183 protein-coding genes, 2 tRNA genes, 1 other RNA gene and 3 pseudogenes (1 of these 189 cut by a window edge) are annotated in these 230686 nt (G+C 35.8%); 95 read left to right on the top strand and 94 right to left on the bottom strand.

Annotation, left to right across the window (positions count from 1 at the left end; all coding sequences use genetic code 11):
• From AO58_RS17490 to AO58_RS0100880, 20 genes are all read right to left on the bottom strand, one after another.
• Positions 1 to 530, bottom strand: the 5' portion of a protein-coding gene (locus AO58_RS17490) for an AlbA family DNA-binding domain-containing protein (RefSeq protein ID WP_024979924.1). 4174 nt of this gene lie to the left of the window's left edge; the window shows 530 of its 4704 coding nt (coding positions 1–530); the start codon lies at positions 528 to 530; its stop codon lies beyond the left edge, outside the window.
• A 136-nt stretch (positions 531 to 666) separates the two neighbouring features.
• Positions 667 to 1362 (bottom strand): M48 family metallopeptidase, encoded by a 696-nt coding sequence (locus tag AO58_RS0100970; protein ID WP_024979923.1) that lies wholly within the window; start codon positions 1360 to 1362, stop codon positions 667 to 669.
• A gap of 1 nt (position 1363) precedes the next feature.
• Positions 1364 to 4519: a type I restriction endonuclease subunit R gene (locus AO58_RS0100965; protein WP_024979922.1), complete on the bottom strand. Its 3156-nt coding sequence runs from the start codon at positions 4517 to 4519 to the stop codon at positions 1364 to 1366.
• Positions 4520 to 4715: 196 nt separating this feature from the next.
• Positions 4716 to 5213: a hypothetical protein gene (locus AO58_RS0100960; protein WP_024979921.1), complete on the bottom strand. Its 498-nt coding sequence runs from the start codon at positions 5211 to 5213 to the stop codon at positions 4716 to 4718.
• Between the two features lies 1 nt (position 5214).
• Positions 5215 to 5937 carry a DUF3800 domain-containing protein gene (locus AO58_RS0100955; RefSeq protein ID WP_024979920.1) on the bottom strand — a complete coding sequence of 241 codons (723 nt, stop codon included), beginning with the start codon at positions 5935 to 5937 and terminating at the stop codon, positions 5215 to 5217.
• A 24-nt stretch (positions 5938 to 5961) separates the two neighbouring features.
• On the bottom strand, positions 5962 to 7179 hold the full coding sequence (locus AO58_RS16785; RefSeq protein ID WP_024979919.1) for a restriction endonuclease subunit S: 1218 nt from the start codon (positions 7177 to 7179) through the stop codon (positions 5962 to 5964).
• A gap of 50 nt (positions 7180 to 7229) precedes the next feature.
• Positions 7230 to 8750, bottom strand: coding sequence for a type I restriction-modification system subunit M (locus AO58_RS0100945; RefSeq protein ID WP_024979918.1), 1521 nt, complete (start codon positions 8748 to 8750; stop codon positions 7230 to 7232).
• Positions 8740 to 9336: a restriction endonuclease subunit S domain-containing protein gene (locus AO58_RS0100940; RefSeq protein ID WP_024979917.1), complete on the bottom strand. Its 597-nt coding sequence runs from the start codon at positions 9334 to 9336 to the stop codon at positions 8740 to 8742. The genes AO58_RS0100945 and AO58_RS0100940 overlap by 11 nt, the downstream gene beginning before the upstream one ends.
• Positions 9337 to 9391: 55 nt before the next feature.
• A complete protein-coding gene (locus tag AO58_RS17485; RefSeq protein WP_024979916.1) occupies positions 9392 to 9823 on the bottom strand; it encodes a type II CBASS E2 protein in 432 nt (143 codons plus the stop codon).
• The gene (locus AO58_RS0100930) at positions 9801 to 11003 is read right to left on the bottom strand and encodes a nucleotidyltransferase domain-containing protein (RefSeq protein WP_024979915.1); all 1203 of its coding nucleotides are present in this window, start codon (positions 11001 to 11003) and stop codon (positions 9801 to 9803) included. Before AO58_RS0100930 ends, AO58_RS17485 begins: the two co-directional genes overlap by 23 nt.
• On the bottom strand, positions 10993 to 11760 hold the full coding sequence (locus AO58_RS0100925) for an SMODS-associated NUDIX domain-containing protein (protein WP_024979914.1): 768 nt from the start codon (positions 11758 to 11760) through the stop codon (positions 10993 to 10995). The genes AO58_RS0100930 and AO58_RS0100925 overlap by 11 nt, the downstream gene beginning before the upstream one ends.
• A gap of 443 nt (positions 11761 to 12203) precedes the next feature.
• Complete coding sequence (locus tag AO58_RS0100920; protein ID WP_024979913.1) at positions 12204 to 12860, bottom strand: P-loop NTPase family protein; 657 nt, start codon at positions 12858 to 12860, stop codon at positions 12204 to 12206.
• Positions 12844 to 13602, bottom strand: coding sequence for a hypothetical protein (locus AO58_RS0100915; protein WP_024979912.1), 759 nt, complete (start codon positions 13600 to 13602; stop codon positions 12844 to 12846). Before AO58_RS0100915 ends, AO58_RS0100920 begins: the two co-directional genes overlap by 17 nt.
• Before the next feature lie 81 nt (positions 13603 to 13683).
• A complete protein-coding gene (locus AO58_RS0100910; RefSeq protein ID WP_024979911.1) occupies positions 13684 to 13983 on the bottom strand; it encodes a helix-turn-helix domain-containing protein in 300 nt (99 codons plus the stop codon).
• Between the two features lie 318 nt (positions 13984 to 14301).
• Entirely contained in the window at positions 14302 to 15144 is an 843-nt protein-coding gene (locus AO58_RS0100905; RefSeq protein WP_024979910.1) for an RteC domain-containing protein, read from the bottom strand.
• Between the two features lie 117 nt (positions 15145 to 15261).
• Positions 15262 to 16506, bottom strand: a complete 1245-nt coding sequence (locus AO58_RS0100900; RefSeq protein ID WP_024979909.1) for a site-specific integrase — start codon at positions 16504 to 16506, stop codon at positions 15262 to 15264.
• A 288-nt stretch (positions 16507 to 16794) separates the two neighbouring features.
• A tRNA-Ser gene (locus tag AO58_RS0100895) sits at positions 16795 to 16881 on the bottom strand.
• Positions 16882 to 16939: 58 nt separating this feature from the next.
• The gene (locus AO58_RS0100890; protein ID WP_024979908.1) at positions 16940 to 17968 is read right to left on the bottom strand and encodes an asparaginase; all 1029 of its coding nucleotides are present in this window, start codon (positions 17966 to 17968) and stop codon (positions 16940 to 16942) included.
• On the bottom strand, positions 17958 to 19094 hold the full coding sequence (locus tag AO58_RS0100885; protein ID WP_024979907.1) for a 1-acyl-sn-glycerol-3-phosphate acyltransferase: 1137 nt from the start codon (positions 19092 to 19094) through the stop codon (positions 17958 to 17960). The genes AO58_RS0100890 and AO58_RS0100885 overlap by 11 nt, the downstream gene beginning before the upstream one ends.
• 65 nt (positions 19095 to 19159) lie before the next feature.
• Positions 19160 to 19927 carry a TatD family hydrolase gene (locus AO58_RS0100880; protein ID WP_024979906.1) on the bottom strand — a complete coding sequence of 256 codons (768 nt, stop codon included), beginning with the start codon at positions 19925 to 19927 and terminating at the stop codon, positions 19160 to 19162.
• A gap of 84 nt (positions 19928 to 20011) precedes the next feature.
• Here AO58_RS0100880 and AO58_RS0100875 point away from each other — a divergent pair, with 84 nt between their 5' ends.
• Together AO58_RS0100875 and AO58_RS0100870 are read left to right on the top strand one after the other, a co-directional pair.
• A complete protein-coding gene (locus AO58_RS0100875; protein WP_024979905.1) occupies positions 20012 to 20455 on the top strand; it encodes a retropepsin-like aspartic protease in 444 nt (147 codons plus the stop codon).
• 161 nt (positions 20456 to 20616) lie between these two features.
• Complete coding sequence (locus AO58_RS0100870; RefSeq protein ID WP_255211328.1) at positions 20617 to 22053, top strand: ATP-binding protein; 1437 nt, start codon at positions 20617 to 20619, stop codon at positions 22051 to 22053.
• A gap of 89 nt (positions 22054 to 22142) precedes the next feature.
• On the opposite strand, the gene odhB is transcribed toward AO58_RS0100870, so the two are convergent.
• Positions 22143 to 23369, bottom strand: coding sequence for a 2-oxoglutarate dehydrogenase complex dihydrolipoyllysine-residue succinyltransferase (odhB, locus tag AO58_RS0100865; RefSeq protein ID WP_024979903.1), 1227 nt, complete (start codon positions 23367 to 23369; stop codon positions 22143 to 22145).
• Between the two features lie 97 nt (positions 23370 to 23466).
• Positions 23467 to 26256 carry a 2-oxoglutarate dehydrogenase E1 component gene (locus AO58_RS0100860; RefSeq protein WP_024979902.1) on the bottom strand — a complete coding sequence of 930 codons (2790 nt, stop codon included), beginning with the start codon at positions 26254 to 26256 and terminating at the stop codon, positions 23467 to 23469.
• 115 nt (positions 26257 to 26371) lie between these two features.
• Here AO58_RS0100860 and AO58_RS0100855 point away from each other — a divergent pair, with 115 nt between their 5' ends.
• On the top strand, positions 26372 to 26908 hold the full coding sequence (locus AO58_RS0100855; RefSeq protein ID WP_035717191.1) for a hypothetical protein: 537 nt from the start codon (positions 26372 to 26374) through the stop codon (positions 26906 to 26908).
• A gap of 102 nt (positions 26909 to 27010) precedes the next feature.
• On the opposite strand, the gene AO58_RS0100850 is transcribed toward AO58_RS0100855, so the two are convergent.
• The gene (locus AO58_RS0100850) at positions 27011 to 27364 is read right to left on the bottom strand and encodes a hypothetical protein (RefSeq protein ID WP_024979900.1); all 354 of its coding nucleotides are present in this window, start codon (positions 27362 to 27364) and stop codon (positions 27011 to 27013) included.
• Between the two features lie 66 nt (positions 27365 to 27430).
• Positions 27431 to 28405 (bottom strand): polyprenyl synthetase family protein, encoded by a 975-nt coding sequence (locus AO58_RS0100845; protein WP_024979899.1) that lies wholly within the window; start codon positions 28403 to 28405, stop codon positions 27431 to 27433.
• 258 nt (positions 28406 to 28663) lie between these two features.
• On the opposite strand from AO58_RS0100845, the gene AO58_RS0100840 reads away from it, so the two are divergent.
• Genes AO58_RS0100840 through AO58_RS0100820 form a run of 5 tightly spaced genes read left to right on the top strand, consistent with a single transcriptional unit; the run spans position 28664 to position 35499 of the window.
• A complete protein-coding gene (locus AO58_RS0100840; RefSeq protein ID WP_024979898.1) occupies positions 28664 to 29185 on the top strand; it encodes a YceI family protein in 522 nt (173 codons plus the stop codon).
• A gap of 48 nt (positions 29186 to 29233) precedes the next feature.
• Positions 29234 to 29878: a TetR/AcrR family transcriptional regulator gene (locus AO58_RS0100835; protein WP_024979897.1), complete on the top strand. Its 645-nt coding sequence runs from the start codon at positions 29234 to 29236 to the stop codon at positions 29876 to 29878.
• 3 nt (positions 29879 to 29881) lie between these two features.
• On the top strand, positions 29882 to 31225 hold the full coding sequence (locus AO58_RS0100830; RefSeq protein ID WP_024979896.1) for a TolC family protein: 1344 nt from the start codon (positions 29882 to 29884) through the stop codon (positions 31223 to 31225).
• 3 nt (positions 31226 to 31228) lie between these two features.
• Positions 31229 to 32296 (top strand): efflux RND transporter periplasmic adaptor subunit, encoded by a 1068-nt coding sequence (locus AO58_RS0100825; protein WP_024979895.1) that lies wholly within the window; start codon positions 31229 to 31231, stop codon positions 32294 to 32296.
• A gap of 29 nt (positions 32297 to 32325) precedes the next feature.
• Positions 32326 to 35499, top strand: coding sequence for an efflux RND transporter permease subunit (locus AO58_RS0100820; RefSeq protein WP_024979894.1), 3174 nt, complete (start codon positions 32326 to 32328; stop codon positions 35497 to 35499).
• A 346-nt stretch (positions 35500 to 35845) separates the two neighbouring features.
• Here AO58_RS0100820 and AO58_RS0100815 read toward each other — a convergent pair whose 3' ends face one another.
• Positions 35846 to 36193, bottom strand: coding sequence for a toxin-antitoxin system YwqK family antitoxin (locus AO58_RS0100815; RefSeq protein WP_024979893.1), 348 nt, complete (start codon positions 36191 to 36193; stop codon positions 35846 to 35848).
• 176 nt (positions 36194 to 36369) lie between these two features.
• On the bottom strand, positions 36370 to 37374 hold the full coding sequence (locus tag AO58_RS0100810; protein ID WP_024979892.1) for a TlpA family protein disulfide reductase: 1005 nt from the start codon (positions 37372 to 37374) through the stop codon (positions 36370 to 36372).
• A gap of 156 nt (positions 37375 to 37530) precedes the next feature.
• On the opposite strand from AO58_RS0100810, the gene aspS reads away from it, so the two are divergent.
• The 21 genes from aspS to AO58_RS0100705 all read left to right on the top strand — a co-directional run bounded on the left by aspS (position 37531) and on the right by AO58_RS0100705 (position 57768).
• The gene (gene aspS, locus AO58_RS0100805; RefSeq protein WP_024979891.1) at positions 37531 to 39282 is read left to right on the top strand and encodes an aspartate--tRNA ligase; all 1752 of its coding nucleotides are present in this window, start codon (positions 37531 to 37533) and stop codon (positions 39280 to 39282) included.
• Positions 39283 to 39393: 111 nt separating this feature from the next.
• Complete coding sequence (locus AO58_RS0100800; RefSeq protein ID WP_024979890.1) at positions 39394 to 39588, top strand: cold-shock protein; 195 nt, start codon at positions 39394 to 39396, stop codon at positions 39586 to 39588.
• A 232-nt stretch (positions 39589 to 39820) separates the two neighbouring features.
• Complete coding sequence (locus AO58_RS0100795) at positions 39821 to 40186, top strand: NADH-quinone oxidoreductase subunit A (protein WP_024979889.1); 366 nt, start codon at positions 39821 to 39823, stop codon at positions 40184 to 40186.
• Between the two features lie 35 nt (positions 40187 to 40221).
• Positions 40222 to 40770, top strand: coding sequence for an NADH-quinone oxidoreductase subunit B (locus tag AO58_RS0100790; protein WP_024979888.1), 549 nt, complete (start codon positions 40222 to 40224; stop codon positions 40768 to 40770).
• Between the two features lie 5 nt (positions 40771 to 40775).
• Positions 40776 to 41297: an NADH-quinone oxidoreductase subunit C gene (locus tag AO58_RS0100785; protein WP_024979887.1), complete on the top strand. Its 522-nt coding sequence runs from the start codon at positions 40776 to 40778 to the stop codon at positions 41295 to 41297.
• A gap of 32 nt (positions 41298 to 41329) precedes the next feature.
• Entirely contained in the window at positions 41330 to 42568 is a 1239-nt protein-coding gene (locus AO58_RS0100780) for an NADH-quinone oxidoreductase subunit D (RefSeq protein WP_024979886.1), read from the top strand.
• Between the two features lie 79 nt (positions 42569 to 42647).
• Complete coding sequence (locus AO58_RS0100775) at positions 42648 to 43178, top strand: NADH-quinone oxidoreductase subunit NuoE family protein (protein WP_024979885.1); 531 nt, start codon at positions 42648 to 42650, stop codon at positions 43176 to 43178.
• A 1-nt stretch (position 43179) separates the two neighbouring features.
• Positions 43180 to 44547, top strand: a complete 1368-nt coding sequence (nuoF, locus tag AO58_RS0100770) for an NADH-quinone oxidoreductase subunit NuoF (protein ID WP_024979884.1) — start codon at positions 43180 to 43182, stop codon at positions 44545 to 44547.
• Positions 44548 to 44597: 50 nt separating this feature from the next.
• Positions 44598 to 45650, top strand: a complete 1053-nt coding sequence (locus AO58_RS0100765) for an NADH-quinone oxidoreductase subunit G (protein ID WP_024979883.1) — start codon at positions 44598 to 44600, stop codon at positions 45648 to 45650.
• The gene (gene nuoH / locus AO58_RS0100760) at positions 45643 to 46695 is read left to right on the top strand and encodes an NADH-quinone oxidoreductase subunit NuoH (RefSeq protein ID WP_024979882.1); all 1053 of its coding nucleotides are present in this window, start codon (positions 45643 to 45645) and stop codon (positions 46693 to 46695) included. The genes AO58_RS0100765 and nuoH overlap by 8 nt, the downstream gene beginning before the upstream one ends.
• 111 nt (positions 46696 to 46806) lie before the next feature.
• A complete protein-coding gene (locus tag AO58_RS0100755; RefSeq protein ID WP_024979881.1) occupies positions 46807 to 47352 on the top strand; it encodes a NuoI/complex I 23 kDa subunit family protein in 546 nt (181 codons plus the stop codon).
• Positions 47352 to 47864: an NADH-quinone oxidoreductase subunit J family protein gene (locus AO58_RS0100750; protein WP_024979880.1), complete on the top strand. Its 513-nt coding sequence runs from the start codon at positions 47352 to 47354 to the stop codon at positions 47862 to 47864. The genes AO58_RS0100755 and AO58_RS0100750 overlap by 1 nt, the downstream gene beginning before the upstream one ends.
• A 1-nt stretch (position 47865) precedes the next feature.
• Positions 47866 to 48186 (top strand): NADH-quinone oxidoreductase subunit NuoK, encoded by a 321-nt coding sequence (nuoK, locus tag AO58_RS0100745; protein WP_024979879.1) that lies wholly within the window; start codon positions 47866 to 47868, stop codon positions 48184 to 48186.
• Between the two features lie 6 nt (positions 48187 to 48192).
• A complete protein-coding gene (gene nuoL, locus AO58_RS0100740; protein WP_024979878.1) occupies positions 48193 to 50076 on the top strand; it encodes an NADH-quinone oxidoreductase subunit L in 1884 nt (627 codons plus the stop codon).
• Between the two features lie 11 nt (positions 50077 to 50087).
• A complete protein-coding gene (locus AO58_RS0100735; RefSeq protein WP_024979877.1) occupies positions 50088 to 51530 on the top strand; it encodes a complex I subunit 4 family protein in 1443 nt (480 codons plus the stop codon).
• Positions 51531 to 51541: 11 nt separating this feature from the next.
• Positions 51542 to 52909 carry an NADH-quinone oxidoreductase subunit N gene (locus AO58_RS0100730; protein ID WP_024979876.1) on the top strand — a complete coding sequence of 456 codons (1368 nt, stop codon included), beginning with the start codon at positions 51542 to 51544 and terminating at the stop codon, positions 52907 to 52909.
• Positions 52910 to 52994: 85 nt separating this feature from the next.
• The gene (locus AO58_RS0100725) at positions 52995 to 53702 is read left to right on the top strand and encodes a DsbA family oxidoreductase (RefSeq protein ID WP_035717188.1); all 708 of its coding nucleotides are present in this window, start codon (positions 52995 to 52997) and stop codon (positions 53700 to 53702) included.
• Between the two features lie 6 nt (positions 53703 to 53708).
• On the top strand, positions 53709 to 54695 hold the full coding sequence (locus AO58_RS0100720) for a Gfo/Idh/MocA family protein (RefSeq protein ID WP_024979874.1): 987 nt from the start codon (positions 53709 to 53711) through the stop codon (positions 54693 to 54695).
• Between the two features lie 63 nt (positions 54696 to 54758).
• Positions 54759 to 55976, top strand: a complete 1218-nt coding sequence (locus tag AO58_RS0100715; RefSeq protein ID WP_024979873.1) for a patatin-like phospholipase family protein — start codon at positions 54759 to 54761, stop codon at positions 55974 to 55976.
• 86 nt (positions 55977 to 56062) lie between these two features.
• Entirely contained in the window at positions 56063 to 57337 is a 1275-nt protein-coding gene (locus tag AO58_RS0100710; RefSeq protein WP_024979872.1) for a Y-family DNA polymerase, read from the top strand.
• Entirely contained in the window at positions 57328 to 57768 is a 441-nt protein-coding gene (locus AO58_RS0100705) for a LexA family protein (RefSeq protein WP_024979871.1), read from the top strand. Before AO58_RS0100710 ends, AO58_RS0100705 begins: the two co-directional genes overlap by 10 nt.
• Before the next feature lie 90 nt (positions 57769 to 57858).
• Here AO58_RS0100705 and galE read toward each other — a convergent pair whose 3' ends face one another.
• The 11 genes and pseudogenes from galE to AO58_RS18225 form a co-directional block, all read right to left on the bottom strand.
• Positions 57859 to 58872 carry a UDP-glucose 4-epimerase GalE gene (galE, locus tag AO58_RS0100700; protein ID WP_024979870.1) on the bottom strand — a complete coding sequence of 338 codons (1014 nt, stop codon included), beginning with the start codon at positions 58870 to 58872 and terminating at the stop codon, positions 57859 to 57861.
• Between the two features lies 1 nt (position 58873).
• A complete protein-coding gene (locus tag AO58_RS0100695) occupies positions 58874 to 59923 on the bottom strand; it encodes a UDP-glucose--hexose-1-phosphate uridylyltransferase (RefSeq protein ID WP_024979869.1) in 1050 nt (349 codons plus the stop codon).
• A gap of 139 nt (positions 59924 to 60062) precedes the next feature.
• Complete coding sequence (galK, locus tag AO58_RS0100690; RefSeq protein WP_024979868.1) at positions 60063 to 61235, bottom strand: galactokinase; 1173 nt, start codon at positions 61233 to 61235, stop codon at positions 60063 to 60065.
• 83 nt (positions 61236 to 61318) lie between these two features.
• Positions 61319 to 63745 carry a DUF4982 domain-containing protein gene (locus AO58_RS0100685; RefSeq protein ID WP_024979867.1) on the bottom strand — a complete coding sequence of 809 codons (2427 nt, stop codon included), beginning with the start codon at positions 63743 to 63745 and terminating at the stop codon, positions 61319 to 61321.
• A 135-nt stretch (positions 63746 to 63880) separates the two neighbouring features.
• Positions 63881 to 64918, bottom strand: a complete 1038-nt coding sequence (locus AO58_RS0100680) for a glycoside hydrolase family 53 protein (protein ID WP_024979866.1) — start codon at positions 64916 to 64918, stop codon at positions 63881 to 63883.
• Positions 64919 to 64920: 2 nt separating this feature from the next.
• Positions 64921 to 66018 carry a glycoside hydrolase family 53 protein gene (locus tag AO58_RS0100675; RefSeq protein WP_024979865.1) on the bottom strand — a complete coding sequence of 366 codons (1098 nt, stop codon included), beginning with the start codon at positions 66016 to 66018 and terminating at the stop codon, positions 64921 to 64923.
• A gap of 2 nt (positions 66019 to 66020) precedes the next feature.
• Entirely contained in the window at positions 66021 to 67052 is a 1032-nt protein-coding gene (locus AO58_RS0100670; protein WP_035717185.1) for an aldose epimerase family protein, read from the bottom strand.
• 192 nt (positions 67053 to 67244) lie between these two features.
• Complete coding sequence (locus AO58_RS0100665; protein WP_024979863.1) at positions 67245 to 68303, bottom strand: SusE domain-containing protein; 1059 nt, start codon at positions 68301 to 68303, stop codon at positions 67245 to 67247.
• A 26-nt stretch (positions 68304 to 68329) separates the two neighbouring features.
• Positions 68330 to 69940 carry a RagB/SusD family nutrient uptake outer membrane protein gene (locus AO58_RS0100660; protein ID WP_024979862.1) on the bottom strand — a complete coding sequence of 537 codons (1611 nt, stop codon included), beginning with the start codon at positions 69938 to 69940 and terminating at the stop codon, positions 68330 to 68332.
• A 6-nt stretch (positions 69941 to 69946) separates the two neighbouring features.
• Positions 69947 to 71119: pseudogene (locus AO58_RS18230) on the bottom strand (TonB-dependent receptor domain-containing protein); the annotation flags it as partial.
• A 24-nt stretch (positions 71120 to 71143) separates the two neighbouring features.
• A complete protein-coding gene (locus AO58_RS18225) occupies positions 71144 to 72904 on the bottom strand; it encodes a SusC/RagA family TonB-linked outer membrane protein (protein WP_244530692.1) in 1761 nt (586 codons plus the stop codon).
• Positions 72905 to 73153: 249 nt separating this feature from the next.
• On the opposite strand from AO58_RS18225, the gene AO58_RS0100650 reads away from it, so the two are divergent.
• The 8 genes from AO58_RS0100650 to AO58_RS0100610 all read left to right on the top strand — a co-directional run bounded on the left by AO58_RS0100650 (position 73154) and on the right by AO58_RS0100610 (position 79916).
• Complete coding sequence (locus AO58_RS0100650; RefSeq protein ID WP_024979861.1) at positions 73154 to 74152, top strand: GntR family transcriptional regulator; 999 nt, start codon at positions 73154 to 73156, stop codon at positions 74150 to 74152.
• A gap of 306 nt (positions 74153 to 74458) precedes the next feature.
• On the top strand, positions 74459 to 75802 hold the full coding sequence (locus tag AO58_RS0100640) for a tyrosine-type recombinase/integrase (RefSeq protein WP_024979860.1): 1344 nt from the start codon (positions 74459 to 74461) through the stop codon (positions 75800 to 75802).
• Between the two features lie 48 nt (positions 75803 to 75850).
• On the top strand, positions 75851 to 76591 hold the full coding sequence (locus AO58_RS0100635; protein WP_024979859.1) for a hypothetical protein: 741 nt from the start codon (positions 75851 to 75853) through the stop codon (positions 76589 to 76591).
• 92 nt (positions 76592 to 76683) lie between these two features.
• Complete coding sequence (locus AO58_RS0100630; protein ID WP_024979858.1) at positions 76684 to 76965, top strand: helix-turn-helix domain-containing protein; 282 nt, start codon at positions 76684 to 76686, stop codon at positions 76963 to 76965.
• Between the two features lie 128 nt (positions 76966 to 77093).
• Positions 77094 to 78389 carry a hypothetical protein gene (locus tag AO58_RS0100625; RefSeq protein ID WP_024979857.1) on the top strand — a complete coding sequence of 432 codons (1296 nt, stop codon included), beginning with the start codon at positions 77094 to 77096 and terminating at the stop codon, positions 78387 to 78389.
• Between the two features lie 61 nt (positions 78390 to 78450).
• Positions 78451 to 78621 carry a hypothetical protein gene (locus tag AO58_RS17880; protein ID WP_155959400.1) on the top strand — a complete coding sequence of 57 codons (171 nt, stop codon included), beginning with the start codon at positions 78451 to 78453 and terminating at the stop codon, positions 78619 to 78621.
• 23 nt (positions 78622 to 78644) lie between these two features.
• Positions 78645 to 79289: a hypothetical protein gene (locus AO58_RS0100615; protein ID WP_024979856.1), complete on the top strand. Its 645-nt coding sequence runs from the start codon at positions 78645 to 78647 to the stop codon at positions 79287 to 79289.
• 96 nt (positions 79290 to 79385) lie between these two features.
• Complete coding sequence (locus tag AO58_RS0100610; protein ID WP_024979855.1) at positions 79386 to 79916, top strand: hypothetical protein; 531 nt, start codon at positions 79386 to 79388, stop codon at positions 79914 to 79916.
• 659 nt (positions 79917 to 80575) lie between these two features.
• Here AO58_RS0100610 and AO58_RS0100605 read toward each other — a convergent pair.
• Positions 80576 to 80655, bottom strand: a tRNA-Leu gene (locus tag AO58_RS0100605).
• Between the two features lie 288 nt (positions 80656 to 80943).
• Between AO58_RS0100605 and AO58_RS0100600 the strand changes: the two genes are divergently transcribed.
• The 3 genes from AO58_RS0100600 (at position 80944) to pth (ending at position 83749) form a co-directional block, all read left to right on the top strand.
• Positions 80944 to 81885, top strand: a complete 942-nt coding sequence (locus tag AO58_RS0100600; RefSeq protein WP_024979854.1) for a ribose-phosphate pyrophosphokinase — start codon at positions 80944 to 80946, stop codon at positions 81883 to 81885.
• A 120-nt stretch (positions 81886 to 82005) separates the two neighbouring features.
• Positions 82006 to 82617: a 50S ribosomal protein L25/general stress protein Ctc gene (locus tag AO58_RS0100595; RefSeq protein WP_024979853.1), complete on the top strand. Its 612-nt coding sequence runs from the start codon at positions 82006 to 82008 to the stop codon at positions 82615 to 82617.
• 562 nt (positions 82618 to 83179) lie between these two features.
• Positions 83180 to 83749, top strand: coding sequence for an aminoacyl-tRNA hydrolase (gene pth / locus AO58_RS0100585; protein WP_024979852.1), 570 nt, complete (start codon positions 83180 to 83182; stop codon positions 83747 to 83749).
• Positions 83750 to 83804: 55 nt separating this feature from the next.
• On the opposite strand, the gene AO58_RS0100580 is transcribed toward pth, so the two are convergent.
• Positions 83805 to 86459 carry a zinc-dependent metalloprotease gene (locus AO58_RS0100580; protein WP_024979851.1) on the bottom strand — a complete coding sequence of 885 codons (2655 nt, stop codon included), beginning with the start codon at positions 86457 to 86459 and terminating at the stop codon, positions 83805 to 83807.
• A 186-nt stretch (positions 86460 to 86645) separates the two neighbouring features.
• Here AO58_RS0100580 and AO58_RS0100575 point away from each other — a divergent pair, with 186 nt between their 5' ends.
• The 4 genes from AO58_RS0100575 (at position 86646) to AO58_RS16770 (ending at position 90633) form a co-directional block, all read left to right on the top strand.
• On the top strand, positions 86646 to 87593 hold the full coding sequence (locus tag AO58_RS0100575; RefSeq protein WP_024979850.1) for a bifunctional riboflavin kinase/FAD synthetase: 948 nt from the start codon (positions 86646 to 86648) through the stop codon (positions 87591 to 87593).
• Between the two features lie 492 nt (positions 87594 to 88085).
• Positions 88086 to 88523: a hypothetical protein gene (locus AO58_RS0100570; protein ID WP_024979849.1), complete on the top strand. Its 438-nt coding sequence runs from the start codon at positions 88086 to 88088 to the stop codon at positions 88521 to 88523.
• 78 nt (positions 88524 to 88601) lie between these two features.
• Positions 88602 to 89687 carry a biotin synthase BioB gene (bioB, locus tag AO58_RS0100565; protein ID WP_024979848.1) on the top strand — a complete coding sequence of 362 codons (1086 nt, stop codon included), beginning with the start codon at positions 88602 to 88604 and terminating at the stop codon, positions 89685 to 89687.
• Positions 89688 to 89778: 91 nt separating this feature from the next.
• Positions 89779 to 90633, top strand: coding sequence for a cupin-like domain-containing protein (locus AO58_RS16770; protein WP_035717183.1), 855 nt, complete (start codon positions 89779 to 89781; stop codon positions 90631 to 90633).
• 85 nt (positions 90634 to 90718) lie between these two features.
• On the opposite strand, the gene AO58_RS17480 is transcribed toward AO58_RS16770, so the two are convergent.
• From AO58_RS17480 to AO58_RS17470, 3 genes are all read right to left on the bottom strand, one after another.
• Positions 90719 to 95215, bottom strand: coding sequence for a RemA C-terminal-like gliding motility protein (locus AO58_RS17480; protein WP_024979847.1), 4497 nt, complete (start codon positions 95213 to 95215; stop codon positions 90719 to 90721).
• A 475-nt stretch (positions 95216 to 95690) separates the two neighbouring features.
• Positions 95691 to 100562: a RemA C-terminal-like gliding motility protein gene (locus AO58_RS17475; RefSeq protein ID WP_024979846.1), complete on the bottom strand. Its 4872-nt coding sequence runs from the start codon at positions 100560 to 100562 to the stop codon at positions 95691 to 95693.
• A 375-nt stretch (positions 100563 to 100937) separates the two neighbouring features.
• The gene (locus AO58_RS17470; RefSeq protein WP_024979845.1) at positions 100938 to 105221 is read right to left on the bottom strand and encodes a RemA C-terminal-like gliding motility protein; all 4284 of its coding nucleotides are present in this window, start codon (positions 105219 to 105221) and stop codon (positions 100938 to 100940) included.
• Positions 105222 to 105460: 239 nt separating this feature from the next.
• Between AO58_RS17470 and AO58_RS0100540 the strand changes: the two genes are divergently transcribed.
• Positions 105461 to 105955 carry a regulatory protein RecX gene (locus AO58_RS0100540; protein ID WP_024979844.1) on the top strand — a complete coding sequence of 165 codons (495 nt, stop codon included), beginning with the start codon at positions 105461 to 105463 and terminating at the stop codon, positions 105953 to 105955.
• Positions 105956 to 106331: 376 nt separating this feature from the next.
• On the opposite strand, the gene AO58_RS0100535 is transcribed toward AO58_RS0100540, so the two are convergent.
• The 11 genes from AO58_RS0100535 to AO58_RS0100480 all read right to left on the bottom strand — a co-directional run bounded on the left by AO58_RS0100535 (position 106332) and on the right by AO58_RS0100480 (position 116680).
• Positions 106332 to 107504, bottom strand: coding sequence for a beta-ketoacyl synthase N-terminal-like domain-containing protein (locus tag AO58_RS0100535; RefSeq protein ID WP_024979843.1), 1173 nt, complete (start codon positions 107502 to 107504; stop codon positions 106332 to 106334).
• A gap of 658 nt (positions 107505 to 108162) precedes the next feature.
• Positions 108163 to 109434 carry an adenosylmethionine--8-amino-7-oxononanoate transaminase gene (bioA, locus tag AO58_RS0100525; RefSeq protein WP_024979842.1) on the bottom strand — a complete coding sequence of 424 codons (1272 nt, stop codon included), beginning with the start codon at positions 109432 to 109434 and terminating at the stop codon, positions 108163 to 108165.
• A gap of 104 nt (positions 109435 to 109538) precedes the next feature.
• On the bottom strand, positions 109539 to 110156 hold the full coding sequence (gene bioD, locus AO58_RS0100520) for a dethiobiotin synthase (protein ID WP_024979841.1): 618 nt from the start codon (positions 110154 to 110156) through the stop codon (positions 109539 to 109541).
• Positions 110157 to 110251: 95 nt separating this feature from the next.
• Complete coding sequence (locus tag AO58_RS0100515; protein WP_024979840.1) at positions 110252 to 110857, bottom strand: hypothetical protein; 606 nt, start codon at positions 110855 to 110857, stop codon at positions 110252 to 110254.
• Positions 110847 to 111350, bottom strand: coding sequence for an RNA polymerase sigma factor (locus AO58_RS0100510; protein WP_024979839.1), 504 nt, complete (start codon positions 111348 to 111350; stop codon positions 110847 to 110849). Before AO58_RS0100510 ends, AO58_RS0100515 begins: the two co-directional genes overlap by 11 nt.
• Before the next feature lie 7 nt (positions 111351 to 111357).
• Positions 111358 to 112218, bottom strand: coding sequence for a TraB/GumN family protein (locus AO58_RS0100505; RefSeq protein ID WP_024979838.1), 861 nt, complete (start codon positions 112216 to 112218; stop codon positions 111358 to 111360).
• Between the two features lie 39 nt (positions 112219 to 112257).
• Positions 112258 to 112437, bottom strand: coding sequence for a hypothetical protein (locus tag AO58_RS0100500; RefSeq protein ID WP_024979837.1), 180 nt, complete (start codon positions 112435 to 112437; stop codon positions 112258 to 112260).
• Between the two features lie 412 nt (positions 112438 to 112849).
• Positions 112850 to 114004, bottom strand: a complete 1155-nt coding sequence (locus AO58_RS0100495; RefSeq protein WP_024979836.1) for an aminotransferase class I/II-fold pyridoxal phosphate-dependent enzyme — start codon at positions 114002 to 114004, stop codon at positions 112850 to 112852.
• A gap of 78 nt (positions 114005 to 114082) precedes the next feature.
• Positions 114083 to 114364 carry a F0F1 ATP synthase subunit delta/epsilon gene (locus AO58_RS0100490; protein ID WP_024979835.1) on the bottom strand — a complete coding sequence of 94 codons (282 nt, stop codon included), beginning with the start codon at positions 114362 to 114364 and terminating at the stop codon, positions 114083 to 114085.
• A gap of 76 nt (positions 114365 to 114440) precedes the next feature.
• Entirely contained in the window at positions 114441 to 115952 is a 1512-nt protein-coding gene (atpD, locus tag AO58_RS0100485; protein WP_024979834.1) for a F0F1 ATP synthase subunit beta, read from the bottom strand.
• Positions 115953 to 116200: 248 nt separating this feature from the next.
• Positions 116201 to 116680 (bottom strand): SGNH/GDSL hydrolase family protein, encoded by a 480-nt coding sequence (locus AO58_RS0100480; protein WP_024979833.1) that lies wholly within the window; start codon positions 116678 to 116680, stop codon positions 116201 to 116203.
• On the opposite strand from AO58_RS0100480, the gene AO58_RS17875 reads away from it, so the two are divergent.
• Positions 116659 to 116826 (top strand): hypothetical protein, encoded by a 168-nt coding sequence (locus AO58_RS17875; RefSeq protein WP_155959399.1) that lies wholly within the window; start codon positions 116659 to 116661, stop codon positions 116824 to 116826. The genes AO58_RS0100480 and AO58_RS17875 overlap by 22 nt on opposite strands.
• A 7-nt stretch (positions 116827 to 116833) precedes the next feature.
• On the opposite strand, the gene AO58_RS0100470 is transcribed toward AO58_RS17875, so the two are convergent.
• From AO58_RS0100470 to AO58_RS0100445, 5 genes are all read right to left on the bottom strand, one after another.
• On the bottom strand, positions 116834 to 118384 hold the full coding sequence (locus AO58_RS0100470; RefSeq protein WP_024979832.1) for an SGNH/GDSL hydrolase family protein: 1551 nt from the start codon (positions 118382 to 118384) through the stop codon (positions 116834 to 116836).
• Positions 118385 to 118412: 28 nt separating this feature from the next.
• Positions 118413 to 121229, bottom strand: coding sequence for a TonB-dependent receptor (locus AO58_RS0100465; RefSeq protein ID WP_024979831.1), 2817 nt, complete (start codon positions 121227 to 121229; stop codon positions 118413 to 118415).
• Positions 121230 to 121585: 356 nt separating this feature from the next.
• Positions 121586 to 123433, bottom strand: a complete 1848-nt coding sequence (gene glmS / locus AO58_RS0100455; protein ID WP_024979829.1) for a glutamine--fructose-6-phosphate transaminase (isomerizing) — start codon at positions 123431 to 123433, stop codon at positions 121586 to 121588.
• 7 nt (positions 123434 to 123440) lie between these two features.
• Positions 123441 to 125054: a BamH family beta-barrel-assembly machinery protein gene (bamH, locus tag AO58_RS0100450; RefSeq protein ID WP_024979828.1), complete on the bottom strand. Its 1614-nt coding sequence runs from the start codon at positions 125052 to 125054 to the stop codon at positions 123441 to 123443.
• A 19-nt stretch (positions 125055 to 125073) separates the two neighbouring features.
• Positions 125074 to 125880 carry a glycogen/starch synthase gene (locus AO58_RS0100445; protein WP_024979827.1) on the bottom strand — a complete coding sequence of 269 codons (807 nt, stop codon included), beginning with the start codon at positions 125878 to 125880 and terminating at the stop codon, positions 125074 to 125076.
• A gap of 78 nt (positions 125881 to 125958) precedes the next feature.
• Here AO58_RS0100445 and panC point away from each other — a divergent pair, with 78 nt between their 5' ends.
• The 4 genes from panC (at position 125959) to radA (ending at position 129859) form a co-directional block, all read left to right on the top strand.
• Positions 125959 to 126837 carry a pantoate--beta-alanine ligase gene (gene panC, locus AO58_RS0100440; protein ID WP_035717181.1) on the top strand — a complete coding sequence of 293 codons (879 nt, stop codon included), beginning with the start codon at positions 125959 to 125961 and terminating at the stop codon, positions 126835 to 126837.
• A 13-nt stretch (positions 126838 to 126850) separates the two neighbouring features.
• The gene (gene panD / locus AO58_RS0100435) at positions 126851 to 127201 is read left to right on the top strand and encodes an aspartate 1-decarboxylase (protein WP_024979825.1); all 351 of its coding nucleotides are present in this window, start codon (positions 126851 to 126853) and stop codon (positions 127199 to 127201) included.
• Positions 127202 to 127346: 145 nt separating this feature from the next.
• Positions 127347 to 128498 (top strand): alpha/beta hydrolase, encoded by a 1152-nt coding sequence (locus AO58_RS0100430; protein WP_024979824.1) that lies wholly within the window; start codon positions 127347 to 127349, stop codon positions 128496 to 128498.
• Positions 128498 to 129859 (top strand): DNA repair protein RadA, encoded by a 1362-nt coding sequence (radA, locus tag AO58_RS0100425; RefSeq protein ID WP_024979823.1) that lies wholly within the window; start codon positions 128498 to 128500, stop codon positions 129857 to 129859. The genes AO58_RS0100430 and radA overlap by 1 nt, the downstream gene beginning before the upstream one ends.
• Positions 129860 to 129974: 115 nt before the next feature.
• On the opposite strand, the gene AO58_RS0100420 is transcribed toward radA, so the two are convergent.
• The 8 genes and pseudogenes from AO58_RS0100420 to gdhA all read right to left on the bottom strand — a co-directional run bounded on the left by AO58_RS0100420 (position 129975) and on the right by gdhA (position 143251).
• Entirely contained in the window at positions 129975 to 130589 is a 615-nt protein-coding gene (locus AO58_RS0100420) for a lipoprotein signal peptidase (protein WP_024979822.1), read from the bottom strand.
• Positions 130590 to 130707: 118 nt separating this feature from the next.
• Positions 130708 to 131088, bottom strand: a complete 381-nt coding sequence (locus AO58_RS0100410) for a TraR/DksA family transcriptional regulator (RefSeq protein WP_024979821.1) — start codon at positions 131086 to 131088, stop codon at positions 130708 to 130710.
• A 42-nt stretch (positions 131089 to 131130) separates the two neighbouring features.
• Positions 131131 to 134532, bottom strand: coding sequence for an isoleucine--tRNA ligase (gene ileS, locus AO58_RS0100405; RefSeq protein ID WP_024979820.1), 3402 nt, complete (start codon positions 134530 to 134532; stop codon positions 131131 to 131133).
• Between the two features lie 167 nt (positions 134533 to 134699).
• Positions 134700 to 136619 carry a hypothetical protein gene (locus tag AO58_RS0100400; protein ID WP_024979819.1) on the bottom strand — a complete coding sequence of 640 codons (1920 nt, stop codon included), beginning with the start codon at positions 136617 to 136619 and terminating at the stop codon, positions 134700 to 134702.
• Between the two features lie 47 nt (positions 136620 to 136666).
• On the bottom strand, positions 136667 to 138562 hold the full coding sequence (locus AO58_RS0100395) for an outer membrane protein assembly factor BamB family protein (RefSeq protein WP_024979818.1): 1896 nt from the start codon (positions 138560 to 138562) through the stop codon (positions 136667 to 136669).
• Between the two features lie 72 nt (positions 138563 to 138634).
• Positions 138635 to 139348 carry a DNA repair protein RecO gene (gene recO / locus AO58_RS0100390; protein WP_024979817.1) on the bottom strand — a complete coding sequence of 238 codons (714 nt, stop codon included), beginning with the start codon at positions 139346 to 139348 and terminating at the stop codon, positions 138635 to 138637.
• Between the two features lie 134 nt (positions 139349 to 139482).
• Positions 139483 to 141785 (bottom strand): annotated as a pseudogene (gene porZ / locus AO58_RS18430) (type IX secretion system anionic LPS delivery protein PorZ).
• A gap of 122 nt (positions 141786 to 141907) precedes the next feature.
• A complete protein-coding gene (gene gdhA / locus AO58_RS0100380) occupies positions 141908 to 143251 on the bottom strand; it encodes an NADP-specific glutamate dehydrogenase (RefSeq protein WP_024979816.1) in 1344 nt (447 codons plus the stop codon).
• A 276-nt stretch (positions 143252 to 143527) separates the two neighbouring features.
• On the opposite strand from gdhA, the gene AO58_RS0100375 reads away from it, so the two are divergent.
• Complete coding sequence (locus AO58_RS0100375) at positions 143528 to 144319, top strand: THC0290_0291 family protein (RefSeq protein ID WP_024979815.1); 792 nt, start codon at positions 143528 to 143530, stop codon at positions 144317 to 144319.
• 51 nt (positions 144320 to 144370) lie between these two features.
• Here the strand turns inward: AO58_RS0100375 and AO58_RS0100370 are convergent, their stop codons facing one another.
• Positions 144371 to 145516 (bottom strand): cystathionine gamma-synthase, encoded by a 1146-nt coding sequence (locus AO58_RS0100370; protein ID WP_024979814.1) that lies wholly within the window; start codon positions 145514 to 145516, stop codon positions 144371 to 144373.
• A 199-nt stretch (positions 145517 to 145715) separates the two neighbouring features.
• Here AO58_RS0100370 and AO58_RS0100365 point away from each other — a divergent pair, with 199 nt between their 5' ends.
• A complete protein-coding gene (locus tag AO58_RS0100365) occupies positions 145716 to 146516 on the top strand; it encodes a DUF3298 and DUF4163 domain-containing protein (protein WP_244530695.1) in 801 nt (266 codons plus the stop codon).
• A gap of 58 nt (positions 146517 to 146574) precedes the next feature.
• On the opposite strand, the gene AO58_RS0100360 is transcribed toward AO58_RS0100365, so the two are convergent.
• Entirely contained in the window at positions 146575 to 147030 is a 456-nt protein-coding gene (locus AO58_RS0100360; RefSeq protein WP_024979812.1) for a DinB family protein, read from the bottom strand.
• A gap of 76 nt (positions 147031 to 147106) precedes the next feature.
• Here AO58_RS0100360 and AO58_RS0100355 point away from each other — a divergent pair, with 76 nt between their 5' ends.
• The 6 genes from AO58_RS0100355 to nadD all read left to right on the top strand — a co-directional run bounded on the left by AO58_RS0100355 (position 147107) and on the right by nadD (position 150972).
• Positions 147107 to 147460 carry an arsenate reductase family protein gene (locus tag AO58_RS0100355; RefSeq protein ID WP_024979811.1) on the top strand — a complete coding sequence of 118 codons (354 nt, stop codon included), beginning with the start codon at positions 147107 to 147109 and terminating at the stop codon, positions 147458 to 147460.
• The gene (locus AO58_RS0100350) at positions 147453 to 148352 is read left to right on the top strand and encodes a DMT family transporter (RefSeq protein ID WP_024979810.1); all 900 of its coding nucleotides are present in this window, start codon (positions 147453 to 147455) and stop codon (positions 148350 to 148352) included. The genes AO58_RS0100355 and AO58_RS0100350 overlap by 8 nt, the downstream gene beginning before the upstream one ends.
• Positions 148353 to 148414: 62 nt before the next feature.
• Positions 148415 to 149275 carry a YicC/YloC family endoribonuclease gene (locus AO58_RS0100345; protein WP_035717179.1) on the top strand — a complete coding sequence of 287 codons (861 nt, stop codon included), beginning with the start codon at positions 148415 to 148417 and terminating at the stop codon, positions 149273 to 149275.
• Between the two features lie 65 nt (positions 149276 to 149340).
• A complete protein-coding gene (gene gmk, locus AO58_RS0100340; RefSeq protein ID WP_024979808.1) occupies positions 149341 to 149913 on the top strand; it encodes a guanylate kinase in 573 nt (190 codons plus the stop codon).
• 48 nt (positions 149914 to 149961) lie between these two features.
• Positions 149962 to 150327, top strand: a complete 366-nt coding sequence (locus AO58_RS0100335; RefSeq protein ID WP_024979807.1) for a four helix bundle protein — start codon at positions 149962 to 149964, stop codon at positions 150325 to 150327.
• Positions 150328 to 150360: 33 nt separating this feature from the next.
• Entirely contained in the window at positions 150361 to 150972 is a 612-nt protein-coding gene (nadD, locus tag AO58_RS0100330; RefSeq protein ID WP_024979806.1) for a nicotinate (nicotinamide) nucleotide adenylyltransferase, read from the top strand.
• Here nadD and AO58_RS0100325 read toward each other — a convergent pair whose 3' ends face one another.
• A complete protein-coding gene (locus AO58_RS0100325; protein ID WP_024979805.1) occupies positions 150973 to 151869 on the bottom strand; it encodes a LysR family transcriptional regulator in 897 nt (298 codons plus the stop codon).
• Between the two features lie 92 nt (positions 151870 to 151961).
• Between AO58_RS0100325 and AO58_RS0100320 the strand changes: the two genes are divergently transcribed.
• From AO58_RS0100320 to AO58_RS0100305, 4 genes are all read left to right on the top strand, one after another.
• Complete coding sequence (locus tag AO58_RS0100320) at positions 151962 to 152729, top strand: type 1 glutamine amidotransferase domain-containing protein (protein ID WP_024979804.1); 768 nt, start codon at positions 151962 to 151964, stop codon at positions 152727 to 152729.
• Positions 152730 to 152829: 100 nt separating this feature from the next.
• The gene (locus AO58_RS0100315; protein ID WP_024979803.1) at positions 152830 to 153993 is read left to right on the top strand and encodes an iron-containing alcohol dehydrogenase; all 1164 of its coding nucleotides are present in this window, start codon (positions 152830 to 152832) and stop codon (positions 153991 to 153993) included.
• Between the two features lie 289 nt (positions 153994 to 154282).
• The gene (locus AO58_RS0100310) at positions 154283 to 155278 is read left to right on the top strand and encodes an NAD(P)H-dependent glycerol-3-phosphate dehydrogenase (RefSeq protein ID WP_024979802.1); all 996 of its coding nucleotides are present in this window, start codon (positions 154283 to 154285) and stop codon (positions 155276 to 155278) included.
• A gap of 65 nt (positions 155279 to 155343) precedes the next feature.
• The gene (locus AO58_RS0100305; RefSeq protein ID WP_024979801.1) at positions 155344 to 155910 is read left to right on the top strand and encodes a hypothetical protein; all 567 of its coding nucleotides are present in this window, start codon (positions 155344 to 155346) and stop codon (positions 155908 to 155910) included.
• A gap of 76 nt (positions 155911 to 155986) precedes the next feature.
• Here AO58_RS0100305 and AO58_RS0100300 read toward each other — a convergent pair whose 3' ends face one another.
• From AO58_RS0100300 to AO58_RS0100290, 3 genes are all read right to left on the bottom strand, one after another.
• Positions 155987 to 156394: a hypothetical protein gene (locus AO58_RS0100300; RefSeq protein ID WP_024979800.1), complete on the bottom strand. Its 408-nt coding sequence runs from the start codon at positions 156392 to 156394 to the stop codon at positions 155987 to 155989.
• A 92-nt stretch (positions 156395 to 156486) separates the two neighbouring features.
• On the bottom strand, positions 156487 to 157506 hold the full coding sequence (gene pheS, locus AO58_RS0100295; protein ID WP_024979799.1) for a phenylalanine--tRNA ligase subunit alpha: 1020 nt from the start codon (positions 157504 to 157506) through the stop codon (positions 156487 to 156489).
• A gap of 81 nt (positions 157507 to 157587) precedes the next feature.
• Complete coding sequence (locus tag AO58_RS0100290) at positions 157588 to 157944, bottom strand: hypothetical protein (RefSeq protein ID WP_024979798.1); 357 nt, start codon at positions 157942 to 157944, stop codon at positions 157588 to 157590.
• A 163-nt stretch (positions 157945 to 158107) separates the two neighbouring features.
• On the opposite strand from AO58_RS0100290, the gene AO58_RS0100285 reads away from it, so the two are divergent.
• Together AO58_RS0100285 and AO58_RS17690 are read left to right on the top strand one after the other, a co-directional pair.
• Positions 158108 to 158608, top strand: coding sequence for a CvpA family protein (locus tag AO58_RS0100285; RefSeq protein WP_024979797.1), 501 nt, complete (start codon positions 158108 to 158110; stop codon positions 158606 to 158608).
• 285 nt (positions 158609 to 158893) lie between these two features.
• Positions 158894 to 160116: pseudogene (locus tag AO58_RS17690) on the top strand (IS4 family transposase).
• A gap of 237 nt (positions 160117 to 160353) precedes the next feature.
• Here the strand turns inward: AO58_RS17690 and AO58_RS0100270 are convergent.
• On the bottom strand, positions 160354 to 160713 hold the full coding sequence (locus tag AO58_RS0100270) for a four helix bundle protein (protein ID WP_024979794.1): 360 nt from the start codon (positions 160711 to 160713) through the stop codon (positions 160354 to 160356).
• Between the two features lie 84 nt (positions 160714 to 160797).
• Here AO58_RS0100270 and kdpB point away from each other — a divergent pair, with 84 nt between their 5' ends.
• The 5 genes from kdpB to AO58_RS0100245 all read left to right on the top strand — a co-directional run bounded on the left by kdpB (position 160798) and on the right by AO58_RS0100245 (position 167897).
• Complete coding sequence (gene kdpB, locus AO58_RS0100265) at positions 160798 to 162864, top strand: potassium-transporting ATPase subunit KdpB (protein ID WP_024979793.1); 2067 nt, start codon at positions 160798 to 160800, stop codon at positions 162862 to 162864.
• A gap of 174 nt (positions 162865 to 163038) precedes the next feature.
• On the top strand, positions 163039 to 163593 hold the full coding sequence (locus AO58_RS0100260; protein ID WP_024979792.1) for a K(+)-transporting ATPase subunit C: 555 nt from the start codon (positions 163039 to 163041) through the stop codon (positions 163591 to 163593).
• A 123-nt stretch (positions 163594 to 163716) separates the two neighbouring features.
• The gene (locus AO58_RS0100255; protein ID WP_024979791.1) at positions 163717 to 164793 is read left to right on the top strand and encodes a porin; all 1077 of its coding nucleotides are present in this window, start codon (positions 163717 to 163719) and stop codon (positions 164791 to 164793) included.
• A gap of 238 nt (positions 164794 to 165031) precedes the next feature.
• A complete protein-coding gene (locus AO58_RS0100250; protein WP_024979790.1) occupies positions 165032 to 166159 on the top strand; it encodes a histidine kinase in 1128 nt (375 codons plus the stop codon).
• A gap of 19 nt (positions 166160 to 166178) precedes the next feature.
• Entirely contained in the window at positions 166179 to 167897 is a 1719-nt protein-coding gene (locus tag AO58_RS0100245; protein ID WP_024979789.1) for a HAMP domain-containing sensor histidine kinase, read from the top strand.
• Between the two features lie 241 nt (positions 167898 to 168138).
• Here AO58_RS0100245 and AO58_RS0100240 read toward each other — a convergent pair whose 3' ends face one another.
• Together AO58_RS0100240 and AO58_RS0100235 are read right to left on the bottom strand one after the other, a co-directional pair.
• Positions 168139 to 168510, bottom strand: a complete 372-nt coding sequence (locus tag AO58_RS0100240; protein ID WP_024979788.1) for a ribosomal maturation YjgA family protein — start codon at positions 168508 to 168510, stop codon at positions 168139 to 168141.
• Positions 168511 to 168515: 5 nt separating this feature from the next.
• Positions 168516 to 169943 carry an L-serine ammonia-lyase gene (locus AO58_RS0100235; RefSeq protein ID WP_024979787.1) on the bottom strand — a complete coding sequence of 476 codons (1428 nt, stop codon included), beginning with the start codon at positions 169941 to 169943 and terminating at the stop codon, positions 168516 to 168518.
• Between the two features lie 283 nt (positions 169944 to 170226).
• On the opposite strand from AO58_RS0100235, the gene AO58_RS0100230 reads away from it, so the two are divergent.
• Positions 170227 to 171303 (top strand): AI-2E family transporter, encoded by a 1077-nt coding sequence (locus AO58_RS0100230; protein ID WP_024979786.1) that lies wholly within the window; start codon positions 170227 to 170229, stop codon positions 171301 to 171303.
• An 88-nt stretch (positions 171304 to 171391) separates the two neighbouring features.
• Here the strand turns inward: AO58_RS0100230 and AO58_RS0100225 are convergent, their stop codons facing one another.
• The gene (locus AO58_RS0100225; RefSeq protein WP_024979785.1) at positions 171392 to 172333 is read right to left on the bottom strand and encodes a polyphosphate kinase 2 family protein; all 942 of its coding nucleotides are present in this window, start codon (positions 172331 to 172333) and stop codon (positions 171392 to 171394) included.
• A 257-nt stretch (positions 172334 to 172590) separates the two neighbouring features.
• Between AO58_RS0100225 and AO58_RS0100220 the strand changes: the two genes are divergently transcribed.
• Entirely contained in the window at positions 172591 to 175092 is a 2502-nt protein-coding gene (locus AO58_RS0100220; RefSeq protein WP_024979784.1) for a M14 family zinc carboxypeptidase, read from the top strand.
• Positions 175093 to 175711: 619 nt separating this feature from the next.
• Here the strand turns inward: AO58_RS0100220 and tamL are convergent.
• Positions 175712 to 178000, bottom strand: a complete 2289-nt coding sequence (gene tamL, locus AO58_RS16745) for a translocation and assembly module lipoprotein TamL (protein ID WP_035717176.1) — start codon at positions 177998 to 178000, stop codon at positions 175712 to 175714.
• Between the two features lie 27 nt (positions 178001 to 178027).
• Positions 178028 to 182977: a translocation/assembly module TamB domain-containing protein gene (locus AO58_RS0100210; protein ID WP_024979783.1), complete on the bottom strand. Its 4950-nt coding sequence runs from the start codon at positions 182975 to 182977 to the stop codon at positions 178028 to 178030.
• 220 nt (positions 182978 to 183197) lie between these two features.
• Here AO58_RS0100210 and AO58_RS0100205 point away from each other — a divergent pair, with 220 nt between their 5' ends.
• The 4 genes from AO58_RS0100205 to AO58_RS0100190 are packed head-to-tail and all read left to right on the top strand — an operon-like array spanning position 183198 to position 188482.
• The gene (locus tag AO58_RS0100205; protein WP_024979782.1) at positions 183198 to 184415 is read left to right on the top strand and encodes a DNA cytosine methyltransferase; all 1218 of its coding nucleotides are present in this window, start codon (positions 183198 to 183200) and stop codon (positions 184413 to 184415) included.
• 3 nt (positions 184416 to 184418) lie between these two features.
• A complete protein-coding gene (locus tag AO58_RS0100200) occupies positions 184419 to 186797 on the top strand; it encodes an ATP-binding protein (protein WP_024979781.1) in 2379 nt (792 codons plus the stop codon).
• A complete protein-coding gene (locus AO58_RS0100195) occupies positions 186794 to 187708 on the top strand; it encodes a response regulator (RefSeq protein WP_024979780.1) in 915 nt (304 codons plus the stop codon). Before AO58_RS0100200 ends, AO58_RS0100195 begins: the two co-directional genes overlap by 4 nt.
• Positions 187709 to 188482 (top strand): HNH endonuclease, encoded by a 774-nt coding sequence (locus AO58_RS0100190; protein ID WP_024979779.1) that lies wholly within the window; start codon positions 187709 to 187711, stop codon positions 188480 to 188482.
• Between the two features lie 259 nt (positions 188483 to 188741).
• Here the strand turns inward: AO58_RS0100190 and AO58_RS18110 are convergent, their stop codons facing one another.
• Positions 188742 to 188903, bottom strand: a complete 162-nt coding sequence (locus AO58_RS18110; protein WP_169733393.1) for a hypothetical protein — start codon at positions 188901 to 188903, stop codon at positions 188742 to 188744.
• Between the two features lie 823 nt (positions 188904 to 189726).
• Positions 189727 to 190464 carry a Dph6-related ATP pyrophosphatase gene (locus AO58_RS0100175; protein WP_024979777.1) on the bottom strand — a complete coding sequence of 246 codons (738 nt, stop codon included), beginning with the start codon at positions 190462 to 190464 and terminating at the stop codon, positions 189727 to 189729.
• Between the two features lie 96 nt (positions 190465 to 190560).
• Between AO58_RS0100175 and AO58_RS0100170 the strand changes: the two genes are divergently transcribed.
• Positions 190561 to 192627 carry a M1 family metallopeptidase gene (locus AO58_RS0100170; protein WP_024979776.1) on the top strand — a complete coding sequence of 689 codons (2067 nt, stop codon included), beginning with the start codon at positions 190561 to 190563 and terminating at the stop codon, positions 192625 to 192627.
• Positions 192628 to 192702: 75 nt separating this feature from the next.
• Here AO58_RS0100170 and porX read toward each other — a convergent pair whose 3' ends face one another.
• A complete protein-coding gene (porX, locus tag AO58_RS0100165) occupies positions 192703 to 194286 on the bottom strand; it encodes a T9SS response regulator signal transducer PorX (protein ID WP_024979775.1) in 1584 nt (527 codons plus the stop codon).
• A gap of 219 nt (positions 194287 to 194505) precedes the next feature.
• Here porX and AO58_RS0100160 point away from each other — a divergent pair, with 219 nt between their 5' ends.
• From AO58_RS0100160 to AO58_RS0100105, 11 genes are all read left to right on the top strand, one after another.
• Positions 194506 to 195735 (top strand): HD domain-containing protein, encoded by a 1230-nt coding sequence (locus AO58_RS0100160; protein ID WP_024979774.1) that lies wholly within the window; start codon positions 194506 to 194508, stop codon positions 195733 to 195735.
• Between the two features lie 131 nt (positions 195736 to 195866).
• Entirely contained in the window at positions 195867 to 196907 is a 1041-nt protein-coding gene (gene lpxD, locus AO58_RS0100155) for a UDP-3-O-(3-hydroxymyristoyl)glucosamine N-acyltransferase (protein WP_024979773.1), read from the top strand.
• Positions 196900 to 198288 carry a bifunctional UDP-3-O-[3-hydroxymyristoyl] N-acetylglucosamine deacetylase/3-hydroxyacyl-ACP dehydratase gene (locus AO58_RS0100150; RefSeq protein ID WP_024979772.1) on the top strand — a complete coding sequence of 463 codons (1389 nt, stop codon included), beginning with the start codon at positions 196900 to 196902 and terminating at the stop codon, positions 198286 to 198288. Before lpxD ends, AO58_RS0100150 begins: the two co-directional genes overlap by 8 nt.
• Before the next feature lie 70 nt (positions 198289 to 198358).
• Positions 198359 to 199144, top strand: coding sequence for an acyl-ACP--UDP-N-acetylglucosamine O-acyltransferase (lpxA, locus tag AO58_RS0100140; protein WP_024979771.1), 786 nt, complete (start codon positions 198359 to 198361; stop codon positions 199142 to 199144).
• Positions 199145 to 199238: 94 nt separating this feature from the next.
• Positions 199239 to 199805: an elongation factor P gene (gene efp, locus AO58_RS0100135; protein ID WP_024979770.1), complete on the top strand. Its 567-nt coding sequence runs from the start codon at positions 199239 to 199241 to the stop codon at positions 199803 to 199805.
• Between the two features lie 84 nt (positions 199806 to 199889).
• On the top strand, positions 199890 to 200819 hold the full coding sequence (locus AO58_RS0100130; protein WP_024979769.1) for a UDP-3-O-(3-hydroxymyristoyl)glucosamine N-acyltransferase: 930 nt from the start codon (positions 199890 to 199892) through the stop codon (positions 200817 to 200819).
• Position 200820: 1 nt separating this feature from the next.
• The gene (locus AO58_RS0100125; RefSeq protein ID WP_024979768.1) at positions 200821 to 201186 is read left to right on the top strand and encodes a hypothetical protein; all 366 of its coding nucleotides are present in this window, start codon (positions 200821 to 200823) and stop codon (positions 201184 to 201186) included.
• 85 nt (positions 201187 to 201271) lie between these two features.
• Entirely contained in the window at positions 201272 to 202144 is an 873-nt protein-coding gene (gene sucD / locus AO58_RS0100120) for a succinate--CoA ligase subunit alpha (RefSeq protein ID WP_024979767.1), read from the top strand.
• 72 nt (positions 202145 to 202216) lie between these two features.
• Positions 202217 to 202639 (top strand): hypothetical protein, encoded by a 423-nt coding sequence (locus tag AO58_RS0100115; protein WP_024979766.1) that lies wholly within the window; start codon positions 202217 to 202219, stop codon positions 202637 to 202639.
• 192 nt (positions 202640 to 202831) lie between these two features.
• A complete protein-coding gene (locus AO58_RS0100110) occupies positions 202832 to 203647 on the top strand; it encodes a M48 family metallopeptidase (protein WP_024979765.1) in 816 nt (271 codons plus the stop codon).
• Positions 203648 to 203776: 129 nt separating this feature from the next.
• Positions 203777 to 205099: an MFS transporter gene (locus AO58_RS0100105; RefSeq protein ID WP_024979764.1), complete on the top strand. Its 1323-nt coding sequence runs from the start codon at positions 203777 to 203779 to the stop codon at positions 205097 to 205099.
• Positions 205100 to 205219: 120 nt separating this feature from the next.
• On the opposite strand, the gene AO58_RS0100100 is transcribed toward AO58_RS0100105, so the two are convergent.
• The 5 genes from AO58_RS0100100 to AO58_RS17870 all read right to left on the bottom strand — a co-directional run bounded on the left by AO58_RS0100100 (position 205220) and on the right by AO58_RS17870 (position 208397).
• Positions 205220 to 205957 carry a head GIN domain-containing protein gene (locus AO58_RS0100100; protein WP_024979763.1) on the bottom strand — a complete coding sequence of 246 codons (738 nt, stop codon included), beginning with the start codon at positions 205955 to 205957 and terminating at the stop codon, positions 205220 to 205222.
• Between the two features lie 16 nt (positions 205958 to 205973).
• Entirely contained in the window at positions 205974 to 207035 is a 1062-nt protein-coding gene (locus tag AO58_RS0100095; RefSeq protein WP_024979762.1) for a hypothetical protein, read from the bottom strand.
• Positions 207019 to 207564, bottom strand: a complete 546-nt coding sequence (locus AO58_RS0100090; protein ID WP_024979761.1) for a hypothetical protein — start codon at positions 207562 to 207564, stop codon at positions 207019 to 207021. Before AO58_RS0100090 ends, AO58_RS0100095 begins: the two co-directional genes overlap by 17 nt.
• Positions 207545 to 208114, bottom strand: a complete 570-nt coding sequence (locus tag AO58_RS0100085; protein WP_024979760.1) for an RNA polymerase sigma factor — start codon at positions 208112 to 208114, stop codon at positions 207545 to 207547. Before AO58_RS0100085 ends, AO58_RS0100090 begins: the two co-directional genes overlap by 20 nt.
• A gap of 94 nt (positions 208115 to 208208) precedes the next feature.
• A complete protein-coding gene (locus AO58_RS17870) occupies positions 208209 to 208397 on the bottom strand; it encodes a hypothetical protein (RefSeq protein ID WP_139225560.1) in 189 nt (62 codons plus the stop codon).
• A 181-nt stretch (positions 208398 to 208578) separates the two neighbouring features.
• On the opposite strand from AO58_RS17870, the gene lon reads away from it, so the two are divergent.
• The 5 genes from lon to rnpB all read left to right on the top strand — a co-directional run bounded on the left by lon (position 208579) and on the right by rnpB (position 215106).
• On the top strand, positions 208579 to 211032 hold the full coding sequence (lon, locus tag AO58_RS0100075; protein WP_024979759.1) for an endopeptidase La: 2454 nt from the start codon (positions 208579 to 208581) through the stop codon (positions 211030 to 211032).
• A gap of 150 nt (positions 211033 to 211182) precedes the next feature.
• On the top strand, positions 211183 to 212202 hold the full coding sequence (porQ, locus tag AO58_RS0100070) for a type IX secretion system protein PorQ (protein WP_024979758.1): 1020 nt from the start codon (positions 211183 to 211185) through the stop codon (positions 212200 to 212202).
• Between the two features lie 266 nt (positions 212203 to 212468).
• Positions 212469 to 213164, top strand: coding sequence for a (d)CMP kinase (gene cmk, locus AO58_RS0100065; protein ID WP_024979757.1), 696 nt, complete (start codon positions 212469 to 212471; stop codon positions 213162 to 213164).
• Between the two features lie 69 nt (positions 213165 to 213233).
• Complete coding sequence (locus AO58_RS0100060) at positions 213234 to 214613, top strand: nucleoside permease (RefSeq protein WP_024979756.1); 1380 nt, start codon at positions 213234 to 213236, stop codon at positions 214611 to 214613.
• Positions 214614 to 214786: 173 nt separating this feature from the next.
• Positions 214787 to 215106: RNase P RNA component class A (gene rnpB / locus AO58_RS17500), an RNA gene on the top strand.
• A gap of 41 nt (positions 215107 to 215147) precedes the next feature.
• Here the strand turns inward: rnpB and AO58_RS0100055 are convergent.
• The 8 genes from AO58_RS0100055 to recG all read right to left on the bottom strand — a co-directional run bounded on the left by AO58_RS0100055 (position 215148) and on the right by recG (position 228565).
• Positions 215148 to 215744 (bottom strand): RsmD family RNA methyltransferase, encoded by a 597-nt coding sequence (locus tag AO58_RS0100055; RefSeq protein ID WP_024979755.1) that lies wholly within the window; start codon positions 215742 to 215744, stop codon positions 215148 to 215150.
• A complete protein-coding gene (locus AO58_RS0100050; RefSeq protein WP_024979754.1) occupies positions 215741 to 216547 on the bottom strand; it encodes a DUF3822 family protein in 807 nt (268 codons plus the stop codon). The genes AO58_RS0100055 and AO58_RS0100050 overlap by 4 nt, the downstream gene beginning before the upstream one ends.
• A 223-nt stretch (positions 216548 to 216770) precedes the next feature.
• Complete coding sequence (pheT, locus tag AO58_RS0100045) at positions 216771 to 219191, bottom strand: phenylalanine--tRNA ligase subunit beta (RefSeq protein WP_024979753.1); 2421 nt, start codon at positions 219189 to 219191, stop codon at positions 216771 to 216773.
• Between the two features lie 96 nt (positions 219192 to 219287).
• The gene (locus AO58_RS0100040; protein ID WP_024979752.1) at positions 219288 to 220151 is read right to left on the bottom strand and encodes a bestrophin family protein; all 864 of its coding nucleotides are present in this window, start codon (positions 220149 to 220151) and stop codon (positions 219288 to 219290) included.
• Positions 220152 to 220167: 16 nt separating this feature from the next.
• Positions 220168 to 221472, bottom strand: a complete 1305-nt coding sequence (locus tag AO58_RS0100035; protein ID WP_024979751.1) for a TolC family protein — start codon at positions 221470 to 221472, stop codon at positions 220168 to 220170.
• A 187-nt stretch (positions 221473 to 221659) separates the two neighbouring features.
• Positions 221660 to 224755 carry an efflux RND transporter permease subunit gene (locus AO58_RS0100030; RefSeq protein ID WP_024979750.1) on the bottom strand — a complete coding sequence of 1032 codons (3096 nt, stop codon included), beginning with the start codon at positions 224753 to 224755 and terminating at the stop codon, positions 221660 to 221662.
• A gap of 126 nt (positions 224756 to 224881) precedes the next feature.
• Entirely contained in the window at positions 224882 to 225940 is a 1059-nt protein-coding gene (locus AO58_RS0100025) for an efflux RND transporter periplasmic adaptor subunit (protein ID WP_024979749.1), read from the bottom strand.
• 516 nt (positions 225941 to 226456) lie between these two features.
• Positions 226457 to 228565 carry an ATP-dependent DNA helicase RecG gene (gene recG / locus AO58_RS0100020; RefSeq protein ID WP_024979748.1) on the bottom strand — a complete coding sequence of 703 codons (2109 nt, stop codon included), beginning with the start codon at positions 228563 to 228565 and terminating at the stop codon, positions 226457 to 226459.
• 182 nt (positions 228566 to 228747) lie between these two features.
• Here recG and AO58_RS0100015 point away from each other — a divergent pair, with 182 nt between their 5' ends.
• The 3 genes from AO58_RS0100015 to AO58_RS0100005 are packed head-to-tail and all read left to right on the top strand — an operon-like array spanning position 228748 to position 230430.
• Complete coding sequence (locus AO58_RS0100015) at positions 228748 to 229194, top strand: NanQ anomerase/TabA/YiaL family protein (RefSeq protein WP_024979747.1); 447 nt, start codon at positions 228748 to 228750, stop codon at positions 229192 to 229194.
• Positions 229195 to 229204: 10 nt separating this feature from the next.
• Positions 229205 to 229855, top strand: a complete 651-nt coding sequence (locus AO58_RS0100010; RefSeq protein ID WP_024979746.1) for a hypothetical protein — start codon at positions 229205 to 229207, stop codon at positions 229853 to 229855.
• A 29-nt stretch (positions 229856 to 229884) separates the two neighbouring features.
• Positions 229885 to 230430, top strand: coding sequence for a DUF1697 domain-containing protein (locus AO58_RS0100005; RefSeq protein WP_024979745.1), 546 nt, complete (start codon positions 229885 to 229887; stop codon positions 230428 to 230430).
• Positions 230431 to 230686 lie beyond the last annotated feature (256 nt).

The following is a 230686-nucleotide window of genomic DNA, read 5'->3' as shown; positions in this document are numbered from 1 at the left end:
TTTTCGATATATTTTTCAAAAGAGAAGGGTATGAAAGAAGTAAAGTTGACAGAGTATTCAATCTTATAGCCATTTTCTTTTTTTTCAAGTATTTCAAATTCATACTCTTTATTCTCCACAAAATCATTTAAAACGCTATAGCTTAATTTGGGTTTATCCGGATCATCCAACGCTCTAACTTGCATTGTTACATCATAACCAACTAATTTTGCAATTTTTTTACAGGGATAAGTTTTTTCGGTAATACAATCTCTAACAATAGTACTTCTCTCTTTTTGTTCAATTACGATAAAAAGCCTGTGACTATTGAGCTCCATTTGTGGTTGATTATTATTTGAAGTATTTGAAGCTGAAATATGGTTTTTGGTTTTAAACTTTTCAACTAAAAGGTTATATACGTCATTGTTTATCTTGGTATTTGGACTTGCAACTATATGAATATTTTCACTTTTTAAATACTTTACGGCACTTTCCAAAGAAATATTTAATTCTCTTAATACTTTATTAATTCTAATTATTTTTTCGGTCATATTTGTAAAATTGTTGAGAGAGTTAATGTAGGTATTATTTTGAAAAGATTTAAGATATTTGGGTTTTTAATAACTTTGGATACACTACACAATTAAATTATTTGATACACTTAGATGCATGAAATTTTAAAAAAACTCACAAATAACTATCTAATTTAGATTTTCTTTTTTCCCAGTCTGGCATCATTTGAGTGAGTAATTTAAAAAAATCATCGTTATGATGTTTATAAATCATATGGCATAATTCATGCATCACTACATACTCAATACAACGCTTTGGGGTATGAATTAATTTGGGGTTAAAAATTAATTTGTCTTTTATGGTGCAACTTCCCCATCGTTTAGGCATGTCTTGGAAGAAAATCTCTTTTGGCGTAAAAAAAGTATCTCCAAATCTTTTGATTATTGGCTTTGCAATTTCTGTTATTTTTGCCATCGCCCTTTCTTTTAGCCATTTATCAAAAACGATTTGAGCTTTTACTTTGTTTTCAACTTTTACCAAAAATTGATTTCCGTTGTAAGTGACCTCATTTTTAGTGCCTATTTGTACGATTACCTTATATTGCCTGCCGAGATAATGTAGCGAATACCCTGATTTGATTTGATAGGATATTTCAGTAGCATCAAAATTTAAAAAATGTGTTTTTTGTTTTATTATCCATCTGGCTTTCTTAGTTAAATTTTCTTTGATTTTGACTAGTGATAAATCCAAGGGAGCTGTAACATGTACAGAAGTATCTGGCATAATTTTAACACCTAGGGTTTTTCTATTTGAATGATTTAATTCAAATTCAATAGTATTGTTCCCATATACAAATTGCTCTTTACTCATTCTATTTGTTCGCTATTGCAATATCAATGGCCTTTTTAGTTAACTCATCTGCTACTGTCATTTGGACATCAAAGACATCCATTAAATAGTCTCCGAACTCTAGTTCTATTGTATTGATGATATCCGTACGCTTCTGCCAATCTACTACTTCATATTTTGACACAATTTTATCAAACATTAATGTTAACTCGACTAAATTGGTGTTCGCTAGTTTTTCATCTTTAAACAATTGAAAAATGGCTCTATTTCTTTTTTTGTCTTGTACTTCGAGAGGAATATCACTGGAGGAACCATTGATCGCATTTTCTTTGATTTCCTTTAGTTTTTTAAGTGCTTCAATTTCGGACAGTCGATTCGCCCGCATATCTGCAATTGTTTCACTAATTAACTCTGATAATTTTTTAAAGAGCGCTGGATTTGTATCCACATTGATGGAGATGAACTTTGCTGTAGCCGCTGCTATTTTTTCTGCTTTGGCTCGAGCTCCAATAAGTTTTTCTACTTCTTGGTCGAATGCATCGGCATCTAAGATATTTAACGGCTCTACCAATCGAATAATTTCTTCGGTAATGACGTGTTGGTCTAGTAATTTTTGCAATTGTTTTTCATATTGTGCAAAACTGACTTTGTCGAGATAAACCGAATTGGCAGCCACACGAATGTTGGCAAATTTTTTAAGATCCTCTCTATATATTTCCCTTTCTGTTTCGGATCCTGAATTGTGAAATTCTAAAGAAGAAAGGGCTATTTTTAGGATTCGAGCAAAAACATTGAATTTGTTATAAAAATCTTCCCTAATGGCCTGATCCGCTAACAACACAATATATTCATCAATGTTTAATTTGTTTTTTATTCCTTTGAAAATGGCAACTACATCCGCATGTACTCGAGGTAATCTGTTTATTTCTTCATTAATATCTGTAAAGGAGCCTGCCAGATCCTCTGCGTCAAACGTATCTTCATTACCAGAATAGCTTTCTAGTGCTACTTCCAGCTCCTCCATAATTCCAGCATAATCTACAATGTACCCAAAATCCTTACCTGGGTAAACTCTGTTTACCCTTGCAATGGCTTGCAACAAAGTGTGTTCTCTTAATTTACGGCACAAATACATAACAATGGTCTGTGGTACATCAAAACCCGTTAGGAGCTTATCTATTACAATTAATAATTCGATATTCTCCCCATTCTCATATTGTTGGATAATTGTTTTATCTATATCTTGACCATACTTTGTTTTTAATAAATCATAATATTGAATTACCTCTGGCGATTGGGAGCTATGGACATCTTCATTGTTTTCACGGTTATCAGGTGCAGACATTACCACTTCCGTTTTTACTTTTGCTATCAGGTCAAATGCTTTTTTATATTTAACAGCCGTTAGTTTATCTGGGCAAACGACCATTCCTCTAAAACCTGAATGCACTCCAGTTTTATCTTCCCCCCAATTCGCATAAAAATGATCGCTTATATCTAAAGCCGTTTGGAAAATATTTTGATCTGTTTTGGAAATTAAGCCCGCTCGATTCATTTTTTTCTTTAAATCGGCCTTATGATACTCTTCTAAGTCTTCCATTACACGATCGACCCCTTTGTCTAAGGCTGTTCTATTGACGTCTTGAATGGCTAAGCGTCCTTCGTAAAGAATAGAGACAATAGCACCATCGGCAACAGCTTCAGCAATAGGATAGGTGTCAATTATCCCTCCAAATTTGTTGGCCGTATTCTTTTGTTTTTTCATTAGGGGTGTCCCTGTAAACACTATGAAACAAGCATTGGGCAACACCTTTTCCATGTTTACATTAAATATCCCATGTTGTGTTCTGTGTCCTTCGTCAATGAGTACGAAAATATTGTGACTAATGATTGGGTTATCGGATAAGCCTTTGACCGCAGCATCAAACTTATTGATAATGGTAGTGATCACCAAATCACCATTGCCTTGTAGTAAACTTACTAATTGTTTTCCTGAAGCTGCATTAATTACCTCAACTTCTACTTTTTGTAATGTTGCGGTAATTTGGCGGTCTAGGTCGACTCTATCCGTTACCAAAATAATCTGAGGATTTGGAATGGTATCTTGTATTTTGCGTGCCAGCATTGCCATGGTTAAGGACTTTCCGCTGCCTTGAGTGTGCCAGATAACCCCTCCTTTACGTTTGCCATTGCGAACGGGTTTGATTCGATCTATAATTTTAGTAATAGAAAAAAACTGCTGAAAACGCGCCACTTTCTTGACAACCCCAGCTTCAAAAAGAATAAAATCTTTAACAATAGGCAGCAATCGCTCTGGACTTAGCAAGCCTTGGATAAAAATATCTTGCTGCGTTGGTGCTACCCTTTGTTGGTACTTTTCTATGTAGGCCTTATGGTCAAAAGAATTTCTACTTTCAGTTTTAAAAATTTTGGCTTCGACCTCTTTAGCTAACGGAGTATTTACGATTGCCTCTAGTTTTTCTAAAAAGCTGTTGTCTTTTTCTTTCCACACCGCCCAAAATTCTTCTTTGGTATTGGTAGTCGCGTATTTGGCTTCTACTAATGAGGTGGCCAAAAGTATTTGGCTGTAGACATATAAGCTTTGAATTCCATTTTCTTGTTGGTTCCGAATGTGTTGGCTAATGGCTTGTTTTATGGGGGGTTCTTTTATGGTTGGGCTTTTGCATTCGATTACTGCTAAAGGTATCCCATTTACAAACACTACAATATCTGGGCGGTAGGTATCTTTTCGGCCAGTGCGCAAAACAGAAAACTCTTCGGTTACGTGATAAAGATTATTGGCTGGATTTTTCCAATCTATATATTGCAGGGTGTGACTTTTTTTGTCACCTTCGATAGATTGTTCTAACGCACAACCAAACACCAACAGGTTATAAATATGATTACACGCGTGCACCAAACCTTCGGCTAGTGGAATATCTTGGAGTTTTTGTATGGCTTTTTCGATATTTGCTGCTTCAAATTTGGTCTTTTTACTCCCTATTTTGATGGTATTGATGTGGTTTAATCGTTCCTGCACTACCTCTGTTAAGATTACTTGACTTTCTCTGTTTTTTCGATATGTCAAGGCTTCTTGAGGCGAAAGATATTCAAAACCCAAGTTGATCAATAGTTTGAGGGCGGGGATTTGCGAAATGTTGTCTTCAGTAAATGCCATTTATGATTGGTGTTTCGATAGTTTTTGTATGCACAATTGCTGTTTTGCAGTATTAAATTTGGAATATTCTATAAAAAAGCACTACTTTTGTGGTGTCAATACCCAAAGGGTAAAGGACTTGGCTTAGCACATTTGTTGTATCAGTCGTATTGCCTAAAGATACGTGCCTCACTTACGAAGTGGGGTTTTTTTATGCCTATTTGTAATCCTCATACCAAATTTTAAATCGGTTTTCTTCTGACTTATCTACTTTAAAAGCGGTAACCAATTGTAAATTACTTGTAATTTCTCTTACTATTACTACGTAGCTTTTGGCTTGAAACCAAAAATACCGTTGATTTTGACCGTTAAAATGTAGCCTCTCAAAATATTTCACTCTGTTGTCTTCTTGGTTGAAGATAACTGGTTTGATCCAATGTATTTTGTTGGTTCTTTCTGGGTCAAAATTTCTAAGACGCGAATGTTTGCTCTCTCGAGTACATATATGCTCAAAACCGACAGGCTTTCCTTTAAACAAAGGGTGTACCGATTTTTTTTTATCAAATCCCACTTGTTGTTTGCCAATAAAAATGGGTGCTTTTATCATATCTTGTTTAAAAACGCCAAACAATGTATGCATTTGATTGTTATCCGGTCCATCAATAGTCAAGTCTTCAAACAAATCTTCTAATAGGTCTAACTCGTGTTCTTCCATATTACAATTGACTGGTTTGAATTTGAAAATCAAAAATATTGAATTTTTCCTCAAAAGGGTTGGTGCCATCATGCAGCACGTAGCCTGATTTTTGCTCTAAGTAAGTAACGATTCTTTTTTTTACTTCGGAGGCCTTTTCTTCCTTATGGGCTTTTCGGGCTTTGTAGGTAATGGCACCAATAAACAAATCGGTTAGTTGCAGCAATTCACTTTCGTGCGAACGGATGTGTTGAAAGAAATGAAAAGGCGATTCTTTTTGGTATTTTGACTGGTATTCCTTTTTGAGCCTAAGGTCTAAATTGCGCAGTCGCTCTTTGCCTCTAGTGTCTTTGATGTCCAAAATTACTTTGAATTGGTCTTCGGTTGCATTCACATAAGGGTTTTTTAACAGCAGATACACCAAGGTATAATAAAAGGAATTGTGATCGCCTTTATTGAATTTTGCGTGGTTTAGCTGTGCTTTATTTTTTACCAATATGGCTCTAAAGTGTATTTCCTTTTTAAAAAAATAATCAATCAACTCTTTGTATAATTCCCATCTTGACATCGATAGTTTATTCCATTTAATTTCTGTAGGGGAATGGTGTCTTCGCTTTATTGCTTTAATTTCCTTTTTGTAGGTTTCGTGTTTTGAGCTGTCGATTTTGGTATAACCAATGCACATCAAGGGCAGTTGGTCCTTTTCGAGATGGCAGCTTTCGTCGATGTAGATTGTTTTTTCCATAGTGTACCTTGCCTACTCTTCGGTTTATACTAGTCTTACTTTGCCTGTTAGTAATTGCTGCATTAGGCCTTTTTTCTGTTGTTGCACATCTGCTAGTTTTTGTTCCTCTATTTCAATTTCTTTCTCGGCTGTATTTAAAATAGTGGCAATAGCGGTTTGCTCTTCAAAAGAAGGAACCCAATATTTGATTTTTGAAAAATCCTTGTATTTGCAATTAAGTGTATCATCAACAAGCCCTTGTGAATTTCTCCAAAAAAGGTTTGTCAACTTAGTTGTTTTAAATAGTATTGAAAAGTAATATGAATTTACATTTTTCTTGGGTGTAAGAATGGTGTAAGCTGGACTTACAATCCCTTCCAAACTGCTTAAAGCAGAGCGCCCTTGCCACATACGCATAGTATTGTAACCAATATCTCCGGGTGCAATCCTTTTGTATTTTGACTTATCGTTATTAGAAATGTCACGTTTATTTGAATCCGTTTGGGGATATACACCATCTTGACCAATAGACAATAGGGGTAAATCTACTATTTTTGTTTCATTCCTTTCTGAAAATAAATCGCCCAATTTTACCATCTTCCACTCCTCTGTAAACCCTGTTAAGCGTTTTTTGCCAGTAAGGAGTTGTTGCATTAGCGCTTTTTTGCGCTCTTCTTTGGCTTTTATCAGTAAGGTTTGGTGCGCTATGACTTTGTCCCAAGTGGCCAGGCAATCGGCTATGGCTTTTTGTTCTGCCAGAGGCGGGAGGGGAATTTTCAATTTTAATAAATCTTTAGTATATATTGCAGCTACACTAGTGGTTCCAGTTGCAAATCGTTTTAAATTACTTAATGATAGTCCTGAATTAAATTGAAAATTTATAAAGTCATTATTATCAATAAACTCTTCTTTAAAATACATCCTCATTAGGTTAGAATTATATAGCGCAAATGCAAGTTCATTTTTCCATATCGCAACTTTTCCAACTAATTCTAAAGTGTTTCTAGTATTGAATAAAATGTCATTAAAGTGTAATATATCATTTTCTGAGTATCTTACATCTTTTGCTAAATATTCAACTTTACTTATATTCATTCTCCCTCTTCCAACATTACCCATTTTTATAAGTGGTAAATCTGATTCACCTGAAACATTTTCATAATTACCGCCTAATGAATAATTCTTTAAAATATCCCCCAATTTCTTCACTTCCCACTCCTCAGGAATGATCCCCAATTCGCTATTTTTATATCCTTGTTTCATTTTTTTTGTTTCAGTAGGGCTTGCTATTTTACTTGCCCTTGGGTCAGAATTTATTTAAACGCTTGTAGGTATTGTTCCATTTCTGTTTTTACAGCGGCGAGTTCTATTTCGAGCTCCGTAATTCGAATTTGGGTGGCTGTAATGTCAATTTCGGGTTCTTCTTCGTAGGTATCCACATAGCGAGGAATGTTGAGGTTGCCATCATTTTCTGTGATTTCGGCAAGGTCAGCGATGTAAGCAAATTTGTCTTCCACCACTCCTTTGTCCATCACTTGGTCATGAAATTGGGTGTACACCTCTAGAATATGCTCGATATGATTTTCACCTAGTACATTTTGGTTTTTGCCTGAATTAAAACCTTTGCTGGCATCTATAAACAGAAATTTTTCTTTATTGCGTTTTTGTTTATTAAAGATAATAATGGCTGCAGGAATACCCGTGCCAAAGAACAAGTTTGCGGGAAGGCCAATCACGGCTTCAATTAGATCTTCTTGCAGGGTTTGTGTGCGTATCTTACCTTCGGCAGCTCCTCTAAACAATACCCCATGAGGCACTACTACTCCTGCTTTTCCAGTGGCATTTAGTGATTCTAACATGTGTGAAATAAACGCCCAATCTCCTTTGGATTTTGGAGGCACTCCTCTCCAAAAGCGATTGTATTTGTCTGATGCTAAATCTTCGGCTCCCCATTTGTCTAACGAAAAAGGAGGATTGGCAACCACGGTATCAAAAAGCATGAGTGTATCACCTTCTTTGTGTTTAGGATTGCGCAGGGTGTCGCCCCAACGAATCACTGCACTATCATAGCCGTGCAAATACATGTTCATAACTGCTAAGGCCCAAGTACTGCCGTTGGCTTCTTGACCGTATAGGGAGAAATTATTATCGCCCACCTCGCGACCTGATTTTATTAAAAGAGATCCAGAGCCACAGGTAGGGTCATAAATACGAGAGCCGGGTTTTGATTTGGTTAATTTGGCTAATAAAGTAGAAACTTCTCCCGGGGTAAAAAATTCTCCTGCTTTTTTTCCAGAATCCGAAGCGAAATTGGCAATTAAGAATTCATAAGCGCCACCAATCACATCGTTATTTTCTAGATTAGAAGACGAAAGATTTAAGGATTTGAAATCCGTTAACAAATTACGCAAACGGGCAATTTTCCCTTTCGCATCGCCTAGGTTAGAGCTGTTAAAATCGATGTTTCTAAAAATATTAGAACCATCATGACCACCTAATTTTTCACGGTTGGCTTCTTCAAGTTCAGCCAAAGCGTGATTGATCATTTCTCCGATTTTAGGATTGTTTCTGTTTTCGAACAAAAAATCAAAACTTGACTCGTCAGGAACGATGAAACGCTCGCGTTCTAAAGCTCTTTTCACACGATCTTCGTTACCATCATATTTTTGGGTGTATTCCAATTTTTTTTCATTGTATACGTCTGTTACGTATTTTAAAAATAACATTGTTAAAATGTAATCTTTGTATTGTGAAGGATCAATGGCGCCACGAAAGGTATCACAGGCTTTCCAAACGGTATTATTGATGTCTTTTTGCGTTACTTTATTGCTCATTTTTTAATTTTTTATAAGTGATTGCGTTGATGTAATTTTTTTCAAGAGTGATTAACTCTTTTTGAATGACAGTTTGTTTCTTTTTAAGAAGGTCTAATGCTACGATTTGCTTTTGTGTTTCAAAAGTAGGAATTATTATTTCTAAGTTTCCTAGTTCTTGTTTGGTAATTGAAGGCATTACTTGTGTGGTCATTTTGGAGTCGAAGACTTTGAGTGTTTCGGGATGGTTTAGATACCACACTAAATATTCTGGTACAACACAGCCCGTATTTAGTGTTACTATCAAAAAAGAAGCACTAGCGATAGTATTTTCGAATTCGTTTTTGAACAAACAAGCAAAAAAACGTCTTCCTTTAGCATTGAAAAGTACTTCATCGTATTGCAGGTAATTTTTTTCTATTACTGTTTTATACAAAACATTGGGTTCAAGAACTGGTGTTAGAAAACCATTGTCATCAAAATCGGAAGTGCCTATCATCCTAACATAGGCATTTGAGAGTAACTTTTCGTCATTGTTAGCTGTTTTAGCTACTACCATTCCAGAACGAATATTGGCAATTTCTGATAATTTTTGAACTGTTTTCATTTTAATTTATATTGTAAAATAAGCTCTTTGCTCTTAGGCAAAGAGCTTATTCGTTTTAATTAACTTTATGAGGATGTTCTGGCCCTAACCAAACTTTATATTTCAAATATAGCTCATAATATTCTACCCACTCTGAGATCCATGGTAAAACATCTACCAAATCTATATAGGGTCTTCCATTCAAATCTAAAGTTGGATGGTACAAACATAAGGATCCATCCCCATTAAAATGCGTGTCAAAGCTTTTTATTAGATGGGGTGTTTCTACCCAAATACGTTCCATTCTTCCAGGATTAAATGGTGAACATTCCAATGTAAAATGGTATTTTTTGCCATTTCTTTCTAAAGTTCCTTTCCCTAGTAGCACACTTCCTTTTATATTGAAAGTGATCCATTTGAAATGTCTTTCGCATTCGATTAGTGTTTTGTATAAAAAACCAGCCCAATGTTTTTGGGCTCGCTCTTTAGGGCTGAGCAAAAAATCCATGGCTACCATTTCTAACTCCTGTTGTTGTGTTGATATTTCCTCTATTATCTGTATAAGCATTCCCAGCTAGTAACGTAGCAAATTGAGTATTCCCTTTTACTCTTTCTTCTAGTTTAACCAAAGTTTGAATGTTTTGTTTGTAAAAACCATTACCAAACAACTCTTTATACGAAGTTTCATTTGTGCCATTGTTTAAAAAAGCATTCAATTTTTTGGCGAAATCTTCAACAAATGCAACAAAACTATTATAGTGTTTGTCCTCCCAAGAGTCGGTGAAATTTTCTCTTTTATCCTTGTCTTCATGATCGTCTACCGGATTATAAACGGCAAATTTTTCTTTTCTCAATTTATATCCTTCCGCAAGTTTGCGTAATTTTTGAGTGGCATTTACTAATGCTTCTTGAATCGACAAATTTCCTTCATGACATTGTGCAATTAAAGTGGTTAACACAATACTAGACACAGCAGGCATTTTTGAAGTATCTATATCCTGATAGTACAAATCGCGATATCGTTTTACTATTTGAACCGTACTTTGCAGGGGTGTTTTTTGATATACTTCTAACGGTAAATCTTCGGTTTCTACTGTAGCTTTTAGCATCAAATTGTATCTTTCATTGAGAATAAAACTTCCTTTATTTCTTTCCGCAATTTCTTTGAACCATGTACCATAATCTTTAGGATTGGTGCGTGACCATGAATTTCTTCTTTCGTTTTCAGCAATCATTAAACGATTATTGTTTATTGTAATAATACAACCTGGTAGGATATCCATATGAAAGTCACTATTATAATCGATACGAACACAACGGTTTTTTTTCTCTAGGAGCGGTTTGTAAGTGTCATGATTACTCAATACTCTATATAAAGCATCATAAATTTCGGATGGAGTATGGTTAAGATAGGAACTTTCTATGTGAAGTACAATATCCAAATCAAACTCTTGACCTGAAAGCGGTTTAATGGTTGTACCAATTAGCAAGGAACCTTGTGCATAGACATTAATTTTGTAGTCTTTAAAAAAGGCTTCATCATTCGAAAGTACATCAGTTACAGCTGTGTATGCCGATTTCATTTGTTGTTGACGAGTTGCATCTAACTCAAGATTTGATGCAATGATGGCTAAAAGCTCTTCTTTTTGATATTCTTGTTCTGTATATTTTTTCATATTATTTTTCATTGATTAGGTATTTGGTATGTGCACCAATTTTAGCAATTTGCTCTTCTTTTTCCATTACTAAGAGTCTTTCAATTTCGCTGATATCAACAATCATGAAGTCATCATTCAGATTACGAGGGGTTTCCAAAAGCTTTTTTAACTCTGTTTCTTGTTCTGGAGTAGGAATAAACTCAACGATGTCGTAAATAAATACTTCATAGCATTGGTGAAAAGTACTATAGCTAAATACTTTCATCACTTTTTGAACTTCCCTAAACGACTTTGAATAAAAAATATCCTTATCAAAACCATGGTCTGCAATAAGTTCTTCGTTAAACTCACGGTCATAAGTTGTCTCACGGTCTTTTCTGGATTCAAACCATTTTATAACCTCTAAAGCATACTTGCCTTTGACTCTGAAGCGTAGGTCATCCTTGCTGACATAATCAGATTTAATCCCTTTTGAAGCACAGTCTTCTTTTAAACCCCATTTTTCAAATTCTGAAAAGCCATTGATTTTTTTATAGACCCCACCTACAGGTTGTAGTTGGTCCTTTATTCGATTACCCCGAACTAATAAAAACTTTGATGTACCTGGAATCTTAATCCTAATGAGATAACTCATAGAAAAACGAACATCTTCGTTTTTGATTTTTGTAAAATTGGATTGTAGGTATGTTTTAATATGGGTTTTATTATCTAACAACTTCTCTGTTGCTTTTTTTACGATAATTTTACCTGCAGCCATACCCAATGCTGCTAAAATAGTTTCTGCCATTTGCGTTGATTTTTACTGTTAATTCATATAAAATCGCTTAATGGAGCAGCTAAAACAATGAAGTGTTGCAAAAATAAATTTTAGAATCTATATTTGCAGCCGAATACATCAATTGACTTTGCTACTCAAAATCATAATGAGGTGACCAACCTCTAAGGTCATACTGTTAAGCGCAGTATTGATTTTGCTAGTCAATAATTAAGATTTACACAAGCTAGAGACTATTGGCGTAGTTTCTAGCTTTTTTATTTTAAAGTAATTTGATTACAAAGATATATTACTTTTGCAAATAAACAAGCAAACATTTAATTATTTTTTCAAAGTACAAGTATTACAAAGTATTTAAATGGTCGGTAATTAATTTATTTTAAGCTTACTTATCAATAAAAATCAAAGTAATTATGTAAGTGCCAAAAATTATATTAAGTTGATTTTACTGCACCTCAACGCTTGTCTTTTGTATTTGCATCAAATGCGATAAGGTTGAACATTTGCCGTAGCCGGGACCGTAGCCTGTTGCCATAGCAGCTTTCTAATTCAGAAGCGGATAGGTTGGTCGTGATGTGGGTTATTGAATTGTTTTCGATAAAATGTTCATAGCGACTAATGAGAATTTCGGCCATAACGTTGCAGTCATTGCCAAAGTGTTTGATTTGTTGTTCGGCGCCTAAATCATCGAAACAATAACTCACTAATCGCAGTTGCTGAGGGAATTTTTCAGTATAAGGAAGTAACGCTTCAAAACCATTTTTGGCAAATTCAAAGGACACTCTCCTAGTGGTTGCTATTTTGTAGTCGTATTTGGCGTACAAAAACGCCTTGATTAAATGCATCAATGCTGTTTTACCACAGCCAACAGGACCCGATAGTAAAATCCCTTTATTGAGATCTAAACCAAGCCTATAGGCATTTTCTTTGTCTCGAATAGCATAAATTAATAATTTGTAGATTAAGGGTTTATCATCCTGGTGAATCTTGAAGGCCTGCCCGTACATTTGCCTGCCTTGCGTTTCGAGGTAAGCAAAGCACTTGTTCGAATCATATATTTTTCTCCTATTTACTATTTCGAAAGTGTCTTTAAAATTACAGTGGTTCAGCATAGTTTTTTGAATTTGATACGTTGAGGTTTTTAGGATTCAGGTTATTTCCTGAACTAGTTGGATTGAATTTTTCTACATTCAAAATCCAATTGCGGGCGGCAGCTTGCCAATCTTTCATTTTTGTTTTTCCTCCTACCAACCACCCCTTACTACTGTAGTAATTAAAATATTTTTCGGCCTCGCGTGTGCTACCATTTTTTTCGGTAAAAAACTGTTTTACTAATTCGAGATCAGGAGGACTAAAAACATTTTTTTTCTTCGATGTATCTATAGTTTTACAATTGTTTTCTAATGTCTTATTATTAACTATATATACCTGTTCGTTTTGTTGGTCATTTTTTGATGGGGTTCGTTTAAATTTTGGTGTGGTTAAGGAAGAAAGAAGTTCGTTTTTTGATTTGCTTGTTTCAAAATTTGAACTGGTTAAGGCATCTTCCATTTTGGCAGCAATAGTAGACAAGTCGGGTAGAATTACTTCTGTTCCCTGATAAGGATTATAGGACGGTTTATAAATGATGTACCTTCTTTCGTGAAGTTCTTTCATGCATTTATGATAGGTTCCTTTTGATTTGATTTTGGCTGTTGTCATCATTTCTTCTCTGGAGATGATAATTGGATTTTTAAATCTGTTGAGATTCCATCTTTGGAACAAAGCCAAATACAAACTGATATGCGTTGGACTAATCGTTTGGTCTTGATTGGACTTATTAAAGAATCCTGTTAGGTGTTTGATATAGTTCATGGTTTATTTATTGTGGGTTATGGTGAGTTATTTGCTTCCTCTAGAGAGCACTCTAGATCACAGAGAAATGAATTTTTTGAATTATGGGTTGAGCATTTTTTGAATTTCACTGTAATTGTAAAATAGGATTCCACCGATACGCTTGTAGTTGAGTGTTCCATTGATTCGGAGATTTTGGAGCGTTCCTGGAGAGATTTTCAAAAGTTTACGTACTTCTGAGGATTTGAGCCATTGCGGTAATTGCTCAGTTTCGTTGGCTGTTTTGATTTCTTTGAGCAGCGCATTGCCAAAATTTAGTAGATCTCTTTTGGTCACCACTTGATGATTTAGCAGCTCGATGTTGTCCACCTCTGGGAACAGTTTTTTAGGATGTAAGTTCATTTTTATTTTGTTTAAATTACTGAAACAAAATAATTGCATATGATTAATTTAAACTACCAAGTATTTCCCACCTTTGTAGTTATTTTGTGGTAAAAACAGTCAAAGGCACTGATTTTACTAGAAAATTTATTTCAAAACTCTCTTTTTGTCGTTTTTAATGATGCTACAAATGACCCGTTTTTAAAGAAAAAAAGGGGTAAAATAAAAACTCCCAAGTTGGTACCAAGTTGGGAGTTTTAAGAGCACTAAAAATGGAGATTGAATTTTATAACGTTTGGTAACTAGTTGCCTACTAAAACTCTTTTTTAACAATACAGTTTATTGTTTGTACTCTTCTTCTACAATTTTGTTGATTAACGATTCAGAGAGCGAATCAAGGAACTTCGTCTTGGTGATTTTTCTACTTTTGATATCCGTGTAGTTTCTGTAAATGGTTTGATTCAATTCGATGTTTAATAGTTTTCCTAAATCAGTTGCTAATTCCATTATATCCGTGTTTCCATTGTTAATTATCTTCTTCGAATGCAAAGCATAGATCAACTCAGTTAAGTCTGTTTTAGATCCTGACCAATGCCATTTGGATATAAATTGGCTTTCAGGTTTATCGGTTGGAGTATTCAAATACGTTATTTGATTCTCGATAAATGTTTCAATTGCTTCAGTAGCCATAATCTTTGCTAACTTGAAATCATAACAAGTAGTTATACGAGGATCAATGTTCATTTGAAAACATTCTGTTTCTAAAATATTTTTTTGAGCGTTTCTCGTAAAATAAAACACATCCAACTCAATGGCATTAGCACGATAATACTCATATATTTTATATTCTCGTTTAAAATACCTAGCATTTCTCTCCAACTCGTTTTCATAATATTTGCTTTGAAGTATTTTACTCGGAGGTTTAGCTACCTCCATTCGAAGTACCTCCTTGCAAAACATAAACCGTGACATGATTTTTGATTTTACATACTTGAAAAAATGAATTTCTTCTTCATCAGTACCAAACTCATAGGTTTTCAGAAATTGATTCAATTCCTCAATTTTGGGTCCCATCCAATGAATCATTTCTTTTGCTAGCGCAATATTCTCTTTTTTGTGTTGGGTGAATTTTTTATCTTTTTGTTCGAATTCTTCATAAATCTGGTTGATAAATACATTCATTTCTAAATTGGTTTAGTTGTGTTTCGTTTAATTATCTTACAAAATAAATAAATTAAAATGTAAATTCTTACTAATTTTTAAAACAAAATCTAACTAATTTGTAATAAAATAAATACATTAATTGGCTTTTTTCGTTTGTTTTTTATGATTTTGTGCCAATTTGGTTTTTAAAATCATCATGTCCTGACTTATCTTTTTATCTAAGATTTTAGCATAATGTTGAGTGGTTTTCAAATTCGTGTGTCCTAACATTTTGCTCACGGTTTCAATAGGAACTCCATTTGTTAATGTTATGGTTGTTGCAAAAGTATGTCTGGCAATGTGGAAAGTTAAATCTTTTTTAATACCACAAAGTGTAGCAATTTCTTTCAAATAGGAATTCATTCTTTGGTTACTTAATATCGGTAAAAGTTTATTCTGATTTACACAAAAAGGATGATTCTCGTACTTTTTAATTATTTCCATAGCCTTTGGCAACAAAGGGATTTTGGAAGTGACATCTGTTTTTTGTCGATTTTTAAATATCCATTTATCTCCATCGATACCTAATGTAATGTTGTCCAGGGTTAACTGTTGCACATCAATGTAAGCTAAACCTGTAAAGCAACTAAAAATAAAAATATCACGAACTACTTCCAATCGATCGATTCCAAAATCTTTATTGATAATGTCTTCAATTTCCTTTTCATCAAGAAATTCTCTAATTACCTCTTTGACTTTGGACTTGTAATTTGCAAAAGGATCTCTATCAAGCCATCCATTGGCTAAACATTGATTGATTACCTTGTGGAAGTTCTTAATGTACTTTACGGCAGTATTGTTAGCGCATTTACGTTCGCTACGTAAATAAAATTCGTACTCGGTTATAAATGCGTGGTCAATTTTATTGATGGCAATATCTTGTACATTGTATTTCCAATAAAGAAAGTCTTTGGTGTGTTTAAGGGATGTTTCATAGCGCTCATAGGTTCCTGCAGCATATTCCAGCCCTATTAACTCTTTAATTTTTCGATTGTGTTCTTCAAATATTGGAATTAGTAATCGCTCCCGTTCCTTTATTCCTAGAAGCATGTTTTTAAACTCGTCAATATGAATTGTTTTTGACTCTTTTAAAAGTTCAAAGTGTATTTCATTGATACGGTTTCTAGTAAAATCAAGTAAACTATTTATCGAACGGGCTTCCTCTGAATTTCCCTTCATTCTGTTCAGATCCTTCGACCATTTTGATACATCAATAAATTTTTTGGTACTGTATTCAAGCCTTTTACCATCAATTGTCAACCTTACATAAATTGGTAATAGTCCGCTAGAATTGGATTTGGTTGCTTTTGCATAAAAATGCAATGTGATTTTTTCTTTCATCTTGGTAACCTTTTAATTATACATTAATTTATCGCAAGGTTTGCCACTAAACAAGATGTTCGAAAATTGTATGAGTAATTGGACTGGTTTATGATTAATACTTAGTTTGACCACATTACCTTACTGCTCTACAATTTAGCGAGACCCAAATTTTGATAGTTTCCGAGGGTCTCGATTTAACTCCTTGAATTTTGATAAAGTATGAATATTTTAAAAGATTCTAAAAAGAAAAAACCTCGAAAACACTATGGTTTTCGAGGTTTTGAACCCTTTTGGCATTTAAATCAGCAGAGAGGAAGGGATTCGAACCCTCGATACAGTTACCCATATACTAGCTTTCCAGGCTAGCTCCTTCAACCACTCGGACACCTCTCTATTTTGAGTTTGCAAATAACTTAAAAAAAATTGAGTTAGAAAAGGAAAAAAGTAATAATTAACCCATTTCGCCTCGAATTGATTTTTCGAATTGATTTTTAAAATTTTCATTAGAAATAGGCTGACCTAACAAAAACATTAGTTTGGTAATGGCAGCCTCTGTGGTACAGTCTTTTCCAGAAATCACTCCAATTTGTTTGAGCTGAGAACTGGTTTCATATTTGCCCATATCTACACTTCCTCCGGAACACTGCGTAACGTTTACAATATGTATTCCCGCTTCAATGGCATTTTTCAATAATTGAACAAACCAATTTTCGGTTGGAGCATTACCGGATCCAAAAGTTTCCAATACTACCCCTTTCAATCCAGGGACAGCCATTAGTGTTTCGAGTATCTTTTGATTGATTCCCGGAAACATTTTTATAATCATGACATTGTTGTCAAAGGATTTATGAATTTTAAGTACCTTATTTTGTGGCAAAGGCAATAACAAGTCGCTGTTTACTTTAAGATGTACTCCTGATTCTATCAAAAAAGGGTAATTAGGAGAAGTAAAAGCATTAAAATGTTCCGCACTAATCTTTGTTGTACGATTTCCTCGATACAATTTGTATTCAAAATACAATCCAACTTCTGAAACTAAGGGCTTCCCATTTTCTTGTAAAGAAGCAATTTGTATGGCTGTAATCAGATTTTCTTTAGCATCAGTTCTCAAATCACCAATAGGCAGTTGAGATCCTGTAAAAATCACGGGCTTCCCTAAATTTTCTAACATAAAACTCAAGGCAGACGCAGAATATGACATGGTATCTGAACCGTGAAGCACTACAAAACCATCAAAATCAGCATAATTTTGCTCAATTACCTCAGCAATAGCTACCCAACTCTCGGGGCTGATATTAGAGGAATCAATAGGGTTTTCAAAAGAAATGGTTTCAATGGCACAATCCAACAACTTCAACTCTGGCACGCGTTGCAAAAGCTTACTAAAGTTGAAAGCTTTTAGCGCTCCCGTCTCAAAATCTTTTTGCATACCGATGGTTCCACCGGTATAAATTAGTAGTATTTTGATATTAGAAGACATTGGTATATTTCAATTTATTCACCACCGGATTTGCATACATCGCCAAAAACCCTTCTAAAAGTTGTGGATTATCATGATCAATTCGCATTTCCAAACGGCGTTCGAACAAGGCTTTTTCTTCTTCTGTATACAAATGGCTGTATTGATTCGTTTTGTGCAACAAATCAAAAGCAATAAAATTGGTAGGCCACAATTTGTAGTTCGTCAAAATCGCATCATCTATAACTTGTGCCAGACCTAAAACTTGTTTATTAGCATTGCCTTCATGCGCCACAATTGCATCAATTTCGGAATCGATTACTTTTCCAACGTGAATATGAATACGTTTTTTTGTCCCTAAAACACCACTCAAAATATTCTTAAAATCTTCGTTTTTCTCTTTGATATAAATTTCATTATTGGCCTCAGCCATTAATTGTGGCATTTTCAAAACATCAGTAGGATCGTATTCATAGGAAATAGAAACCGGTACAATTTTCACTTTCTTAAAATAATCCATGATGTTTTTTTCATCCGAACCCATGCCCAACATTTTCAAAACACCTGGGTTAGTGGCATCGTTGCCGTCTTTGGTTCTGCCCTCGCGTTGCGCAATCCAAACCGAACGGTTTTCGTGCAACAACAATTGTCCGATATATTCAGAAAGCAATTTAGAACTTTGCAACATTTCTCTTGGCGAAAGTCCGCGAAGTACTAAGAAATTGCGATTTAATTTGGCTAAGATCTTCAAAAAAGATTTCTTAACTAAATTATCTCCGATTGCCGAGGCTGTCATCACCAATCCGTGTTCGAACAAGGTGGCGTTGAGCAAAGTGGTGTCTAAAAGTATGTCTCGATGATTCGAAACAAACAAATAGGCGGTATTTTTTTCTAAATGTTCAAATCCAGAAGTGGTCAATCCATCGGAACTTTTCTCTAAAATTTTTCCAACCGATTGATAAATAAAATTACACTGAAAATCACGAATAGAGTGTGTTTTTTTGAGCTGTTCCTTCCAAACCTCATCTGCTACCTCAGGGAACGAAAAGTTCATCAAAGCTTTCATCATCGGATGCTGAATCACATCAGATAAAGCTTGATTTACTTCAGAATCATAAAATGGTCGTATGGCGTCAAATTTTTGCATTGGATTTTCACTTTTAATGGGCACAAAAGAACGAAAAAAAAGGCAAACAATAGGTACATTTCCCCTTAAATCCCAAATACCCGTTTCGAATTTTCGGTAGTAATCTGAGCAATTTCGGCTACACTCAAGTTATAAATTGCAGCCAACTTTGCGGCTACATTCACCACATAACTGCTTTCGTTTCGCTTGCCGCGAAAGGGAATCGGAGCCAAATAAGGCGAGTCGGTTTCGAGTACAATGTGGCGTAAATCAATGCGGTCTAAGAACTGATCAATTTTTCCATTCTTAAACGTTACTACACCGCCAATACCTAACAACATATTATAAGAAATGGCCTGAAGTGCTTGCTCATAGGTTCCCGAAAAACAGTGGAATATTCCAAACAATTCTGGGCTTTTCTCTTCCTCTAGAATTTCAAAAATTTCATCAAAAGCCTCACGACAGTGAATCACGATAGGTAATTTGTATTGCTTAGCCCACTGAATTTGTTGCCTAAAAGCAATTTGTTGTTCCTTAAGATGCGTTTTGTCCCAATACAAATCGATGCCTATTTCACCAATCGCGAAGAACTTTCGCTTGGCTAGTTCGGAAGCTACGTGCGCTAACTCGGCTTCGTAATTGTCTTTCACATAAGTTGGATGCAAGCCCATCATCAAAAAAACATTCTCTGGAAAATCCTGCTCCAAATCATACATTGCTTGCGTACAAGTCGAGTCAATAGCTGGAATAAAAAAACGAGAAACGCCAGCATTGATGGCACGTTGTATCATTTCGCCTCGGTCTTGGTCAAATTCTTCAGAATATAAATGGGTATGCGTATCAGTAAGTATCATTGTATCATTTTTGCGGGACAAAGTTAGCGTTTTGCCCTAGTAGTTTTAAAATTTTTAGGCTACTTTTGAAAAGGCACTTTTATTATGGAAAATCTACACGCAATCTTACAAACGGAAAACTACCAAAAAATCCGATTCAAAATCATCAAAACCCAGCATTTATTGGTCAAAGCCAAAATCAATGGTATTGCGGGCAATTTCATACTCGACACAGGCGCTTCAAGTAGTTGCGTAGGTTTTGAAGGCATCGATTTCTTTCAGTTAAAGGCCAAAAAATCCAAAACCAAAGCCGCAGGCGCAGGCGCTACTGGAATGCTAACCCAACTTTCTACCGACAACAAGCTGCAACTAGGCCGCTGGAAAACCGATGATGCCGCACTTGTGATTTTCGACTTATCGCACGTCAACGAAGCGCTTACCCAACACAAAGCCAAACCCGTTCACGGCATTATTGGCGCCGATATTCTCCTAAAAGGCAAAGGGATTATTGATTACTATAATCATTATTTGTATTTGAAACAGGATTAAACAAAATCTATTAAAAACAAATAAAAAGTTATCAACAAATTATAGCAAAAAAAAGAATCTTATTTGACAGTTATTTGACAAATAGGTGTATTTTTACCTTCAACCCTAGTAAATACAGGGCATTCTTATTTGATGGTTATTTGATTATGGAGCAAAAAAAGTTGATAAATATCGTAAATGATTTGATTAAACAACCAAACGAAAGTGAATGGGTTGAATTCAAATTAAATTATCATTCAGTTGAAGAAATAGGTGAACGCATCTCTGCTTTATCAAATGGGGCTTGCCTGCATAACCATCCTTTTGGATATTTAGTTTTTGGAATTGAAGATAAAACCCATAAAGTTGTTGGAACCTCTTTTAAAATAAAATCACATAAAAAAGGCGGGGAAGAATTAGAAAGTTGGTTAATGAATCGATTATCGCCGAAGATTGATTTTAGGTTTCACGAGTTTGAATATGAAGATGGAATACATATATCTATGATTATAATTCCATGTGCAGAGAATCGACCTATCGACTTTCTACATACATCTTATATAAGAATAGGAAGTTATACACGAAAATTAAGTGATTTTCCAGAAAAAGAAGGCAAAATTTGGAGAAAGGCTCCAGACAAACCGTTAGAAAATCGTGTTGCGAAAGCAAATGTTACATCATCAGAAATAATAAGTTTACTAAATTCTCAAACTTACTTTGAACTATTAAAACTTCCATACCCCAATACACAAGAAGGCGTAATCGAAAAATTTATTTCTGAAAAATTCATAAAGAAGAATAAAGAGCAATATGACATAACAAAATTAGGAGCTATTCTTCTAGCCAAAAATCTTGAAGAATTTGATGAGATAGGGAGAAAGGCAGTTAGAGTAATTGTTTATAAAGGAAAAAATAAAGTTGAAACAATAAGAGAGCAAATAGGAAAAAGAGGATATGCAGTAGGCTTTGATGGACTAATTGATTGGATCAATGGACAATTACCTGCCAATGAAGAAATAGGAAAAGCTTTTAGAAAAGAAACAAAAATGTACCCTGAAATTGCAATAAGAGAATTAGTTGCAAATGCTCTTATTCATCAAGATTTTAATGAAAAAGGATTTCCTATGATTGAAATATTTTCAGACCGCATTGAAATTTCAAATCCGGGACTTCCATTAATAACTCCGCAACGTTTTATTGATGAATATATTTCTCGGAATGAAAAATTGGCCGATATCTTAAGAAGGTTTGGAATATGTGAAGAAAAGGGAAGTGGTATTGATAAAGTAATTTTTTACAATGAAATGTTTCAGTTGCCGGCTGTTGATTTTATTGTTTCAGAAAAAAGAACAAGAATTACGATGTTTAGCTATAAAGAACTTAATCATTTAGACAAGAAAGAAAAAGTTAGAGCCTGTTATCAACATGCTTGTTTACGTTATGTATCTAATGATATAATGACGAATCAAAGCTTAAGAGAACGATTCCAAATTGAAGAACAAAATTCAGCAATTGCATCAAGAATTATAAAGGATACTATTACTGAAGGATTAATAAAAGATGATGATCCATCCAGTAACTCAAGAAAGTACAAGAAGTATATTCCTTTTTGGGCATAATATTTAAAATTATACCCAAAATAAAAGGAAATAAAAATCCCAAAAACCAGTATTGGAATTTGGGATTTTGTGTATTTAAAAGGATTTGACTACAACTCAAATGCTTTTTTAGGATTGTTATCGCAAAGCAACTCCACTGGATTTTCTAAAGCTTCTTTCACCGCTACCAAGAAACCAACTGACTCGCGTCCGTCGATGATTCGGTGGTCATAAGAAAGGGCTACGTACATCATTGGGTGAATTTCTACTTTACCATTTACAGCAATTGGACGCTCGATGATGTTGTGCATTCCCAAGATTCCTGACTGTGGAGGGTTGATAATTGGAGTAGACAACATTGAACCAAAAACACCACCATTGGTAATCGTAAAGGTTCCTCCTGTCATATCATCTACAGTAATTTGTCCGTCGCGTGCTCTCAAAGCCAAACGTTTGATTTCGGCTTCAACTCCACGGAACGTCAAGTTTTCTGCATTACGAACTACTGGCACCATTAAACCTTTTGGTCCAGAAACAGCGATTGAGATATCACAGAAATCGTAGGCTACTTTGTAATCGCCATCCATCATAGAGTTTACGTCTGGATACAATTGCAACGCTCTAGTTACCGCTTTGGTAAAGAAAGACATATAGCCTAAACTTACTCCACCGTGTTTTGCTTTGAAGGCATCTTTGTACTCGTTACGCAAGTTGTTGATAGGCGTCATGTTTACTTCGTTGAAAGTAGTCAACATTGCCGTATCGTTTTTGGCAGCTACTAATCGCTCAGATACTTTACGACGCAACATAGACAATTTGGTACGCTCTACACCACGAGAACCTCCTGTTGGCGTTCCCATAGACGGCACTGCATTAATCGCATCTTCTTTAGTGATTCTACCTGCTTTTCCAGTTCCAACAAGGGTTGCTGGAGCTATATTTTTCTCGTCTAATATTTTTCTTGCCGCTGGTGATGGTGTGCCTGCAGCATAACTTGGAGCTACTGGAGCTACTTTTGGAGCTTCAACTTTCACCTCTGCTTTTGGAGCTTCGGCTACTGGTGCTGGTGCTGCCACTGGTGCTACACCAGATGGTTTTGCTGCGCTAGTATCAATTAAACAAACTACTGCGCCTACAGCTACAGCATCGCCTTCTTCTGCTTTTAAAGTAATAATACCACTGGCTTCTGCTGGCAACTCTAAGGTAGCTTTGTCTGAATCTACTTCAGCAATCGCTTGATCTTTTTCTACATAATCACCATCTTTTACTAACCAAGTGGCTATTTCTACTTCTTTGATCGATTCCCCTGGTGATGGGACTTTCATTTCTAAAATCATCTTCTTTTAGTTTATTGTTTGTAGTTTATGGTTATTAGTTTGAGGCTTATGGTTTTGTATCGGATTTGAAATTACCAACAAAAAACCACTAAAGCTTTTATCTAAATAAATTTTTATCAAATACCATTTTAATGGCGTCAGCATGACGGCGCTTGGCTCTGGTATAACTTCCTGAAGCTGGTGCAGCGTAAGCTCTTAACGAAGCTAATCTCCATTTTACCAAATCAAAATTAGCTAACATATACGTATAAGCTCCCATGTTTTTCGGCTCTTCTTGTGCCCAAACATAATCGTCGGCATTTTGATACTGAGCGATAATCGTTTTTAACTGCTCGATTGGCAATGGGAACAATTGTTCGATTCGCACTACAGCTACATCCATTCTTCCATTAATACCTCTTTCGGCAGTAATGTCATAATAGAATTTACCTGTACAGAATACTAAGGTTTTCACCTCAGCTTTGTTTACTGCAGTATCATCAATAGTTTCTTGGAATTCACCATGCGTAAAATCTTCCAACGGCGAAACACATCTTGGATCACGCAATAAACTTTTCGGAGTAAACACAATTAACGGTTTACGGAAATTCGTTTTCATTTGTCTTCTCAACAAGTGGAAGAAATTGGCTGGTGTTGTACAATCGGCCACAAACATATTATGACGAGCACAAAGTTGTAAGTAACGTTCCATTCTTGCAGAAGAATGCTCTGCTCCTTGCCCTTCGTAACCGTGAGGCAATAACATCACGATTCCGTTTTGATTGTTCCATTTGTCTTCTCCACAAGAGATATATTGGTCAATCATAATTTGGGCACCATTAGAGAAATCTCCAAATTGTGCTTCCCAAATTGTCAAGGCATTTGGATTGGCCAAAGCATAGCCGTAATCAAATCCTAAAACCCCATACTCAGACAAGAAAGAATTAAATACATAGAAGTTTCCTTTTTTGTCTTTGATATGATCTAATAAAACAACTTCTTCCTCTGAATCTTCTACTTTTACAACTGCATGACGGTGTGAAAAAGTACCTCTCTCTACATCTTGTCCCGAAATTCTAACATCATAACCTTCGATCAAAAGCGAACCATACGCCATGGTTTCGGCAGTTCCCCAATCGATCGTGTTATTATCGTATCCTGTTTTTCTATCGGCTACAATTTTGGAAATTTTGTTGATGAATTTTTTATCTGAAGGCAAGCTCGAAACAGTTTCGATAATTGAGTCTAGTGTTTCTTTGTCTACTGTAGTTTTAACTTTTTGCAACATAGTAGCAGCAGAAACTTGTTCAAAACCATTCCATTCATTTTGCATAAATGGAGTAATTACCGTTAATTCTTTTTTACGAGAAGCTTCTAAGTTATCGTTGAGTTTATCTTTGTATTCTTTTTCAATTTGGTTAACATAAGTAGCGTCAATCACTCGCTCTGCTAATAATTTCTCAGCATAGATATCTCTTGGATTTTGATGCTTTGCAATTAATTTATATAAAACAGGTTGTGTAAATCTTGGCTCATCTCCTTCGTTATGACCATATTTTCTGTAACCAAGTAAGTCAATAAACACATCGCGTCCAAATTCCATTCTGAAATCCAACGCAAATGACATGGCATGAACTACAGCCTCTGCATCGTCAGCATTAACGTGTAATACGGGCGAAAGGGTTACTTTGGCTACATCCGTACAATACGTTGACGAACGAGCATCAAGATAGTTCGTAGTAAAACCTACTTGATTGTTGATTACAATATGAATGGTCCCGCCAGTTTTGTACCCATCTAACTGCGCCATTTGCACAATTTCGTACAAGATTCCTTGACCAGCAATCGCGGCATCACCGTGCACGGCAATAGGTAAAACTTTAGAGAAATCATCCGCATAGTACTTATCTTGTTTCGCTCTAGTAATTCCTTCAATAACGGCACCTACAGTTTCTAAGTGAGAAGGATTTGGCGCCAAGTTAATGTTGATTTTTTTACCATTTCGAGTTACTTTATCCGCAGTTAATCCCAAATGGTATTTAACGTCCCCATCAAAATATTCTTGATCGTAATCTTTTCCGTCAAATTCACTAAAAATATCTTGAGTAGATTTATCAAAAATGTTAGCCAGGACATTCAAACGTCCACGGTGTGCCATTCCCATTACAAATTGCTCTACACCTTTATCGGCTGCTTTTTCAATCAAAGCATCCAAGGCAGGAATGATCGTTTCGCCTCCTTCTAAAGAAAAACGTTTTTGACCTACATATTTAGTATGTAAAAAGTTTTCAAAGGATACCGCTTGATTTAATTTTTCTAAAATCACCTTTTTCTCATCAGCTGAGAAATTAGGTTGATTGTCATTGATTCTAATTTTTTGACGAATCCACTCTACTACTTCAGGTTTACGAATAAACACATATTCTATACCGATGTGTTGACAATAGATACGCTCTAAGTGTCCGATAAGTTTTCTCAATGAACAAGGTTCTAATCCGATCACTTTGGCCGCATCAAAAACAACATCCATATCAGAGGAAACTAGACCAAAATTTTCAATATCTAAAGTTGGTAAATATACGCGACGGTCACGAACAGGATTTGTTTTGGTAAACAAATGCCCTCGCATACGATAGCCCTCAATTAATTTGATAACTCTAAATTCTTTTTGTAATTTTTCTGATACTTGTGCATTGGATGCGAAACAAGAATCTTCAGAAGACGGAACAATGGCTTGTGCTGGTGGAAGACTGGCCTGTTCTTCATTATACGTAGTCATTCCAAAATCGAAACCTTGAAAAAAACTTCTCCAACTTGGCTCTACGCTATCTGGATTTTCTAAATACTGATCGTATAATTGTGCAAAAAATTCGGTGTGTGCTGCGTTTAAAAATGAAAACTTATCCATAGTATTAGTTGAATGAATTTTTAAAATAGTCCGACAAAAGTACAATAAACGGATATAACTAATTCAACTTTTTGATTACTTTTACTGCAGTTTTTGTTAAATAAAACCCATTATCATGAAAAAAATTAATTTTTTTACTGTTAGCTCGTTGATTTTCCTATTCGTATGCTTCAGTTTTACGAAATCGTTGTATGCGCAACAATCCCTTTCGAATAGTTTTAGCAAAAATATTCAGTTTGGAGGAGGACTTGGATTGAATTTTGGGTCAGGATTTACTGATGTTTCTGTTGCACCAAGTGCCATTTACAATATCAATCCAATTGTTGCACTTGGAGCCAGTCTACAATTTGGGTATATCAAGGTAAAAAATAGCTACGAAACCTACACTTATGGAGGAAGTCTAATTGGATTACTCAATCCTATTCCGCAAATTCAACTTTCGGCTGAGCTAGAACAATTACGATTCAATACTGATTTCAGAACAATAACAGGAAACATCGTTTCGGATAATTTTTGGAATACTGCTTTATATGTTGGGGCAGGTTACCGAAGCAACAATGTTACAATTGGAATTCGCTATGACTTGTTACACGATGACAACAAAAGTATTTACAGCGAAGCGTTCATGCCGTTTGTAAGGGTTTATTTTTAGAAAGAATCAAATAAGGAATAATTAAGAGTAAGTGAAAAAGGTACTAGAAAAAATAGTAAAGAATGAAATTACTCCATTTCTAAGTATAAAACCAAGCGATACTCAGCGATAAAAATTCCTAAACCACACCTTTTGCCACTCTCGCTTTAAAATTAAAAATGCGACTTGACCCGACAATTCGACAATATCAGAACCTTCCAATTGCTTAATCTCGTTTTCAGGCACATCAATAATATAGAGCAGGTTTAAATATTCGGCGAACTTGTACTGAATAAGTCGGTATATTTTATCTTGTAAAGCAATTTTGAGTTCATCGGGCAAAACACTTAAAGAAAAATCTATGCTTTCGTTGGCAAGATTAAAATCTTTATTGATTTGAGCCACCAACTTTACATACAAATCCTCCTTTGTTGCTTCCGTTAGTAAATGATCCATATTTAGGGGAGCTACATACATGGTTTGCTTTTTAATGCTTATAATAGCATGGTGACTTTTATTTTTTTGCCTTGCTCGACTAATTCTTTAAACTTTTCGTTCCATTAAGTTTTTCCCAAAAGCTCTCAATAGTTCCTTTTTATCTGGCGTAATATTTAATTTATCCAATGTCGCAAAAGCCAAAAGCGTATACGTTTCAATCGCTTCTTGCGTAGCATTTGAAGCACCGCTCTCTGTAAAAATTTGTTTTACCTGTTCAATTTTCGGCGTTACTGTTTCAGGCTGACTTGAAAACAAAGCAACCAATTGTTCTTTTTGCTTCTCATTTGAAAACTCCAAGGCTTTCAAATAGAGATACGTTTTTTTATTCTCAATAATGTCCCCTCCTACTTGTTTCCCAAAGGTTGCAGGATCTCCAAAGGCATCTAAATAATCGTCTTGTAACTGAAAAGCAATACCTAAATTCAATCCAAAATCATAAATTAATTTAGCATTGGTTTTGGACGTTTTAGCGATTATCGCACCCATTTTCATGGCAGCAGCCACCAAAACTGCCGTTTTGAATTCGATCATTTTTAAATATTCTGGAATCGTAACGTTGTTTCTCGTTTCGAAATCCACATCCCATTGCTGTCCTTCGCAAACTTCCAAAGCTGTTTTACTGAATAACTTTGCTAATTTTCGAAACGTTTTGGGTTCGTATTTTTCAAAATATTGATAGGCCAAAATAAGCATGGCATCACCAGATAAAATTCCAGTATTGGTATCCCATTTTTCATGAACGGTTTCGTGTCCTCTCCTCAAAGGCGCAGCATCCATAATATCATCATGCACTAAAGAAAAATTATGAAAAACCTCCACCGCCATGGCTGCTGGTAATGCTTTTTGATAATTGGCATCAAATATTTCGGCACTCATTAAAGTCAACACTGGACGCATACGCTTTCCACCCAAGGACAAAATATAGTGAATAGGATCATAAAGGTTGCGAGGTTCTTTATGAATGGATTGGTTTTCGAGATAAGCTACAAAAAACTCTTGGTACGCTGAAACTGAATACATGTTTATAAAAATTCGATTAGCAAGCTCCAAAGATACAATTCCATACTATATTTTCAGTAGAAAATTCGGCCGTGAATCATTATATTTCTGTAGAACAATTGTTAAATAACTGTTTCCGAAAACGTTTCAAGTGTTAAAAAATAGGCTTACACGGAAACTTATTTGGTATTCAAAGTTTCCTGACTATATTTGCCATGGATTTTAAATGCATCCAAAAAAACTAAACCACCATCCATCACCAATTCTTAAACCCAAAAAATGAATCCAAAAAACCGCATCAATTCTAATCAATCAGAGGTATTGATTGAGGGCAAAAACTCAGTTCTGGCCTATATTGGCGGAAAAAACAATCAATTTAGCGGCTACGTAGTACTGGATAATGACACCATTGAGGATGCTTCCTTAGAATTTTCTTTAGATATGTATCACAATCATAACCAGAAAGATTCGGTACCGTTTATTTCGAAGATTACGTCGCTGTTTGATGAAAACGAAGCACCGATCATACAATTCAAATCCACTTCTTTCCAAAGAGTCAATAAAAATATCAATTTTTTAAAAGGCGATCTAACCATCAAAAATGTAACTAAAACATTAGAATTGGATGCTGCCTTTTTGGGAATAAACAATTACGATGGCCATCAAAAAGGGGCTTTTGAAGTATCGACAAAAATTAGCAAAAACGATTTTGATAATTGGTACAATTCCAACTTTCAGCAGGCTGGGATTTCAATTGGAAGAGATATTAAACTGGTCGCAAACTTAGAATTCCTAGTTTAAAGACAGCATAATTTACGTAACAACATTAAATCTAAACTAGATATACTGATGAAAGATAAAATAATGGCTAAAGCTAGTGAGTTGTTTTTGAAACTTGGTTTTAAAAGCATCACCATGGACGATATTGCTTGTGAAATGTGCATATCTAAAAAAACAATTTATAAGTATTTCTGCAACAAAGAGGTTTTAATTGAAGAAAGTACCGAGGTCATGCACAAAAAAGTACACCAAGGTATCAACGCAATTGTTCAACAAAATTTCAACGCCATTGAAGAAAATTTTGAAATACGAAAAATGTTCAAAGAAATGCTAAGTTCAGGTGACACATCTCCAATGTATCAATTGAAAAAACATTATCCCGATATTTACTTCAAATTAGTCCATCGCGAAGTGAGCGAATGCAACACTGTATTCAAACAAAACATTCTTAAAGGTATCGAACAAGGATTGTACCGTCCCAATATACCCCTTGAATCGTATGTAAAATTTTATTACACGATTATTTTCGACATCAACGGCAATACCATTTCTGAGAAAGAAGCACAGAAATTAGAACTCGAGGCGTTAGAATATCATACGCGTGCCATGGCCACATTAGCAGGAATCATCGAGCTTGAGAGACAATTAGAGCATCATCTTTTACTAACACAAAACAATAATAACACTGAATTCGTACCACTAAATAATTATTAAACTATGAAATATCGATTTTCCGTAATTTGTCTTTTACTCCTTGTCTTGAATAGCCAAGCACAAGAAGTTCAAACACTTACTTTACAACAGGCTTTAAAATTTGCTCTCGAAAACAAAGCCGAAGCACAAAAAGCCAAGCTTAAAGTAGAAAATAGTCAATACCAAATTGAGGAAGTTCGTTCCAGAGCTTTACCACAAATTGTGGCTAATGGAAATTTAAGTTACAGTCCAATACAACAAACAAGTGTTATTGATGGAAGTAATTTTGGCCAACCCGGAACTTTAATTCAAGCCGTGTTTGGACAAAAATGGAACTCGACCGCTGGAGTAACGTTAACTCAAGCTTTATTTGACCAATCCGTTTTTACGGGTTTAAAAGCAGCGCGTACTACCCGAGAATTCTATCAAATCAACAACCAACTTACCGAAGAACAAGTCATTGAAGGCGTTGCCAACAACTATTACCAAGTGTATGTGTTGCGTCAAAAATTAACATTACTAGAAAACACCTTCAAGATCACTGAAAAATCTCGTGATATTGTTAAAGGACAATTCGAAAATGGATTGGCAAAAAAAATTGATTTGGATCGAATGAACGTAAGGGTCACCAATGTGATGACGCAGAAACAACAAATCATCAACCTAATTCAACTCCAAGAAAACACTTTGAAGTTTTATATTGGAATGCCTATTGGAACCCAAATCAGCATTCCTACTACGGGATTTGAAATTAGTCCTTTAGCGATTACCGAAGCTCCAAACCCAACTACTAGAACTGAATTTTTATTATTGAAAAAACAAGAAGAACTCTTGCATCTACAAAAAAAGGCAGCAATAGCCAATTACTACCCCACCTTATCCCTATCGGCAAATTACAGCTACTTTGGACAAGGTCCCGTAATGCCTTTACTAAAATTACCCTCTGACGGAGTGTATTGGTCTGACTTCTCATCTGTGGCTTTAAATTTAAGAGTACCTATTTTTACTGGTTTTGGCACAAGAGCCAAAGTAAGACAAACTGACGTAGAATTGCGAACCATTCAAGAAGATCTTAAAGACACGCAATTGGCTCTGGATCTAGATTACAAAAATGCCAATACGCAAATTCAAAACAGCATCATTACAATCACCAACCAAAAAGAAAACATGCGTTTGGCCGAAGAAATTCTAAAAAACACTAATAATAATTATCAACAAGGTTTGGCCTCATTGACCGATTTGTTAGATGCAGAAAATACAGCTACTGAAGCTCAAAATAACTACACAGCAGCCATCTTAGACTACAAATTAGCCGAAATAAAACTAGTAAAATCAAAAGGAGAACTTAAAACATTATTAAATAACTAAATCATGAAAAGAAATATAACAACTATCATAATTATTATTGGAGCTTTAGGATTAATCGGCTATGTGTTAATGAAAAACAAAGCTGAGAATGAAGAAAAAATTGCCATTGTAGCCTCTAAAAATGCTAGTGTATCTGTAAAAGCTACTCAAGTTAAAAACGAAACAGTTTCATTGGATTTTGTAGCCAACGGGAATTTTGAACCCATCCAAGAACTAACCTTCTCGGCTGAAAAATCAGGTAAAGTAATTAGCGTTTTAGCCAAAGAGGGTGATAGAGTTAGTGTTGGACAAACCCTAGCCATTGTTAGAGGAGACGTGATTGATGTGAATGCAAAAGCGGCAGAAGCAGCCTACATGAACGCTAAATCAGATTACAACCGATTTGAAAATGCGTACAAAACAGGTGGAGTAACCAAACAACAATTAGACCAAGCAAAATTGGGTTTAATCAATGCGGAATCGAATCTCAAACAAGCTAAAATAAATGTAGGAGACACCCGAATTAAAGCGCCTATCAACGGAATCATCAACAAAAAACACATCGAACCGGGATCTATGTTGGCCGCAATGCCAGCAACGGCACTTTTTGATATTGTTAATGTAAGTAAATTAAAACTGAAAGTTACAGTTAGCGAGGCGCAAGTCGCAAGTTTAAAAGTAGGTAACACCATTAACATCAAAACCAGTATTTATCCTGACAAAGCATTCACGGGTCGCATCACTTTTATTGCAGCCAAAGCGGATACTAACTTAAATTTCCCTGTAGAAATAGAAGTAGCCAACAACTCCAATCAAGAGCTTAAAGCAGGAATGTATGGAACTGCTATATTCCAATCAAGCCAACAAAAGCAAGCCATGACTATTGTACCAAGAACGGCGTTTGTAGGTAGTGTTAGCAGCAACGAAATATTTGTGATCGAAAACGAAATTGCTAAATTAAAAAAAGTAACCGCTGGTAGAATTTTAGGTGACAAAGTTGAAATTATCAGTGGGCTTACAATTGGCGAAACGGTAATCACAACAGGACAAATCAACCTACAAGATGGCGTTGCCGTAGAAATCATTAAATAATTGATTGCAATAATCAACAAATCACACCTATGAAATTAGCAGAAATATCAATAAAACGACCTTCGTTAGTGATTGTATTATTTACAATCCTAACGCTGGCAGGTATCTTTAGTTATAGCCAATTGGGCTATGAATTGATCCCTAAATTCGAAACCAATGTAATCACGATCTCAACGGTATATCCAGGAGCTTCGCCAAGTGAGGTTGAAAACACTGTTACCAAAAAAATTGAGGACGCCATCGCCTCACTTGAAAATATCAAGAAAATTGATTCTAAATCTTATGAGAGTTTATCGGCCGTATCGGTAACACTTACTTCTAATGCGAATGCTGACATTGCGATGAACGATGCGCAACGTAAGATTAACGCCATTTTGGGTGACCTACCCGATGATGCCGATCCACCATCTTTGACCAAATTCTCGTTAAGTGACCTACCTATTATGACCATTGGTGCCAATGGAAAAATGGATGAAGCAGCCTTTTATGATTTGATCGACAAAAAAGTAGCCCCTATTTTATCACGTGTAGAAGGTGTGGCACAAGTAAATATTATTGGCGGGCAAGAACGTGAAATTCAAGTAAATATTGATGCACTAAAACTTCAAGGTTTTGGATTATCTGTCCCACAGGTGCAACAAATGATTCTAGCTTCAAACTTAGATTTCCCTACTGGAAATATTCAAACTAGAGAACAAAAAATATTAATTCGTTTAGCAGGAAAATATAAAAATGTTGATGAATTAAGAAATCTTGTTATTTCTTCTCAAAACGGGATTCAAATTCGTTTACAGGATATTGCAGATGTTCAAGACAGTCAGAAAATTGCCGAGAAAATTGCTAGAATTGACCAAAAAAGTGCGATTGTACTTCAAATCATCAAACAATCTGATGCTAATGCTGTAGCGGTGAGTGAATTGATTGTTAAAACCATCGCTTCTATTGAAAATGATTACAAAGAAAATGCCTTAGAACTCGAAATTGCAAAAGACAGCACCGTTTTCACTCTTGAAGCGGCCGATTCAGTAGTACATGATTTATTAATTGCCGTACTGTTAGTGGCATTAGTAATGTTGTTTTTCCTTCACAGTATCCGAAACTCATTAATTGTAATGATTTCCATACCGGCTTCATTGGTGGCTACCTTTATCGGAATATATCTATTAGATTATACTTTAAACTTGATGAGTTTATTAGGATTATCTTTGGTGGTCGGAATCCTTGTCGATGATGCCATTGTAGTACTAGAAAACATTTATCGACATATGGAGATGGGTAAAAACAGGGTTCGAGCCGCATATGATGGTACTGCCGAAATTGGCGCTACCGTAACTTCGATTACCCTTGTAATTGTGGTGGTATTTTTACCAATTGCCTTGAGTACGGGATTGGTTTCTAACATCATCACACAATTCTGTATGACGGTAGTGATCTCTACTTTACTTTCTTTACTCACCTCATTTACCATCATTCCTTGGCTTTCCTCTAGATTTGGAAAATTAGAACATATCGAAGGTAAAAATTGGTTCGGAAAAGTGATTTTGGCCTTTGAAAACATGCTAACAAGATTCACGCATTGGGTGACCGAGATATTAGAATGGTGTTTGGATCATTACATCAAAACGATTCTAGCCGTATTGGTTTTATTTTTTGCTTCAATTTCGTTGCTACCTTTAGGATTCATTGGTGGAGAGTTTTTTGCTTCTTCTGATAGTGGGGAATTTTTGGTTCAAATAGAATTACCCAAAGATGCTTCCTTGGAACAAACCAACTTTATGACCCAAAAAGCAGAAGCTTATTTGAGTAAACAAGAGTATGTAAAAACTCAAATTACTACTGTAGGTCAAACCTCAGAGGGAATGGGAGCTGCCCAATCTACAGCCTACAAAGGTGAGATCAACGTAAAAATGATTGATCAAAAAGATCGTAAAGACGATGCCTCTGTTTATGCAGCAAAAATTAAAAAGCAATTAGAAAAAGTTTTGGTGGGAGCCAAAGTAAAAACCGTTCCCGTAGGTATTTTGGGTACTGCAGAAGATGCTAAACTAGGTCTTATTGTAACAGGACCATCAGTAGAAAGCGCCATGAAATTTGCACTATTAGCAGAAGCCGAATTGAGAAAAATCCCAGGTACTACAGAAATTAAACTAACGGTAGAAGATGGTAATCCCGAAGTAAATGTAAAAGTGGACCGTGATAAAATGGCAGCACTGGGATTGACCTTACAAACGGTGGGAATGACCATGCAAACAGCCTATAGCGGAAACACCGATGGTAAATTTAGAGCTGGTGAATACGAATACGACATTAACATCAAATACAATGCATTCGACAGAAAAGACATTACCGATGTGAGCAACCTTATTTTTGTAAATGATGCTGGACAACAAATTAAATTGTCGCAATTTGCTACTATTACCGAAGGTTCGGGGCCAAGCCAATTAGAGCGAAGAGACAAAACAGCCTCGGTAACGGTGCAAGGACAAAATATAGGTGTCCCTTCTGGAACGATTGTTCAGCAATGGCAAGAGCGACTGGATAAGCTTGAAAAACCTACCGGTGTTAAATACATTTGGGGAGGAGATCAAGAAAACCAAAGCGAAGGTTTTGGTACATTAGGAGTAGCATTATTAGCCGCTATTATTTTGGTGTACTTGGTAATGGTTGGTTTGTATGATAGTTTTGTTCACCCTTTTGTGGTACTATTTGCCATTCCGCTTTCATTCATTGGAGCCATGTTAGCATTAGCCTTAACCAACAATTCATTAAACATTTTTACCATTTTAGGTATTATTATGTTGATTGGATTGGTAAGTAAAAATGCGATCATGCTGGTCGATTACACCAATCATCGTAGAGCCGCTGGCGAAACCATTCGTAGAGCCTTAATTCAGGCCAACCATGCTCGTTTGCGTCCAATTTTGATGACTACTATTGCCATGGTTTTTGGTATGTTCCCAATTGCCTTAGCATCTGGTGCAGGTGCCGAATGGAAAAATGGATTGGCATGGGTAATTATTGGAGGATTGATCAGTTCTTTATTCCTAACATTGATTATTGTTCCTGTGATTTATGAAATCATGGAAAAAATTATTCATCGTTTGAGTAAAGAAGAAAAAACAGATTATGAGGCCTTAATATCTGCTGATTATGTTCATACAGAAGTAAGTGAGGATGGTTTTAATCCAAAACATACACTATAAACTACTCGTTTTGATTTTTACTTAAGAATCAAAAGATAGCAACCCAAAAGCGCTTCCCTATTTTGTAAATGCAGAATTTACAGAAAATGGAAGCGCTTTTTTATGCCAATAACCTTGGATGAAAACAAAACACTAAAATGGTCAATATCAAGAATAAACAAATTATTCGTCTATAAACCATTAAAATTTCACCAAGCTCTAGTAAGCTAAGTAAGTTTACCTTACTATACTTGAACTTGATTTTTGTATCAGTTCACGGTTGGAGTCACAACAAATTGAGTTAAAAAAAAATTCCCACCTAATCTTGACATTAGGTGGGAATTTAACATTAACTAAAAAAAAGAAATTAATTCTTTACTGCAATAGCTTCTTGTTTCCAAGTTTTAACACTTGCAACAGCATTATTAGCATAATCAACTTCGTTTAAATTTACTTCTTTCCAAAAAAACCATTTTCCAACTTTCACTCCATTTTTATAAAAACCTGAAGCTTGTTTGGTTCCATCTTCATTATAAGCTACCCAATAGCCTTCCAACTTACCATTTTCAAAAAAACCTTCTTGTTGTACTTGTCCATTATCATAAAAATAAGTGGCTTTCACTTTTTTACCAAAAGGCTCTAAAACTGGTTTTGCTTCTTGAGCGTAAATGAAACCTGATACTAGTAATGCGGTAGTTATGATTAATGTTTTCATGACGTTTATATTTAGAGGTTTATATCTTTCTGATTTCAAAATTAAATAAAAATTCACATTAAAAAAACTTTTTGGTAACAATTTGATAACATTGGACAAAAACTTAACATTGGAAAACACAAAACACAAAAAAAACAGCCATAAAAGACTGTTTTTAAACACTATAAAACAACTATTTACTTTAAAACCGAATCCAGTAAGGTGTGTAATTCACCTGAAGAAGGTCTTGGCGCATCTGCTTTTACAATGTTACCATTAGGATCTACCAAAATAAAGCGAGGAATTCCGGTAATTTTATACTCTTGCACAAATTTTGAATTCCAATCGTTATCGGCAAAAACTTGAACGCCGCCCAACTCTTTTTCTTTAATCATGGTTTTCCATTTTTCTACATCTTTCAACTTATCAATCGACATACTTAAAAAGACAATATTCTTGTCATGATACTTTTCCTCAACTTTTTTCAAAAAAGGAATTTCCTGACGACATGGCCCACACCAAGTCGCCCAAACATCAATATAAACAAACTTGCCTCTAAAATCCTCCAACTTGGTTTTTCCTCCTTTGTAATTGTCGTACTCAAAAGTAGGCGATGGTGCACCATTCATTTTGTTACTTTCAGCAATTTTTTGATAGTATTGTTGCAAACTTGCCAAATTCATTTCGATATTTTGCTTTTGAATCGCTACAAATTCTGGATCTAATTTTTTAGAGGCTAAATCCGCAACATCAGCCGATTTCTTTTCAGCAATACGTGTTGCAAAATTAGTCTCGTCTAAAGCCAACAGAGCATTATAGTCAAATTTAGACTCGGCAACAGTGTTTTGTGCTAAATAATTGTTCTCAACTGCACCCACTCCGGTAAATACAATAGATTCATCAAATTGCTTGGCATCCATTTTGAGTTTTAGATTATAGCTGTTTTTCAAAAACAACGAAGCATATTCTTTACCATCAAACAAAAGATAAAAACCATTATCCAGGGCAACAGTCCCTTTAAATATACCTTTTTTATCTACGGCCATCTTTAATAATTCCTTCCCATTGGTTCTGTTTAAAATTCTAAGCGTATCACTATTGCGATTAGCGATTTCGGCTTGTAAAACAAAAGTGGATTTCTTTTGGCTAAAACCTGCAATCGATACAAATGCCAACAAGGCTAGAACAAGTACTTTTTTCATATATATTTTAGTTACTGATTAGTAACCTCAAACTTAATGGTATTTTCCTTCAAACTTAAAAACATTAACAATCTTTTTTTTTAAAAGATAAGGATATGGTAAACTATTACCATTATTTAAAATTTGTGTTTACTTTTGCAATCTAAAATTTGGAACATGTATAGAAGTCATAATTGTGGCGAATTGAACGCCTCACATATCAATCAAGAAGTAACACTAGCGGGATGGGTACAAAAATCACGTGATAAAGGATTCATGAATTGGGTTGACCTAAGAGACCGTTACGGCATTACGCAATTGATATTTGACGAAAGTCGTACCGAAAAATCGGTTTTTGAATTAGCCAAAACCTTAGGGAGAGAATTTGTAATTCAGGTGAAAGGAACCGTTATTGAACGCGAAGCCAAAAACAACAATATTCCAACCGGAGCTATTGAAATCTTAGTAACAGAATTAACAATTTTGAATGCAGCTTTAACGCCTCCATTTACTATAGAAGATGAAACTGATGGTGGAGAAGACATTCGAATGAAATACCGCTACTTGGATATCAGAAGAAATCCAGTAAAAAATAGTCTACTTTTCCGTCACAAAGTGGCAATGGAAGTACGCAAATACCTTTCTGATTTAGATTTTTGTGAAGTAGAAACTCCTTACCTAATCAAATCAACACCAGAAGGCGCTAGAGATTTCGTAGTTCCTTCTCGAATGAATGAAGGACAATTTTATGCTTTACCACAATCTCCACAAACCTTCAAACAATTATTGATGGTGGGTGGAATGGATAAATACTTTCAGATTGTAAAATGTTTCCGTGACGAAGATTTGCGTGCCGACAGACAACCTGAGTTTACACAAATCGATTGTGAAATGGCATTTGTAGAACAAGAAGACATTTTAAATGTTTTTGAAGGACTTACTCGTCATTTATTAAAAGAATTAAAAGGCATCGAAGTAGACAAATTCCCAAGAATGACTTACGAACATGCTATGAAAACCTACGGAAACGACAAACCAGACATTCGTTTTGGAATGGAGTTTGGTGAATTGAACGCTTTTGCACAACACAAAGAATTCCCTGTTTTCAATGCTGCTGAATTAGTCGTAGGTATCGCTGTTCCAGGTGCAGGAAACTATACTCGTAAAGAAATTGATACCTTGATTGATTGGGTTAAACGTCCACAAGTTGGCGCAAGCGGAATGGTTTATGTAAAATGTAATGAAGACGGTACCTTTAAATCATCTGTAGATAAATTTTACGATCAAGACGATTTAACCAATTGGGCAAAAACTACAGGTGCAAAACCTGGAGACATGATTTTTGTATTGTCTGGACCTGCAGATAAAACAAGAGCGCAACTTTCAGCCTTACGTATGGAATTGGCAACAAGATTAGGCTTAAGAAATCCAGCTGAATTTGCTCCATTATGGGTTATTGACTTCCCCTTATTAGAATTTGATGAAGAAAGCGGACGCTACCATGCCATGCATCACCCATTTACCTCGCCAAAACCAGAGGACTTACACTTGCTAGAAACTGCTCCAGGAAAAGTAAGAGCCAATGCTTATGATATGGTTTTGAATGGAAATGAAATTGGAGGTGGTTCTATTCGTATTCACGATAAAGCCACGCAACAATTAATGTTCAAATACTTAGGTTTCACAGAAGAAGAAGCCAAAGCACAATTTGGATTCTTAATGGATGCGTTTCAATTTGGCGCACCACCTCATGGCGGTTTAGCTTTTGGTTTGGATCGATTGGTAGCTATTTTGGGCGGACAAGAAACCATTCGCGACTTTATTGCATTCCCAAAAAACAATTCGGGTCGTGATGTAATGATTGATGCTCCTTCTATTATTGATGAATCACAATTAAACGAATTACACATTCAATTAAATTCAAAATAATCATTAAATAGTCTGTATATCAATATTTTTGAAAAAAAATTAAGACACTAAACCGTTTTGTATTATTTTAAAGATTACATTTGTCCATTATAAATTATTATTACTATTACAATGCGTACAGGTACAGTTAAATTTTTCAATGAATCAAAAGGTTACGGATTCATTACAGACGAAGAAACAGGAAAAGACATTTTTGTTCATGCATCAGGAATCAAAGCGGAAGAATTACGCGAAGGTGACAGAGTAAGTTATGAAGAAGAAGAAGGAAGAAAAGGTAAAGTTGCTGCTCAAGTAGTAGTACTTTAAGCTAAAAAATATAACAGTATTTTTTACAAAATTAAAAAGTGCTTCGAGGCAATCGAAGCACTTTTTTTTGTTTACCCCCATCGAAAAGAAGAAAATTTAAACTCTTATTTATAATCAATAAAAATTAGAACACATTAACAAACGTTTATAACTGAAAAAAAGTAATTAACTTGTGTTTTACATCCTCGAAAGCTATCTTTGCGGTTCGTTAAAGCAAGAAAAAAAAACTACTATGCAAACCGAACAAATCAATTTTATTCCGATCCTAATTCAATTAGCAATCGTGATTGCTTTTGTAACTGGAATCATCTTTATTTCAGGAAAATTAGGCCCAAAAAGAAACTCCGCTAACAAAAACAGAAACTTTGAGTGTGGTATCGAATCCATTGGAAACGCACGTATACCGTTTTCTGTAAAATACTTTTTAGTAGCTATTTTATTTGTGCTTTTTGACATCGAAGTTATCTTCTTATACCCTTGGGCCATCAATTTCAAGGAGTTAGGTATTGAAGGTATGATAAAAATGGTTATTTTTATGCTCTTGTTACTTGTTGGTTTTTTCTACATCATCAAGAAAAAAGCCCTTGAGTGGGAGTAAATTAAAGCAAGTAGAACTTGAACACTATATCAATTATGACAGATTCTAATACAAAAATGGTCGCTCCTCCAGAAGGAGTTGTTGGTGAAGGTTTTTTTGCCACTAAACTAAATGATGTTGTAGGACTAGCTAGAGCTAACTCCTTGTGGCCATTGCCTTTTGCCACTTCTTGTTGTGGTATTGAATTTATGGCTACTATGGCTTCACATTATGATCTAGCACGTTTTGGGTCTGAGCGAGTAAGTTTTTCTCCTAGACAAGCCGACATGCTTATGGTTATGGGAACAATATCAAAAAAAATGGGGCCGATTTTACGTCAAGTTTACGAGCAAATGTCAGAGCCTAGATGGGTGATTGCTGTTGGAGCTTGCGCCTCATCAGGCGGTATTTTCGACACCTATTCTGTTTTACAAGGTATTGACAAGGTAATCCCCGTAGATGTTTATGTTCCTGGATGTCCTCCAAGACCAGAACAAATCGTGGATGGTGTAATGCAATTACAAGAACTAGTAAAAAACGAATCGGTTAGAAGACGAAGCTCCCCTGAATATCAAGAATTATTAGCTTCTTATAATATCAAATAAAAAAGATGGCATTAGAAACAACCGAAATACAAGAAAAATTAGTGGCTACTTTTGGCAATGCAGTTTTTCAATTCAATCAAGATAGAGATCTTTTTACCTTTGAAGTTTCAGCAGATGTAATTACTGCCGTTGTACTTTTTTTAAAGAATGATCCTCAATTACGTTTTCACTTTTTGACAGATTTGTGCGGTATTCACTACCCCGATAACGAAGAAGAAAGACAATTTGCTGTAGTATATCATATGCACAATTGGTACGAAAACAAACGCATTAGATTTAAAACTTTTTTGAACGGCACACAACCTGAAGTAAAATCAATAGCTAACATCTTTTTATGCGCCAATTGGATGGAAAGAGAAACCTATGATTTCTTTGGGATTAACTTTGTAGGACATCCTCAGTTGAAAAGAATTTTGAACATGGATGAAATGGTTTCTTTTCCAATGCGAAAAGAATTCCCAATGGAAGATGGAGGAAGAACCGATAAAGATGACCGATTCTTTGGAAGAACACCTTCTAATAGCTAAAAAACAAACTTATAATTTTTCACATTAGATAAATGTCAGAACTATTATTACCACCAGAGCATCGATATGCTAAGATTATAAAAGAGCGTCATAATGAAGACGGAAGTGAACTTTCGATCTTGAATTTAGGACCTACTCACCCAGCAACACACGGAATTTTTCAAAACATCTTATTAATGGATGGAGAAAAAATTTTAGAAGCTGAACCTACCATTGGATACATCCATAGAGCCTTCGAGAAAATAGCCGAAAATCGTCCGTTTTATCAAATTACGCCACTTACGGATCGTATGAACTATTGTTCTTCTCCAATTAACAACTTAGGATGGTGGATGACTTTAGAAAAATTACTAGGAGTAGAAGTTCCAAAAAGAGCACAATACCTCCGTGTAATTGTCATGGAGTTGGCGCGTATTACCGATCACTTGATTTGTAATTCGATCCTAGGAGTAGATACTGGAGCGTATACTGGCTTTTTATATGTGTTTCAATTCAGAGAAAAAGTATACGAAATCTACGAAGAAATTTGTGGCGCTCGTTTGACTACCAATATGGGAAGAATTGGAGGTTTCGAAAGAGATTGGTCTCCAAAAGCTTTTGAATTACTCAACACTTTCTTAGAAGAATTTCCAGTAGCTTGGAAAGAATTTGAAAATCTTTTTGAAAGAAACAGAATTTTTATTGATAGAACTGTAAATGTAGGAAGCATTACAGCTGAAAAAGCTTTAGCTTATGGATTTACAGGTCCTAATTTACGTGCCGCTGGTGTTGATTATGATGTTCGTGTGGCACAACCCTACAGCTCTTACGAAGATTTTGATTTCATTGTTCCTGTTGGAAAATCAGGAGACACCTACGATCGTTTCTGCGTGCGTAATGCAGAAGTTTGGGAGAGTTTAAGCATTATCAAACAAGCCTTAGCTAAAATGCCAGCTGGCAATGAATATCACGCTGACGTTCCTGAGTATTTTTTACCTCCAAAAGAAGATGTATACACTACGATGGAATCGTTAATCTACCACTTCAAAATTGTTATGGGAGAAGTTCCTGTTCCAGTTGGAGAGGTATATCACCCGGTAGAGGGCGCTAACGGTGAAATTGGTTTTTACTTAGTTTCTGACGGAAGTAGAACACCTTATCGTTTGCATTTCCGTAGACCTTGTTTCATCTATTACCAAGCTTATCCAGACATGATCAAAGGATCCATGTTATCGGATGCCATTGTAATATTATCAAGTTTAAATGTAATTGCTGGAGAATTAGACGCATAACAATTTTTAAAGTAGTGCTTTTTAAATTTAGATTTAAAAAAACTTTGTGACTTTGAGCCGTACGGCAAAAATTATAAAAATGGAAAGAAAACAGTACCAACAAGAAATAAACATGACCGAAACATTGATGGAACGCATCAATGAATTGATCAGCCACTATCCTGAAGACAAAAGAAAATCAGCGCTGTTGCCAGTTTTACATGAGGTACAAGATGCTCATGACAACTGGTTAAGCATTGAATTACAAAACAAAGTAGCCGAAATTCTTCATATTAAACCAATTGAGGTTTATGAAGTGGTAACGTTTTACACCATGTTTAACCAAAGACCTGTTGGTAAATACATGTTCGAGTTTTGTCAAACTTCTCCTTGTTGTTTGAATGGTGTAGAAAACTTAATGGACTACACTTGTGAAAAACTAGGTGTGCCAGTAGGAGAGCCTACCGCTGATGGCTTGTTTGAAGTAAGAGGTGTAGAATGTTTAGGTGCTTGTGGTTATGCCCCTATGATGCAATTGGGCGATTTCTACAAAGAACATTTGACTGAAGAGAAAATCGATCAAATCATTACGGATTGTAGAGATAATAAAATAATATTACACGATAAATAAGATGTCACAAAAAATATTATTAGACAAAATCAATATTCCTGGAATAAAGACTTACGAAGTATATCGTGCTAACGGCGGTTATGCTTCTGTAGAGAAAGCTTTAAAAACATTAACTCCTGACGAAGTTGTTGAAGAAGTTAAAACTTCTGGACTAAGAGGGCGTGGTGGTGCTGGATTCCCTGCAGGAATGAAATGGAGTTTTATTGATAAAAAATCAGGAAAACCTCGTCACTTAGTTTGTAACGCAGACGAATCAGAACCAGGAACGTTCAAAGATCGTTTCTTGATGGAATATATTCCTCACTTGTTAATTGAAGGTATGATTACTTCTAGTTATGCACTAGGCGCTAATCGTTCCTACATCTACATTCGTGGAGAATACATGTGGGTTTACAAGATATTAGAAAGAGCCATAGCCGAAGCAAAAGCTGCAGGATGGTTGGGCAAAAATATATTAGGTACAGGTTATGATTTAGACTTGTATGTTCATTGTGGTGGTGGAGCCTACATTTGTGGTGAAGAAACTGCACTTATTGAATCTTTAGAAGGAAAACGTGGTAATCCACGTATTAAACCACCTTTCCCTGCGGTTTCTGGTCTTTGGGCCAACCCAACCGTAGTTAACAATGTGGAAACTATTGCAGCCGTGCCTTGGATTGTAAACAATTCAGGAGCTGATTACGCTAAAATTGGAGTTGGAAGATCTACTGGAACTAAATTAATTTCTGCTTCTGGTCACATTAAAAACCCAGGAGTTTATGAAATCGAAATGGGATTATCTGTGTACGAATTCATGAATTCAGATGAATATTTAGGAGGAATGAGTTCTGATCGTCCACTGAAAGCTTTTGTTCCAGGAGGAAGTTCAGTGCCAATTTTACCTGCTAACTTAATCTATAAAACAGCCGCTGGCGAAGACCGATTAATGACGTATGAGTCTTTAAGTGATGGTGGTTTTGCTACAGGTTCTATGTTAGGTTCAGGTGGATTTATCGTGTATGATGACACCAGCTGTATTGTTAGAAACACTTGGAATTTCTCTCGCTTCTACCACCATGAAAGCTGTGGTCAATGTACTCCTTGTCGTGAAGGAACTGGATGGTTAGAAAAAGTATTGCACCGTATTGAAAACGGACAAGGTCGCGAGGAAGATATCGAATTGTTGTTAAGCATTCAAAGCAAAATCGAAGGAAACACTATTTGTCCATTAGGTGATGCCGCTTCTTGGCCTGTGGCTGCAGCGATTCGTCATTTTAGAGACGAATTTGAATACCATATTCGTTTCCCTGAAAAAATTAAAAATAGAGATCATTTTGTTGCAGAACCGTTCGAAAAGGTAAAGCACTTAGTTGGTAAAGTAACCCTATAGTTAAAAAGTTAAAAAGGTAAAATATTGTTTTACCATTAAGACCCAAAAAAATGAAAGTAACAATAGACGGTCAGTCGATAGAAGTAGAACCAGGAACAACCATCCTTCAAGCCGCTCGTATGATTGGTGGAGATGTAGTTCCGCCAGCGATGTGTTATTATTCGAAATTAAAAGGTAGCGGTGGTAAATGCCGTTGTTGTTTAGTAGAAGTATCCAAAGGTAGTGAAGCCGATCCAAGACCTATGCCAAAATTAATGGCATCTTGTGTAACGGGCTGCATGGATGGCATGGAAGTAAACAGCAAATCTTCTGAAAGAGTTACCGAAGCAAGAAAGGCAGTAACTGAATTTTTATTGATCAATCACCCTTTAGATTGCCCAATTTGCGATCAAGCAGGAGAATGTGATTTACAAAACTTAAGCTTCGAACACGGAAAATCACAAACGCGTTATATCGAAGAAAAAAGAACATTTGAACCTGAAAATATTGGTCCAAATATTCAACTGCATATGAACCGTTGTATTTTGTGCCAAAGATGTGTACAAGTTGCGGATCAACTAACAGACAATCGTGTTCACGGTGTATTAGACAGAGGTGATCATGCTAATATTTCTACTTGTATTTCTAAAGCTATCGACAATGAATTCTCAGGCAACATGATTGATGTATGTCCTGTTGGAGCATTGACCGACAAAACCTTCCGTTTCAAATCGAGAGTTTGGTTTAACAAACCTTTTAATGCACACAGAGAATGTACTACTCCTGGATGTTGTGGCAACACTACTGTTTGGATGTTTGGAGGTGAAATTCAACGTGTAACAGGAAGAAAAGATGAATATCACGAAGTAGAAGAATTCATTTGTAACACTTGTCGTTTTGACAAAAAAGACGTTAGTGACTGGGTAATTGAAGGACCTAGAGTTTTTGAAAAAGACTCTGTAATCAATCAAAACAATTACACTAAAACAGAAAAAGTAATCATCAATACCGAAGAGAAAATCCTTTTGGGAAGACCTCAAGACCGTAAAAAAATCAGCATGGCTGAGATTGATTACAACGAAAAAATTGATGGCAACCTAATAGATTCGAACAAAAATGGATAGTGTTTTTATTATTGAAAAAAGTGTTGTAATCGTAGTTGTATTTGCAATTACCATGTTGGTCGCCATGTATTCTACATGGGCCGAGAGAAAAGTAGCTGCTTTTTTGCAAGACAGAGTAGGTCCAAACCGTGCGGGATGGGGTGGTTTATTTCAACCGCTTGCCGATGGTTTGAAATTGTTTGCCAAAGAAGAATTTGAACCAGATACTCCTAATAGATTTTTATTCTTTGTAGGACCTGGAATTGCCATGGGTACAGCCTTAATGACTAGTGCTGTTATACCATGGGGGGATCGTTTACATCTTTTTGGAAAAGACATCTTGCTACAAGCTACAGATATCAACATCGGATTATTATACTTTTTTGGAGTAGTTTCTATTGGAGTTTATGGGATTATGATTGGAGGTTGGGCTTCAAACAATAAATTCTCTTTGATGGGAGCGGTTCGTGCGGCTTCGCAAATGGTTTCTTATGAAGTAGCCATGGGATTATCCATGATTGCTTTGTTAATGATGACTGGAACCTTGAGTTTAAGAGAAATTTCTGCACAACAAGCTGGAATGAACTGGAATGTATTTTACCAACCTTTATCATTTTTAATCTTTTTGATTTGTGCTTTTGCTGAAAGTAACCGTACGCCTTTTGACTTACCAGAATGTGAGAGTGAATTGATTGGTGGATACCACACGGAATATTCTTCCATGAAAATGGGATTCTATTTATTTGCGGAATATGCTAATATGTTTATTTCTTCCACTATTTTATCTGTATTATTCTTTGGTGGTTACAACTATCCTGGAATGGATTATGCAGTAGAAAACTGGGGTGTAAATATTGGAAACCTTATCGGTGTAGCCGTATTGTTTATGAAAATATTTAGTTTCATCTTTTTCTACATGTGGGTAAGATGGACGATACCAAGATTTAGATACGATCAATTGATGCATTTGGGATGGAGAATCTTAATTCCACTTTCTATCATCAATATCATCATTACTGGAATTGTTATTTTGAGAGCAGATATTGCTGCTTATTTAGGATTCTAATTTAATTACGAAGCGCCCTAGCCCTGATAGTAGCGGCATCCTTTTATTTTTTCTTTCAAAAAATAAAAGATACAGCGGATAGCAGGATTAGCTTTAAATAAAAAACAAAAAATGTCAATAGAAACTATATCATTATCGGGTAGAAAAAAGATGGTCTCTAACAAAGAGATGACCTTTTTGGAACGCTTGTATCTTGTAGCGATTGTAAAGGGTTTATTTATAACCATCCAACACTTTTTTAAGAAAAAAGCAACGATTCATTACCCAGAACAAGTGCGAACCATGAGTCCAATTTATCGCGGACAACATATGTTAAAACGCGATGAAGAAGGAAGAGAAAACTGCACCGCTTGTGGATTGTGTGCTTTATCGTGCCCTGCCGAAGCCATTACGATGAAAGCAGCAGAGCGTAAAGCTGACGAAAAACATTTGTACCGCGAGGAAAAATATGCCGAGATTTATGAAATCAATATGTTGCGTTGTATTTTTTGTGGTTTATGTGAAGAAGCTTGTCCAAAAGACGCGATTTATTTGACGCTTTCTAAAGAATTGGTTCCAGCAAGCTACACCAGAGAAGACTTCATTTTTGGTAAAGATAAATTAGTAATGCCTTTGGAAATGGCTATTAAAAATACTCAACTTAAAAACGCTAACTAATGTCTACAGTACTTATTGTTTTTTGCCTGTTAGGCTTTATCACTTTAGCCAGTGCTTTTTTAACGGTTTTTAGCCGAAATCCAATACATAGTGCCATTTACTTGGTGATTTGTTTCTTTACTATTGCGGGTCATTATTTATTATTGAATGCGCAATTCTTGGCCATCGTTCATATCATCGTTTACTCCGGTGCGATTATGATCTTGTTTTTGTTTACCATCATGTTGATGAACTTAAATAAAGAAGATGAAGTACACAAACCTAGAATTACTCGTTTGGGTGCTATCGTTTCGTTTTGCTTGGTATGTTTGGTTTTGATTGCCATTTTTACCAATTCAAAACCTATTGTTGGTGAATATGTGGCTACGGGTAAGGATTTTCAATCCATCAACGTATTGGGTAAAGTGTTACTAAATGAATATATGGTGCCGTTTGAATTTGCTTCGATCTTGCTTTTGACAGCGATGATTGGAACGGTGCTTTTGTCTAAAAAAGAAAAAATAGAAAAGTAAGATGAATAATATTTTAAACCAGATTGGTATCGAAAATTACATCTTCTTGAGTGTCATCCTTTTTTGTATTGGCATTTTTGGAGTATTGTACAGAAGAAATGCCATCATTGTTTTCATGTCGATTGAGATCATGTTGAATGCAGTAAATTTACTTTTTGTTGCCTTTTCGACTTACCATCAGGATGCACAAGGACAAGTTTTTGTGTTTTTCTCCATGGCGGTTGCCGCGGCTGAAGTTGCAGTTGGACTAGCCATATTAGTTTCTATTTTTAGAAATTTAGGCGCTATTACTATTGATAATTTAAAAAACTTAAAAGGATAAATGGAAATGAATACCAACATAGCATTAATTTTAGTTCTTGCTCCTTTAGTAGGCTTTTTAATCAACGTATTTTTTGGAAAAAATTTAGGAAAAACAGTATCGGGAGCTATTGGTACGTTGACAGTACTAGTTTCATTTATCGCTACCTTTTACTTTTTTGGAGCTGTGAATGGTTCAAAAGAAAGCATTCAGGTTTCGTTATTCGAATGGATACAAATTGGCACTTTCAAAGTAGATTTAGGCTTTTTGATCGATCAACTTTCAGTATTATGGTTGCTTTTTGTAACAGGTATTGGATCTTTGATTCACTTATACTCTATTAGCTACATGCACGACGATGAAAATATGCATAAGTTTTTTGCGTATTTGAATTTATTTGTGTTCTTCATGATCACTTTGGTCTTAGGAAGTAATTTATTGGTTTTATTTATTGGATGGGAAGGCGTAGGACTTTGTTCTTACCTATTGATTGGATTTTGGTACAAAAACCAAGAATACAACGATGCGGCTAAGAAAGCCTTTATCATGAATAGAATTGGTGACTTAGGTCTTTTAATCGGGATTTTTATATTAGGAAGACAATTCAACACTTTAGACTATACTACATTAAAAACAGTTATTGCGAGTGCTTCAGAAATCAACATTTATGCGTTATCAGTAGCCGCTTTTGCATTATTTATTGGAGCTTGTGGTAAATCAGCACAAATTCCGTTGTACACTTGGTTACCTGATGCGATGGCTGGACCAACACCAGTTTCTGCGTTAATACACGCCGCTACCATGGTTACCGCTGGTATTTTTATGATCACCCGTTTGAACTTCGTGTTTGATTTGGCTCCAGAGGTACAAAATATTATTGCTATCGTTGGTGCTGTTACTTCTTTGGTAGCTGCAACCATCGGATTGGCTCAAAATGACATCAAAAAAGTGCTGGCTTATTCTACAGTTTCTCAATTAGGTTTAATGTTTTTAGCCTTAGGATTGGGTGCCTATGAAGTTGCCGTGTTCCACGTAATCACACACGCTTTCTTTAAAGCTTGTTTGTTCTTGGGTTCAGGTTCTGTGATCCATGCCTTACATGGAGAACAAGATATGCGTAATATGGGTGGATTGAGAAAAGTAATGCCAATCACTTTTATTACCATGCTAGTGTCTTCTTTGGCCATATCAGGTGTACCGTTGTTCTCAGGATTCTTCTCAAAAGATGAAATTTTGCTTACAGCTTTCCACCATAATATTCCTTTGTGGATTATTGCTTCTGTAGCTTCTATTATGACGGCTTTTTATATGTTCCGATTGATGTTTTTGACTTTCTTCCAAGATTTTAGAGGAACGGCAGAACAAAAACATCATTTGCACGAAAGCCCTGCACTAATTACTGTACCATTAATCATTTTGGCGATTTTGGCAACGATTGGTGGGCTTATCAGTTTACCAGGTAACAGTTGGTTGAATCACTATTTGATTCCAATTGTACCCAAATTAGCGACTGCCGAACATCATTTAGGTTCAACAGAATATATGTTGATGGCTCTTGCCGTAGTTGGAGGATTAGTTGGGATTGCCATTGCTTATTTTAAATACGTTAAAAATAATACTGTACCACCTGCAGATAGCGAAATTACAGGCTTCACAAAAGTGGTTTACAACAAATATTATGTTGATGAATTATACGATACTTTGTTTGTAAAAACGACCAATACTTTATCTTCTTTCTTTAGAGATTATATTGAAACTGGTCTTTCAAGTTTCGTATTTGGATTTGGAAAAGTAACGAACGAAATTGGACACTATGGTAGAAAAATTCAAAACGGAAGTATTGGTTTATACCTTTTTGCTTTTGTTTTGGGACTATGCGCCATCATTTCCTTTTTATTTTTAGCACAATAATACACCCTACTATGAACGTATCACTTATATTACTATTACTTTTAATTGGAGCTTTGGTCACCTACTTATCAGGAGACAAGTTGGCTTCAAAAATAGCTATGTTGTTTGGACTAGTTACTTTTGGGGTTTCTATTGTACTTTTAAATCATTACAATGCTGGCGAAAACATCAGCTTTTTGGCCAATTGGATTACACAACCTAAAGTATCTTTTGCATTAAAAGCTGACGGTCTTTCTTTAGCAATGCTTTTGTTAACGACAGCTTTAACGCCAATCATCATTTATTCTTCTTTTGGAAATGATCTAAAAAATGCTAAAACTTTTTATGCGTTAGTTTTATTCATGGCATTTGCTATGGTAGGTACATTTTTAGCATCAGACGGACTTTTGTACTATATTTTCTGGGAATTGGCTTTGATTCCAATTTACTTTATTGCCTTAGTTTGGGGTAATGGTGATGTGGAAGAACGCAAAAAAGCAGTAGTTAAATTCTTTATCTACACTTTAGCAGGTTCTTTATTCATGTTGGTTGCTTTTGTTTATATGTACCAACAAGCTGGAAGCTTCATGATAGAAGATTTGTACAAATTAAACTTAACGCCTTCTGAACAAAAATGGATTTTCTTGGCTTTCTTTGCCGCCTATGCTATCAAAATTCCATTAATTCCTTTTCACACTTGGCAAGCGAATGTATACCAAAAAGCACCAACCGTTGGAACAATGTTACTTTCAGGTATTATGCTAAAAATGGGATTGTACAGTGTGATTCGTTGGCAATTGCCTTTGGGAAGAATTGCAGCTAAAGAATACATGCCGATATTTATTGCCATAGGAATTGCAGGAGTTATTTACGGATCGATTGTAGCGTTACGACAAAAAGACCTTAAGAAATTATTGGCCTACTCTTCTCTAGCACACGTTGGTTTAATCGCCGCTGGTGCCTATACTTTAACAATTGATGGATTAAGAGGTGCCGTTTTACAAATGATTGCTCACGGATTTGTAGTGGTAGGTTTATTCTTTGCTGCTGAAATCATTTACAGAAGATACGAAACAAGAACGATTGCTGACATGGGAGGTATTCGTGCTTTGGCGCCAAAATTCACTTCATTATTTATGATCTTAGTGTTGGCCTCTGTAGCGTTACCAACCACTTTTAACTTTGTTGGAGAATTTACGGTATTGTACAGTTTATCGCAAATCAATATTTGGTTTGCAATACTTGGCGGGACTACCATCATTCTTGGTGCCTATTACATGCTTAAAATGTTTCAATATGTAATGTTAGGTGAAACGAACGCGAAACCATTTGTAGCATTGTCAACTAGCGAAATCATCACTTTACTTGTTATTGTAGCAGTATTGTTCTTTTTTGGATTGTATCCAAAACCCATTACAGACTTAATCACACCAAGTCTTGAAGAAATTTTAACACAAATCAATCGAATCAATTAGTCAAATAGAAAATGAATACATTAATAGCTATAATAGGATTAGGTGTTTTATGCCTTTTATTTGAAATTCTTGATTTCAGAAAAGGAATTATTCCTGCAACCATCCTTGGATTACTTGGCGTTTTGGGGCTAACAGTGGCCGATTACAACATGCCTGCTTCTTTTTATAATAATATGATTTCGGTAACGAATTTTTCAGTTACTTTTTCAAGTTTATTTATCGTGCTTTCCATCTTTTTGGTAGCCTTGAGTCATAACTTTTATGAGAAGCATCAATCTAAATTATCGGATTTTATTGCGATAAAAATATTTTTACTAGCTGGAGCAGTTGCTATGGTTTCTTTCGGAAACTTAGCCATGTTCTTTTTAGGAATCGAAGTATTATCGATTGCTTTATACATCTTGGCAGCAAGCAGACGTTTAGATTTAAAAAGTAATGAAGCCGGGATGAAGTATTTCTTGATGGGCTCTTTTGCCTCTGGAATTATTCTTTTTGGAATTTGTTTGGTGTACGGCGCCATGGGAAGCTTTGATGTAGCTGAAATCAGTGAAATGTCTAAATCGGCAGAATTACCTATTTGGTTCCCCATTGGCATTGTGCTTTTAACCATTGGAATGTTATTCAAAGTAGCGGCAGTTCCGTTTCATTTTTGGGCTCCTGACGTATACGAAGGTGCGCCTGCAATGACTACTGCCACAATGAGTACTTTGGCAAAAGTGGTAGCAATGGCCACTTTGTTTAAATTACTAAGTGTTTTAAATGCCGATTTGAATTATAATTTCCAAATGGTCATTGTAATTGTTTCTATTGCATCCATGACTGTAGGTAACATCATGGCATTAAAACAAAGCAACGTCAAAAGAATGTTGGCCTTCTCTGGTATTTCTCATGCAGGATTTATGCTAATGACCTTACTAAGCATCGGTACTTCAGCTGGAAGTTTATTATATTATGCTACGGCTTATGCTATTGCAGGTATAGGAGCCTTTAGCGTATTACTTTATGTATGTAAAAACAAAAACAACGAGGATATTGCCAACTTCCACGGATTAGGAAAAACACATCCTTTATTAGCCGCAGTACTTACTGGATCGTTATTATCAATGGCTGGTATTCCAATTTTCTCTGGATTTTTTGCCAAAATGGCTTTATTCAGTGAAACCATTCAAGCAGGTTATCTAGTGGTAGTTATATTTGCTGTAATCAACTCTATCATCAGTGTGGGCTATTATTTCAAATTAATACTAGCCATGTATACTAAAGAATCGAATGAATCTAGAACAGGAACTCCAATATTAATCTATATTGTTGCCACTGTTGCTTTATTATTAAACATCGCATTAGGATTATTCCCATCGCTAGTAATGGACTTAATCTAAAAAAATACAACTATATTCAACCGCCTTAAATTCATATTTAAGGCGGTTTTTTTTTAGTATATTTCACCCCTCAAAAATCAAAAAAATGACAAAGCCAATCAACATACAAATTTGGTCTGATATTATGTGCCCCTTTTGCTACATCGGAAAACGAAGACTAGAATCAGCCATTGCACAATTCGAATATAAAAATGCCGTAACTATCGAGTGGAAAAGTTTCCAATTAGACGCAAACTTCGTTGCCACGAAAGAAGATAGTTTGGTGGAACATTTAGCAGAAAAATACAGAAAAGATACCGATTGGGCACAACAGATGCTCGATGATATGACACAGAATGCTAAAAACGCTGGTCTGGATTTTCACTTTGAAAAAGCTAAAATGGCGAATTCCTATAATGCGCATCGTTTATTGCATTTGGCCAAAGAGAAAGAAGTCGCTGATTCGTTAAAAGAGTTGTTATTCAAAGCCTATCTTACCGACGGATTGGACATCAACAACATTGCCGTACTAACTTCTTTAGGGAAAGAAGTTGGACTGGAAGAGGAAAGTATACACTCAGTTTTTTCTTCAGATAGGTTTGGTGATGCCGTTAGAAAAGACCAACAAGAAGCACAAGCCATAGGCGTGCAAGGAGTTCCATTTTTTGTACTGAATAATAAATATGCCGTTTCAGGAGCGCAATATCCTGAAACTTTTTTGAATGCCTTGAAACAAATTTGGGAAGAAGTAGAAAACACTAGCATCAACACGGAAGCAGATAATTCTTGTTGTGGCATAGACGGATGCAATTAAAAGCCAATGGATATAAAAGATAAAACAATCCGCTGGGGAATTATTGGTTGCGGGAATGTAACCGAAATTAAAAGTGGCCCCGCCTATCAAAAAACAGAAGGATTTACCATCGGAGCTGTGATGCGCCGTGATGTAGAAAAAGCGGCTGATTATGCCAGAAGACACGGCATAGCCAAATACTATACCAATGCTGATGCCCTAATCAACGACCCTGAAATAGACGCGGTTTATATTGCAACGCCTCCAGATGTTCATAAATATTATGGTCTAAAAGTAGCCGAAGCCGGAAAACCCTGTTGCATAGAAAAACCATTGGCTCCTAACTATAAAGATTGTGTTGCCATCACTGAAGCATTTGCTGCTAAAAACATTCCTTTATTTGTTGCCTATTACAGACGTACTTTGCCAAGATTTGAGCAAATAAAAGAATGGATAAACAGTCATAAAATTGGCACCATTAGACACCTTCATTGGCATTTGAGCAAACCCACCTCAGCACAAGACCTTTCTGGAGATTACAATTGGAGAACCGATAGTAAGATAGCTACAGGAGGATATTTTGATGATTTGGCCAGTCACGGATTGGATTTGTTTGTGCACTATTTTGGAACCATAACAAATGTTTCGGGAATTAGTCTCAACCAACAAGGGTTATACACCGCAAAAGATGCTGCAACAGCTTGCTGGCTCCATCAATCAGGTATAACTGGAAGTGGTTGTTGGAATTTTGGCACTTTAAAACGAGAAGACAAAGTTACTATTTATGGTAGCGAGGGTACTATTACTTTTTCGATTTTTGAAAACGACCCTATTCTACTCACAACATCAGAAGGCACAACAGCACACGAAATAGCACACCCTGAAAACATTCAACTGTATCATGTGCAACAAATGAGAGAGCACTTATTAGGTCGTTCACAACATCCCTCAACGGGAGCAACAGCTACTCATACCAACTGGGTTATGGATCAAATTGTTGGAAATGAATTATAAAAAAATCATTTTTTGAGTATTTTTATATCGCTCTAATCCTATCTATTAACCAAACTAACCACAATGGCAAAAGTAAACGGATCAAAAATGCCAGCCTCAAGAAAAAAGGCCTTTGAAACACTCAACATCAACCCCAACAAAAGAGCAATTTTATGCTTAGATGGTGGCGGGATGAGAGGAATTTTAACCCTTCAACTGCTCAAAAAATTAGAAGAAACCGCTGGTATTCCTTGTTTTGAATTGTTTGATATGGTTTCAGGAACTTCTACTGGAGGCATCATCGCGGGACTAATAGCTTCTGGCTATACCGCAGCAGCGATAGAAGAGAAATACAGTACATTAATCGAAGAAGTATTTGACAAAAAACCTTTGGGAGACCGTTTTGTAAATCCGCCAAAATACCTAAAAGGCAATTACCGAAAGTTACTTTTCGAAGAAATTCAAAACACTACCCTAGCCGAAAGTTGTGCCAAAACCGATATTGATTTGATGATTACGGCGCACGATATGACCGCTTCTGAAGAGACTTTTTTTAGTTGTTTCAAGCAAAAAGACGGTAGCTTTTATGGCACCTACAAAGATGTATTACTCCGTGCCGTACTCGAAGCCACTATGAGTGCTCCTACTTATTTCAATCCACTTGAACGTTTTGTAGATGGTGGAACGACTACCTACAACAATCCTGTTCTTGCCGGATTTATGGAAGCCATTTCCTATAGCTTTCCCAAAGGCAAAGAAAAAGATTCTGCTTATGATATCACCAAATTATGCATTTTCAGTTTTGGCACCGGAATCTCCAGACAGTTTGTACAACCCGATGCAACTCTGAAAATCAAGGGGCTAGATATTACCTTTTGGCTGGAATGGCTGATGACACAAATGGGTCAAGATTCTAGCGCTATGCAAGTAAACACCTTACGCTCTCCGATGATTAATAAAATTATTGATTTTCGCCGATTCCAAATTTCATTAGACCCTCTCTCTATCAAAAAAATACCGAACACCGACGGATTAGACCCCAAAAAATATCCTTCAAAATGGTTGCACGATGTAGATTATTCCATCTTGAACTCAATTGATATGGCCGATATTAATCGTTTTGATTTGATGCAAGTCATTGGTCAACAAATGGCCGAATACATCATCCAAAAAGGCGGCGCTTTTCAGAAAGATTTGGTCGACAGCAACAACAACGACGCTTTGGTGACTACGTTTGGCGACATCGAAAGGATTCAAAAACAAATGAGTGACCCCAATTGGTTGGATAATTTTCACGCCTAAAAGGAGTGATTGTAACTTATCAACAGCCACAAAAAATTAACTATCGTTAGCTACTTACAGCAGTTCGAATGCTGTAAATTTGTGCTATGTATGCTTTAGTCGATTGTAATAATTTCTATGCTTCTTGCGAACGTGTTTTTCAGCCGAAACTCAACGGGAAACCGGTTGCGATATTATCCAACAACGATGGTTGTGTGATTTCTAGAAGTAATGAAGCCAAAGCGGTTGGCATTCCTATGGGCGTACCTGCCTTTCAAATCAAAGACCTAATTAAAGAAAAAGAAGTCGCTATTTTTTCCTCCAATTATCCGTTGTATGGCGATTTGAGTAATCGAGTGATGACTATCTTGAATCAGTTCACCCCGAATATAGAAATTTACAGTATAGACGAAGCCTTCCTGAATTTTGATGGTCTTTCGATTGAGGACTACCACAGCTACGGACTCCAAATGAAAACCCGAGTACAAAAATGGGTGGGAATTCCGGTTTGCATTGGCTTTGCCGAAACCAAAGCGCTCTCTAAAGTTGCCAATAAAATTGCTAAAAAATTTCAAGATCGTACCCAAGGCGTCTATGTTATTGACTCCGAAGAAAAACGCATCAAAGCCCTAAAATGGACCAAGATTGAAGACGTTTGGGGCATAGGCTATCGCACGACCAAAAAAGCCAAACTGCGTAACATACAAACCGCACTGGATTTTATACAACCCCAACACGAAGCTTGGATTAAGAAAGAAATGGGCGTTATTGGCCTTAGATTAAAACAAGAATTAGAAGGCAAATCCGTATTAGATTTAGAACCTGTTGTGCTTCAAAAAAAGAGTATTGCCACTACAAGAAGCTTTCCAAAACAAATCGCGGAATTTGATTTACTTAGAGAACGCATCGCAACTTTTGCAGCAGTTTGTGCCGAAAAATTACGCAAACAACATTCGTGTTGCCACACCATTATCGTGATGTTGGTCATTGACAAACATTCGGTTACTAGCTCAAAATACTATTTCAATAAAGCCATAACATTACCCTACGCAAGCAATTCGACACTAACCATTTCCAACGCCGCCATCGCTTTACTGAAAGAATTGCTCCAAGGCAACGAAGGCATTAAGTTCAAAAAAGCAGGGGTAATTGTGACCGAACTGATTGACGAGAACAAAAAACAACTGCATTTATTCGAAGAAGAAAACCCAAAACATTTGGCTTTGATGCAAACCATCGACCAACTGAATCGTAAAATTGGAATGACGAAAGTCAAATTGGCTACCCAAAATCTGAGTCTGACTTGGAACATGAATCAAAACCATTTGTCACCAAAATACACCACAAAGTTTAAAGAAATACTCGAAATACAATGTCTGTAAACAAAGAACAAAAGCTCACTTTCTTCCGTCCAGACTTCGAAAGTGAACTTCGAATACCGTATATCAATGAGGGCGTTTCGGCAGGATTTCCTTCACCGGCAGCTGATTTTATGGAAACCAACATTGATTTGAATAAAGAATTGAGCGAAAATCCATTGGCTACATTTTACATCAAAGTCAAAGGCAATTCTATGATTGATGCTGGTATCAATGACAAAGATGTATTGGTCGTTGACCGAAGTTTGGAACCCCAAAACAACAAAATTGCGATTTGTTGTTTTGATGGTGAATTTACCGTAAAACGCATTCAAGTCGAGAAAGATTGTATGTATTTACTCCCCGAAAATCCAAGTTACAAACCCATTTTAGTTACCGAAGAAAACCAATTAATCATTTGGGGAATGGTAACTTATGTGATTAAAAAAGTGTAATCTAAAGTATATTTCATTGAAATCAACTTAAACACAACAATAAAATCCATATTTTTTGAAAAAATCTGAGCTTTAGAATATTAAAATTAATTATTTTCTACTCTTTTGTTCCCATTTCCAAGCGCTATCGATCGCTTCTTCTAGGGTTGCTGCTGTTTTCCAGCCTAGTATAGTATTGGCTTTTTCGGTATTGGCATAGGCTTCGGTTACATCGCCTTCACGTCTTGGTACGATGGTATACGGCAACTTTTGGCCACTCACTTTTTCAAAAGCCGTAATCACTTCGAGCACAGAACTTCCTTTACCTGTTCCTAAATTGAAGACCTCTAATGCCGTTTCATTTTTCTTATCCAACAAACGTTGCAAAGCCACTACATGCGCCTTGGCCAAATCTACTACGTGAATGTAATCTCGCACACAAGTACCATCAACCGTAGGATAATCATTGCCATAGACGGACAGCTCTTTGCGCAAGCCCATTCCGGTTTGTGTAATAAAAGGGACTAAATTTTGAGGACCTCCGATAGGTAATTCTCCAATTTCGGTAGAAGGATGCGCTCCAATTGGGTTAAAATAACGCAATAAAATAGCATTGAGTCCGCTTACTTTGGTTACATCGGCAATGATTTCTTCTCCAATTTGTTTGGTATTTCCATAAGGAGACATCGCCGCTTGTATCGGTGTAGTTTCTGCAATTGGCATCACTTCAGCTTGACCATAAACGGTGCAAGAAGAACTAAAAATAAAATGAGCTTCTGGCTTTTTCTGCAATTCTTGCAAAAGATAAACCAAAGAAGCAATGTTGTTCTCGTAATACAATAAAGGATTTTGCACACTCTCACCCACCGCCTTTGAGGCTGCGAAGTGAATCACTCCTGAAACCTCAGTATATTTAGCAAAAAAAGCTTGTACTGCCGCTTTTTCTCTTAAATCAATTTGTTCAAAAATAGGCTGTTTTCCGGTGATTCTTTCAATTCCACCCAAAACATCAATAGACGAATTCGATAAATTATCAATCACGATTACCTCATACCCTACATTTTGTAGTTCGACCACCGTATGCGAACCTATAAATCCTAAACCTCCTGTGACAACTATTTGCATCTTATTTGTTTTTATAATGAACTACTGATAATCCTCTCAAGACCTCAGCACTTTTCTCTGGAGTAATATCACGCTGTGACTCGCCCATCATTTCATAACCTACCATAAATTTCTTTACCGAAGCTGAGCGCAACAAAGGCGGATAAAAATGCATGTGAAAATGCCATTCTGGATGTTCTTCACCATCTGTTGGCGCTTGATGAATTCCCGAAGAATAAGGAAAGGAAGTCTCGAAAAGATTATCGTATTTGGTGGTTAATTGTTTTAAAATAACAGCAAAATCTATAACCTCAGCTGAAGTAAAATCAGTGATTTTAGAAACGTTGCGTTTGCTTACAATCATGGTCTCATAAGGCCAAATCGCCCAAAAAGGCACCAAGGCTACAAAATGCTCATTCTCGATAACGATACGCTCTTGTGCCTTCAATTCTTCATCAACATAATCTTGTAATAAGGTTCGGCCTTGTTGTTCGTAATACTGTTTCAAGCTATTATGCGTTTTTTCAACCTGCGTAGGTAAAGACGATTGTGCCCAAATTTGACCGTGCGGGTGGGGATTACTACAGCCCATCACACTGCCTTTGTTTTCAAAAACTTGAACATGATTAATGTAATCTATAGCGCCCAAAGTGGTGTATTCTTTTTGCCAAGTCGCTACAATATTCTCGATATTCTCGACCTCCATTTGAGGTAAGGTCAAATCATGTCTTGGTGAAAAACAAACCACTCTAGAAATGCCTCGTTCTGGTTTTGCTTTAAAAAAAGTAGGCGTATTGTTTTCTTCAAAAGCAATAGGTTCTTGTTTTAGCGCAGCAAAATCATTTTCAAAAACATAACAAGAATCATAAGCAGGATTCACTTCGCCATTGGCACGCACATTCCCTGGACATAAGTAACATTCGGGGTCGTACTCTGGCAATTGCGCACCTGAAATGCTTTCTTTTTGACCTTGCCAAGGTCTTTTGGAACGGTGAGGCGAAACCAAAACCCATTCGTTGATTAAGGGATTAAAACGTCTATGTGGGTCTTCGTTGATATCAAAATTTTTCATGCTATTCATTTTATGTTTGTTACCACAAGGGTCGCAATGTGTATTAAACAGATAAGTCATTTAAGCTTATGACGCTTTTATTTTTGGATTTAAAAGGTCATAAAAGTTTTTAAATTATTCGTGCATTCGTGGCTAACATCTACCCTACAGGTTCATACAATGATGTACCGTTTCCAATTTTAACATCGTAAATTTTCAACTCAATGTTCCATTTTTCTTGGTACAACTGAGCGAATTTTTGTTTAACGGCTTCTTCTTTTCCTTTCTTAATCAAAGTAATGGTGCAGCCACCAAAACCACCGCCCATCAATCGGGAACCTATTACGGCATCATCGGCTAAGGCCAATTCGACCAAATAATCCAACTCGGGGCAGCTCACTTCGTATTCTCTAGACAGACCATCGTGAGTTTCAAAAAGTAATTGCCCCAAAAGCTCAATATTCCCAGCATCCAAAGCTTCGCAGGCTTTAGACACACGAGCGATTTCTTTTACTACATAATGCACACGTGTAAAAACCTCCGCATCCATTTTCTCTTTCAAAGTCAACAATTGCGCTTCGGTACAATTTCTGAAACTTTTGATTTCAGGAAAATTAGTTTTAATAACCGCCAAACCTTCCTCACATTGTTCCCTTCTTTTGTTATAGGCAGAAGCAAACAACGAATGCTTCACATTACTATCAAACAACACCAAAGCATAGTCTTTAAAATCGGCATTATGGTACTCATACTCCAGCGTATTACAATCCAACTTGATGACTTTGTTTTCTAGGCCGTGTACGCTAGCAAACTGATCCATGATACCACAATTGATTCCCACCCAATGCTCTGCTTTTTGTCCCATTAATGCACGTTTCTCTTGACTAATCTCAAGATCAAAAAGGGATTGTATCCCAAAAAGGAATCCGCACTCCAAAGCAGCCGATGACGATAATCCAGAACCTACTGGAATGTTACTACTAAAAACACAATTCACGCCGCTAAACTCGAATCCATTGTCTTGTAGTTGTTTCAAGACTCCTAAAATGTAATTGTTCCAAACCGTTGTACTATGTTGAATGTCTTGCGACAAATCGACTTCAAATTCTTCATCTAAATCGATAGCCACGATTCGAGAAGTAGTGGTGTTGCTTTTTTCGAAAGCAAAGCAAATGATCTTATCTATAGCTGCTGGCAATACAAAACCATCATTGTAATCGATATGCTCTCCAATAATATTAATTCTTCCCGGTGAAAGCACCACTTTTTGAGGTTCGTTTCCAAAAGTCGATTTGAAGAACGCTCTTGTTTTTTCAATTAAAATACTGTTCATTTTATTTAAATTATTATGTTATTTGTTATGAATTAGTTCACAAAGATCTTTTTCAAAACGTTTGTGTTCTTTTAGTGTAAATTCTATTTAGTCGAAGTTAAAGTCAATTTACCCGACTTCAACCCATCTGCGGTTACTTCCAATTTGATATCACCTGCGGTAGTTTTCGATTTCACAAGTACTACCAATTTTCCGCTAAACAATTTCATCGTGTCTTTATGAAACAGTTCCAGTGAAGTCGCATCTCCATTACAGGCGGCGCGATACGTACCCGCTCCAGAAACTTTAAATTTTAATTGGTTGGTGGCTGTTGGACAAGGAACTCCATTTTTATCCACTACAGAAACCGTCACAAACGAAATATCCTCGCCATCGGCTGTGATGGTTTTTCGGTCTGCATCCAAAACAATCTGATACGGTTTACCAGCGGTTCGGATTTCCTTTTCTTCAGCTACTTTGCCATTGTCATCATAAGCTACAACCTTTACCGTTCCTGGTTCATATTTTACATCCATCCACATCAAGCGGTAACGGTTTTGCGGAGTATTCTTGTTTTTAGTTTGTACGCCCATACTTTTACCATTGATAAAAAGTTCGGCACTGTTGTAACTGGTGTACACAAAAACGGGAGTTATTTGTCCCTCGCGACCTTCCCAATTCCAATGAGGTAAAATGTGTAGCGTAGTTGCCTTGGTGTTCCAACGGCTTCGGTACAAATAATAACGGTCTTTCGGTAAGCCTGCTAAATCGTTAATTCCGAAATAAGAACTACGTGACGGCCATATTTCATCATAAGGTGTCGGTTCACCCAAATAATCAAATCCTGTCCAAACGAATTCACCAATTACCCAAGGTTTATCATCCTGAAGTACAAAATCTTCATCGGGAACATTTGACCAACTACAGGCTTCTAAATCATAGGATGAAGATTGTAAATCTGGATATTGCTTCATTTTTTCTTGCACGACAGGAAATTTGTAAATCCCTCTAGAACTAACCGTTGAAGCAGTTTCGGAACCTAAGATAAATCCTTGTGGAAATTTTTTGAATGCCTCATCATACAAATGCACGCGATAATTCAATCCTGGAATATCCAACAAAGCTCCAAAACCAGACTCCATAGTCGCTTTCACTTGATCCATTCCTACTGTTACAGGACGTGTTGGGTCTTCTCTATGAAAAATCTCCTGCAACCATTTGGCTCGTTTTACACCTGCTTCTCCCCACTGATCTGGAACTTCATTTCCTGAACTCCACATCACAATAGAAGGATGATTTCGTGTGGCTTGTACCAAATTCACAATGTCTTTTTCAGCATATTCGTCAAAAAAGCGATGGTAACCGTTTTCTACTTTTGGTAAAACCCATTCATCGAAACTCTCTGCCAAAAACAAAAAGCCCATTTCGTCTGCCAACTCCAATTGTTCGAAAGAAGGCATATTGTGCGAACTGCGAATGGCATTGCATCCCATATCTTTTAAAATGGTCAACTGTCTACGCAAAGCCACTTTGTTTACAGCAGCACCAAGAGGTCCCAAATCGTGATGCAAACAAACCCCTTTGAATTTGGTCACCTTACCATTAAGACTAAATCCTTTATTGGCTTCATACTTAATTTCACGGATTCCAAAACGGGTGGTAAGCTCGTCTTTCAATTCATTACCAACATACAATTGAGCAACCGCTTTGTACAAATAAGGTGTTTCTGGGCTCCACAATTTTGGATTCTCTACTTTTATATTTTGGTCAAACTCTTTTCCTAAGCGTAAAGAAGATTCCTCTGCACTTACTTTGTGTCCTTCGGCATCAAAAATGGTGGTCACCAAACGCGTATTTTCACCAGAGGCTTTGGTCTTAATATTGACTTTGGCGACAGCATTACTAATAAAAGGTGTCGTTATAAATTGCCCCCATTGGTCAATACTTTCATTGTTCTTGATGATAACACTTACTTTTCGATACAAACCCGCTCCTGGATACCAACGGGAGGCAAATTCTTTATTGGATAATTTTACTGCTAAAGTATTATCGCCTTCTTGAATGAATTGAGAAACATCAAAATAAAAATAACTATAGCCATACGCCCATTCCCCTACTTTTTTCCCATTCAAATACACTTGAGGTTCACTCATCGCGCCTTCAAAAAGTAGTAGTACTTTTTTCCCTTTGGCTTCTTTAGGCAAAGTAAAAGTATTGCGATACCACGCCGTACCCATATGAGGTAAGGCTCCGGTTCTTCCCGTTTTTACAGTAGGAGTATTTTCGCCATTTTGAGAAATAGCAACTGTTTGCATATCATTTTTTTTGTCAAAAGGACCATAAATTGCCCAGTCGTGAGGAACAGAAACCGATTCCCATTTCGAGTCGTTGAAGTTCGTTTTGAAAGCGTCTTCAACATTTCCTTTTTGAAATTTCCAATGGGTATCCAATACCTTTACCACTCGGGCTTGAGAGAAAGCTATGGCTGTGGAGGCTATAAAAACCAACAAAAAAGAGGGTATTTTTTTCATTTATACAACATATTTTTGAACCATATAAGGCATTTAAGGCCATATAAGGTTTTTATTTTAATCTATAGAGTTTCCTCATTTCTAACATTCAGAAATATGGTTTACTTATTTTGTCTTTATTCTGAATCCAATTCATTATTCTTTAAAAGCATCCAATGCTGGTGAAGGTTTCCCGTCTGGTTGCCAAGCACTCAAGCCATAGCCACTCCAAGATTTGGCTCCTTGCGGTTCCCAATACAAAACGCCCAAGCCTTTATTATTGGGAACGGCTCTTACGGCTTTGATTGTAGTAGTTAGGAGTTCTTTGGTGTTTTGTACTTGTTCATCAACACCACCAACTTCAACCACCATTACCTCTTTCTGATAACGTGAAGCCATATCGTTTAGGTTGTTTTGTAAATCGGCTATGGTTTCTGAATAGTCTTTCTTAATCCAAAACGGATAGTAAGACAGACCAATAACATCATACTTTACTTGATGCTCGGTAGCTTTATCAAAAAACCAACGGAATTTTTCGTTGTTGTTTCCTTCGTCTACGTGCACAATTACTTTGATTTTGGCATTCACAGCTTTGGTCGCTTCGTATCCTTTATTCAACAATTGCGCCAGTTGCGCCCAATTGTTCGTGCTCCCATCAGGCCAAAGCATTCCACCTGGAATTTCATTCCCCACCTGAACCCATTCTGGAGTAACACCTGCTTTTTTTAAAGCGGTCAACACATCAAAAGTATGTTCATAAACTCTTACCTGTAACTCCTCGAATGATAAATTGGCCCAAGCAGCAGGTTTGGATTGTTTGGCTGGATCGGCCCAAGTATCGCTATAATGAAAATCGATCATAATACGCATTTTGGCTTTTTGAGCGCGCAAGGCCATAGCTACTGTTTCTTCCTTAGTGCAATGACCATTAGTTTTGTCTTTGCTTGGATTGACAAATACACGCAAACGAATGGTGTTCATCCCGCGTTCTTTTAGCAATTGCAAACAATCCTTTTCCTTTCCGTCGGTATCATAAAAACGGTAACCAGTGGCTTCCATTTGCGGCAACCAACTCACGTCTGCCCCTTTGGCGAAAGCCAATTTATTTTTCTTTTGTGCCAAAGCGATAGTGGTACTACTTATAAAAAGAAGCAGTAGCACTATTCTTTGAAAAACGCTAACTGTAGTATTCATAACTAATTGGTAAATGCTTGCAAAACGGGCAATGCTTTATTTGAAAAATCATAAAATGCCTGATTTTCGAAAGTAGAACCATTGGTAGCTTTGTCGCCTTTAAAAGACACCCATTCGCCTCCCCAATACGCAAACCCTTGTCCGTAAGTAGATGATTTCACTAAATCTTTAATCGCCAAAACAAAGTTTTTTTGCCCTTCTGCTGTAGCTGGATAACCACTAACCAATTGTGAATCTAAGCCAACAATATTATTCGTCCAGTCATTGAATCCTAAAGTAAATGGATAGGCAGTTTCTGCAATCAGTACTTTTTTAGAAAAGTTTTTCCCTAAGGCATCGATAGTGGTTTTTATGGTAGCCAAATCTTTCCCGTGCCAAATAGGATAATACGACAAACCGATATAATCATAATCAACACTTTTTACTTTAGTAAAAAACCAATTGGTATCTGTAGCCGAAACGCCTGCATAGTGAATCATAATTTTGGTATTGGGCGCTTTGCTTCGAATGGTAGCACTCGCTGTTTTTAACAAATCTATACATTGTGCTTCTTTATTGATTAAATGCCCTTGAGGCCAAAGCAATCCGGTATTGATTTCGTTCCCGATTTGAATAATATCTGGATTAATTTCGGTCAAAATAGTTGTGGTGTATGAGGCTACCGCAGCTTTTAAATCAGTAAACGATAAGTTTTTCCAAGCAGCTGGAGTGGTTTGAACCGCAGGATCTGCCCAATCGTCAGAATAGTGAACCGTTAACCAAACTTTTAAACCTGCTTTTTTTACTCGCTGTGCTAGAGCTTTTACCTCAGTCAACCCAGAATGTCCATTGGCAGGATCTTTCCACAAACGAATTCGAATGGTATTGCAACCAGCACTTTTTAATGTAGTCAACATGTCTTCGGTTTTTCCGTTGTTGGTAAAAACTACACCCGCCGCTTCTATTTCTGGTAAAAAAGAAATATCTGCTGCTTTGATAAAATCACTGGTTACTACAGGTGGTGTAACGGTTCCGCCATCGCTTTTTTCGCTATCGCTAGAGCATGCTGTTTGTAACAAAACACTTAGGAGAATAACTATAGTTAAGAAGGTTTTTTTCATGATTAATTCGATTTGGATTGGAATTTGTAAATAGTTCTATGATTATAATGTTCTCCTTTTTTCAAAACTGCTGAAGGAAATTCAACATGATTAGGAGCATCTGGAAAATTTTGAGTCTCAAAACAAATGCCACTTAAAGGATGGTAATTGGCACCCTCTTTACCCGAAATAGTATCAAAACAATTGCCCCCAACATAAATATGAACGCCTGGCTGATTGGTATACACCAATAGTTGCAAGTTGTTTTTTGCACTATAAAGTGAAGCCGCAACTTCTTCAGAGCTACTCAAAACGAAAGTATCGTCAATAGATATAGGACATTCTTTAGAAGTTGAAAAATCAAATGGAGTTCCAGCTACAGGCAGTACCCTACCAGTTGGTATATTTTGATGATCTTTCTCTATCACTTTCTCGGCATTGACAAATAATTCTTGTTGAGTTATCCCCTCTTGATGCCCATCAAGGTTAAAGTAACTGTGATGTGTTAAATTCAAAATGGTATCTTCGGAAGTGGTTGCGCTATACTCAACTTTTAATTCATTTGACTCTGTCAAAGTATAAGTAACGTTTACTTCTAGGGTTCCTGGAAAATTTTCTTCATTAGCAGGACTTGTATAAGAGAGCGTTACTGCCGAATTAATTCCTTGTTTACTATTTACAATCTTCCAATTTTTTTTACTAAATCCATCTTCTCCTCCATGTAATACATGTGCACCGTGATTTGGATTTAACTGAATGGTTTTACCATTTAATTCGAATGTGCTTTCATTAATTCTACCAGCGTATCGCCCTACGATGGTTCCGAAATAGGGAGGGCTTGGCAAATTATAAGAATCAATGTATGATGCTGCATTTTCAAATCCTAAAACCACATCTACCATTGATTGGTTTTCTAATGGAACTTTAATAGCAGTTACTGTGGCTCCATAGCTCATAAGCTGTACTTCCATTCCATTAGCATTTTTAAGCATAACAAACTGAATGTCTTCACCATCAGGCATTGTTCCAAATGATTTATTGATATAATGTGTCATAATCTGAGAATTTAATGTTATTTATGCTGTTTTATTATTAAATGTGAAATTCAAATTTAGATAAAAAAAAGCCTGTTACATACCAGTACCTACCAGTTATTTTATTATAAAAGTATTTTTATATCCCCCAAAAAAACAACCCCCGATAGCAAAGACTACCGAGGATTGAAAAGTATAAAAAACCAAAAATTATTACTGTGCTACAATGAACGTGTAACGTCCATCTAAATCATTGAACCAGATATCGTATTTACCGGCTGTTACAATAATATCACCACCATTATCTCCCCAATTCACATCCCAGCTGTTGTTGGCTCTGAATTTCATCTTACCATCTTTTAATGTTTGAGTAACTTTCCACATATGAGCATCAAAAGTAGATTGTACCATTGGCACACTCACATCCCATCCAGACGGCAAAGCATCACCAACAATTCCTACTGTTGCATAGGTAGTCATAGGTCCTGTGTAAGGTGTTAAAGTATAGGTTAATGATTCCAAATTCAATTCAAAATAATAGTATCCTGCTTTATCTGTAGGAAAAACGGCTGGGTCTGGTGCGCTATCATTGGCTCTGTATTTTACTTTGCCTCCATCAACACCATACGAAGGTGCCCAGAAACCTAATTGTTCAATTAATTTGAATCCACCAGCGTTGAAGTATCCCGTGTAGTAAAACTTAGCGTTGTCTTTGGTGTCTCTAAAAATAGGCATATTCCCTTTATTCACATCCCAACCCGCGATTGTCACAGGACCTACTTGATACAAATCCACTTTAGGGAAAACGCCTCTGTAAGGTGTTACTACAATACTTATTGCTTTAGAATATTTAGGTTGAGAACCAGTAGTACCGACAGTAGATTTGATACGAATATCAATAGTTCCCTCAACCTCTGGAGTTAAACCAAAATCCAACGCTTTGGTGTTTAGCTCCGACACTTTAATCGTAGCAAAAGAATTTGATGTTGCATTGATTTCGACTGGTGCAGCAAAATCAGTTCCGCTTTTGGCAAACTCTACCGTATAGGTTACAATAGTTGGCGTTCCATAAGATACTTTTTCCCAAGTCAAAGTAAGTGCGGTATTATCTGGTGTAGCTTTGTTCAAAATTACTTTCGAACCCGCATCTGGAGTAATAATAGCAAAATCAGCTTCTTGTGGTTCAAGAATCATCAAATCAGTTTCGTTATCACAGGACCAAAATCCTAAAATAGCTACAAAAGCAACTAATAGTTTATATGTATTTTTCATTTCTTTAGTGTAAAGTGGTTATTTTTTTAGTATCCAAGGTTTTGAGTTAGGTTGCTATTTGATCCCAAAGAACCCGCAGGAATTGGAAACAAATCCATAAAAGCCGGAATAGAAACTCCCGTAGAAGCATTTCCTTTCCAAGCCCAATTGTAAGAACCGCCAGAGAATTTTCCGAAACGGATTAAGTCTTGTCTGCGGTGTGCTTCCCAGTGGAGCTCACGTGCTCTTTCGTCTAAAACAAAATCAAGAGTTAAATCAGCAGGAACAATATTACCAACAGTGGTATTGTTATTGGCTCTTCTTCTAAGTGCATTTACATAGTCTAATGCTTTGGTAACATCACCGCCTGCTCCTCCGCGTAAAGTAGCTTCAGCATACATCAAGTATACATCGGCCAAACGGAATAATGGAAAATCAGTATCGGCAAAAGTAGAACTTGTCCCATTTTGCCCCGTAGACGTTTTATTAGAAAATTTAGACAAAATGTACCCTTGGGTTTTAACTCCAATATCTGCAATATCAATGGTTCTTTGTTTAGAAGCACTTCCTGCCACACCAGTTCCTATTGTTTTACGAGTATCTTGGTTGAATTTGGTACCATCAAACTTTTGAGCAAATTCTTTTCTAATTCTCAAGGCTCCACTCCATCCACCAATTCCAAAATCAGCTCCGTTATTTTCCCACACACCAATTTGTCCATTGGTCAATACAGTAGTAGCTCCCCAGTTTTGAGTTTTGGCACCATCAGACTGAATGGTAAAAATCATTTCAGGTGAAGTATGATTATCAGCTTTGAAGTTGTCCAAATAATTTGCTTTCAAAGAATAACCCGCAGCAATAAGGTCATTACACATGGTAATACAATCTCCGTAACGCTTAGTTTTGGTATACACTTCGGCATTCAAGTAAATTTTTGCCAAAATCATTTTTGCCATTCCTTGGTCAACGCGTCCGTATTCATTAGTTCTTGCGGCTTTCAAATTAGGAAGTGCAGCTTTTAATTCTGTTTCTACAAAATCAAACAATTGTTGTCTTGTAAACTCAGGTCCTTTGAAGTTGATAGGATCCGCTTCTGTATACATAGCTGCTTTCCCAAACAAATCCATCATATTATAGTAGGCATACGCACGCAAAACCTTCACTTCATTTCGATACAATTCGATTGCAGCCAAATCTTCGGCACTAGTAATGTTGCGTGATTTCAATTTTTCAGGAGTACTTTGGCGCAAAAATTCATTAGCATAAGCTACAGAAGCCATAGTTCGTGAGTACATTCCCAAAAGAATTGGATTGGCTGGTGTCCAAATATTGCGTTGCAACTCAGCTGTTCCACCATCATTTTCATAACTCCACACTAACTCATCGGTAGTAAGCTCTTGTAAATACAACAAACATCTACTAAACTGACTTGTTCCTGCGTCTACTCCTTCAAGCGAAGAAGCATCTGGTCCCCAAGTACTCGTAAGCGATAAATTTCCGTAAACACCTGCTAAGGCATTTTTGTATCCTGCTGCATTTTTATAGACAGCATCCGAAGCCAATACATCGTCATCTTCTGACACTACATTCAAATCATCAGTACACGATTGAAATAAAGTAGCCAAAGCTAAAAAGGATATAATTATATATTTCTTCATCGTTTATTAAAATTTAAGATTAAGACCAAATAGAATAGTACGCTGTCTAGGATAAATGGTTTTATCAACACCATTATTAGTAATCTCAGGGTCTAAACCGCTGTATTTTGTCAAGACAAAAACATTTTGAACACCTGTAAACATTCTCAAACTAGTGCTTTCGTTCATTATTTTTCTAAAAGTATAGCCTAATGTTACGTTATCCATTTTGAGGTACGAAGCATCTTCTATATAAATATCAGACAACAATACGTTTGAAGTAGTTTGGAAATTGGTATCTAAAATAGAAGAAGGAACATTGCTTAAAATACCACCATTTTCCATTGCCTCATATTGCGCTCTAGAAGCGTCTACTGCGTTGAAAATACGGTTGCCAATGCTCGCTCTTAAGTTGAAAGAGAAATCAATGTCTTTATAATTCATTGTAGAAGCAAAACCTAAAGTTACATCTGGATCTGGGTTGTTATAGATGTAGCGATCTGAATCATTTTTGATGTTATCTCCATTCAAATCTGCAAAAGCACCTTCAATAGCTTTTCCGTTGGTATCATACAATTGTTTGTACACATAAAACGAATAAGGCGTATATCCTTCTCTAAAAATCTGACCTGGTGTTCCGGTTCCTGCAATGTTATCGCCTACATAAATATCTGTTCCGTACACTAAATCTTTGATTCTTCGCTCGAATTTAGTTGCATTAAAATTGACATTCCAATTGAAATTTTCTGTTTTAATTGGAGTAGCATTCAAGGTAAACTCAATTCCTTTGGTCGTAAAAGAACCTACGTTTTGGTACACACGGTTCGAGAAATTACTTCCGTCAGAGATAGCCGCATTTACCAATAAATCTTTGGCTTCTTTGTAAAACACATCTACTGCACCCGTGATTACATTGTTGAATACCCCAAAATCAAGACCCGCGTTGTAAGACACGGTTTCTTCCCATTTCAAGTTTTTGGTACGTTTGCTTGGCAAGGCAATTGGAAAATAAGCATTACCAAATTGGTATTGTGAATTACCTCCACCTAAATCGTATTTCTCTAAATAACCATTCGGGTCAGGAATATCTTGTTGTCCTGTAATACCATAGCTCAAACGTAATTTCAAATCGGACACCACATTACTGTCTTTAAAGAAATCTTCTTTTACTTTCCAAGCAAACGCAGCAGAAGGGAAATTCCCCCAACGGCTTTCTTTTTCAAATCAAGAAGAACCGTCACGACGATAAGACAAGGTCAATAAATATTTGTTTTTGAAATTAATGTTGGATCTTCCAAAAAAGCCTAACAGTACGACATCCGTATTCAAAGTAGTTTCAGGGAAAGTCGAGGGTAGATCTGGGTTTAAGATGTTACCGGTATCGAATCTATTGGATTCGAATTTTTGATACGAATGTCCGCTTGTTAGTTCAACATTAAAATCATTAAAAGTCTTGTTATATACGAAATAAGCATCAATCAACTTATTTCTTCTTGTAGATTCTGAGTATTCATCTGTTCCAAAAGGAATATTATTATTGGATGGAGCCGAACCAGCATTAGTACTCACCAAGCGGTGTCTTTCTCCATTCGATTCATCAAAACCAAGATTCACTACAGCTCTCAAAGAAGGCAAAAAGTGAAATTTATAATCGATTTCAAAATTTCCAAAAAGTCTATTGCTCTTTCCACGATCATTAGTTTGAAGCAGCTGAGCTACAGGGTTTCTTGCTGCAATAGCGATTAGCGGATAATTGCCGTTGGCATCTATACCAGAAGTATACTCAAAAAATCCACCATAAGGAGCACCGTCAACACGAATAGGTTGTGTTGGATCAAAACCAATAGCAGCACCTTCAACAGCATCTGTAAAACGGTTTCTTTCATTGGCATAATTAGCAGAAAGTTTCACCTTCAAATGATTTTCAAAAAAAGACGGATTCATAACCAAACCTACCGTGTTTCTTTTGAACTCATTGGTAATACGCAACCCTTGTTGATCAGTATTTCCTAAAGTTAAACTTGTTGGAATCACACCGAAAAGACTTCCTCTAACCGCTAGATTTTGATCTACCAAACCAGTATTGCGGTAAATTGCCTCTTGCCAGTTGGTATTGGCTGTGCCTAATTTATCTAAATCTTGTGGACGCACTTGAGCGATGGTATTTCTAAAAGCTGTTGGGCTCAATACATCAACGGTATTAACCAACTCTCCTGCTCCAAACTGCACATTGTAGTCTACAGAAAGGGTTTTGCTTCCCTTTTTGGTCGTGATAATAATTACCCCGTTTGACGCACGTGAACCGTAAATAGCAGTTGCCGAAGCATCTTTCAAAACCGTCATCGACTCAACTGTACTTGGATTCAAAGAAGCCAAAAACGAAGCTGAACCAGTATTGGTCGTGTTTTCAAGAGGCAAACCATCAATAACAATCAAAGGGTCATTACTCGCAAATAATGAACTTCCCCCTCTAATTCTAATTTCGGATAACGAACCAGGTGCTCCCGAAGAATTGATAGACAAACCGGCAACTCTACCCGTAAGCATGTTCTCGGTAGAAACGTTCACCCCTTTGTTAAAATCTTTGGTAACCAAAGAAGTTACAGAACCTGTGGCATCTTTTCTTTTTACAGATCCATATCCTACTTGAACTACGACCTCGTTAAGCTCATTCCCTTGTTCTTGCAAAAAAACTATAAGAGAACTTTGGCCAGAATAAATCACCGTTTGTGATTTAAAACCCACAAACGACACTACGATTTGATCTCCATTACTCACACTAGAAAGCTGAAATGCACCAGAAAAATCAGTAGAAGTACTAATCTTAGTGCCTTTAACAACTAGATTGGCTCCGGGAATGGGTTGCTTGGTTGCATTATCAACCACCGTTCCGCTCAGTTTATTTTGTGCTTGAACAAAAAACGGAACAAGGAGCAGTAAAAAGAACAATCTGAAATGCATTGTTTTCAAACTTTTTGTTTTCATTAAATTGGTTTTTGTTGGTTATTATTATTTGAAACATTTACCAAAAAGTCAGAATAAATTAAAAATGGCTTATCGATGAATTAACTAAAAAAAATGATAATCATATTTTTTGTTGTTATTTGTGATAAAAACGTTTTAATTTTCTGTTTTTTTTGTGAAATATTAAAATCTAAAATCATACGAAGGATTATGTTTTACATACCAGTACCTACCAGTTTTTTTTGTATTTTGCCATAAAAAATACCAGACATGAAATACATCACAGTTCAAAACAACCAAGGTGTGCCCAAATACAAACAAATAATTCAATCGATTGAGAAGGCCATCGAATCAGAAAAATTAGTCAAAGGCGATCAACTGCCTTCGGTAAATAAAGTGTGTTTAGCACACGAATTATCTCGAGACACCGTACTCCAAGCTTATGATGAATTAAAGAAGCGAGGTATTGTATTTGCTATACCTGGCAAAGGCTATTACATAAAAAGTGTAGAAATAAATATCAAACAAAAAATATTTTTATTGTTTGACGAATTGAATATTTTCAAGGAAGATTTGTACAACTCATTTTTAGAAAATATTGAAAAAAACGTCCAAGTTGACATTTTTTTTCATCATTTTAATTTTCAATTTTTTCAAAAAGTTATTGCAGAAAATAATGGCAACTATACCAAATATATTATTATGCCCACCGCTTTTGAGGAGGCTCATACCACAATAAAAAACCTACCAATAAATGATGTCTATATATTAGACCAAACCAATTCCGAATTATTTTCCTACCCATCAATTCATCAAAACTTTGTTCAAAACATTTACGATGGCCTTTTGGAAGGAAAATCTAGATTGGATAAGTACAAAAAGCTCATCATCATCTTCCCTGGATTTAGAGAACCGCTGGGTATGAAAATCGGCTTTTTAAACTTTTGCAAGGACTTTGGATTTGAGCATGAAGTAATTACAGAGTTCAAACACCGAAGCATCACACCCGGTGAAGTCTACGTCATTCCAAGTGATCGCGATTTAGTGAGCGTAATCGAAAAGGCAAAATCACAACAGCTTACTATAGGTCAAGACTACGGAATCATTTCGTATAATGAAACGCCACTGAAGAAAATCGTAGAAAACGGAATCACGACCATCTCCACTGATTTTGAACAAATGGGTAAATTAATGGCCGAAATGATTTTGAAGAATAAAAAAGATCGAATTGAAAACAAATGCAACCTAATTGTAAGAAACTCACTTTAAAATTTAAGCAAACCTCATAAAAAAAACCGCTTCTTTCGAAGCGGTTTTGTACCCGGAGCCGGAATTGAAACCCTTAGATTTGGCAGTTTTGAATATTCTAATAAAATCCAACAAAAAAAAGCTTTAAACTCAACAAATTCAATACTTAACAAGACCATTAAGAGTAGTTAAAAAATAGAATGAAATAGAATAAAAAGTAATGAAATCTTAAAACGGTTGGGCAACAGTTGGGCAACTTTGTAAAATGTATTACAAATTTTATTACTTTTGAATTGTTCAAAAGTTCAACCGTTCAAATGTTTTAAAATGGCAACAATTCAATACAGGTTAAGAAGCAAAGCAAATAAAAATGTTTCAATAAAAATTCGTTTATCAATCAATAGAGATAATGTATTTGAATTAAATACGGGGTTTTCAGTTAACCCAAAAGACTGGAATACACCCGACAAAGAAAATCCCAAAAAAGGCGACAATTACCCAAAACAAAACACCCCTGAAAACAAAGTAGTTTTTAACAACCTCAAAAAATTAGAATCGTTCATTTTTGAAAAACTGAACACCGACTTAGGAAACGGTATTTTGATCGATACTTTTTGGTTGGATGCAAAAATTAATGAATGTTTTGATCGCATAGAGAAAAAAGACGATGATTTAATAACAAACTACATTCAAAACATTATTGACACAGCCGACACCCGAAAAGTCAAAGTTAAAGGTGGTTATAAACACGGCATTTCACAAAGCCGTAAAAATAGTTTTATAGCAACAAAGACTGTTATTGCCGAATATCAAACTAAAACCAAAAAAGTACTACGTTTCGCAGACCTCAATGAATCAGTAATTGACAAATTCGAAAGATGGTTGTTGAAAACAAAAAAATACGCCGTTAATACAGCATCAAAACACATTGCAAATATTAAAACGATATGCAATGAAGCAGAAAAAAAGGGAATTAAAGTTAATTCCTTTGCAAAGCAAATTATTGTTGTTTCTGAAAGTGATGATGATAGATATATTCAAACACTTTCGTTTGACGAATTAGAAAAAATAAGAACAACAGACCTAGAAAGTGAAGCACTAAAGAACGCCCGCAAATGGCTGTTAATTGGTTGTGAAATAGGACAACGTGGCGGGGATTTATTAAACATTACGCCCGACAATATTCGATATAAAGGCGGAAATATGTATTTAGACATAATTCAACAAAAAACAAAAAAAGCCGTTACAATTGGGATAATTGCCCCTCACATTATTGATATTATTGAAAACGGATTTCCTTATAAAATCAGTACTCAAAAACTGAATACTTATATCAAAAAAGTTTGTGAAAAAGCAGAGATTAACACCCCAACAGAGGGGAAAATATTTGATGCTATCTCAGGCCGAAAAGAATTTGGAATCTACCCAAAACACGACTTAATAACTACTCACAGTTTTAGAAGATCGTTCTGTACTAATTATTACAAAAAAATGCCAACACCTGTTTTAATGGGGATTTCGGGACATTCAAAAGAATCAATCTTTAGAGTTTATATTAATGCTCCGGAGGACACAGACGAAAACGCCGATTTGTTTATGAAGTTTTACAACGACCTACACAAAAACAAAGCCCCCGAAATGAAAGTTGTACTAAACACAGGCACCGAGTAAAACAACCCAAAAACAACCGATTTAAGTAACGATAAGAAAAGTTTTGAGATGAATAAACAAGAGGAAAAATTAAATCATTTACACGTAGGATTAAACGAAATCGACAATTCCAATCAAGTAAATTCCATAAATATTTTGAATGATGAGTTTGAGAATCAAAAGAGGGCTTATGATAATTATTTAAAGTTATTCAATCCGGAATTACTAAGAACTAAAACAATTTATAAAGACCTTTATAATATCTTAGACAGAGATTTAAATTTAACAAAAGTAAGTTTAGGCGATTATTTTTTAGAGCAATTTGTTACCGAGATAAATAAGTCTTTAGATAGAATAGAAAATGAGGTTAATTACTACGCCCAAAACAACAACTATGATAAAACACAAAACGAACAATTAATTTATCATAAATCATACTTGGTAAATTGTATTAATAAATTAGTGCTAGAAAATAGTATAACAAACAGAACCCCAGCATCAAACATAAATGATCATTCAGCAATATTCTCTAATAATGGATTTGAACTTTTTAACTACATACTAGAAAACCATATTAAACCAAAAGGAAAAAGAGGCCGCTATGCTGATTTAAGTTTTTATTATTGGTGCCTATTCAATGCCGAAGAAAAATATATTCACCAACGCCCCGAAGTATTTAAAACGTGGTTTTGTAAAGAATACACAGATAGTTTTGAAAAAATTAAAACTATGAACGAAGTCAACGACAAAGACGGTAATAGAAAAAAACATTATCAAACATCATTAGATTGGCTTAAAGGGCAAACATAGTATTGTACTGTAAAAAGTCCAATTTTAGACTTTTGACACCCCAAACTTTCTACTCTTTTTGTACTCAGTAATAACAACAAAATTATTAAGTTATGAGTGCAACAGTACAGCTGATTTCAGTAACCCCCGAACAACTACAACAGGAAATTACAAAAGGCGTAAAAAGTCATTTAGATGATTTTTTAAAGAACTTCAAGCCCAAAGAACCAAACGATTATTTGACACGTCAAGACGTAGCAAGAATGTTTAACGTTGACCTCTCAACGGTGGCCAATTGGCAAAAGAACGGAAAACTCAAACCGTTTGGGCTTGGTGGCCGAGTATATTTTTTACGTTCAGACATCGAAGCAAGTTTGATCCCTTTGAACGGTTAACACAATCATTAATACTTATCGTGAAATTTAGAGCAACAAAAAAGGGAGTTGTTCAAGCTCCCTTATACTTTATTCAAAAGTTCAGTTTCACAAAAGGCAATTTGTAAAACCGTTTCAAAGATAGTAAGATGATTGATTTTTTAAAATTTTATATCACAGATAATTCAACTATTCGACATTTAGAAAATCATTATTTACTGGAATGGGTAAAAAGTGAGGACAAACTCAACTTGTTTGATATTGAAGTAATCAAAACTAAAACCGTAAAGCATTTCAAAGGGATCGTTTTTTGTTTCTTTTCAAATAGAGTAGATATTATATTCAAACCTCACTATTATTTTAATGATGGTTTACACAATGCAAATGACTTTAGGGTAATAGATTGTATTCAAACAATTTTAGAGCTTAAAAACCTATTTAAAATTGACCTTGATTTATTGAAAATAGTAAACATTGAATTTGGGTTAAACATTGTATCCCCTATTGACATCAAGAAACTAATTACCTTTTTACTATATCACGAACGCAACGAATTTAAAACCGACATAGGTCTAGCATACAGTAAAAAAAGCTTTAAAGCCAATGCCAATGGAACGATGAACACTTATAAAATAATAAAGGCGTATGCAAAAGGCTTGCAGTTTCCGGAGCATTGCAATATCAATACTTTTCGTTTTGAAATCAAAAGCAAACAAAGTAAATACTTTAATCAATTTGGCATTTACACCGCAAATGATTTATTAAAATATGATTGTTATTTAAAGATTTCAAATGAAATAATCAATGAGTTTGACAAAGTCTTATTGTTGGATTGTGAAACAGATTTCAGTTGTTTAAAAGCTTCAGAACAATCAAAAATAACAAAGTACTTAAATACTCTCACTTGGTTTAATATAAGTCAAGATCCTTATAAAAATAGGTTTAACAAGGAAAGGGCAAAATACTTAAATATAGTTTCAAAAGTAGAAAACAACCTAAAGTATAGAATAGAAAATCTAATATTTAAAAAGCTTGAATTATTAAAAAGTGGTTACTATTCCACACAGAAAGAAAGCAAAACAAAGTCATTCCAAAAAATCAAAAGCGGTTACTATTCCACAATATATAAAGGTGGAAATGTAACCCAAACCGAAAAAACAAACGATAAGCAAGAACGGCGTAATTGCAGAGTTACCAAATTAGATATTTCAATGCAAAAAGACGAAAGTATTTTACTTAGTCATTCCGGTATCAAATATTATTTAGAGAACAACCCAAATGTTTTTGAGAAAATCAAAACCGAGTATCTAAGTTCAATTTGGTTAAACTCAGATTTGAAAACACAGATAAAAGAAATTGCACACAATATCAGAAACACACACAGCAACCAATTGAACAAACAAAATAAGTTGTATCCAAAGTACCAAACGCAACTATTTGTATAAACAACATTTTGGGAATGGTTCCCAAAAGCACAACCCGCAGAGATGCACAATATTTAATAACATGACAAAAGAACAAGTAAGAGTTCAGTATCCTGAAATCTATCAGGAAATTTTAGCCGAAGGAATGGCCAAAGAAAGGCTTAACCCTTCAACTTCAAAGGAAAAATCCGAACTAGATCACACAATTGAAGCAAAAAAGGCTTTTGACTTCCCAAACATTCAATTAAACTAATTAAAAACTAAACAAAAAGATTTATGAAAACAGAAAAAATGTTAATATCGAATGATGCTCCTGGAGCCGAAAGATTAATTAATCACTTGGAATTAATACTTCCAACCCTAAACGAATTAGTACCATTATACAATGATTTAGACTTAGGGGAACTAAACGAAAAAACAGCCTTATCAATGCTTACAGATAGCGGAGCAACAGCGACAGAACAATTTTTATCGGTTATTGCTTCAAACTGTTATGCTATTGGTGCTAATAAACACTTTGTTTCACAGCAAGTAGGATTGCAAGCCGACTTTGTGGCTAACTTCAAAGAAAAGGTTAATGAGATCATACAAAAAAAACCTTTAGAGTTATCGAGTTCATATTTCAGTTATAGCCCCGCAGACCGTTCTTATTGTATTTCTGAACAGACAAAGATTGAAATAACTGAAAGTTTCAAAACGTACTTAACAGACCCAAAGCAAATTGAAATGTATAATGCTTTTGAAAAGGCAAAAAAGGCTTTACTGGAATTGAAAAAGAGTTTTAAAGATTTTGCTGGTTATGAATATCAAGGCGACTTAACAGAATTGATACAAAGAAAGAACTATAAAAACGAATTTGTTTCTGAATTGGATCCCAAAAATCTAATTTATTTTATTAGAGATAGAACCCCTAAAAATTAATATTTAAATTGTCAGTTTGTTTACTTAGGACTTTCCCCAATGACTTAAATTCAAAGGGGATTGTTTGTTTATTTATAACTAAAAATATAAAATCTTATGACACGAAAAGAAAGTGCATTACAGGCAAACAAAGCAAGTTGGATTGATCCAATAGCAAAAAAGAAATCACTAAAACAAGGCCGAGAGAGAGCATACAAAGAAAATAGGCAAACTATTGGCGCAAGTTTCAAACCCGAAACAATAAAGAGAATTGCAGAAGCAAAATTTATAAAAGCAAATAACTTATTAGCAATTCACTTAATCGAAAAGGACATAGCACCAACGAAGTATAAAGGATGGATGAAGCGCTTGCAAACACCTTTGCAATATGCATCCCCCGAAAGACTATGCAATGCAATAGATAGGTTTATATCATTGATAGAGAAAGAAGAAAGTAAATCACTAGACAAACAAACAGTTAGGCAGTTAGTAGAAAGAGCAACGGCCGAGAAGCCCGCCCCCGCATATCTTAAACAATTAAGAGAAAGGGTAAGACTAAACAATGAGTTCAACGCATTGACTAATCAGGAGAAACAAGAAGCAATGAAAAGAATCGAGAACAAAGCAGAAAACAAAAGAGGACATTAACCACAAATAACAGCGAAGCATTTTAAGACGTTTTAAAGCTTAGTTTGTTTGAACGATACTACACAACTAAAAACTATTTACAGCCCAACAGAACACACGCAGTAAGACCACAAGGCCAACAAAAAAGGTACTGTAAAAAGTTTTGAACGCCCCGTGCTATGAGGTTGCGCAACGATTTGTAATTTGTTAAACCTTATTTTCAGAATGTAACAAACCCCCTAACTAATTTCAAAAATTAGATAGAGGGTTTTTTCTTTAAATCTACTAAACAAAAGGATTTACAGCAAATGTATAAAATTAAATGACTTAAAATAAACCGTTTTAATGCGTTATTTTATTGTCAATGCATATTTTGTTACACTTGGTTAATTACCCACAAAGAATCTATCCATTAAAGCAGAAATAGTGTTTTTTTTTGTTGGAGCAAGTTCCAGCTGAAGAATTAAAAGATTTGAAAATTACAAATATGTGAAAAGTTTACATATTAGAAAATTTCTTTTCAGGCAATTCAATAAACTGTATAAAATACAAATACCGATTTATTTAAAAAAACACTCTTTTTTTTAAGTGTTTTTAAAATGGTTGGGCAATGGTTGGGCCGCTGAAATAAAAAAAGTCTGCAAAGCATTGATTTACAATGCTAATACAGACTTTTAAAGTACCCGGAGCCGGAGTCGAACCGGCACGGTTTCCCACAGGTGTTTGAGACCAGCGCGTCTACCAATTCCGCCATCCGGGCTTAGCAGACCGAAACAACAACAGTTGTTTCACGCATAAAGAACAATTTAGTGGTAGCTAAACTGCTGTTTCTTTAACACGGTGCAAATGTAAAAAATATTTTTAAATGTTCAACAAAAATTACTCGTTTTTTTTCTTTCAGTCTTGAATAATTTTCATAAATTTGCACCTCGTTAAAACAACACACACTAACTAACTACATCCGAGACTTTTAGAACACTTTGTTTTGAATTCGTTCAAAATAAAAAACACACTAATATAGTAACGGGCTTTAAAAACAACATACTAAATGTCACACCTAGAACCAGAAGCTAAAATTTTTGCTTGTTCACAAAGTGTATATCTTGCAGAGCAAATTGCAAAAAATTACGGAATCCCATTAGGAAAAGTAACCTTAGCCAAATACAGCGACGGAGAATTCCAACCTTCTTACGAAGAGTCCATCAGAGGATTACGTGTTTTTATTGTTTGCTCAACATTTCCAACATCAGACAATCTGATGGAATTATTGATGATGATCGATGCCGCCAAAAGAGCTTCAGCAAGACACATCACCGCCGTAATTCCCTATTTTGGATGGGCTAGACAAGATCGAAAAGACAAACCAAGAGTTCCAATTGGAGCCAAATTAGTAGCTAATTTATTAGATGCTGCAGGAGCCACAAGAATTATGACCATGGATTTACATGCTGATCAAATTCAAGGATTCTTTGAAATACCGGTAGATCATTTATTTGCCTCTACTATCTTTTTACCATATGTAAAAAGCTTAGGACTTGAAAATTTGACTATCGCGTCTCCAGACATGGGAGGTTCAAAAAGAGCCTATGCGTATTCTAAATTTTTAGAATCCGATGTAGTGATTTGCTACAAACAAAGAAAAGCAGCCAACGTTATCGAATCCATGGAATTGATTGGTGAGGTAAAAGGCAAAAATGTAATTCTAGTAGACGACATGATCGATACTGGAGGAACTTTAGCCAAAGCTGCCGATTTAATGATTGAAAAAGGCGCCTTGAGCGTAAGAGCTATTTGTACGCACGCTATTTTATCAGGTAGCGCTTACGAAAAAATAGAAAATTCAAAACTAAGCGAGTTAATCGTTTCAGATTCTATTCCATTAAGAAAAGAGTCTAGCAAAATAAAAGTGTTGAGTTGTGCACCACTTTTTGCCGAAGTAATGCACATGGTACACCACAACAATTCCATTAGTGGGAAATTTATAATGTAGCATTAGTGAATAGCACTTAGTCATTAGTAATTAGCAAAAAAAAACAAAGCTAATCACTAATAACCAATTACTAATCACTCCAAAAGAAGAGTTTAATTAATAACTATATAAATATTTAAAATGAAATCGATTACAATTAAAGGATCAGAAAGAGAAAGCGTGGGCAAAGTGTCAACTAAAGCCTTACGTAATGCTGGATTGGTTCCTTGCGTATTATACGGAGGAAATCAGGCAGTTCATTTTTCAGCGGAAGTTATAGCTTTCAAGAACTTGGTTTACACTCCAAACGCGCACACAGTTGTGATTGAATTGGGTAATGGTAAAACCTTCAATGCTGTATTACAAGACATTCAAGTACACCCAGTATCTGACAAAATTTTACACATTGATTTCTTCCAAATTCACGAAGACAAAGAAATCACTATGGAAGTTCCAGTAAAAATTATCGGTAACTCTAAAGGAGTTATGGCAGGTGGTGACTTACGTATGAACAACCGTAAATTAAAAGTAAAAGCATTACCAAAAAATCTTCCTGATTTTGTTGAGGCTGACATTACTCCATTAGACATGGGTAACAAATTGTATGTAACTAAAGTACCTACACCAAACTTCAAAATCATGCACCCAGACAACACTGTTATCTGTCAAGTGAAGATCTCTCGTGCCGCTATGAAAGCCGCTCAAGAAGCAGCAAAAGCAGCAAAAGCTCCTGCAAAAGGAAAGAAAAAATAATTTTTTTCAATCATTATATCAAAGCGTCAGTTACACAACTGGCGCTTTTTTTTAATCTGAACTTGTTTCAGATCCTATAATTCATAATTTTAATTAGAAGCACACCTCCCTTCTATTAATCACGAGTCCTCCTGCTGTCCGCTATATCTTTACTGCCGAACCCCGTCAGCAAAGGATGCCGCTCCCATCAGGGCTACACTACACGCCCAATCTCATTAAGTTAATAGCTAAATCATAAATAGATTGCTGATTTTTGATTAACGATTTTTGATTGTTGATAAAAAATACTGAAAATCTTTTGCTTTTTTATTCACTTGCACCAAAATCTAAAATCTAAAATCAAGAATCGTTAATCGTCAATCTAAAAGCTCTTAACTTTATACTATTGACTACATGGCTCCTTTCCATAACAATTATAGCCTTTCAATTTAACTTCTGCACTAAATACACTATTTTTGCAACATCAGAAAATGGATCCAAATTTTGTTTCCATCACAAAAAAAGCAGCAATACAAGGTAAAATAAAACCGGTGGTTCACGAACACCAAAAAATATTGAGAAAGTGAGTAAAAAGTTTTTAATAGTAGGATTAGGCAACATTGGTGCCGAATATGTCAATACCCGTCACAACATTGGTTTTAAAGTGCTGGATTTTTTAGCTCGAAAAGAAAGCCTAGATTTTCAAACCGTAAAACTTGGCGCCTTGGCCGAATACAAGTTCAAAGGGCGAACATTCTTGCTTTTGAAACCCAATACTTACATGAATTTGAGCGGTAAGGCCGTAAAATATTGGATGGACAAAGAAAACATTCCTTTAGAAAACCTATTGGTCATCACCGATGATTTAAATCTATCCTTCGGTACCATTCGCATCCGCAAAAAAGGAAGCGATGGCGGACATAACGGACTCAAAAACATCAACCTTGTTTTGAATACACAAGAATACACCCGCTTCCGCTTTGGCATCAGCGATGAATTCAAAAAAGGACAACAAGTCGACTATGTTTTAGGAGAATGGGATGAAAATGAGAAAGAAAAACTACCCGAACGCCTCGAAACCACCGCCGAAATTATCAAATCTTTTGGCACAGCAGGAATTGAAAACACCATGACAACCTTTAACGGAAAATAAAAAAAGGGGAAACCAAACTGTTTCCCCCTTTCTCTTTCCAGCACTGACGTGTACTTTATTCAAATATTACTTTTCGCACTATTTTCTTTTCCCCATCCTCTAATGTTAACAAATACACACCGGCAGCCACGTTTTTAAAATCAATTGTTTCATCAAAAGTACCAGCGTTAGCAAATTCATTTCGATACACATTTCTACCCAACAAATCCGTCATGGCTATGCGAACCACCCCCTTAGCAAATCCCGCAAACTGAATAGTACAACTCCCTTTAGAAGGATTTGGAAACAGCCTAACAGCATCTACCATAGTATCCCTCACGCCCAAGGTTGCCTTTTTAGTACAAACTGTAACCGAAGCAGCACTTACAGTACCACTATCACCACCAAAACGATCTCTCACACGCAACAGCCAAGTGCCTGCCGCATCTTGCCCATTAAATCCACTCAACAAATCGGCCGGTGTAATCACTTGTGTCGTTGTATTGGCACAATCCACCACAGCTCCACTATCGTCCAACTTCAACCGTAAGGTTTCATTCGTAGCACCACATATTCTCTGCAACAAACGCACCGTTTGTTTGGTTGGACTCACTAACTCCAATTCCACATCTGATAGATAAGCATGGGAAATAACCAAATCGACCGTAACTTCTTTGATCACACCTAAACCCGATGGAACCACAATTTCACGATTCACATATTGACTCGAACCATCTGTAATGACTATTGGTGCAGCAAAATTATAAGTATTGCAAGCAGAAACCGTTGTATAGCCAATGGCAAACGGTATAGGATTTATAGCATAAAAAACAGAATTAACTGGCTCCACCAAAATCCTACACTCTAACGCAGAAACAAATGGAACCTCGACAGACTGTGAGCCATCATTGGGCGTGTTAGCTATCAATGTAGCAGGAAAAGTAAGCCCACCATCCGTAGACAATTTAATATTCACAGCACTCGCACCAGCCAAAGTATTAGAACCATTAACATTCCAAGTTATGGTTTGAGTACTACCTGGAGCCCAACTCAAATCAACAGCATTGGGAGCAGTTATTTCAAAAGGACCTACGGTATTGCTAACCGTAATACGCGTCGCATCTGAAGCGGTTTGCCCAGAACCCGCCAAAGCATTATCACGTGCAGTAAAAACAAACGTCAGGGTACGACCAATGCTAGCTAAGGATTCCCACTCACTGTTAAATCGATTCACAAGCACTTTGTCATAAGAAGGAAAATAACGCGTCAACGAAGCCGTTGGAGGAAAAGACCGAAACAATGGACCATCAGGTTTATCAGCAATCGCTAAACTTTTGGCTCCAAAAGTCGTTATAGCAGTATCATTCTGTTCCCAAACATAAGTAAAAGCGCTGGTAGTTGTTCCGCTAGTGGTCCCTTTTAGTAAAAAAGGAGTGCTTTTGGGAATCGTATAATCTGGACCAGCGTTCACAGCAAACGAAGGTGTCGTAATGCTAGTTTGCAGCGGACACGTTTTTGTGACTAAATTTTCTTGAATCTGAGCAATACTAGCATACGTAAAATAATCATCAGAATTAGCCTGTACATTATAATCCGTAATTCCGGCATATCCCATAATAGTAGAACCGCTACCGGGTTCTACATTGGTATCTGTACCTTCAATATCATGCGAAAAGGTATGGGTAGCCCCTAGCTGATGTCCAAATTCATGCGCTACAAAATCAATATCGAATAAATCCCCTTCAGGTTTATTATTCGAGGGCGATGTAAAAGCGCTCCCTTTTCGTCCATTCTCACAAACGCAACCAATACAACCTGCATTTCCTCCGCCACCAGAGGCGCCAAACAAATGACCGATATCATAGTTCGCCTCCCCAATAGTACTGGTCAATGTATTTTGAAGTTGTTGATTCCATGTATCAGGCGCATTTGATCCCACCACCGGATCATACGGATCGGAAGTCGCATTGGTATAAATGACATCTAAATTATTGGGAATAATTACTAATCGGAGCGCTAGATCTCGATTAAAAACGCCATTTACTCTGGTCATAGTAGCATTCATCGCAGCCAAGGCACCTTCTTTGGTCCCGCCATGATAAAGAGTATACTCACCAGTACACGACAAAGCCAATCGAAAGGTACGAAACACACGATCACTGACCGTGGTTTTGGCGGAAATATTGGTTATCCTTTTAGACAAGGCAACTTCGTCAGTACTGCAACTCAAGGGCAAAACACCTTTATCGGTTTTATCAGAACGATACAAAACATAGGTATTGGCAGTTCCTTTAACCGGTTCTATAAATTCAGCTTGGGAATTGTTTCTCAAAATCATAGTTTGAACCCCTTGTTCAGAAGTACTAAAAAAAACGCGTGCCGAAGGATCTGTAATTCCTTTACCCGAAAAAGAACGAATAGAAGGAAATTGAGCTTGTAGCAATGGATCAAAATTAGAAGTTTCCCAAACTAAAAATTGTTCTGAAACTCCCTTAACATTTGGTAAGTCTATTGTTGTAGCAGCATTTTCTTTGTTTTTCCCCTTGGCAGAGGCCATAACTTTTGACCAATTGGCCTTTTGAAGCTCAAAGATCGCTTCAAAAGGCCTCTCCTCCATCAATTGTCGCTGAATATCTGTTGACAAAACTATTCTCTTCCAAACTTCTTGTTCTTGGGCCAATATTGGGATTGAGGCACAAAAAATGAGTAATCCAACAATGATTTTCTTCATTAATCAAGTATTTAAGTACTCAAAATTAAAACAATAAAATGAATTCTTTTAACAAATAAACAAATCAAACGCACTACCGCAACGATTAAATGAATAGAATTAACAAATTACGAGAGAAATGTAACCACTGAATTTGCTTCTATAACCATTTAAAGTATAAATTTGCAGCTTTATAAATTAGTCATTTTGAAGATTTTTCACTCCATAAACGAATTTGTTGCTACTAAAAAAACAATTCTCACATTAGGCACTTTTGACGGGGTTCATTTTGGACACAAATCTATTTTGAACAAAGTAACACAAAGCACCTTACATGGAACATACGAGAGTGTGGTACTTACTTTTTTTCCGCACCCAAGAATGGTTTTACAGGGAAAAAAAGATTTAAAATTACTGAACACTATTGATGAAAAGAAAGAATTACTTGAAAAATTAGGAGTCGAAAATCTGATCATACATCCCTTTGACACTACGTTCTCTAAATTGAGTGCCGAGGAATTTGTCCGAGATATTTTGGTAGAAAAACTAAAAATACAAAAAATCATCATTGGATACGATCATCGATTTGGGAGTAACAGAACGGCCGATATCCACGATCTCATAGCTTTTGGAAAAACCTATAATTTTGAAGTCGAGCAAATTTCGGCTCAAGAAATAAATGATATTTCGGTTAGCTCAACTAAAATAAGAAATGCCATTACAGAAGGCAATATTGATTTAGCCAACCAATACCTTGAATACCCCTATTCTATTTATGGTGAAGTAATCAAAGGCAAACAATTGGGGCGCACCATCGGATTCCCTACCGCCAACATAAGTATCAATGAAGCCTACAAATTGATCCCTCAAAAAGGAGTGTATGTGGTAAAAAGCATCATCCATGAACAAACGGTTTATGGCATGATGAACATAGGAAACAACCCAACAGTTGGTGGTGATACACAAAGTATTGAAGTGCATTTCTTAGATTTTTATAACGATCTCTATGGAACATCATTAAAAATTGACATTTTGCACCGCTTACGTTCCGAACAAAAATTCGAAAACATTACCGCTCTCAAAAATCAATTGGCTACAGACGAACAAGAAACCAGAGATTACTTTACTGTTTACCAATCACTTAACAATCGTTAATCTTCCCTTAAATTGGAATTCCTTCCGTTTAAATCCTTAATTTAGAGGTCAATAATTGAAAATTTTTTCAATTATATGACTTAATTCTATTAAGTACAGCGTTTTGGCTAGGAATTACTTCACTTATATTATTTCCATAGGTGTTCAATGAACTTCGTTTGCAGTGGAAATCCTTTTTGAGGCTTTTTCTACCTCAAAAAGATTGTAACGTGAGCCCGACCCCAATGTCATTAAGTTAAGAGATTTAGATTGAAGATTAACGATTCTTGATTTTAGATTTTAGAGCAAGTGAGTAAAATTATATGATTTTCAGTATCTTATACATCAGCAATCAAAAATCGTTAATCAAAAATCAGCAATCATTTTATCATTTAATCCTTAACTTAATGACATTGAGCCCGACCCTTGAGGTAACGCCCAAATAATAAGATTTGAAAAATGTTGTTTAGTGTAGTAGTAAGCTTTATATAGTAACCCTTAAAATTTTTCGGCATGATACTTTCAAGAGAATTTCAAAATGGCTTTCTGATCTTTCTGGGAATAGCCTTGTATTTTTTAATCATGAATCTTGTGGGCTTATCTGATGTGTTTTATCTCAGATTATTCAACACTATATTTGTGCTTTACGGCGTGAATCGAACCTTACTGATGAATATAACCGATGGCAACCTCAACATGGCCGACAATGCCGTATCAGGAATGAAAACCTCGTTGTATGGTGTTTTTTTGAGTATCATCGGGCTCATTATTTACAGTTACATGCAAGGAGGTGATGCTTTTGTGGAATCACTATCCAAAACGTTTCTTTTTGGTGGCAATCCAACCGTTATTTTGTATAGCATTTGCCTCTTGTTTGAAGGCATAGCTTCTACCGTGGTGGTTACAATGTTGTTGTTATTGTATTGGAATAACCGATTTGTAACGGACTAAAAAAACTAGCTTTTGGACTACTGTCTTTGTGACTTAAAAGTAATTGATTACTTTTGGCCTTGAAAAAAAATTGGGCGTATGAGCAATATAAGACACAATTGGACTAAAGAAGAAATCATTGCTATTTACAACAAACCATTAATGGATTTGTTATATGAAGCAGCAACAATACATAGAGAACATCATGAGCCTAATGTGGTTCAAGTTTCCACCTTACTTTCGATAAAAACAGGCGGATGCTCAGAGGATTGTGGGTACTGTCCACAATCAGCTCGATACCATACGGATATTGAAGGCAACGAGTTAATGACCGTAAGTCAAGTGAAAGCACAAGCTTTGCGCGCCAAATCTGGAGGTTCATCAAGAGTTTGTATGGGCGCCGCTTGGCGAAACGTAAAAGACGGTCCTGAATTTGACCAAGTGCTTGAGATGGTTCGTACCATCAACAAACTAGACATGGAGGTTTGTTGTACATTGGGAATGATTACCGAAAATCAAGCTAAAAGATTAGCTGAAGCGGGATTATACGCCTACAACCACAATTTAGATACTTCTGAGGACTATTACAAAGAAGTGATATCTACCCGTGGTTTTGAGGATCGTTTGCAGACTATTGAGAATGTTCGAAAAACTAAAATCTCGGTTTGTAGCGGTGGTATCATCGGAATGGGAGAAAGCGTTGAAGACCGCGCAGGAATGTTAGTCGCTTTGGCCACCTTAAACCCACAACCCGAATCTGTGCCAATCAATGCACTTGTAGCTGTTGAAGGAACGCCGATGGAAGATGAAAAACCGGTAGAAATCTGGGAAATGGTTCGCATGGTAGCCACCACAAGAATTGTGATGCCTGAGACACAGGTTCGTTTATCTGCAGGACGTATGAACATGAGCCGTGAAGGACAAGCAATGTGTTTCTTTGCAGGAGCCAATTCTATTTTTGCTGGCGATAAGTTATTGACTACGCCAAATCCAAATGTAGATGACGACATGAAATTGTTCGAAACTTTGGGATTACAACCTCAAAAACCGTTTATAAAATTACAACAACCCATTACCGTTGAAGCTTCGGATTCAGAATTTGTGGCTTTGGGAGAGAAACCAAAATGGTCCAGACCTGGTCACATCATCGAAAAAAACATTGAAGCCTCAATGAAGAATAAGTAATGTTTTTTCTATAAAATAAATTAAAGCTTTATTACATTTGCTCTTAGTCTAAAAAACTAAGAGCATTTTTTTTAATTTTTAATTTCAATTTATGAAACTGAATCTTACTGAAATTGAACGTGTAGCCACTATTTCGAAAAAAGATTTTTATACGAACTACGTAAAAAAGCAACAACCTTTAGTAATTGAAAAACTAACCGAGGATTGGCCTGCTTATACCAAGTGGAATTTAGACTATATTAAAACTGTTGCTGGAGACAAAATAGTGCCTCTTTATGACGATCGCCCTGTATCACACAAAGACGGTTTCAACGAAGCTCATGCTCAAATGAAAATGGCCGATTATATCGATCTGTTACAATCCAAACCTACCAATTACAGAATCTTTCTTTATGAATTAATGAAGGAGGTTCCGATCCTTCAAAAAGACTTTCAATGGCCTAAAATAGGACTACGATTGGTCAAACAATTGCCCATGCTATTTTTTGGGGGCGAAAACTCTAAAGTATTCATGCATTACGATATTGATTACTCCAACATCTTACATTTTCATTTTCATGGTCAAAAACAATGTATGCTATTTGATCCGCAACAAACCCCATACCTTTACAAAGTACCTCATGCTTTAATTGCAAGAGAAGATATTAATTTTGACGCACCCGATTTTGAAAAATTTCCAGCCTTGAAAAACGCCAAAGGCCTCATCACTACTTTACGTCATGGCGAAATGCTATATATGCCAGAAGGATATTGGCATTATATGAAATACGAAACAGCAGGTTTTTCGATGAGTTTACGAGCCTTCCCAAGAAGATTACCGAACTTAGGGAAAGCGTTCTACAACGTGTTCATCATGCGCTATTTCGATACTTTGATGCGAGAATTAAAAGGACAAGCTTGGATTGATTATAAAAATGCAAAAGCAATGAAAAACAGCAATACATAATGGATTAAAATCTGTTGCCGCAAAACACCAATCAACGGATTAAAATCCGTTGCTACAAAATCAATCATTCCTACGGAATTTAAGGTTAAAAAATAATTTTATTACTTTTTACCGCTCCGTTAGCCAAAGTGGTCCGAACAATCAAGACCTGTTTACTCGATCTTAAAGAAGCAATCGACCATTTTTGTTCGTTAATTTTTGATTTATCGTATAATTTTCTACCTAACAAATCAAATATTTGCACTTTTTCGATAGCCTCTCCAGATGAATTGATGGTAATGATCTTGTTTTTAACGCTCACAATAAGTTTCTTATCCTCCAACACATTGTCTTCGGTACCCAATTGATTGTTATAATATTTTAGTACAAATCGATCATTTTCAACCCCCTTGATCGCTGTGAAAGAATAGTCCGATCGCGATAAATCATGAATAGCATTTGTCTCTTTATCTTCTAACCAAATTTCTTGACCTGCCAAAGCGCCGTCTCTGTGGTCAATACTAATATTGAAAGTGCCTTCGATTGTGCTTCGATACCCTAAAGGCACTTCATCTTTATCTGAAAAGGGCAAAGCACGTCCTTGAATGGTAAGATTCTGTCCCTTATTGACACTATAAAAATCGACAAATTCCTGCCCATCAAAACTTGGACCATCATACAAATTATCAAAGTCATTGGTAGCTCCACTAATGTACCCTACAAGTAATTGTTTGAAAGCGCCACCGCTATTGGTCAAGTTCAACCAAACACGATGCTTCTCAACTTCTACCTCAAGATTTTTGGAGAGATTAAAAAACTGACTATTGTTACCCGATACACGCATGGCATTGGTAAACTTGAAACTTCCTGCGGCTGTATTTCCCACAAAAAAGGACTGTCCTGCAGCAATAAATCCTTTGGGTGCAACTCCTCCTGTATTTGCTTTGCTAGCAGCTGTTCCTGTGCCTCCTGTGATGTTAAAAGTCGCATAATCATCAGCCTGATAATCATTATTTGTAATTGCCGTATTATGCGTCCAAAAATATAGGGCGCCGTGAATAATGTCTTTGTTGGTCTCCATGAACCTTTTTGCATCGATCGCTGAAGGATAGGGATTCCCGATCAAATTATATTGATCTGCTCCTACTTTAAATTCATAGTCACCATTGTTTGGAATACCTTTAAAAGCGACGGGTTGCTTATAAGGCATCGCTACCGTTTCTGGATAAGGCGCACCGTAGACTCCTGGTTTTGGGGTACGAATAATAAAACCTACGCCGGGAGCCATGAGTCCATCATCATTCACCCAACCTTTGAGGGGATCGTATTTATGATATTTATCCCATAATGTATTTGGCGACAACAACTTCGCAGTTTGCCCAATTACTGGAGACGACCAATAGGTATAATCAAAATTCTTCATGGGCGATGAAGTTCTTCGGTATTCTATGGCTCCACTGTTTTTAGCATTCGTAGTTTGGACTAAGCTTGCGTTGTTCTCAAGGATTAGTTTTCCTTTTGTGGTTACCTCTTTGACAATTGTGAGTGTATGCCCTGACTTTATGGTCATCGTAACACCCTCATTCACTGTACAGACACAACCGTTTAGATTAGAGGTTGAAGTATAATCATCAGCAATAATCAAATTGGAATCACTTGTAGGAATTACTGACCATTTTCCTTCTTTCCAAGTTGAAATCTTTGTGTATTTTGACAAATCATAACTTACCTCTCTTGGAAAGCCACTTCGAACATAAAAACTCAAATTATAAACACCACTTGAAAGTCCTTTAATATCTCTAGTACTAGATGAAAAAGAAGCATCACCTGTTTTTGACCAAATATATGTATATGGGTCTTGCCAGATAGGACTATTTACTAAATCGGCAGCTACACCAGAAGGCACGCTTTTAAGAATAGCTCCAGACGTTTCATTAAAATTATAACCCGCAAGCAACCCTTTTTCTGTACCAAGATACGTTGTAGGAGAACTAGCTAATCTTTTTATTTCTGAAAGCGAAAGTGCTGTGGTATAAAAACCAACTTTCATCATTTGTCCTTTGAAACAGTCCCATTCAGGCATAATATCACCCGCTATTGTTATTTCATTACTCGAATCTCCGCCATAATTTGAAGTTAATTGAGGTAACGATTTTTTTAAAACTCCATCTATAAAAAGCATCGTTTTTGCCCCATCACCAACAGTAGCTATATGATGCCATTCATTATCCCCAAGATTACCAACAGGAATCGAAAGGTACCCACCATACGAATGCAAAAATAGTACATCAGCTTGAAAACCAAACCTAAGTATGCCTTTCTGCCCGAACAATCCTGTGTAGCCAGAATTCAAATCGGAAGTTTTGAATTTAACCCATCCTTCCATGGTAAAAGAGGGCAAAACCGAGGGGAATTTCAAATTGGTATATACAAGTTGTGTTTTTGATTTATCAAAAAATATAGCTTGTTCTTGCTTTAATAAAGTTATACTCCCATTAGTATTACAACCCGATATAACTACAGGTTCAACGGGCATAGGAGGAAGCACCGTTGGAGGAAGCGGAGATACTGTAACCTTTACTGAAATACAAGAAGTTGTATTACATGAACCGGAATACCTAACAAAATATGTAGAATCCCTCAAAGGCGATACAGTTATACTATTTCCTGTGCCAATTACAGTTCCTTCGCAAGCATCAGCAAACCATTGCGCCGTTGCCCCTGTACCCGCGGATCCACCACTAACTGCAAGTGTAGTAGAATTTCCTGCATAAATCGTTGTTTCTCCTATTATGTCTGTTGGCGCAACTGAATAACTATTAACCGTTACAGGCAGAGCACTTACAGCGCTAATGCCACAATCAACTACAGCAGCAGTAACTCGTATGAAACCATTTTGTCCTCCAGCACCTGCAGTAACTCGAATAGTGTTGGTACCTTGTCCTGAAGTGATTATCCAACCTGGAGGAACGGTCCAATTATAAGAAGTTGCGTTCGCGACAGCTGCAACAGAATAACTAAGACCTGTTTGTAAGGCGCATTGAGTAGCATTGCCATTAATTGCTCCTGGTTGAACAAAACAAACAATTTCATCGGCTCCAATGTAAGGCTTACTTCTAGGTTGTCCATCTATATCAGTAGAAACAGCATCCAACAAAACGCCTTGCAAATCAAAATTTTTAGCTGTTGCCTTTAATCGTAGCGTGGTATTTAAAACAAAATCAGGTTGAATGTTTTTGGCGTTTGTTTCTTTTCCAATTACTTTCTTCCAATCCTCCAAAGTAGTCATTAAATTAGAAGATTCATAATAATCTCCCCAGCCTGCTACATATTGAGTAGAGTAATAATTATTAAAGTCTAAAAACAAATATTTATCCTTTGCTTTCCATTCGGAATAAAAGGCAACTTTTTTGGAACCTCCTGTTTGTGCATTGATGAAATTATTATTTCGAATATCCAATTTAGTTGTATTAGTACCTACAAAAATGGCCGCACTCAATCCTAGTTTCTGAACACCTCCTAATCGAACACTATTGTGATATACCTTAATATCTTCTCCTGAAGATAGAAAAATACCAAATCCACTTTGACTAAAAAGATCACCTCCCCCAGAGGTAACCACATCGGAAATGACATTGTTATTTAACATCATTCTATTACCAGAACTTAAAAGACCAAAAGAAGACGACATCAATGAATTTACAATTTTATTTATTTGGTTATTGGCAACAATACCATTTGATCCATACGCAGCAATTCCTGCAACAAAAGTAAATCCGTACTCATCATAATCTGTATTGACCAAAGACAAATCTGAAATTGTATTATTTAAAATAGAAAAATTAGAAGCCGTGTTAACATAAAGACCAAAGAAGGGCTTATTATTACCATTTGTAGTTGAGTTAGTATTATTTAATATTTTCCATCCAACATTAAGCATTTCATCTTTACCATTGATAAACAACAAATGCTTCGCATCAATAAAGTTAACATTTTCAATGGTATTATTGGGATTATTCCCAGTGCTTAGTTTACTTACAGTTGAACCATTACCAGCAAAAACACCTATAGACAGATTACTTTTTAAAGAGAAAGATTGTTGTACCGCAAGATTTTTAATTTGGATATTACTTGCATTGTCGCCTAACCAAAAAACAGTTTTTGATAGCGTATGATTCATTGAATTATTTTTCACAGTCAATGCCTTGCTACTGGATCCATTATTGCCATCAAAAATGACAAATTTGGCACCAATTATTTTAAAAACACTCTTACTACCTTCTCCAGTATTTCTATTTTCAATAACAACGGTATTTCCGGCATTAGGCTTTATAGTTAGTGTATTTGTTGCGCTTGATCCAGTAAATTGTGTGATAACGATTGGAAAAATCTCTCCATTTTTAGTAGAATAATTAGAGTCGTCTAGCAAAAAAGTAACCGGACCACTTACTCCTGAAGCATTAATTCTCGCTATTGCAGAGGTTATTGTTTTAAATGGAGCGGGTTGTGAAGTACCAATATGGTAAGTACCTGACAAAGCCTGAGCCATAGCACAATACGGCAAAAACAATAAAAAAATTAAAACAAAGTACTTTTTACGCATCCAACAAACATTTATTTAGTCTATTCTAAAAACAAGATTTAAACTTTTTGTTTCTATAAACAACATCAAAATTTAAAATTTTAGAAGGGGCAAAAATAAGGTATTCATTAGGGAAACTTATTGAGATTAAGATAAGATTAACCTTTTAAAATCTACAACTCACTTTAAAACAAATACTTATTAATACCTACAATCAGTAGACTAAAAATATTTTCATAAATTAACTCAATAACTATGGTCCTCATGTTAAAAAATAACAGATAAGACAAACACCAAAATTGAAATTCCAAATTCCAATATTAAACTTTTAAAACAAAAAACCCTTTCAAAGTACTAGACTCTGAAAGGGTTAAATGGATAGGGTTATATTTTTACCCAACAGATAGAAATCCGTTGCTACAATATTGTACGTTCCTTCACAACGGATTGAAATCCGTTGCTACAAAATAAATCGTTCCTACGGAACTTAGTGGGATTAAAAAATAATCTTCTTGTTGCTAATCGCTCCATTGGCTAAAGTCGTTTTGACAATCAACGTTTGCTCACTCGAAGGCAATGCCTCAATCATATACTCTTGTGCATTGATTTTGGATTTATCAAAGATTTTTCTACCTAACAAATCAAAAATCTGAATTTGAGTAATGGTTTCTTCAGAAGAAGTAACCGTTATTTTTTTATTTTTGATACTAATCACTAGCGATTTATCTTCTAATGTATTGTCATCTGTGCCCAAGGTTTTGTTGGTGTATTTCAATACAAATCGACTGTTCTCTACTCCATTAATGGCTGTAAAGGAGTATTTACCTTTAGCCAGATCATGAAGGGTAGCCGTCTTTTTATCTTCTAACCAAATTTCTTGTTGAGCTAAATTTCCGTCTCTTGCATCAATACTAATCTCAAATGGACCAGCAATAGTGCTGCGATAGCCCAACGGCACTTCATCGGTCGCTTCAAAAGGCAAAGCACGACCTTGAATCGTTAAATTTTTGCCTTGATTGATGCTGTAAAAATCTACAAAAGGTTGCCCATCAAAACTAGGCCCATCATACAAATTGTCCCAATCATTAGTAGCTCCAGCAATATATCCTACTAACAATTGCTTGAAAGCGCCTTGGCTGTTGGTTAAATTTAGCCAAACTCGGTTTTTCTCGTCTAATGTAGTTTTCTTGGTATTAGTTTGTTTGAAGAATTTATCGTTTTGTCCTGACACACGCATTGCATTGGTGAATTGGAAACTTCCTGCTCCAACGTTCCCTACGAAAAAAGATTGACCTGCGGCGATATAACCTGTTGGTCTATTCGCAGTAACTTCAAAAGTTGGTAAATCCAGTCTATTATTGTTATTTGAATCAATCCATTCTCCATTTTCTAGAACGTTGTTATTATTAGCATCAACCCATTCAGGTAACTTGTCTAAAAATCCATTTGCATTTAGATCGGTGAATTCTCCTGTGTCGACTGTTTTATTATTGTTCAAATCTATCCATTCAGGAGATAAATTACCCACAGCCGAAACTGTAGCTGTCGGACCCGTTAGATTAAAAGTGGCATAATCATTAGATGCGTACACATTATTGGTGATAGGCGTGTTATGCGTCCAGAAATACAATGGCCCATAAATTATTCCTTTATTATTCAAATCAGTCATAAACAATTCTGCATTTATAGCTGATGGATACGGATTCCCAATCAAGTTAAACTGATCCGCTCCTGCTACAAAGGGAATCGTACCATTGTTTGGTATTCCTTTGAAGGTCACCGGTTGTTCATAGGTAGGTCCAGACCAGTTATCAGGCGCAGGAGAACCAGGTTTTGGCACACGGATAATGAACCCAACACCAGGTTTCATTTCTCCGTCATCAAAAACCCAACCCGAAGTAGGATCAAATCTAAAATATTTATTGTCAAGCGTATTGGGTGATAAATTTTTAGCGGTTTGTTTCGGGACAACTATTCCATCACCATAAACTGGCGAAGACCAATACGTGAAATCAAAATTTTTCATCGGGGATGATTTGCGCTGATATTCTATACTGCCTGTATTTAGAGCAGCGGGATTGGTCTGTTTTAAACTGGTGTTATTTTCAAAAACCAAAGTACCTTTTACATCCAATCCGTTTTCTAAAATCAATTCACCAGGAGATTTAATAACAACATTCACATTTGGATCAACGATACACGAACATGCTGTAACTGCACTACTAACATTAATATTGCTACTTCCTGTAAATTTGGCAATTTTGTTGACAGTTAATCCTCCGTTGTCCCAAGTCACCCCATCGGAAGATTGTGAAATTGCCAAGGAAATAGTAACTATATTAGAGTACGCACTCTCAATCCCGCAACTACTCACAGCTTTTACTCTCATGTAGTACGTTTGCCCAGCTAACAATCCATTTATTGACAAAGACTCAGTAGAACTAGCTGAAGGAGTAACAGGACGATTTTGATAGCCTGCTAAATAAGAAGTTAAAGCAGCATCCGAAAACACATCTACAATATAATTAGATGTATTAGATGAAGCGTTCCATGTTTGAGAAGCAGTAGTTTGGTTACAAGTCAAGATAAAGTTTGTAAGTACTGGAGTTGCTGGAGTTGGAATTACCGTCATAGTCAAACCCGGACTCGTAGCTGGTGAGCCTGTCAAACAAGGTGTGGCATTAGAGGTCATTACACAACCAATAATGTCTGTATTCACAAAATCTGTTCCTGAAATTCCAGTATAAGTTACAGAAGTAGCACCACTAATATTTGTACCGTTTTTAGTCCATTGATATGTTGGGGAAGCTCCTCCGTTTGTTGGTGTAGCTGTAAAAGTTACTGTTGTTCCAGAACATGAAACCTGTGTGCCAGTTGTAATAGCAATACTTACACTTGCTGGCAAAATTGGATTTACTGTAATAGTAACTATACCTGATGTAACTGCTGGACAAACTCCACTTGTTACAACTGCTCTAAAATATCGTGTTGCTGTTAAAGCACCTATTTGAGCTATTGTTAATGTTGTTGAATTCGTGCCAACATTGGTTAAATTAGTAGTAAATGTAGCATCATCAGCTCTTTGCCATTGAATAGTACCCGTAGCACTGGCAATAGTTACATTACTTGAAGGAGAACTCCCTGAACATATCGTTTGATTTGCAGAAACAGCTCCAACTGCTGAGGTTGGATTAACTGTAATAATAGCTGACCCTACAGTAAAACCTGTTGTTCTTACACAACTAATCCCTCCTGTTCCTGTTACTGAAACCAAGTTATAAGTAGTTGTAGCCGTTACTGGAGTAGTAAATGTATTAAATGGCGTTCCGCTTACCACATTATTTACCGTTCGATTGGCAACACCATCATTATAAATAATCGTATAAGGTCCTGTTCCTGCTGTAGCAGTCCATGTTAATTGACCAGATCCAGTGACACAAAAAGGACCATTAGCCGTTAAACTTCCTTGTGGTAATGGATTTACCGCAATAGTAACTGTATTAGATGTAACTGATGAACAAACTCCACTTGTTACAACTGCTCTAAAATATCGAGTTGCTGTTAAAGCTCCTATTTGTGCTATTGTTAATGTTGTCGAACTCGTGCCAACATTTATTACATTACTAGTAAATGCAGCGTCATCTGCTCTTTGCCATTGAATAGTACCCGTTGCACTGGCAATAGTTACATTACTTGAAGGAGAACTCCCAGAACATATGGTTTGATTTGCAGAAACAGCTCCAACTGCTGAGGGTGGATTTACTGTAATAGCATAAGTTGCAGAAACCGTTCCGTTACCACAACCATTAACTCCTCTTACTGTTAAATTCCCTGATGTAGCACTTGCTGAAAAACTTCCAGTGATAGAAGCTGTCGTGCCTGATGGTGTAAACCCTGTTCCTGAATAACTCCATGTATAACTTGTAGCATTAGCAATTGCAGGTACAGAATACGAAACACCACTTTGCCCTTGACAAACCGTTGCTGTTCCTGTAATTACTCCTGGTGTAGCGGGCACTGTTGGCGAAGTAGTAATAGTTACAACGTTACTTTCATTATATAAACAATTAGTTCTTACTCCATTGATATCCGGAACATTTGCAGTATTTAAAGTAACTAATCTTTTAAATCTCCTAACTATGTTTGCAGAAGTTGCATTTGCAATAGCGGGTGGATCGTAAGTTCTTTCAGTTGCACCAGATATATTTGCATAAGCACCACCATCAGTAGATAGTTGCCATTGAAAATTAAGTTGTGGATTCTGCAAACTTGCGTTTTCTGAACTGTACTGCAAAGAACCTTCAATAATAGCAGGATTACCATTAGAGCATAAATTTATTGTTGTTGGTGCTGTTATGGTATTTGCATTAGCGTCAAATGGGGTCAATGAAAAGCCTACTTCATTTTGACCTGTATTTTCATAATAATCCAACACAAAATCATCATCGCCATCTAAACGAACCAAAACACTACTATAATTGGTTGGTCCTTGCTCAACCCATCGATCAAATACAGAAGTACCATTAAGCGTTAGTCGAATTCCATCATCACCTCTAAAATTAACAAAATAACAACCCGATTTTGTCGTTTTCATTCGATATCTAACCGCATAACCTTCGGTGTACATACTAGCTCTCTGACTACCCTGAGAGAAAACAGGAAAACAAGCAGTATAACCACCGAAACTTTCAGCTATAGTCTCCGACGCTACATCATAATATCCAGCATAATTCGCATTAGTAAAAGGCTCTGGTGAAACCCCACCGGCATTATAAATATGTCCTCGCCAAGTATCTGTGCCAAATGCAGTTTGACTGTCAATACTATTTCCAATAGAATTTAAGTTAATTCGCAACCGAGCAGGTCCAGAACCATCATTAACACAACCGCTAGGAGCAGTTCCTCCTCTAGAAATTAAGACTTTTACTTGTCCAGATAAGGTAGCTGTCCAGTTAAAATCAACACCTCCGCTACCAGCTGAAGTAGTTAAACCATTATTATTTGCAGCGTTATAAATTGAAACAATTTCATTGTTATTAGTTCCGCCAAAATTATCATCTACGCGAAATCGATAAGTAAACCCCTGAACTACATTTAAAAGTACAAACCTTCCAGCAGGAACATTATTTGAAATAGTTCCCGAATTATCAATACAATAAATTATAGTACTACCAACTTGTGTGGCTCCTGTAGGATAGGCACACTGCCCATAATTTTTAGTAGAAAATAAAAATAGAATAAACAAAAGCATGCAAGAAAAAGCTTTGCCAGTTAAAAAACTGTTCAATCCTATTCTTAAACCCCTTGATCTTTTTCTTTGATTAGTAGGAATCATTAATAAATCTGCAAAAAGTAAAATTCTTTTCATAAAAAAGTATTCAAAATTAAATTCTCCTTAACAAAACATTATAAGCCATATTCTTCTTTATGTCTTCTTAAGTGTTTGCAAAAGTAACTATTATCCGATATCAAACAACTACTATTATGAGAATTAATAGTAAAACAAACTACTGCTAAGCATCTTAGCAAATACCTTATTGCCCTAACAAAAAACAAACACAAATAAACTAAGAGATTGAAGATCCAATCATGTAAGGGTTAGAAAAAATTATCAGATAAAATTCCAAACTCTTATCCGGTAAAAGTTTACAGACTCAACAATTTAACAATGCAAAGTTGTAAAACAAAAAACCCTTTCAAAGCATTAGACTCTGAAAGGGCTTATCGTTTGAAGCTATTTTACTTACAAAATAATCTTCTTGCTGCTAATCGCTCCGTTGGCTAAAGTAGTTTTGACAATCAACGTTTGCTCACTCGAAGGCAAGGCCTCGATCAAATACTCTTGTGCGTTGATTTTGGATTTATCATAGATTTTTCTACCTAACAAATCAAAAATCTGAATTTGAGTAATGGTTTCTTCAGAAGAAGTAACCGTTATTTTTTTATTTTTGATACTAATCACTAGCGATTTGTCTGCTGATGTGTTCTCATCAGTACCCAAGGTTTTATTGGTGTATTTCAACACGAAGCGGTCGTTTTCTACCCCATTGATAGTAGTAAAGGTGTAACTGCCTTTGGTCAAATCATGAACGGTAGCCGTCTTTTTATCTTCCAACCAAATTTCTTGTTGGGCTAAATTTCCGTCTCTTGCATCAATACTAATCTCAAATGGACCCGCAATCGTACTGCGGTAGCCCAATGGCACTTCATCCGTTGCTTCAAAAGGCAAAGCGCGACCTTGAATCGTTAATTTTTTTCCTTGATTAATGCTGTAAAAATCCACAAAAGGTTGGCCGTCAAAAGTTGGTCCATCATACAAATTGTCGAAATCATTGGTAGCACCAGCAATATACCCTACTAACAATTGTTTGAAGGCTCCTTGGCTGTTGGTTAAATTTAGCCAAACACGGTTCTTCTCGATAGCCGTTGTTTTTTTGGTATTGGCTTGTTTGAAGAATTGGGTATTATTTCCCGAAACACGCATGGCATTGGTGAATTGGAAACTTCCTGCTCCAACGTTCCCTACTAAAAAAGATTGACCTGCGGCTATGAAACCATTTGGGACAGTTCCAGTTATACCAGTACTTGGCGCTTTCAATCCTGTACCAGTACCTCCTGTCAATGTATAGGTTGCATAGTCATTTGCAGTATAATTATTATTATTTATTGCCGTGTTATGCGTCCAAAAATACAAAGCACCATAAATAATACTACTATTATCTTGCATAAATTTAGTCGCATTTATAGCTGATGGATACGGATTCCCAATCAAATTGTATTGGTCGGCTCCCACTGCGAAACTATAATTTCCATTATTAGGAACTCCTTTGAAAGTCACCGGTTGTTCATAGGTAGTTCCCGACCAGTTATCAGGCGCAGGAGAACCGGGTTTTGGCACTCGGATAATGTATCCAGCACCAGGAATCATGGTACTAGGAAGTGCATCAGTAACTGGTTTATTATAGATAATCCAACCGTTTACAGGATCAAATCTAAAATATTTATCAGACAACGTATTGGGAGACAAAGCCACTATATTTTGATTCGCTACCGGAGAAGACCAATACGTGAAATCGAAATTCTTCATCGGAGATGATTTACGACGGTATTCTATAGCTCCTGAATTAGTAACATTGTTAGTTTGGACTAAACTCGCATTGTTTTCGAAAATAAGACTTGTCGTTGCACTATTAGTTACATTAACTGCATTAGTAATAGTTAAGGTATGACCATCTTTGATAAGAACATTACCTGATGTAACCGTACAAGAACAACCATTTAAACTTCCTGTAGAGGTGTAATCTCCTGTAAACTCTAGATTGTAATCAATAGTAGGCAATGAAGGAGTCCAGGATATTCCATTCCATGTGGTCGACTTAGTTCCTATGGTATAACTAATAGACCTAGAGCATCCTTTACCAATATCAAAATATAAATTATATTCACCTGACGAAAGCCCTGTAATATTTCTGGTACTTGCGGTATAAGCAGGTGTCCCTGTTTTGGTCCAAGCATAAGTATATGGATCTCTCCAAACTGGGGTGTTTACTAAAGTCCCGTTTTTACCGGCAGGCAAACTAGCAAGTGTAGTACCTGACCCTTGTTGAAAATTATACCCAGCAATTAAACCCGATTCGCTTCCAGTATAAGTTATAGGAGAATAAGCTAAACTAGCAATTCTGGTAGTAGAAAGTGCTGTATTATAAAGACCAACTTTCATTATCTGACCACCGAAAAAATCACCCGAACTATTAAAAACACCAGCCCCAATTTTTACATTATCGGCACTAGAACCATAATTTGAAGTTGCATTTCCACCAGATCCAACTACTACTCCGTCAACATAAATTAAGATCTGTGAACCTGTCCCAACTGCTGCTATATGATGCCAAGTATTATCACCAAGATTAACAGGTGGAGTTGCATAGATATTACCTCCATTTAAAGTGTATAAATGCAACTGACTACCTTGAAAACCAAATTCCAATACGTCATTTTGCCCGAATAAACTAGTAAAACCAGATGTATTCAAATCAGATGTCCTATATTTAATCCAACCTTCCAATGTAAAACTGGCTAAATTAGAAAGAAAAGAACTAGCGGTACTTATGTATTGGCTACTTGTTTTCACAAGTTCTAAAGCATGATTTTGATTTGCCAAAGTAATACTTCCTATAGCAGCACTACAACTTGCGTCTACTATTGTTGCTCCAACAGGCAAAGGAGGTAAACTGGCAATATAAATCGTAACCACCCCAGTCATAGCAAATGAGCAAAAAGTATTATTTCTAGTAGCAATGACAGTATAATTCCCAACACTATTTTGAAGTCCAAAACTAATGGAACTACCTGTACCAGCAATAACTGAACCTACATTAACACTATTTCTTACTAATTGATAACTCACTCCTATTTCTGAATTAGAAAGACCTATCAGATTACCAGCAGAACCAGCACAAAGATTACCAGAACCCGTCATTGTATAAACTGTTGGCAAAGTACAAGTAGACGATCCTACATTTACAATTCCAGTTGTGGCAGCAAAATAAGTATTGTTTTTATTAGTAGCACTCGATGTAGTACTACCCCAAGACCCAGAAGAAGTTGTAAAACCACCTAGAAATAAACTTCCAGCTGTATGGGTAAAAGTTCCTAAATTAGCAATTGCATTAGAAGCAATCGAAAAAGCAGTCGTTACAGTTGTTGCTTTACTAAGAGTAACTCCCGAAGTATTACTTAGAGTTAGACTATTAACAGTTCCGGGCATTCCAGCACTAGTAGTTTGAGCTACTGAACCATTAAAATTATAGTTTGCAGTAGTACTAAATGTTCGTGTTATATTTGTGGATGAAACTGAGCCATCTATACCACTTGGATTAGCAGTTATCAATATCGCCCCAGCATTTAGATTAACTTTAGCAACTCCTGTAGTACCACCTGATTGTGAAACCTGAAATGTAGCACAATCTAAAGTCCCATTAACAGTAAGTTCTCCTACCCAATCAGATTGTGTCGCAGCATCATCTCTATTTAATGTAAAGTTTGAAGCTAACTTTAATGTACTTCCTGTATTAACAACATACTTCGCCCAAATAGCAGCACCAGCTGTTGGCATATTTAAAATTTGAATACCAGACCCATTGAATGTAAGAATACCATTTTTAACTACTCCCACTGTTGATATGGAACCTGATCCAGCAGAGTTTGTCAAATTTCCAGCAAGATAAACATTACTTGTTCCAGAAGTTCCTGCGTTAAAATCAAAAACTCCACCTGTTTGATTATAATTTCCACCAATAGTCAGGGTATAATTTGTTGCATTATTAACTCTATATGTACCTGAATTTATTGTGAAGTTTCCACTTACTGTCGTATTTACACCTTGTAATACCGTTCCTGTTATAGTCAGATTTGGAAAAGCTGTAACTGAAGGCCCACCAATAATTGAATTCCCAGTAAATGTAACTAAACCAGAACCCGAAACTGATTTTCCATTATTTATCCAATCTCCATCAACAGTAATCCCTCTATTTATTACTAGTGGAAAAGCATTAGTTAACGTTATCGAATTAAAATCCATTGTAGCCCCTGCTCCACTTATAGTTTGAGTTGTCCCCCCATTAAAAGTAACTTCTGCATCAGCATTACCAACATTCATATCGAAAGTGCCATCATTTACAAGATTACCACCTATTAACAAAGTGTTCCCTCCATTTCCGGCTGTTTGTAAAACACCTCCTCCGTTAATTATTACATTGCCTGAAACTGTTAATCTTCTATTAGTATCATTATTCCCAATAGTAAGTGTACCACTAATATTTAAGCTTTTACAAACAGCTAAATTTATGTTTACAACAACAACATTACTGCTTATCAGAGTTATATCATCTGCATTACTAGGCACACCATTCGGGCTCCAATTATTAGCATCCCCCCAATTTGAAGTTCCTGCTCCTCCATCCCAGGTTTTTTGCCCAAACCCCAATTGAACCACCAACAACACCGCAAAAAGTAAAATTTTTTTCATAAAAAAACAGTCTAAATTTAATCTAGGATAACAAAAAATTATAAAGAAAAAATTCTATATAATTTTTGTTAATTTGGGGCAAAAGTAATTAATTTAGGCTTAACAGTATGTTAATTAAACTATTAAATCCATGAACAACAAGTGTCTTATTTTGCATTCTACTTTCAAGACATGATTTTGGCAACTTCCTATATAAAACCTTATTTTTGCTGCTCTGGTACTAATCTCAAAATCTCTTCATGCCACCCTTATACACCCTGAAAGAAGCCCAACACAAAATAGAACAGTATTGCGCCTATCAAGAGCGCTGTCACGAAGAAGTGGTAACCAAATTGAGAGGTATGCACCTAGAATCCCAAGAAATAGACCAACTTATTGTGCATCTTATCGAACAGAACTTCTTGAATGAGGCTCGTTTTGCTTGTAGTTTCGCCCGTGGAAAACACCGCATCAAACACTGGGGAAAAATCCGCATTACCAATGAACTCAAAATGCGTAACATCAATAATACCTTGATTGCACTTGCCTTAAAAGAAATCTCAGCCGAGGAATATTCGGAAACTTTTAATGCTTTAGCCGAAAGGAATTGGCAATCTATTACAGAAAAAAATGCGCTTAAAAAAAGGAAAAAGTTTTGTGATTATATGCTTCGTCGTGGTTTTGAGAGCAATTTGATTTATGATAAAGTAAAGGAATTGGAGTATGGGAACGCGGATGAGGCGGTTTTTTTATAGTGACTAAAATTTAACCGCAAGGACGCAAAGGCACAAAGTTCAACAGCATTCCTTTGTGTAGCTTCGTGAATTCTTGGTGTTTATTTGTGGTGAAATTTTAACCGCAAGGCTCGCAAAGGACGCAAAGTTTTAAACGATTAACCATTAACCGATTAAACTTTTTTTAAAATCCGTTCCATCAGTGAAATCCGTGGCAAAAAATTTGACCGCAAGGTCGCAAAGGCGCAAAGTTCAACTGCATTCCTTTGTGTAGCTTCGTGAGTTCTTCGTGTTTCTTTGTGGTGCAAAATTTAACCGCAAAGTTCACAAAGATTTACGCAAGGGACGCAAAGTTTTAAACAATTAACCATTAACCGATTAAACAGTTAACCAAATTTTACAAACTCAACAACACCGAAACGGCATTACCACCAAACCCAACAGCGTTAACGAGCACCTTACGAATCGTTCTTGAATCTGAATTTTGATTAAAAAAAGGAGTGTGAATAAACTGATTGTGTTGGAGCATCAAAATGGCCATTTCGACACTTAAGATTCCTGAGGCACCAAACGTGTGGCCAATTTTCCATTTATTGGTAGTTAGTAATGGTAACTGCTTTCCGAACACTTTTTCAATGGCACGGTATTCTGTCAAATCACCTTTGATGGTGCCTGGGGCGTGCATTACAATAGCATCTACTTCGGATAAAGGTGTGTTTTGCAAAGCCATTGCCATCGATTTTTGAAAACAAATGGCTTCTGCCGAGATTGAAATGTTATGTTCCAAAATTTCTGTAGCGTAGCCAATGCCTTCAATAAAAGCCAAGGCGTTTGCTTTCTTTCCTAATTCTAAACAGCATACTGCCGCACCTTCACCCAAAACCATTGTGTTTTGCTTTTTATCCAAATCCAAAGCACGGTTGGGCCATTCGACAGGCTCATGATGACCCTCTTTGTTTTGAGTATAAATCTTCAAAGCGCGCATCTGACCTATCGTAAAATCAGTCAAGGGCGCTTCGCTACCACCTACCAAAAACTGATTTGCCATTCCCGCTCGCAACCAAGCGACTCCGTTGAGTAAAGCATGCAAAGCAGTAGAACAAGTAATGGAATGCGAAATTTCAGGACCCGTACTTTGCAAATCATGTGCCACCCAAGACGAAATATTTCCCAAAGTAGTAGTGGGTGAAGCTAAAGTTTGGGCTTTCCCCGTGGTTAAATATTCTTGAAAATGTTTTTCGAACAAATCGGTGGCACCTCGAGACGAGCCGATGTTGATACCAAAACTCCCTCCTTTTTCCCAACCTGCCTGCGCCATCGCTTTTCTTGCCGCGACCATAGCATACAACACCGACTTGTCTAATGCTTTGTACTTAATATCTGTTTGCTGTAAAGCCAAAACTTCTTGTTGTGAAGCGGCATCCAAAGCAGCCACCCAAGTCTTTTGATGGTCTAAAAACTGCTCAGAAAAACAAGTTGAAGGATGTTGATAGTTTTCCCAAATGGTCTTTGGGTCATTGCCCAAAGGGGAAATAGAGGACAAAGCGGTTATAGAGATAATTTGTGACAAAATAGACGATTGTAATTTAACCGCAAAGGTCGCAAAGAATTACACAAAGTCCACAAAATAATTAAAAATCTATACAAATTGATTTTAGCTATGCGCATAAATGGAACACGGATGACGCGGATTTTTTAATGTAAAACACAGATTGGACAAATTTGCACAGATTGAAATTGAAAGACTATCGTGATGGGAACACGGATGACACAGATAAAGCGGATGGACGCAGATTTTTTTAGTATTGAAGATGATAAACACAAATTGCACAGTTGCAAAGATTTTCCACAAAACCCAAAACTTTGCGAACCTTGCGTAATCCTTTGCGAGCCTTGCGGTTAAAATCAACAATAGAATGGAACACGGATAACGCAGATAAAACGGATTGACGCGGATTGCTTGTTTCTACCAATAAAAAGTTAAATACAGATTTTCCACAAAACCCAAAACTTTGCGAACATTGCGTAATCCTTTGCGTGCCTTGAGGTTAAAACTAACAACATAATTGGAACATGGATAACGCGGATGTAATTATACCAAAATAAAAATCTGTGTAAATCTGTGTAAATCTGTGTAATCTGTGTAATCTGTGTCTTTTTCACCTCGAAGTCTCTACCGTTTTAATTTGTGTCAATTCGTGAAATTCGTGAAATTCGTGTTTAAAAAACTACACTATTTCCAAAGCACTTTCGACTACTTCATACACTTTTTGCAACTGTGCATCGGTAATTACGTAGGGCGGCAAAATGTAAACTATATTCCCAACTGGACGCAGAATTACTCCATTTTCAATAAAAAAATTATAGAGCCTATTGCGCAATGAGCCGTAATAACTAAAGCTGCTATCAGTCTTGATTTCCAAAGCGAAAATCACCCCAAAAACTCTAGTAGTACTTACTTTTGGATGTGTAGCAATACGCTTTTGAAAGTCCAAATGGCGTTGATGAATGCGTTGAATGTTGGTCTGCATCGTTTCGGTTTGCAACAATTCGATGCTGGCTAGTGCCGCAGCGCAACCCGTTGGATTTGCCGTAAACGTATGCCCGTGAAACAAGGCCTTGTTGATATCATCATCATAAAAAGCATCGAAAATGTCCGTGGTAAAAGTCGTAATCGCCATAGGAATAGTGCCACCAGTCAAGGCTTTAGACAAACACATCATGTCGGGCAACGTTTTCAAATAATCGCAAGCAAAGTTTTTTCCGGTTTTCCCAAAACCAGTCATCACTTCATCGGCGATGGTCAATACTTGGTTTTCTTTGCAAATTTGAAGCAAGTTATCCAAGGCTTCGGGTGCATACATCACCATTCCAGCGGCACCTTGTATTAAGGGTTCAAAAATAAAAGCCGTACAATTTTTATCGGTAATTACTTTTTGAAGAGCTGCCATACTTTCCGCTTCTTTACCTTGTACCGGAACTGGAATCCTTACGACATCAATCATCATTCCTTGAAAAGCTTCGGTAAAGAAAGAAATTCCACTTGCCGCCATAGCCGCAAAGGTGTCGCCATGAAAAGCATCTTCAAAAGCAATAATCGTCGTTTTTGAAATTCCTTGGTTAAAGTTATACTGCAAAGCCACTTTTATCGCAATTTCGACAGCGGTAGAACCATTATCCGAAAAAAAGAGTTTTTGCTGATTGCTAGGTAAAATTTCGACTAATTTTTCGGATAAAACAACAGCGGGTTCGTGCGTAAAACCTCCAAAAAGTACGTGCTCTAAGGTAGTAAGTTGTTTATAAATCGCATCCGCAATAAAGCGATTCGAGTGACCATAAGGATTGACCCACCAAGAAGCAATGGCATCGATATATTCTTTACCACTTTCGTCCCACAACAACGCCGCTTCGCCACGGACAATTCCAACTGGTAAAGCCGCTGTTTTATGTTGAGTGTACGGATGCCAAAGGTGTTTCTGGTCTCTTTCTGTTAAATTCATAGTTTTAAAGAATATAGAAAATAGAGTATAGAGGAAAGACTATACCCTATATTTTTTTGACAAAGATAGAAAAGTCTATGCTCTTTATTCTGCATTCTAATTTCTTATAAACTCAATAATTGCTCTCTAAACAAATCGGCATATTCTGCGATGACATTCGTGTCAAAATAGGGTTCTTGGTCAATTCGTCCAATACATTTCAATCCAGTTTTGCTTAAAATAATCGATTCGGTTGCTTGATTTTCATCTCCAGAAAAAACAATTCCAGCCACCGCAATGTTTCGGTTTTGCAACGCCTCGATAGTCAACAACGTATGATTAATACTCCCCAGATAATGACGGGAAACCACAATCACTTTATAATCGGGTTGAATCAAATCGGCAATCGTATTAGTTGTGTTCAAAGGAACTAAAATTCCACCAGCGCCTTCTATTACTAGATGATTTTCGGTTACTGGCTCTTTAATTTGAGTTAAATCAATGGTAATACCATCAATCTCGGCTGCATAATGCGGGCTTGCAGGCGTATGCAAAGCATAACTATTGGGATGAAAAACAGTCTTTTGATTGGACACGTATGCCTTTACTTTATGACTATCGGAATTATCTAAATCTCCTGCCTGAATGGGTTTCCAATAATCGGCTTCTAAAGCTTGTGTAATGATAGCGGCTGCAACGGTTTTACCTACATCGGTACCTATTCCTGTAATAAATAATTTCATATTTTTTTGAGCTTTTGACCGCAAAGTTCGCAAAGAAATCACAAAATCTACTATGATTGCAACACAAAAAAAGCAACCCGAAAGTTGCTTTATATTTATTCTTCTTTTAACTCGTCTAAAACGGTTCGGATTTCTTTGGCGTATTTGCCATAATAATAGTGTACCCACCATTCTAAAGCGATCCCCATGAACAACATACTAAACAAAACCGCAACAAACAACACTATACTATTGGTGATATCAGTAAATAATGTCGCACCGTTAGGCAGTTTAAAATATAAAACCCCAATCAAAAACAAAACCAGAAAAGGCGTTAAGGCAAAGCCAAAGGTCTTGTAAAGTTCCATATTCAAGCGGATATCAAAATAGGTTTCGTATAAATTGTCTTTGGTGCTTAATGTCGTTTTATTTAATCGTTTATAAAAAATAAACAACTTAATTAAATAATAAGCACTAACTGCTACAAACAAACTGAACAACAAATAAAAGGGAGTGATGGCTTGCTCTGGAAATCCATTTAAATAAGGCGCAAATCCTATAAGAACAATTGATACAATTTGATAAATAAATTCATTTTTCAAATTTTTCTTAATCTTATCTAGTGGTGTATTGGCCTGTTGTACTTTCTCTAATTGAGTGGGAACAACCACATTTTTGGTGTTTTCGTTGTTCCAAGCTGATTGTATATCGTTAAAATCCATATCCTTGATTTTTTATAATTTCTTTTAATTTTTCTTTGGCTCTATTCAATTTGACTCTAGCATTTCCTTCTGAAATCCCTAGGTTTTCTCCAATTTCTTTATGTGAAAACCCCTCGAGTTGGTAAAAAATAATCGCTTTGTCTATCTTATCCAATTTTTGAACGGCCCTATAAAAGTGTTCCAATTGCCGCTCTTTGATATCGGCATCCCCTTCTTCGTCGGGAATATTAGTAGATGACAATTCGTATTTGTCTACTTTCTTTTTTTCTTTTTTCAGAAAAACAATGGCAGTATTGATGGCTACACGATACATCCAAGTAGAAAACTGACTTTCTCCTTTAAAACTATCGTTGGCTTTCCATAGCTGGCAAATGATTTCTTGAAACAAATCTTCTTGGTCGTCTCGGTTGTCCATATACATTTTGGAAACCTTGTACAAGATGCCTTTATGCTGCTCGATTCGGGATAAAAATTCTTGCTCTTTTGTCTTCAAAGTCAAATTAGTTGGTTATGGGTTGTACCTTATATCCTGCTTTTTGTAATAATTGAATCACTCCTTTTTCTCCACCTAAATGCGCTGCTCCTACAGCAAAAAATACACTTTCATTTTTCATCATAGCTGGCATATCTTTGACCCAATTACTATTGCGATTATCCAACATTACAGGTTTGCTTTTCTCATCCATAAATTTAGGGTCATTAACCATTTCATAAATGGCCTTTAAATCTTCACTTTTATAGGTTTGAGTTAATAAATCGAAATGTTTTTTGTTATAATTTCCCAACTGCTCAACCATTTCGTGAGGAGGATAAGCCGCGTCTAAAGTAGCAATTTGGGTCGCAAATTTCTCTAAACCTACTACTTCCATTTTGCGTTTTTGAGCCATTTGAAAAAACTCCAATTCATACATTTTAGGAGGACAATTTAACGATTTTATCATTATTAAACTCATTAAAGAACTCAAACTAGTAGTCTCAAATTGACTAGCGCCTACTCCTACTTTCTCTTTCAAAAGAACATCTAATTTTTTATAATCTTCAGGGGTCAGAAGAGTGCTCAAAGCTACTTTGCTCACACTCATTTCTTGCATCGCTTTTACTTCTGATGGGTCGTCAAAATCTAACTCTAAGGCTAATTTAGTTGATTTATCAAATGCTTTTTTCACTTTTTCTTTGATGGTAAAATCACTTTCACACATCATGTGTAAGGTTCCGTATACATAAGAAGGACGTGCTAATCCGTTTCCTGAAATTTCCCATAATAAAGAATTTTCATTTGCTTTTTTGGTTTGTGCTTGTGTTGAAAAACTAAAGCTTGTTACCGCTACTAAACCTAAAATAAGTGTTTTAATTGTTTTCATGATTTTTGATTGATTGATTGATGATTGTGTTTTAGCCTTCTATTTATTCTTTGTTGAGGAATTACTAGCTAACAAACAGCATGCTGTGATTAGTAATAAACCGTTTTCTGGTTTCTCAAATACAAACTCTTTTACTAAACTATACCCTAAGCTAATTCCAGCTAAAAAAAGTAATACGTAAAGAATTTGGTTTTGGAATTGTGTTTGTACATTTTTCATGGGTTTTGATTTTTTGGGTTAATGATTGATGATTAAAAACGATAGCTAAATAATTTGATTACGACTCGTAAGTAATCAACAACTAAAAACGTTACAAACTTTTTTTGTTTTTTTCAAAAAACCCAGAAAACAAGAGACTTATGAAGTGTAATTTTTTTCAAATCCAACACGAATGGCACTAATTAACACAAATGAATAGCTAACTTAATCGCAAGGTTCGCAAAGAAAAACTTAGATGACCTTATATGCCTTATATGGTTAAAAAATATCCGAAAGGCTTTATGATTTTTGGTTAATCTGAAAAGACTTAAATAAAATTCAAATTGAAAAAAATAAGTACACAAGTTCTTTGGCACCAATAAACTTGAGCAATTAAAAACATTTTTTCTGTATAATTCGTATAGTGCTTTTTTTAGAGAAGTAATGATAAACAATATAAAACCTCCGAAATTTGAGCTTCGGTATTGTAGCTGTGTAAACAAAAACGCAAGCGCTCTTGCCCCGCGGGAACGGTGGGTGAAAGTATGGGTTTTACATCAAACCCCTTTTCTTGTAGTTGTTGAGCAATGTGTTTTACATTAGCATTTCCGGGAATTATAGCCGATTGAATCGCCGATTTGCTTCGAACGAAAAGCGGTTTCAAACTGAAGCGGTTTTTTTCTTGATTAAAAAAATTAATTCGCTCTTTCAATTCACCAATTGCTGCTGCTTTAGTATTCAACGCCTGATAAGCAATATCAATTGTTGCAACGGAATGTGGAGAAAGTCCTGTAGTGTATATAAAACTTCGTGCAAAATTGACCAAAAAACTACTCAATTCCTCAGAACCTAACACAACAGCACCATGACAACCTAAGCCTTTTCCAAAAGTAACAATTCGTGCAAAAAAGTGCTGTTGCAAACCCAGAAATTGTACCAAGCCTTCTCCTTTTTCACCAAAGACTCCCAATGCATGTGCTTCGTCAACCACTAAATAGCAGTTGTATTTCTCAGAAACAGTCACCAACTCTTCTATATTGGGACAGTCTCCATCCATAGAAAAAACACTTTCTGTAACTACATAAATGGTAGTGGAATGCTGATTTTCAGAAGCCTGAAACTTCAAAATAAGTCGTTCCAAATCCTCAAAATCGTTATGCTTGAACTTATACGCTTTCGCATTGGATAACTGAATCCCATCCCTGATTGATGCATGACACAATTCATCAAACAAAATATAATCTCCTTTTTGTGGTACTGCACTAAAAAAACCAACATTAGCATCATAACCCGAATTAAAAAGCAGGGCAGATGGCGATTGATGAAAATTTGCAATAAAAGCCTCTGTCGTAGGATACAAAGTATGATTCCCAGAAAGCAATCGCGAACCTGTTGCTCCGTTTATCATACTATTATTAGTGACTAAATGATGATGTGTCGCTGTAAAAATAGCTTCGGATTTTGCAAAACCTAAATAATCATTTGATGCAAAATCGATTAATTGGTTGGCCAAAGACAATTTTCTAAGCGCATTTTGCTCTTGTCTGGCGGCTAACTTTTGAGCGAGTGAATGGGGAAAATCTTTCATAAGTGCAAAAATATACAACTTTTCATAAAACAAGAAAGCCCAACAATTGCTGGGCTTTCTTCTCTATTCTATATTCTCTTAGTCTGCTAAAAGAATTAATTTATTGTCTTTCATTTCAATTGTTCCAGACTCGATATCAAGTGTGTATAATTGATTAGAAACTTTTTTAAATTTAGTTTCTCCTTCGCTTATAAAATCAAAACTATTGGCTGCAATTTTTACAGTTCCTTGTTTTAGTAACGAGACAATTGGCGCGTGATTATTTAAGATTTGAAAACTTCCGTCTACACCTGGAAGGGTAATAGAAGTAATTTCCCCATTAAATAATTTTGCTTCTGCTGATACAATTTCTAAAATCATTTTTTTAGTGATTAGTAATTAGTAATTAGTGATTAGCACCATTTGCATACTGCCACCTTCTAATTGCTAACTGATTTTATGCTTCGGCTAACATTTTCTCTCCTGCTTCAATCGCTTGCTCGATAGTACCTTTAAGGTTGAAAGCAGATTCTGGCAAGTGATCCAATTCACCATCAATAATCATATTAAATCCTTTGATGGTATCTTTAATATCAACCAAAACTCCAGGAATACCTGTAAATTGCTCCGCAACGTGGAAAGGTTGAGATAAGAAACGTTGTACACGACGTGCTCTAGAAACCGCTAATTTATCATCTTCTGATAACTCTTCCATACCAAGAATCGCGATGATATCTTGCAATTGTTTGTATTTTTGAAGAATTTCTTTAACTCTTTGTGCACAATCGTAATGCTCATTTCCTAAGATATGAGGAGTCAAAATTCTTGAAGTAGAATCTAATGGATCTACCGCAGGATAAATACCTAACTCAGCAATTTTACGAGACAATACTGTTGTAGCATCTAAGTGAGCAAAAGTTGTTGCTGGCGCAGGGTCAGTTAAATCATCCGCAGGAACGTAAACCGCTTGTACAGATGTAATAGATCCTTTGTTTGTAGAAGTAATACGCTCTTGCATCGCCCCCATCTCAGTTGCCAATGTTGGTTGGTAACCTACCGCAGATGGCATACGTCCTAAAAGTGCCGACACCTCAGAACCTGCTTGTGTAAAACGGAAGATGTTATCCACGAAGAACAATACATCTTTTCCTTGATCAGATCCAGCTCCATCACGGAAATACTCAGCGATAGATAATCCAGAAAGTGCCACACGTGCACGAGCTCCTGGAGGCTCATTCATTTGTCCAAAAACGAAAGTAGCTTTAGACTCTCTCATTCCTGGCATATCCACTTTAGATAAATCCCAACCTCCATTTTCCATAGAGTGCATGAAATCGTCACCGTATTTAATAATTCCAGACTCTAACATCTCACGAAGCAAGTCATTTCCTTCACGAGTTCTTTCTCCTACTCCTGCGAATACAGAAAGACCACCGTGACCTTTTGCAATATTGTTGATCAACTCCTGAATCAATACTGTTTTACCAACACCAGCACCACCAAACAATCCAATTTTACCACCTTTTGCATAAGGCTCAATCAAATCGATTACTTTGATACCTGTAAATAAAACTTCAGAAGAAGTAGATAAATCTTCAAATCTTGGCGCTGCTCTGTGAATTGGCAATCCGTTTTCACCTGTTTTAGGCAATTCACCTAATCCATCGATTGCGTCACCCACTACGTTAAACAAACGTCCGTATACATCTGGACCAATTGGCATTTGGATCGGATTACCCGTACCCACTACTTCATAACCTCTGCTCAAACCATCTGTAGAGTCCATCGAAATGGTACGTACAGTGTTCTCACCAATATGGGATTGCACCTCTAGTACTAACAAAGTACCATCTTTTCTAGTGACTTCTAATGAGTCATAAATTTTTGGAAGTTCAACATCCTTACCGTTGAAAACAACGTCAACTACTGGGCCAATGATTTGGGCAACTTTTCCTATTACTTTTGACATTACTTATGTATTTATTAAATAGCTATTTGGTTTGTGAAATTCGCCATCAGAAAATAAATGCTCTCAGATGCTTTTTTCCGCGAGCAAAGATATATTTTTTAAAATAGATAATCAATATCTTTTTTTCAAAAAAAACGATATTTTTCGATTCCCAGAAAGGAAATCCGAACTACTATTATATCGTTATAGAAAAAAGCAACCCTCAGTGAATCACCGAGGGTTGCTTTAGATTTATTTTTTGAGATTATTTACAAACTTGCTGGATACAAAATTCTAAACTGACCAACATTTACACTTTTGAAATTAGAGCCATATTTCGCATTAATTGCCTCAGCAAACAGATTAGAAATTATTGCATATCCTCTTGGACTTGGATGCACTCCATCTAATGAAAACATCCCTCCTGTTACAAATGTAGAAGTTGTATTGTATCCATTATAAACAATACCGCCACTCGCTAATTTATCAGTTACTCCTTTCAACTCTACAAACGCAAGTCCTTTTGCCTTAGCCACTGATTCAATTGTGGCGTTATACGCATCTGTAGCAACTCTAACTTCTGAAATTTCATTTTTAGACAAAACCCAATTGTCCGCAATTAAAACTAATACTCCATTAACAGCTACTGAATTACCAGAAACTAACGCACCTATAAAGCTACTAGCTGGCAATATTATTAAATGCTCTGCAATTGCATGCCCATAAGATGGCAAATATTTCAAAAGCATTTGCGCCAGCATTAAAACCTATGAACCTTCTTGCAGCCTCTTCCCTTTCATCAAATTTATTTTTCACTTCAAAAAAAAAAAAAAAAAAAAAAAAAAAAAAAAAAAAAAAAACACCAACCGAAGTTGGTGGTTATAATTTAATTTGAATAAAAATTAAAAATTTGCAGGATTTGGAGGGAATAAAATTCTATATTTTCCTAAATCTACATTTTTAAAGTTTGAACCGTACTTTGTATTTATTGCTTCTAAAAATTTGTTTGCTATTAAAGCATATCCCCTTGGACTTGGGTGAACACCGTCTAATGAGAACGCCCCACCGGTTACATAAGTTGATGTTAAAGTAAATCCATTTGCAGAAATTCCAGCTGTGTTACCCAATTGATCCATTATAGCCTTGGCATTAACAAATGCTAAATTATTTGTAGTTGCAGCAGTTTCTATAACTGTATTGTATGCATCTGTAGCCGTTTTAATTTCAGCAACTTCTGAAGGCAACAAAACATATCTATCTGGTAGAGGAAAAGTAATACCTAATTGACCTAAAGTTGGTGTTGGTGAAGCTATTCCGTCAGCGGCAACGGTTGGTGTTTGACCAATTCTTGAGGAAGCGCTTAAGCAAATTAAATCTGTTGGCAAAGTTTGTCTTGCCCTACCAAATACCTGTCCAAATAAAGCTCCTTGAGCGGCTGCTTGAGCAGCAGGCACTCCTTGTTGAATTAGACCTTGAGTAATTACTTGCGAAAGAGGTATAGATAAGTCGGTAAGATTTTCGTCAACCATAAGCATTGGATTGTTTCCTGTAGTTGCCAAAAGATTAATTCTGTTTCCTTGTCCTAAAAAAGTAAGTGCATTTTTTAAAGGGCCATATAATTGAGTATTCAAAGCACTAACTTGATTAACTCCAACAACTGTTAGATTTGCTTGAGTCAATTGATTGTGTTTAATTACATAAAAATAAGGTAGCGTGGTAACATAAGGTAAGTTAGCAATAACACCTTTTCTTCCTCCTACAATAAGTTGAGATATTAAAGAATTATATGTACTCTGAAAAGTAGCTGTAGGTGTTAATGGATTAACACTTGCATCTCCACCAGCTGTAGCATAGCCCAATTCATCATTTCCGCCAATCCATAACGAAAAGAACGTTGGAGATTGAGCTATAGCATCTGCAATAACCGTTGTACCTGCATTAGTAGCAAAACGAGCAAAATACGGATTCCCTGCGGCACTACCATAGCCAGGAGCTAATAAATGAAAACTTTTTGCTCCAGGAATCCCCATATTATTATAAGTTGAACCTAAAGAGGCAAAAGTTGTTGTAGCAACCTGATTAAACGGAGGCAAAGCAACAGAAGATGGCGCAGTACCATTAAAATATAATCTTGGAGTATAAATAGCACTTCCTAAAAACCCTCCAACATTATCGGCCATAAAAGGCGTGGTGAAAGCACCACCACCAGCTAACGCAAATTGTTGGGCTAAAATATTTGGATAGGCTCCTTTTTGAGCTTCTATAAATAGGGCGCCATCAGAAAATCCTGCAGCAAATGAATCACCAAGAGCTACATACTTAGAAAAATTTGCAGAACCTGCCGTTAAAGGCTTTCCATCGGATGAATTCGAATCAATTGTTACTTCATCCTCATTATTACAAGCTACAAATGCTAAAGAAGCAAATAGTAACCATTTGAAATTTTTTATCATTTTTATTTCTTTTTACTATTAATAATAATTAAGGATTGATCGTCCAAGAAGCAAAATATTGTTGCCCGATTAAACCAGCTCCTAATACCTGACCATATTCTTTACCGCCAATATTGGAAGCACCTACTTTTAACGTAGATTTTAAAGCTGGAAAATTATAGTTCAACTGCGCATCGATTACAGTAGCCGCTTCGATGGTACCATCCGCAAAAGAAGATTGCCACAAGTACTCACTATTCCATCTACCACTCACATTAAACCCAAAGTTTTTAAACAAATTTTCATTGCTAAAAGAAGCTTTTACTCTGTGTTTTGGAGTATTGAACCCTGCTTCGAAACTTGGATCTTTAGATTGATCAAAATCGAATTGGGCATAATTATAATTTACACCTACTTCAAAATCTTGATATACTTTTCTAGACAAACCGATTCCAAATCCAAGAGATTTAATCTCTAAAGGTGTATTTGTATACAATTGGAAGGCTCTAAAATTCCCATTTTGCAAGGCATGAATTGACTGCACTCCTGCATCTGTTGGGCCAGCTGCAGCATTTGGAGCATCTTGTGCTTTTCCATACAATGGAGCTACTACGTTTAAGTTTCCAATAAAATTATTATAGATATTATAATACCCGTTAATATCAATAAACGTTTTATTGATAAAGGAACGATACCCCAATTCAAAAGCTTTCACCTCCTCAGGTTTCACTAAATCAACATTTGTTTTTTTCAACAAAGCAGGATTTCGAGCAGCTGAAAAAGCAGTTACCGATGAAGCAGTATAAGAATTTTGATAAGCATTCGTACCGTTAATAGTTACAGAAGTTCCACCAGCAAACGCTTGGCCGACCGCGGTTGCAATTGGCAAAGTCTCAACATATCGAGTCAAATTATCAGGAGCCGACCCTAACAGAATGGCGCTTCCAACATTAAAACCAATATACTGATCTTGCGTAGATGGATTTCTAAAACCAGTTTGGAAAGATCCTCTGAAATTATGATTCTTATTAGCCCCACCTGAATACACTAAAGATACTCTTGGAGAATAATTCCCCTCAAAATTTTTGGCCTTATCATATCGCATAGAAGCTGTAATTTTCAAACGCTCATCCATCACTTTCTTTTGCGCTTGGGCATAAAAACCATATTCATTGTAATTAATTGGCCCATCTTTATCTGTATAAATTCTTCCAAAAGAATTCAATTCATACAATCTAAAGGATCCACCAACTTGAAGTTCAGCGAATTTTATTTGATCTTTAAAGTTGTAATTCGCATCAGAATGATAGATCCTAGAATTATCCACTAATTTAGACCCTGTTAACACATCTGGATCCGCAATCACTTGATTGAAAGCGTTTTTGAAAGCAGCTGTACCAGGAATTAACCTACCAGTATCCGCCGTTTTTCTAGCATTTGCATGCGCTTGATCAGGTGTTAAACCACCTAACGTACTAGAAATGTAAGCACCTGCATATTGTCCGAACCATGTTCTATCATCTTTCCACTTTCTATTAATATTTATTCCAGTAAACAACATATCATACGATTGCCCACCATCCTCAGTAGTAGTGTATCCTCTAACGAAAAAGTTCTTCCCTTTGAATTCAATTTTATGTTGTTGCATGAAAAAATTATTCAAATAGTAACGATTAGCACCTTGATACACCGTATTACCAAAACCAAATTTACTTTGCCAAATCACTTCTAATTTTTCATCTCCAAAAGGACGATAATGCAAAGAGAAATCGATCTTAGTATTCGATACTTTATTATCAGTTAAATCTACCTCATTGTACCCTGTTCTACTCACAGTAGTATTTGGCAAAAGGTTAACAGCTGAAGCAGGAATTAATCCTTGAGCTGCCAAAGCTTGACCAACACCATTAATATTAGTTGCCACTTCATCACCATAGATATTAATACCATCATAATTGACCGAATTACGATCTACACCATCTCTAGTTTTGTCATCATAATTGGTAGCATGCCATTCTGTACCCCTCATGTAGGTAAAATTAGCTTTTGCAGCAAATTTAGGACTGAACACACCCGCCATTCTAACACCATAGTCTACGTAATCATTTGTACCAGCAGCTTTTTGAGAGGTTTGTCCAAATTTAGCATAAGCGGTAATTCCTGGTGAAGAAAATGGACTTTTGCTATTCATGAACAAAATTCCATTAAAAGCGTTGGCACCATACAAAGCAGAGGAAGCTCCAGGCAACAACTCTACACTTTGCACATCAATTTCGGAAAGACCGATTAAATTCCCCAAAACAAAATTTAACAAAGGAGAAGCATTATCCATACCATCTACCAACTGCATGAAACGCACGTTAGCTACAGAGGCAAAACCACGTGTATTTATGGATTTAAAAGACATACTAGAGGTATTCATTTGCACTTCTTTCAAATTCTCTAAACCATCATAAAAAGAAGGAGAGGCTGTTTTTTTAATTTCAGCAATACCCATTCTTTCGATAGTAACTGGAGATTCCAAAACACGCTCTGGAGTCCTTGAAGCCGAAACTACTATTTCGTCTAATTTAGTTTCTTGATCTACTAATTTCACACTCACTTTTTGACTATAGGAACTTACCTTAATCATTTGAGTGGTAAATCCTAAATTGGATACTTCAAGAGTAACCGGCAGTTCTTTGACTCCGTTCAATACAAATTGTCCATCATAATCTGTAACAGTACTTGCAGACTGTCCTACAACTTTGATGTTTACACCTGGGATAGGCTGATTGCTAGCATCTCTAACAATCCCTGAAATTGAGTTTTGGGCAAAAGAAAGACCACAAAAAAACAACGACAAAAAAAGTAAATAAATTCTCATTAGCTTTGTGTTAATTGGTTTAGGTCGTAAATGTAAAAATAATTTTGATATTAATAAAAATTCACATAAAAAACTACCGATTTAACACTTAAAGGCCGCAAAAAAAAGCATAAAATGATTATGAAATTTATTGCAAAACCCAAAAATAAAACATTAATAATGAATAATAAATTATGCACGCATAATAAATTAAATTTATCATATTTTTTAGTTCTATTTATTGCGTTTTCAATAAAAATGATTTTCTCAACGAAAACGATTGAACTTAATAAGGTAATAAACAGTAATTTTAAAAAAAAGCATAAAAAAAGCCCCAAACACATAAGCATTTGGGGCTGACTATATAATAAATTAACCTATTCTACCGTTACTGATTTGGCGAGATTTCTCGGTTGATCTACATTACAACCTCTTAAAACAGCTATGTGATAAGAAAGTAGTTGCAACGGAATAGTAGTAATAAGCGGAGATAAAGCATCTGATGTTTCCGGAATTTCTATCACAAAATCTGCTAGATCACGAACTTGTGTATCACCTTTAGTAACTACAGCAATGATGCGACCGCTACGAGATTTAATCTCTTGAATATTACTTACAATCTTATCGTAATGCCCTTGCTTAGGAGCTATTACAATAACAGGCATTTGTTCATCTATAAGTGCAATAGGACCATGTTTCATTTCTGCAGCAGGATAACCTTCAGCATGAATATACGAAATCTCTTTTAATTTCAAAGCTCCTTCAAGCGCTACAGGAAAATTGTAACCACGCCCTAAGTACAAACAATTAGGAGCATCCATAAATGTAGCCGCAATTTCTTTAGCAATATCATTGGTCTCTAAGGCTTCTACTACCTTAGCAGGAATATACTCTAATTCTTGCAAATAAGTATGATACTGTGATTGTGTCAAGGTTCCTTTTGCTTTTGCCAAACGCAAGGCAATCATCGTTAACACTGTAATCTGAGTCGTAAATGCTTTAGTAGAAGCTACACCAATTTCTGGACCAGCATGAGTATAAGCACCTGCATGAGTCTCTCTTGAAATAGAAGATCCCACTACATTACAAACACCAAAAACAAAAGCTCCGTGTTCTTTGGCCAATTTAATAGCGGCCATGGTATCGGCTGTTTCTCCAGATTGAGAAATAGCAATCACAACATCTTTACTAGTAATAATAGGATTACGGTATCTAAATTCCGAAGCATATTCAACTTCAACCGGTATTCTTGTAAATTCTTCAAAAACATATTCAGCTACTAAACCTGCATGCCAAGAAGTACCACAAGCCACAATAATAATGCGCTCCGCGTTAAGGAATTTTTCTAAATTATCCTCAACACCTGCCATTTGAATAATACCTTCATTAGCATGAAGTCTTCCTCTGTACGTATCTTTGATAACACTTGGTTGCTCGTAAATTTCTTTCAACATAAAGTGATCATAACCTCCTTTTTCAATCTGCTCCAAATTCATTTGAAGCTCTTGAATATAAGGATCCACTAATGAATCATCCATAATTTTACGCACCTTCATTGGTTTGTGCAAACGAATATTTGCCATTTCCCCATCTTCTAAATATACAGCATTTGAAGTATATTCAATAAAGGGCGAAGCATCAGAAGCAATAAAATACTCTCCCTCTCCTACACCAATCGCCAAAGGACTACCTAAACGTGCAGCAACAATTTCATTAGGATTTTTTTTATCAAAAACTGCAATTGCATAAGCACCTACTACTTGGTTTAAAGCCAATTGAACGGCTTTACCCAGCTTTAATTTTTCTTTCTTCTGTACTTCTTCTATCAAATTTACTAAAACCTCAGTATCTGTATCTGAATGAAAGACATAACCTCTATTGATTAACTCTTGTTTTAAAGGCGCATAGTTCTCAATAATTCCATTATGAATAATGGTAAGATCCCCAGAATTCGACACATGAGGATGCGAATTCACATCGTTAGGCACTCCGTGTGTAGCCCAACGCGTATGCCCCATTCCAATAGATCCATGAGTAGTCATTTCAGCAGCTGCCTTTGCTTCTAAATCGGTAACTTTTCCTTTGGTTTTACAAAGCTTTATATTCTGGCCATCATATACCATAATACCGGCACTATCGTAACCTCTATATTCTAATCGCTTCAAACCCTTGATAACAATGGGATAAGCTTCTCTATGACCTATGTATCCAACAATTCCACACATATTCTAATTATAATTTTGGTTTGGTATAAATAATTTCTAAGCGCAACCTTTTGTCCTCAGGTACTGCAGGATGTCCGCCATAAAGCACAGTCCCTAACGGATTAAGTACAGAAGCTGTTGGCAAAAAAGAAAAGAGCGCATTAGGGGTTTGTAATTTACTAAAAGTACTGATATTGATATCTTCGGTAACCACCACTCCTAATTTAACATTGGTAGAATCCTTATACTTTATTAAATTTTTAATCTGGTTGGTGACACGAACTTTATACGTTTTCCCTCTACCATTAGAAACTGCTTCTTTCTGCAAAATCCCATCAAAAATAAATTTGTTTTTTTTGCTATTAGATGCATTAGAGGTTAAATCAGTTAGATAATCCAAAACAGAAGCCTCATTAGTAAGATCATACATAAAAATACGATTAGGTTCAACAGAAGTAGCCATCGCAGGGGCATCAATATGGAAAACCAAATTGGCTTCATTAATTAACCAACCGTTCTCTCTTATTCTTTCTAATTCGTCTGCTACGCCATTATTATTCCCGTCTGGACCAAAAAGCTCGATTACCGCCAAGGAACCTTCACCTCCTTTTAGGTATAATTTCGAGTCCCCTTCAGTTGTGTTAGGGCTTGTAATGGCATTGCTATAAGCAGCATCAAGATTGGATTGTTCTAAAAAATTAACCGTATTACCTGTTAATTTTAAATCCAAAGTTTTATTCACTCTTTTTACCGTGGTTGTACCATTAGTAGTGGTAGAAGAGTCTTCTTTATAATACAATTTTATTTTTCCAGCAGAGAAATTAATTAAAGCCAGACTTTCATCAGTACCGTTTTTTTCCACTTTAAAATACAATCCTCTAAAATAATCTTTAAAAGCATCATTAGTACTTAATTTGCCTGCAGGGGCTTTTAAAATTTTATTCAAAAAGAAATCGTTACTCAACTTCAAACGCATAGCGGGTTTGGTTCTCGTATTGGTCACTTTTTTAGTTTCCTCATCTGTAGTAGTCTCAGTAATTTCAGTTGGATCAAAATAAAATTCATCATTTTGTTTTACATCCGTTGAATTATTAAGGCGAGATCCAATTTTTAGCGCATCAAAATCACTTTTTTGATTACTATAATATGGCTGTCTATCTTTAAAATTCGTTGAAGGATCTAAATCACGAATAAAATAACCAGATTCAAAAACGTTTAACTTGAACTTCGCTTTGGCTTTACCATATATAGAATCCAATTCATAGGTGGTTTTACCCGTAGAAGCGTCTGTAACTTTACCAGTACTAAAATAAGGAATAGTAATCACCACACTATCCATTGCAACATTTGCACCAATTGTAGGATTAACCTCGGACAAAACAACTTGCGTTACAAAACTTGCTGCTGTGGTTCCAAAAGCTGGATTGGTATAAAAACCTAAAGCATTTATAGGCAAATTATTGGCCTGAACCGGTCCTGTTTTTTGATTATAGGCTTTTACGGGAGAATAATACTTTCCTAAATCAAAATTGTTATCCCCAATTAAATCTTCTCCAACCAAATTATAGTCTTTATCACAAGAGAACAAAAGCAAAAAACCACAAAAAACAAATAACTTCTTTAAGAAAGCAGTAGTATACATAAATAATGTAAAGTTAAAATTAAAGCACCTGGTTAATATAAAAATTGGTATATGCCTCAGCAAAACCATCTTTAGGGAGGAAAGATAAAAAAGGTTTATCAGAAGATTCTATAAATTTTGTTAAACTTGGAGACAAGCTATTGGAAGCAATGATTACCGCATCGGAATTTATAATTGCCGTTTTCATGATATTTTCATAATTGGGCACTTCTAAATCAGCAATTGCTTCACTAGGAATACCATCAAACTTGACTTTATTAATCATATCAGGATCTAATGTTTCCGTGAAAGATTCTGAGTAAACTGAAGTTACAATTTTAGTCTCTGAAAACAATGCCTCGTTTTTGTAATAATGTTTCATATACACCGGCAAAATTGAAGCCATCCAGCCATGAACATGGATAATATCTGGAACCCAGTTTAATTTTTTCACGGTTTCAACCACGCCTTTAGCAAAAAAAATCGCACGCTCGTCATTATCAGGATACATCACTCCATCCTCATCTGCAAAGGTAGCCTTGCGCTTAAAATACTCATCATTATCAATAAAATAGACCTGAATGCGTTCTTTTGGTATCGATGCTACTTTGATAATCAAAGGCATATCCAGATCATTCACCACTAAATTCATTCCAGATAGTCGAATCACTTCGTGTAATTGATGCCTTCTTTCGTTAATATTTCCATAACGTGGCATAAAAATTCGAATCTGCCCGCCTTGATCATTGATCATTTTTGGCACATCATAAGACATTAAAGAGACCTCATTTTCAGCAAGGTAAGGAACAACCTCAGATGACACATATAATATCCTCTTGTCTTTCATAGTAGTATTTACTTTAAGTTTTGGCAATAAAAACGGTGCAAAATTACAAAATTTTATGCAGTTATAGACTAAAATATTATGTTTGTACCCAATTTTAATACTTTGAACATGCAAATATTCAATAAAAACATCGATTTAACAGATTATTTGATCCGTTTCAAAACTCAATCTTCAACGATAGGCTTTGTTCCCACCATGGGCGCCTTGCATGAAGGTCATTTGGCTTTAATGAAACAATCTATACAAGAAAACGATGTAACAGTTGTTAGTATATTTGTAAACCCTACACAATTTAACAACGTAGAAGACTTAGACAAATACCCTAGAACACTAGAGGCTGATGTGTTAAAAATAAGCAGCTTAAGCAATGAAATTATTGTGTACGCTCCCACAGTAGACGATATTTACGAAGGTGAAACCAAAGCCCAATCGTTTGACTTTGACGGTCTAGAAAACCAAATGGAAGGCGCTTTTAGACCCGGTCATTTTGATGGTGTTGGTACCATAGTGAAACGATTATTCGAAATAGTTACTCCAACAAAAGCCTATTTTGGGGAAAAGGATTTTCAACAATTACAGATTGTAAAAAAATTAGTTTCCAAAAATCAACTTCCAGTAACCATCGTAGGATGCCCAATTTTTAGAGAAGCCAACGGACTTGCCATGAGTTCTCGTAATGAACGATTATCGGCTTCCGAAAGAGAAGAGGCTGCCTTTATCTACCAAACACTTCAGAGCGCCAAAGAAAAATTCACAACCCAAACTGCTGATTCAGTGCAGCAATGGGTGGTAAAAACGTTCAAAAACCACCCCGCCTTTGAATTAGAATATTTCGTAATTGCTGACGAATCAACACTTTTACCTATCGAAAACAAAGAAATATCAAAAAATTATCGAGCTTTTATAGCGCTTTTTGTTAATAATACCCGCTTGATCGATACCATTTCATTAAATTAATTACATTTGCCCCATGCAAATTCAAGTCGTAAAATCTAAAATTCACCGTGTAAAAGTAACGGGTGCCGATTTAAATTATATCGGAAGTATTACTATTGACGAAGCCTTACTTGATGCGTCAAACATCATTGAAGGTGAAAAAGTTTCTATTGTCAACATCAACAATGGCGAACGTTTTGAAACTTACGCCATCAAAGGCGAAAAAAACTCGGGAATCATTACCCTAAATGGCCCCGCTGCTAGAAAAGTTCAAAAAGATGACATCATTATCATCATCTCATACGCTACCTTAGAATTTGAAGAAGCCAAAACTTTCAAGCCTTGGATTGTTTTTCCTAACGAAAACGACAACTCGTTAACCTAAACCATACAACGCTTTCAACAACAAGCCAGTCATCCACTGATTTTACTCACATTATCGCACTATTTTTTTACTATTTTATCATAAAATGAATTAAAATAGTAACTTGCCCTGCTTTTAATGTAACCCTAATCTAGACGGCTTAACCATGAAAAAAGTACTTGTACTATTATTCTTCACTGTCGCGTTGTACGCTCAAAAAAAAACCGAAACCTTCCAATCAGAAAGACTTGATGAACAACGCACCATCACAATAAGCTTACCTGAATCCTACGAAAAAAAAACAGCCAAAACCTACCCTGTTTTAATTGTATTAGATGGCGATTTTTTGTTACCCCCATTTGAAGGTGCCCTCGCTTACGGCAGCTATTGGGATGATTTACCCGAAACTATTATTGTAGGCATACATCAAAACCACAACGACGAACGGGTTGACGATTGCGCTTTTGACACTGCACAAGGCCTTCCCTTTGAAAAAGGAGCTGCTTTTTATGAATTTATTAGCCAAGAATTATTGCCTTATTTGGAAAAAAAATACCGTGTCGCTCCCTTTCGGATGATTGCTGGACTAGACACTACGGCAGGTTTTTTGAATTTCTTCTTATATAAAGAAAATCCAATTTTTAACGCCTACATCGTATTAAATCCCGAATTAGCACCATTGATGGAAAAAAGAGTGGCCGAACAACTCAACGCTACCAAAAATCCGGTGTTTTATTATTTATCAACCAGTGATGACGAAATCAAATCAATAGCCGAATCGATACAGCTGCTGCAACAAAACATTAAGAGAGACGATAATACATTGGTTCATTTTAAATTTGAGTCGTTCAAAGGAACTGGTCATTATTCCCAAACTTTATTTGCAATCCCAAGTGCATTGCACTTAATTTTTGAAAACTATAAGCCTATCAGTTCCTCAGAATTCACCAATAAAATAGCCCTACTTCCTTCAGGCTATGTGGATTATTTAGAAAAAAAATACGCCTATATGCAAGAAACACTGCGGTTTGATATTCCAATCAGAATAAACGATTTTAAAGCAATTGAAGCCGCTATCTTAAAAAATAAAGCCTACAACGAACTGGATCAATTGTCAATTTTGGCCGATAAATACTATCCAAAATCCATGTTGGCCGAATATGAATTGGGTTTGATGTATGAAAAACAAGAAGACTACAAAAAAGCGATGAAACGTTATCAAAATGCTTCGCAACTGCTAGAAATTGGAGCATTAACAAAAACAATGATGTTAGAGAAATACGAAGCAATGCAAAGCAAAATAGCACCCAAAAAATAATGGCTAAAGTAAAAACTACCTTTTTTTGTCAAAATTGTGGCGCTCAATATGCCAAATGGCAAGGACAATGTAATTCCTGTAAAGAATGGAATACTATTGCTGAAGAAATTGTACAAAAACAAGAGAAAGTAGCTTGGAAAAGTGAACCTGTTGCTTTGAGTAAAGCACCACGTCCATTGCGCATCAACGAAATTGATTCGACAGCAGAGGTTAGACTAGACACCACCGATGCGGAATTGAACCGTGTTTTAGGAGGTGGAATTGTACCTGGCTCCTTAATCTTACTAGGTGGCGAACCCGGTATTGGAAAAAGCACACTGTTACTGCAAATTTCCTTAAAACTACCTTATAAAACTTTGTATGTTTCTGGGGAAGAAAGTCAAAAGCAAATCAAGATGCGTGCGGAACGCATTACTCCAAATGGAGACAATTGCTACATTTTGACCGAAACCAAAACGCAAAACATCTTTAAACAAATCGAAACAATGCAGCCTGAGATTGTTATCATCGATTCGATTCAAACGCTGCATACGGATTATATTGAATCGACTGCTGGAAGTATTTCTCAAATTAGAGAAACCACTGCAGAGTTGATTAAATTTGCCAAAGAAACCAACGTTCCCGTGATTCTTATTGGACACATTACCAAAGATGGTACCATTGCAGGACCCAAGATTCTGGAACATATGGTAGACACGGTTTTACAATTTGAAGGCGACAGAAACCACGTGTACCGCATCCTTCGCTCGCTTAAAAACCGTTTTGGTTCAACTGCCGAAATAGGAATTTATGAAATGCTGGGCAGTGGCTTACGCGAAGTTTCAAATCCGTCTGAAATTTTGATTTCTCACAAAGACGAACAACTTTCTGGAACCGCGATTGCTACAACGCTAGAAGGTATGCGTCCTTTAATGATAGAAATACAAGCCTTGGTAAGCACTGCGGTCTACGGAACGCCACAGCGCAGCACGACGGGTTACAATGCCAAACGTTTGAATATGATTTTGGCTGTTTTAGAAAAAAGAGCTGGTTTCCGATTGGGCGCTAAAGATGTCTTTTTGAACGTAACAGGTGGTCTCTCAGTGGATGACCCAGCGATTGATTTGGCTGTAGTTGCCGCCATCTTATCTTCAAACGAAGACATACCGATCCACAAAGATTTTTGTTTTGCAGGCGAAGTTGGACTTTCTGGAGAAATTCGCCCCGTAAATCGAGTAGACCAACGCATACAAGAAGCTGAAAAACTGGGTTTCTCAACCATATTCGTTTCAAAATACAACAAAATTGCGCTTAAAAACACAGGGATTCAAATTCGGTTGGTTACGAAAATAGAAGACGTAGCAGCCGAGCTGTTTGGGTAAGACAAAACCCTAGCCCTGATGGAAGCGGCATCCTTTTATACCAAAAACCCTTTCAGTTTTTAATACTGAAAGGGTTTTTGGTATAAAAGATATAGCGTACAGCAGGATAAAGCTCCTAAAACTGCGCCTCTGGTTTATGAAAAGCTTTTTTATTGAATACGATTAAGATTCCTACTCCAGTTGAAATGGCTACATCAGCAACGTTGAAAATAGCATTGAAGAAAGTGAAAGGTTTCCCGCCAAGAAAAGGCACCCATTCTGGCATGGGATAATCTTTAATGATAGGAAAATAAAACATATCGACCACTTGCCCATGAAACCAAGTACCGTAGGGCTCTTGAGAAAATAAGACTGCTAATTGTTGGTAGCTATCGTTAAAAATAACACCGTAAAAAATAGAATCAATTAAATTTCCTAAAGCACCTGCAAATATCAAAGCAATAGCCACAATGAGGTAGTTAGAACTTTGGTGATTACGGATGGTGTCCCACAACCAATAACCAATTCCTGGTACAGCGCAAATTCGGAATAAGGTCAAAAATAATTTACCGTATTCGCCGGGGATTTTGGTTCCCCAAGCCATTCCTTCGTTCTCTATAAAATGTATTTTGAACCAATTGAAGACCGTCACTTCTTCGCCTAAAACAAAATTAGTTTTGATATAAATTTTAGAAACTTGGTCCACTAACAAAAGTAGGAATACAATAATATAAGCTTGGCGTAAAGACATTTTAAAGAGTTTAGTGGGCAAAAATAATCAAATTCAAGAGAAAAAACACAAAAAAGAAATTCCAAATTCCAACGAAGAAGTTTGGAATTTGGAATTTACAACTTAGAATTTACATGGTTTATCGTTGCAAATTTTTAGCTTCGATGCTCATGGTTGCATGAGGCACAATTTTAAGCCTTTCTTTGCCAATTAACTTACCAGTTACTCTACAAATACCGTAGGTTTTGTTTTCTACACGGAAAAGCGCGTTTTTTAAGTCACGTAAAAATTTCTCTTGACGAATGGCCAATTGTGAATTGGCTTCTTTAGACATCGTTTCACTACCTTCTTCAAAAGCTTTGAACGTAGGAGAGGTGTCATCTGTGCCATTATTTAAATCATTCATATAGGCACTTTTTATCAAGTCAAGATCCGCTTGTGCTTTATCTATCTTCTCTTTGATTATCTGTTTGAACTCTGCTAAATCAGCGTCTGAGTATCTTGTCATTTCCTCGGTCATAGCCTAAATTAATTTAATGGTTGGTTACTTTTTTTGGTTGTTCTATTTTGTGATAGTTAATTTAGTATGAATATCATCAAATTCAATTTCAATACCATTTTCCAAGCTATCGCTAAAAATCAAGGCCTCTGTTAGTGTTTCAGACTTGATATAATTTTCATTTGCTAGAATGGCTTCTTGTAAAACAGGATGATTTTGAACGTACACTTTTACTTTGTCAGTCACCTCGAATCCAGAATCTTTACGGATATTCTGAATACGATTTACTAATTCCCTGGCGATTCCCTCTTTTCTCAACTCTTCAGAAATGGTAATGTCTAAAGCTACAGTAATTCCGTTGGCATTGGCCACTAACCACCCTTCAATGTCTTGGGAAGAAATTTCAACCTCTTCTAAGGATAAAATTACATCTTTTCCTGAAATTACAACACTTATAGTCCCTTCCTTATCCAATTGATTAATTTGATCTGTCGAAAACCCTTGTATTTCCTTGGCTATTAAGCCCATTTCTTTACCGAAACGAGGCCCTAAAGCTTTAAAATTAGGTTTAATTTGCTTCACTAAAACACCTGAAGCATCGTCTAAAAGTTCGATTTCTTTGACGTTTACTTCGGCTTTTATAAGGTCAGCAACCGCTTCAATTTCAGCCTTCTGACTCACGTCAAGTACCGGAATCATTACCTTTTGCAGAGGTTGACGCACTTTAATCATCTCCTTTTTACGCAGTGATAACACTAGTGAAGAGATCGTCTGCGCCTTCTGCATTTTACTCTCTAATGATTTATCAACAAACTTTTCAACCGAAACAGGGAATTGAGCCAAGTGCACCGATTCGAAACTCTCTGTTCCTGTCGCTTGTGTTAAGTCTTTGTACAACTTATCCATAAAGAAAGGAGCGATAGGCGCACTCAATTTTGCTATGCTTAACAAACAAGTATAAAGCGTTTGGTAAGCAGCAATTTTATCTTGAGCATACTCGCCTTTCCAGAAACGGCGGCGGCATAAACGCACGTACCAGTTGCTCAAATTTTCTTGAACAAAATCAGAAATAGCACGAGCGGCACGGGTTGGTTCATATTCAGCATAAAACACATCTACCTCTTTGATCAACGTGTTCAATTCTGAAATGATCCATTGATCAATCTCTGGGCGTTCTTCTAGAGGTACCTCAGCTTCTGCATAACTAAAGCCATCAATATTGGCATATAATGCAAAGAATGAATAGGTATTATACAGCGTTCCAAAGAACTTACGACGCACCTCAGCAATTCCTTCAATATCAAATTTTAAGTTATCCCAAGGATTGGCATTCGAAATCATGTACCAACGCGTAGCATCAGGACCGTATTCCTCTAGTGTAGTAAAAGGGTCAACGGCATTGCCCAAACGCTTGGACATTTTTTGTCCATTTTTATCCAAAACCAAACCGTTGGACACTACGTTTTTGTAAGCTATACGATCAAAAACCAAAGCACCAATTGCATGTAAAGTATAAAACCATCCTCTGGTTTGATCGACACCTTCTGCAATAAAATCAGCAGGGTAATCGGTATTTTGATCAATTTTTTCTTTGTTTTCAAACGGATAGTGCCATTGTGCATAAGGCATAGCACCAGAGTCAAACCAAACATCAATCAAATCGGATTCTCGTTTCATTGGTTTTCCTGAAGCAGAAACTAACGTAATTTGATCTACCACATTTTTGTGTAAATCAATCAAATCATAATTGGCTTCGGACATATTTCCAATTTCAAAACCAGCAAAAGGATTGTTGGTTTGTACACCAGCCGCAATAGCTTTTTCTATTTCGTTGTATAATTCTTCTACAGAACCAATTAAGATTTCTTCTTGTTTGTCTTCTGTTCTCCATATTGGCAAAGGAATTCCCCAATAACGAGAACGTGATAAGTTCCAATCGTTGGCGTTTTTTAACCAGTTACCAAAACGTCCTTCACCAGTAGCTTTTGGTTTCCAGTTGATGCTGTCGTTCAGGTCGAACATACGGTCTCTCACCTCGGTAATTTTGATAAACCAAGAGTCTAATGGATAATACAAAATAGGCTTATCTGTTCTCCAACAATGTGGGTAACTGTGTACGTACTTCTCTACTTTAAAAGCTTTGTTTTCTTCTTTTAAACGAATAGCAATTTCTACATCTACCGAACGCTCAGGCGCTTCTCCTTCGTTGTAATATTCGTTTTTAACGTATTTCCCTGAATAATCTCCAAGCCCTTGAATAAATTTTCCTTGCAAATCTACCAAAGGAACTGGCGTACCATTTTCATCTAAAACCAACATTGGTGGCACTTCTGGAGTAGCTTCTTTGGCTACTTTAGCATCATCTGCACCAAAAGTAGGCGCAGTATGTACAATACCCGTACCGTCTTCAGTAGTTACAAAATCACCAGCAATCACTCTAAAAGCATTTTCTGGATTTTGATAAGGCAAAACAAAAGGCAATAATTGATCATAACGAATATCAACTAAATCTTGACCTTTACATTCAGCTACGATTTGATAAGGTATTTTTTTATCACCTGCTTTGAAGTTTTCAAAATCAGCTGCATCTTCAGAAGCAAAGAATCCTTTTGCAAATTGTTTTCCCACTAAATTTTTAGCCAAAATCACATGGATAGGCTCAAAAGTATACTGATTGAAGGTTTTTACTAAAGCATAATCAATTTTTGGTCCAACCGTCAAAGCGGTGTTCGATGGTAAAGTCCAAGGAGTTGTCGTCCAGGCTAAGATGTAAATAGCTCCAAAACCTTGTAAAAATGAAGGTAATGTTTCTGGTAATGTCTTGAATTGAGCCACAATGGTCGTATCCGTTACATCACGATAACTTCCAGGTTGATTCACTTCGTGAGAAGACAAACCAGTACCCGCTTTTGGAGAATACGGTTGAATGGTGTAGCCTTTGTACATCAAATCTTTGTTGTAGATTTGCTTTAGCAACCACCAAACCGATTCCATATACTTGGGTTTATAGGTCACATACGGATCTTCCATATCTACCCAATAGCCCATTTTTTCGGTCAAATCGTTCCATACATCGGTATAGCGCATTACGGTTTTTTTACACGCTTCGTTATAATCCTCGATAGAAATGGTTTTTCCAATATCTTCTTTAGTAATCCCCAATTCTTTTTCAGTGCCTAATTCTACAGGCAAACCGTGGGTATCCCAGCCCGCTTTACGCTTTACTTGGAAACCTTTTTGGGTTTTATATCGGCAAAAAATATCTTTAATAGCACGTGCCATCACGTGGTGAATTCCTGGCAATCCGTTGGCCGAAGGAGGTCCTTCAAAAAACACAAAAGGCGTGTTACCTTCGCGTGTAGCTACACTCTTTTCAAATATATTTTCGTTCTTCCAAAAATCAAGCACTTCTGATGCCGCTTTTGGCAAGTCAAGTCCTTTGTATTCAGTAAATTTTGTGCTCATTGTATCCTTTTCTTAATCGAGGCGCAAAAGTAAGGAATTTTGAATTATTGTGTGAGGATTTATTTAAAATTCACAAAGTTTTATTAGACAAAACACAAGATAAAAAATAAAAAAAGAGCAGCAATAGCCACTCTTTATGAATTAATTTTGATTTTATTTAAAAAACACTACTTAAACCCACCAAAATAAACTTCTTTAATAAAAATTCGATTCCCGAATACTGGATTAATATCGATCTTTTCCCTAAGTTCTTGATAAAAGGTATCTCCATTAAAATCTTCGATTTCATAGGTAACTTTATGTGGCAATGCCCCAGCATTTAATGCAGCGATTGGACGGTAGTCTAGAAACAATTTTCTTTCGAAAAAACTTTTATTACCATTATCAAATTCCGTTTTTTCAGAGGCAAGAATCCTATACGTTGCTTTATCAATAAATACATGATAATCGGTTTTTGGAATGCTTCGATTAGCTGAGTTCAATGTTTTTTCAAAATAATTCAAATGATAACAGGGTGTACCTTCAACAATTTGGTCTTCTAAAAGTTCTAAATCATTCCACAAATCTAGCCTGAAATCCGATAAAAAATGAATTAAATCAAGGTTTTTAGCTAATAAATTATGTCCGTATGAGGTCTCTTTAGCCCATTTCGCATTGACACCTGTTTCGCGATCATCATGCGTCCAAGCCTCGGCACCATTAACGATTTCATAATAATTTTCAGGCATCTTTTTCTTCAAAAGATAATTAGACGCAGTAGCCCATTTTTCCTCCGTTAGTGTAATTCGATTTCCTTCTACAAAAAGCTTGGAAAACAAATGTGCTTTTTCGATACTTTTTAACGCTTGACTCCCTCCTAAACTAGCCACCACTTTGGCTAATAAATCAGGCTTAGATTGGTAAGCAATAGAATCCAGCATATTCAATCGAAGATTTTTTGACTTCAGCAAATTGGCTTCTCTATTCGATTTTTCAAGCTCCCAATCGGCATCTTGCTGTTGGATTTTTTCAAAAAAAGCCAAACGTAGTTCTTCTTTTTCTTCGGCAATTTTGAGACCTAATTTTTTGAGCTCTGTAAATCGAGTCGTATGACGCCTACTTATTTTATCTACGAAAAAAGCGTTATTAACACGCTTAACGATGGTAGAACCTCTTGAATCTAACTTATCGTTCTCAATAAGTAAATTGGCAAATAGTAGTGCTTTCTCTTTATTTTCTAGTAAGAAATAAGTTTGAGCTAAATTATTCAAAACAATAAATCTAAGATATTCATTGTCGGGAGCTACAGGATATTTTATCAACAAACTCTCTAAATAGTTTAAATGAGGCTGTAGCGTTTTTATATCTAAACCTTTTTCCAAGGTTACTTTTTGCATTTGAGCAGTAATTTCATTTTCAAAACCAAGCAACTGGTTGTATTCTGGATGTCCTTTGGTAGTAACAAACTCAAACTTTTCTTTAGACTCGCCTTTACTATAACGAAGCTTATAATTAAGATATTTTTGGATCTTTTCCATAGATTGATAAATTGCGTTATCAATACCTAAAACCTCCACATTGTAATCCTCTTTCAAAAAAGCTACTTGTACAGCTTTATCATGGGTCTCCACCGCTAACTTCAGCTCACTTTTTTGATAATCGACACCTATAAAATAAGACTCAATTGAATTAAAATTTTCTGCAAGCAAAACTTTATCCGCGCATTTGGCCTCTACTTTGATTTGCACTGCATAGTTTGACGCTACTCGGAAGTTCCATTGACCTTTCTTTTTATCAAAAATACTATCCACCTTCGTACTATTATACTTAGGCAAAGCAATCGTAACAAAAATTTTCAATTTGCCGTTCGCTGCATCTTTAATATAACCATCGATATTAAAGTATTTTTTTTTCAATATCAGTTCCTCTTGAATCAATTCCTTATCCATTTGATAAAAAGTAGTTTGAGTCAACACATTATCAAGAATAGGAAAAGCAGCATATTCGATGGTGGGTACATAAAACTTTTTCTTCTTAGAACTAATTTTTTCTTGCGCTTGCATAGTATAAATGGCAAGCAAACATATAAACAGTAGGGCGTTTTTCATAGGTAAAAAAAAAGCCATCAAATAGTATCTGATGGCTCTTGTATTTTTTATTTTTTATTAAAAATTTGAATAGAATTATCAGAAACATAAAAGATATTCTGGGTGGCTGGATCAATTTCGTATTGTGGTTGATTGTTGGTAAACGTAATTTTATCCACCTCAACACCATCAATTTTTCTCACCTTCACAAGCATCTTTTCTCCTGTCTCCGTTTTGGCAAAAATATAAGAGAAGTCACGATTTTGTTTCATGGCATTAAAACGAGAACCGAACTTCTCAGCAATCATTCCTAATGCAGCGGCACCAGCAGCATAGCCTTCGGCTTGTGCCATATTGGTTTTATCTCTTTCGCGTAAGGTTACAACCTGCTTGTTACCGTTTGCATCACGAGTTTCCATAGTTAGCTCACTTCCTTTAATCGCGCTACCAAAAGCTGCACCGCCCATTACTGCACTTCCAACCAGTGCGGTACTTTTTAGCAAACGTCTTCCAGTTTCACCTGGTTGTTTGTATATATGGTGATATTTTACAGCACCATCCATACTTACACCCATTACCTCAACGGGCCCTGCAAGCACAACGCCCCATGGGAACAACTCTATACTATTTAGTTCTTTTTCATTTTTGATATTTACTTTTGCAAACGGCTCGGGTTTATCATCAATGGTTGGGTTGAACTTGTACAACTTCTCATCATTATATACCAAATAAGAATTGGATGCTTCTTCAAACGTTGGCAAAACAGGGCGAGTTTTATCAAATTCGATGTTACGCTTCCATAATTTTTTACCTGATTTGTAATCTACCATATTACCGTAGGTTCCTGTAAGATACATTACTTTTTCACCCACTTTTCCTAAATAATAAATAGGATCCTCTTTGTCATCTGAAATTTCAATAAATTTTTTCCATAATTTTTCACCTTCTTTATTGATTAACATCATTTCGTTTTCGGCTACATAAAGAAAATCTTGATCAATTGGAATTACTCTTTTCAAACCATCCCCACGAGCATCTTTCTTCCAAATTTTTTCACCCGTTTTTAAATCATAGAAATTAAATCCACTATAGTGAGCAATTAATAATTTCGATCCCCAATCCTCAAGGTAGACTACTTTTTTGGTTTTGATCGACTCTTTCCAGATACTCTTCCCAGTATCAGTACTCAACACATTTAAATATTCTTTAGAGGAAAAAACACCTTGGCTGTTTACCACTACAATATTTTTGTCATTTTGTGTAACAAAGAATTTGGAATACTCTTCCTCATTTGCTTTCCAATTCAACTTACCCGAACTTCTATCAAAAGAATATAGCTTTCCATACAATAAATAGTAAATCACCATTCCGTTTACCTTTGCAATGTTTGTGTTAGCAGATAGCTTCAATGAAAAATCAAACAAAGACTTTGCTTTGTCAACAGGGGTGTTCCATTTTAGCTCACCAGTTTTCATATCCAACAAAGCAATTGTCATGTCTCCATCTTTTTTCAAGGTCAACAAATACTCATCAGTTTCAGGAATAAAATCTGATTGCATCACCCAAAACGATTCTTTTGATGAATTGTACACAATTTTACCAGAATCTGTATTAATGATAATATACTTATTATTGATATAAGCCTCCACATAAGGACTTCCAGCAACACTTGAAAGTGGTTTTTTATCTTTAAATAGATTACCAAAATCACCATCCTTCATGATATCGCCAACAGAAACACTTCCAAAATCGTCTTTAGTTAGTGTCCAAATTATTTTTTTTGTTTCCGGATCCACACCTTTTACAGTACCTCCTTCTTTAAAAACTACAATTCCTGTAATTTCGTTTTGTACTAAATCTTGTACTGAATTCTCGGTTTTAATGATCTCGTCGTATTTTCTTTGCGAAATTGCAGAAACACAAACTAGCAATACCAGCAAGGCTGAATAGGTAATTTTTTTCATTTTAAAATTAAAGTTTTGTTAGTAAATAAAGGGCCAATAAATGACGTACGAATATAAAACTTTAATTTAAACTTAAGAAAAAATTTCTTTCAAAATATCCAAAGATTTGGGCTGCTTGAATCCATCCAAATGATAGCTATAATATTCGATTAAAATTTTGAGTAAAATTTGACGTTCGGTAACATGAAACACTTTTTGATCAGAATCCAAGCGCAATGCTATCAACTTTTTGAATAAATTTGATTGGTGTTCGGATAAAGAACTAATCGCTTGGAATAATGAAAAAACACCTTCTTTCATTTCAAAAAATGGCAAATCCATCTCTGATGTATCAGGATAAAATCCTAAAAACTTAGTAATCTCTAGCATTAAAATCAAGTGAAAATTGCTAGTCTCGTTATGAGTATCTAACCATTGTAAAGCCACTTCAAGGTACTGGAACAAATCATCGTTTTTTTCTTCTTCATGAATTGCATGATGCAAAATTTCAGAAAGAAACAAGACCATAGTGCTCTTGACGACATCTAGCGGAATAGTTTGAAACGGAATGGCAGTTTTGATTTCTTTAAAATGTTCTAAGGTTCCTTTGTTCTTGTGAACCGCTTCGATTTCCAAGATCGATAACGGTTGAAAGTAAGCGATTTTTTGATTGTTTTTTTTGCCCGAAAAAGCATCGCGAACAAAATAAGACTTTAAACCATGCGATTGCGTAAAGCACTTTACAATCAAACTTTTTTCTTGAAATTTTAAAGTCGAAATAACGATAGCCTTAGTTTTTACTAACATAGCCCCCTAGCCCCCAAAGGGGGAATTATTCGATAGCAACCAACTATGGTTATTCGAAATTAGAAAAATAATGTTTTTTATTTTTACAAACATTCTTTTGGAGTTTGGAATTTGGAATTTAAAAATTTGAATTTCTACCTGATAATCATCACCTTCTTCACCTTGGTTTCTACTCCATCATCGGCTGAGATGAAAATCATATACACACCCGAAGCGACCTTGTGTTTTCCAAAAGCAGTAGTATCCCATTCGATAGTTCCTCCTTCAGAAATGGCTTCGTGGACCAAATTACCTTCAATATCAGTTATTTTAACATTGGCACGATCTAAAAGTCCTGCAATTTTTACCGTTCCACTAAATTCTGGCCGAACGGGATTGGGATACACATACACATTGTTTAAAGAATCACTAGCGCCTGTGGCCACTCCTTTGAACGAAACCATACCCTTGGCGGTAGCCATAAATACTTCGCCTGTGACAGTATTAATCCCAATATCATTTATAGTATTACTGGGCAATGGTGAGTTATTTACAGTAAAATGATAGATCGTTTTTTGCCCATTGGAAGAGAGTAGAAAAACACCCGAATCAGCCGTTCCGACCCATTTGTTATTGGCTCCATCTACTACAATAGCATTGATAAACTGTTCAAATAACAACTCTTGTGCTACGCCATCTTCCAAGATAATGATAGGCTTTGCACTCAGTTGCGCCGAGTTCTGAAAACTATTTACGTTGGCCAACACCCGAAGTCCTTTAGTGGTACCAATCCACAACTGATTGTTATTGTCAATCGCCAATGCCCGAACATCGGTTGTGGGAAGATTCCCCTTGTCCGTACCTAACGTCATTTTCTTAAACGTAGGTGTACCCACTTCACTAAAAGCAATCACCCCATCGGTATTAGAGGCGATCCACTTAGTACTATTTTTATCAATAATCATTCGTCCCATACTGACGTCGATACTTTTTTCAGCAATGGTATTCAAGGAATAACTTTGCCATTGGCCATTACTTTTCAAAACCTTTAGTCCATTTTCGATTCTCGAATTGGTTAACCAAAGATTACCTAACTTATCAAAAGCAGTTCCGTTGATGCGAACATCGAAATAAGTGGGACCTAAAAAAGATATGGATTCCAACCAGAATTTGTTTGATCAAATAATCGGATTGGCACCTCATTTTCAATCTTTAAAAGCCCTGAAAAAAAAGAACTTGCATATACTTTTGTTTCGTCTTTGGGATCAATCAACACTCTCGAAATGGATTTGGCTCCTAATACTTTATTCTGAGAAATTGCAGACCAACCTTGAGCATTGAGTCGACTAATGCCGTATAAATTAGGCCCACTATTGTTATAAGAATAAGGGTTATAATCCCCTGTATAGCCACCAAAAACTGCCCAAAGCGTAGTAGGTGTAACTTGAAAGGCAAAAATTGCATTTCGAAGAGGTCCTGGTGGAGTTTCGTCTTCAATTGAATCACCAGACGATAAAGTTGTAGTAAGCAATCCATTATCTTTAGTACCCAAAAACAAAGTGGCGTTTAACACGGTAGCACAAGTAAAAACGGGATTTTTATCCAAAATTTGATTGCTATTCATTTGTTTTAACTGCAGCATATTGGCTCCAAAAACTGTAACCTGATTTGGGGTAGTGACCAATAAAAAAGTTTCCGTTGAACGTAAATCTTCAATCGGCGCACCAAAATTTTGAATTGGAAGAAACGTTATAAGATTGAATTTTGACAAGCCACCCGATACGGTAGCGGCAAATAAATCATTACCAAATACTGTAATTCCCGCCCAATTATCCGGCGCTAAAACGGACCATTGTTTGTAATCGTTTAAATTTGGATTCGTGACACTTGCTGCTCTAATACCCTTTTCAGTTGCAGCATACAGCACTCCATTAAAAACAGCCGTTTGTCGTACCGAGATTTCTTTCCCTACATCGCCTATAAAATAAGTATCTCCAAAAAGCAGTGTTTTTAAGTTAAATTGCACTATTCCAAAATCACAAGAAACGTATAAGATCCCTTGATATTCTAAAAAATGGTTGATTTTTTTGATCTCAACTGGCAATTGTTTGTTTACAATATCGACAACTTTAGAAATTCTTCCGTCTTTTTCATCAACCACAATCAAAAGGCCATTTTCGTACCCAATAATGGTCTTATTAAAACTAGCGGCATGATATAAGGCCGAAATGGTCAATCCCGACAATCCATCTACCGTAGTGGTAATTTTAGTGGTATTTGAAACGGTATTTTTAGTCAAAAGCGCGTTTTCGGAGGCTGCAAATAAAGTACTTTCTCCATTTGAAGCAATATCTTTAATTTCGTTAAATGAAAAATAGCCTTGCCAAGACTCCTGACTTTGAGCAGCACCAAAATGAAAGGTTAACAAAAGGCAAAAAAGCACTACTACTCTATTCATGATCTTCTTCAAATGAATTACAAATATAGTATAAACGAAAGTTTTTGATTTTGATTCTATAGAATAAAAAAATGCCTTCAACCGTTACCGGAAGAAGGCATTCCATACTATTAAGGAAACAATTATACTACTCCTTGAGCCAACATAGCGTCGGCTACTTTTACGAATCCAGCAATATTAGCACCTTTCACATAATCAACAAATCCGTTGGCTTCGGTACCATACTGTACACATGAAGCGTGGATATTCAACATGATATTGTATAATTTCTCGTCTACTTCTTCAGCAGTCCAGCTCAAACGCAATGAGTTTTGAGACATTTCTAAACCAGAAGTAGCAACACCACCAGCATTAGAAGCTTTACCTGGAGCAAATAAAATTTTAGCATTTTGGAAAGCGGTTACAGCTTCTGGAGTAGAAGGCATATTAGCACCTTCCGCCACTGCAATACATCCGTTAGCTAATAAAAGAGCTGCTTCTTCACCGTTTAATTCATTTTGAGTCGCACAAGGCAAAGCAATATCACATTTTACTTCCCAAGGACGTTTCCCTGCCACATATTTAGCATTTGGATATTTAGCAACATATTCGCTAATTCTTCCACGTAATTCGTTTTTCAACTCCATTACGAAAGCTAATTTATCGGCATCAATTCCGTCTGCATCATAAATATACCCAGCAGAATCAGATAAAGTAACAACTTTACCACCTAATTGAGTTGCTTTTTGAGTAGCAAATTGAGCAACGTTTCCAGAACCAGAAATAACAACAGTTTTTCCTTCAAAAGAATCCCCTTTTGTTTTCAACATACTTTGTGCAAAGTATACTGTTCCGTAACCAGTAGCTTCTGGACGAATTAAAGAACCTCCGAAAGAAATACCTTTACCAGTTAATACACCTGTAAATTCATTTCTCAATCTTTTGTATTGACCAAATAAATACCCAACTTCTCTTCCACCAACACCAATATCTCCAGCAGGAACGTCAGTATCAGCACCAATATGTTTCGATAATTCGGTCATAAAACTTTGACAGAATTTCATGATTTCGTTATCTGATTTTCCTTTCGGATCAAAATCAGAACCACCTTTACCACCGCCCATTGGCAAAGTAGTCAAACTGTTTTTGAACGTTTGTTCAAAAGCTAAAAATTTCAAGATACTTAAATTTACCGATGGGTGAAAACGCAAACCACCTTTGTAAGGTCCGATAGCCGAATTCATTTGAATACGGTAACCGCGATTTACTTGTGTTTCCCCTTTATCATCAAGCCAAGTAACTCTAAACATGATAACACGCTCTGGCTCCACCATGCGCTCCAAAAGCATTTTGTTTTGGTATTTTTTATTTTCTTCGATAAAAGGAATTACCGTTTCTGCCACTTCTAATACAGCTTGCAAAAACTCAGTTTCGTTCGGATTCTTTTTTGTAACCGAATCGATAAAATTAGTAATACTTTGTGACATGATAGTATGATTATAAAGACGTTAAAAACGCATTGTTAATGATTACAAATATAAATCAAAATGATAAATTTGACCTATTTTTTTCTAAAAATGCATAAAATTATCTTTTATACAAGCATTTATAAATAAATACTAATATAAACGCATACTTTTTACGAAATCGTTGTAGTATGTGTAAAGAAAATTAAATTTAACTAATAATTAAAGGTTTAACTTTTTACCCCTCTTTAAGTGTTAATAGATTTTATATATTTGCGCGCAATTAAAATGCCACAAATGTTCAAAAAATATATTTTATCTTTACTACTAGTGCTCTTCAGTACTTTTATAGCTTCGGCACAATGGAATACCTCGCATGAAATAGGAATACTAACCGGTCCTATTGTTTTTAAATCCGATTATGGAGAGCGTGGCGACATGGAAACCAATGTAGGCAATTCAGGTCATTCCATCGGTTTTGTTCACTACTTAAACTTTTCATCTAGAGCAGATAATGAGCGTTTTTTTTCTGAACATTTTAAAATAAGATCTGAAGTATCCTATGCCACCACCAACTTTAATCATTTTGGTAAATGGGTAGATGAGGGCAAACCTTCGATAGGAAAAGAACAACTTAAAGCCATGTCCGGCTCATCCAGAATAATTAATCTTGGTGTACAAGCAGAATTTAACTTCATCAAAATCCATGATTTCGAAAACAGTATTGGTACTTTTGGCCCTTATGCTAGCTTAGGACTTACTTATAGTTTTTATGACACAAAAGCCTCTTCTACATTAGGCCCTTTAGGGCTGGCAAGTACTACGTTTCCCAAATACCTAACCCCTTCTGACGGAAGACCGCATGGTTTTTCTACCGAAAGCAAATCGGTTGTGTCTGTGGTTGCTGGAGTAGGTACAAGATACAAACTGGGTAGAATGAGTGACTTACTAGTTGACCTCCGTTTTCAATATTTTACATCGGACTGGGTGGATGGACTGAATCCGAATAAAGATATTTATAAAGAGAATAAGTCCAATGATTGGTTGGTTGGTTTTAATATTGGTTATATCCATTACCTAGAATTCTAATAAAAAAAGCTCAATTTTAAAATTGAGCTTTTTTTATATCATAATTCGGAACTATACTAATGCTTGTTCTAAATCGGCAATCAAATCCGATACGTCTTCAATACCAACACTTAGTCGCACCAAATCATCGGTAATTCCTACTTCTTTTCTCTTCTCTTCAGGGATAGACGCATGCGTCATTAAAGCGGGGTGATTTGCCAACGATTCTACTCCACCTAATGATTCTGCCAAAGTAAACACTTTCAGCTTTTCTAAAAATGCGATTGCATCTTCTTTCTTTTCAGACTGAAAGGTAAAGGAGACCATTCCGCCAAAACCACTCATTTGCTTTTTGGCTATTTCATGAAACGGATGCTCTGGCAAACCTGGATAATATACTGTTTTAATCTTAGGATGTGAATTTAAAAAAGCTACTACTTTTTCGCCATTTTCACAATGTCTTTGCACACGTAAATGCAAAGTTTTAATACCTCTTAACACCAAAAAACTATCCATTGGCCCCAAAGTGGCTCCGGTAGCAAACTGTTGAAAATGCAATTGATCACCCAATGCTTCGTCTTTCACAATCAAAGCTCCAGCAATCACATCCGAATGACCACCTAAATATTTGGTTGCAGAATGCATTACAATATCGGCTCCAAGATCTAAAGGTTTTTGCAAATAAGGGGTTGCAAACGTATTATCTACCGCAAAAAGAATATTCTTAGCTTTAGTAATTTGAGCAATTGCTGCAATATCCGCTAATTTCATCAACGGATTAGTAGGCGTTTCTACCCAAACCAATTTAGTGTTTTCGTTGATTAAAGATTGAAATTTTTCCAAATCATTCATGTCAACAAAATGAAATCTGATGCCAGAATCTTTATAAATACGGGTAAACATTCTATACGTTCCGCCATACAAATCATCCATAGCGATAATTTCATCCCCGGCCTTGAAGGAACGCAACACACAATCTGTTGCCGCTAATCCTGAAGAAAAAGCCAAACCGCGTGTACCGTTTTCAATACTCGCCAAGGCCTGTTCCAAGGCTGATCGTGTTGGGTTTGCCGCCCTGCTATATTCGTATTCAGGATTCAATGGCTGCCCCGGACTAGTTTGTACAAAAGTAGAGGTTTGATACACCGGCGGCATCACTGCTCCTGTGGCAGGATCATGATGTTGTCCACCATGAATTGCTTTAGTATTGAATTTCATAACTATAATTGTTTTTATTTTTTTGTTGAACGAACTTTAGGTCTAAATAAAAAAGAGTTACCCAAAACCACAAATACTACTGATCGTCAAAGCAATACATAATAGACACAAGCAATAATGGTAACCATAGAAAATTCATAATATCTTTTTGTTAAGAATAGATCTATTAGTTTTAAAAATGCAAATTTACCGTTAAATAATGAGAATACAAGTTATAACTGAGCTACCTTTGAGTGTAATCAACAGTTTTTTATCCATGACTATAAGAATACTTTGCGTTTTTTTGATCCTCATTTTAAGTGCTTGCTCCAATGAATTAGAATTTTCCACAAAAGAATTCAAAGAGAAAAGCACTATCCTCTGTAAAGAAAATTGCACCGAAATAAAATTACAAATCCCGTTCGCCACTAGTAATTCTATTGCCGCTGATAGCATCAACAAAAAAGTATTTGGAGTGGTCAAAGAATTAGTATACGTTAACGAAAATCCTGTTGCTGAAAATGATTATGAGGGTTTAACAAAAGCATTCATCTCCTCTTTTGAAAGCACTAGAGACGAATATCCAAACTCTACTTTTGGTTGGGATGCCAAAATCGAAGGCGAAGTTACGTATCGTTCCAAGGCTATTATTAATTTAGAAATTAACCATTATACTTTTACAGGAGGCGCACATGGTTTTGAAGGCAAACAATCATTACTATTCGATCCCGCTACTGGAAAAAAAATCACCAACAGAAGTCTTTTCAAAGATTATGATGCGTTCAAAAAAATGGTTGAAAAAAAGTTTCGCATCAAATACAATATTCCGTTGACTGGAAACATCAATCAAACAGGTGGCTTATTTGAAGACGACACCTTTCAATTACCCAAAAATATATTTTTTACCAGCGATGGATTACTGTTATATTACAATCAATACGAAGCCGCTGCTTATGCTGAAGGACCTAAAGAATTATTTCTTCCGTATACCACCATACACAACTATCTATTGATCAAATAAAAAATGCTTCAAAACCTGAAAGATCTCAAAGCATTTCTAGTGATTCCGTGGTGATGTTTTACAAAAATTTTCTAATACTCATCATGATTCCAAGGTGTAATCCTTCGTGAAAAGCATTAAAGGTCATGGCTTCTTCTACATTGTGCAATATGAATCCAGTTGATGTAGGGTATTCTGTATACTTTTCAAAAACGTTGTTTTCGTAATCATTTTTCATTTGCTCTACCGTTGAAAAAAGTAAGGCTTTAATTTCTGCTACTTCTTCAGCAGTAACAGTATGCTCAGGTTTGGTTCCTTTTTTATATTTCTCTACCATTTCGTCTGAAACTTGCATGGGTAAACCTGATAATTTGTAAACTAATAATTGTTGGGTAACTACAATATGAGCAATATTCCAAATTAAATTATTAGAAAATCCTTTGGGAATTTCATTTAATTGCTCTAAAGTATATTTTTCTAGAAAAGGAGCTACCATTTTTCGGCTCGTTGCTGTCAACTCAAATACTGCATTCATAGTTTTTATTTTTTGGATAAAAATACTCATTTTTAGTAGAAATGATTTTCCTTTGTAACCATAAAAAGTCAACAACATGAACAAAATATACTATTTAGCTTCTTGCGATACCTGCAGAAAAATCATAAAGGCCTTGCCTGCAAACCACAATTTAGCCTTTCACGACATCAAACAAAACCCAATAACTATTGAAGAATTAGAGGAAATGCATCGCCTTTCAGGAAGTTACGAAGCATTGTTTAGCAAAAAAGCACAATTGTACAAGTCGATGAATTTAAAAAATCAAAACCTTACCGAGGACGATTTTAAAAAATACATTTTGGAGCATTATACCTTTTTGAGCCGACCGGTATTTATTATTAATGACAAAATTTATATTGGCAATAGTCAACAAAACATACATCAAGTTCATCTAGCTCTCCATGTCTAAAAGAAATCTTGCCTTAGTTGGTGCCACTATCGTTTCGATCATCTACGGTGTAACGTTTACCATTGCCAAGGATGTAATGCCATTGTACATCGATGCTTTCGGTTTTATTGTTTTACGCGTTGGAGGTTCGAGCCTTTTGTTTTGGCTCACTTGGCTTTTTATGCCTAAAGAAAAAATTGCTCCTCAAGATTTTCTAAGGATTTTTGCTGCAGCTTTTTTTGGCGTAGCCCTTAATATGCTTACCTTTTTCAAAGGATTAAGCCTTACTTCTCCCATTTCGGCGGCGGTAATTATGGTTTCTACACCAATGATTGTACTGGTTTTATCAGCAATTATAATGAAAGAACGCTTAAAGAAAAGAATGATTCTTGGTATTGTTCTCGGATTACTTGGTACCACATTTTTGATTCTGTATCGCAAATCCATTGGCGCCACCTCTGATGCTGGACTGGGCAACTTTTTGGTATTAGTCAATGCCATTTCGTATGCTTTTTACTTGATCCTTGTCAAAAAACTAATGCATACCTACCATGCTTTTACCTTTGTCAAATGGATTTATCTTTTGGGCTTCATCATGGTTCTTCCTTTTGGATGGAGCGAATTGGAGGCTGTACAATGGCAAACTATTCCTTTATCTATTTATTATAAAATTACTTTTGTCGTCGTGGTTTCTACCTTCTTGACGTATTTATTGAATTTACTTTCGATGAAAGAATTAAAACCTACCACGGTGGCCGTTTTCATTTACTTACAACCTCTTTTTGCTTCCATTTTTGCGATAGGACTAGGCAAAGACCAACTCAACTGGGTCAAAATTGGTGCTGCAATATTGATTTTTTCTGGTGTCTATCTAGTAACAATGAAAACTTCTCAAGAAACGGATGCTAATTAATAGCCTTCGCTCAAAAACACACAAATAACTTTTTGTTATCTTTACAGCTTTTTACAACAATTATGATACAATCCATGACGGGTTTCGGCAAAGCAACCTTGCAATTGCCTACCAAAAAAATCTCTATAGAAGTAAAATCCTTAAATAGCAAAGGCTTGGATTTAAGTGTCCGAATGCCCTCTTTATACCGTGAAATGGAATTGGGGCTTCGTACTCAAATTGCTTCAAAACTAGAAAGAGGTAAAGTTGATTTCTCCATTTATATCGAAAGTACTGCAGAACAAACCTCCACACGAGTAAATGTTCCTATTGTAAAAGCCTACATCGAGCAATTGCGTGAAGTGTATCCTGATGCTGACGCAACCGAATTGATGAAAATGGCCGTACGCATGCCAGATACCATGAAAATAGAGCGCGAAGAAATCGATGCCAACGAATGGGCGCAAATCCAAACCGTTATCGAAGAAGCGTTGCAAAACATATTGAATTTCCGAAGAGACGAAGGCCTTTCGTTAGAAAAGGAATTCCAATTGCGTATTGCTAACATTCGTCAATTCATGAACGAAGCCTTGGCTTTGGACCCAGAACGTGTGCAAGCCATCAAAGATCGTTTACAAACCGCTATTGCCGAATTGCAAGTCAACGTAGATGAAAATCGTTTTGAACAAGAGCTCATTTATTATCTAGAAAAGCTAGATATCACCGAAGAAAAAGTACGTTTAACCAACCATTTGGATTATTTCCTAGACACCATCAAAGGAACTGAAGCCAATGGTAGAAAACTAGGTTTTATTACTCAAGAAATGGGTAGAGAAATCAACACCATGGGATCTAAATCGAATCATGCTCAAATGCAGAAATTAGTCGTTCAAATGAAAGATGAATTGGAGAAAATTAAAGAGCAAGTACTGAATGTATTATAAGTAACTAGTGAATAGTGATTAGTAATTAGCTAATGACTATTCACTAATCACTAATTACTAAAAATATGAAAAAAGGAAAATTAATAGTTTTTTCAGCTCCGTCTGGTTCAGGAAAAACAACAATCGTTAGGCATTTATTAGGAAAAGAAGATTTGAATTTGGAATTTTCTATTTCGGCAGCAACCCGTTTACCTCGTGGCGAAGAAGTAGATGGCAAGGATTACTATTTTATGTCATTGGAACAATTCAAAAAACACATCAAAGCTGAAGAGTTTGTTGAATGGGAGGAAGTCTATCGCGATAATTTCTATGGCACACTAAAAAGCGAAGTGGAACGCATTTGGGCTATGGGCAAAAATGTGATTTTTGATATTGATGTGGCTGGCGGATTGCGCATTAAACACAAATTTCCAGAAGAAACCTTGGCTGTTTTTGTGAAACCTCCAAGCGTTGATGAATTGAAAAGAAGACTCAAAGAACGCTCTACCGAAAGCGAAGACAAAATCAACATGCGCATTGCCAAAGCCTCAGTAGAATTGGCTACCGCTCCACAATTTGATGTGATTATCAAAAACTATGATTTACCTGTAGCACTTGAAGAAGCATATCAATTGGTGAAGGATTTTGTTTCTGAATAGTGATTAGTAAATAGTAACTAGTGATTAGTAAAAAGTAATTAGCTTGAAATGGGGGAAATAAAATCATATAAAGATTTATTGATTTGGCAAAAAGGCATCAAAATAGTCTGCTTAGTTTATCAGTTAGTAAAATCATTTCCTCAGGAAGAATTATATGCTCTAACAAGTCAATTAAAAAGAGCTTCAGTATCTATTCCTTCTAATATTGCTGAAGGTTATGAAAGAAATACAGATAGATCATTTAGTCATTTTTTAGATATTTCAAGAGGTTCACTATTCGAAATTGAAACTCAGCTACTAATTGCTAATGAACTTGGTTTTATAACAAATGAAACTTTGTACACAGAAATTCTAAGCCAAATAGAGGAAGAATCTAAAATGATTAATGCTTTTTGGAAAACACTCAAAAACTAATTACTTTTTACTAATCACTAGTTACTAAGTTAAATGAAAATCGGACTATATTTCGGTACTTTTAATCCCATTCATGTGGGCCATTTGATTATTGCCAATCATATGGCAGAACATACCGATTTGGACCAAATCTGGATGGTAGTAACACCACACAATCCGCTAAAAAAGAAAAGTACTTTGCTAGATGATTATCATCGGTTACATATGGTGCATTTGGCCACTGATACTTATACAAAAATAAAGCCTTCGGATATCGAATTTAAATTACCGCAACCCAATTATACGATTACCACACTGGTACATTTACAAGAGAAATATCCAGAAAACGAGTTTGCTTTAATCATGGGCGAAGACAACTTAAAATCGTTGCACAAATGGAAAAACTATGAAGCCATTTTAGAGCATTATTCCATTTATGTCTATCCGAGAATCGAAGCCATAGAAAACAACCAAAAAGCAATTGATACTGGAGCCGAAAACCCCTCTTTTGCCAATCATCCCAAAATCAAAATCATAGATGCCCCAGTTGTTGAAATTTCGGCTACTTTTATTCGCAATTGCATCAAAAAAGGCAAAAACATTCGCCCATTATTACCGCATAACGTGTGGGAATATCTAGATCATAATAATTTTTACAAGAAATAATTATTCCAAAACCACTTTTACAACAACAGCTATTTCTTGAGCAATAGCATTTAAATTATCATTCTTTCCTGACAATAAAAATACAGGTGTAGTAGGCATTTTGGGACTGTCCCATACCAACTGTAACTCTTTGTCCTGAATCTTTGATGCAACATTACAGTCCCAAACCACACTTATACCCGTGTTTTGAGCAAGAATTGCAATCATTTCATTTTCTGATGGAATGATATAATTGGCTATGATGGCAGGTCTTTTTTTATTAAAAACATGTAACCAAAATAGCTTAATGTGCGGTATTCCAGAGTCATGACTGTACCACTTCTGATCGTTCATCCAATGTTCTATAGCCACCAAATCATTGACAGTAATATTTTCTTTTACGATTTGAAGATCAATATCTGGAGTAGCCACAACGACTTGTTTTATTTCACCTAATTGCTGCTGTAGCGTGTCAAAAGTATCGTACTGTTTGGTTACTATCGCAAAATCTATTTTTTTGGAATTTACTAAATCAAATAACTCCTCGTTAGTGCCAAAAGTGAAGTCAATAAAATCAAATTTTGATACTAATGAACTACCAAAACAGCCCAACAAATGCTTAGAAATTCCAATAGACAATAACCGATTAGTATTGAAGGCCTTAGCCCTAAAACCGTTTTCTACATTTTCTAAGCGATCCAAAGCATCAATGATTAAGTTATTGAGTAACTTTGCGTATTCCGTAGGCACCACCCCTTTTGATTTACGGTTGAACAATGTATATCCTACATGGGCTTCAAGCATAGCAATTTGCTGACTGACTGCAGGCTGACTAATGAACAACTCCTTAGCAGCTAACGAAAAATTTCCGTTTTTATATACTGATTTAAACGTGCGATACCATTCTAAATTTACCATTGCTATAAATATATTTATCACAAACATAATTTAAATTATTTTTACTAATACCATATTCGCTATAAATTTGCAGTCTCAAATTAAAACAAGCGATGATAAAAACAACCTTATTAACGATTCTAGTAGTAACCTTGAGTTGCTTTGTAGCAACTGCACAAAAACAAAATAAAAAGATGAAAAAAGTATTATTTGTAGTGACCAGCCACGATCAATTGGGTAACACAGGAGAAAAAACAGGATTTTGGACAGAAGAATTTGCTGCTCCCTATTATGCATTGGCCGACAAAGGTGTTCAAATTGATATTGCTTCACCACTGGGAGGACAACCACCAATTGACCCAAAAAGTGCCGATCCTGCATCAGCAACTGAGGATACTAAACGATTTGATGCAGATGCTGTAGTTTTAGAAAAACTAAAAAACACCAAAAAACTAGCCACTATTAATCCTGCAGATTACGATGCTGTTTTTTACCCTGGAGGTCACGGTCCATTATGGGATTTGGCCGAGGATACAACTTCTTCAGACTTAATTGCTACTTTTTACACACAAAATAAACCAGTAGCATTTGTATGTCATGCACCTGCTGCCTTAAAAAACGTAAAAGTAAATGGCCATTTCTTGGTTAAAGGTAAAAAAGTGACTGGTTTTACGAACTCCGAAGAAGAAGCCGTGGGATTGACCAATGTCGTACCTTTTTTGGTGGAAGATATGTTACAAAAAAATGGTGGTTCTTACAGTAAAGCTGGCGATTGGCAATCCTACGCCCTAGAAGATGGTTTATTGATTACAGGACAAAATCCTGCTTCATCAAAATTAGTTGCTGAAAAATTATTGGCTCAATTGCATTCAAAAAAATAATAGAACGTCTCTAAAACGCTGAGAAGCTAAGTTACTAAGATTTAAATGTGCTTTAAAAACTCAGAATCTTAGTATCTTAGTAACTCTTTAAAAAAAAATCATGTTAAACTTCGAATTATACAATCCTACGAATTTAATTTTCGGAAAAGGACAAATAGAAAAAATAGCGACCTTGATTCCTACAGAAGCAAAAATCCTGATTGCTTACGGAGGAGGCAGTATCTTCAAAAATGGTATTTATGATCAAGTAAAAGCAGCGCTTCTAGATCGTAATATTGTTGAATTTGGTGGTATTGAACCAAATCCTCATTACGAAACATTGATGAAAGCGGTAGCGGTAATCAAAGAACAAAATATCGATTTTATTTTGGCAGTAGGTGGCGGTAGCGTCATTGATGGCGTGAAATTCATATCGGCAGCTGTACATTTTGAAGGCAACCCGATGGATATTTTACAGAAACGCTTACTCATCAAAGACCTTAGCAAAGTAGTTCCTTTCGGTACTGTCCTAACAATTCCAGCTACAGGATCAGAAATGAATTCAGGCTCTGTTGTAACAATTGAAGCCACACAAGAAAAATTAGCGTTTGGCGGAAGTGCTTTGTTTCCTAAATTTTCCATTTGTGACCCAACAGTGATTGTTTCATTGCCAAAGCGTCAATTACAAAACGGCGTTGTAGATGCCTACACTCACGTATTAGAGCAATACCTGACCTATCCACATGAAGGTTATTTACAAGACCGTATTTCCGAAAGTATTTTGCAAACCCTAATCGAAATCGGACCAAAAGTAGTAGAGGACCCTACAGATTATGCTTTGGCCTCAAACTTTATGTGGAGCTGTACTATGGCACTCAACGGACTAATCCAAAAAGGAGTTCCTAGCGACTGGGCTACACACATGATTGGACACGAATTAACGGCTTTGTATGGAATTGATCACGCTAGAACATTGGCGATAATTGGTCCTAACCTATACAAGGTAATGTTTGAAACGAAAAAAGCCAAATTGGCCCAATATGGTCAACGTATTTTTAATCTAACTGGAAGCGAAGACGAAATGGCTAAAGTAGCTATCAACAAAACTGTTGCCTTCTTTCATACAATGGGAATGCAAACCCAATTGTCTAACTACACCCAAGATTTCGATAAAACAGCCGATTTTATAGCAAAAAGATTTGAAGAAAGAGGTTGGAAGGGCTTAGGAGAAAAACAAAACATTACTCCTGAGAAAGTTAGAGAAATTGTTACTGCTAGTTATTAATTCAAAAAAGCATCAATAATAAAAGGCGTTTTACACTAAGTAAAACGCCTTTTTCAATAACTAAAAACAAAACTAACTAAACCAAATAATAATCAAAACCATCAAGATCCTAATTATTAATCACTTACAACGCAACAATAGTATTTATATTATGCAGTAAGCTAACTTTTTTTATCAAAACGAATAAAGATTTCCACACGCTTACTTGACATTGATTTAAAGGCACTCACAAAATTAATTTGTGTAATTACTAGTATTTTGAGTACTTTTGATAAAATTTAATAAAAAAATGGCCGATAAATTAAAATTTGCAGTAATTGGTGGTGGAAGTTGGGCTACTGCTATCGCTAAAATGCTATGTGTGAACCAGGAAGAGATTTGCTGGTATATGAGAAATGAAAATGCAATTGACCACATAAAAAACTTTAAACACAATCCGAATTATTTAAGTTCAGTTGAATTCGATACCCAAAAACTTTTACTTACCTCGAATATTAATGAAGCCGTAAGCTACGCCGACTATCTTATTTTTGCCATTCCTTCGGCTTTTTTAGATGGAGAATTAGCCAAAATCACCCTTCCTTTACAAGATAAAATTATTTTTTCTGCTATTAAAGGTATCGTCCCAGAAACCAGTTTAATTGTAGGGGAACATTTTCATGTTCAATACGACATACCCTATTACAACATTGGAGTAATTACAGGGCCTTGTCATGCTGAAGAAGTAGCATTGGAACGCCTTTCCTACTTAACCATTGCTTGTAGCGATGCCGATAAAGCTAAATTTGTAGCCCAAAATTTGTCTGGTAATTATATCAAAAGCAAGATTTCTGATGATATTATTGGTACCGAATACGCGGCAATGCTTAAAAATATCTACGCTATAGCAGCAGGAATCGCCCATGGTTTGGGGTATGGCGATAACTTTCAGTCGGTTATTATGAGTAATGCCATTCGAGAAATGAAAAAGTTTATCCGAAAAGTGCACAAAATGAAACGAAACATCAATGATTCTGCCTATTTGGGTGATTTATTGGTTACGGGTTACTCTGTTTTCTCTAGAAATAGAATGTTTGGCAACATGATCGGAAAAGGCTACACTGTAAAATCGGCCATGATGGAAATGAGTATGGTAGCTGAAGGCTATTATGCCGTAAAAAGCGCTTACAAACTCAATCAAGGTTACGGAGCAAAAACACCAATTATTGATGCTGTGTATCAAATTTTATACGAAGGGAAAGAAGCCAAAGTGGTCTTTAAAAAACTAACCGATCAATTGGATTAACCACGGAACACTATTTTTAAAGTAGTACCACAGTAATTCCGTAAAGAAACACTTTAACACAGCGTATGAAATTTTTATATTCACTTTTTTTATCAAGCCTATTTTCAATTTGCACAGCGCAAAATACCTCAGGCGCTACTGAATTTTGGACCGAATTACAAACGCATTGTGGACAATCTTTTGAGGGACAAATTACTGCAGGTGGCTCGGCAAACGATTCTTTTTCAGGAAAAAAATTGGTTATGCATGTAAAAAGCTGTGAAAAAAACCGCATTCGCATTCCTTTTTTTGTCGGAGATGATAAATCTAGAACATGGGTATTGACTTTTGAAGGCAATAAAATTCAGCTCAAACACGACCACCGTCATAAAGATGGAACCCCTGATAAAGTAACGCAATATGGCGGAATGGCTCCAAATACCGGAATGGCTAATCTTCAGTTTTTTCCGGCCGATCAAGAAACAGCTGATTTACTACCCAAAGCGGCTACTAATCTTTGGTGGATTACCTTAGACAAAAAAGTATTTAGTTATAACTTAAGACGCATAGGATCCGATCGTCTTTTTACCGTGACGTTTGACCTAACCAAACCAATAGACAATCCAAGTGCTCCTTGGGGATGGAAGGAATAACACTAAAATTTACTTCAAAAAAAATACCGTTAAGCGCTCACTTAACGGTATTTTTTTATGCTCTGTAAAGCACTATTTATCTAACAATTACTCCTTCAACAAATAAAATTGGCACTTCTTCCGTATCGGTTTCGTTGATGCTATTGGCTTTAAAAATGAACTTTTTATCGTACAAGGTACCATCAATAAAATACGTTACCATAAACTCGTTATTGAGCGAAAGCACACTTTTCTCAATCATTTCAACTTTCACTACCGATACTGAAGTAACGTGTACAAAAGCATGACGTAAGAGTGAAGTTTTTTTCATTTCTCCATCGATAGTACCAAATGCTTTGGAAACTACCATCACACTTTCGATGTCAAAATCACTATCGTTCACCAAGTAGGCGTACCACACTTTTTCCATAAAGTCGTCGCTCCATTCTTGAACGGCGGCCATGAATACATTTTCTACAACAGGTATGATGATGTCTTTTTTCATAGTTTAAAAAAATGAGTCCCTAGTACTTAGTCCTCAGTCAATAAATGCTATGACTCCAAAAGAACTAAGGACTAAGGACTATTAACTAGTTACTAAATAATCGATTTAAATTGCTCTAAGAAACGCACATCGTTTTCATAAAACATACGGATATCTCCAATTTGATACAACAACATAGCGATACGCTCTACTCCCATTCCGAAAGCAAAACCATTATACTCATCTGGATTGATACCACAATTGGTTAAAACATTAGGATCTACCATTCCGCAACCACCAATTTCCAACCAACCTGTACCTTTGGTAATACGATAATCCGTTTCGGTTTTTAAACCCCAATAAATATCAATTTCTGCACTTGGCTCCGTGAACGGAAAATAAGACGGTCTAAGACGAATTTTCGACTTCCCGAACATTTCCTTCGTAAAATACAAAAGTGTTTGTTTTAAGTCTGCAAAAGACACATCCTTGTCGATGTACAACCCTTCTACTTGATGAAAGATACAGTGCGAACGTGAGGAAACAGCCTCGTTACGAAACACACGACCTGGCGAAATGGTACGAATAGGCGGTTTGTTGTTTTCCATGTAACGTACCTGAACCGATGAAGTATGCGTACGCAACAACACATCAGGATTGGTTTGAATGAAAAAAGTATCTTGCATATCACGAGCCGGATGGTATTCTGGCAAGTTCAAGGCTGTAAAATTATGCCAATCGTCTTCAATTTCTGGTCCTTCAGAAACATTGAATCCAATGGTTGAGAAAATATCAATAATTTGATTTTTTACTAAAGATATCGGGTGACGAGAACCAATAATAATAGGCTCTCCTGTTCGGGTCAAATCGCCATAAACGCCTTTGCTTTCTTGCTGATTTTCTAAACGCTCTTGAATTGACTTTACTTTTTCTTCAGCAGTAGTTTTTAGCAAGTTAATGACTTGTCCAAATTCTTTTTTCTGATCGTTAGGAACATTTTTAAACTCAGCAAACAAGTCTTTCAAAAGCCCTTTACTTCCCAAATATTTAATTCGGAACGCTTCCAATTCAGCTCCATTTTGAGTAGAAAACGCTTGTGCTTCTGCAATGTATTCTTTTATCTTATCTATCATTTTCATTCCATAATTGAGGTGCAAATATATGATTTTTTGTTTGTAGGGACAAGTCGCGACTTGTCCCTACAATAAAATATATTATTCAATCACCTCGCGTTCTACAAAATAATTTACAATCGCCTCTTTCATCAAAACGGATTGTTCACCCGCTTTTAACGGAGGTAATTCTTCTTTAACTTTATAATGTGGCCAACCTTCTTCATCAAAAAAGTCAAACTCATAAAACCCATAAGGTTCAAGCAGTCTACAAATCGCAATGTGCATTAGGTTGACTTTTTCGTCTTTTTTAAACTCGCGGTGCACCTGACCTAACTCTTGTACACCAATAAGGTAAATTATGGCATCCAAATCCAAATCTTCGCCTTGCGAAAATCGATCGGATAAAAGGGTAACGAGTTGTTCCCAGCGTTCTTTTAGTTGTATATCTCTAGACATTTAATTTTTGATTGTAGATTAACGAATTATGGATGTAGATTTGAACTACAGCTTTGTAAAACGTAAATTAAAATTATTTTGCACAAAGATAAGGACTTGAAAATTGAGTTCAGGTATCGCCTATTTCTTTTATATTTGCACCTTTAATTTTTACCCTAAAAACATGACATTTTTTGATCTTTTAATTGGTGGTCTATTGGCTTATGCGCTGTTCAAAGGCATTCAAAACGGACTTTTTGCCGAATTGGCTTCGTTGGTTTCCCTAGTAATTGGAATTTATATAGCCGTGAAATTTTCGGCGATTATGGCTTCTTTGATTTCGAGTATCGTACATTGGAATCCCTACACCATCAAAACCGTAGCCTTTGTGCTTACCTTCATTGTAGTAGTAGTGGGTATTTATATGCTCAGCAAATTTTTCACAGGCCTAGCCGATTTTGCTTATTTGGGTTGGATCAACAAAGTGGGTGGCGGTGTGTTTAGAGTTTTAAAAGCCATCCTGATTATCAGTATTTTTTTAACGCTTTTTGAAAAAATCAATTACCATAATTTCTTGGCAAAAAAAGAGACCTTGGATAAATCGCTATTTTTTAATCCGATTCAAAAAACAGCTGACTTTCTTTTTCCATCACTAGAAAAACTTTACGAGAAGGCAAAAAAATAAGTACTTCATTTTTAAACAATAAAAAAAGCGCTCTTGGAATAAAGAATTTCAAGGGCGCTTTTTTTCAATAGTTACTTTACTTTACGATAGGATTGTATTTTTTATAAACAGATTGGGGGATTCCATAAGGATTTTTCATAATTGTAAAGAAATCATAAGTAGATCCTTTTAGGCAACTACAGAAAGTGATTATACAGATAAATGGCACCATAGCTATCCGAAAGTCTAAAATAAAAAATGCCTGAGAATCCCGTATTTTTGATTTTGCGAAACAAATAATACTTTATGGGACTCTTCAGGCGAAACAAAAATATCAAAAAACCAGTTATTCGACAAATTATTGACCTTGTTCCTCGATGGATGCTTGAATCTTGTGCTAAAAAACACAGTTCCGACAAAGGCTGTATTAAATACAAGACTTACGACCAATTTGTTGCATTAACTTACGGACAGCTTAATAAATGCTACACTTTAAATGATATTTCCACGGGAATTGGGGTCAGTGAGACTTTTATTGGGGATTTAGGACTGATTCAAAGTCCAGCACGATCCACGATGAGTGATGGCAATAAAAAACGTGATTGGAAAGTGTTTGAATCCCTATATTACAGGCTTTTGAAACATTATGGAAGAGTTTTAAAAAGTGAATCTTTTTTATCAAAGAAATTAAAGAACAAAACATAAAATTGATAGACAGTACCACAATCAGTTTGTGCTTGAATATGTTTGACTGGGCAAAGTTTCGGACAGCAAAAGGTGGCTTAAAAATACACACCTGCTGGGATGATAATTTACAAATCCCGGATTTGGTAAATATAACCGAAGCTAAAACACACGATCGGTATGGTATAGGCCAGTTAGTTTTCTCAAAAGGAACCATCGTTGTGGAAGACAGGGCTTATTTTGATTTCGCATTGATGCTGCATCGAATTCAAGCAGAAAATGTTTTTGTAACTAGGATTAAGACAAATACTTTGTACGAATCCATCCAAGAGTTGGATTTGCCAGATGAAGAAGACCAAGACATTATCAAGGACGAAATAGTTGTTTTAAACAGTAGTAAAGCCATAGAGACAGGTATTAACCAAGAAAGACTAAGATTAGTCCATGTGTATAAGCAAGACGAAAATAAGATTATCGAAATAATAACCAATAATTTAGAATGGTCAGCAAGAACAATAGCCGATTTGTATAAAAAGAGATGGGATATCGAATTGTTTTTCAAGGCGATGAAACAAAATCTACAGATAAAAACATTCTTGGGTACAAGTGAAAATGCGGTTAAATCGCAAATTTATATCGCTTTGATTTGTTATTTGTTGCTTGAATTGATAAACAGAACCATATCAAAAAAGACAAAGTCATTCTCAAATCTGGTTGAAAAAATCAGAATCTGTTTAGTGTATTATTTAAGTTTAGATTATATCTGCAATCAGGTTGGAGATGGAGCCAAAAAAATAAGATCAGAACCAGAATTAAAATTCAGTTCTGACTTATTTTCAGCATAATAAAAAAGTAAACGCCTATTTATAATGGGTAACAAGGTATTTTATGCTCATTCATTAAAACTTTCGGATAGCAATGAAGTTAAAATAAATAATTTTAAATCTGTGAATTATAAATCTGTGAAATGTTATTTTTTACTTTAAATGTTTAATATTTAATAAACTACCTCTCGCATTTTACTTTTTATAACCTACTTCTCACATTTCACTTCTCACAACTTACTTCTCACATAAAACATTTTACAATCTGTTCTCAAGATTTTTAATTAATCCATAAATAAGTTTTCCAATGACATCTAACTTTTCAATCAATTGTTCGCTTTCTATTTTATTGATAAAGTCTAATTCTTTAGTTAATAAAATCAAAGTATCAAGTTCAGATAATGAGCCTAAAGAAATATGTAGGAAGTGGATAAACTCTTTTGTCCCTTTTCTTGCGGCACCTTCGGCAATGTTTACTGGAACTGAGACTGCAGCTCGTCTTATTTGGGAAGTTAATCCAAATTTTTCTTCAGGTGGAAAATTATTAGTGACCAAATAAATTTCTTTCACAAATTCAAAACTTTTAATCCAAGAATTTAAATTTTTATGCGGTTTCATATTTTATAAATTTTTTAATTATATCAAATATATCCTAAATCAAGACATTTTACATTTAACATCTAACATTTTATTCTAAAGAAAATGACTAAAAATAATTCCAAATCATTGTTTGAAAGTAAGCAAGTAAAAGAAGCACTAGTGCAGTCTTTTGTAAAGCTTAATCCAAAAACAATGTTCAGAAATCCGGTAATGTTTACCGTTGAAATTGGTACCGCTATTATGTTTGTTGTGTGTATTGCCATTTTATTTGGCGCATCCAATCAAGGTAGTTTTGCTTACAATCTCATAGTATTCTTGATTTTATTTGCAACACTTTTGTTCGCCAATTTTGCAGAAGCAATTGCCGAAGCCAGAGGAAAAGCTCAAGCGGATAGTTTAAGGAAAACACGTGAAGAAACATCTGTAAAAAAAGTAAAAAGTGAAATGTCAGATGTCTCTTTTCACAATCTTGATGCCTCTCACTTTTCACATCTAACATCTTCACAACTTAAAAAAGGAGATGTATTCGTCTGCGAAGCAGGTGATGTCATCGCTACGGATGGTGAGATTATCGAAGGATTGGCAACCATAGATGAAAGTGCTATTACCGGAGAAAGTGCTCCTGTGATTCGTGAAGCAGGTGGTGACAAATCATCGGTAACTGGAGGAACAAAAGTATTGTCTGATAAAATTAAAGTAATCGTAACTTCAGAACCTGGAGAAAGTTTCTTGGACAAAATGATTGCTTTGGTAGAAGGAGCAAGCCGTCAGAAAACACCAAACGAAATTGCTTTGACCATTCTTTTGGCAGCATTTACCTTAATCTTCGTGATTGTTTGTGTGACCTTGAAACCTTTTGCTGATTATGCCAATGCACCTATTACAATCGCAGCTTTCATTTCGCTTTTCGTTTGTTTGATTCCAACGACTATTGGTGGATTACTTTCTGCCATTGGAATTGCGGGTATGGATAGAGCGTTGCGTGCCAATGTGATTACCAAATCAGGTAAAGCGGTAGAAACTGCCGGAGATATTGATGTATTGCTTTTGGATAAAACAGGAACCATTACTATTGGGAACAGAAAAGCAACGAATTTTTATCCTGCAAAAGGAGTTTCGCAAGACGAATTTATTCAATCGGCTGTTTTGAGTTCATTGGCAGATGACACTCCAGAAGGAAAAAGTATTGTGGAATTGGCTGGAAATGAAGTTGCGCAAAAATTATCTATCGAAGGAGCTACTTTAATCAAATTTACTGCCGAAACAAGAACCAGTGGTGTAGTTTTAAAAGACGGAACCAACATCAGAAAAGGGGCTCAAGATGCGGCCAAAAATATCGTTCAGCAAGCAGGAAATGTTTTTCCAGAAGATATTGCCCAAACGGTTATTTCTATTTCTTCTAATGGAGGAACGCCATTAGTAGTTATTAAAAATAACGCTGTTCAAGGGGTGATTGAGTTGCAAGATATTATCAAAACGGGAATGAAAGAACGTTTTGAGCGTTTGAGAAAAATGGGTGTAAAAACGGTGATGGTGACAGGAGACAATCCATTAACTGCCAAATTTATTGCCGAAGCTGCGGGTGTGGATGATTTTATTGCCGAAGCCAAGCCTGAGGACAAAATGAATTACATCAAAAACGAACAAGAACAAGGCAAGCTAGTAGCGATGATGGGTGATGGTACCAACGATGCGCCTGCTTTGGCTCAAGCCAATGTTGGTGTAGCGATGAACAGTGGAACTCAAGCGGCTAAAGAAGCAGGTAATATGGTGGATTTAGACAATGACCCAACCAAATTAATCGAAATCATTGAAATTGGAAAACAACTATTGATGACCAGAGGAACGCTTACTACTTTCTCCATTGCGAATGATGTAGCCAAATATTTTGCAATTGTTCCTGCTTTGTTCATCACAGCAATTCCAACCTTGCAAGGGTTGAATATTATGCAATTGCATAGCCCTGAAAGTGCTATTTTATCAGCGGTGATTTTCAATGCGATTATCATTCCGATTTTGATTCCGCTAGCTTTAAGAGGAGTGGATTACAAACCAATTGGTGCAGAAGCTATCTTAAGAAGAAACCTGTTGATTTACGGTTTGGGCGGGATAATTGTGCCTTTTATTGGAATTAAAGCCATCGATTTGGTGGTAGCATTATTTATATAATCCTCACCCCCCCCCTCTCCAAAGGAGAGGGGGGGGGACGAAACTGAAATAGATAATTAGTAAATCATTCAGTTTATGATTCAAAATAGTAGTAACAATAACAACTTGTTCATCCACTATGGCTCCCCTCTCCTTTGGAGAGGGGCTGGGGGTGAGGAAAAAACAAAAACAAAAATGAAAAACATATTTTCAATACTAAAATTCACCGTATTAATGGTAATTTTATTCGCTGTAATTTATCCATTGGCTATTTATGGCATTGCACAATTTGCTCCCAATAACGGTAAAGGAGAAACCATTACTGTTGATGGAAAAGTAATAGGGTATCAAAAAATAGGTCAAAAATTTGATAAAGCTAACTATTTTTGGGGGCGTCCATCGGCAGTAGATTATAATGCTGCTGGAAGTGCTGGAAGCAACAATGGACCAAGCAATGCAGAGTATCTGGCTTTGGTTCAAAAAAGAATCGACACGTTTTTGATTGTACATCCGTATTTGAAAAAAGCGGATATTCCATCGGATTTGGTAACGGCTTCGGGAAGTGGTTTGGACCCCAATATTTCACCAGAAGGTGCTTTGATTCAGGTGAAAAGAGTTGCCCAAGTTAGAAAATTACCTGAGGATAAAGTAAAAGCTTTGGTAGAATCTAACATCAATAAACCATCATTAATGGGAACTTCAACGGTAAATGTTTTAGAGTTGAATGTAGCCTTAGATAAATTAAAATAAAACGTCTTGAAATACGAAATGCCCTAGCCCAGATAGCAACGGAAATCCTTTAGTGCCAGGGTTTGGCACTAAAGATTGCAGTGAATAGCTGGATTAGCTCCTAATAATAAATAATAAAATAAAGTGAAAAAAATACTAGTTGCAGCCTTTTTGGCTTTTGGTTTTACAACAATTTATGCTCAAGAAGCATCAAAAAGTCCCATTACTTTTTTAGGTTATATAGAAGGGTATTATAGTTATGATTTTGGGAAACCTGAGAATCATACCAAATCGGGATTTATTTACAATCATAATAGGTCAAATGAGGTGAATTTGAATTTAGGAATCGCCAAGGTGAATTATTCGAAAGAGAATGTTCGCGCGAATTTTGCCCTAATGGCGGGAACTTATGCTCAATACAATATGGCGGCCGAGCAGGATTTATTGAAAAATGTGTTTGAAGCGAATGTAGGCGTGAAAATTTCAAAAGAGCACAATCTTTGGATTGATGCGGGAGTTATGCCTTCGCATATTGGTTTTGAAAGTGCGATTGGGAAAGATTGTATGACTTTGACCCGAAGTTTGGGGGCTGATAATACGCCTTATTATGAAGCGGGTGTAAAAATAGCGTACACTTCGAAATCGGAGAAATGGTATTTGGCAGCAATGTATTTGAATGGTTGGCAACGTATCCAAAAAATTGATGGGAATCAAACGCCTGCTTTTGGAACTCAAGTGACTTTTAAACCATCGTCAAGTCTTTCATTAAATTGGAGTACTTACATTGGAAATGAACAACCTGATGTCGATAAAAAATGGCGCTATTTTAACGATTTTTTCGGGACATTTAAAATTACCGAAAAAACAAGTCTAGTTGCTGGTTTTGATATTGGAGCGCAGCAATCCGCAAAAGGAAGTAGCGATTACGATGTTTGGTACAATCCATCAGTAATCGTTCAATACAAACCCACAGACAAAATTCAGTTGGCCGCTAGAGGAGAATACTATCAGGATAAAAATGGTGTAATCATTGCAACGGGAACGCCAAATGGTTTTAAGACTTATGGTTTCTCTGCAAATTTTGATTATTTGGTAGCCAATAACATTATGTTTCGATTGGAAGCACGAACATTAAATAGCAAAGACGATATCTTTTTAAAGAGCAATACTCCAACCAATAGTAATGTATTTGTTACTGCATCTTTGGCTATTTCTATTTAAAAACAACAAAATGAAATAAGATAGAAGTGAAAAGTAAAAAGTGAAAAGTAAAAAGTAAAAAGTGAAAAGTAAAAAGTAAAAAGTAAAAAGTAAAAAGTGAAAAGTAAAAAGTAAAAAGTAAAAAGTGAAAAGTGAAAAGTGAAAAGGTATTTAAGGATCATTTCACTTTTCGCATCTCACATTTCACATTTCACATCTCACATCTCACATCTCACATCTCACATCTCACAGCATTACCATGGACAATGAAAAAGAAAATAACGTAAAGCACTTTCTAGATTTAATCCAAAAATCGCGCAGAGGTAAGTTCAAGGTTTACATTGGAATGAGTGCGGGTGTAGGCAAAACATACCGAATGTTGCAAGAAGCGCACACCTTGCTAAAGAAAGGAATTGACGTTAAGATTGGCTATATCGAAACGCATAATCGCAAGGAAACCCACGAATTACTTGACGGTTTGCCAATTATACCGCGTAGAAGTATTTTTTATAAAGGCAAGCAGCTCGAAGAACTAGATGTGCAAGCCATTATCAATTTGCGTCCCGAAGTGGTGATTGTAGATGAATTAGCGCACACCAATATTGAAGGAAGTAAAAACGAAAAACGCTGGCAAGATGTTTTGGAAATTCTCGAAGCTGGAATCAATGTGATTTCGGCGGTAAATATCCAGCATATTGAGAGTTTGAATGAAAATGTAAAGCAGATTACAAATATAGATGTCAAAGAAAGAGTTCCAGATAATGTACTCCGAATGGCGGATGAGGTGGTGAATATCGATTTGACTTCGGAGGATTTGATTGCCAGATTAAAGGAAGGTAAAATCTACACCGCGGATAAAATTCAAACGGCTTTGAATAATTTTTTTAAATCAGACCAAATTTTGCAATTGCGTGAATTAGCATTGAAAGAAGTGGCGAGCCAAGTCGTTCGAAAAGTAGAAAATGAAATCCCTAAAAAAATTGCATTGCGTCACGAAAAATTATTGGCTTGCATCAGTTCTAATGATGTAACTGCCAAAATAGTGATTCGAAAAACGGCTCGTTTGGCTACCTATTACAATAGTGATTGGTATGTTTTGTATGTTGAAACACCAAAGGAAAGTAGCGACAAAATTGCTTTGGACAAACAAAGACGCTTGATTAATAATTTTAAGTTAGCCACAGAATTAGGAGCAAAAGTAATTAAAGTTGAAAACAAAAAAATCACCGATGCCATTTTGGCCATAGTCGAACAAAAACAAATTACAACAGTCTGTATTGGAAAACCACAGTATAGTTTTATAAAAGCTATTTTATCAACCTCGCTTTTTAGACGTTTACTGAATACGCTTTCGCTATCAAAAGTTGATCTAGTCATATTATCATAATTTATAATACTATCCTAAAATGAGAATCAAAACCAAATTAAATCTAGGCGTTGGATTATTATTTTGCTTAATTATTATCCTTTCATTGGCAAGTGCGTATTCTGTTTTTTCAATTAAAAAAGACACTGGAAATATTCTAAATGCAAATTATAATACTTTGGAATATTCGCGTAATATGTTGCTTTCACTCGATGAAATGATGGTTAACAAAAATAAAGCTATAGCGGTTTTTGAAATTAACCTCAATAAACAAGTATCCAATATTACTGAGAAGAACGAAGATGTTGCTACTAATGATTTAAAATCTAATTTCAATTTATTAAAGGGAGACAGCAATAACGAAAAGTTAAAAGCGCAAATTCGACAAAACATTTTTGAGATAATGAAGCTCAATATGAACGCCATAAAAATCAAAAGTGATATTGCAAAACACACGGCTGAAACCGCCAATTTATGGATTGCTGTAGTTGGGACTTTATGCTTTTTGATTGCTTTTAATTTATTGGTCAATATGCCTAACAATATTGCAAATCCCATCAAAGAATTGACCGAAAGTATCAAGCAAATTGCTAATAAGAATTATTCAGAAAGGGTTCATTTTAGACACCATAACGAATTTGGAGACTTAGCCAATTCCTTTAATACAATGGCCGAAAAATTGCAAGAATACCACAATAGTAATTTGTACAAATTGTCTTTTGAGAAAAAGCGTTTAGAGACTTTAATCAACAATATGCACGACCCAATTATAGGTTTAGATAATGAGGGCGTGATTTTGTTTATCAATGATGAAGCCATCAAAATTATGGGCTTGAAACAAGAGGAGGTTGTCGGAAAGTCGGCTGAAAAATTGGGCTTGACGAATGATTTGATGCAATCTTTGCTTGTGGAGAAATCAGAAAATGAAAAAGCGCAAATAATGAAAATTTTCGCCGATGATAAAGAAAGTTATTTTGAAAAAGAAATTGTAAAAATCACCATAAAACCAACAGGCGAAGACCAAGCGATAGCTATTGGAAATGTAATTATTTTGAGAAATATTACTTTTTTCAAAGAATTAGATTTTGCCAAAACCAATTTTATTGCCACCGTTTCCCACGAATTGAAAACGCCTATTGCTTCGATAAAAATGAGTTTGCAATTGCTTGAAAGTGAAAGAACAGGTGTCATTAACGAAGAACAAAAGCATTTGGTGGACAGCATCAAAGAAGACAGTCAGCGCTTGTTGAAAATTACAGGAGAATTATTGGAACTTTCACAAGTAGAAACTGGAAACATTCAGTTGAATATCGAAAAAAGCAATCCGTATGATATTGCACAGTATGCCACAGAAGCCGTAAAAGTACAAGCAGAACAAAAGCAAATTGAACTAGTCATTGAAGCCGATGAAAACCTCCCAAGCATCAAAGCAGATAGCGAAAAAACCGTTTGGGTCTTGATTAATTTTTTGACCAATGCCATACGATATTCCTCCGAAAAAAGCACGATTATGATACAGTTAAAAAGCGAAAAACATCAAGTTGTATTTGCGGTAATCGATAAAGGAAAAGGAATAGATGTTCGATACAAAAACAAAGTTTTCGATAAATATTTCCAAATTCCCGGAAGCCATAAAACGGGTACAGGACTTGGATTGGCCATTTCAAAAGAATTTATCGAGGCGCAAAACGGAACCATTGGCGTAAAAAGCGAACTCGGATTGGGTTGTACTTTTTATTTTAAATTAGGGAGTGTTTAGGAGCTAATCCTGCTGTCCACTATATCTCTTGTGGCGAACCCCAGCGCCACAGGATGCCGTTCCCATAAGGGTTAGGGAACAATGTTATTACCTTAAGTACTCTTTTTGTTTTCACGCAGATTTTGCAGGTTTAACGCAGAAAAATCAGTTAAAATCAGTTAAATCTGCGTGCTTTTTTTCTCTCTCTCTTAACTTAATGACATTGGGCTAGGGCAATCGTTATTTCGAGAGATTTTAGGGATTAAGACACCTTTTGTTTGAACCAAAATTGGTCTACAGCATACGCTAATCCAATACCCATCGAGTAGCACAACAAATCACTCCACAAAAAACCTTGTCCCAAGACATAATGTCCTATAGTAGTCTCCCGAATTGCTACCAGTGCTTTGGCTGTACTAAGTTGTTGTATTTCTATAGCGAAGCAAAACAGTAAAGGAAATCCAATTTGCCACAACATTTTGCTTTTCAAAAACAGCCACCGAAAACCAAAATAAACCAATATGGCATACAAGATATCGCCCACAAACAAGGGAATACCCACTATTTTTCGGGAAGCAATTCCCAATACAATCGTAAGAAGGGCAAGAATAAAGTATACGAAACGAGGTCTCATTTGTATTAACAATCCGCCATATTAACCGCTATAGCCAATCCACCTTCTGAGGTTTCTTTGTACTTAGAGTTCATATCTTTGGCGGTTTGCCACATCGTATCAATTACTTTGTCTAAAGGAACTTTGGCGTTTTTAGAATCGGTTTCGAGTGCCAATTCTGCTGCGTTGATGGCTTTTATAGCGCCCATCGTATTGCGCTCAATACACGGAATTTGAACCAAACCACCAATTGGGTCACAAGTTAAGCCCAAGTGGTGCTCCATAGCAATTTCGGCAGCCATCAATACTTGTGCAGGGGTTCCGCCCATTACTTCGCATAATGCTCCCGCAGCCATCGCCGATGATACGCCGATTTCGGCTTGACAGCCACCCATAGCGGCAGAGATAGTGGCTCCTTTTTTGAAAATACTTCCAATTTCTCCCGCTACCATCAAGAATTGTTTGATTTGTTTTTCGTCGGCTTGGTGGTTTTCAATCACCATATAATACATCAATACGGCTGGAATAACCCCAGCACTTCCGTTGGTTGGCGCTGTTACTACGCGTCCTAAAGCTGCGTTTACTTCGTTTACCGCTAAGGCAAAACAGCTTACCCATTTCAGAATTTGACGAAACTTTACTTCGGTTTTACGAATTTCTTCTAACCAAGATTGTGGCGAATCATAATTGGATAACCCAATCAAATTTTGATGCATATCAAAGGCTCTTCTGCGAACATTGAGTCCACCAGGCAATATGCCTTCTGAATGACAGCCAATGTACATACATTCTAGCATCGTGTGCCAAATGCGCATTAATTCGCTATGCACTTCTGTTTCGGGACGCATAGAAATCTCATTGGCATAAACTATTTCTGAGATGCTTTTGTTTTCTTTTTGGGTATAGTCTAGTAATTCTGCTGCATTGTTGATAGGGAAGGGGAAAGCACATTTTATAGCGACTTTCTTTTTGGCATTGCTACGCTCTTCTTTTACCACAAATCCGCCTCCAATCGAATAAAAAGTGGAAGCATATTCGGTTTCATTTTCAAAATAAGCGGTAAAGGTTAATCCATTGGCGTGAAAGGGAAGAAACTCTTTATGAAAAACAATGTCTTGTAAAATATAAAAAGGTAGCGCTTTCTCGTTGCCTAATTGAATCAAATGATTGTTTTCTATGGCTTTGATGATGCCGTCAATATCTTTCACGGGAATGTATTCAGGGTCTTGACCACTTAGACCTAGCATCACGGCCAAATCGGTAGCGTGACCTTTTCCAGTCAAAGACAAAGAACCGTACAAATCTACTTTTACTCTAGTGATATTATTCAAATCAAAATCCTGACGTAATTCTTCAAGAAAACGTTCGGCAGCACGCCACGGACCTAAGGTATGAGAACTAGATGGCCCTACGCCAATCTTTAACATATCAAAAACAGAAATGCATTCTTCCATAATTCTAGAGTAAAATTTGTAAAACAAAGATATAGGAATCAATGTCAAATCTGCAAAATATTATTTCAAAATATAAATTCTCTTATCGAATCCGTTTTAAATATGACGCAATTTGAATATATCATAATTTTATTTGGAACGAATGCTTGCTAAAACAGTCCTCAATTGTTAACGTAATTTTAGGCTTTTTTTGGTGTTTTCTTGCGAAGCTTTCGGTTATTTTCGCACTTGATTTAACAAAAAATAGTAGTAAAATGCTATATTTACTATAAAAAAATTAAATATGAAACAAGATTCTGCATCGGAAGCAAAAGAACATAACTTTGAGAAAATCACAGATATTATTATTCGACTTGGTGTGCTAGCCATTATTTTATTCTGGTGTTTTTCTATTTTACAACCCTTTATTTTAATGTTGATTTGGGCCGTAGTCATTGCCATTGCAATGTATCCTGTTTACAAATCGTTTGTGAAATTGATGAAAGGAAGAAAAAAAATCCCTGTATTTTTCTTGACATTACTCTTGCTGAGTGTAATTATTATTCCTAGTATGTTAGTTACGGAATCGCTTTACGAAGGTGTTTCGTATTTAACTCAAACCTATCAAGAAGGGAAACCTTTAATTCCGCCTCCTGGCGAAACTACTGCCAATTGGCCTAAGTTTGCTACACCCATAATTGATTTTTGGAAACATGCTTCTGATAATTTACAGGAAACGATTGTAGAGTACTCAGATCAAGTTACGGTAGCTGGATCGTGGCTATTAACAGCCTTAACAGGTATCGGAAAAGGTATTATTCAATTTAATATTTCGATCATCATAGCGGGTTTTATTTTGGCGTATTCAGAAGATTTGAAGTTAGTGTCAAAGAAAGTGTTTCAAAAATTAGCGGGAGACCATGGCGATCATTTTTCATCCATTACGGTTAAGACGATTCAAAATGTTGTCAAAGGATTTCTTGGAGTAGCGATCATACAAGCGGCGATGTCTGGCCTTGGATTTTTTATTGCCGATGTGCCATTTGCGGGTTTATGGACGATTGTCTGTTTGGTTTTAGCAATTATTCAAATTGGGGTAGGACCTGTTTTGATTCCTGTTGCTATTTATATGTTTTCAGTTTCGGACACCACTTCGGCAGTGTTGTTGTCGATTTGGTTTTTTATTATTTTGATTTCTGATAATATTTTGAAACCTATTTTATTGGGTAAAAATGCTCCAGTACCTATGATGGTTGTCTTTTTGGGTGCTATTGGTGGTTTTATTGTGAGTGGTTTCTTGGGTTTGTTTTTAGGAGCTGTAATTTTAACTATTGGCTACAAATTATTTTTAGCATGGTTAGCGTCAGAAAATCAATCCTAGTGGATCTATAGCAATCCGTTGTTTTTTATTTGAATTTTACTCAACGGGTGTATCATATGATTTAAAAGTCCTTGTTGGAATAAAAATATTATTCTCCCAACAAGGCTTTTTTTATTTCTTGTAATTCGGCTACTTTTTCGGGACTTACTCTTGGGTATTCTAATCCCATTTCGTCTAAGGCATTGATAATGGCCGAAGCAATGACAATGCGCGCATACGATTTATTATCTGCGGGAACTACGTACCAAGGCGAGTGGGGTGTGGTTGTTTTTTGAATTAAATCTTGGTAAGCATTCATATAATCGTCCCAAAAACCTCTTTCTTTGGCATCGGATGTACTGAATTTCCAGTTTTTATCTTGGTCGTCGATGCGCTCTATGAAACGTTTCTTTTGCTCTTCTTTGGATACATTCAAGAAAAATTTAATCACGATAGTTCCATTGCGATTCAGGTATTTTTCAAAATTGCGAATGTCTTCAAAACGTTCTTCCCAAATAGATTCGGTAACCAATTCTTGAGGAAGTTTTTGGGCTTTCAGAATTTGTTCGTGCACCCGAACGACCAATACTTCTTCATAATACGAACGATTGAAAATACCGATTCGACCTCGTTCGGGTAAATGTTTTTGGCAACGCCAAAGAAAATCATGGTCCAATTCTTCCGAACTCGGTGCTTTGAAAGAAGAGACTTGACACCCTTGTGGATTAACGCCTGAAAGCACATGTTTGATGGCGCCATCTTTTCCAGCGGCATCCATCGCTTGAAAAATGAGTAATAACGACCATTTGTCCTGAGCGTATAAGATTTCTTGCATATCGGCCAAAGCCTCCACGCCAAGCGTTAGAATCTTATCCAATTTTTTATTGCTTAGTTCTATATCAATATCGGTTTTGTAATCTGATAATTGAAAGTTATCTTCTTCTTTGACTTTGAATTGAGCTGAAAATTGTTTGGCTCGTTCAATTCTTTCTTTCGAACTTAACTTTTCAAAAAGAAGCTTTTTTTTCTTTGGTTTTTCTTCTTTACTCATGAATATTTGGTTTTAAAACGCGTTTTTAAATGGTTGTTTTTCAATAGGTTTACTCAAATTTACTTTTTTAATTTATTGTATGAAAATAAAATAATACCGATTGTTTTTAATTGTGATTTTTTAAAGCCTTGTATGCCAGTATTTTTTGTTTTTCTAGCTAAAAAGTCGTTCAAAATCGGCTTATGGGTAAGTTTGTAATTTATTTAGGTCAATACCTTAGGTTTCCCTATTTTTGGATTCTAATAAACCAAAACAGCATGAAGAAACTAATTCTATCTTTATTTTTAGCCACCACTGCTTGGGTTTCGGCTCAAGTAAAAAGCCCTTCTCAGTTCATTCCTGATTATGGCAAACACATTACTTTTTACCACCAAGTTGAAGATTATTTTGAGCATTTGGTTGCACAAACGTCCTACATTAAACCTTACAGATACGGACAAACTGCCGAGCACCGCAACTTGAATGTGTATTATATTTCTACTCCTGAGAATTTAGCCAATTTGGAGCAAATTCGTTTGAACAATTTAGCAGCCATTGGTATGGCACCTAATCAATCGAAAACTGTAGGCGATAAACTAATTGTTTGGTTGAGCTTCAATGTGCACGGAAACGAATGGGCAGGAACAGAAAGCGCTTTGACTGTTGCCTACGAATTGACAAATCCAGAAAATAAAACAACCAAAGAATGGTTGAAAAATACCGTGGTAATTCTTGACCCTTGTGTGAATCCTGATGGGTATTCAAGATACGGAAATTGGTTGCACGAAATCGCTGGAAAAAACACGCATCCAGGTCTTACCGATAGAGAACATATGGAAGAATGGCCAGGTGGACGCTACAATCACTATATTTTTGATTTGAATAGAGATTGGGCTTGGCAAACACAAAAAGAAAGCCAACAACGTATTGCTTTGTACAACCAATGGATGCCGCAAGTGCATACAGACGTTCACGAACAAGGTTATAATTCGCCATACTTTTTTCCACCTTCAGCAGAACCTTTGCACGAGTTTATTGAGCCGTATCAAAGAGATTTTCACGCTTTGTTGGGAAATAATATTTCAGCTAAATTCGATGCTCAAAATTGGTTGTACAACACTAGCGAGCGTTTCGATTTATTTTATCCGAGTTATGGAGATACCTATCCAACTTATAATGGTGCTGTAGGGATGACTGTAGAGCAAGGCGGAATTGGAGCAGGAAGAGAAGTGACTATGGAAAACGGTGTAAGTGTGACCATCAAAGACCGTTTGACACATCACGCTACCACTGTTTTAACGATAGTGGAATCGGCTGCTTCTCAAGTGGAACCTTTGTTGAAAGGGTTTAGAGGGTTTATGAATACTTCTAGAAAAACAATGAAAGGGAAGTATGCAACTTATGTAATGAAAAGCAATCCTAAGTTGGAGCAATTGGCCGATTTGTTGCAAAAAAACAAAATCGAATTTTCGTATGCCGATGCCAAACAATCAGCAAGTGGTTTTAATTACCAAACGAAAAAAGAGAACAGCTTTACCATCGAACCCAATGATATGATTGTAAAAGTGGACCAACAAAAAGCAGTTTTTGCTCAAATTTTGTTCGAACCTAATCATAAATTGAATGATAGTTTGTCTTATGACATTACGGCTTGGGCGTTGCCATTAGCGTATGGAGTAGAAGGCTATGCTTTGAAAAATGCCATCAATATCAAAACAAAACCTACGATTGAAACGACTTCATCTTCTATACCGAGTTCAGTGTATGCGTTTCATATTCCTTGGAACAACCGTACTTCGGCTCAAGTGGTAGCGCTATTGCACCAAAAAGGAATCAAAGTACGTTCAGCGATGAAGCAATCGGTTTTTGGAAGCACTACTGTAGCACCAGGTGGGTTAATTGTAAGCAAAGGCGATAATCCAAAGGTGGTAGATTTTGAAAAAGTAGTGGGTGAAATCGTGAAGAAGAAATCAGATTTCTCTATACTGTCTTCTGGGTTTTCAAAAAATGCTAGAGATTTAGGTGGAGAAAACTTCCCGCTGTTGACGGCTCCAAAAATCTTGTTTTTATCAGGAAGAGGAGTAAATTCTACTGACTTTGGTTCGGTTTGGTTTTATTTAGAAGAAACCGTTGGCTATCCTGTAAGTATTGTAGATTTGGACCGTTTCCGAAGAGTGAAATTGCAAGAATTCAATACTTTGATTTTGGCGGATGGCAATTATGATTTCTCTGATGGGGAACAAAAACGTATCAACGAATGGGTGAGTAGCGGTGGAAAAATCATTGCTATGAACGGAGCTTTGGATATTTTTGACGGAAAAGATGGTTTTGCATTGAATGCGCACGCGACTGATGATGACAAGCAAAAAGCAGAAAAAACCGCCAAAGAAAAAGAATTGAAAAAACGTTTCTTAGATTCAGCCAACGAAGAGCGTCGCGCGATGTCGGATGCTATTCCAGGCGCAATTATCGAAAATGTATTGGATGTTACCCATCCGATGGCCTTTGGTTTAGGCAAAAAATATTTCAGTTTAAAAACCGATAGCCGTCATTATGCTTTATTGAAAAACGCTTCAAATATTGCGTATGTTCCTAAAGGTTACAAAAGCTATGGTTTTGTTGGTCACGAAATTGGTAAAGAATTACCAGAAACGGTAAATTTCGCCATAGACTATAAAGGTTCTGGAAAAGTAATTTATATGGTAGATAATCCTTTGTTTAGAGCCTTCTGGGAAAACGGAAATTTACTCTTTAGCAACGCTTTGTTCTTGGTGAACTAGCCTTTATTTATCTTAAACAACAAAGCGCGATTCTTAGAGTTGCGCTTTTTTTATGGTTATTTGTCTTGACACAGATTTTCACAGATTAGAAAGTGAAAAAAAAACTTTGCGTTCTTTGCGGTTAATTTATTTTACCACAAAGAAACACGAAGAAGTCACGAAGCAACACAAAGATTATAAGTTTATTTTGCGTCCCTTGAGTAACCCTTTGCGAACTTTGCGGTTAAGTTTTTGCCACGAATATTTTAAGAATACTTATATGCCCTTTTATTTTTACTTTACACACCACAACTTAAATGACCTTATATGCCTTATATGTTTTAAAAAATCGGTTAATCGGTTAACTGTTTAATCGTTTATTTTTAGCGTTCTTAGCGTAAATCATTGCGTCCTTTGCGGTTAAGTTTTTACCACGAATATTTTAAGACTTATTTGTACTTCCATTTTACTAAGCTGTAACACATTACAACTTAAATGCCCTTATATGCCTTATATGTTTTAAAAAATCGGTTAACTGTTTAATCGTTTATTCTTAGCGTCCCTTGCGTAACCCTTTGTGAACTTTGCGGTTAAATTTTTGTGCCCTTTGTGGTTAAGTTTTTTCAGCTTTCAATAAACACTAAAACGGATATCCAATCGCCAAATTAAAAATCAAATTTTCTTTTCTCCACGCTCCATTCCCTAAGTTGATTTGGTCAATAACCCAGCGATTGCCTTCAGGTAGGTAAGGTTTGCGAAGCGGGAAAGCAAAATCCGTTCGGAGAACCAAAAAATTAAAGTCAAAGCGCAATCCAAGTCCAGCGCCGACTGCCATTTCTTTCATAAAGTTTTTAGAAAATTTGGCTCCTGGTTTGTCTTTGTTTTCATTGAGCAACCAAATATTTCCTGCGTCGATAAAAGCGGCACCTTTCACAAAGCTAAACAGCGTAGTGCGGTATTCGGTATTGAGTTCTATTTTAATATCACCTGATTGATCCGCCAAAAAACCATCCGTATTTGCCGCTTTATCAAGAAAACTTCCCGGTCCAATAGAACGCGCTCTAAAGGCACGAATACTGTTGGTTCCTCCAATAAAAAACTGCTTGATAAAAGGCATTTCTTTCGAATTTCCAAACGGTAAAGCAGTGCCAACTATAATCCGACTCGCCAATTGGGTTTCCTTTCCTAGTTTTAAAAAATGGCGGAATTCATTTTCGAACTTCACATATTGGCTGAAAGGCACGCCAAAGACTTTTAAAGCATCTTTTTTATCAATATTAGCACCAGCAATCAAACCCGTAACTGCTGCCGATAAGTCTACTGTACCTTTGTAATAGATGGTGTTTTTCTTTCTTTTCTGTGCCGTGTTAGAGTAGGTGTAAGAGTAAGTAGGGCCAAAAATAAGTTGGCGCTCAATTACTTTACCTAGTGAGGGATTTATATCTACTTCATTAAGATACAATTCGGTTACGTTTTGTGGTCGGGCAAAAATAACTTCACCTAAATTAAAAGTATGCTCGCGTCGGGCATTCTCTTTCCAACTGTATCCAAACAGTGCTTTAAAAGTTTGTAAGGTATACAATTGTTGGCGCTCTTGAAATTCATACCCCAAAGTAGCTTTGGTTTTTGGGGTGAATCGGTCTGTCATTTTAAAACGGATAGGTGAAATCATTCTCGGCCAAATTAAATTGGCTTCGGTACCAATACGATACACGTTAAAACCTTGATTTTGTCCAGAAATTTGAACCTCAAATCCGCCAAAAATAGAAACGGAAAGCAGTTCGGCCGCTTTAAATGTATTGCGGTGACTCCAATTGGCATTCAATTCGGTTCCTTGATAGTTGGCAGAATTGCTTTTGGCTAAGAGTTCAAAGCGCAAGGACTTTTTTTCCAAAGGCGATAAAAAGTAATAGGTATCCAAATAATTTCCTGTTTTCAAAGAAGGCTTAAACTCATTTTTCACCATTTTGAAGGTACCCAAATTTACCAAACGATTCAGTGATAAATTATGATTGGTTCTGTTATAAACATCGTCTTTATTGAAGAAAAGCGAACGATCAAAAATAATGGGCTTGAATAAGGAATCGGGATCAATAATGGTAAAATCACGGTATTGTGTTGCCGTTTGATTAGTATTGCTCAGGGTATCTTGTCCTAAAGTATAATTCGGATAGATCACAATATTGTTAATCTTGTAAATGGATGTTGCTTTGATCGGTGTTTCGTCTTTCACTTTGATCAACACATCAATTTCGGCTCGACCTACGGTAGAATCTACTTGAATTTTGAGGTAGTCAGGACTAAAATAGTAAAATCCTTGTTCTTTAATTCTCTCATCAATTCGAATTCGTTCTTCCTTAATAGTCTCTAGGTTGTAAATGGCTCCTACTTTCAACAAACTTCTTTTGGCTGTAGCTCGTATGGCTTTGGATAGCGCCGAAGAATCTTGTGGAAAAATGATTTTTTTAATTGTAAAGGGCTTCGACGGGTTTACGGTATATACGGCTCGAATGGTTTTACCTTTTACGAGAGTATCAACTTTGGTTTTGGTGTTAAAATAACCTTTGTTTTCAAGGTGATTTTGAAGCACCAACCGATTGTATTCTGGATCAAATTTGGCATTTAAAACAGGTGCTTCTCCAGCTTTGGTTCTCAGCCAATGGCGTAGTCCTTTTTCTTTTTTTGGTGTTCCTGCGAGATTGTAAATCGCTAATTTTGGATACCAACCCCATAAAGATTGGTTAGGAATCGGACGGGTGAGTGCGTTCAACTCCGCTGTCAAAGCTTTCTTGTTTTTTGATGAACTTTCTCCTTCAATAATCACTTTAGCCCCTGTGTACAGCAATTCGCCTTCTGCCAAATTTTTAGTAGGAGAGCAGCTTTGTAATGCTAAAAGAGCCACTAGAATGAATACTATTATTTTGTTCATCTTCTATTTCATTTAAGGGTTAAAAAATTATTTACTTTTCTGAAACAATTCTTTAAACTTGTTGTAATCCATGGTGATAATAAAAGAAACCCCAGTTTCTAGTACTTCCCCTTGAAGTGCCACCTGATATTTGTTGATACGATAGCCTCTTATTTTATAACGACCATCTTTGGTAATTTGATAATCAATAGAAACATCACCAGCAATATTGGTCGCTTTTTCATTGGCTTGTTGATTGCCCTCCAATCCAAAACTGCTACCGACAGTTATTTTCACCCGATCTTTGAATAATTTTTTGGAGATGCCTATGTTCAAATCGGTTCTTTCATCTTTACTGCCTGACGAATAATCTTCGGTGGATTGAACGTCAAAATTCAATTCGACTCCTTTGATCAAATCGCCAGCGAGATTGTTCAATTGGTTCGACAAAATTTTACTTGCGCTACCTCTTGCCATCGATGCTGCCGAAAAACCTGACTCGCTCGACAACGGATTGTCACCGATAAAATTACCCAACACCAACAAGGCAAATACCTGTTTGTTCATGTCGTTGGGTTCTTGACGCAATTGTTCCAGTTTGGCTTTGGTCGTACTCATTACTTTGGAAGAAACGGAATTGTTATCAGGCAGCGTGATGTCAAAATCGACCTCAGGTTTAAGGATTTCGCCTGTAATTTTCAATTCGGTTTCAAACGGAATTTTTTCTTTAAAAGTCGTTTTTTCGGTTTCAGAGAAATTACTAATTTCATTCAATACCAAATCAATCGGAGCGGTATTTACTTTATAAACGGCTGTTACATTCACATCGGCATCCATTGGATCACCTTTCCATAAAATATAGCTTCCTTTTTTGATGTCAAATTTTCGTTTGATACCACTAAAAGACAATTCGTATACCCCTTCATCCAACTCATATTTACCTGTTAAGGTTGTTTTCCCCGATTCGTCTATACCACCACTTAAGTTAGCTTTTCCTTTAGCTTTGACATAATCGCCCGTTGTTTTATCCATAATCAAGGTCAATTCTGCCTCTTTATCGATCACAATATCCATGGAAGCATTGAATCCCATAATCTCACTTTGATTCAAGTCTTTTGCGTTAGCTAAGGCACTAGCTTCTGCAGGATGATCTTGGTCTATAAATTCGACTATTCCTTCGCGATCGGCAATGGATGGATCTGATTGTGGTACGACTATGGTGAATTTAGTTTCTTTATTCACCTGAATTACTCCCGCTATTTTTGGGTTTTTCGTATCGCCCTGAATGGTGATGTGATTGTTTAAAAATAATTCACCGTAAAACAAGTCGTTGTCAGTGGCTTTAGAATTGATGGCTTTGAAATTATCAGCTTCAATGCTAATATCAAAAGCCATATTTTTTCCAACTTCGGTTTTTATGGCACCATCAACTATCAAATTATTCCCTTTTTCATCTTTAATGGTCAGATGATCTAGCATCAAGTTTTGACCATCGTAAGTAATCGCATCATTAAGGGAATGAAAAGTAGCATTGAGTGGTTTTACCTTAAAACCTACCTGATTGAATTGTAGTTTTCCATTCATCACACTGGCGTCCTTGTTTTTGGAAGCTTCGAAACTACCCGACAAAAAGCCAGTACTTTGTGTTAACTGTCCCATGGCAAACCCTTGAATACTTTTCATATTCAATTGGTCTAAAGCTAGTGTAACTCCGTAATCACCGGATTTACTTTCATAATTTCCCAATAACGTTGCCTTATTGTCTTGTCCGGTTAATGTTACTTCGGCTAGATAAAGGTTTTCGTTTTCATTTTTTACTTGAATGGAAATTGTTCCAACAGTATCTTTCTTAAAACTAAAATCTTCAATTTTGATATCCGAAGTAAAAAGAGGTTGGGTGATGCCTTTTTTAAGAAGTACCGCTCCATTTACGTTTCCGCTCATTTGCCAATCGTCTTTCTCGACCATGCTGGTGAGCGTGCTGATATTAAAGTTTTCAAAAGCAATTTCGAGTGGTGCATTCGGAACTGCGGATTGTGACGCGATGCGGATGTTACTGTCTTTATTTTCCAATCCAAAATCAGAAACCGTAAGACCTTTGGGCGATAATCGAATAAGATTGTTTTCTGGTAGCGCCCAGTTTTCATAGTTCAAAAGCACGCTGTTAGGTACAAAATGCAGTAAAAGTTCGTCCTTTTCGCTATTCACGGCTCCAGCAAGGCTATAACGCTCTTTGTTATTTACATCTTTTACTTGCAATGCATAATCGATTTGATTATTAGCCACTTTTCCAGCGAACACCGTCATGGGCAATTGCATTTGAGGATTGGTTATTGCAGCAATTTGTAGTTGATAGTGCAACGCTTTATTGGCAGTATTTAAGTCGAAAGTAGCATTGGTAATTACTTGATCGCCGAGTGCTAATTTTGGAACCTGTATTTGTAAGGCTAAGGAATCAGAAACCGATTGGTAATTTCCACTAATTGTAACAGGCGCCATTTCTTTTAGATTTGGCACCAATTGTCCAAAAATCGGACTTTCTTTGGTGGCGAGGTGGAAAGAAAATTGCTGAGCAGGCCCAGGTTTGATGGTTTTGATAGGTTGGGTGCTAAAGTAGGAGCGGAGGGAACGCTCAAGTGCTCCACCAATAGCACTCCATTGAAAACCGCCCTCGATTGAGGCTTCGAGGAAACCAGTGTCAAGAGTTAAAGTCGTTTTTTCGGCATTGGCTGCGGTTTGTATAGCAATAGAATCTATCGGAAAACTGCCTTTTTCGTTGGTCACCACCAAATGATGTGCAGTGACTGTACCGGTTAAAAAATTCAAATCGGCGGCAAGGATTGAGGCATCCATTTCTCCTTTTAACTTTAAGGGGCCGGCATGGAGGTGTAGTTTTTCTAAATCGGCAATATCCAAATTGAGTTTTACGGTTCCTTTTGGAAATTTATCTTTCCAATCTCCATTGGCGTCAATTTTGGCGCTCAAGTTGGCATCATTGATTGTGGCATGTGTAGTATAAAATCCGTTGTAGGCGGTAGCGGAAAAAACAAAATTTTGATAGGTGTATTGGTTATACATCACATTAGAAATAGTTCCAGAGGCCTTAATTTTCGCTGTTTTTGGATCGAATCCCGTTCCTGTGATCTTGGTTTTAGCCGAAATTTTACCTAGCGATTTTTGCTGTAGGAGTTGGCCTAAGTCAAAACGAATCCATTCGGCTTGTGCGTTATATTTGGGATGATTTTTTATACTTTGATCGAAGGTAGCCTTTACTTTGGCGGATCCAAAACTACTTTGTAGGGCCAAATCGGTTAAAAACGAATGCATCGTTCCTTTAAAACTTCCTTTGGCACTGAGCTTTGAGGGTAAAGTCACGGTTTTTGGAAGACTTCCTTTTGGAGCGAAAACCGTAATATCTTTGGCAGTGGATTCAAAATTTTGCAAAGCAATATCAAATTGTGCTTTGTCCATATCGGGAAGTCCAAGGATGCGTCCACTGGCTTTTAGTTTTGTGTTTCCGATGCCGCTGAGTTCGAGATTTGGAATTTCGAGGCGATTCAATTTGCCCGAAACGACACTGTTTAGGATCAAAATGCCATTTGGATTACTATCAAATGGATTGGTTTTTGCCAATTGTGGCGCCAGTAGCAATACATCTTTAAAACCTAATTTGCTATTGCTAATGTTGGCTTTAATACTTATTTCTTTTGGATTTTTAGCCACTTGAGCAATAGAAGGATACCCAACAAGCACCTCATTGCGCACCACAGTTTGAGGAGTTTTGAGATATAATTTTTTCAAATAGCTGTTTCTAGGACCGTAGAAAAAATCGGTATGCAAGGAGTCGATTTGCAAACCACTTTGTTCTTTTCCTGCAAAAGCTACAATGTTGGCGGCAATAGATTGTGAAGTGTAATGGAAATTCTTGGCTTTGAAATGGCTGTTTTTTAATTGCAAATGATTAAAATCTAAACCTTTTGTAATAGGATTGACATTGTGATTGTCCCACTGAAAAAACAGTTGTGCCACTTCGGTTTGTTTGATTTTTACTTCCCATGCATTGGGTTTTGTTTGGGGAGTTTCTGTAGAGGGGGCAGCTATTGAAGTAGTTTTTCCTAAAGATACTGCACCTCGCAAATTCTCGAATTGGGTTTTGTTGATCACCACCAATTCATTAGCCAAATCCAGCAGTTCTAGTTTGGTGTACCAACGTCTAAAGGAAACCTGACCTTTCATTTTTTGGCTGCTCTCGGCATAGTCTACATGCACTTTTTTCAAATCAATTTCACCTACCGATACTTTCCACGGACGATTTGGAGGTAAAACAATCGCGTTTGGCGCAATTTTTTGTAGTGAAGTAGTTAGCGTTTGGCTAATAGTAGCCGTCAGACCCACAAGATTGATTTTTGGAATAGTCACTATTTGATTTTCCAAATCGAAGGTTTGGAATTGCGTATCAAAATGCTTGATTTTTATATTGGTTTGCAATGGATCTTTGGCCTGTTGATAGACCAAACGCACTTGTTTCAACTTGATTTTTTGCAAGACGATCGCCATAGCATTCGAGGAAGAATCCTTAGGTGGATCGTTACTTTGAAAAGCCTTAAGGATATAGTCGAAATTGAATTTTCCGCGGTTATTTTGGTCCACTTTAATCGTGATGCCATCTAATGCAATACTACTGAACGTTAGTTGATTGCTAGCCAAATCCAACCAATTGATGTCCACGTTGAGTTCACGACCTGCAAGTAAAGTATCTTTTTTTTGGTCGGCCAAAAAGAGGCCTTTCACGCGAATGGGCTGGAATAATCCAAACGAAAGGGTATCGATTTGGACAGTCGTTTTGATTTTATTTTGCAAATAGGCAACGGCCTGATTTTTGGCGAATCGTTGCACAAAAGGAAAATGAATCAATAGAAGCAAAAGCAAGAATACGCCCATAATTCCAGGAAGAATTCGGCGTATAATGGCAATACTTTTTTGTAAATAGGGTTTCAAATGGGCTTATTTTATTATAAAAGTACTTTTTTTAGTGGGAAATTGCAAGTGGGGGTTTGGGACTGGAGTAACAGTTGATTGTTTGTTAAGTATATTTTATTCAATTGAAGTTGTTTTGTTGTGAAAAATTGATTTTAATTCAAATAAGATTACTGATTTAATTACTTTATTTTTCAATTAAAAAGTTTTTTATTATACTTTTGTTTAAATTGCATTTTTTATGACAAAAAAACTTTTTTACATTGATTTATTTGCTGGTTGTGGTGGACTATCTTTAGGTTTACATCAAGCTGGTTGGAAAGGTCTCTTTGCTATTGAAAAAAGCCCAGATGCATTTAAAACACTAGATTACAATCTTATTCAAAATAAAAATCATTTTGATTGGCCCGATTGGCTTCCCAAAAGCCACCATGAAATAAACGAAGTACTTTTAAATTATGACAATCACTTAAATCAATTAAAAGGGAAAGTTACTATGATAGCGGGCGGACCGCCGTGTCAGGGATTTTCTATGGCTGGAAGAAGAAATGAAAATGATTCAAGAAATGATTTAATTAATTCCTACATAAGATTTGTAGAAACCGTAGAACCTAAAATTATTTTCTTCGAAAATGTAAAGGGGTTTACAATGGAATTCAAAAAGAACAAAGAAAAAGGAATTGCTTATTCCTCAATTGTTACAAAAAGATTAGACGAAGCAGGTTACTTTGTAAAAGGACAACTTGTTAATTTTGGTGAATATGGAGTTCCTCAAAAAAGAACCCGTTTTATCCTTGTTGGTATAAAAAAAGAGTTGAAAAATGCTTCTCAAGAAAAAGTAGAAACATTTTTTTCTATGTTAAAAGAAAATAAGTTTGATTTTTTAAAAGCCAAAGGATTAACAACTGAAACTAACTTACAAGATGCTATTTCTGATTTATTCAAAACAAACGGATTAAAACCAACACCAGATTTTCCAAATTTTAATTCTGGTTTGTATGGAAAAGAAAAAAATAGTTATCAAAAATTAATGCGTGAAGGAATTGAAGTAAAAATTCCTGACAGTCATCGTTTTCCAAAGCACTCTCCTGTAATTTCAAAAAGATTTGAAGATATTTTAGCTGTTACTCATAATAGAAGAAATTTAGATTTAAGCAAAGAAGTTAGAGAACGTTTCAATATAAAAAAACATACGGTTATTCCTTTAAATGGTTTAGACAAAAGCCCAACCATAACAACGCTTCCTGACGATTATATTCATTATGAAGAACCACGAATTTTAACTGTTCGTGAATATGCTCGCATTCAATCTTTTCCAGATTGGTATATTTTTCAGGGTAAATACACCACTGGAGGAAAAAGAAGAACGCAAGAAGTACCAAGATATACACAAATAGGAAATGCAATTCCGCCACTTTTTAGTGAACAAAGTGGATTGATTCTTAAACAACTTATTTAAAGAATGCAAAACCCATTATCATTTAAAGTTAGTTCTGCTTTAAAGAATATTATAGGAAGTGATTTAATCAATGATGATTTTATTGCTGTATTTGAGTTAGTGAAAAATGCTTATGATGCTCACGCAACAAAAGTTGAAATTATTTTTGAAAACATTTATTCAAGTAGGGCAAAAATAATTATCAAGGATAATGGAAAAGGGATGAACTATGACGACCTTATAAATAAATGGTTATTTGTAGCGTATTCTGCTAAAATTGAAGGTACAGAGGAAGACAGTTATGATTATCGTGATAAAATTAAAGTGAAAAGAGCCTATGCAGGTGCAAAAGGAATTGGTCGTTTCTCTTGTGATAGACTTGGCAGTAATCTTTATTTGGAAACTATAAAAGATGAAACAAATCCAAAAGTTGAAGTTTTAATAACTGACTGGAATAAGTTTGAAGGAGACATCAAAGATGAATTTGTTAACATAACTGTATTACAAGAAACTATTGAAGAAAGTAATTATGATATTGAACACGGAACAGTTCTTGAAATAACTAATTTAAAAAGCAAATGGAATAGAGATAAGTTTCTTCAATTAAAGGATGCACTTTCAAGATTAATAAATCCCAATACAATTAATGAAAATGATTCTTTTAACATCTTGTTAAAAGTCAAAGAGGAACTTGAAAACGATAAAGAACAAATTCTTAAAAACAAGAAACAAGTCAATCATCCTAAAAGTCCAATTGATCAAAGCTTAGTCAAATATATAAAGATTGTTAATGGAGATATTCAAAATTTAATATTTGATACTTTAGGAATCAAAACTACTTACATAGAGTCTAAAGTTTATGATTCAGAAATAATTACAACATTATTTGAAGCAGGTAAAATGGTGTATTCAGTAACTGAAGAAAATCCATTTGAAAATTTTAAAGATCTGAATTTTTCAATTTACTATTTAAATCTATCTGCAAAATTAACTTTTAGTAGAAGAATGGGCTTACAGCCTGTTGAATATGGGCATATTTTTGTTTACAAAAATGGGTTAAGAATTTTTCCTTATGGAGAAAGAGGAAATGATCCACTAAAAATGGATAATAGGAAAGCCCAAGGGCACAGTCGTTATTTAGGAACACGTGAGGTAATAGGTTACATATCAATAGAAGGGACAAACAATAATCTTCGTGAAACATCCAGTAGAGGTGATGGATTAATAAAAACTCAAACCTATTTAGATTTAGAAAATTGGTTTTATGAAACTTTAAAAAAACTCGAAAAATATACTATTGAAATTACTGATTGGGGAAATTCACTTTCTCCAGAAGAATTCATCAATTTTGACAATGTTTTTATAAAAAACAAAGGCCAAGAAAATGAAAAGATTAATGATATTAATGATAACTTAAGGAAGTTATTGAATGGTTTAACAAATTCTAAGAATGTTATACGATTCGAGGTTTCAGATGAAATTTTAAGTATTTTAAATAAAAAATCCGAAAACTCTATAAACACAGTTTTAAGCAATCTTACCGAACAAATAAAAACGGATTCTTTTAATAAAGAAGAAGTCATTAGTACAATTAAGAAAGCAGAAAAGAAAATTGATGAACTTCGTAAAGTAAAAGACGAAGCAGAAGCAGAAGCGTTTGAAAAACTTATAGAAAACGAAAAAATTTCTAAAGAATTAAATGAAGAAATTTCCAGAAAATTATTTGATAATTCAATAAATAATAGAGATAAAGATGATTTATTAACGTTGCAACATCAAATAGTTCACACAGCTGGAAATATAACTTTTAGTCTTGATGAATTGATAAAATCAATAAATAGTAATTTGTCCAAAGACAAGTTAATTGAAGAAGTTCTGAATATTAATCTGGAAGTCAAAAAAATATTAAGTGCATCAAGATTTGTCACAAATGCCGGCTTTAGCATGGAAAGTGAAAGAATAACGGAAGATATAGTTCAGTTTTCATATGATTATGTTGTAAATAATTATATTCCAATTAATTCATTTATTCATCAAAAAAGACCAATTAATATAGAATTTGAACCAATAGAAAATATAGGGTATAAAACCAAATTTAGACCATTAGAAATAACTGTTTTGTTTGATAATTTATTTAGTAATTCAAAAAAAGCCAATTCAAAAAATATATTTATTAATTGGACTAAAACTAAATCTGACCTCATTCTGTATTTTAAAGACGATGGAGATGGAATTCCAAATGAAATTAAAGATAAAGTATTTGATTTTGGTTATACTAAAACAAATGGATCAGGAATTGGTCTATATCAAACAAAAGAAACATTAAGAAAATTAGGAGCATCGATAACTATTAATAATGATTTTAAAAAAGGAGTTGAATTTATAATAACATTTCCATTATGAAATTAGATTACAACATTTTATGGGTTGATGACAGAATTAAGGAACGTCCTTTTCAAAAAATTCTTGGAGAAACAAAAGGATTTCTTTTAAATCAATATTTTAATTGTAATATTATTGAAGCTGAAGATTTCAATGAGTTTGTAGAGATATTTTCAAAGAAAAAAGAGTTTGATATTATTATAACTGATTATTCTTTAAATGAAGGAACTTTTGGCAGTCAGGTAATCGATTTTATTAGAGATAGTCAACATAATTTCACAGAAATATTTTTTTATTCAGCAAATGATAATGTAAAAGATGTAAAGCTTTTTAGTAATAACCGTATAACTTTTTTTCAATTAACAGGAGGAGACTATAAAGAATTGGAAGATGAGATTTTAGCGGTAATAAATCAAACGATAAAGAAATTTCAACACATTGTTGCAATGCGGGGTATGATAATGCATGAAACTAGTAGTCTGGATGTTCTAATGAATTGCCTTGTTAAGAATTACATTGAAGATTCTAAAAATAAAGCAAATATTGATAAAATTTTACCTCATATTTTTTTAGAAATTCAGAAGAATGCTAAAGAAAAATGCGACAAAGCGTATTCAAATAAGCCAAGTAAAATATTAAAGGATAATGTTTTGTTTAGTGCGTCCCAGAAAATATTTGCACTAGGTAAAATTTTAGAATTAGTTGGAGAAACTGATTTTTCAGAAGATTATAACAAAGAAATAATTTGGTTTAGAAATCAGTTCGCTCATGCTGAAATTTTTGTTAATGAGGTTGGAAAAGAATTTTTTAAAGTAAGAATTGAAGGAAAAGAAGACGAGTTGATATTTGATGAAGATCTGTGTAAAGAAATTAGAAAAAATATTATAAAGCACAAAGGGAACTTAGAGAAGTTAGAAGTTAAAATAAAATAAATGCTTGTAAAAAAACTCTGGACAAAAGAAGAACTCATTCTAGCCTTCAATCTCTATTTGAAGCTGCCGTTTGGCAAAATGCACAAACAAACTCCAGAGATTATTGAGCTCGCCAATCTTTTAAATAGAACAGCAAGTTCTATCGGTATGAGGTTAGGGAATTTTGCTAGTTGCGACCCTCATTTGCAAGCTAGAGGAGTTGGTGGCTTAAAAGGCGGTATGAATCAAGTTAAACCCATTTGGGATGAATTCTATAATAATCAAGAAGAGTTAGTTTTTTTAAGTGAACAAATTCTTGCCCAAAAAGAAAACACTTCCATAGAAAATAAATACCAAGAGTTACTTTTTGATATCAAAGATTTAAAAGGAGAAACCGCTATACGTCAAGTTAAAACTAGAGTGAATCAATCGGTTTTTAGGCAAATGGTTTTAGCAAATTATTCTGCTAAATGCGCCATTACTGGTATTGATATTCCTGAGTTACTTTTAGCCAGTCACATAATGCCTTGGTCAAAAAATGAAGAACATCGTTTAAATCCAGAAAATGGCATTTGTCTGTCGGCTCTTTACGATAAAGCCTATGACAAAGGAATTATTGGTATTGCACCAAATTATGAAGTGATCTTTTCGACTTCGCTTAAAAGTAAAAAAGAGACTTCGTTTTATAAAAACAACTTTGCACCAATTGAGAATTTAAAAATTAGCGAGCCGTTAAAGTACTTACCAAAGAAAGAGTTTTTAGAGTTTCATTTGGATACGATTTTTTTGAAGTAGCTTTCTCAATCTAGTTTTTCATATTGTAATAAAAAAAACGCTTCTCCATTCCCAGAGAAGCGTTATTTCTTTAATGTTATTCGAAACCTTATTCGTTCTGACTAGCCCCGGGAGTAGTGGCATCCTTTGTGGCCGGGGTTCGGCTACAAAGATAGAGCGAATCACGGGAGGGAACGTTCTTTCGATCCTTAGGCGGGGTGCTCCCAAAAAGGATAATCGATAGCGTTATTTCAATAGTCAAAGTGGATTTTATTAGTATCTATTTTTTTATCGTAGTTTTTTCTTTTACAATTGTTTTTACAACTACTTTTTTAGCTTTTCTACTAGCAATAAAATCACTAATTTCTTTTCTCTCAACATCGGTTAAAGGTGGGCTTTGAATGATAAAATCTACACCTTTGGGTTCTTTTATGATGTTCATATTTTTACGATTTAAAATATTTTTTTTACTAATTTTTTTGCTGCTTCGGTTTCAATAATCATTCTTTGATTTTTAAAATGATAAGCACCTAAATTTTCTTCGTAATGTTTAATTAGGTTTGTTTTAGCGGTAAATGCTACAAAACCATCAAATCCTTTTTTGATAGAACCTTTGCAAGCCTGAGTTACTAATTGCTTCCTTCAAAGATACTTCTCAAAAAACGGTTTATCTACAATAAGAAATATAGAAGAGTAGAGTAGGAACCATAAAATTGTCATCACCAAAAAGCCCCAATCGCCAAGGGACCAACTAAAAACAAACATCCAAGTTTCGTGTTGGTAGATGGGGTTAAAAGCTTGCCAATAATCGCTAGGGCCTCCGCTGGAAAGCAAGAGCACAACTGAGGACACTACATAAATAATAAGTACTGTCAGAATTGCCGTTAGGATTATTTTTTTGTAATTCATAAGTGTTTTGTTTGCAATGATTTATAGTAATGATTGCTGTGCTGAAATAGAAAATTTATACTTATGGTTTTATATTGTGTTGGAAATGAGGTAATTGTTGTAAAATTACTAATATTATCTTAAAACATAAAATAAAATCACAATTTTGTTAACTTTTAATTAACGTTTTCGTTTTTTGTTACTAAATTTCCAATGGATAAAGTGGTATAGCTTCTAAAAATTTTTACACCGCAGATTCGCAGATTTTAAAAGAGTAATAATTATAATAATTTGCGAATCTGCGGTTAAATTATATTCCAACTTTGCAGACTTTCAGTTTGCCAAACCAAGTCTATGGACTTTTAGTCTATAGTGGTTTATTTTGGGAGTAAGTCGCAGTACCAAAAGCCAAAGTCATAAGGATCATCGGTGTTGGTGTCGCAAGCTGTACCTGAAGTGTCGGTTGTGGTGGGTTTTTCGTATTTACGGTAAACAACTTCGCCGAGATCAAACGAAATGGGTTTAGTAAACAAAGGTCCATCAAAGGTAAAAGTGTGAAACTCGCCATTTTCACCACAAATGTCTACGTTTTCAGGTAAATCGTCTATGAATTTTTGATCAATGACACGTCCTACAAAACTTTGATCCAAATAGCGCTCGCTTACACATACCACGATCGTTTTAAAACCAAGTTGCAGGAATTCTTGTAGTAAATCTTTCGTTGGTATTTTCCAAAGCGGAAAAATCCCTTTTAAATCCGCCAAAGCCAATTTTTCTTCGCGATACAAACGCAAATCTTCTAAAAAAATATCACCAAATACTGCATGAGTGATCCCTTTGGCGCGCAGCGGTTGCAAAGCATTTTGCATGGCTTCTTCATAGGCTTGCATGGTAGGCATTTCAGGAATAGGTACTATGTGTAGGGGCAAACCAATACTTTGAGCTTGTTGTTCCAGTAGTTCCACACGTAGACCATGCATGGACACGCGCTGGTGTTTCTGATTGACACTGGTCAACAAACAGTCGATTTCTAAAGCTGGATTTTGAAGTATTTTGTATAAGGCAAGAGCAGAATCTTTACCGCTGCTCCAGTTGAATAAGGCTTTTGTTTTCAATTTTGGTAATTTGGTGGTAAACTTACACATTTTCTCTCATTGATTCCCGCTAGGTTTGTAACTTTGAATCTCCAATGCTCTAGTTAATCACACCACATGAAGTATTTTTTTCTTTTGTTAAGTTCGTTTCTTTTTGCCCAACAAACGCGAAAAGTTGATTTTAAAACCGCTTACGGTTCGATATCCATTGATGCCCAATCCAAAACCATCACTGGTAACGTTCGCTATGATTTTAAAGTACTATCAGCCGTTGATACGGTAAAAATGGATGCCCAAAATATGCTGTTTACTCAGGTCAAACGTAATGGAAAAGAAATTCCCTTCACTACCAATGGCAAGCAATTGATACTTATTTTTCCCTTTACAAAAGGAAAACACAGCGTTAGCTTTTCCTATGAAGCCCAACCCAAGCAAGCCTTGTACTTTGTGGGTAATCCCAACACCCAAACGGGACAAATATGGACCCAAGGACAAGGAAAATACACCAGTCATTGGTTTCCAAGTTTTGACGATGTGAACGAAAAGGTGGTATTCCATCTAGACATTGTAGCGGATCAAAAGTATCAAGTGATTTCGAATGGCACTTTAAAGGAAAAAAACACTCAAGATTCCCTAACCACTTGGCGCTACCGCATGCAACAGCCCATGAGTTCGTATTTATTAATGCTAGCGATTGGAAATTATGAAAAAAAGACCCAAAAATCAGACTCAGGTGTCCCATTGGAATTTTATATTGAAGCTAAAGATGTAGCTCGTTTTGAACCTACCTATCGCTATTCCAAAAAGATGTTTGATTTTTTAGAAAAAGAAATCGGCATTCCATATCCTTGGGGGAATTACAAGCAGGTGCCCGTGCGAGATTTCTTGTATGCAGGGATGGAAAACACCACAGCTACCACCTTTATGACTCGCTATGTGGTAGATACTATTGGTTTTTTTGATCGAAAATATACGAATGTTAATGCACACGAATTGGCTCATCAATGGTTTGGTAATTTGATTACAGCCGAGAGCAGTCAACACCATTGGTTGCAGGAGGGATTTGCAACTTATTTTGCCTTGCTTGCAGAAAAAGATAGCTATGGTGAAGATTATTTTTATAGTTATTTGTATGAAAAAGCACAGCAATTGAAGTTTGCTTCCCGTACCGATACTATTCCGGTGTTGCATGCCAAAGCCAGTTCGTTGACGTTTTACGAAAAAGGGGCTTGGGCTTTGTTTTATTTGCACCAAAAAATAGGGGATAAGGCTTTTAAAAAAGCAATCAAAAACTACCTTAACCGCTATGCATACCAAACGGTAAATACGGAAGATTTCTTAGCTGAAATTCGAAAAGTAGCTGATTTTGACACACACAACTTTTCTAAAGTATGGCTTGAAGACTTTAAATTCAATACTCTTGAAGCCAATGAGTTATTGAGTAAAAATAGAAGCATAAAAATACAATTACAGCTAGATCAATATAAAGCAAAATCGTTATCTGAGAAAAAAGCTTTCTTTCTGGATCTGCTACAATCTGATGTATATTTTACAGTCAAAGAAAATAGCATCGCCCAATTACGAAAAGAAAAATACGAAGACATTAAGGAATTAATTGCCTTGGCTTTCTCCACACAAAACCTATCGATTCGTCAAAAAATAGCGAGTCATTTTTCGCAAATACCAGATGATTTTAAAACGAACTACGAGACTTTGTTGGAGGATGCTTCCTATCAAACGCGTGAAATATCCTTGTTTACGTTATGGAATTCTTTTGAGAACGATCGTTATAAGTACTTGGATCAAACCCAACATTGGATTGGATTTAACGATTATAACTTGCGCATTTTATGGTTGGCATTGGCTTTAAATACGCCGAATTACAGTCCTAATCCACAAGATTTGCTACAAGAATTGATTCGCTTTTCATCGCCTGATTTTGAAGCTACAACCCGACAAAATGCCTTAGAAACCCTCTTTGAATTTAGAATGCTTACGCCTGAAGTGTTGAAAAATTTAGTCAACGCTACGACGCATCACATGTGGCAATTTTCAAAATTTGGTAGAGAAACTATCCGAAAAATTTTAAAAATGCCCGATTACAGAGCGCAATTTGAGCAACTATTACCTGAGTTAAATGCTACCGAAGTTACACAACTCAACCGACTCTTACTCGAAAAATAAGAAGTCGATTCTCTTGTGTTATATAATAATAGTAGCTTTAAAAACTTGCAGTGTTTTCGAGAGGTAACTAATAGCCTATTTAGGATTGAATACTAAGAAGGGAATAATCATTTCTTCGAGCGAAATTCCTCCGTGTTGATAGGTGTTTTTGTAATAACTCACATAATGGTTGTAATTGTTTACATAGGCTAAAAACAAATCATTTTTGGCAAAAATATAAGAACTAGTCATGTTAATAGCTGGTAAACCAATCACTTTGGGATCTTTGACAGCATAAACATCTTTGTGTTCGTAGGTCAAGCTTCGGCCTGTTTTATAGCGTAAATTCAAACTGGTGTTTTTGTCACCAACAACTTTCGAGGGATTTTTTACATTAATAGTGCCGTGATCGGTGGTTAGAATTAATTTAAAGCCTAATTTTTGTGCTTGTTGAATGATTTCAAGTAAGGGAGAATTCTTAAACCAGCTTAGCGTGAGAGAGCGATAGGCTTTGTCATCGGCGGCTAATTCTTTGACCACATCCATTTCTGTTTTAGCGTGTGACAACATGTCGACAAAATTATAGACAATGGTTACTAAATCATTATTTTTTAAGGACTTGAAGTTGTCTACTAGTTTTTTTCCTCCTGCGAGATTGGTGATTTTAAAATAATCTTCTTTAATATTAAGGCCTAAACGTTTGAGTTGAGCGGTTAAAAATTCGGCTTCATACAAATTTTTTCCACCTTCTTCTGGATCATTTTTCCAGTATTGGGGGAATTTTTGTTCCATTTCAAGTGGCGTTAATCCCGAAAATATGGCATTACGCGCGTATTGCGTTGCAGTAGGTAAGATGGAATAATACGGTACTTCTTTTTCTAATTTATAATAGTTAGCGACCACATTTTCAAATGCTTTCCATTGATCGTATCGTAAATTATCAATTACAATAAACAGTACTGGTTTATCTTTTTTAAGAATTTCTGGCACCACCAATTGTTTGAATAAAGTATGCGATTGCGTGGGACGACTTTCATCAGTTTGCCCTTTTCCTAATTTTCCTTTTTGAGGCAGAAACCAATCTTCGTAATTTCGTTCTATGAATTTTCCAAATTGTGAATTGGCTTCTATTTTTTGTGATTCTAAAATTTCGATCATGCTTTGATCATCGATATTTTCCAATTCCAATTCCCAAAACAGTAACTTTTTGTACAATTCGATCCAATCTTCGAAAGAATGCACCATACTCATTTCGAGGGTAATTTTCCTAAACTCCTTTTGATAATCTAAAGTCGTTTTTTGAGAAATTAAACGCGAATGGTCTAAGTTTTTCTTTAAACTGAGTAAAATTTGATTGGGATTAACAGGTTTGATTAAATAATCGGCGATTTTTGAACCAATGGCTTCTTCCATGATGAATTCTTCTTCGCTTTTGGTAATCATAATCATGGGAATATGCGATTTTTTCTCTTTCATCTCCGAAAGGGTTTCCAATCCGCTCATACCGGGCATATTTTCATCAAGAAATACGACATCAAAATTTTGCTCTTCAAAAATAGCAATAGCGTCTAATCCGTTGTTACAAGTGGTAACACTATAATTTTTCTTTTCTAAAAAAAGGATATGCGGTTTGAGTAAATCGATCTCGTCATCTACCCATAATATTTGTATTTTATCCATAAGTTTGGTTTGGCTCTACTGTTGCAATATTTGAGCCAATTTAATTAATTATATTAGGTTAGAAACGGAATTGCTTTTTTTTTAGTATTTATTTTATGAAAAATACTACTTCGGTAAACGAAAAATTCCCTTTCAAATGATTTTAAACGACTAAAAAACAAGCGTAAGACAATACCATCTAAAATCCTTATATTTGCTCTCTTTTTTAAACGAATAGAAGTGAGTCAAATCAATAAACTTAAAATATTCAATGATCCCATTTATGGGTTTATTACCATTCCCAACGCTCTGATTTACGATTTAATTCAGCATCCTTATTTTCAGCGTTTGCGTCGAATTTCACAGATGGGTCTTTCTTACTTAGTCTATCCTGGTGCCAACCACACCCGATTTCATCATGCGCTGGGCTGTATGCACATTATGCAAAAGGCCGTAGAATCCATTCGATTTAAAGGCACAACCATTTCAGTTGAGGAAGAAAACGCTCTCTATATCGCTATTTTATTGCATGATATTGGGCATGGTCCTTTTTCACACGCCATGGAAAGTAGTATCGTGGAGGATGTGCATCATGAAGAGATTTCGTTGTTGTTTATGGAAGCTTTGAACGAGGAATTTAACGGTGCTTTGAGTTTAGCGATTCAAGTATTTAAAGGAGAATACCCGAGAACTTTTATGTTGCAACTGATCTCAAGTCAATTAGACATGGATCGAATGGATTACCTCAAAAGAGATAGTTTTTATTCGGGTGTATCGGAGGGAAATGTCAATTCAGAGCGTATCATACAAATGATGAACGTTGTAGACGATGTTTTGGTGATTGAAGAAAAAGGCATTTATTCTGTTGAAAAATTCTTAATGTCAAGACGATTAATGTATTGGCAAGTCTATTTGCATAAAACGAGTTTGGTAGCGGAGTCCGTTTTGACCAAAATATTAAAGCGCGCCAAAGAGTTGAGCTTAAAAGGCGAGGAGTTACCGGCTAGTAGTCCGTTGACTTTTTTCATAAAAAACAAGGTTATGCTCGCTACTTTTGATTCAGAAACCTTGGCTTTGTTTTCAAAATTAGACGATTTTGACATCATAAGCGCCCTAAAATCGTGGCAAGATCACCCAGATTTTATTTTATCTTCCTTAAGTAAAATGATTATCAACCGAGATTTATTGAAGATAAAACTGAGCGGTGATAAAATAACGACCGAGAGTTTACAACCGCTCAAAGAACGTTTTGCACAAGAACATGGCATTTCATTACAAGAAACTAATTACTTCATTTTTAGGGGAAAAATTAAAAATCAAGCCTACAGTAAAGATGCGGAACCCATCAGAATTTTAATGAAAGACAAAACGATAGAAGATATTGTCGATGCTTCGGATCAACTTAATTTTAAATCAGTATCTAAGTTTGTAACCAAGTATTATATCTGCTTTCCAAAACAACTTTTATAATTTTGAACAAATAAAACCTATTTTTTATACTTTTGTCGGGATGAAACGAGATCATAATTTATTTTTAAGTGTAAGCAGAACATTTTATAGAGAGTTCCATCTTATTCCTATGAAAAATACAATTCAATAAGATGAAATTTACAGCAGAACAAATAGCAGCTATTTTAGAAGGTGAAGTGGTAGGTAATCCTAATGCATGGGTCTATCAATTATCGAAAATTGAAGAAGGAACCGAGGGATCATTAACTTTTTTATCCAATCCAAAATATTTAAATTATATCTACACTACAAAGGCTTCCATTACGATAGTTAATGAAACTTTTGAACCTGAATCAGAAATTACAACCACATTGATCAAAGTAAAAGACGCCTATGCAGCTTTTACTAAACTATTAGAGTTTTACAATGAGGTCAAAAATAATAAATCAGGAATAGAACAACCTTCCGTTATTTCGGAGAATGTAACCTATGGCAAGAATTTATATTTAGGTAGTTTTAGTTACCTAGGCCAAAACGTTAGTATTGGGGATAATGTAAAAATTTATCCCAATAGTTTTATTGGTGACAATGTTGTCATTGGAAATAATGTCACTATTTTTGCCGGTGTTAATATTTATTCCGAAACCGTAATTGGAAATGATTGTGTCCTGCATTCGGGTGTTGTTTTAGGTTCAGATGGCTTTGGATTTGCACCCAAACCAGACGGCACTTTTGATAAAATCCCACAAATAGGCAACGTTGTTTTAGAAGACCAAGTTGAAATAGGAGCAAACACCACTATCGATCGTGCAACTTTAGGATCTACCATTATTCGTAGAGGAGTAAAACTAGACAATCAGATTCAAATTGCACACAATGTAGAAATAGGTGAGAACACTGTTATAGCTGCGCAAACTGGTATAGCAGGATCGTCTAAAGTAGGTAAAAACGGAATGTTAGGTGGACAAGTTGGAATTGTAGGGCATTTATCTATAGGGGATAATGTAAAAATTCAAGCGCAATCCGGTGTGACTAGAAGTATAAAAAATGAAGAGGTAATTCAGGGAACCCCCGCTTTTGCTTATAATGATTTTAATAAATCGTATATTTATTTTAAAAAATTACCACAATTGGTAGCTGAAATTGAAGAACTAAAAAAAATAATAAATCAAAAAAATGGAAATAATGGTTAAACAGAAAACCATCAAAACGGAAGTTTCATTAACCGGTGTTGGATTGCATACAGGAAGAGAAGTTACCATGACTTTTAAACCTGCCCCAGTAAACAATGGATTTACATTTGTTAGAATTGATCTTGAAGGTCATCCAATTATTGAAGCAGATGCTAATTATGTTGTAAACACCCAAAGGGGAACAAATTTAGAAAAACTAGGTGTTAAAATTCAAACACCTGAGCATGTTTTGGCTGCTTTGGAAGGTTGTGATCTCGATAATGTTATTATCGAATTAAGCGCCTCTGAACTACCAATAATGGATGGTTCTTCTAAGTTTTTTGTTGAAGCTATTGAGCAAGCTGGTATTGAAGAACAGAATGCCAAACGTAATGTTTACGTGGTTAAAGAAATCATTTCTTTTACAGATGAAACCACTGGCAGTGAAATATTAGTAATGCCAAGTGATCAATATTGTGTGACAGCAATGGTTGATTTTGGAACTAAAATTTTAGGTACTCAAAATGCTACTATGAAAGGCATTTCTGAATTTAAAAGCGAAATTAGCTCTTCAAGAACTTTTAGTTTCTTACACGAATTAGAATCGTTGTTGGACAACGGACTAATAAAAGGGGGCGACTTAAATAATGCAATAGTCTATGTGGATAAAGAAATATCGGCTAGTACTATGGAAAATTTAAAAGTTGCTTTCGGAAAAGATTCTATCGCGGTAACACCAAACGGAATCTTAGATAATTTAACGTTGCATTATCCTAACGAGGCTGCTAGACATAAGCTTTTGGATGTGGTAGGTGATTTAGCTTTAATTGGCACCAAAATTCAAGGGAAAGTAATTGCTAATAAACCAGGGCATTTTGTGAATACACAATTTGCTAAGAAAATGGCTAAATTGATCAAAATCGAACAGCGTAATTATGTTCCTGTTTATGATTTGAATCAAGAACCGTTGATGGATATTCATAAAATCATGTCAGTATTGCCACACAGACCACCATTTTTATTGGTAGACCGCATCATTGAAATGTCAGACGTTCATGTGGTAGGAATGAAGAATGTAACCATGAATGAAAATTTCTTCGTGGGGCATTTTCCAGATGCTCCAGTGATGCCAGGAGTTTTAATTGTAGAAGCCATGGCACAAACAGGAGGGATTTTAGTTTTAAGTACTGTACCAGATCCAGAAAATTACTTGACTTTTTTCATGAAAATAGATAAAGTAAAATTCAAACATAAAGTGTTACCTGGCGATACATTAATTTTTAAATGTGATTTGATTACTCCTATTCGTAGAGGAATTTGTCACATGCAAGCCAATGCCTACGCTAACGGAAGGCTAGTGGCCGAAGCAGAGTTGATGGCTCAAATTGCAAGAAAACAATAATTTTTTTGTGGCATAATTCCTTCATAAATATGATTAATTACTGCCGTAAGTAAACGATTAAACAAAAACAATGAATCAACCTTTAGCATATGTACATCCAGGTGCCAAAATCGCCAAAAATGTAGTAATTGAACCTTTTACAACCATTCATAATAATGTAGTAATTGGTGATGGAACCTGGATTGGTTCAAACGTAACTATTATGGAAGGCGCTCGAATTGGTAAAAATTGTAATATTTTTCCAGGAGCTGTAATATCTGCCGTTCCACAAGATTTAAAATTTGGTGGTGAAGATTCATTAGCAATCATTGGTGACAATTGTACTATCAGAGAATGCGTAACAATCAACCGAGGAACGGTGGCGTCAGGACAAACAATTTTAGGTAAAAATTGTCTAGTAATGGCTACGGCTCACATCGCTCACGATTGTCATATTGGCGACAATGCTATTATAGTGAATGGAGTAGCATTAGCAGGGCATGTTGTAGTTGGTAATTATGCCGTAATAGGCGGTTTAGCAGCAATACATCAATTCATTCATATTGGTGATCATGCCATGGTTTCAGGTGGATCATTGGTCAGAAAGGATGTGCCTCCTTTTACAAAAGCAGCAAAAGAACCTCTTTCGTATGTTGGAATCAATTCCGTGGGATTGAGAAGAAGAGGATTTTCTACCGAAAAAATCAAAGAAATTCAAGATATTTATAGAATTTTATATCAAAAAAATTACAATACTACTCAGGCATTAGGCATTATTGAAGCCGAAATGGAAGCTACACCTGAGCGTGATGAAATTATTGATTTTATTCGTAATTCTTCAAGAGGAATTATGAAAGGATATTCAGGAAATTATTAAAAGGTAAAAAAAACGGTTTGTTTTCTATTTCATTTTTACAAAACCAGAAACAAACAGTTAAGTGAAAAATATTTAAATTAAAACAGAAAAAATAATGGCATCAACTTCAGATATTAAAAACGGACTTTGTATTAAGCACAACCACGATATTTATAAAATTATCGAATTTCTTCACGTAAAACCCGGGAAAGGTCCAGCTTTTGTAAGAACAAAATTAAAGTCAGTAACCAACGGAAAAGTATTAGATAATACCTTTTCTGCAGGACACAAAATTGATGTAGTACGTGTAGAAACGCATACTTTTCAGTTTTTATATCCAGAAGGAAATGAGTTTCACTTTATGAATGCTGAATCTTTCGAACAAATTACTTTAAACCGAAATGTATTAGACGCTCCAGATTTATTGAAAGAAGGAGAAAATGTAATGATTCAGATCAATACTGAAACAGATTTGCCTCTTTCAGTAGATATGGCACCTTCTGTAGTATTGGAAGTAACATATACTGAACCAGGTGTAAAAGGAAACACTGCAACTAATGCTACAAAACCTGCTACAGTTGAAACTGGAGCAACAATTAACGTTCCTCTTTTTATTAACGAAGGAGACAAAATCAAAATCGATACCGCTACAAGTTCATACATGGAGCGCGTAAAAGAATAGTTTTTATTTATTTTCAGTCACAGTATGCGGCGTAATGCTACGTTACTGTGACTGAAAACGAATAAAAAAAACGAATAATAAACTATGAAATTTCATAAAGAATACTCCCTAGCTTCTATTGCGTCCTTACTAAATTGCCCGTATGTTGGAGATCCAGATTTTCCTGTATTAGGATTAAATGAGATTCATGTAGTAACTCCAGGCGATATCGTTTTTGTAGATCATCCCAAATATTATGATAAAGCACTGCAATCAGCTGCAACCATTATTCTAATAAACAAGGAAGTAGTTTGCCCAGAAGGAAAAGCATTATTGATTTCTGATGATCCATTTAGGGATTTTAATACGTTGACACAACATTTTAAACCTTTTGAATCTTGTAGTCTTTCTATTAGTCCAACAGCCAAGATAGGTCTAAATACTATTATTCAACCCAATGTATTTGTGGGTAACCACGTGACCATAGGTGACAATTGTGTAATTCATGCCAACGTGGCTATTTATGATCATACGGTAATTGGAGACAATGTAATTATACATGCAGGAACGGTTTTAGGAGCGGATGCTTTTTATTACAAAAAACGCGAAAGTGGTTTTGATCAATTGCGTTCTGGAGGTCGTGTAATAATCGAAGATAATGTGGGAATCGGTGCGCTTTGTACTATTGACAAAGGTGTTACGGGAGATACCACAATAGGAGCAGGTACCAAAATTGACAATCAAGTACATGTAGGTCATGATACTGTAATTGGAAAGAAATGTCTTATCGCTTCACAAACCGGTATTGCTGGTTGTGTTATCATTGAAGATGAAGTTACTTTATGGGGTCAAGTAGGTACAACTAGCGGAATAACCATTGGAACCAAAGCCGTTGTCATGGGACAAACGGGTGTGACTAAATCAGTAGCAGGAGGAAAAACATATTTTGGAACACCCATTCAAGAATCTAGAGAAAAATTAAAGCAATTGGCCAATATCAAAAAAATTCCTGAAATTTTAGATAAACTAAAATAGTATGACTACAAAAGAATTTGTTATTGCTTTTTATAAATCTGATGCGCTCATTGATAGTGCGGTTTTAAAAGAATTCATTCATCCTAACATCATTTTAGATTGGCAATCTTCTGAAGGAAATATTCAAATGGATTACCAAGTTTTACTACACTATACAACACAACTTCAAAAAGCGTATGTACGGTCTAAAGTCAGAATTAGTCATATTATTGAAGAAGAAGACTTGATAGCTGTACGTTATGCACATTTTGTAAAGACAGTTGAAAACCCAAGAGAGGAGCTACTATTGGCTAATTTTACGGTATTTTGGCAAATCAAAGAAGATAAATTATATAGAGGATATCAAATGAGTCAAATTTCTAAATAATTTGTTAATAAATGACTTTGATTTAATCTCAGAAATCTTACTTTTGCAATGCATTTTTTTTAAAAAACTACATAAAATATATATCATGAGTGTTTTAGTTAATAAAGATTCTAAAATTATTGTTCAAGGTTTTACAGGAAGCGAAGGAACATTTCACGCTTCTCAAATGATTGAATATGGAACAAATGTTGTAGGAGGAGTGACTCCAGGAAAAGGAGGGACTACACATTTAGATTTACCTGTTTTTAACACAGTAAAAGATGCGGTAGAGCAGGCAGGTGCTGATACTACGATCATTTTTGTACCACCCGCTTTTGCTGCCGATGCCATTATGGAAGCAGCTGATGCTGGTATTAAAGTAATTATCGCTATCACCGAAGGTATTCCAGTGGCCGATATGATCAAAGCAAATGCTTATGTTAAAGAAAGAAGCGCAAGATTGATTGGACCAAACTGCCCAGGAGTAATCACACCAGGTGAGGCTAAAGTAGGTATTATGCCTGGCTTTGTTTTCAAAAAAGGTACTGTTGGTATTGTTTCTAAATCGGGAACATTAACTTACGAAGCTGCTGATCAAGTTGTAAAACAAGGCTTAGGAATCACTACAGCGATCGGTATTGGTGGAGATCCAATCATTGGAACTACTACAAAAGAAGCGGTAGAATTGTTAATGAACGATCCTGAAACTGAATGTATTGTAATGATTGGTGAAATTGGAGGTCAATTAGAAGCAGACGCTGCTAAATGGATCAAAGCGGATGGTAACCGCAAACCAGTTGTAGGTTTCATTGCAGGAGTTACTGCTCCAGCAGGTCGTACAATGGGACATGCAGGTGCTATTGTTGGTGGATCTGATGATACTGCCGAAGCGAAAAAACAAATTATGAGAGATAACGGAATTCACGTTGTAGATTCTCCAGCAGAAATTGGTAAAAAAGTTAAAGAGGTTTTAGGTTAATTCCTGAAGCTACAATTATAAATCCCAAAATGCCTCACGATTTTGTGAGGCATTTTGTTTAAATTTAAAGTCATGAATAAAGAATTAGAAAAGTTTTCGGTAACCAATAGTTTTAACTTCTCTCCAGAAGATAGTTTAGAGCAAGTATGCAACGCAACAGAAGGATGTGGTGTGTTTTTAGTGTTTGATCTTACTTCGGACAGAGAACTAATTATGGTAGGTTCATCAGGAACCGTGCAGAATGATGGTACTTTAAAGATTAAAAAAGGTGGTTTAGCAGAAAAAATTGTCGAAGGACATCAGTTTGCTAAAACGGGCAGAAAGTACTCATGGCCTGCACAAATGAAGTTAGAGGGTATTACTGCTATTGAAGTAGTTTGGTACGAAACATTTAACAGTACTACAAAAGCAATTCCTACAAGCGTAGAAGGGCAAATTTTGCAAAGCTTTTTAGACAAAAGTGGTAAATTACCTAGATGGAACGTTGCTTTTTAATAAAAGTAGGATACATCTTGTTTTTATAATAATCAAATCTCATAGTACATTAAACTATGGGATTTTTTTTAATCTGATAGTTTTAGTCAGTTATTAGTTTTTTCTAATTTAAAGAAATTCTCTCTTGGTTTACAAGCTTGAATTAATGGAAAATTATATTAATTTTATTCTTAGCTAAATGAATTTTACATCATGAAAAATTATTCTTTTTACTTGAGCACTCTTCTAGCATTGATTTGTAGTGCTTGTGCTACAAATCCTATGACAGGAAAAAAAACATTAAATTTAGTGACTAACAGTGAACTGTTTCCAGCGTCATTCCAACAATACGGACAATTTCTGAAAGAAAACAAAGTAGTGCAAGGAACTACAGATGCCAAAAGAGTAGAAAGTATTGGTATTAAAATAAAAGAAGCCGCAGAAAAATATCTGAATTCCATAGGACAAAATCAATACTTGACAGACTACCGTTGGGAGTACAAATTAATAGATGATAAAGCTGTAAATGCTTGGTGCTTGCCTGGCGGTAAAATTGTAGTATATACAGGTATTTTGCCTGTTACCCAAAACGATGCTGGATTAGCCACTGTAATGGCACATGAGGTATCACATGCCTTAGCCAATCATGGTGCACAACGTATGAGTGCAGCAAAATTACAAGGCTACGGTGCTCTTGGCGTAGCCGTAGCAACGGGAGGTCAATCTGAGCAAAATCGAAATTTGTGGCAACAATTATATGGAGTAGGATCGCAAGTAGGAGTGATGCTGCCTTTTAGTCGTGCTCATGAAAGCGAAGCCGATAAAATAGGATTAATTTTAATGGCTATTGCTGGTTATAATCCACAAGAAGCCATTGCTTTTTGGAAAAGAATGTCCGCTCAATCGGGAGGCCAAGCACAACCCGAATTTATGAGTACGCATCCAGCTGATGCGACCAGAGTTGCCAATTTGCAAAGTTTGATACCAGAAGCGAAAGCCATAGTCGCAAAATTTGGCAAAATATATTAAAAAGAAGGGCTAGCTCTTATATAAGCCAAGTACTTAACTTGGCTTTTTTGTTGCAATTATTTAAAGTGAATCTGTTTTTTAAATTGAAGAAAAAAGATACTTTTACTGCAAATAATGAATTTGATTATTATGGCAAACTTATCAAAAGGAGATAAAAAACTATTAAACGCTTGGGCATTTTATGATTGGGCCAATTCAGTGTATACGCTAACCATCGCTTCGGCGGTATTTCCTATTTTTTACGGGGCTTTGTTTATAGACAAAGGGCTTTATATTACTGTTTTTGGAATGAATTTAAAAAATTCAGCGCTTATCAGTTTTATTACGGCATTCGCATTTTTGGTAGTGGCCATCATTTCTCCATTTTTATCTGGTATTGCCGATTATGTAGGAAACAAAAAAAGTTTTATGAAGTTTTTTTGCTACTTAGGCTCTCTTTCCTGTATGGGTTTGTACTGGTTTTCATTGGAAACCATATACAGCGGATTGTTATTTTATTTTTTAGGTTTGATTGGCTATTGGGGAAGCTTGGTTTTTTACAATTCCTATTTGCCTGATATTGCTTTTGAAGACCAACAAGACGCTATAAGTGCCAAAGGTTATTCTTTGGGTTATATTGGTAGTGTTCTTTTGTTAATCCTCAACTTGGCCATGATTATGAAACCAAAAATGTTTGGCATTTCTGGTACTGAAGGAGAAGCTGCCATGAAAGCTATGCGTTATTCCTTTGTATTGGTGGGTGTTTGGTGGATTGTATTCAGTCAATACACCTATTACTTTTTGCCAAAAGGCACTAAAAAATCTACAAAACCCATACATAAAGATGTTTTATTTCAAGGTTTTAAAGAATTAAAAAAAGTTAGTCAAATTTTAAAGGAGAATTTGCCTTTGAAACGCTATTTGTATGCATTTTTTGTATCAAGTATGGCCGTACAAACCGCTATGCTTGTAGCAACGTATTTTGGAGCTCAAGAAATTGCGTGGGAGTCTAAAAGCGATAGTACTACAGGACTAATCATTTGTATCTTGGTGATCCAATTAGTAGCGGTTTTGGGCGCTTATTTGACCTCCAAAGCTTCAGAAAAATTTGGCAACATAAAAACATTACTTGTCATCAATAGTTTTTGGTTTTTACTTTGTCTAGGGGTTATTTTTATAACCTTACCGATACAATTTTATATTATGGCTGCCTTTGTTGGATTAGTAATGGGAGGTATTCAAGCTTTATCAAGATCCACTTATTCTAAATATTTACCTGAAACTACAGATACCGCTTCCTTTTTTAGTTTTTATGACGTAGCCGAAAAAGTAGGCATTGTAATCGGAATGTGTGTATATGGTTTAATTGATCAAATCACTGGAAGTCCAAGATTTGCAATTGTTTTCTTGGCTTTATTTTTCTTTATAGCCCTGTTTTTATTGAAACGTGTACCTCCAAAAAAAGCGTCTTAATTTTTTAAGACGCTTAGTGTTTTATTGAATTGGTAATAAATGATACCCAAGTACTGTATCCTTTATTTTTAATTGCTACTTGTTGGATTTTTTACTCCTTTTCAATAACAACAATAAAAACTACATTCCTCTTGAAATTTCACCAGAACCAACCACTTTGGTGTCCTTTTTTGCTGGATTTCCATAGTATACAATATCGCCTGAACCAGAAACTCTAGCATACAAACTTTCGGAGCAATTTACTTTGGTGTCCCCAGATCCAGAGATGCTTACACTCACAGTTTTTGACTTTAAATCAGAGGCATTAATATCTCCGGAACCCGAAATACTGCTCATAAAATCGTCTGTTGTTCCCTTTAAAATTATATCGCCTGATCCACTCAAATTCATGTTGAATTTTTGCGTATCCACCATTAATTTTAAATCTCCAGATCCTGAAAGTTTGGCATCAAATGCATCAGCTTTAATGATGTTTTTACTAATAATGTCACCTGAACCACTCAAAACTAGCGCACTGATGGATTCAAAAGGAATTGTTATGTGTACTGACTTTCCTGTGGAAGTTTTAAAATAATATCCTTTTTCTGTACCAATTTTTAATACGTTGTCTACCACTTCCACATCAATATAGTCCAAAATGTTTTGCTCTCCTTTGATGGTGATGCTTCCTTCTTTTCCTGCTACTAAGTCTACATCAAAAAAACCTGAAATTTTTATACCGTCATACGTTGTGGTGGTTCTGGTTTCTGTGATTTCATTGCCGTTGCCTTTAATTTGTTTCCCATTATTCCATTGTCCGTAAGAGAAGAACCCGCTCAAAGAAAGGAGTATTGCACTGGTAATAGTTAGATTTTTCATAAGATTATATTTTTAGTTATAGTTTTTTTGTTAACGATACATTACCATATTCTGAGTTGATGACCAATGAGTTTGCGCCTCTTTTCTTGTAAAAGCCGTTGTAGCTTTTGCTGTAATTAGTTTCGGCTTTAGTTGAAAACTCTAATTCACTGTCATATTTAAAATCGGCATAACGCAAACTAACTTCAAAATCAAAGATGAAATTGGGATTAAAACCAACTTTCACACCTGTATAACCCGCATTTATCCATACGGATTGCACATTAGGTTGTAATACTCCAATATCGATACTACTAAATTTGGTATTCAGCTTAAGTTGTTGATTCACGGTACCTACTTTTATGGTTAAGTAATTCCCTATTCCTTCAAGAGTGTTGGTTTCTTTAATTTTTACGGTGCCGTATTTACTAGTGTATTTTATATCATTGGCATCGCCAATTGAGGTATCTGTATAATCTGAAAGCAATTCAATTTTCGACAGCGCATCAATAGTTAATCCTGAATAACGAGCAGTCACCAGACCATTTTTCATAAAACCAATGGTAGAATTGGAACAATATTCTATAGTGATCGTATTTCTAGGATGATTCAATTTTCCTAAATTAATTTTACCATACTTACAAGTAATTGTGGTAGGCGCATATAAGTCAGAAGTAGTAATGTTCCCGTATTTATTATCAAGAATTACACTTCCATTCTTCGGAATTTTGATGATATAATTGATTTCAAAACTATTATTTCTTCCTTTTGAACGATAATTGTTGTTCTGAATTTGTGTTTTTGCCGTCACCAATGATTTTAGCGCATTGATGTCAACGGTAATATCGTTCAAGCGTTGATTGACCCAATTTTCACTGTCGCCAGTAACTTTGATCAAAATATCCAATTCTATTTTATCTTCGTTCCAAGTGGTTACAAAAACGGTTCCATACGAATTTGTGATATCAATTCCTGCGTCAGCATTGACAATAAACGCTTTTTTGATGTTTTTTTGCTTGGAAATAATGATGCTTTCATTCGCCAAACAAAGCCATGGAAAAAGGAAAAATAGTAAGATTGTTTTATAAAGTTTTTTCATCAGTTATGCTGTTAAGTTGTTCTGTAGCTTCAATTTGATTCAATACGTTTTGTAAAAAAGAAATGCGAACTTGTAAGTTGCTAATCATCGCATAGATAAGTTGTTTGTTTTCTCCATTAGCAGCAATTTCTTCGGTTATTTTTTGGTAATCGCTGTCCAACTTTCTCATTTGCAGTAGGGCATCAGAAACCATCTTTTGATTTTTTGGTGATTTAATTTCTTTTAGCTTGTTCAATTCTTGTTGGATCATAACCGTAAAAATAGAATCCGTTTGTTTGGTTTCCACCGATGCAAAATTCAAATGTTTAGCCTTCGTCTCAGGCTTAAAAAAGAAAGACACGCTAAACATCAACACAACCGTAGCTGCAATTCCAATTGCGGTATATAGGTTTCTTTTTTTACGTTTTACACTTCTGTTTTCTAGTTTCTGCATAAAACGATACTCATGATTTTGTGGCGTCTCCTCAATATCCCATGTCGTATCCTTGCTGGTCAACCATTCCTCTAATCTATCCCATTCGTTTTTCATAGTCACATAATTTCGTTCTTAAACTTTCCTTGGCTCTGCTCAAAGTCGTTCTACAATTCGCATAACTTATTTTCAGGATTTCACTAATTTCTTCTTGATCGTACCCTTCAATGTAAAACAAAGTCAAAACTGTACTATAACTGCTTTTTAACGACTCTATAGCCAGTAAAACTTCTTTTACTTTTAAGGTTTCAAAGTTGAAAGTTTCGGTAAATTCGGTCTCTTTATCTTCAATTATGTAAAGGTTTTTCTCGAAATCATCCACTTTGAGTTTGTTATTCTTTTTACAAAAATCAATACTATAATTGATTACGATGCGTTTTAACCATGCACCAAAAGCCACTTCTTTTTTATACGAATCAATTTTGGTAAACGCTTTCAAAAAACTTTCTTGCATTACATCCTCGGCAAAATGCGCATCTTTTACCATACGAAACGCCACATTGTACATGGCCTTACTATACCTGCTGTAGACCTCAAATTGAGCCTTTTGGTTTTGTTGTTGGCAAAGTAGCACCAATGCTTCGATATGTAATGTTTGGTAAGACAAGTAGCTAGTTATGTTTTTAGTAAAGACGGTGGTATTGGCCTAGTGTTACAGTTTGGTCAAAAGTATTTTAAAGATATCAATAATATTCCTTTTTTTATCCGCTCAATTCTTGGATATAGGCAACTAAAATTTTGGAGCAGAAACATTTGGAGTATTTATCTACATCGTCCTGCTGTTCGTTGTATCTTTTTTTGGCTACTTCAGCTAATCGCTTTCGTAGCCAAAAAAAGGATGCCACTTCCATCAGGGCTACGAAGCAGCAATAGTCTTGATTTATTGTCATCTTCAAAAATAAAGAAGCTCATTTTTCGTTTGACAAGAGTGGCACAAAGATTGTCTTTATTATTAAGATTAGTACCCAGCACTATAGGTTAAGTACTGAATTCTAGATAAATAAAAAGTATAAATCATTAACTTTGCATTACATGATTTTTCATTTAATGACAAAATGACTTAATAACGATATGTCAAACCACAAAATACTTACAATTGACAACTTGTCACTTCAAGAATTTGATTCCGAATCCGATTTAATTCCACTTTTAACCCCCGAGGACGAAGAGGAAATGAACAACGAATCATTACCCGAAACATTACCCATTTTGCCTTTGCGCAATACCGTATTGTTTCCAGGCGTTGTGATTCCTATTTCAGCTGGACGCGACAAGTCGATCAAATTAATCAACGATGCAAACGCTTCGGGTAAAGTGATTGGAGTAGTAGCACAAATCAATGAAGCCGACGAGGATCCCACCAAAAATGACATCAATAAAATTGGAACTGTAGCAAGAATTCTACGTGTTCTTAAAATGCCTGATGGTAATGTAACTGTTATTTTACAGGGTAAAAAACGTTTCGAAATTGACGAAGTGGTAACCGAGCAGCCTTATCTTACTGCTACAATTAAAGAAGTAGCAGAGAAAAAACCTCGAAAAAATGATTCTGAGTTTTCTGCCATTATTGATTCGATCAAGGAATTGGCCATTCAAATCATTCAAGAAAGTCCCAACATTCCAACCGAGGCTACTTTTGCAATAAAAAACATAGAAAGCCACTCTTTTTTAGTGAATTTTGTTTCCTCAAACATGAATCTTTCAGTTAAAGAAAAACAAGATCTACTAGCAATCAATGGATTAAAAGAGAGAGCTTTAGCTACTTTGAAATTCATGAATATTGAGTTTCAAAAATTAGAGCTTAAAAACGATATTCAGTCCAAAGTTCGTTTTGATTTAGATCAACAACAACGTGAATATTTCTTACATCAACAAATGAAAACCATTCAAGAAGAATTGGGTGGCGTTTCACAGGAAGAAGAAATGGACGAAATGAGTCAGAAAGCCAAAACCAAAAAGTGGGACGAAAAAACACAACAACATTTTGAAAAAGAGTTGTCTAAAATGCGTCGCATGAATCCACAGGCTCCTGATTTCGGTATACAACGCAACTATTTAGAGTTGTTTTTGGAATTACCTTGGGGCGAATTCTCCAAAGATAATTTCGATTTAAAACACGCTCAAAAAGTATTAGATAAAGATCATTTTGGCTTAGAAGAAGTCAAAAAAAGAATGATCGAACACTTGGCTGTACTTAAACTAAGAAACGACATGAAGTCGCCAATTATTTGTTTGACAGGCCCTCCGGGTGTTGGTAAAACTTCTATTGGGCGTTCGGTTGCTGAGGCTTTAGGAAGAGAATATGTTCGTATTTCTTTAGGCGGTTTACGTGACGAAGCAGAAATTCGTGGCCACCGTAAAACCTATATTGGAGCCATGCCAGGTCGTATCATTCAGAGCTTGAAAAAAGCGGGAACGTCTAACCCTGTATTTGTGTTAGACGAAATTGACAAATTGTCTAGTAGTCATAACGGAGACCCATCTTCGGCTTTGCTAGAAGTGTTAGATCCAGAACAAAACAATGCATTTTATGACAATTTCCTAGAAATGGGCTATGATTTGTCTAAAGTTATGTTTTTGGCAACATCCAATAACATGTCGGCGATTCAGCCTGCCTTACGTGACCGTATGGAAGTGATCAAAATGTCCGGCTATACCATTGAAGAGAAGGTTGAAATTGCCAAGAAACATTTGTTTGGAAAGCAATTAACCGCTCATGGTTTAACCAGCAAAGATTTAACTATTGGTAAAAAACAATTAGAAAAAATTATTGAAGGCTACACTAGAGAATCTGGTGTTCGTGGCTTAGAAAATAAAATTGCACAAATAGTTCGTAACGCTGCCAAATGTGTAGCGATGGAGGAGGAGTACAACAAAAAAGTAACCGACGAAGATATTATTGCGGTACTCGGTGTTCCAAGATTAGAACGCGACAAGTACGAAAGCAACGATGTGGCTGGTGTAGTTACTGGTTTGGCTTGGACAAGTGTAGGTGGTGATATCCTTTTTATTGAATCGTTGATTTCTGCTGGAAAAGGAAACATGACCATTACTGGAAATTTGGGTACAGTCATGAAAGAATCTGCTACCATAGCATTAGAATACATTAAAGCCAATGCCGAGTTATTAGGGTTGAATCCTGAAATTATTGCCAAATACAACATCCATCTTCATGTTCCAGAAGGAGCAACACCAAAAGATGGTCCAAGTGCAGGTATCGCAATGTTGACTTCTTTAGTATCGTTATTTACGCAAAAGCGCGTGAAGAAAAATTTGGCCATGACAGGCGAAATCACCTTACGTGGCAAAGTATTGCCAGTAGGAGGAATCAAAGAAAAAATCTTGGCAGCCAAAAGAGCCAACATCAAAGAGATTATTCTTTGTCATGAGAACAAAAGCGATATTGACGAAATAAAAGCAGAATACCTTGAAGGTTTGACGTTTCATTACGTAAAAGAAATGAGCGAAGTTTTAGCCATCGCTATTACGGATCAGAAAGTTAAAAACGCTAAAGAGCTAAAATAAAGCCAAGAATTATAGTAATTCCAAATTCCTGCTGTGCATCAGTTTAGGGATTTGGAATTTCTTTTTTTATAAAGAAAAGCATATTTATGTTGGATATAATTTTATCTTCGTTTTGTCGTTTTAGTTAATCAAAAAAATGCCATTTTGAGGATCATAAAAAAGCAGATCGTTTTACTCGTCATTTTACTTAGTTTGCCTGTTTTTGGGCAAATAGGAGGAAGGTATACCTATCAGTTTTTGAATTTGATGACTGCTCCACGTCAAGCAGCTTTGGGTGGAAAAACCGTTACAATTTATGACGACGATGTGAATCAGGTACATTTTAATCCGGCTTCGATTAATCCAGAAATGCACAATCAGTTGGCTTTGAACTACGGTAGTTACTTCGGCGAAGTGAGTTATGGCACGGCATCGTACGCTTATACCTATGATCAGCATTTGCAAACATTTCATGCGGGTGTTAATTACATTAATTATGGACAATTTGAAGGGTATGACGAAAATGGCTTGGCTACGAGTTCATTTACTGGTAGCGAAGTAGCCGTTTCCTTGGGTTATGCCTATACGGTTCCTTATACTAACTTGCATCTTGGTGCCAATGTCAAAGTAATTTCATCTGTATTAGAAAATTATAATTCATTGGGTGGCGCACTAGATCTTGGAATAATATACATAGACGAGCCAAATGATGTGAATTGGGCGTTAGTGATTCGAAATATTGGAACACAATTCACCACCTATTCAGGGCTTCGTGAACCATTGCCTTTAGAAATTATGCTTGGGGTTTCGCAAGAATTGGACAATGTACCCATTCGATGGCACTTGACTTTAGAGAATTTGCAACAATGGAATATTGCTTTTTCAAATCCGATTCGAGGAGAGACCTCCATCGATGGCACAGTAACCGCTGAAAAGGTTTCATTTTTTAATAATGCCTTGCGTCATGTTATTTTTGGTGTAGAGCTGTTTCCTAGAAGAAAATTTAATGTGCGTTTGGGGTATAATTTTCGTCGTTCGGAAGAATTGCGTGTGGTTGATCAACGGCATTTTTCGGGTCTATCGGTTGGGTTTGGATTAAAGATGAATCGATTGACTTTTAATTATTCGTATTCACGATATACTTTGGCTGCCAACACAAGTTTGTTTGGTTTGTCTTTGAACTTGCAATAAGAGTTTGTTAACTTTGCAGCCTGATTTTTTTAGTTATGATTGATGGTTAATAAAGACCATTGTGGCTCTTTAACCCCGATAGCAGCGGCATCCTTTGTTTTTTTTTTTGCAAAAAAAACAAAGATATAGCGGATAGCGGGAACCCTGTTTATTAAAAATGCCCAGAGTTGCTGTTCCTAAAAAAAAAGCGCACTTAGGTAAAGATCTTTATTTTATAAATTCGTAATCCTATCCAGCAGGAAAGATTATCATAAATTATTTTCATTTTGAACACAAAAATCACCATTGCTATTGATGGCTTTTCCTCTACTGGGAAAAGTACTTTGGCCAAACAATTAGCGAAAGAATTAGGCTATATTTATGTAGATACTGGAGCTATGTACCGAGCCGTGGCGTACTTTGCCATGCAAAACGGTTTGATTACTAAAGAAAATTTTGACAAAACAGCTTTGATTGCGACCTTACCTAGTATTCAATTATCGTTTCAATTCAATGAATCGCTTGGTTATGCCGAGATGTTTTTGAACCAAAAAAACGTAGAAAATGAAATACGTACCATTGCCGTTTCAAATTTTGTGAGTAAAGTAGCTGAAGTTTCGGAAGTGCGATCAAAATTAGTAGAACAGCAACAAGAAATGGGCAAAAACAAAGGCATTGTTATGGACGGTCGTGACATTGGAACGGTTGTTTTTCCAGAGGCTGAATTGAAGATTTTTATGACTGCTAGTGCAGAAACTAGGGCGCAACGTCGTTTTGATGAATTGAAAGAAAAAGGAGATGAAGTGAGTTATGAAGCCGTGCTGCATAATGTAATGGAACGCGATCATATTGATACGCATCGAGAGGATTCTCCATTGGTCATAGCGGAAGACGCCATAGAAATTGACAATTCCTATTTAAATAAAAAAGAGCAGTTTGACATTGTATTTGATTTGGTTCAAGATGCGATTAAAGCGGTTTAATTTTTTGTAAATACCTATTTAAAATAGTAAGTTTACTGCTTATTTTTTTTACTACTTCAATTCAACTCTATGGGAATTAAAATTAGATTGATTATCATGAGTTTCCTACAATTTTTTGTTTGGGGAGCTTGGCTTATCACTATTGCCAATTTTTGGTTTGGCACAAAACAATGGGATGGTACCCAATTTGGATTGGTTTTTAGTACAATGGGGATTGCCTCTTTGTTCATGCCAACGTTATCAGGAATTATAGCAGATCGATTTGTAAATGCAGAAAAGTTGTATGGCATTTTGCATATTTTATATGCTTTAGTCTTGTTTTACTTGCCACAGATTACTACTCCAGACAATTTTATTTATGTGATGCTTTTGGCGATGTGTTGTTATATGCCAACAATTGCCTTGAGTAATTCGATTTCTTACAACGCCCTTAAATTAAACAATTGCGATGTAGTGAAAGATTTTCCGCCAATTCGTGTGTTTGGAACTGTAGGATTTATAGCCGCAATGTGGATTACTAATCTAACTGACAATAAAGCTTCGGCTAATCAGTTTTATATAGCAGGAATTGCAGCGATTTGTTTGGGACTGTATTCTTTTTCGTTACCCAAATGTAAACCTCAAAATTTACTAAAAGAAAATGCATCGTTCATGGAAATGATGGGCTTAGAATCATTTAAGCTTTTTGCCAATTACAAGATGGCTTTGTTTTTTATTTTTTCTATGTTTTTGGGAGCTGCGTTACAATTGACGAACGCTTATGGTGATGTGTTTTTAGATGAATTTAAACATTTTCCAAAATATGCTGATTCGTTTGTAGTGGAATATTCTACTATTATTATGTCGATTTCTCAAATTTCGGAAACTTTATTTATTTTGGCTATTCCATTCTTTTTGAAACGTTTTGGTATCAAACAGGTAATGCTGATTAGTATGTTGGCGTGGGTTCTTCGTTTTGGATTATTTGCTTTTGGTGATCCTGTAAATGGATTGTGGATGATAATTCTTTCCTGCGTAGTCTATGGAATGGCCTTTGATTTTTTCAATATTTCAGGTTCTTTGTTCGTAGAAACCAATACCGATTCAAAAAACCGTTCTTCTGCTCAAGGATTGTTTATGATGATGACCAACGGTATCGGTGCGGTTTTAGGAAGTTTTACTTCAGGTTGGGCGATTGATCAATTTTTCACGAAGTCATTCAAAAGCACTAGCGACTTAGCCGTTTTTTTAGAAACTGAAACTTCTAATCCAAAAATGCTTGGTTTTATTGAAAGTCAAGGCAAGAAGATCACTGAAAATGGGATCTTTGATTCTGCAATATTGATGAAAGATTGGCATACGATCTGGTTGGCTTTTGCTATTTATTCATTAGTAATCGCTATTGCTTTTGCGATATTGTTCAAACATGAGCATCATCCCAATGAAGTCGAATCGGTTAACCATTCATAAAAAAATAAGATCATTCAAAATCTAACTAGCGTAAAACCTAGTTAGATTTTTTTTTTGATGTGAATAATAAAGTAAACTATTTTTATCCTTTCAGTCTTTATGAAATAGTCTTATTGTAATTGGGATTAAAGTCATTTTAATCTTGAAAAATGGTTTAAAAAAGTTACTTTTGCACCGCAGACCGCCTTATCGTCGTTCCGTTTTTGGAAGGGAGGAAAGTCCGGACACCACAGAGAAGCATAGCGGGTAATTCCCGTCGGTTCCAATTCGTTGGGATTAGGACAAGTGCAACAGAAAGTATGTACAGGTAATGCTGTAGTGAAACCAGGTAAACTCTATGCGGTGAAATATCAAGTATATCAGCATTTAAGGGCTTCTCGTTCGTTGCTGAAGGGTAGATAGCTTGAACTTATGAGTAATTGTAAGTCTAGATAAATGATAAGGGTTTCGAGTAATCGAAATACAGAATCCGGCTTATAGGTCTGCATTTTTTTTACAAAAAAAAGCCTTTGTTTTACCAAAGACGCTCTTTTTTTATTCTTCCGAATCAGTTACATCAAAATCTCCTTCTAATTCTTCTTCTTCATCGGTATTGTTGAATTCAAAAAAACTGAAAAAAGACCCACCATAACTTTTTTGAAATGAAAAATTATCCAAATGCGACATTTTGGTGTATTTTGAATGCTCAATAACCATCATGCCTTCTTCGTTTAGTAAATTATTTTCAAAAACTAAAAGCACTACTTTTTCAAAAGTAGCTTGATCCAATCCATATGGAGGATCGGCAAAAATGATATCATAGCTGGTTTTGCAATTTTCTAAAAATTTAAAAACATCACTTTTTGTAGCGGCAATCGTAAAATCAAACTCTGCTGTAATTTGCTTGATGAATTTTACACATCCAAAGTCGCCATCTACCGAAGTGATAGGGGAGCATCCTCGTGAAGCAAACTCGTAGCTGATATTGCCAGTGCCTGCAAATAAATCCAAAACTTTTAAGCCTTCAAAATTGAAATGATTATTCAAGACATTGAACAAAGCTTCTTTGCTCATGTCTGTGGTAGGGCGAACCGGAAGATTCTTTGGTGGTGAGATGCGTCTACCTTTGTATTTTCCTGAAATGATTCTCATGAGTTGAAGAGTATAAAATGTTGTCTGTTGATAGCTTCTGAAAAAGTATTGTTTCGTTGTAAGGCACTCACATCAAAAAGAGAGATATTTCTAACGTATTGGTAAGCGATTTGATAATACAAACTTTCAGTAGTAATATTTCCAATAATTTCTAATGGGAAATTTTCTGGATTTAAACTCAGTTGTTCGGCTGTGAAAAGTATATAGTATAAAAAATCTTCGGGTGTAGTATAATCAAAGGAATTGAAGAGTAACAACTGTTGATTTTGCACTACAATAATTTCAAAATGGCCGGTATTAAAATGTATCACCATTTTCTTGGTGTCATTATTTTTGGAAGCTTCTAAAATTTTGGTTACCAAAATACTATTAGCATGTTTATAATCAAACGAACCAAATTGATCAATAAAAAAATTATTGATATTTACGTACGGAATATAAACGGTTTTCATTTCGTAATTGGCAATGGTATCATAGGTGAAAAAATCAGTTTCAAATACTTTAGTATTGTACTGCAAATAACTACCTAAATAGTTTTCGTCAAACAAGGGTGCTGGAACAAAAGTAGAAAGGCTGTTATTGTGAATTACCGTGATTTCATCATATTTTTCTTTTAAGACAGGAAACTGTTGAAAAGCATCTGAAAAAAGCTCTTCAATTTTATTCGCCTTGTGAAATGTATCGAAAAGTACTTCGTTAAAAGATAGGATCTTTCCATTTAAGGTATCGAAACAACAAAAGGATAATCCTGTCAAGGATACTTGAATTGCAAGTTTATTATATTTTTTCTCCGTTATACTCATTTTTGTGCTTTTGACCTCTAGCAAACTTACAAATTTAAATAGCAATTTTCACTTTGAAAATTGTTTTCAAACTCAATTTTATTAATAAATAAATATTCAATTAACGATTCAGTAAAAAAAGAATCTCAAAACCGATGTTGGCTTTGAGATTCAGCTTTTGTATTCTATAACCAATCGAAGTTCTGATTTTGGTTAAATGCATATTGTGTTTACAATAAATAAATTAGCGTAAAGAAGCTCCGAGTTCTGTTTCGAAATTTCGTTGCAATTTACTCATGATTTTATCAATTTGTGCTTCTTCCAAGGTTTTATTCTCATCTTGAATAATAAAACTAAGAGCATATGATTTTTTTCCTTCGGGTAAATTGTTCCCTTCGTAAACATCAAACAGATTAACTTCTTTTAATAAAGACTTTTCAGTTTGACGTGCGATTTTATAGATAGCATCATACGTAACGGCAGTATCTACAAGTAATGCCAAGTCTCTGCGCACTTCTGGATATTTTGGAATGTCAGTAAATTTAATTTTGTTAGACACTAGTTTTAAAACCAAAGCCCAATTAAAATCAGCAAATAAAACTTCTTGCTTGATGCCGAATGATTTTAGAATCGATTTTTTTACCAGACCAAATTCCACCAAGATTTCCTGTCCGATTCCTAAAGCAATTCCCTCAGCAAAAACATCGGTTGTTACAGGAATACTAGTAGCCTTTTGAATGCCTAGTTTTTCAAGAATGGACATTACATTTCCTTTCAATAAAAAGAAATTAGTGGGTTGAGTGGCGTAATTCCAATTTTCTTTGTTACGATTACCAGTTTGAAACAAAGTTAGATGCTTTATTTCTTCATAACCAGTAGGGAAATTATGATATGATTTACCGAATTCAAACAACTTCAAATCGGCATTTTTTCTATTGATATTATACGCTAAAGCTTCTAAACCAGAAAACAATAACGACTGACGCATAGTTGACAAATCGCTACTCAAAGGATTCAACATTGTAACGTTGTGCTCTTCTTTTAAGTTCTCTGAGAGTTGCGCGTAAGTTGCAGTAGTCAAGGAATTCGCCATCATTTCATGAAAACCTTGTGCATTCAACTGAGAAGCTACAGTGTTTTGTACCTTATAATCTTCCGTTCTTGGTGCATTGGCTACAGAAGCATTAAGTTTTTTGGATGTAGTAATATTGTTATAACCGTAAACTCTAAGAATTTCTTCAATAACATCAATTTCACGTTGTACATCTACACGATAGGCAGGAATAATAAGTCCTAACCCAGCATCGGTAACGCTATTGACTTTAATTTCAAGAGAAGCTAAGATTTGTTTGATGGTGTCTTTTGGAATTTCTTGACCAATAATTTTGGCCACTTTGTTGAAATTTAGAAAAACGGTAAAATCTTCTGCTTTTTTAGGATAAATGTCGATAATATCAGATGTAATTTCGCCGCCAGCCACTTCTTGAATCAAAAGTGCCGCTCTTTTTAAGGCATATTCAGTGATTGTTGGATCGATGCCACGCTCAAAACGGAAAGAAGCATCGGTGTTTAATTGGTGTCTCTTGGCCGTTTTTCGAATACTTACAGGATTAAAGTAAGCACTTTCTAAGAAAATTGCCGTTGTATATTCAGTAACTCCTGATTTTTTTCCTCCAAAAACACCCGCGATACACATTGGACCTTTGTCATCACAAATCATTAAATCTTCTTCATGCAAGCTTCTTTCTACATCATCTAATGTGATGAATTTAGTACCCGCTTCTAGAGTTTGCACGTGTATTTTTCCAGTAATTTTGTTGGCATCAAAAGCATGCAAGGGCTGTCCTAAATCATGTAAAACGTAGTTTGTAACGTCTACAATATTATTTTTAGGATTGATTCCAATGGCTTTTAAGCGATTTTGCAACCATTCTGGAGAACTTTTAACGGTAATTCCAGAAATCGTAACCCCACAATATCTTGGTGCTAATTTACTGTCTTTAACATTAATATCTATTTTAAGCGTACGCTTATCTACTCTAAAATTACTTACGGATGGAGTGATTAACTCTACATTTTGTCCACTTTGAATCATACCAGCACGCAAATCTCTAGCGGTACCTAAATGACTCATGGCATCAGCACGGTTTGGCGTTAGACCAATTTCAAATACTTCATCATTTTCTATTTTGAAAACAGTTGCTGCTTTTGTGCCAGGAACTAAGGATTCGTCCAAGACCATAATTCCGTCATGACTTTCACCAAGACCTAATTCGTCTTCAGCACAAATCATTCCATGACTTTCTTGCCCTCTAATTTTTCCTTTTTTTATGGTAAATGGATTTCCTTCTTTATCAAATAAAACGGTACCAATAGTAGCCACGGGTACTTTTTGACCAGCAGCAACATTACTGGCTCCACATACTATTTGAACGGGAACTCCATCACCTAAATCTACTGTAGTTACTTTTAATCGATCGGCATCTGGGTGCGGTACACAAGTCAATACATGTCCAATTACAATGCCTTCTAAACCTCCTTTTACTGATTGGTATTTATCAACAGTTTCAACTTCTAGACCTAAATCTGTAAGCAAAGCAGCTGTTTCTTCTGAATTCCAATCAATTTTAATAAATTGTTTTAACCAATTATATGATACCTTCATTTGTCATTTTTAATAAGAATGCAAATATAAGGATTGAACCTTGTAGAGAGAAACATTTTGCTTATTTTTTAGACACTCCAATCGTCCTTCTTCTAATTACAACAATTCTTCGATGTGTTTTTTAATATTGGATGCGATTTTTGCAGTAGGTAAATCGTTGGCATCCGAACCAAAAGGGTCTTCTATTTCTTCGGCAATCAATTCAAGACTAGCCAAGACATAAAAAATAAAAACGACTACAGGAACTACATAATACCCTAAGCTAAAAACATAACCAAAAGGCAAAGTAAGTACGTAGATAAAAATGAATTTCTTGATAAAGGCACTGTACGAATAGGGGATAGGCGTATTTTTTATACGTTCACAAGCGCCACAAATCTCAGTAAAAGACTGTAATTCTGTGTTCAAAATAATCAATTGATCACCTGTTATTTTATGAGATTGGTACAAATCATTTACTTTTTGAAACAACATTTGGGCGATTTGATTCGGGCGATGTCGTTGTTGATTAATTTGTAGATCGACATCGTCAAATAATTGTTGTGCAGTTTCATCATCGCTTAAATGTTTTTGCAAAATCGAAGCATAGCCTGGAATCATTTTTCTAAAAAACACTTTATCCTTATCGTCTTGCAAAATAGCCGATAACTTAATAGCTAGATTTCTACTGTTATTTACTAAACCACCCCACATTTTGCGGCCTTCCCACCAACGATCATAAGCTGTATTGGTGCGGTAAGCTAATAATAATGAAATCACAAAACCCAACATGCCATGCATTAGCGAAATGTTTTTGACATGACTACTATCCGGTAAATGCCAATATTCCATCTCTAAATAGGCAATTCCAGCTGAATAGCATCCTATTAAAATCATGATTGGAATTAATTTTCTAAAAGTATCTCCTTTGCTGAAAAAGAAAATAAATCGAAACCAATCTTTAGGGTTGTAAGAAGTCATAAAAGGATTGAAAATATTAATATGAAATAGTACCTGCCAACTCTTTTAAGGCTATTTCGGATAATTTGGCTTGATATTGTGCGTTGCTATTTCTAACTCTGGCATTCACATAATTCAATTGTGCGGCTCTAAATTCGATGGTGGTTATGGTACCAATTTTTAGTTTATCGATTGTAATGGCAAGGTTTTGTTTGGCAATAGCTTCATTGTTTTCTTCCAAAGTAACCAGTTCCAAATTGGTCAAATACGTTTGATAAAAAGTAGACAATTGCGATTCTAAAGCTTGAGTTTGTTGTTCAATCGCCAATTTGGTGTTTTCAATTTCTAGTTTTGCAATTTTCTCATTTCTATTTTGAGCAAAACCATCAAAAATATTTAAGGTAGCAGTAAAACCATAATTAAAACCTCTAGCCGAAGATTCTGTGGTAAATCCCAAACTCGATTCAGTATTTTGAAAATTATAACCTGAATTCAAACTAATCACCGGATAACGAGCAGCTTTAACTTGTTTGAGTTGCAATTCGGAAATATTTTTGGCAATAATCTGTGATTGTAATTGTGGGTTTTGCTTTTTAGCTAAATCGTTTAATTCATTTAAAATTAAAGAATTATCCACTATTACATCATTTAAAACTGAAAAAGAAGTTTGAGCATCACGTGCCAAAATTTGGTTCAATTTTATTTTGGTATTGGCATACAATTCTTTTTGTCGCAACAAAGCTACTTTATCGGTATTCAAATCCACTTGAGCATTCAAAACCTCCAATTTAGAAGCCTTCCCAATCTTGAAACGATTTTCGGCCAACTGTAATCGTTGGGTAGAAATCAACAAAGTACTGTCAATGGCAATCAATTGCTGCTGTTGTTGTACCAAATCAAAATAGGTAGCGTTCACCGCACCAATTTTGCTCAAAATTGTTTGTTTTAATTTGGCTTCTCCTAATTTTTGCAATTCTTTCAATTGATCGTATCTCGCGAACATTCGTAAGCCATCAAAAACTGTCCAATCCAAACTCACGCCATAATTCATGCTATTATTTTTAGCATCTTTGAGTGAATTCACTTGCCCGGATTGTAGGGTTTGCGAAGTATTTTGAATCCTATTATTATCAATAAAAGAGCCCGTTAAAGAAGGAAGCATGCCTGCATTTCCCTCAGAAACATTGACTTTATCAATACTTAGACTATTCTTTGCGATTTTAATCTCAAAGTTATTTTCCAAAGCAATCGCCACTGCATCTTGTATCGTCAATACATCTTGACAATACACCCAAGGACCACACAAAAGCAATAACAAAAACGCAATTATATTTTTTCTCATTTCTTATTTTCAACTACCAATTAAATTCTAATTTTCTAATTCAAGGAGCACCACATCTGTTTTCAAAACACGATTCCTCCCGCTATCCGCTATATCTTTTTTTATTTTTGAAAAGAAAAATAAAAAAAGGATGCCGCTACTATCGGGGCTATACGAGACTTCTCTTTTTCATAAGACGAATCAACGACTATTTCGATTCGGCTTCGTATTCTGCAATATGATCAAATTCAGGATAATGTTTTCTAGCTTTAGACCACATCAAATACAAGGCTGGAATTACAAATAAAGTCAACACCAATGAAAATATGGTTCCTCCCACAATCACGACTCCCATACCAATTCTACTAGTCGATGCCGCTCCAAGTGATAAAGCAATTGGCAACGCTCCTAACGAAATCGCCAAACTCGTCATCAGAATAGGACGCAAACGCGCTTCAGATGCTTCCATAATCGCTTCAAATTTCGGTTTACCTTGTTCTCGTAATTGATTCGCAAATTCTACAATCAAAATACCGTTTTTGGTCACCAACCCAATCAACATTACAGTTCCAATCTGACTGAAAATATTCCAAGTCTGATTGAACAACCACAATGAAAACAAAGCTCCAGCAACCGCCATCGGAACAGTCAAAATGATAATAAACGGGTCAATAAAACTTTCAAATTGTGCTGCCAAAATCAAAAATATCAAGATTAAAGCCAATCCAAAAGCAAAAGAAGTATTCGAACTACTTTCCACAAAATCACGAGATTCTCCACCTAAATCAGTCGTAAACGTATCGTCCAAAACTTTGGCTTTGATTCTATTCATCGCTTCAATTCCTTCGCCCAAACTTTTGCCTGGTGCTAATCCCGCCGAAACAGTGGCCGACATATAACGGTTGTTGTGATACAATTGCGGTGGATTACTTTGTTCTTGAATGGTCACCACATTATCCATCTGAATCAGTTCTCCTTTGTTGTTTTTGACAAACATAGAGGCAATATCAAGCGGTTTGGTTCGGTCTTCTTGGTTGAATTGTCCAATGACTTGGTATTGTTTTCCGTTTTGCATAAAATAACCAAAACGTTGTCCGCTCAACGAAAGTTGCAAGGTTTGTGCAATATCCAAAACCGAAATTCCTAAGCTTTCTGCTTTTTCTCTGTCGATGGTAACGGTGACTTCAGGTTTGTTGAATTTCAGGTTCACATCCGTAATCGCAAAAGTGGAATCTTTAGCGGCTTCTTCCATAAACAATGGAATTTTCTCTTCTAATTTTTTAAAGTTTGGCGCCTGAATAATATATTGAATTGGCAATCCTCCACGACGGTTCACTGCAATGGTTGGTTGCTCAATAACTGCTGTTTTAGCTTCAGGAAATTGTTTGGTGATTTTGGTTAATTGTTCTGCAATTTCCTTTTGAGAACGCTTTCTTTCTTCTGGTGCTTTCAAGGCAATACGAACACGTCCGCTGTTTACCGTAGAAGCTCCAAAACCTGGTGATGTTATGATAAGCGAAACATTTTTCTCTGGAATGGAATCGTCTACAATTTTAGAGACTTCCTGCATAAAACGGTCAGTATATTCATAAGAAGCGCCTTCTGGAGTCGTCATAGACATTACAATGGCACTTCTGTCATCATAAGGAGCTGTTTCTTTTTTCAAAAGCGAAAAGAAAAGGTAAATCAATCCAAAACAAGCAATTAAAATAGGGAAACTCAACCATTTCTTTTTCATAAAACGCCCTAATGATTCTGCATAGTTACTGTTTAATTTTTCAAAATAAGGTTCGGTCATCAAATAGAATTTGGATTTCTTTTGAACGCCACCTTTCATTAAATAGGCATTTAGCATTGGAGTCAAAGTCAAAGAAACAAAAGCTGAAATTAGTACTGCTGCACCAATCACCACCCCAAATTCCCTAAACAATCGACCAACAAAACCTTCCAAAAATATTACAGGAAGAAATACTGCAGCCAAGGTAATCGAAATTGAAATTACCGCAAAAAAGATTTCATTCGACCCTTTTATTGCTGCTTCAATAGGTGACATTCCTTCTTCTACCTTTTTGAAAATATTTTCGGTTACTACAATTCCATCATCAACTACTAATCCTGTGGCCAAAACAATCGCCAACAACGTCAATACATTAATCGAAAATCCAAAAAGCCACATAATGAAGAATGTTGCAATCAAGGAAACGGGAATATCAATCAATGGACGGAAGGCAATGGCCCAATCTCTAAAGAACAAGTAAATAATTAAGATTACCAGAATGATAGAAATACCAAGGGTTTCAGCTACCTCAACCACCGATTTTTTTACGAAAATCGTACTGTCAATGGCAATGTTTAGTTTGATGTCTTTTGGTAAATCTTTTTGTAAAGAGTTGTAGACTTTATAAAACTCTTTGGAGATATCTAAATAATTGGCTCCTGGCAGCGGAACAATAGCCACACCCAATAATGGAAGCCCTGATTGACTCATTTTGGTCTCTAAATTTTCAGCACCAAGTTCAGCATTTCCAATATCACTAAAACGGACAATTCTATCGCCCTCGCTACGAATGATGATATTATTGAATTCTTCAGGTTTAGAAAGATTACCAACTGTTTTTACTGTTAAATCAGTGTTGCTTCCTGTAAGTTTTCCTGAAGGTAATTCTACGTTTTGTTTATTAAGAGCGCTACGAACTTCAGCTACAGTACAACCATAGGCTGCTAATTTTACTGGGTCAATCCATAAACGCATTGCGTATCTTTTTTGTCCCCAAATTTGTACACCACTTACACCAGGAATGGTTTCTAGACGTTGCGCAATCACATTTTCAGCAAAATCACTTAATTCTAATGCGTTTCTCGTGTCACTTTGCACCGTCATTGAAATAATCGACTCCCCATTAGCATCAGCTTTAGAAACTACAGGAGGAGCATCTATATCTTGTGGTAAGCTACGAACAGCTTGTGATACTTTATCACGTACATCATTGGCAGCTTCTTCTAAATTTTTACTCAAATCAAATTCAATAGTAATGTTACTACTTCCTTGTATGCTCGAAGAAGTTACATTTCGAATCCCATCTATAGAGTTTATGGCTTTTTCTAAAGGTTCAGTAATTTGAGATTCGATAATATCTGAATTCGCTCCAGTATAATTCGTTCTCACCGATACTTGAGCAGGGTCGATAGAAGGGAATTCTCGAACTCCCAAAAAACTGTAGCCAATGACTCCAAACAAAATGATAGTTAGATTCAAAACTATCGTTAGAACGGGTCTTTTTATGCTTATGGTGGATAAACTCATTTGTTTTATTTTTTCTTTTAAAGTCCTTAGTGGTTAGTCCTCAGTGCTCAGTTCTTGGTTTTTAGTTTATAATCTTCTGTTGTTTATTACTAATCACTAATCACTAAGTACTAATTACTATAAACACTACTTAATTTTAACTTTTACAGGTGTTTCATCTTTCAGCGCCATTACGCCTGTGGTCAGTAAAGTATCTCCAGCTTTTAATCCTGAAAGAATCAAGATGGAAGCATCCGTTCTGGTTGAAGCTTCTACTTTTACTTCTTTTGCCATTCCTTTTTCGGAAATGAATACTTTTTTACCATTTTGAATCGGAACTATCGCTTCTGTTGGAACAATAATAGCATCTTTAATGACATCTAAAGGTAATTCGACATTTGCAAAAGTCCCTGGGAAAAGCTTTCCTTCTTTGTTATCGGCAATAGCTCTAACTTGTAAGGTACGGGTTGCGGTGGCCACTTCAGGTTCGATAGCGTAAACAACACCGTGGTATTTTTGAGTGGTACCAGAAACGGTAAAAGAAATGTTGGTATTTAACTTGATTTGTGAAGCATATTTTTCTGGTACAGAAAACGTGATTTTTAATTTCCCGATATTAACCAAATTGGCAACTAGAATAGTAGGAGTGATGTAGGTTCCTGGAGAGATGGAACGCAATCCTATTTTTCCAGAAAAAGGAGCTCTTACGGATGTTTTTGCAATTTGAGCTCTAATCAATTGCACTTGGGCTTGTGTTGATCTGTGCTCGGCTTTGGCTACATCATATTCTTCTTGGCTTATGGCTTCTTTTTGCAAAAGCAATTTAGCTCTTCTGGCATTCTCTGCGGCCAAACCTTCTTTGGTTGTCGCTTGAATAAGTTGCGCTTTTAATTCTTGGTCATTGACTTTAAATAACACTTGACCTTTGTTTACAAAACTTCCTTCTTGAAACGAAATGGCTTCTACAATTCCCGAAACTTCACTTCGAATTTCGACTTGTTCATTGGCTTCTATTGAACCTGATAGGGATAAGTTGTTCTCAAAAACTTGTGTTTTGATTACAATTCCACTTACGTTCATCGGTTTGTCTTTTCCTCCTTTGTCTTTTGAATCGCCTCCTTTTTTAGAATTCGAAACTACTCTGTAGGCGATAAAACCTCCAATGATAAGAACTAAAAGCGTGTAAACAAGGTTTTTTATTTTCATATGTAGTTATTATTTGTTTTTTTGGTAATATTTGGGTGTGGAAAGCTGTTTGTTTTAACCTTCTAAAGTAAGATAAATTGAATTTTAAACTTGCTTTTTTATTAATATAAGTAGATGAGACATCAGAAATAACCAATGGTTTAATTGGTTTGAAAAAAAAGTTCAAAAACAAAAGTAAAGCATTTGTAAGAAAGCGGTAACAAGAAAAAATAATTTAACATTTGTACATACAAATTAATAAAACAACTCGGAATCGTTTCGTTTTAAAGCATAAATTCTTAAAAACAAAGAGAATTTAATAATAGATTTAACCCGTTGGGTGAAATTCAAATAAAATAAAAACTTAACCACATAGAGTCATAGATTAATAGTAATCAACATAGAAAAAATAGAAATAGCACTATTTCTCACAATAGATGAGCTATGTGAATAGTAAAACGTCTATTTGTTTCTTTTAAAAACTATAAATTCTATGATTCTATGTGGTAAAAAATAATTTCACCCAACGGGTTAGATTTAACTAATATAGTTCCAAATATTTTTTTTCTTGGTAAGTTCCATAAAAACCATTCTAAGGATAGTATTTTCTGGTTTTTGCATAGAAGGGTCGTCATTCAATACTTTGAAAGCGTAATTTCTAGCCAAAAGCAATATGTCTTTGTCTTTGACCAAATCCGCAATTTGAAGGTTTAAAACCCCACTTTGTTGAGTTCCCATTATATCTCCTGGTCCTCGTAATTTCAAGTCTACTTCGGCAATTTCAAATCCGTCGTTGCTATTGACCATAGTTTCCATTCTGATTTTACTATCGCTGGTCAGTTTGTAGGAAGTCATCAAGATGCAATAACTTTGGTCCGCACCACGTCCCACACGACCACGTAATTGATGAAGTTGAGATAGTCCAAAGCGTTCGGCACTCTCAATAATCATTACGCTGGCATTCGGCACATTGACACCCACTTCAATTACAGTAGTTGCTACCATAATATTGGTTTTTCCTTCGGCGAAGCGTTTCATTTCGGCATCTTTTTCTGCTGGTTTCATTTTTCCGTGCAAAATCGAAATGGAATAGTCGGGTAGGGGAAAATCCCTAGAAATACTCTCGTAACCGTCCATTAAATCTTTAAAATCCATTTTTTCGGATTCCTGAATTAAGGGATAGACAATATAAATCTGGCGCCCTAAAGCGATTTCATCTCGAATAAATTTCCAAACTTTCAAACGGTTGGAGTCAAAACGATGCACAGTTTGAATCGGTTTTCGACCAGGAGGCAATTCATCAATAACCGAAACATCCAAATCGCCATACAAACTCATCGCCAAAGTTCTAGGAATAGGAGTAGCCGTCATAACCAAAACGTGAGGAGGAATGGTGTTCTTTTTCCACAATTTTGACCTTTGTTCTACACCAAAACGATGTTGCTCATCGATTACGGCTAAGCCTAAATTTTGAAACTGCACTTTGTCTTCTAATAGCGCGTGAGTACCAATTAAGATTTGCAAACTTCCATTTTCGAGTTCTTCGTGAATGATTTTACGTGCCGCAGTTTTGGTAGAACCCGTTAGAATTTTGATGTTGATATTTAAGGTAGTGGCAAATTCTGAAAGTCCAATAAAATGTTGATTGGCCAAAATCTCTGTGGGTGCCATCAAGCAAGCCTGAAAACCATTGTCTAAAGCCAAAAGCATACTCATAAATGCCACAATTGTTTTGCCTGAGCCCACATCTCCTTGCAACAAACGGTTCATTTGGGCATTACTACCCATATCGGTTCGGATTTCTTTGATTACTCTTTTTTGGGCATTCGTCAAATCAAAAGGCAAGTGATTTTGATAAAAATCGTTGAACAATTCTCCTACTTTTGAAAAGGGATGTCCTTTGATTTTGTGTTTGCGAATCAAATTTTTGGTAATCAATTGCAACTGAATGTAGAATAATTCTTCAAACTTCAGACGAAATTGTGCTTTGGCTAAGGCTTCACTGCTTTTTGGAAAGTGAATGTTGAAAAGCGCAGCATTCTTTGGAATCAATTTCAACTCTTCAAGCAGATATTGAGGTAAAGTCTCGGTAAATAAGGCCTGTGTTTCCAAAAACAATTGTTGCATCATTTTGTTGATGACTCTGTTGCTAATCCCTCTGTTGGCCAAAGTTTCGGTAGAGGGATACACAGGTTGCATAGCCGAACGCAAGCTTTGTTGGTGCTCAGCGAGTAATTCAATCTCAGGATGCGCTATACTGAACTGACTGCCGTATTGGGCACATTTCCCAAAAACAACACACATTTCATTGAGTTTTAAACTCTCTTTAATCCATTTGTGACCTTGAAACCAATTCAAATCCATTTGTCCTGTCTCGTCAACGAAAGTTGCGACCAAACGTTTTTGATTTTTACCAAACTCCACCGTTTTGATGTGGATGATTTTGCCAACGATTTGAACCTCGGCTGTGGTGCCTTGCAATTCATTGATTTTGTAATAACGGGTACGGTCAATGTATCGATTGGGATAAAAATTGACCAAATCTCCATATTTGTGAATCCCTAATTCTTTGCGAAGCAAAGTCCCGCGAGTGGGGCCAACGCCTTTCAAGTATTCAATGGGAGTTTCTAGGAGATTGTTCGACATTTTTGAGTTATCGGTTATGTGTTGTCAGTTATGAGTTATCAGTTATTTTGAATTTTTATATTCTTAACTCAAGGATTTTTTTTCGCAAAGCGAAGATAGTAGATTGTTTCTAGATTTGGAAATGGGTTTGTTTAGGAATTTCCTTCAATTCACAATATCTTTGGAAACTAAATACTAGAAATATGGTTATTGATAAAATTGAGAATTACCGATTATACAGCCAATTGACTAAACGTTTGGCCAAAGGTTTTGAGTTTATAACTACCACCGATTTAAAGGCTATTGCCTCAGGAAAGCACGAGATTGATGGCGAGGCTGTTTTTGCGATTGTGCAAGAATATGACACCAAAGATGAATCCGAATGTGTGCTAGAAGGGCATCACAAATACATTGATATTCAATACGTCATCAGTGGAGTGGAGTTGATGGGATTTGCTCCTTTGACCAACCAGAAAATGGTAGAAGAGGACTTGGAAAAAGATTATACTTTTTATGAAGGTGATACTTCGTTATTACGAGTGGAAGAAGGGATGTTTACCTTGTTTTTTCCTGAAGATTTGCACCGTCCTTGTATAAAAGCTGGAGAGGTTTCGAAAGTGAAGAAAGTAGTGGTTAAGGTTAAAATTTAATCGAAAGAGAATGACAACACATTTGGTATTGGGAGAATATAGCAATCTTATAGTTGTTTTTGTTAGTGGTTTAGTACCAACATTATTAACATTATACTTAAACGAACGAGTTAAAGGTAGTGTTAAAAATTCCTTTGATGAAAAAATTGAAAAACTCAAAAATGAACATTCAAAAGAACTTTCTCAATTTCAAACAGAGCTTAATCATCTAAAATCTAAAGAAAATTTCAAGTTTACTAAGCTTCACGAAAAGCGATTTGAAGTTTTACAAGAATCGTTTAAATACTTGAACACTAATTTAAATTTATTAGGAAACCATATTTCACCATTTAAGTTTACTGCAAAGGGTGAAGATTTTGATCAAAATGAGCAAAAAGCTAGCAAGGAATATCGTGAAGCTCATAATGAATTTTTGCAGTATTTTAACTTTAATTCGATTTACTTCGATGAAGAGACTGAGATCTTATTGCTTAGTTTTTTTAGGGAATCTGGTGAAATATTTAATGCTTATGACCAAAGGCAAATTTATAAATCGATGGGTGAAAAATTAGAAACAGAAGACAGGTTAGCGTCCGCCTTTACTTACAAGAAAATTCCAGAAATAATACATCCGTTAAAAAAAGAAATAGAATTAAAATTTAGAGAACTTTTAGGCGAATAATTTTATTTTTTCATAATTAATTAAAAATAATGACAACACACTTAGCGCTCCTCCGTGGCATCAATGTTTCAGGGCATAATATGATTAAAATGGAGGTTTTGAAAGCAACTCTTGAAGCCGTTGGTTTTAAGAACGTACAAACCTATATTCAGTCGGGGAATGTTTTTGTAGATAGCGAAGAGGAAAATCCTGCCAAGGTAGGTTTCATGATTAAGCAAGAACTATTTAGAGCGCTTGGTCTTGAAGTTCCTGTGGTGGTGATTGGGAAATCGGATTTGGAGGCTTGTTTTGCCCATAATTCTTTTTTGAAGGAAAAAGAAGTTGATTTGAAAAAATTGTATGTCGCTTTTGTTTCGATGGAATTGAAAAGTGACAGTATCAATGATTTAAAAATGAGTCAAGTGAAACCCGATGAAGCACAGATTGATGGTAGCAGAATTTACATTAAATACGCTGTGGGTGCTGGGAAAACGAGATTTGATCAAAAATATATTGAGAAAAAATTGAACCTAACCGCTACTATTCGCAATTGGAATACGGTGACACAATTGTTGAAAATGTTTGAGGAAAAGTAGTGCTTTTCAATTTCTTCTATTCAGCACCTAACGCGATGTTGTAGCTGCGTTAGGGATTGTAGTGGAAATCCTTTTTTAAGGCTTTTTTTGCCTTAAAAAAGATTGTAGCGAAAAGCCCGACCCTTGTGGTAACGCCCAAAATATTAAACCCAGAATCCGCATTAGACTTCGTAGCGAAACTGAATTATTCAATAAAAGCAGGAGCTCACGGACTATTTTTGAAGAAGGAATACTTTTGTATTTTGAATTTAAAAAT

The organism is Flavobacterium succinicans LMG 10402, assembly GCF_000611675.1.
Taxonomy (GTDB): Bacteria; Bacteroidota; Bacteroidia; order Flavobacteriales; family Flavobacteriaceae; genus Flavobacterium; species Flavobacterium succinicans.
The sequence above is the reverse complement of the archived record's forward strand: the minus strand, read 5'-3'. Positions and strand labels throughout refer to the sequence as shown.

Excerpts from the sequence above, each read along its gene's own strand:
- AO58_RS0100970 (WP_024979923.1), bottom strand. The coding sequence starts at position 1,362 with ATGAGTAAAGAGCAATTTGTATATGGGAACAATACTATTGAATTTGAA.
- AO58_RS0100965 (WP_024979922.1), bottom strand. The coding sequence starts at position 4,519 with ATGGCATTTACTGAAGACAACATTTCGCAAATCCCCGCCCTCAAACTA.
- AO58_RS0100960 (WP_024979921.1), bottom strand. The coding sequence starts at position 5,213 with ATGGAAGAACACGAGTTAGACCTATTAGAAGATTTGTTTGAAGACTTG.
- AO58_RS0100955 (WP_024979920.1), bottom strand. The coding sequence starts at position 5,937 with ATGGAAAAAACAATCTACATCGACGAAAGCTGCCATCTCGAAAAGGAC.
- AO58_RS16785 (WP_024979919.1), bottom strand. The coding sequence starts at position 7,179 with ATGAAACAAGGATATAAAAATAGCGAATTGGGGATCATTCCTGAGGAG.
- AO58_RS0100945 (WP_024979918.1), bottom strand. The coding sequence starts at position 8,750 with ATGAGCAATAAAGTAACGCAAAAAGACATCAATAATACCGTTTGGAAA.
- AO58_RS0100940 (WP_024979917.1), bottom strand. The coding sequence starts at position 9,336 with ATGAAAACAGTTCAAAAATTATCAGAAATTGCCAATATTCGTTCTGGA.
- AO58_RS17485 (WP_024979916.1), bottom strand. The coding sequence starts at position 9,823 with ATGGATTTTTTGCTCAGCCCTAAAGAGCGAGCCCAAAAACATTGGGCT.
- AO58_RS0100930 (WP_024979915.1), bottom strand. The coding sequence starts at position 11,003 with ATGAAAAATAATATGAAAAAATATACAGAACAAGAATATCAAAAAGAA.
- AO58_RS0100925 (WP_024979914.1), bottom strand. The coding sequence starts at position 11,760 with ATGGCAGAAACTATTTTAGCAGCATTGGGTATGGCTGCAGGTAAAATT.
- AO58_RS0100920 (WP_024979913.1), bottom strand. The coding sequence starts at position 12,860 with ATGCTGAACCACTGTAATTTTAAAGACACTTTCGAAATAGTAAATAGG.
- AO58_RS0100915 (WP_024979912.1), bottom strand. The coding sequence starts at position 13,602 with ATGAACTATATCAAACACCTAACAGGATTCTTTAATAAGTCCAATCAA.
- AO58_RS0100910 (WP_024979911.1), bottom strand. The coding sequence starts at position 13,983 with ATGAACTTACATCCTAAAAAACTGTTCCCAGAGGTGGACAACATCGAG.
- AO58_RS0100905 (WP_024979910.1), bottom strand. The coding sequence starts at position 15,144 with ATGAATGTATTTATCAACCAGATTTATGAAGAATTCGAACAAAAAGAT.
- AO58_RS0100900 (WP_024979909.1), bottom strand. The coding sequence starts at position 16,506 with ATGAAAGAAAAAATCACATTGCATTTTTATGCAAAAGCAACCAAATCC.
- AO58_RS0100890 (WP_024979908.1), bottom strand. The coding sequence starts at position 17,968 with ATGTCTTCTAATATCAAAATACTACTAATTTATACCGGTGGAACCATC.
- AO58_RS0100885 (WP_024979907.1), bottom strand. The coding sequence starts at position 19,094 with ATGCAAAAATTTGACGCCATACGACCATTTTATGATTCTGAAGTAAAT.
- AO58_RS0100880 (WP_024979906.1), bottom strand. The coding sequence starts at position 19,927 with ATGATACTTACTGATACGCATACCCATTTATATTCTGAAGAATTTGAC.
- AO58_RS0100875 (WP_024979905.1), top strand. The coding sequence starts at position 20,012 with ATGGAAAATCTACACGCAATCTTACAAACGGAAAACTACCAAAAAATC.
- odhB (WP_024979903.1), bottom strand. The coding sequence starts at position 23,369 with ATGATTTTAGAAATGAAAGTCCCATCACCAGGGGAATCGATCAAAGAA.
- AO58_RS0100860 (WP_024979902.1), bottom strand. The coding sequence starts at position 26,256 with ATGGATAAGTTTTCATTTTTAAACGCAGCACACACCGAATTTTTTGCA.
- AO58_RS0100855 (WP_035717191.1), top strand. The coding sequence starts at position 26,372 with ATGAAAAAAATTAATTTTTTTACTGTTAGCTCGTTGATTTTCCTATTC.
- AO58_RS0100850 (WP_024979900.1), bottom strand. The coding sequence starts at position 27,364 with ATGTATGTAGCTCCCCTAAATATGGATCATTTACTAACGGAAGCAACA.
- AO58_RS0100845 (WP_024979899.1), bottom strand. The coding sequence starts at position 28,405 with ATGTATTCAGTTTCAGCGTACCAAGAGTTTTTTGTAGCTTATCTCGAA.
- AO58_RS0100840 (WP_024979898.1), top strand. The coding sequence starts at position 28,664 with ATGAATCCAAAAAACCGCATCAATTCTAATCAATCAGAGGTATTGATT.
- AO58_RS0100835 (WP_024979897.1), top strand. The coding sequence starts at position 29,234 with ATGAAAGATAAAATAATGGCTAAAGCTAGTGAGTTGTTTTTGAAACTT.
- AO58_RS0100830 (WP_024979896.1), top strand. The coding sequence starts at position 29,882 with ATGAAATATCGATTTTCCGTAATTTGTCTTTTACTCCTTGTCTTGAAT.
- AO58_RS0100825 (WP_024979895.1), top strand. The coding sequence starts at position 31,229 with ATGAAAAGAAATATAACAACTATCATAATTATTATTGGAGCTTTAGGA.
- AO58_RS0100820 (WP_024979894.1), top strand. The coding sequence starts at position 32,326 with ATGAAATTAGCAGAAATATCAATAAAACGACCTTCGTTAGTGATTGTA.
- AO58_RS0100815 (WP_024979893.1), bottom strand. The coding sequence starts at position 36,193 with ATGAAAACATTAATCATAACTACCGCATTACTAGTATCAGGTTTCATT.
- AO58_RS0100810 (WP_024979892.1), bottom strand. The coding sequence starts at position 37,374 with ATGAAAAAAGTACTTGTTCTAGCCTTGTTGGCATTTGTATCGATTGCA.
- aspS (WP_024979891.1), top strand. The coding sequence starts at position 37,531 with ATGTATAGAAGTCATAATTGTGGCGAATTGAACGCCTCACATATCAAT.
- AO58_RS0100800 (WP_024979890.1), top strand. The coding sequence starts at position 39,394 with ATGCGTACAGGTACAGTTAAATTTTTCAATGAATCAAAAGGTTACGGA.
- AO58_RS0100795 (WP_024979889.1), top strand. The coding sequence starts at position 39,821 with ATGCAAACCGAACAAATCAATTTTATTCCGATCCTAATTCAATTAGCA.
- AO58_RS0100790 (WP_024979888.1), top strand. The coding sequence starts at position 40,222 with ATGACAGATTCTAATACAAAAATGGTCGCTCCTCCAGAAGGAGTTGTT.
- AO58_RS0100785 (WP_024979887.1), top strand. The coding sequence starts at position 40,776 with ATGGCATTAGAAACAACCGAAATACAAGAAAAATTAGTGGCTACTTTT.
- AO58_RS0100780 (WP_024979886.1), top strand. The coding sequence starts at position 41,330 with ATGTCAGAACTATTATTACCACCAGAGCATCGATATGCTAAGATTATA.
- AO58_RS0100775 (WP_024979885.1), top strand. The coding sequence starts at position 42,648 with ATGGAAAGAAAACAGTACCAACAAGAAATAAACATGACCGAAACATTG.
- nuoF (WP_024979884.1), top strand. The coding sequence starts at position 43,180 with ATGTCACAAAAAATATTATTAGACAAAATCAATATTCCTGGAATAAAG.
- AO58_RS0100765 (WP_024979883.1), top strand. The coding sequence starts at position 44,598 with ATGAAAGTAACAATAGACGGTCAGTCGATAGAAGTAGAACCAGGAACA.
- nuoH (WP_024979882.1), top strand. The coding sequence starts at position 45,643 with ATGGATAGTGTTTTTATTATTGAAAAAAGTGTTGTAATCGTAGTTGTA.
- AO58_RS0100755 (WP_024979881.1), top strand. The coding sequence starts at position 46,807 with ATGTCAATAGAAACTATATCATTATCGGGTAGAAAAAAGATGGTCTCT.
- AO58_RS0100750 (WP_024979880.1), top strand. The coding sequence starts at position 47,352 with ATGTCTACAGTACTTATTGTTTTTTGCCTGTTAGGCTTTATCACTTTA.
- nuoK (WP_024979879.1), top strand. The coding sequence starts at position 47,866 with ATGAATAATATTTTAAACCAGATTGGTATCGAAAATTACATCTTCTTG.
- nuoL (WP_024979878.1), top strand. The coding sequence starts at position 48,193 with ATGAATACCAACATAGCATTAATTTTAGTTCTTGCTCCTTTAGTAGGC.
- AO58_RS0100735 (WP_024979877.1), top strand. The coding sequence starts at position 50,088 with ATGAACGTATCACTTATATTACTATTACTTTTAATTGGAGCTTTGGTC.
- AO58_RS0100730 (WP_024979876.1), top strand. The coding sequence starts at position 51,542 with ATGAATACATTAATAGCTATAATAGGATTAGGTGTTTTATGCCTTTTA.
- AO58_RS0100725 (WP_035717188.1), top strand. The coding sequence starts at position 52,995 with ATGACAAAGCCAATCAACATACAAATTTGGTCTGATATTATGTGCCCC.
- AO58_RS0100720 (WP_024979874.1), top strand. The coding sequence starts at position 53,709 with ATGGATATAAAAGATAAAACAATCCGCTGGGGAATTATTGGTTGCGGG.
- AO58_RS0100715 (WP_024979873.1), top strand. The coding sequence starts at position 54,759 with ATGGCAAAAGTAAACGGATCAAAAATGCCAGCCTCAAGAAAAAAGGCC.
- AO58_RS0100710 (WP_024979872.1), top strand. The coding sequence starts at position 56,063 with ATGTATGCTTTAGTCGATTGTAATAATTTCTATGCTTCTTGCGAACGT.
- AO58_RS0100705 (WP_024979871.1), top strand. The coding sequence starts at position 57,328 with ATGTCTGTAAACAAAGAACAAAAGCTCACTTTCTTCCGTCCAGACTTC.
- galE (WP_024979870.1), bottom strand. The coding sequence starts at position 58,872 with ATGCAAATAGTTGTCACAGGAGGTTTAGGATTTATAGGTTCGCATACG.
- AO58_RS0100695 (WP_024979869.1), bottom strand. The coding sequence starts at position 59,923 with ATGAAAAATTTTGATATCAACGAAGACCCACATAGACGTTTTAATCCC.
- galK (WP_024979868.1), bottom strand. The coding sequence starts at position 61,235 with ATGAACAGTATTTTAATTGAAAAAACAAGAGCGTTCTTCAAATCGACT.
- AO58_RS0100685 (WP_024979867.1), bottom strand. The coding sequence starts at position 63,745 with ATGAAAAAAATACCCTCTTTTTTGTTGGTTTTTATAGCCTCCACAGCC.
- AO58_RS0100680 (WP_024979866.1), bottom strand. The coding sequence starts at position 64,918 with ATGAATACTACAGTTAGCGTTTTTCAAAGAATAGTGCTACTGCTTCTT.
- AO58_RS0100675 (WP_024979865.1), bottom strand. The coding sequence starts at position 66,018 with ATGAAAAAAACCTTCTTAACTATAGTTATTCTCCTAAGTGTTTTGTTA.
- AO58_RS0100670 (WP_035717185.1), bottom strand. The coding sequence starts at position 67,052 with ATGACACATTATATCAATAAATCATTTGGAACAATGCCTGATGGTGAA.
- AO58_RS0100665 (WP_024979863.1), bottom strand. The coding sequence starts at position 68,303 with ATGAAAAATACATATAAACTATTAGTTGCTTTTGTAGCTATTTTAGGA.
- AO58_RS0100660 (WP_024979862.1), bottom strand. The coding sequence starts at position 69,940 with ATGAAGAAATATATAATTATATCCTTTTTAGCTTTGGCTACTTTATTT.
- AO58_RS18225 (WP_244530692.1), bottom strand. The coding sequence starts at position 72,904 with ATGAAAACAAAAAGTTTGAAAACAATGCATTTCAGATTGTTCTTTTTA.
- AO58_RS0100650 (WP_024979861.1), top strand. The coding sequence starts at position 73,154 with ATGAAATACATCACAGTTCAAAACAACCAAGGTGTGCCCAAATACAAA.
- AO58_RS0100640 (WP_024979860.1), top strand. The coding sequence starts at position 74,459 with ATGGCAACAATTCAATACAGGTTAAGAAGCAAAGCAAATAAAAATGTT.
- AO58_RS0100635 (WP_024979859.1), top strand. The coding sequence starts at position 75,851 with ATGAATAAACAAGAGGAAAAATTAAATCATTTACACGTAGGATTAAAC.
- AO58_RS0100630 (WP_024979858.1), top strand. The coding sequence starts at position 76,684 with ATGAGTGCAACAGTACAGCTGATTTCAGTAACCCCCGAACAACTACAA.
- AO58_RS0100625 (WP_024979857.1), top strand. The coding sequence starts at position 77,094 with ATGATTGATTTTTTAAAATTTTATATCACAGATAATTCAACTATTCGA.
- AO58_RS17880 (WP_155959400.1), top strand. The coding sequence starts at position 78,451 with ATGACAAAAGAACAAGTAAGAGTTCAGTATCCTGAAATCTATCAGGAA.
- AO58_RS0100615 (WP_024979856.1), top strand. The coding sequence starts at position 78,645 with ATGAAAACAGAAAAAATGTTAATATCGAATGATGCTCCTGGAGCCGAA.
- AO58_RS0100610 (WP_024979855.1), top strand. The coding sequence starts at position 79,386 with ATGACACGAAAAGAAAGTGCATTACAGGCAAACAAAGCAAGTTGGATT.
- AO58_RS0100600 (WP_024979854.1), top strand. The coding sequence starts at position 80,944 with ATGTCACACCTAGAACCAGAAGCTAAAATTTTTGCTTGTTCACAAAGT.
- AO58_RS0100595 (WP_024979853.1), top strand. The coding sequence starts at position 82,006 with ATGAAATCGATTACAATTAAAGGATCAGAAAGAGAAAGCGTGGGCAAA.
- AO58_RS0100580 (WP_024979851.1), bottom strand. The coding sequence starts at position 86,459 with ATGAAGAAAATCATTGTTGGATTACTCATTTTTTGTGCCTCAATCCCA.
- AO58_RS0100570 (WP_024979849.1), top strand. The coding sequence starts at position 88,086 with ATGATACTTTCAAGAGAATTTCAAAATGGCTTTCTGATCTTTCTGGGA.
- bioB (WP_024979848.1), top strand. The coding sequence starts at position 88,602 with ATGAGCAATATAAGACACAATTGGACTAAAGAAGAAATCATTGCTATT.
- AO58_RS16770 (WP_035717183.1), top strand. The coding sequence starts at position 89,779 with ATGAAACTGAATCTTACTGAAATTGAACGTGTAGCCACTATTTCGAAA.
- AO58_RS17480 (WP_024979847.1), bottom strand. The coding sequence starts at position 95,215 with ATGCGTAAAAAGTACTTTGTTTTAATTTTTTTATTGTTTTTGCCGTAT.
- AO58_RS17475 (WP_024979846.1), bottom strand. The coding sequence starts at position 100,562 with ATGAAAAGAATTTTACTTTTTGCAGATTTATTAATGATTCCTACTAAT.
- AO58_RS17470 (WP_024979845.1), bottom strand. The coding sequence starts at position 105,221 with ATGAAAAAAATTTTACTTTTTGCGGTGTTGTTGGTGGTTCAATTGGGG.
- AO58_RS0100540 (WP_024979844.1), top strand. The coding sequence starts at position 105,461 with ATGCCACCCTTATACACCCTGAAAGAAGCCCAACACAAAATAGAACAG.
- bioA (WP_024979842.1), bottom strand. The coding sequence starts at position 109,434 with ATGAATTTAACAGAAAGAGACCAGAAACACCTTTGGCATCCGTACACT.
- bioD (WP_024979841.1), bottom strand. The coding sequence starts at position 110,156 with ATGAAATTATTTATTACAGGAATAGGTACCGATGTAGGTAAAACCGTT.
- AO58_RS0100515 (WP_024979840.1), bottom strand. The coding sequence starts at position 110,857 with ATGGATTTTAACGATATACAATCAGCTTGGAACAACGAAAACACCAAA.
- AO58_RS0100505 (WP_024979838.1), bottom strand. The coding sequence starts at position 112,218 with ATGAAAACAATTAAAACACTTATTTTAGGTTTAGTAGCGGTAACAAGC.
- AO58_RS0100500 (WP_024979837.1), bottom strand. The coding sequence starts at position 112,437 with ATGAAAAATGTACAAACACAATTCCAAAACCAAATTCTTTACGTATTA.
- AO58_RS0100495 (WP_024979836.1), bottom strand. The coding sequence starts at position 114,004 with ATGAAAGATTTTCCCCATTCACTCGCTCAAAAGTTAGCCGCCAGACAA.
- AO58_RS0100490 (WP_024979835.1), bottom strand. The coding sequence starts at position 114,364 with ATGATTTTAGAAATTGTATCAGCAGAAGCAAAATTATTTAATGGGGAA.
- atpD (WP_024979834.1), bottom strand. The coding sequence starts at position 115,952 with ATGTCAAAAGTAATAGGAAAAGTTGCCCAAATCATTGGCCCAGTAGTT.
- AO58_RS17875 (WP_155959399.1), top strand. The coding sequence starts at position 116,659 with ATGGCAAATATTTCAAAAGCATTTGCGCCAGCATTAAAACCTATGAAC.
- AO58_RS0100480 (WP_024979833.1), bottom strand. The coding sequence starts at position 116,680 with ATGCTTTTGAAATATTTGCCATCTTATGGGCATGCAATTGCAGAGCAT.
- AO58_RS0100470 (WP_024979832.1), bottom strand. The coding sequence starts at position 118,384 with ATGATAAAAAATTTCAAATGGTTACTATTTGCTTCTTTAGCATTTGTA.
- AO58_RS0100465 (WP_024979831.1), bottom strand. The coding sequence starts at position 121,229 with ATGAGAATTTATTTACTTTTTTTGTCGTTGTTTTTTTGTGGTCTTTCT.
- glmS (WP_024979829.1), bottom strand. The coding sequence starts at position 123,433 with ATGTGTGGAATTGTTGGATACATAGGTCATAGAGAAGCTTATCCCATT.
- bamH (WP_024979828.1), bottom strand. The coding sequence starts at position 125,054 with ATGTATACTACTGCTTTCTTAAAGAAGTTATTTGTTTTTTGTGGTTTT.
- AO58_RS0100445 (WP_024979827.1), bottom strand. The coding sequence starts at position 125,880 with ATGAAAGACAAGAGGATATTATATGTGTCATCTGAGGTTGTTCCTTAC.
- panC (WP_035717181.1), top strand. The coding sequence starts at position 125,959 with ATGTTTGTACCCAATTTTAATACTTTGAACATGCAAATATTCAATAAA.
- panD (WP_024979825.1), top strand. The coding sequence starts at position 126,851 with ATGCAAATTCAAGTCGTAAAATCTAAAATTCACCGTGTAAAAGTAACG.
- AO58_RS0100430 (WP_024979824.1), top strand. The coding sequence starts at position 127,347 with ATGAAAAAAGTACTTGTACTATTATTCTTCACTGTCGCGTTGTACGCT.
- radA (WP_024979823.1), top strand. The coding sequence starts at position 128,498 with ATGGCTAAAGTAAAAACTACCTTTTTTTGTCAAAATTGTGGCGCTCAA.
- AO58_RS0100420 (WP_024979822.1), bottom strand. The coding sequence starts at position 130,589 with ATGTCTTTACGCCAAGCTTATATTATTGTATTCCTACTTTTGTTAGTG.
- AO58_RS0100410 (WP_024979821.1), bottom strand. The coding sequence starts at position 131,088 with ATGACCGAGGAAATGACAAGATACTCAGACGCTGATTTAGCAGAGTTC.
- ileS (WP_024979820.1), bottom strand. The coding sequence starts at position 134,532 with ATGAGCACAAAATTTACTGAATACAAAGGACTTGACTTGCCAAAAGCG.
- AO58_RS0100400 (WP_024979819.1), bottom strand. The coding sequence starts at position 136,619 with ATGAAAAACGCCCTACTGTTTATATGTTTGCTTGCCATTTATACTATG.
- AO58_RS0100395 (WP_024979818.1), bottom strand. The coding sequence starts at position 138,562 with ATGAAAAAAATTACCTATTCAGCCTTGCTGGTATTGCTAGTTTGTGTT.
- recO (WP_024979817.1), bottom strand. The coding sequence starts at position 139,348 with ATGTTAGTAAAAACTAAGGCTATCGTTATTTCGACTTTAAAATTTCAA.
- gdhA (WP_024979816.1), bottom strand. The coding sequence starts at position 143,251 with ATGTCACAAAGTATTACTAATTTTATCGATTCGGTTACAAAAAAGAAT.
- AO58_RS0100375 (WP_024979815.1), top strand. The coding sequence starts at position 143,528 with ATGTTCAAAAAATATATTTTATCTTTACTACTAGTGCTCTTCAGTACT.
- AO58_RS0100370 (WP_024979814.1), bottom strand. The coding sequence starts at position 145,516 with ATGAAATTCAATACTAAAGCAATTCATGGTGGACAACATCATGATCCT.
- AO58_RS0100365 (WP_244530695.1), top strand. The coding sequence starts at position 145,716 with ATGAGAATACAAGTTATAACTGAGCTACCTTTGAGTGTAATCAACAGT.
- AO58_RS0100360 (WP_024979812.1), bottom strand. The coding sequence starts at position 147,030 with ATGAATGCAGTATTTGAGTTGACAGCAACGAGCCGAAAAATGGTAGCT.
- AO58_RS0100355 (WP_024979811.1), top strand. The coding sequence starts at position 147,107 with ATGAACAAAATATACTATTTAGCTTCTTGCGATACCTGCAGAAAAATC.
- AO58_RS0100350 (WP_024979810.1), top strand. The coding sequence starts at position 147,453 with ATGTCTAAAAGAAATCTTGCCTTAGTTGGTGCCACTATCGTTTCGATC.
- AO58_RS0100345 (WP_035717179.1), top strand. The coding sequence starts at position 148,415 with ATGATACAATCCATGACGGGTTTCGGCAAAGCAACCTTGCAATTGCCT.
- gmk (WP_024979808.1), top strand. The coding sequence starts at position 149,341 with ATGAAAAAAGGAAAATTAATAGTTTTTTCAGCTCCGTCTGGTTCAGGA.
- AO58_RS0100335 (WP_024979807.1), top strand. The coding sequence starts at position 149,962 with ATGGGGGAAATAAAATCATATAAAGATTTATTGATTTGGCAAAAAGGC.
- nadD (WP_024979806.1), top strand. The coding sequence starts at position 150,361 with ATGAAAATCGGACTATATTTCGGTACTTTTAATCCCATTCATGTGGGC.
- AO58_RS0100325 (WP_024979805.1), bottom strand. The coding sequence starts at position 151,869 with ATGGTAAATTTAGAATGGTATCGCACGTTTAAATCAGTATATAAAAAC.
- AO58_RS0100320 (WP_024979804.1), top strand. The coding sequence starts at position 151,962 with ATGATAAAAACAACCTTATTAACGATTCTAGTAGTAACCTTGAGTTGC.
- AO58_RS0100315 (WP_024979803.1), top strand. The coding sequence starts at position 152,830 with ATGTTAAACTTCGAATTATACAATCCTACGAATTTAATTTTCGGAAAA.
- AO58_RS0100310 (WP_024979802.1), top strand. The coding sequence starts at position 154,283 with ATGGCCGATAAATTAAAATTTGCAGTAATTGGTGGTGGAAGTTGGGCT.
- AO58_RS0100305 (WP_024979801.1), top strand. The coding sequence starts at position 155,344 with ATGAAATTTTTATATTCACTTTTTTTATCAAGCCTATTTTCAATTTGC.
- AO58_RS0100300 (WP_024979800.1), bottom strand. The coding sequence starts at position 156,394 with ATGAAAAAAGACATCATCATACCTGTTGTAGAAAATGTATTCATGGCC.
- pheS (WP_024979799.1), bottom strand. The coding sequence starts at position 157,506 with ATGATAGATAAGATAAAAGAATACATTGCAGAAGCACAAGCGTTTTCT.
- AO58_RS0100290 (WP_024979798.1), bottom strand. The coding sequence starts at position 157,944 with ATGTCTAGAGATATACAACTAAAAGAACGCTGGGAACAACTCGTTACC.
- AO58_RS0100285 (WP_024979797.1), top strand. The coding sequence starts at position 158,108 with ATGACATTTTTTGATCTTTTAATTGGTGGTCTATTGGCTTATGCGCTG.
- AO58_RS0100270 (WP_024979794.1), bottom strand. The coding sequence starts at position 160,713 with ATGAAACCGCATAAAAATTTAAATTCTTGGATTAAAAGTTTTGAATTT.
- kdpB (WP_024979793.1), top strand. The coding sequence starts at position 160,798 with ATGACTAAAAATAATTCCAAATCATTGTTTGAAAGTAAGCAAGTAAAA.
- AO58_RS0100260 (WP_024979792.1), top strand. The coding sequence starts at position 163,039 with ATGAAAAACATATTTTCAATACTAAAATTCACCGTATTAATGGTAATT.
- AO58_RS0100250 (WP_024979790.1), top strand. The coding sequence starts at position 165,032 with ATGGACAATGAAAAAGAAAATAACGTAAAGCACTTTCTAGATTTAATC.
- AO58_RS0100245 (WP_024979789.1), top strand. The coding sequence starts at position 166,179 with ATGAGAATCAAAACCAAATTAAATCTAGGCGTTGGATTATTATTTTGC.
- AO58_RS0100240 (WP_024979788.1), bottom strand. The coding sequence starts at position 168,510 with ATGAGACCTCGTTTCGTATACTTTATTCTTGCCCTTCTTACGATTGTA.
- AO58_RS0100235 (WP_024979787.1), bottom strand. The coding sequence starts at position 169,943 with ATGGAAGAATGCATTTCTGTTTTTGATATGTTAAAGATTGGCGTAGGG.
- AO58_RS0100230 (WP_024979786.1), top strand. The coding sequence starts at position 170,227 with ATGAAACAAGATTCTGCATCGGAAGCAAAAGAACATAACTTTGAGAAA.
- AO58_RS0100225 (WP_024979785.1), bottom strand. The coding sequence starts at position 172,333 with ATGAGTAAAGAAGAAAAACCAAAGAAAAAAAAGCTTCTTTTTGAAAAG.
- AO58_RS0100220 (WP_024979784.1), top strand. The coding sequence starts at position 172,591 with ATGAAGAAACTAATTCTATCTTTATTTTTAGCCACCACTGCTTGGGTT.
- tamL (WP_035717176.1), bottom strand. The coding sequence starts at position 178,000 with ATGAACAAAATAATAGTATTCATTCTAGTGGCTCTTTTAGCATTACAA.
- AO58_RS0100205 (WP_024979782.1), top strand. The coding sequence starts at position 183,198 with ATGACAAAAAAACTTTTTTACATTGATTTATTTGCTGGTTGTGGTGGA.
- AO58_RS0100200 (WP_024979781.1), top strand. The coding sequence starts at position 184,419 with ATGCAAAACCCATTATCATTTAAAGTTAGTTCTGCTTTAAAGAATATT.
- AO58_RS0100195 (WP_024979780.1), top strand. The coding sequence starts at position 186,794 with ATGAAATTAGATTACAACATTTTATGGGTTGATGACAGAATTAAGGAA.
- AO58_RS0100190 (WP_024979779.1), top strand. The coding sequence starts at position 187,709 with ATGCTTGTAAAAAAACTCTGGACAAAAGAAGAACTCATTCTAGCCTTC.
- AO58_RS18110 (WP_169733393.1), bottom strand. The coding sequence starts at position 188,903 with ATGAACATCATAAAAGAACCCAAAGGTGTAGATTTTATCATTCAAAGC.
- AO58_RS0100170 (WP_024979776.1), top strand. The coding sequence starts at position 190,561 with ATGAAGTATTTTTTTCTTTTGTTAAGTTCGTTTCTTTTTGCCCAACAA.
- porX (WP_024979775.1), bottom strand. The coding sequence starts at position 194,286 with ATGGATAAAATACAAATATTATGGGTAGATGACGAGATCGATTTACTC.
- lpxD (WP_024979773.1), top strand. The coding sequence starts at position 195,867 with ATGAAATTTACAGCAGAACAAATAGCAGCTATTTTAGAAGGTGAAGTG.
- AO58_RS0100150 (WP_024979772.1), top strand. The coding sequence starts at position 196,900 with ATGGTTAAACAGAAAACCATCAAAACGGAAGTTTCATTAACCGGTGTT.
- lpxA (WP_024979771.1), top strand. The coding sequence starts at position 198,359 with ATGAATCAACCTTTAGCATATGTACATCCAGGTGCCAAAATCGCCAAA.
- efp (WP_024979770.1), top strand. The coding sequence starts at position 199,239 with ATGGCATCAACTTCAGATATTAAAAACGGACTTTGTATTAAGCACAAC.
- AO58_RS0100130 (WP_024979769.1), top strand. The coding sequence starts at position 199,890 with ATGAAATTTCATAAAGAATACTCCCTAGCTTCTATTGCGTCCTTACTA.
- AO58_RS0100125 (WP_024979768.1), top strand. The coding sequence starts at position 200,821 with ATGACTACAAAAGAATTTGTTATTGCTTTTTATAAATCTGATGCGCTC.
- sucD (WP_024979767.1), top strand. The coding sequence starts at position 201,272 with ATGAGTGTTTTAGTTAATAAAGATTCTAAAATTATTGTTCAAGGTTTT.
- AO58_RS0100115 (WP_024979766.1), top strand. The coding sequence starts at position 202,217 with ATGAATAAAGAATTAGAAAAGTTTTCGGTAACCAATAGTTTTAACTTC.
- AO58_RS0100110 (WP_024979765.1), top strand. The coding sequence starts at position 202,832 with ATGAAAAATTATTCTTTTTACTTGAGCACTCTTCTAGCATTGATTTGT.
- AO58_RS0100105 (WP_024979764.1), top strand. The coding sequence starts at position 203,777 with ATGGCAAACTTATCAAAAGGAGATAAAAAACTATTAAACGCTTGGGCA.
- AO58_RS0100100 (WP_024979763.1), bottom strand. The coding sequence starts at position 205,957 with ATGAAAAATCTAACTATTACCAGTGCAATACTCCTTTCTTTGAGCGGG.
- AO58_RS0100095 (WP_024979762.1), bottom strand. The coding sequence starts at position 207,035 with ATGAAAAAACTTTATAAAACAATCTTACTATTTTTCCTTTTTCCATGG.
- AO58_RS0100090 (WP_024979761.1), bottom strand. The coding sequence starts at position 207,564 with ATGAAAAACGAATGGGATAGATTAGAGGAATGGTTGACCAGCAAGGAT.
- AO58_RS17870 (WP_139225560.1), bottom strand. The coding sequence starts at position 208,397 with ATGACAATAAATCAAGACTATTGCTGCTTCGTAGCCCTGATGGAAGTG.
- lon (WP_024979759.1), top strand. The coding sequence starts at position 208,579 with ATGTCAAACCACAAAATACTTACAATTGACAACTTGTCACTTCAAGAA.
- AO58_RS0100060 (WP_024979756.1), top strand. The coding sequence starts at position 213,234 with ATGGGAATTAAAATTAGATTGATTATCATGAGTTTCCTACAATTTTTT.
- AO58_RS0100055 (WP_024979755.1), bottom strand. The coding sequence starts at position 215,744 with ATGAGAATCATTTCAGGAAAATACAAAGGTAGACGCATCTCACCACCA.
- AO58_RS0100050 (WP_024979754.1), bottom strand. The coding sequence starts at position 216,547 with ATGAGTATAACGGAGAAAAAATATAATAAACTTGCAATTCAAGTATCC.
- pheT (WP_024979753.1), bottom strand. The coding sequence starts at position 219,191 with ATGAAGGTATCATATAATTGGTTAAAACAATTTATTAAAATTGATTGG.
- AO58_RS0100040 (WP_024979752.1), bottom strand. The coding sequence starts at position 220,151 with ATGACTTCTTACAACCCTAAAGATTGGTTTCGATTTATTTTCTTTTTC.
- AO58_RS0100035 (WP_024979751.1), bottom strand. The coding sequence starts at position 221,472 with ATGAGAAAAAATATAATTGCGTTTTTGTTATTGCTTTTGTGTGGTCCT.
- AO58_RS0100030 (WP_024979750.1), bottom strand. The coding sequence starts at position 224,755 with ATGAGTTTATCCACCATAAGCATAAAAAGACCCGTTCTAACGATAGTT.
- AO58_RS0100025 (WP_024979749.1), bottom strand. The coding sequence starts at position 225,940 with ATGAAAATAAAAAACCTTGTTTACACGCTTTTAGTTCTTATCATTGGA.
- recG (WP_024979748.1), bottom strand. The coding sequence starts at position 228,565 with ATGTCGAACAATCTCCTAGAAACTCCCATTGAATACTTGAAAGGCGTT.
- AO58_RS0100015 (WP_024979747.1), top strand. The coding sequence starts at position 228,748 with ATGGTTATTGATAAAATTGAGAATTACCGATTATACAGCCAATTGACT.
- AO58_RS0100010 (WP_024979746.1), top strand. The coding sequence starts at position 229,205 with ATGACAACACATTTGGTATTGGGAGAATATAGCAATCTTATAGTTGTT.
- AO58_RS0100005 (WP_024979745.1), top strand. The coding sequence starts at position 229,885 with ATGACAACACACTTAGCGCTCCTCCGTGGCATCAATGTTTCAGGGCAT.